Source organism: Roseateles oligotrophus (assembly GCF_025717515.1).
In the GTDB taxonomy this organism is placed as follows: Bacteria; Pseudomonadota; Gammaproteobacteria; order Burkholderiales; family Burkholderiaceae_C; genus Paucibacter_A; species Paucibacter_A oligotrophus.
On the sequence record NZ_JAJIRN010000008.1, the window covers coordinates 113,083 to 343,768 of the forward strand.

Consider the following 230,686-nt stretch of genomic DNA (forward strand, 5'->3'; position numbering starts at 1 on the left):
GGCCCAAATTGACTGCTGCTCGGCTGCTCTTGTGCAGCGCGGCCTGGGTGAGTTTCTCGGCGCATGGGCTGGAAGTGGGGGCCGTGCAAATGTTGTCGGGCCTGGGGCAGCCGCTCTCGCTGCACCTGCCGGTTCGCTGGGCCGCCGGCGAGGCACGCTCCGCCGACTGTTTGAAGGTGACCGTCGAAGCGGGTGAGCGGCATTTGAGTGCGGCCGAACTGCAGCAGAGCTTGTTGAAGGGGGCCGACGCGAATTCGGCCCTGATCTGGCTGCGCTCCAAGAGCGAGGTTGTAGAGCCGGTGCTGGTGCTGTCGATGGGATGCCCGGCGCAGCAATTGATGGCGCTGGTTGATCCGGTGCATTCGATGACGGCGCCCGCGGGTGGTTTCAAGACCATGGCGACCGAGGCGGTTCAGCTTGAGCCACTCGGCCCGACCAAAGAAACGGCGCGTCCGATTCGGGCACTCAAGGTCCGTGCGGAGCGGCCGACGCAAAGGAGTCAATTGCGCTTGTCGGGCGGGAGCTTGCCGCCCTTGTCGATGGCGGATTCCGAAACGCCGGGTTTGCGTTGGCGTTTTGACAGCGATCTCGAGGATCAGGCGGTCATGGAGTTGAGAAGTCGCCATGACAAGTTGAGCAAGGCGGTCAAGGATGGGCCGTTTTATGTGCGCCCCGGCGCGCCCGGTGCCAGCTTGTTGATGGCTATCGATGTGGGTCGGCCCGGCGGGCCGGCCGATTTGTTGATGGCCCAAGATGGCCTCGAGCGGCTGCAGCGCGCGCAGGCGCAGTTCACTTCCCTGCAGGCCGAACATCTTGCGCTCAAGGCCGAACTGGACAAGCTGCAGGCCGAGATGGCGGCCCGCGAGGCCTCCGCCGAGAGCAGGCAGCGCTGGATGATGGTCTTGTCGCTTGGGCTGGCCGGCTTGGTAGCGGGCGGCCTTTATCTGTTCAGGCGGCGGCGCGATATGCAGCCAATCGCCCCCAGACCCGCCAACATCAGCGCATAGCTCTGACCGGCCTGCGGACTTGGTTGGTGAACGCCTGGAAGGGCTCGTAGCCCAGCTCCAGCTTGGCGCTGTCTTAATTGTTCGCGTCCGGGGAGTCGGGGCGCAGCAAGTTGGCGATCAAGCTGCCTTCCAACTGGCCAAAGTCGCCGCGATGAGTTCCACTCGTCCCGCTGTGTCGTTCTCATATCAACCCCGATGCGGGGCAAAAGGCCGATGAATCCTGGCTTTATCGCTGCTAGGTGAGCGCCGCGAGGCGCCTACATTGATCCATTGATTTCCTTCAAGGAGTGGTGGCAATGAATTTGCAAGATTTCACCGTGCGGGCCCGTTTGTATGCATTGGCGCTATTCGCCATGCTGATGCTGGGCACGGTGGCCGGCGCCGGCCTCTACAGCCTGAATCAGGCGCGTGCTTCTTTTGTGCACTTTGCCGAAGATGACGCAGCCGCCCTCAACATCGTCTCGGGCGTGCGAGCCAGCGTCGGCAATCTGCGCCGCTTTGAGAAAGACATGGTGATCAATCTCGCGGATGAAAAAGCGATCGAGAAATACCGTGAGGATTGGGCCGGCGCCTACGCAGCGACCGTCAAGGGCCTGCACGACATGGCCAAGCTTGACCTGGAGCCCGAAACGCGCCGCCTCGATACCGACATCGACTCGCTGCTGGTTGTCTACAAGACCGAGATGGACGGTTTTATGAAACAACTCGGCGCCAAGGTCTTTGCCGACCAAGACGCGGCCAACAAGGCGCTGGACGCGGCTAAAAACGCGGTCCGCCCGATCGAACAGAAGATGAAGGAAATGGTCGAGTCGCTGGACAAAGCCGGCGTCAAGGCAGTGGCGTCGGCGCTCGATCATCAAGACAGCACACGCACGGTATTGATCATGGTCTCCTTGTTGGCGATGGTCTCGATTGCGACCTTCACCTTCTTCAATATCCGCTCAATTTTGATTCCGCTGCAGGAGGTGCAGCGGACCACCGAGCGCATCGCAACTCAGGACTTGAGTGAAAAAATCAATGCCAAGGGCCAAAGCGAAACCGGCGATCTGATGCGCGGGGTGCAGGCGATGCAAGAGTCCTTGCGTGATGTGGTGGGCAATGTGCGCAATGCCACCGACGGCATTGCCACCGCCTCGGCCGAGGTGGCAGCCGGCGGTCACGACCTCAGCCACCGCACCGAACAAGCGGCCTCCAATCTGGAGGAAACCGCCTCGGCGATGGAGGAGTTGACGGCCAGCGTCAAACACAACGCCGATTCCGCCCGTCAAGCTAATCAGTTAGCGGTGGACGCCGCCAAGGTGGCCGAGCGTGGCGGCACCGTGGTGGGCGAGGTGGTCGACACCATGAAGCGCATCAGCGCGGCCTCGCACAAGATCAGCGACATCATTTCGGTCATCGACGGCATCGCGTTTCAAACCAATATCCTGGCGCTGAACGCGGCGGTGGAAGCGGCCCGAGCCGGCGAGCAGGGTCGCGGCTTTGCGGTGGTGGCCAGCGAGGTGCGCAGCCTGGCGCAACGTTCTGCCGAAGCCGCCAAGGAGATCAAGGGCTTGATCACCGCCAGCGGCGAGGCGGTCGATAACGGCGCACTGCTGGTAGAGCGCGCGGGCCAGACCATGCAAGAGGTGATCGGCTCGATCGACCGCGTCAGCAGCATCGTCGCCGAGATCAGCAATGCCACGGCGGAACAAAGCACCGGTATCGGGCAGATCGGTCAGGCCATCACCCAACTCGACACGATGACACAGCAGAACGCCGCCTTGGTGGAGCAGTCGGCCGCTGCCGCGCAGAGCCTGCAGGTGCAGGCCGAGGACCTGGCCAAATCGGTGGCGGTGTTCAAGCTCTGAATTTGAGGCCGGGGTCAGATCTTGCCTTGAACAGCGCAGATGCCGAGTTAGCCGTGTAAACGGGGGGGTATTTTGCCCCCCCCCTTCCGTGCGGGCAGCGGATCAAATATATTGCCCCACTGGTGTTCCACAAGGAGTGGTTTTCATGAATCTGCAAGATTTCACCGTACGAGCCCGTTTGTATGCCTTGGCGGGTCTCTCGATGATGATCTTGCTGATCGTGGGACTCAGCGGCCTCTATAGTTTGAATCAAGCCAAGAGCGCCTTCGTTCACTTTGTCGACAATGACAACCAGTCTTTGAATTACGTCTCCAAGATCCGTGCCGAGGCCGGTAATTTGCGCCGTTACGAGAAAGACATGGCGCTCAATCTCGACGACGCCGCAGCAGTCGAGAAATATCGCGCCGACTGGCAAAAAGCCTATGACGCGCTGCTCAAGGCCGAGAACCAACTGGCCAAGCTAGATATTCCGCCCGAGGTGCAAAGTGCGCTCAAATCGATCGAGGAAGGGCTGAAGGCCTATAAGAGCGAAATGGACGGCTTCATGGCCAAGCTCGGCGAGAAGGCCTTTGCCGACCCAGCCACGGCCAACAAGGCCTTGGGTGCCGCCAAAAAAGCCATTCGACCGATGGAAGAGAAACTGGCCGAGTTGGTCGCCGCCATCGATAAGGATGCCGCTCGAGAGGTCGAGATCATCGCCACCAATGAGGTCAGCATCCGGCGCAGCTTGACCCTGACCTTGGTCGGTGGTGTGCTGGTGATTGGTGTTTATACCTTCTTCAATATCCGCTCCATTCTGGAACCCTTGAACGAGGTCAAGCTGTCGGCCGAGCGTATCGCCGAACAAGACTTGAGCGAGAACATCGTCGTGCATGGCAAATGCGAAACCGGCGAGTTGCTGCGCGGAGTGAAGGCGATGCAGACCTCGCTGCGCGATGTAGTGGGCAATGTGCGCAGTGCAACCGACGGCATCGCTACCGCCTCGGCGGAAGTGGCCTCCGGCGGCCATGACCTCAGCCACCGCACCGAGCAGGCGGCCTCCAATCTGGAAGAGACCGCCTCGGCGATGGAAGAGCTGACGGCCAGCGTCAGGCATAACGCCGATTCGGCGCGGCAGGCAAATCAGTTGGCGGTCGATGCTGCGGCGGTGGCCAAACGGGGCGGCACCGTGGTGGGCGAGGTGGTCGCGACCATGAGCCGCATCAGCACTTCGTCCAACAAGATCAGTGACATTATTTCGGTCATCGACGGCATCGCTTTTCAAACCAATATCCTCGCTCTGAATGCAGCGGTTGAAGCGGCGCGGGCCGGTGAACAGGGCCGCGGCTTTGCGGTGGTGGCGAGCGAGGTGCGCAGCTTGGCGCAGCGCTCGGCCGAAGCCGCCAAAGAGATCAAGGGCCTGATCACGGCCAGCGGGGAGAGCGTCGATGCCGGTGCGGTATTGGTCGGCCGGGCCGGCGAAACCATGCAGGAGGTGATTGACTCGATTGGCCGGGTGGGCGCCATCGTGGCCGAGATCAGCCATGCCACCGGTGAGCAAAGCAGCGGTATCTCGCAGATCGGCTTGGCCATCGCCCAACTCGACACCATGACACAGCAGAACGCCGCTTTGGTCGAGCAGTCCGCCGCTGCGGCGCAGAGCTTGCAAGTGCAGGCGGACGAGTTGGCTCGCTCGGTAGCGGTGTTCAAGCTCTGAAGGTCCGCGCCAGCCTGAGGCAACAGCAAACCAAAGCGTCAAACGAATCTTCCGCGGCCCGCTGCTGATTGCAGCGCGGGCATTGGCTTTGATTGTTGGTCTCGCAGTCTATGGAGGCAGCGCGCTGTGGCAGGCGCTGGAGCGTTTGCGCTTTGATGCCGTGCCGGAGCATGGCAGCGCCGGACTGGCTTATCAATAAGCGCGGGCGCGCATTGAAGTCGATGTTCTTCTTCTGCAGCGAGCCGATACCTTGGTGCGCCGCGCCGACCGGCCTTTGGTTGAGTCAATCAGGCGTGACCAGATCTACCTGCGCCAACGCCAATTGTCCCGCGCTATTGCGCTTGACCTTGTAGACAATGAAAGAGCCGGTGGTGATGTCTCCTCGTGCATCCCAGTCTGCCGCAGTTTTTGCGCCGTTGTAATCCCAATCCGCGCCTGGATTTTTCAGCGCAAGTGAAAATTGGCCCGGCATGATCTTCAAGGAATTGGCGCTGTCCGGTCGTGAAACCGGGCCCAGCCATTGGCCGATTGAAGCCTTGTCCGCGCTGCCCCCCGCCAGCATGGCCAATGCGTAAAGATAGACTGCGTCGTAACCAGAGGGGCTGATGCCTACTTCGGGTGCGACGCCGTAAGCCTTGGTGTAGATGTCCGCGAAGGCCAGGTATTCGGGCCGTTTGGGGTTGCTGTCGGCACCCATGATTGTCATGCCCTCAACCACCGAGGCTTCTGCCGTCGAAACGAACTGGGCTGTGCTCAATGAACTGGCCGCATAGATCGCCGGTCTTGGCAAAGAGATGCCCAGTGCCATGTCCTTGCTCAGGCCCACGGCCTCGGCCGACTGGCCGGCAATATAGATGGCGTCAGGCCGGCCGTTGGCCATGGCCTTGGCCACCACGGCGGCAAAGTCAGCGGTCTTGCCTGCCGGGTAGGCCGACGCCGCCAAGATGGTGCCGCCTCGTTTTACAAAAGCGTTGCTGAAAGACTCGCTGTTCGAGAGTCCAAAACTGTCGTCGGAATGAATCATGACCACGGTCTGTTTGCCGTCTCGCCGGGCTATCTGTGCGGCAACATTGCCGGAGAACGAGTCCGACGCGATCAAGCGGTAGAGCACATTGGGCGTCCCTCTGTCCATGGTGTCCAAGCGGGAGGTGCTGGGGCCTAGGGCAATCACGGGCAGGCCGGTCTTGATGATGGTGGGCGCCAGCAATAAGACTTCGGCACTGGTCAATGGCCCGATGATGCCGATGCAGCCCGCATGGATCAAATCATTCAATTCGCCAATCTGCGCATCGCTCCCCTCGGTCGTGCCGGCCTTGGTGTCGCGCACCATATAGCCCAGCGTTTTGCCGTTGACGCCGCCGGCAGCGTTGATCTCGTTGATGGCCAGTCTGATATAGCGCTCGCGCACATCGTAGTTGGCCGACGAGGTGCCGGTAAACGGCAAGAGCACGCCGATCATCAGATCGCCCTGAATGCCGGGGCGCATGCTGCCGGCCGCGCCCTCGATCTGGGCCGCGCTGCCCTCAACGCCACCGCCTCCTCCACAACTTGCCAGCAGGCCAGCTGCGCTCAGAATTGCCAGAGCGGCGACATGTTTGAGTCTGGAGTCGACTTTCATGACGTTCAGTTCCAACGGTAGCGGTAGCTCAGGAGTGCGCTGCGCCCCCTGCCTGGGAAATCAACGCTGCCATAGCCGGGCTCGGAATAATTGGCGTTGAGGGCATTGTCCAGACGCAGTTGGACTTCATGGCTGTTGTATAGGACCTGCGTCCAGACCAAATTCAGGCGTGTGCTCGGGGCCAGCGAATAGGGCGTCAGGAAATTGGCAAAAGCATTGCTGAAACTGGCATGGCGTTTGGAAGCGTAGAGCAACTCGGTCGCCCATTGGCCAAATTTACCCGAATGCCAGCGCCACTCGGCGCGTACCGAATGCTCGGGGAATCGCTCGGGCGGCCTGACCAAATCGCCGACCAGCGGAATCGGGTCACGTTCGGTCATGTTCAATCCCGTCCAGGAGATGCCAAAGCGATGCGCGCCGTCTTCATAACGGACATCCAGCTCGGCGCCTTGGCCGGCAAAGCGGCCGCGGTTGACGGGTTGGTAATTGAGCCCGGTCTGCTGCAATTCGATCTTGTTTTTGACCTCGAGTTGGTAGGCATTGGCACTGAGCTGCAAATTCGGACTGGGCAGCCAGTTGATTTGAAACTCGCTATTGCGCGCGGTCTCGGCATGGAGCTTCAGGTTGCCGATCGCGTCGCCGCTGTAGAGTGGCTGGGCCAAGAGGTCAAACACGCTGGGCGCTTTGTAAGAGGTGCTCCAGATCAGCTTGGTGTTGAACTCTCGGCTGTATTCATACACGGCGGCAGCCCGCCAATTGGTGTTGCCGCCAAAGGTCTTGTGATCGTCCCGCCGCCAGTTGGCGCTCAGGCCCAACTTGTCGCTCATCTGCCAAAGGTATTGGGCGAACACACCGGTGTTTGCCAAGCGCATGGCGGTGCTGGGTTTGCCACTCAGGCTGCTGCTGCCGTTGGGCGCCACCAGTAGCACTTGCATGCTGTCTTGATGGTCAACCGTGCGGTCGGCGCCAAAGCTCAGGCTGTGGTCTGCGTTCAGTGCTCCATTGAAATTGAGCCCCAGGTCATTGGCCAATGAGGACAACTCGCGCTTGGGGTAGCTGCTGGTGCTGGTCTCCAAGCGTTCTGTGGGCGAGATGCCGGAGCGGGCGACGTTCCAGCGGAACTTGGCCTGCCAACTCGGACTGATGTCCCAGTGGCTTTGCCAGCCGAATTGGGCGCGATATTGCGAGTAGCGATTCTTGTGGCTGAGTACGCCGAAGTCGAGGAACTCGGCCACGCTGTCCGTGCGCGAATAGTTCAACTCAAGCTGGTGTTTGACTTCTTCGGTGTCGAAACTCGCGCGACCCAGGACCGACACCGGCTGCTGGTGCGCGTCCTGCGAATCGGCCCCTCGCAAGGCCGGTTTCGCGCCCAGCAAGGGCGAGCTGGCTGGCAGTCGCAGTCCGTTCAATTCGTAGTGCTCGGCCTGCACGGCGAACAGCAAGCCCAGGCGACCGTTCCCGCCGGCAATGCTGGCGTCCACACCGTTGGCGCTGCCAGCATAGGTGCGCAGTTGCGCGCTGGCATCTGTGGCGCCGACATGGTGCTTGCGCGTGACCACGTTGACGGTGGCCAAAAAAGCGTCGGCGCCATAGAGCGCCGATGCAGGCCCGCGTACCACCTCGATGCGGTCGATGCTGTTCATAGGCATCAAGGAGGGGTTGAGAAAGTTGCTGGCATCGGGGCGAAAGGCTTGCGGCTGGCCGTCGATCAAGAGCTTGATCTGGCGGTTCCAGCTGCGCTGCCCGCCAAACAAACCGCGCACGCCGATGTCTTGAGAGCCTTGCGCATCGACGCGGTAGAGCCCAGGCACGCGAGCCAAGGCGTCGGCCACCGAGCGATCGCCCCAGGCCTCGATTTCCTCGCGCCCAATTACCGAGACGATCGCTGGTGCGCGTGCCAAGCTGGTGGCCACCAAGCTGGCCGACTCGACCCGGATGTCGGCCAACTGTTCCAAAGACATGCCAAACAAGCCCGGCACGATGGGCTCAACGGGGGGGCTTTGAGCGAGCAAGCCTGCAGGCAATAAAGCCAGCAGTCCTAAACACGGCTTTTCCATGGGGCGATGCCTTCGGCCGTAGCCGGCGTAAATGGGGGCAGTATTGACATATTGACACCCTGAGTCAAGTCGAGTCAGGTGTAAAGAACTGTTGCTTTTTTGGGGCCGTAAATTGAGCCTTCATTGGGTTTTGGCGTCAGCCTAACTTTGACCTAATATGGCATGCTTGTTGAGCTCAACGCGGGCTTGACGAAATTCATTGCTGGGAAGTGGATGAACCATGTCCGATGAAGACCAACTCTTCCTGACCGATTCACCTCCAGACGCCGAGCCGGCCGGGCAAGCGCCTTGGCGGGTTTTGGTGGTGGACGACGATGAAGAGGTGCACCGGGCCACCGACTATGCGTTTCGCCGCACACTCGTATTGGGCCGCCCGCTGATCATGCTGCACAGCTATTCGGGCACCGATGCGCGTGCCTTGCTGGCACAGGATCGTGACTTCGCGCTGGTGTTGCTGGATGTGGTGATGGAGGACGCGCAAGCCGGGTTGATGCTGGTGGAATACATCCGCCGCGACTGTCAAATGCAGACGACCCGCATCATTTTGCGCACCGGTCAACCTGGCTCGGCGCCCGAGTTGCCCATCATCGAAGCCTACGACATCAATGATTACCGTACCAAGAGCGAGTTGACACAAACCAGGCTGATCACGGCGGTGACGGCGGCGCTGCGCTCATATGATCAGATTCGCATGATTGCAGAGAGCCGGCGTGGGCTCGAGTTGATCGTGCGCTCCTCGGCCGATCTGATGGAGCGCCACGCGATGCTCAGCTTCGCCGAGGGCGTGTTGACCCAGTTGGCCGCGCTCTTGGGGCTGCCGCGTGATGGCCTGGTTTGTGTGCATCGGGGCGATGAAAAGCGCGGCGAACGCGCCGACACGTTTTACGTCATCAGCGCTGGCGGACAACTATCGGATTACCTCAGCTGCACATTGGACAAACTCACCGACACGGCAGTGCGCGAGGCGGTGAGCGATGCGCTGCGCCAGCGCCAGCATCAGTTCACTGTTTCCTCCACCGTCTTGTATCTATTTGCGGATGGTCACGAGGCTGCTGTCTATATGCGTTCGCATCAGCCATTGCTGCCCTTGGATCGGCAGTTGGTGGAGGTTTTTGCGACCAATCTGTCGGCCTATTTTGGCAATGTGCATTTGATCGGCGAGCTGAATCGCCTGGCCTTCTTGGATGGGCTGACCGGCTTGGCCAATCGGGTTCAGTTCATCAAGGATATTGAGACCCAACTAAGCGCTCAATTGGTCGGGAAAGAAGAACCGCAGGCCTTGCTGCTGCTCGACGTCAAGCGCTTTTCTGAGCTCAATAACGGTCTCGGCCATGAGGTCGGAAATGCCTATTTGAAGGCCATAGCCCAGGGCTTGCGGGCGGGCTTCTCGGCCCAAACCCGGGTGGCTAGGCTGGGCGGCGACGTATTCGGTCTGGTCGGGTCTGCGGCCGAGCTTGCGCCTGAGCGGGTGCGATCGTTGTTTGAGGGTGGTGTGCTGGCCGGGGAGCATCGCCTGGTGGTGGCCTTTGCGGCCGGCTATTGCGCACTGGAAGGCCATCGGGGTTCCGGGCTTGCCGCCTTGCGCCGCGCGAATATCGCTTTAGCAAGGGCCCGGCTTAGTGCTCAGGCGCAGCGGGTGAGTTTTGATCCGATCATGGAAGAGCAGACGGCTCAGCGCCTAGCACTGTTGCGGGCCTTGCGTCGTGACATTCAGGCGCAGCGACTGGAGCTTTGGTATCAGCCCCAGCTGGACCTGCAGAGCGGTCGCATGATTGGGCTGGAAGCCCTGATGCGCTGGCCGGACGGCACGGGCGGCATGGTGGCATCGCCGGCGGTATTTGTGCCGCTGGCCGAGCAGGCCGGTTTGATCGTTGAGATGGGTCTGTGGGCCTTGCACCGGGCGGCCGAAGATTGGGTGCATTTGCAGGGCGTTGCCGATGCGCCTCCACGCATCAGCGTCAACGTCAGCATGCCGCAGTTCCGCAGCGGTGAGCTGCAGGGGCAGGTGGCAGAGGTGCTGGCGCGCCACGCCTTGCCCGCCGGCACGCTGGAGCTGGAGATCACCGAGAGCATCGCCATGGATGACCCTTGCTTGGTGATTTCGACCTTGACTGCACTGCGTGAGCAAGGTGTGCGGGTGGCGATGGATGATTTCGGCACCGGCTATTCGTCCTTGTCGCAACTGCGTACCTTGCCCATCGATGTGCTGAAGATAGACCGGGCTTTTGTCAGCCAGATCGGTGAGCGACAGGGCGAGATGTTTGTAGAAACGGTGCTCGCCTTGGGTAAGCGTATCGTCGCGGAGACCGTCGCCGAGGGCGTCGAAACCCCTCTGCAGGCCGAATTTCTGCGCCAACATGGCTGCCACATCGCGCAAGGCTGGCTCTATGCCAAGGCAATGCCGCTGCAAGAATTGAAGGCTTGGATGGCGGCTCGAATCTGAGCTTGCCTAGAGCTGATTCAAGGGCGCCCGGCGCGGAAATCTCAGCTCGAACGTGGTGCCTTGGCCGACTTGGCTGCGCGCTTCGATGACGCCGCCCAAGGGGCGAATTGCCAAGCTATGCACGACATGCAGGCCCAGCCCAGAGCCACCCTGCCCAAGTCGGGTGGTGAAGAAGGGCTCGAAGATACGGTGCAGATGCTCTGGCGGGATGCCCGCGCCATGGTCGCTCACTTGCAGGGTCAGCCAGCTATTGCCTGCGTCCGATCCTTGCTCGTCGATGGACTCCCGCACCTGCACCTCGATTCGCCCGCCGCCAATCGGCTCCAGACCATGGCGCGCGGCGTTTTCGATCAGATTGCTGACGATCTGTGTCAGCGCACCGGGGTAGCTATTGCAGCGTATGCCTGGTGCGCAGTCCAGCGCGACCTCAATCGGCCGGTGCTTCATACCGGGTGCCAGCAGGGCCATGCAGTCATCCAATACATGGCGCAGATCAAAGTCCATGCGCGCCTCGCTGGTTTCATTCACCGCCACCGACTTGAAGCTTCGCACCAGCGCAGCTGCGCGCTCCAGCGACCGCGACACGATGCCCGAGCCCTCATCCACCGAAGCCATGAATTCCTCCAGCCCGCGCCGACTCAACGAGTTGCCGGTGATTTGATCGCGCATTTGCTGCGTACTCTTGTTCAGGCTGGTCGCCGCCAGCAAGGCGTTGCCGATCGGCGTATTCAGCTCATGCGCAACGCCGGCCACCACATTGCCCAGAGCGGCCAGTTTCTCGTTTTGCATCAGCAGCGTCATTGCCCGCTCCAACTCTTGACTGCGTTGCTGCACGCGCTGCTCCAGCAAATCATTGGCGGCCTGAAGCGCATGATCGCGTTCGCCAACGACCCCCAACATGCGGTTGAATTCATCCGTCAGTTGGCCGATTTCGTCGCCGCTGCTTTTCTGCACGCGCAGCGAGAAATTGCCGGTGCGGCCGACCTCGCTGGCCGCCGCGCTGAGGCGCTCCATCGGCTGACTGACCAGGCGACGCGCCGCCCACAGCAGCGCAGCGCCGAGCACCAACACGCCGAGGGCCAAGGCGCCGAACATGATGCCGTATTGCGGCAGGCGCTGTATCAGCGGTGGCATCTGCACGCGAATCCAGACCCGGCCAAGCTCGCGCCCGTCGCGCAACACCGGCAGGCTTCGGCTCGCTTTGTTGGCCTGGAACTGGCTGCCGCTGGGCGGCATAGTGGCCGGGTTGACTGGCTGGCCCTCAATGGGCCAAAAGGCAAAAACCGAACCGTCGCTGCGATAGAGCGCCCCGGCATCAACGCCTTCATACAGGCGCAGAAAGCCCAGGTTGTCTTGAGCTTGCTTGACATCATCAAAGTCCAAAGCGGCCTGATTGATGTCGGCCATCACCTTGGCGACTGACTCAAGTTGGCGTTCCAGTCTTGGCCGGAAAGTTGTGGTTTCGTAGCTGAGCACGGCCAAGCCGGCCAGCAGCAGTGCCAAGATCGTGCCCAACACCATTGCCAGCAGCAGCTTGCGCTGCAGGGGCAGGGATGTGTATCGCCAAGCCATCAGTGGCCCTCCTCATAGTTTCTGAGCGCAAGTTGCTGCAGCTTGGCCGAAACTTTCAGCCCCGAGCGTTCGGCCGCTTTGGTGTTCAGCTCGAAACGCAGCTGCTCATCGCGTAGCAGCAAGCCGATGATGCCGCCGCGATCGAGAAAACCTATGCCTGGGCCTATGGTCAGGATGGGCAGAGCCCCGAGTGGACGCAAGGGAGCGGTATTGCCCTCGGGCGTGTAGAGCAAGTGGACATGGGCGGCTTGCAAGATGTTGTCAATGCGCTTGACCTCCACCGGGCGGCCTTGCAGTCGCCCGGTCTTGAAGCCGCTTTCCAGCAAGCGCAACATCGGCTCGTCGTCCATCACGCCGATGACGAAGGGTGCGGTCGCGTCGGCAAATGCATTCGCCGGCCATTCGACATAACTGCCAAAGGCGGCGACATACTTGGCCCGCGCGGTCTCGGGAGTCATCCGTTGCTGAGTCGCCTGGGCATAGCTTGGAGCTGTCGTGAGCGCCAAGCACAACAGACACGAAAATCCAAGGAGAGCAATCGCGGTAAATTTCATGGAGCGTCTAAGCTGAAGCGATTATGCGGCTTCAGCTCAGAAATTTGAGCACAATGCGTGCGCCGGGCTGGGCCGACTCAATGCTCAGGCGGCCCTGCAATTGGCGCGCCAGCGAGGCCACCAACTGCATGCCCAAACCGGTTTGTTGGGCGAGCTCGAAGCCGGGCGCAAAGCCGATACCGACGTCTTCCACCGTGAGTTCCGCATCGCCATCGGAGCTCAGCCGAAGCTGGACCAAGATGCGACCCGCGGCCTGGGGCGCGAAACCGTGTTTGTAGGCATTGATCAAGAGCTCGTTGACCAAGAGGCCCAGCGGTACGGCCTTCTCGATACCCAGCTCCAAGGCGTCGATGGACAAATGGATGGGTACCAAGTCCGACGCGGGTTGGTAGGCCTGCATCAGGTGCTCGGTCAATTGAGCCAGGTAGCGCCGCAGGTCGATGCGCGCCAGATTGTCCGACTGGTAGAGCTGCTCATGCACCATGGCGATCGAGCGCACCCGGTCGCCGCTGCTTTGCAGCATGCTGCGGGCCAGCTCATCCGTGCAGCCATGGGCTTGCAGGCTCAGCAGACCGCTGACGGCTTGCAGGTTGTTCTTGACCCGGTGGTAGATCTCGCGCAGCAAGATTTCGCGTTCTTGCAGCGTTGTTTGCAGCCGCTCGGTGGTCAACTGCAATTGTTGCGTGCGCTGCTCAACCTCCTGCTGTAAATGCTCTTCCTGGCGCTCGATTTGGCGGCGCTGCCGATACAGCTCGACGAACACCCGCACCTTGCTGATCAAAATATTGGGATCAATCGGCTTGAGCAGCACATCCACCGCGCCGGCGTCATAACCTCTGAACTGGATGTGCTCGGTCTGGCCCGCAGCGGTCACAAAGATGATGGGCTGGCGGCGCGTCTTGGCCATCGAACGCAGCAGCTCGGCGGTCTCGAAGCCGTCCATCTCGGGCATCTGCACATCCATCAGAATCAGCGCAAAGTCCGTCCTCAAGGCCAGCCGCAAGGCCTCTTGGCCGGACAGCGCCGATTGCAATTGCAACTCGGGTGAATCCAGCAGACCCTGCAGCGAGCGCAGATTCTCCGGCCTGTCGTCGACCAAGAGCAGCGGAATCAATTCTTGCTCAAGCATGTTCAAGGCCCTGAAATTTGACCGCTTCCCCGACCTGCTCTTGTAGCAGTTGGGCGATTTGCTGCGGGTCGCTGGCGGCTTCCTCGCGGCGCTTTTGCCGCAGCGACTGGGTCATATTGGTGATCGCGCCCTCGAAGCTCAGTTGCCCCTGGCTGAGCGTGCGCACAATCGTCAGCAGTTGGCCGGTTTCATCGCGGCTGAGCGCGCTGGCATCGATCTCCAGCGCCGCGCTGCGGGTGACATCGCGGTCCAGGTCACCCTTGGAAATGGCGGTGGCGATTTGCGCTTTTTCATCCCAGCCGGCGACGAAGCCGTCCAGATTGTTGATGGCCACCTTCAGCGCCGCCGAAATTCCGCGGCTGATGCCCAGACCCAAGGTCAGGGCCAGGCTCAGCCCGACGCCGCCGGCCATCAGCAAATAGCTTTGCTGGGCGGTGTACAGCTCCTGAATTCGTTTGGCGGCCTCGGTGACTTAAGCGGCCTGGTAGTCCTCGAAGGTTTGCAGCGCCTGCACAAAGGCGTCATCGGCGGGGGTCAACTCGTTATTGATGTAGTCGCCCAGGCCTTGTTTGCCTCGCTCCAGCAGCTTGTAATAGCCGACGTATTTCTCGTCCAGGACGCCCTTGCGCTGCTTGACCAGCTCGATCATATTGCGCTCTTCGGCGTTCTTGTTATTGTTGTCGAAGCGGATCAGCAAGGCCTGCAACTCGCTGCGACTCTTGCGGATGAGGTTGAGGTCTTCGCGGTTCTCGGACTCGATATTGCTGAAGGCCACATCGCGCACGCTTTGCGAGGCGATCAGGGCCGCCTTGATCATGTCGTTCGATTGGTCGGCCTTGGGGTAACGATCAAGGCCCAGCTCGGTAGCGCCGAGGTTCATCTGCCGCAGCCCCGCATCGGCCACCCACCAAAGCGCAGCCAGGGCCAGGATGATGACGCCGAAACCCGCCAGCAACTTGCCGCGAATGCTCAGGTTGCGATACCAGTTTGAGTTCATGCCGTGCCCTCATGGTCAAGGGTCTGTTTTTACCCAAATGAGCGCCGCTTGACCAGCCTTGCTTTCCTTGCCCGCAAGGGGGCAGAAACAGGTAGCATTTGGCCGCAGCCATACTGGGAATTGAATGAAGCCAGCCCGCATTCTTTTGGTTGAAGACGAGGCCGTCATCGCGCTGGAATTGGCGATGCGTTTGAAAAGCTATGGCTATGTGATTGTCGACACCGTCGTCACCGGCGAGCAGGCGCTGCTGGCCGCGGCCGCGCTCGCGCCCGATCTGGTGCTGATGGACATCATGATCCAGGGTCCGATTGACGGCATCGAAACCGCCCGCCAGCTGCAGTTGATCCGGCGGATGCCGGTGCTGTTCTTGAGCGCCAATAGCGACACCGCGACGGTGGAGCGGGCGCGTGGCGTCGGGGGCTTCGGCTACTTGGTCAAGCCCTTCCGGGGCGAAGAGTTGCGCAGCTCGATCGAGATGGCGCTCGAGCGCGCCCAGATGCATGAGCGCCTGATTCAGAGCGAGCAATGGTTCGCCAAATCCCTGCAATGCATCGGCGACGCGGTGATTGCCACCGACGTGAATGCGCTGGTGCGCTTCATGAACCCGAGTGCGATGCGCATGACGGGCTGGAGCCTGGAGCAGGCGAGTGGGCATCCGGTCGATGAGGTGGTGACCACCGTCGATGCCAACAGCGGCTTGGCGCGCAGCAGCCCAGTGGCCAACGCCTTGACCGCCCAGCCCAATTTGCGGCTCAGCGCGACGGCGCGCCTGGTCAACCGCCACGGCCATCAGTTGCCGGTGGACGAAAGCTCGGCCGCCATACTGGGCGAAACCGAAGAGCTGTTGGGCGCTGTCTTGGTCTTCCGTGACGTCAGTGTGCGCCAGGCCTTGACCCGTGCATTAGGCGACAGCGAGGCGCGCTTTCGGGCCTTGTTCGAGCAAACGCCGATGGCGATGGCGCTGCTGGATTACAGCGCTCAGGTGCTGCTTGGCAATGCTGCGCTGAGTCGGCTCATGCAATGCCCGCCCGACGTTTGCTTGGGGCAAGTGCTTTGGCAGCAATGCGTGGCCACCGATCAGCCCTTGCTGAACAAGCATTGGACGGCTCTGCGCGAAGGCGCGGCCCAGCATGCATGCCTCGAGCTGCGCTGGCTGCAGAGCGGCGGGGCGCCGATCTGGCTGCAGCTTGATATTGCTGGCCTGGAATTGCCAAGCGGGGACTGCTGGATGGTCCATTTGCAAGATATTGATGCCCGCAAACAGGCCGAGCTTGCGCTGGTGCGGATGGCCCATTTCGATTCGCTGACCGGGCTGATCAATCGCGCCTGGCTGTTGGAGTTGGGCGCGCTGGCTTGCGCTGAAGCACAGCAAAAGTCGAGCGGTTTTGCGCTCATCTTGGTCAACCTCGACAGTTTCAAGACCGTCAATGACTCGCTCGGCCATGCGGTCGGTGATCAACTGCTTTGTACCGAAGCCGAGCGGCTCAAAGATCTTGTGGGAAGCAGGGGTTTGGTTTGCCGTTGGGGCGGTGATGAATACATGCTTCTCTTGCACGCCGACGCGGGCGTGGTCGAGCTCAGCCAGTTGGCCGAGCGCATCGTGTTGAGTCTGGGCGAGCCGCTGCTGGTCGGTATTGACGAGGCCCGCAGCAGTGCCAGCCTGGGTCTGGCCCGCTACCCGCTAGACGGCGCCAATATCGCTGAGCTGATCGTCAGCGCCGACAGCGCGATGCACCGGGCCAAGCAAGACGGCAAACGCCAATACCGCTTTGCACTAGGCCAAGACAGTGAGAGCGGGCTGCAGCAATTGCGTATCGAGGCGCAGCTTTGGCATGCGCTGGAGCGCCAGCAACTGCAGGTCTACTACCAACCCGTGTTACGCCACGGGCGCATCGAATCTCTGGAGGCTTTGCTGCGTTGGTTTCATCCAGAGCTGGGCTCGATTGGTCCCGATGTGTTCATTCCGATGGCCGAGCAGCAGGGGTTGATCCTGCCTATCGGCGATTGGGTTTTGCGCGAGGCTTGCCGGCAGCTCAAACAATGGCATTTGGGCGGGCGACCCGACCTCTGTGTGGCCGTCAATGTGTCGGTGCGGCAGTTGCGCGGCGGAGGCTTTGTGCAGACGGTGGCGGCGGCATTGGCCGAGTCGGGCCTGCCGCCGGCCAAGCTGGAGTTGGAGCTGACCGAGAGTTGGCTGATGGCCGACCCGGCCGGCTGCGCCGAGGTCATGCATGCGCTGCGTGCTTTGGGCGTTAGCATCAGTGTCGATGACTTCGGTACCGGCTACTCCAGTCTGGCCTACCTGAAGCGTCTGCCGGTGCAGCGGCTGAAAATAGACCACACCTTCATGCGCGATGTTCCCGCCGATCCGCAGACCACCTGCATCGTGCGGGCCATCATCTCCTTGGCCCGTGAGTTGCAGCTCGATGTTGTCTGCGAAGGCATCGAAACGCCCGAACAACAGAATTTTGTGTTGGGTTTAGGGGACTTGGCCTTGCAAGGTTTTGGCCTGCACCGGCCGGCGCCAGCGGCCGAGCTGTGGCCCTTGCTGATGGGGCAGGCGGCGTTCAGGACGGAGGATTGAATCTATGACCAGTGAGGCCGATGCGACAAATTCAAGCAGCGCGGCTGCGCCCGACATCATGCTGACAGATGCCGTCACCGAGCAGCAGCGGCAGCAGCAGGTGGGTTGGCGCATCTTGGTGGTGGACGACGACGACGAGGTGCACCGCGCTACCGACTTCGCCTTAAGAAAAATTGAGATTCTCGGCCGCAGCCTTGAGTTGATTCATACCTTTTCCGCCGCCGAAACGCGTGAGCTCTTGGCCAGGGACCGGGATTTTGCGGTGATCTTGCTCGACGTGGTGATGGAGCATGAGCATGCGGGCCTGGAGTTGGTGACCTTTATTCGCGAGACCTGTGGCATGGACGTGTGCCGCATCATTTTGCGCACCGGCCAGCCCGGCTATGCGCCCGAATTCGATGTCTTCAACGCCTACGACATCAATGACTACCGCACCAAGGCCGAATTCGGCCACGCCCGATTGATCACCAGCTTGTCGGTGGCGCTGCGTGCTTACGCGCAGATCAAGCGCTGCATGGAGGCCGAAGCACAAGCTCGCGAAAGCGAGTGGGCGCTTTTGCAACTGAACGCCGAATTGGAGGCGCGTGTCAGCCGGCGCACTGCCGAGTTGGCACAGGCGCGGGACGCCGCCCACAGCGCGACACAGGCAAAAAGCGAGTTTCTGGCCAATATGAGTCACGAAATTCGCACGCCGATGAATGCCATCGTCGGGATGACCGAGTTGACCCTGCGTAGCACCGAGCCCAGTGTCAAGCAGCAACGCTACCTCGGCAACGTCAAGCTCGCTGCCGACGCCTTGCTGAGCATCGTCAACGACATCCTTGACTTCTCCAAGATCGAAGCCGGTCAGATGCAGCTGGAACACACCGAATTTTCCCTGCAGCAGATGTTCGACCGGGTCGCCGCCGTGATTGGCCTGAAGGCGCAAGACAAGGGTTTGGAGCTCTTGTTCAACACCCATGTGACCGTGCCGAATCGCTTGCTCGGCGATCCGCTGCGCCTGTCCCAGGTCCTGATCAACCTTTGCGGCAATGCGGTCAAGTTCAGCGATAACGGCGAGATCGTGGTGCTGACGGTGTCGGCCGAGCAGCTGTCTGACCAGCAGGTGACCTTGCGTTTCGCCGTGCGTGACACCGGCATCGGCATGAGCGAGCAGCAGGTAGCGGGTCTGTTCAAGCCGTTTCAACAGGCCGACAGCTCGATAACGCGTAAATTCGGCGGTACCGGTTTGGGCCTGGCCATCAGCAAGCAATTGGTGGAGATGATGGGCGGCAGCATCGGTGTCAAGAGCCGCATCGGCAGTGGCAGCGAGTTCGCTTTCACGTTGCGCTTCGGTCTGGCTGAGAACCCCTTGCCGAAGCCGGGGCCCGATGCAATGCTGCTGAATTTGCGGATTCTGGTTGTTGACGACAGCGCCAATTCGCGCGAAATTTTGCAGGGTCTGTTGAACACCATGGGCTACCGGCCGACGCTGGCCAGCAGCGCTCTCGGCGGCATAGCCGCCTTGCAAAGCGCCGAAGCTGCGGGCGAGCCCTTTGATCTGGTTTTGTTGGACTGGCGCATGCCCGAGATGGATGGCCTGCAGGCCGCCGAGCGGATTCAGAAGCTTGGCCTTCGTAAGCCTCCAAAGATCATCTTGGTGACGGCTTATGACGCCAATGCCTTGATGCCGGCGGCGCAGGCGCTGAATTTGGCGGGCTGCTTGGCCAAGCCGGTGTTCGAGGCGAGCTTGGTCGCCGCGCTCGGCATTGCGTTTGGGTCTCCATTGAGTGTTCAAGACGAAGCCGAGACCCAGCGCCCCGGCGGGCTTGATCCGCTCAACGGCGCGGTGCTGGCGCGCATCAAGGGGCGGCGCGTCTTGCTGGTTGAAGACAATGACATGAATCAGGAGTTGGCTTGCACCTTGCTGCAAGACCTCGGCGGCATGCAAGTGCAAATTGCCAATAACGGCCAGGAGGCGCTGGAACTGCTGCGCGCACAGCGCTTTGACTTGGTCTTGATGGATGTGCAGATGCCCGTCTTGGACGGGCTGCAGGCGACGCGGGTGATACGTCAAGATCCGGCGCTGGCTGGCTTGCCCGTGATCGCCATGACGGCGCAGGCGATGAGCGATGACCGCGCGCGCTGCACGGCTGCTGGCATGGACGACTACATCAGCAAGCCGGTGGCTTCGCGTGAGCTGTTTGCGACCTTGGCAAAATGGTTGCCGGAGCCCGAGCCTGAAGCGGGCGCTGTCTCGGCAACGGCGCCCGGCTTGGCCCTGCTGGACCTGGACAAGGCCCTGCTCCATTGCCAAGGCCTTGGCGATTTGCGCGACAAATTTCTGCGCAAATTTCTGGCCACCCGACTGCACGATGGCATCGAGATGCGGGCTGCAATGGCCGCCGGCCAGCGCGGCACTGCCGCCCGGATCGCCCACACCGCCATCTCGACCGCCGCCATCATCGGCGCGGACGGCTTGTCTCAGGCGGCGCGTGAGCTGGAGGATAGCTTGCAGCAAGAGGACTCCAGCGACTGGCCGGCCTTGTTGCAAGCGTTCGAGCGGCAACTTGCGGCGCTTGAGCCTGCGCTGCGAGCGGCACTCGGCGAAGCCTGAGAGGGTGAGAACTTTTTACTGCGCGGCCGCCATGCGTCGTTGGCCGAATGCTCGTAATCCTCACGTACATGGAGTACGTTCCGGTTCCTGTGCGCCGTCCGCCTAGCCTGACTACCGCTCGCTACAAAAGTTCTCGCCCTCTGAGTTGAACTATGCGTTTAGGCAGGCCTGAGCTTCGCCAAGGCCTCGGCCAGCAGCCCCTGATCGACCGGCTTGGCCAGCAGCAGCAAATGCTCCGGCAGGCCACCCAGCCGGGCCAGGTTTTCGCGGGTCTGGCTTGACACCGCAATGATCAAGGGCGGGGTCGCCATCGCTTGCAGCTCCCGGACCATCTCGATTCCGTTCATATGCGGCATCACCATATCGGTGATCACCACATCGGGGGCGCTGCGCCCGACCGCCAACAAGGCCTGAAAACCGTTCTCCGCCAACAAGACATGGGCCTTGGGGCACAAGATGCGCACCTGCATCTCGAGCAATTCGCGGGCGATGTCGTCATCGTCCACCAGCAGCACGGTCAAGGTCTTTGCGGCGGGCGGGGGCGAGGTCTCAGGCTGTGGCCCGGGCTCCTTGTCCAGTGCCACCGCGCCCGGTCTGGATAGCAGCAGATCCACGCTGGTGGCGTCAATACGGCGGTGCCCCCCGAGGGTCTTCCAGCCCTTCAAATGGCCCGCATCGACCCAGCGCTGCACGCTGGCCGGCGAAATCCCCAGGCGCTTGGCGGCTGCAGCGGTGGTGTAAGAGGCCTTGCGCTCGCTCATTTCAAATCAATCAAAACAACCTAATTGAACGTTATGTTAGCTTGTTTTGAATAAATTGCATGATAGTCATAGGCTATTGATTTGAAATGAATGATGTGAATAAATTGGATGATTTGATTGATTTGACTTGAATGAGTGAATTGAATGATTTAATCTTGCTTCACCTGCTGCCCAGCGACAAAGCAAGCCAGCTCCGCAGCAGATTCAAACCTAGTCACAGCCCTCTCAAGCCGCTACGGCGGCGCCCACGGACCTTGGAGAACATCATGAACGCATTGAGCAATCTGAAGATCGGTACCCGTCTGACCCTGGGCTTCGGCCTGATGGGCGCCTTGATCGCGGCGGTGGCGACGGTCGGCATCATCGGCAACAACCGCAGCGAGGCCGCCATTCACGAAATCGTCAATGACAATATGCACGGCCTGGGCCTGGTCAATGAAATGTCGGAGTCGGTGCACATCGTCTCCCGCGTGACCCGTTCGCTGATTCTTTTGAGCGACAAGACCTTGCTCGAGGAAGAGGCCAAGAAGATTGACGCGGCCCGCACCAAGTACGCGCACGCCAGCGCCGAGATGGAGAAGATGGACGCCAGCGCCGAAGAGAAAGCCTTGCAGGCCAAGGTGCGCGAGGCCGCCGAGGTGGCCCGGCCCTTGAACAGTCAGGTGATGGCCTTGGCCCGCGCAGACCAGGATGAGCAGGCCCGCGAATTGCTGCTGGGCAAGGCCAGCCCGGCTACCAAGATATGGCAAGACCGCATGGACGACTTGCTGGCCTTCCAGGAGCATGAGACCGCCGGCGACGCGGCCGCCGCCTTTGCTCAAGCGGCCTTTGTAGCCCGTGTGATGCTGGGCGCGGTGGCTGCCGCCCTGTGCCTAGCCGGCCTGCTCGGTTGGTTGATCACCCGCAGCATCGTGCGCCCCATCATGCGCGCGGTGCAGGTGGCACAGACGGTGGCCGCCGGTGACCTGAGCAGCGTGATTGAAGTGACGGGCCGTGATGAAGTGGCCCAATTGCTGCAAGCCTTGGAGGACATGAATATCAGCTTGTTGAACGTGGTGTCCGAGGTGCGGGATGGTTCGGAATCGATCGCCACCGCCTCGGCACAAATCGCCAGCGGCAACCATGACCTCTCGCAGCGCACCGAAGAGCAGGCCGCCAACTTGGAAGAAACCGCCGCCTCGATGGAGCAACTGACCGCCACCGTGCGCAATAACGCCGACACCGCCGCTCAGGCCAACCGGGTTGCGATTGCGGCCACCACGGTGGCCCAGCAGGGCGGTCTGGTGATCGGTAATGTGGTGCGCACCATGGACGAGATCAACACCAGCTCCAAGAAGATTGTCGACATCATCGGTGTGATGGACACGATCTCCTTCCAGACCAATATCCTGGCGCTGAATGCCGCCGTCGAGGCTGCCCGGGCCGGTGAGCAGGGCCGGGGCTTTGCGGTGGTGGCCGCCGAGGTGCGCGCCCTGGCTCAGCGCTCGGCCGCATCGGCCAAGGAGATCAAGCAACTGATCGCGACCAGTGTCGAGAAGGTCGAGGCCGGCACCCAGTTGGTCGCCTCCGCCGGCAGCACCATGACCGAGATCGTCATGCAAGTGGGCCGCGTCAATGATTTGATCGCCGAGATCAGCGCCTCCACGGTGGAGCAAACCAGCGGCATCGGCCAGATCAATGAGGCGGTGGTTCAGCTCGACCAGGTGACGCAGCAGAATGCCGCGCTGGTGGAAGAGGCGGCCGCCGCAGCCCAGAGCATGAGCCAGCAAGCCGGCAATCTGGTCCAGACGGTCGGGGTCTTCAAGCTGCCCGCAGATGCCGCGAATGTGCGCTACATCCCCGAATTGCCGGCCAGCCGCCGGCCCGGTAGCCCGGCTCAACTGGCTCGCAAGACCTTGGTCAAGGCCGCGCAGAGTGCTGCCAAGCCAAGCCAGCCTGCTGCACGCAGCAAGGTGGTCGCTGGCGCAAGTGAGACTGCCGCCGAAGGCTGGTCGCAGTTTTGAGCGCTCCCCAATGCTTGGCTCAAATCACACCGGAGTCGATCATGAACACCCGCAACTTCAGCAACTTCAGCAGTTTGCAGACCCTGCATACAGCCATGGCTGATGAACAAAGCGCCGCCGAAGTTGCAGCTCAGGTTGGCGAGCCGGGGCTTGAGCCAGCAGCCGATGCCTATTGGAATATCCTGGCCCTGGAGCCTTGCGGTGCAGATCAACAGGCGCTGAGTCAGGCCTTGCAGGGCAGAAATTTGCTGGGGCGGCCCTTACGGCTGGTGCTGACCCAGTCCGCTCAGCAACTGATGGAGGCGCTGGAGCATGCGGGCGCTTTCCATCTCATCATGTTGCCCGCGCTGTTCGACGGCAGCCACACAGGTCCCGTTCTGGTCGAATATGTTCGCGAGATCTGCCAGCAGCGCGAAGTCCGCATTTTGTTGGGCGCGCCGCAGCCCTACGCCTCGGCTAAGTCCACGCCGGCCCCAGACTTTCTCAGCCGTTTCGATGTCAGCGGCCTGCGTTGCAGCAGCAGCTTGAGCCCCGGCCTGCTCTTGAGCGATATCGAGATCGCCCTGCAGGCCTATGAGCAACTGAGCACCATCAAGGAATGCCGGCGCGGGCTGAACCGGGTCGTCCACGCGATGGCAGATCTGATGGATAGGCGTGGCCTGAGCAACTTCTCAGCGGCACTGCTGACACAACTGGCCGCCTTGTTGCGCCTGCCCGCAGACGGCATCGTCTGCATCCAGGCCGGTGCAGCGCAGAGCGAGCTCGAAGCGACGCAGGACGTTCGCGTGATCGCTGCCGCCGGTCGCTTGGCCGAATGCATCGATCACCCTTTGAGTAATTTGCCCGACGTCCGTATCAAGGCCTTGATCGACCGGGCCTTGCGCGAGCAGCAGCACCTCTTTCTCGGTGAAGCCACCGTACTCTATCTGCGCAGCGACAAGCATGTCATCGCCGTCTACCTGCGCTCGGCGGCCTCGCTGCAAGACCTTGATCTGCAGTTGGTCGAGGTCTTTTGCGCCAATATTTCCTCCTGCTTCGACAATCTTGAGTTGATAGAGGAATTGAACTATTTGGCCTATCACGACCCGCTGACCCGCCTGGGCAATCGGGCGCAGTTGCTGCAGGCGATTGGCAAGGCGAGGCGCTCCGAGCAGGCGATGGGTTTGAGCTTGCTGGATGTGCGGCGTTTCGCCGACATCAACAACGCCTGGGGTCATGAAATCGGCAATGCCATCTTGGTCGCGATAGCCGAGCGGTTGCGCAGCAGCCTGTCGCTCACTTGCAGCCTGGCGCGGCTGAGCGGCGATGTATTCGGTATCGTCGGTCCCAGCGCCATGGTGCATCCAAGCAAGCTGCGAGTTTTGTTCGACGAAGTCCTCGATATCGAGCAGCATCCCCTCAGCGTCAGCTTCGCTTGCTCATACGACGAACTGAGTCGGGCCGGCAGCGAGGCCATCGATGCGACCGAAGTGCTCAGCCATGCCAATGTTGCGCTCGCGGCTGCCAAGGCGGCGACGCATCGAAGTTTCATCAGTTATTGCCCATCAATGGATATGGAGTCGCGCACTCGTTTGGAGTTGGCGCGGCGTCTGCGGGTCGACTTCAAGGCAGGCAAACTGGAGCTTTGGTATCAACCGCAAATCTGTCTGCGCAGCGGCAATGTGCAGGGCCTGGAGGCACTGCTGCGCTGGCCCGATGGCCAGGGGGGCATGGTCGCTACACCCGATGTATTCGTGCCCCTGGCCGAGCAGTCCGGCTTGATTGTCGAGATCGGCCAGTGGGTGTTGGAGCGCGCTTGTGCCGATTGGCGGGACCTGCAAGGTAGTTGCGCTCATCAGGCCGCACCCGCCCGCATCGGCGTCAACGTCAGTCTGGCGCAATTCCGCAATGCCGACCTGGTGGCGCAATTGAGTGCGGTCATTCAAGCGCAGAAGATGCCGGTTGGCGCGCTGGAATTGGAGATTACCGAGAGCTTGGCGATGGACGAGCCGCTGATGGTCAAGCGCACCCTGACTCAAGTGCGTGCGCTCGGTGTGCGGGTCGCCATCGATGACTTCGGCACCGGCTACAGCTCGCTTTCGCAGCTGAGCGACTTGCCGGTGGATTGCCTGAAGGTGGATCGTTGCTTTGTGGCCAGAATCGGGCAGGACAATGGCAATGTGTTTGCCGAGACCATCATCCATCTGGGCCGCCGACTCGGACTGGAATTGGTGGCCGAGGGGGTGGAGACCGAGACCCAATGCGAGGTGCTGCGCAGTCTGGGTTGCCACTACGCACAGGGTTGGCGTTATGCCAAGGCTCAGCCCCTGGCCGAGCTGCGCCGCTGGATCGCGAACCGCTGAATTTCGGTCTTGCTAGGATTGCTTCACAAAGGCTCGCAACTCCTGCGCCATCCGCGCTAGCGAAGGCTGGTGGATATACATCATGTGGCCGGCCTCGAAATAGCTGACCTGAACATTGCCTTGCAGCTTCTCGTGCAGGCCCAGATGGCTGAGCGTGTAGTCGCCGGCCGCATGCGGGGTGGCCAGGTCGTAGTAGCCGCTCGCCACATAGATGCGCATAGCGGGGTTGGCGTGCATCGCCCGGCGCAGGCTGTCGCCGACATTGACGTACTTGTTCTCGAAACCCTTCCAGCTCCAGCTGTTCCAGATCGGTGCCAGCACCAGATAAGGCGCATCGTCCTCGAACTTGAGCGTGTCGCGCAGCAAGCGGTTGATGCCCACCGCGTAGGCGCCAGCCAGATTGTTCATGCCGGCGTCTTCTTCCGGGTGCTCGCCGGCATCATCCCGGTCCAGGCCGAGGAAGCGGCTGTCCAGGCGGCCAACGGTCTGCCCGCGCTCACGCAGCAACTCCTTGAAGAAGCGGAACTCGGTCGGGCGCAGATCGCAGCGCAACAGGTATTGCACGCTCAGGCCGCTGAAGTGAGCGAGCTTTTCGGCCACTTTTTGGCGCTGCTCGGCGCTCAGGCGCGAGCCCTGCATCAGCGCCAGCCAATAGTCGCCATTGGCAAAAGCCTCCGCCTCGGCGACAACTTCTTTCAATGGCTTCTTCTGCATGGCCGGCTTCAAGGCCTTGTGATACCAGGCGGTGGCGGCATAGGTGGGCAGGTAGAGCGGGTAGGGCAGCTCGTTGCCATGGTCGAAGCTCAGGGTCTGGAAGTCCACCGCCATCGACACTAGCATCAGGCCGTTGAGATGGATGTTATGTTTTTCCTGCAGATGGCGTGACAGGCCGGCGGCGCGCGTGGTGCCGTAGCTTTCGCCGATCAGGTATTTGGGCGCTCCCCAGCGGCCGTTGCGGGTCAGGTAGAGGCGGATGAACTCACCGACTGCGTCGAGGTCGCGCTGGTACTCGTGGTATTCGGCCAGCTTCTCGCCCTCGGCCACGCGCGAATGGCCGGTGCCGACGGGGTCGATGAAGACCAGATCCGATTCGGTCAGCAGCGTGAATTCGTTGTCGCTCAGCGCATAGGGCGGCGCGCCGCATTGGCCCATCTCGTCGGTCGGCACGCGCTGCGGGCCCAGCAGGCCGAGATGCAGCCAGACGCTGGATGAGCCCGGCCCACCGTTGAAGCTGAAGGTAATGGGACGATCGGTGCCGGCCTTTTTCGAGGGCTTCAGCGTGTAGGCGATGAAGAAGACGCTGGCGCGGGTCTTCTTGCCCTTGTACTGGCCCTTGTGCTCGCCTTCGTTCTCGCTATGCACCTCTTGCAGCAGCAGGGTGCCGCAAGTGGCCGTGTACTCCAGGCTGCGCTTGCCGACCACCATTTTGTGTTCGGTGCTGACCAGATGCTCGATCGGTGGGAGCGCGGTTTTGCTGTTGTCGGACTCGGCGGTGGGCTTGTTGCTGGGCTCGGCTGCAGGCATGAGTCTTCCTTGGTTTGGGCTATGGTGTCGAGCATGCACTCTAGCTCGATAAATTCCAACACCCTCTTGATGGGGGTAGATTTCAGCAGCGCCCCGACATGCAGCAAGCCGATCACCGTCGCACAGGGGCGGCTGCAGGGTCAGGTCTTGCGGTTGGAAGCCATGCTGAGCTTCAACTGCTTGGCCGACTTTGGCGATTTTTTGGCTCAACCGGGTGAATGGCTGGGCGGCTTTGATTTCCCCTTTGGCCTGCCGCGCGAACTGGTGCAGACACTGGCTTGGCCGCAAAGTTGGCCGGCCTTGATCGCGCATTACACGGCCTTGAGCCGGGCCGAGATTCGCGAGCAATTTGCCGGATTTTGCGCGGCGCGGCCGGTCGGTGCCAAATTTGCCCACCGCGCTTGTGACGGCCCGGCCGGTTCCTCGCCGAGCATGAAGTGGGTCAATCCGCCGGTGGCCTTCATGCTGCATGCGGGTGTGCCCTTGTTGCTGCGGGCAGGTGTTGATCTGCCTGGCCTGCAAGCGGGTGACCCAAGCCGTGTGGCCTTGGAGGCCTATCCCGGCCTGTTGGCACGGGAAGTTCTTGGGCGGCGCAGTTACAAGAGTGACGCCAAGACCAAGCAGACTCCCGAGCGCTTGATTGCCCGCAAGGATTTGATCGAGGCGCTGGAGCAAGGCCGCACGCGCTTGGGCCTGCGCTTGAAACTCAGCCATGCCCAGCGCGACGGTCTGGTCGATGACGCCAGCGGTGACCGCTTGGATTCCGTCTTATGCCTGCTGCAAGCGGCCTGGGGGCAGGGGCGGCCGAGCTATGGTTTGCCGGCGCTGATCGATCCCCTGGAGGGCTGGATCGTCAGCGCTTGATTGAGAGCTTGCCGTGTGCCGCAGGCGGGGCATCTGATCGGTTGGGGACAGAGCTCGCTGAGTACAGCAAGGTCTGTCCCGCAAGTGCATAAGCTTCTCATCAACGTGCTCTTGCCATCTGCCGCAGGCAGGGCAAACTTACTTTCTCATCAAGGTTGATTTGCCGTCTGCCGCAGGCAGGGCAAACTTACTTTCTCATCAAGGTTGATTTGCCAAAAAGAGATTCCACCAAATCCACCGCCACCTTGGCCGTCTTGTTCTGAACATCCAGCGCCGGGTTCAGTTCGACCACGTCGAGCGAGGCCATGAAGCCGGTGTTGGCAATCATTTCCATGCACAGATGGGCTTCACGGTAGGTCGGCCCACCCGGCACCGTGGTGCCCACGCCGGGGGCGATGTCGGGGTCAAGAAAGTCAACGTCGAAACTGATATGCAAATGCGTGTTGGCATCCAGGGTCGCCAGTGCTAACTCCATGGTGTGACGCATGCCCATCTCGTCGATATAGCGCATATCGAAGACTTCGAGGTCTTGCTCGTGGACGAAGCGCTTTTCACCCGCATCAACGCTGCGGATGCCGATCTGCCGTACCCACTTCGGGCTGATGGCGGGCACTTGACCGCCGATCTCGATCAGCTCTTGAGGGCCAAAACCGCACAGGCAGGCGACCGGCATGCCGTGGATATTGCCGCTCGGCGTCAAGGTGCTGGTGTTGAAGTCGGCGTGCGCGTCCAGCCACAGAATACGCAGCTTCTTGCCCACCTCGCGGCAGTGCTTGGCCACGGCACTGATCGAGCCAATCCCCAGGCAGTGATCGCCGCCCAGCATGATGGGCATGCGGCCGGCCTTGAGCTCGGCATAAACAGCGTCGTGAGCGGACTGGTTCCAGGCGACCACTTCGTTCAGGTGACGATAGCCGTCGACCGGTGGCAACCAGGGATTGGGCGGGCCGCTCAAGTTGCCGCGGTCGACGACATCGACGCCGTGGCTGCGCAGGGCCGCAGCCAAATCGGCCACCCGCATCGCTTCAGGGCCCATGCTGGCGCCGCGCGCGCCTGCGCCAATGTCGGTGGGCACACCAATCAGGGATACGCATCGCAAGGTGGTCATATCGGTCTTCCTTTTCTTCTTTAGTCGGCGCTGCTTGCGCCGGGGTTCATGTCGTATTCGGATTCAAGCAAGGCCCAGGCTTCTTCGGCGCTTTCCACAAAATGGAACAGGCGCACGTCGGCGGGGCTGATCATGCCGGTTTCAACCAAGAGTTCAAAGTTGATCAGACGGGTCCAAAAATCGCGCCCGAACAGCAGGATGGGCCGGCGCCGGCATTTGCCGGTCTGGATCAAGGTCATGGTTTCGAACAATTCGTCGAGCGTGCCGAAGCCTCCCGGGAAGCACACCAGCGCCACCGAGCGCATCAGAAAGTGCATCTTTCGCAGCGCGAAATAGTGAAAGCGAAAGCACAGCTCGGGCGTGATGTAGCGGTTCGGATGCTGCTCGAAGGGCAGCACGATGTTCAGCCCCAAGCTTTTTCCGCCGGCTTCAAACGCACCGCGATTGCCGGCCTCCATGATGCCGGGGCCGCCGCCTGTGACGACGTAAATCGGGTTGTTACGCTCGCTTGAGACGCGTGTCACGAGGGCGGCAAAGCGCCTTGCTTCTTCGTAGTAATGGCTCATCGCCAATTGCATTTCGGCGCGTTTGAGCTGTTCGGCGTCGCCGCCCAGCCTTGCTTGATCCAGCTGCGCTTGGGCTTCGTCCTGTGCGGCAATGCGGGCGCTGCCGAACATCACGATGGTCGACTTGATGCCTTGCTCCTGCTGCATCAATTCCGGCTTCAAGAGCTCGAGCTGCATGCGTACCGGGCGTAGCTCATCGCGCAGCAAGAACTCGTTGTCGTCAAAGGCCAGTCGGTAGGCGCTGCCCGGATGGTCGTAATTGGGCTGCGGTACCAAGCCACGGGTTTCTTCCTTGGCGGTGGGGAAGTTGCGAGCGATCAGCTGTTTGCGCTTGTTCATGGGGTCGACCTATTTGGCTGCTTCTGGTGCCGGGACGCAGCTTACGGGAGGCTGCGAGGAATTGTCGTGCGTATTTCTGAGTGATATGGTTGTTTCATGCGTGCAAGCTATCTTTGAGGCGGCTACAGACGCTGCAAGCCGGGTCGGCCTGCACGAGTATTTCACTCCATTCCATCCTTCGCCCATCCAGCATCTGGAGGCGACCAGCCAAGCTGGCGGGCATGCCCAGCAGCAACTTCAGGGCCTCGGCGGCCTGCATGCTGCCAATCACACCGACCAAGGGTGCGAACACGCCCATGGTGGCGCAGCGGGCCTCCTCGAACTGGCTGTCCGGCGGGAAGACGCAGGCATAGCAAGGTGCGGCGGCCTGGCGACTGTCATAGACGCTGATCTGACCATCAAAGCCAATGGCTGCCCCGGCCACTAGCGGCTTGGCATGCTGCACGCAGGCGCGGTTGATGGCTTGGCGGGTGGCGAAGTTGTCGCTGCAGTCCAATACCACGCAGGCCGAGGCCACCAGTCGGCCGAGCAAAGCGGTATCTGCGCGCTGGCGCAAGGCGGTGACGCGAACCTCGGGGTTGATGGCGGCCAAGCCTTTTGCTGCCGACTCAACCTTGGGGGAACCCACGCGCTCCACCGTGTGAACGATCTGGCGCTGCAGATTGGTCAGGTCGACGTCGTCGTCATCAACCAGGGTGATGTGGCCTACCCCGGCACTGGCCAAGTAGAGGGCAGCGGGAGAACCCAAGCCTCCGGCGCCGATGATTACGGCGTGTGACGTCAGCAGTCTTTGCTGCCCTTCGATACCAATTTCGTCCAGAAAAATATGGCGCGAGTAGCGCAGTAATTGCTCGTCATTCATGGGCCCAAGCATAGCGCGGCCATCCGGCCCCTAAAGTAAAACAGCCCGCCAAAGTGACGGGCTGTTGCGGCCTGAGCGGCTAAGCTTCAGTCATCTAACTTGGCCTCGGCCTTGCGTTCGATGGCGGTCTTGGAAACCATCACCGGCAAACCCTTCAGATGATTCAAGGCCTGGTTCAATTGGAAGTCTTCGGCGCTGCCAAATTCGGGCAGTGGTTTGGGCGGCTCATTCTTTTTGGCGTATTCGGCCTCAAGCTTTTCGCGCGCTTCTTCTCGGGCCTTGTCGCGGGCTTCGTCCTTGACTTCTTCTTTGCCGTTGTTCAGATGCTTTTCCAGGTCGGCTTCACGGGTGCGCAAGGCGGCGAACACATTGCCTTCGGCGGTTTCGTCCAACAAGATGTCGGGCAGGATGCCGGTGGCCTGGATTGAGCGGCCGCTCGGTGTGTAGTAGCGCGCGGTAGTGATCTTCAGCGCTGTTTCCGGGCTGAGTTGGCGGACGGTTTGCACCGAGCCTTTGCCGAAGGTTTGCGCACCCATGATGGTGGCCCGTTTATGGTCTTGCAAGGCGCCGGCGACGATTTCGCTGGCCGAGGCCGAACCCTCGTTGACCAACACAATCATCGGAACTTTTTTCAAGGCGGCCGGCAAATTGCGCAGCGGATCGCTGCCGCCGCGGCGCAGGTAATAGTCGGGGCTGGCTTTGAAGCTGGCTTTTGAGTCGGCGATTTGGCCGTTGGTGCTGACGACCTCTACTTCCTTGGTCAGGAAAGCAGAAGAAATCGCCACCGAGGCTTCGAGCAGGCCGCCCGGATCATTGCGCAGATCCAGCACCAAGCCCTTCAGATTGGGCTCTTGCTTGTAAAGCTCTTCAAGCTTCTTGGCGAAATCGTCGACGGTGCTGTCCTGGAACTGACTGACCCGCAACCAAGCGTAGCCTGGTTCGATGATCTTGCCGCGGACGCTGCGGTTGTGAATTTCCTCGCGCACGATGGTGACGGGGAAACTGCGGTTTTCGCTCTTGCGGTAGATGGTCAGTTGCACCTTGGTGCCCAGCTCACCGCGCATACGCTTGACGGCTTGGTCGATACCGAGGCCGCGGACCAAGGAATCGTCGATCTTGCTGATCAAATCGCCGCTTTTGAGTCCGGCGCGAAAGGCCGGCGAGCCCTCGATCGGCGAGACAACCTTGACCAAGCCGTCTTCCATGCCGATCTCGATGCCGACGCCGACGAATTTGCCGGTGGTGCCTTCGCGGAATTCCTTGAAGTTCTTTTTATCGAAAAACTGCGAGTGCGGATCAAGACCGGCCACCATGCCGGCAATCGCATCGTTGATCAGTTTTTTTTCGTCGATCGGTTCCACATAATCGGACTTGATCATCGCGAACACGGCGGCGAGTTGCTGTAACTCTTCGAGCGGCAGGGGTGATAGGTTGCTGCGTGCGTTGGCCTGCAATTGCATGGTCGTGAGCGCGCCGGCCACAACACCCAAGGCCAGCCAGCCTGCAACTTTGAATTTGGCACTCATGATTTGAGTCCGTCCTATCCGTCTAGCGAAAATATCAAGAATCCTTGCGTATTTGTCCAGCCTTGAGTTGGCACAAATTTCGCTTTACAAGTATATGCGGCCACCGCTTGCAGCCACTTGGGATACACCCCCGATTGGTGGCGCAAATCAGGGCTTTCAAGTGAATAAAGAGACGGAATCCGCGTATTTGCCGAGGCATGCCAGAAAGGCTGGGGTGGCCCGGGGCGCGGGCAGGCCTAATCGGTGCTTGATGCCTGCTTGGCAAAGGTCACCACATGGTCAACGTCGGCGCGTATGCCAATCCATTCGCCGACATGATGGTCATGGTGTGAGGGTACATGGGCCATCAGGCGGTCGCCCGAACCCAGCCTCAGCGTGTAGAGAAAATCGGCGCCTCGAAACACCTTGCGTTCGATCTGTGCTTTAACCGGCGCCAAGTCGTCATGAATGATGTCATCGGCACGCAGCAGCACGTCGCACAGGCCGCCGGGGAAGGCGCTGGCCAGCGCGCAAGCCTCGGCATCCATCAGTGAGCCCACCGGCGTCAAGACCACCGGACCTTGCTCGCCCTGCACGATGCGGCCGGGCGTGAATACGCTGTGCCCGATGAAGTCCGCCACAAAGCGGGTCGCCGGGCGGTGGTAAACGGAATAGGGTGCGTCCCATTGTTCGAGGCTGCCGCGGTTCATCACGCCGACCACGTCGCCGATCGCAAAGGCCTCGGCCTGGTCATGGGTGACGAAGAGCGCGGTGGTGCCGCTGGCCTTCAAGATCGCCCGCAGTTCTTGCGATAAATGCTCGCGCAAATCGACGTCGAGGCTGGAGAACGGTTCATCCAGCAAAAGCAGTCGTGGCGCCGGCGCCAAGGCGCGAGCCAGGGCTACGCGCTGCTGCTGCCCGCCTGAGAGTTGGTGCGGCGCGCGCTTGGCGGCATGGGCCAAGCCGACCAGATCCAGCATTTCATTGATGCGCGCTGTGCGAGTCGGGCGGCTCAGATGGCGCAGGCCAAAGCCAATGTTGTCGGCCACGCTGAGATGGGGGAACAAGGCGTAGTCCTGGAACACCATGCCGATGCGACGCTCTTCCGGGTTCAGATGCAGGCCTTGGTTGGCGTCGGCCAAAAGCTCTCCGGCAATGCTGATGCGGCCACTGTGCAAGCGCTCCAGACCGGCAATGCAGCGCAGGACCGATGTCTTGCCGCAACCCGAGGGACCTATCAGCACACCGATTTGACCTTTGGCCAAATTCAGACTCAAGGCCTCAACCGCACCGCGTCTGGGGCCGGCGGCGGCGCTCGCATGGGGCTGCAGATGAGGCTGAGCTGCACCGGGGTAGCGCAGCCCGATCTGGTCGAGGGCTAGAAACATGGCCCGTATGATAGCGGGCCGCCGGTATTGGATAGAACGCGCCTCGTTCGCATTCGTCCTTGGCGCTGTTTCGTCCTTGTCGGCAAGCCTTCACTTCGTATCTCTCCTATTTTTCATGTTGCGTCTGATCACCATTGTTTGCCTCATGTTGGCTGTCCCGGTGCTGGGCATCCTGGGGTCTTGGTTCGGTTTGGACGAGCAGGCTTGGGGCGTGTTGAGGCACCAGTTCGCGACTGTTTTGCCGGAATATGCGGCCTCATCTTTGATCCTTTCCTTTAGCGTGGCGATTGGTGTGGCCTTGTTGGGCGGGGCCACGGCCGCCGCTATCAGTCTGTTTGATTTCCCTGGGCGGGGCTGGTTCGAGTGGGCCTTGTTGCTGCCGATGGCAATGCCCGCCTATGTGGCTGCTTACGCCTACACCGATGCCTTGCAATACAGCGGCGCGCTGCAGACCTGGCTGCGCGCCGTGACCGGCGCTCAGGGGGCGCTCTGGTCCGATGTGCGCAGCCTGCCGGGGGCGGTGCTTTTGTTTGTGCTCTGTCTCTACCCCTATGTCTATTTGCTGACCCGCACGGCCTTGCAGGAACGCGGTGTCACGCTGATGGAAACTGCTCGCATCTTGGGGGCAGGCACCTGGCGCAGGGTTCGTGAGGTGGCACTGCCGCTGGCGCGTCCGGCCTTGGCGGCTGGCGTGGCGCTGGCCTTGATGGAAACTCTGGCCGATTACGGTGTCGGCGCCTACTTTGGTCTGAACACCTTGACCACCGGCATCTACAAGGCCTGGTTGGTAATGAATGACCGCATGGCCGCCGCGCAGTTGGCCTCTTTTTTGTTGATTGCGGTGGCGGCCCTGCTATGGGTAGAGCGCCGCGCGCAAGCTAGGCTGCGTTTCGCCAGCAGCCGATCCGGTGCGCAACATGCAGCCGAAGCCAGGCCCTTGCGGCTGTATGGCTGGTCGGCAGCGGGGGCGGTCTTGCTGTGCGGTCTGCCGGTGCTGCTGGGCTTTGCGCTGCCGGTGCTCGCCTTGCTGAAGCTGATGTACTTGGAAGCAAACTATGGTGAGTTTGGTTTGCCCTTGGCGCGCTTTGTCCAATGGGCCTGGACCAGCCTTCAGTTGGCCGGAATCTCGGCGCTATTGGCGGTGGCACTGGCGCTGGTGCTGGCCTATGCGGCGCGGATTGCTGCCGGCGGACGCTTGCTGGGTGCCGCGACGCGCATTGTCTCGCTCGGTTACGCGGTGCCGGGCGCGGTCATCGCCGTGGGCATCTTGCTGCCCTTGGGTTGGTTGCAGGAGCATGCGCCGAATTTGGGCTTGACGGCGATTGTCACGGGCACCAGCACCGGCCTGATTTATGCCTATCTGGTGCGCTTCTCCGGTGTGGCGCTGCATTCGGTCGAGGCCGGCTATGCGCGGATCTCGCCGACGGTGGATGAAACCGCCCGGCTTCTTGGTGCATCCAGGCGCCGACTGTTCATGAGTTTGCATGCGCCCTTGTTGGCGCGCTCGGCCCTGGCCGCCGCCTTGCTGGTGTTTGTCGATGTGATGAAGGAGTTGCCTGCCACCTTGGTGTTGCGGCCCTTCAACAGTGACACCTTGGCGGTGGTTGCTTATCAGTTGGCGCGAGACGAGCGTTTGGGCGAAGCGGCGTTGCCGTCCTTGGCCATCGTGCTGGTGGGCTTGGTGCCGGTGTTGATGCTGTCGAGGGCGATGCGTCAGCGGTAAAAGTACTCGGTTTCGCCTTCGGACTCGGGCCGGTTCGCCCCATTGGGGGATGGTGCAAAAAGAGGCCAGCGTCGATGCTAGCGGCATATCACTGGAGACGGCAGGCAATGCATCAGCAACCGAGTGCCGTCACCGCAACGGAAAGCGCAATGGGGAACGTAAAAGCAAAAGCAATGGCAATAGCATCATCTGAGCCGAACGCGGCTCCAGGTCTTGCTGCGGCGGTTTGGGCCTTTCTAACCGCCAATCGTTCCGAACAAGTACAGGCCGCGTCGCTGGATGGATTGGAAGTGCAGGAGTCAACATGGGGAGAGTGGGAGGAGCTTTGCTCGACCTTTGCGGAGTCCGCTACCGAGCGGTGAACCAAAGCAATTGAGTAAGGGCGAAGGCGATGGCGAGTCGCTCGCCTAAGTAAGAATTGCCAGCCACAAAGCAAAAAGCCACCCTAGGGTGGCTTTTCTTCTAAGTGCTTGTCACACCTAGATAATTTTGGTGGCGCTTCAGGGACTAACCCCGAGCAAACCTATCCAGCACAAAAACTTGTTGGTAATCAATGACTTGGAGTCGCTGCCGGGAATTCAGCGACTCAGGGAAATGGACCCCGGGAGTGGACCCCCAAGACCCAAGCCAAGCTACATTCTAATCGAGCTGTCCTGGGTAAGCCTATCACCGTCATGCTGCGAGGTTCCGTTGAGTCTGGAAGCCGCGCTTGTCGTGGAGCAGGCATGGTCTTCGGATCCGTTTCGCCATCTCCTCCGTGTATCGTGCCTTCTGCGGCGCCCAGCCCGACCGGAACTCCCCGCCGACCCTTTTTAGATGCTCTGTCACGATCGAGCCGGCCTTCGCCAGGCGCGCGTAGTCAATAGGCGCCTTGATGCTGCGTTCCAGCGCGTCTTTGAGTTTCAGGATCGGATAGTCGACGCCCAGCCGTGCTAGGTCGGCATGCGTATACACGGAGAGGTGCACGCTGCGAGCTTGTTCCTTGGTGATCTGGTTTGTGCGGACGGCATGGTCCATGGCCTCATGACCCGCAATCTGCATCGCATGTGCCAAGGGCACGCCAGCGTCTTGCATCGCTGAGATGACCGTATGCCGGAACGAATGGAAGACCAGCATCGGATCGCTGAGGTCGATGCTGTCCATGTACTTGCCAAAATGGGCGGACTGATTCTTCGACGGCTTTGACTTTGCCGTGGCCGTGGACCAATCGCGATGAGGAAACAGATAGATCGCCCCCAACTTGCGGACGTGTTCGACATAGTCCAGAAAGCCGGCACGGATCAGCCCGTCGGTGATGGGAAGACGCCGCACTGAGTTGGCGTTCTTGGCATCTTCCGGCGTGACGTCGATGTACCAGACATCGATTTCCTTCAAGTGACCGATGTCGGCAACTTTGGTTCTTACGAAATCTCCGAGTCGTAGCCCCAGGTGGAGACCCAGAAGCGGAGCGAAGAAGTAGTCCGGGTCACGATTGAAACCGAGGAATGTCGTAGGGTCGAAGATCCGTTTGATATGAGAGGTGGTGAAGGGCTGGTAGTGCACGGCGGCCTCCGAGGCCTGCTGCTTCCAGGTCTCGGCCTCGTCGGCCAGATCGCCAGCGATGTCCTCCTTTGTGGCTTTGGCGATCGTCCGTTGGTAGGTGAAGAAGTGGCTCATGTCGCTGAGCTTCTTCAGCATGGTGGTCGGCGCGGCCTTGCTCTGCTCGCCATCATTCAGCACTCGTTTGCCAGGACGATCCGCCTGCTCTTCCAGAAAGGCGCTGACGTGGGAGCTGTCGATGGCATGAACCCATGGGTCTGGTCCCAACTCGGGGTAGTGGCGTTGAAGGAACTCTTCGAACTGATCGAGGATCCGATCCTTGTCGATCTGGGTTCGATCATTTTGCCTGTTCAACTTCTGGTAGCGAGCTATGTACTTGGCTCGAGCCGAGCTGAGCCGTGTGGGCTGCTTTGGCCAATCGAGGGGATCGCGGTGACCCCGGCGCTGCCTGTCGTCTTCGATTGCGCCCCGTGTTCCCTCCGTGGGTCGTGGGGACGGCAATGCGCTTGCCTGGGCTTGGGGCAGGGGTTCGACGGAGATCGCCGATTCATGCAGCGAGATCGCCGGCAAGATTGACTGATGTTGCGGCGCAGCTGGAGGGGTCGTCCACGGTGCGTTCGCGATGCGCTGCGCGAGCGCCTGTTCGATCAGCGGGTGTGCTTTCAGGAAGGCCGACAGCCGACGCTGGTCGTCCTCGCCGGAGGCCTGCACGCCGCCAGGCAAGGTCCAGGTATTGATTGCGTGAGGGAGGTATTGGTTCACGACAGCAGTTCTTTCATCGATCGAAACACGCTCCAACAGCGCGTTCATGTATGAAGAAATACTACGTGCGACGGTCACGCTTTTCGTGCCGAGGGACCGTCTTAACTCCTGTTTAGTTTGGCCTTTTTCAGATCGGGCCAACTTTGACGTGGCCAACAGGATGCGGATGAAGAAGACGCCAGAATTTTTCTGGTATAGACGTGCGGGTCGCCGGGTGCCCATGATGATGTGGACCTGCCATGTGGACCCCCGGAAACGGAAAACCCCTGGTAAATCATTGATCTACCAGGGGTCTTGGTATTGGTGGCGCTTCAGGGATTCGAACCCCGGACCTGCGGATTATGATTCCGCTTTTTAATGAATTCGTTTTTGCTGATTTGCGTTGATTTTATCTAGTAAAATCAACAACTTGAGGTGATTTGTGGTGAACTTCTTGTTGAGTGAAATTGATCCGAATGGATTGAATTTGCCTACAGATTGCCTACAGATTGCCTACAGGCAAAAGGAGCGGATATGGGCCAGGACAACAGCAGAGTTCGATTGACGGTGGGTAGAGTGGCGGCATTCGCGTGCCCAGAAGGCAAGTCCCAAGCGTTCCTTTGGGACACCGAGGCTCCATCGTTGATGCTTCGCGTTACCCCTACCGGCCGTAAAACCTATGCCTTCGAAGGCAGACTGAACGGCTCCACTTTGCGTGTCGGTATCGGAACGGCTACTGACTGGACTCTTGACGCCGCCCGCAAGCGAGCGGTTGAATTGAAGCAACTGGTCGACAACGGGCAGGACCCACGCGAGTTGGAGCGGCAGAAAGTAGCTGCTGCCGTGGCGAGGAAGGTTGAAGAGGCCGCGCAGGTCGAAGCAGATCGGTTGGCTGATGTGACCGTCGGCGCAGTGTGGGAGATTTACGTTGCCGAGCGCCGCGAGCATTGGGGCGAGCGCCATTACGCCGACCATCTGAAGATGGCTAAAGCCGGAGGGGAATTGGCGAAGCGCGGCGTAAAATTGCTCAAGTCGGGCGAGCGACCCAGAACGTTGGCCGGCCCGGTCTTTTCCTTGTTGGGAACGCCATTGCGGGAATTGACGTCGACCCGCATTGAGGCATGGGCTACCGAACAGGCAAAGACTCGGCCGACATACGCCCGCCTATGCTGGCGCTGCCTGAAGGTGTTTCTGAACTGGTGTGCCGAGCACGCCGAGTATTCTCAGTTGCTTTCGACGACCAACCCCGCTAAAACAAAAAAGGCCCGTGAAGCGTTGGGGAAGGCCGCTGTTAAAGATGATGCCTTGCAACGCGAGCAGTTGTCGGTTTGGTTTGCAGCAGTCTGCAACATTCAAAACCCGGTCATCGCAGCCTACCTGCAGACGCTGCTTTTGACCGGAGCCCGTCCTGGCGAAGTGCTGACGCTTCGCTGGGAAGATCTGAACACTCAGTGGAAGGGCATGACCATTCGAGACAAAGTGGAAGGCGAACGCGTGATTCCGCTGACACCCTATGTTGCTCATATTCTTGCCAAGCTACCACGGCGCAATGAGTGGGTTTTTTCCAGCACACGCGCTTTGAGCCTTGACCCTGCCAGCATAAAGCGCAGGCAGGCCAAGCATGTACGCAAGGGCTCCGTCGCCCCAACAGGTGTGCTTGTTCAGGCCAGTGTTTCAGGGCATCTGACCGATCCCAGCAGCGCTCATCGCTGCGTTTGTGCTGCTGTAGGTCTTGAAGGTTTAACGTTACATGGGTTGCGTCGCAGCTTCGCAAGCCTGACTGAGTGGCTGGAAATCCCATCGGGTGTGGTTGCGCAAATTCAGGGGCACAAGCCGAGTGCCACCGCCGAGAAGCACTACAAGCGGCGCCCACTCGATCTGCTGCGCGTCCATCATGAGCGCATTGAGGCGTGGGTTCTGGAACAAGCCGGTGTGAGCTTCAATGCATTGAAAACCGAGGGTGGAACGCCCAAGTTGGTCAAAGCTGTTTGAGGCGGCGACTATGCGCAAACTGGGCGTCGCGCATCGGACTGGGCTTTGACTGCAGTTCCAGTCAAATTGGCCACATAGTCCGATCCAAATCGGCCTAGCATTCCGATTCGTTTAGTCGGCCAAGTTCTCGGTCGTATAGATCTGTCGCACGGTTTTGGGTGACTGCAATGCCCGGAGCGGTTGTGTTGGCGACGGTACTGATGCCTGCATTGCGGCGATAGCTGTTTCTTTGCAGGAACTGGCATAAATTCGGCACCTTGCGCCCCCAATCCGTCTTGCGCATGCAGCGCGTGGCGAATCGGAAGATTCTGCGCTGGTCCTACGAAGCCTAGTAAACGGCAAAAATGAGGAGTTCGCTCAAGTCCGAAGCAGGAAGGGTTAGCGCTAGCTTGTGCGACGAACATAAGTCGGCGGTTTCGCTCGTGCCTTGGCTTCCTCACGATTTACAAAATAGTAAACCGTGAAGATTGCTAGCACGCCAATTGGAATAAGGGCAAAGATGCCCAGCCCCCATCCGGCGGCGACTTTCAAGCGTAGGTAGTTCAGGAAGAAGTCATGCACCCACGTGGGAAGCACAATCATCAGGATGGCGCCCACTAGGCCGCCACCCATAAGAGCTGCTTTCACTACATCGCTGCGCTGCTTCTGGGTCAACCCATAGACAATATCCGCATCGCATCCAAGACAGACCCTCGCGCCCGTAGGCGTTGGGGTCTGGCAAAACGGGCATTCCCAGCCTGACTGCGGCCGAGCAGGCTGTTCTTCCGGGCGAGGACGACCTAGTTGTTCAGTTGCCCAAGCTTCCCTTGCGGAACGCCAACGAAACAACAGCTCTGATCCATACGCATCCGGATTCACGTCTATCTCGCGTGCGTGGTTCTGACAGAGCCAGATTCCGTTTTCGATTGAGCGGCGCTGTTCAGGGGTCTGGTTCGGGTCGAACCGCGGACCGCCAGGCGACCTTGCCTTGATGTGCGACGCGACACCGATAGACGTAGATTTTTTTTGCTCTTCGTTCGGCCCAGTAGTCACGCAACAGCAGTCGGGCTTCGAACAGTGATTCCCCGCGCGTTTCTGGAGCTGCAAAATGGTGGCTTGGGTGAAGTCGTTTTCAGTGGTTGCAGACATAGTAGTGCTCAGGACTCGCCTTTCAATAGGCTAATGATGGTTGTGCTCGGGGAAAGGGTGGCGTCGTTGCTGTTCGCGGCCGAATTGCGGCTTTTAGTCGTTCATCGGCCAACGGTTCGCCGTGCCCAGGCACTCAGGACTGGCCGGCTAGGCCGTTATCCCTGTCAACTCCAAACGGCAACAAGCTCGGCAATCTTGGTTGCGACTACTGCCATCGAATCTTCTGACGTGTCAAGGCCGCTTCTCGAAGCAAGCATGGGGCTGACATCGCGGAGCGCTGTGTATGTCGTACCGTGAACGATGGGCACGAGCCGGTTGCCCTGCAGGAGTGTCGAAAGTTCTTTGTCTGCGACGCCCTCTTTCGGTAGGCGTGTAAGCAATGCAGGGGTCACCAAGACGAGCCCTATTTTCGAGGACGCTAAGCCCTTGTCGATGGCGCGCATCATCGGTACGCCAAGGCCAAGATCTTTTTCGCTGAACCAAACTTTGACACCAACTGCTTCTAACAAATCGTGCAGTTGTTTGGCTGATCCTTGCCGGTCGTCCCAAGCGTGGCAGAGGAAACAATCCCGAAGCTCTGGCCTCGCCGCCGCTTCCCTTTCAACGGCTTCGCGTACCGGCGTGAGGGTCGCCACTTGAGCGGGAGTGTACGAAACAGATGAACTGGCGCGCGACCAGCGCGGCCTTGAACTGCCGCCTCCGCTGGGTCTGCCTCCGCTGCTGTAGCTGTTGCTGCCGCTCGACGAGTAGGACGAACTGTAGCCGCTGCCATAACTGCTGTAACCACTGTATCTACGACCATAGCTGCCACGGCATGCAGGGCAGGCCGCTGCAGCGCTAGATGAGCGATGGCCTTCGACTGGAGCTGTACATCTTGCCATGCTTACCCCCTAGGCGGAAACGTGTCGCTGCCGTGACTGTCCTTGTATTGAATCTGGCCGTTCTGGCCATGGACTATCAATTCGGACTTCTGGTTCTGCGAGATCTCCCGCGCACGTTCCACCGCATCTTGCTTGCGGTCGAACACTTGGGTGTCACGTTGGGCTCCGGCGCCCCGGACGGCCCATCCGTCTTCGCGAGGGACAACATGCTGATTGCGTTTGCTCATATCGAGACTCCTTGTCGCAGCGTGATTGCTGCTACATAGGTGTGCGGTTGCCAAATCCGGCGCGGACAACTGCCAGATCGCTGTCCGCGTGGAAAATGGCAACCGCACACATAAAAGCCCAGGGAGGAGCCGTGCCAACAAAACCGTTTTCAGAACGCCATGCCAATATCGATGAGCTATCCAGTGCGCTGACGAGACTCACTACCGCTGAGCTGTTGCGATTGTTCGCAAGAGCCCGCCTGCTTGTCTGGGGTACCGAGTACGCGGACCCCAAAGAGTTGTTCAATGAGGCGGTCAAGCGCGCCCTCGTCGCTGCTAGCGGATCCAAGCAGGACGGTGAACGCGGCCGTCCATGGCCCATTGATCGGGTGCAGTTTCCGGCCTTTTTGTCTGGATGCATGGATAGCATTGCTGATTCATCCCGCGAGTCGGTTAGTCAAACCAAAACTGATCGATTGGAGGCTTTGGCGGGCGAGGCTGGGGACGTGGACACAGTGATTCACCGTGCTGGTCTCTGGACCACGGATTTCGTAGATCAGGCCATTGAGGCGGAGGAAACGAATGAAAGGCAGCAACGGGCTCAGGCCGACGCACACGTCATTGAGACTCATTTCAAGGACGACCAAGACGTACTCGCTGTCATTGAGGGGGAGAAGGCAGACATGCCGGTAGCAGAGGTACTTGCCTTGTTTGATCTCGATCAGAAGGCCTACGACTCCGCACGGCGCAGGCTTAGGAGGCAGGTGGACAAGCTAATGCCTGGAAGGAGACAGCGATGAGCAACGAAACACGAAAGACGCTCGATGCAATTCGAGCCCTTGCACTTAAAGACCTCGAAGCTGCGTCTGACGAAGATATTCGGGCCGAGTTCGCCGCTGACGGCATCGATCCCGATCAATTGGCGTGCAGCATTGCGGTGAGTCTCGATGAGGTTCTGGCAGCCAGCCTTCGTCAACAAGCTGTGGCTGCCAAGGTGGCTATGCAAGTCGGTGTGGGCCCCAAGAAGTCGATGCGGCCTACCCTGGATCGAATAAAGGAGCGCATTGCGCAAGCCTTTGCGGCAGAACCAAAGTTGGCTACTGCCTTCCGAGAAGGAAGCCGCCAAAGTGATGCCGACTTGGAAACGCTCTATGACGATCTTGTGCTGATGGGCAAGATCCCGGATACCGATGATGGTCGTTGATGTCGACGGGCTCAGCCGCCCGGAGCGCCTGCTTTGGGGACATGGAGTCAGGAAGCCCGAGCACATTGACTTGGAGGCCATTGCAGGTGCCAGGGGCGCCCACGTCGTCTACAGAAGGCTTGATGGATGCGCGGCACGCTTAGTGGCCGCCGGCGATCGTGCCGTCATTAGCGTCGCCGTAGACGATAGCCTCGGACGAAGGCGCTTCTCATTGGGACATGAGTTGGCCCACTGGATGCAGGACGCACAGCGTACGTCGTTCAAGTGCACCAGCACCGACATTGGGCCGCAGAACGCTGAAGCCAAGACCATTGAGGCAGACGCCAACAGCTTTGCCAGCCAATTGATTCTTCCTGACTACCTAGTTTGGCCTTGGGTCGCTGATCGCAGGCCGAGCCTTGATCTCGCGAATGCAATGGGCGGCGATTTTCATGCCAGTCTGACTGCATCCGCCTTGAAGTTGCTCCAACGTGCCAAGGTGCCGATCGCTATCACCTGCCACGATCAGCGTAGATTGAAGTGGTCCAGGCGTAGCCGAGACTTCTCAACTGATTTCTACATCCTCAACGAATTGCATCAAGACACAATCGCGTTCGAAATGGCTTTTGGGGTAGCCAAAGGGCTGAGCCGCCCGAAGCGAGAAAGTGCCTCGCGCTGGATCAGCGGCCCCGGCACTTATCGAATGGAGGTCTGGTCGCAGTCGATCAAGCTTCCCGAAGGTTCCGTGCTGAGTATGCTTTCGGTTGCGTAGCCAACTGATGGTTTCAAACGTGCGTACCAGTGCGGAGGTATCAAATCCAAATGGCAGGCTGGTTCGACTCGAATGAATGAATGAATGATTGGACTGGCTCGGATCAAGTGTCTGCTTGAGTCCGAATTAGGTACCTCGGACCGCGCAACTCTCCGACTCGATTGAAGCCATTTTCAGGCACATATCACTGACTTGGACGCGTACGGAACGCTTAGCCGTCGTGCAGCACACGATGCCGTGTTGCTTGCCTCCTTCTAACCCCTAAGCCCACAGGCCCGGCTGATCGCAAGATCAGACCGGGCCTTATGCCGTCAGCAATCAACACGCGCAGTGAACGAACTCACCTGCATCAAACCACGGAGGCTTCGCGATCCACTCAAACCTACGCCCGCGCACCCAACCCTTCAAAACCACCCTCGGAATAAAGCATGAAATTCAACGATTCCCCGCTGGATTACCTCGCAGCATTTGCCATCGCATTCGCGTCTGGCGCACTGTCTGCCGTTGGGATGTTCCAGTACATCACCTCCCTCAAATCGAAATGGCCGACGCATGACAAACGCATGCCCCCGCTGTAAATCGTCATCGTGCTGCCGGCGCGATCTCGGCAAGTGGGCTGCTGGTTCGCTGGGCGCTGTTGCGGGCGCGGCCCGTGGCGCTTCTCACGCCTGGAGCGGCGCCAAATTGGGCGCATCGCTGGGCATCAAAGCGTCGCCACAGGCCGCTGCCGTCGGCGCGATCTCTGGTGCGATTCTCGGCGGCCTGCTAGGCGGTGTCTCCGGTTGCTCCATCGGCCACGCCCTGGGCTCGGCGCTAGACGAGCATGTTTTCGATGCCTACCGCTGCCTTGACTGCGGATTCACATTCAACTTGGCACCACGCCCAGCACCATCAGCGTCAACTGACTGAAGTCGACCTTCCGGCGCTCTACGCACTGCATGCCGATCCCGGCTGCACTTTCCTTTCCCGTTCACCACCTATGACTGACCTATGCCTGTAGGCCCTGAGCCCGCAGGCCACCTTGGCACGTCTGAACTTATCCAACCTCACAAGGAAATTCAAATGGCACACCTTCTCGAATCCATGGCCTACGTCGGCGAAACACCGTGGCACGAACTCGGCAGCAAACTGCCGCCCAAGCAGCCAATCGAAGTCTGGGCCGACAAAGCCGGCATGAACTGGAACATCTGCTCGACGCCGGTCCGGTACATGACCGAGCAAGCCGGCACGCTGGGCGCCGTCATGTCATTCGCCGATCAGATGGTGCTCTACCGCAGCGATACCAAAGCGCCGCTGTCCGTCGTCAGTGACCGTTACCAGGTGGTGCAGCCGCGCGAGGTGCTGGAGTTCTACCGGGATCTGACGGAAGTCTCAGGCTTTGAGCTGGAGACGGCAGGCGTCCTCAAAGCGGGCAAGAAGTTTTGGGCACTGGCACGCACCGGCAAGGAATCAGTACTCAAGGGCAATGATGTCGTCAAAGGCTACTTGCTGCTGGCCACATCGTGCGACGGCACGCTGGCCACCACGGCAACGCCGACGACCGTTCGGGTGGTTTGCAACAACACCCTAACCATCGCGCTGAACGGCGCCAGCAGCGCCATCAAGGTTCCGCATCGCACCAGCTTTGATGCGCTCGCCGTCAAGAAGCAATTGGGCATCGCAGTGTCGCAGTGGGACAGCTTCATGTACCGCATGAAGACCCTGTCTGAGCGTCGGGTCAAGAGCCATGAAGCTATGAACTACTTCCTCAAGGTCATCTGCCAATCGGATTTCCAGGGCGACAGCTCGACAGGGTTGAACAACGAACGTGCCTTGAAAAAGGTACAGGCGCTGTTTGACGGCACGGGCCAGGGTGCGGAACTGGCCGCAGCCAAAGGCACCGCCTGGGGCTTGCTCAATGCCGTCACTGAGTTCGTTGACCACGAGCGCAAGGCCCGCAACCAAGAGTACAGACTTGACAGCGCTTGGTTCGGCCAAGGCGCCAACCTAAAGCAGCGCGCGCTGGATCAAGCCTTGCAGTTGATCTCTTGAGGCTACATCGAAAACTGCGTCTCACTCGCCAACCCCGACGGCATAAGCCCCGACCCACCTTGCGTGGGCCGGGGCTTTATTTCATCTGAGTCAAAACCATTCGCAATAAGGAGCTTTCATGGCACTCCCCCAATCATCCAATCCACCCACATCACGCAAGCCTGCATTGAGGCTCGTCAAAACCACAAACTTGGACCGCGACGAGTGGCTCGAAGTCCGCAAAGGCGGAATCGGCAGTTCGGATGCCGGCGCCGCTGTCGGCCTGAATCCATACAAATCTCAGTTGCAGCTTTGGATGGAGAAAACCGGGCGGGACGCCAACCTGCCCAAGACCGATCCCAATGACGAAACCAGCCCGATGTACTGGGGCACATTGTTGGAGCCCATCGTCGCCGCGCACTACACGCGCCGAACCAGCAACCGGGTGCGGCGCATCAACGCCGTGCTGCAGCATCCGGATGAGCCATGGATGCTGGCCAACATCGACCGGGAAGTCACTGGCGCTCCCGACGTTCAGATTCTTGAATGCAAAACGGCCGGCATCAACGGCGCCAGGCTGTGGAAAGACGGTGTTCCTGAGTACGTGCAGATTCAGGTCATGCATCAGTTGGCTGTGACCGGCAAGCAGGCCGCTGACGTCGCCGTGCTCTTGGGTGGGCAGGATTTGCAGGTCCACCGCATCGAGCGAGACGAAGCCCTGATCCAACGGCTTATCGAACTGGAAAGGAAGTTCTGGCGCTATGTCGTGGACGACGTGGCCCCACCCGCCGATGGCTCAGATTCCGCTGACACCGCCTTGCGGGCGCTCTATCCACAGGACTCAGGGCAAACGCTGGACCTGTCAGCAGACTTTGCAATGTCTGGCGTCTTTTCAGACTTGCTGGCCGTGCGGCAGGTGCTGGGCCAGCAAAACCAGCTCGAAGCGCAGCTCAAGCAGCGCATTCAGCAGCACATGGGCGACGCCACAAAGGCCCTCTTTGAAACTGGCGAAGTGACCTGGAAGCGAAGCAAGGACTCTCAAGTGCTGGATGCAGCCCGGCTTTGCAAGGACGAACCCGAACTGGCTCGCTGCTTCATGACTAACAGGCCTGGCTCACGCCGCTTTCTAGTGACCGGCTGAAACCATCAAACTCAACAAGGACGACATCATCATGCTCAAAGGACTGGCTCTAACGCCGCCCATCGTCGGGCGGATTTCCATCGGCAAGGTTGTCGAGAGAAACGGCAAACGACTACCCGAGAAGGACGACGAATTCACCCTCACCAGCCAGGTGCAAAACAAGGACGGCTGGGTGCCTCACCCACTGAACGAAACACTGCGCCAGGCCAACACGAAGCTGCGCCAGATCCCAGTGCGGCTGCTGTTCGACGATCCGGACCTGAACATGCGCGCCAGCTACAGCTTGTTTGACCGGCAGACCGGTCGGCCGCTGTGTGTAGGCAATGGCGAAACCTGTAGACGCTCAACCAACTCTGGCATCCAGTCCATGCCGTGCCCTACACCAGAGGGATGCGAACTGGCTCAGAAAGGCTGCAAGCCGTTTGGGCGGCTCAATGTGCGGATCGGCGATGACGACGAGCTGAGCACCTTTGTGTTTCGCACGACGGGGTTCAACAGCATCCGCACCTTGTCTACCCGGCTGCGCTACTTTCATGCCGTGTCCGGGGGGCTGCTGTCCACGCTGCCGCTGGAACTTCGCCTGCGCGGCAAGTCCACCACACAATCGCATCGGGCGCCAATCTACTACGTCGATTTGACGCTGCGTGGCGGCATGACTATGCAGGAGGGGATCGCCCAAGCACGAACCGATTGGGATGCGCGCAAAGCCAGCGGCTTCGATCAGATGGCGCTTGATGCAACTGCGAGGCAAAGTCTGGGGGACGGAATGTTCGAAGAGTCTGCTGAGGACAGTGTGGATATCGTCGAAGAGTTCTATCCGGATGCGGCTGACCAAGAAGTAACCAGAGAAGCCCTAAAAAGCGGAGTAAATCGCGTCGCTGGCAGGCAAGTTCAGCGAAGCACTTCGTCACTGGCCGACAAACTTACCGACAAGTTGCGAATAAACAGCGGCAGTGACAGCGGCCGTAACTGTGTGGACTGATTACTTGGCACAATGTTGGGACAGAAGCGCCACTTTTCGTCAAACAATATGTCAAACCCTGTCTCGGATGACCTCAAAGAGCGCGACCGGCTAAATACGTTGATCCTGCGCTTTTATGCGCTCGATTCGTGGACGCCGGCAATGGGTGCGATGCTCATGGCCGGCGTCATTCCAACTCCGGGCTGCACAGATATTCTGGCAGCCGCTTTTCAGATTGCGAATGAAGCTAGGCCTGCAACTTCATATCAGATGCGTCAGGCCCAGAAGGTCCTAGATCGCTGGGTTGAATATCACACTGACGAAGACACCGACGAGTTTGATGCGCCAACTGAAATGTCCCCTCTGGACTTTATGGTCTGGTGTGATGAGTCTTACGACAACTCTTCGGCGAGTTCTAAGCCCGACTGGCTGCCGTATTTTTACTCGTTCATCACGGACTCGACCAAGAGCCAAGCGCCAATACCAGCCCCTTTCGAATTGGTCGCGCGCGCACACAAGTTGGAAAACTGGGCCGCGATCAGTCAGGAGAAGAGTGCTTCTGTTGGCCCAGTTAACGCGCCCGTCCCCGAGGACATATACCTTCAAGCTGAAGCGCGAATTCGCGTTCGAAAAAACGTGATATCTCAGTCGGGGAAGCCCAACACGATCGAATATGAGTTGCGCGTTGCGCATGCTGCGTCGACCGACCCTACTGATTCGTTCGAAGTTTGGGGTCACTTGTGTGCCATGGCACGATGCGGTCGCTACGTAAAGCTTACACCTACCCCTGACGGCGGCGTCATGGTGGCTACAAGTGAGGGCCGCACACGCGCTTATTCGCAAAAATTGGTGAAGAGATTCATCGAAAAAGAACTTCAGGCTGAACGAGATAGGGAATCCTGAGCACTCGCGTGCATCTAGGTAGTGTCGTTTCAGTCACTCACTAAGGTTTCGGCCGAGTTTGAGGGAGGGGCTGCACCTTTTGCGGTCGATATCAGGCATGGCGGAAGTACCGCGTAGTATGAAGATGTTCGATCTAGATCCACACTGCGTAGCGTGTCGTCAAAAGTGTGTACCTCTTCAAGGCATTGCGGCGGGCGCATGCAAATATTGCTGTGGTGCCGTTGGTTGACGCCTTACCGACCAGGACACCAACCCAAGTCTCTTCTAAGGTCAGATCGGCCAGGCGTCCCGGTCTGTTTTGCTCTGCGAAACATCGGCTTGACGCAGGCGTTTTCGTCATTGCCGAGCGGCGACGAGTACATGAGTTCGTAGTCCAGCCAGGTGAGGACGTCTAGCATCACCGCGGTTTTAGCTGCGGAGGATCTGCAGCCATTTAGCACCAAGTTTGTGTCTCTTGTTGCACAGCCCTCTGCCTGGCAGGCTCGTCGCCCCAGATGCACAGCACGGCAGGTGTTGTCGCAGCCATGCCCTTCGTCTGCAAAGATGCTTCGGTTGTTCCGATACAGGATCAAGCGCCGGGGGATTTGCATGACGCCACCTTGGTCGCAAGTAGTTCCTCACATTGCCTAGTTCATGTGCAAGGTGGGTTTGTCGCCAACGTTCGGCGGGCTTCGTGGTGGCCTTGTCACGCATTGCTGGCCTGGCATTCTGATAGGTCGCACGCAACCTTTTGCAACCTTTCGCATCCTTTTGCGCCCCTCAATCTAGGTCATAAATGCACGCCCACATAACCTGCTTTTACGCGATCGGGGTGGTGCAGCGGTGATCTACGTTCATCGGCTTTGGCTCTAAGCCAAGGACTCCACCCGGCGCGAACAAAGTTTGTTCAACCTATTTGGAGCCACTATGGAAAAAGCCAACACATCGCCGGGCAGTGCGCCCGGCCGCTATGGACTCAGCACCGACGAATTTGCTGCGCAGCATCGCGTACTTGCCCAATCAATTAGAAAGCAGCTTTGGGCGAACGGTTCGTACTTCGGAATCGTCCCCTTGCGCTTACCAAATCGCAAGTTGCTCTGGCCGAAAGACTCTGTTGAAAAACTACTGGAAGCCCAGAACCTCTCGGAGGGCGTATGAACTACTTCAATCGCCCCTTCGTGCCTCACCAGCAACGCGACCCTTTGCGTGAACTGACGGGACTGCTCGGTAACCTCGCATACGACTTGGCCGTGAGCGGTGTTGATATCGCCATTGTGGTGTCGCAACTGATTGCTTTCATTTCAGTGCTAACTCAAGGCGTTGCCGATGTTCTTTGGCCGAATGGCCAACGCTTGCCCATCGGCGCCAATGTCTTACTTGTTGCACCTTCGGGTAGCGGTAAGTCGATGATCTTCAAACTGTTGATGGAGGCAATCACGCGCTTCTTGAATAGGGCAGATATCAATGCCGATTCGCTCAGCCGGCCAGCCTTTTTCCTTGAAGATGCCACTCGGGCTGCAGTCATTGAGCATCTGCGCGACTGGCCGGTTGCGGGACTTTTCTCTGACGAGGGGGGGCAGTTAAATCAGTTGTTACGCAGCGCTGCGCCGACGCTAGCGAAACTTCTCGACGGCTCGCCGCTTCGCCATGCGCGCGTCTCCACGGGGCGCATTGAACTGGTCAATTGTCGGCTGATGATGCTTCTCACAGAGCAACCGCATATTTTCGAGGCAAGCAAAGTGCTGCTCGGCGCCAGCACAGGTGGGGTGGGCCTGATCAATCGCTTTATCGTTGCCTCGGCCACTGCTATGCCAACCGGTTCGTCACTTCATCGCGTCGGCCTGTCTGAGCCTGTCCGCCGACGCTATGAACTAAGGATTGAAGATCTTCTTGCTCGCACGATTCAGCAAGTTAAATCCAAGGCGGAACGCCCTGCGCTGCAACTATCGCCTGAGACGCAGAACTTCTTTATTCCGCTGGCCGACGAGATTCGCCAAAAGCTGGGAACGCACGCTTCTTACAGGACGATCTCCGAATACGCCTCACGTCATTCTGAACGGGTGCTAAAGCTTGCCGGATCGATTCATGTCTTTGAACATGGTCCCGAGGGCGAGGTTGAACTCGCAACGGTCAAGACTGCGGATATGTTGGACCGTTGGAGCATGGACAATTTTCGGCGCATGACCTATCAGCCGCCCAAAGTGAGCCAGGCGGAACAAGACGCGCTGACCTTGGAGCAAGCCCTGGCTCAAGCGGTTCATTCGACAGGCCGAAACGCGTTCCCTCTGTCCCAGGTTCGGCGAAGCGCTCCAAACATGGGCTTCACTAGGGCGCGTTTGGATAGGGCAGTGCCGATCCTTGCGGGCCAAGGCAAGGTGACGGTCATGCTTGTTGGCTCTGTTGACTGGCTTCAATTCAATCGGCCCTCTGATCGCCTCTTTGGTTATTGAGCATCAGTGCCGAGTGCAGGTGCTGAAAAGCCAGTCGGGCTCAATGTTCTGTTCACCGCAAGGTGGCGAATATCGGATTAATTGAGCATGCCAGCTTTTGATTGGAAAAGGCGGCAAATCGCCGCCTTTTCCAGCAATTACCTTGGCTTTTGAGGTTCTTATCTCGTCAATTTATTTTGGTTAGTTAATAACATAGTTTATTAACTATTGAGTCTTGGTGTGGTGTTGACTATCAAATTATTTGGTGTAAACAAAATGATGCTACCTGAAAACACTTTTCTGCTTCAAGATGATTGTGGAAAGAAGTACATTTTAAGTACTGATCTAGAGTGCTTGAATTCCCTCATTATTTTCATGCGTGCAGTGGTATATGGAAAAGATACATATATCAAGACCGCTATGAAATCCAATGGCAAACATGCTGCGAAAGTATCAACTTTAGGGCATAACCTGAGTCGATTGGGTCAGTACGCTTCGATATTTACTCGTGACTATGTGTTCCATCCCATAGTGGCGTTCTTCTTTGCTGAATATCGAGCGCATGAAATACAGCGCTGTGTTGATTGCGGACCCAATAGTCATGCCGGTAACGGCAGAACGGTAACTGATGTTTTCGATGACTTTGTTACTGTCATGCGCAGTCACTCTTTTGAAACCGGTCTCAAGAAGAAAATCTCAGACTGGGAAAGCAAGGCCAAGAAGAATCTGAAGCGAGTTCACCAGTTTGAGAAGCAACTCTTTGCCCGTTATGCCAGATTGACTGTGATCCGTCTGGATCTTGAACATCTTGCAGCAACCTTCAGCACCAAGGAGATTGAGGCATTTCTTCAAGAAACATGCATGCAAAAGATGAACGACAAAGATTGGTACTGGGATGGTGGAGATCTTTCAACCCCTAAGAAGGCCGATGTTCGAGTCTCATTCGAAGAGGTTCAGCGCGACCGTGAGCGCCTGTTCGCAAACATGAAGGGCAAGCCCAGTCTCTTCAGACATCTGGTCGGCTACGTCTGGCGCATTGAATGCACCCCGAAGGCTGGCTATCACTTGCACTTGGCATTGTTCTTCAATGGCTCGCAAGTTGAAAAGCATGAGTGGCTAGCCCATCAGATCGGCGAATACTGGGCTCAAGAGATCACGCAGGGGCGAGGGCGCTTTCACAATTGCAATATGGCATGGGACAGTAGTTCTCCGCACTATGGCCTTGGAGAAGTCAACCATGACGACCATGCGAAGCGGGCGAATCTGCGCGAGCGAGTGCTGCCCTACTTGGCCAAAGCCAAGCAGGCTGTTCATGCGCTGCCCTACAAAGGTTGCAATCAGTTTGGGTGCGGCTTTGCTCATCGAGACCGCTCCAAGGGGCGCGGCCGTACGCGCACCAAGGACGTGCGAGTCCATGAAAAACCAAAGGGTGCCCGCGTTGTTGCGCGTATCCGAAATCGTCATTCATTAGGTGCGATAGGCACTTAGCCGCGACGCAGGTTACCTTGCGCGAGTGGTGGTCTGGCGGCCACCGTCAGCAAGGACCTCCGTTGCACAACAAAACTGAGGTGAATATGGGACTGAAAAATGACCCCTTGGTCTCGCCGGGCGCTGCCTTGGCGTTTACATGTCTCTCATTGGCACTGCTGGCTAGTTCGATCTCAGTGAGCATTGCTGCTGCGGCTGGATGGCAGCGAGGCGGAACCGATGAGCAGAAGATCCTTCTGGCCGGGGTAGGTGTCGTGGCTGTTTTGGGTGCGCATCTGCTTTTGGCGTTGTGCCGACAGGCTTCCGCTTTGGTTCGGGTTCTGGGCTTCGCGCTCTGGCTCATCTGCGGTGCCTTCGTAGCGTATGTGCATGCAGGCTATTTTTTGGGTGCACAAGACCAGGCTGGGGTGCGTCGCGCTGCAACCGTCGTGCCGCTTCAACAGGTGGCGTTGGTTGAGCCAAGGCGAGCTCTTTCAGCTGTACTGGAAGAGCTTGCGAAGGTAAAAGGCTTGCAGGCAGGCCTTGCGCGGAACTCCTGTCTGGAAGGATGTTCTGCCCACAAGGCCCGCGAGGTGTTTCTGATTGCTCGTGGCCAAGCACTCGAAGTCGAGGCTGAGGAAGTGCGGAGATGGCAAGATGCGAAGGTTCGCCTTGACCAGCGCAAGACTTTTTTGCTGGATGATCCAGTCACGAGCAGATTAGCTGCCGGACTGGGGATGGAAACTGGGGTGGTGAGCCTGGTCACGGGCATCCTGTTTTCCGTCATTTTGGAAGGCCTAGGCTGCCTGTGCTGGTACTTGGTGCTGTTGCGCCATGACTCGACGCTGACTGGTTCGGTCATGCCCGCAGGCAGTGACCCAATTGAAGTTGTTGGCGTACATGAAGCTTTGGCCGTCCAGCCGCGAGCCGAGCTCGATTTGTTGGCAGCGAAAGTTAAATCAGAAATTGAGGAAGGTCGGGTTCAATTAACCGTAAAGGGAATACGCGAGTATCTGGGCTGCGGCCAGGGCAAAGCTAGCGAAGTGAGGCGTATTCTCGGGCAGGACTCTTCTGTTTCAATATCCGCGCTGGACCCGGGTAGCTGAACGAAAAAATCACCGACACTAGCGGCATGAGTAGTTTGTTGAATTGAGAATTGAACTGATCTATGAGTAATAAAGAGTTGGCGACATGCGTTGACCTGTTTTGTGGGGTTGGCGGTCTGACGCACGGTTTCGTAATGGAAGGAATTTCGGTGGCGGCCGGGATCGACTTGGATCCCGCATGTCAGTATCCGTACCAAGCGAATAACTCGGCGAAGTTTGTGCAGGGTGATGTGAGCAAGCTTGATGGGACGGCACTGAAGGCCCTGTTCGAGGATGCCCCTTATAAAGTGCTGGCGGGGTGCGCACCATGTCAGCCTTTCTCGACTTACGCGCAGCGTTACGAGTCAGATGGAAAGGAAGGCAAGTGGGGCTTGCTGTACCACTTTGCCCGGCTCGCCGAGGAAGCTCAGCCGGACGTGATCACCATGGAAAACGTGCCCACGGTCGCAAAGCATGCCGTGTTCCAAGACTTCGTTGAAAGCTTGAAGTCCTTCGGCTATCACGTTTGGTTTGAAGTGGTGGACAGTTCCTTGTATGGCGTGCCACAGGCTAGGCGCCGCATGGTGCTTCTGGCTTCTAAACATGGTCCGATCAAACTGATTGATCCCTTGACGCCGACTCCTAGAACCGTCAAGCAAGCGATCGGCCACTTGCGGCCTATCGCTGCAGGTGAATCAGCTCCGCGAGACCGGCTGCATGCGTCCGCTTCACTGTCACCCCTGAATCTGCGCCGCATCAGGGTTTCCAAGCCTGGAGGAACTTGGCGCGATTGGCCAAAAGAGTTGGTCGCTGCCTGCCACCAGGCGGACACGGGGCGCACTTATCCCGGCGTCTATGGTCGGATGGAGTGGGATAAACCGGCGCCCACCATGACAACTCAATGCCATGGTTTCGGGAACGGCCGATTTGGGCATCCTGAGCAGGATCGCGCCATTTCGTTACGCGAGGCAGCCCTGATTCAGAGCTTTCCGCGCGACTATGACTTCGTCCCCAAAGGCGGCGAAATCAGCTTCACAGCCCTTGGCCGGTTGATTGGCAATGCGGTGCCGGTCGAGTTGGGCCGTGCAATTGCCCGAAGCATTCAATTGCATCTGGCAAGTCTTGCTAAGCACTGAAGCCACGGCGATTGCTGGCTCTGCCGTGCAAGAGTTAGAACAAGCGCAACAAGGTATCAATGGCTCACCCTGTGAGCCATTGATGATTTATCTTTGCCGAAACCTGTCGTTGGATTGAATGATGGCAAGATAGTCGTACAAATAAAAGGTTAGGGGAGGGAATCATGCAAGAGAAAGATATCTCGGCAGTTTCAAAATACCAGGCGCTTCCAGAGCCCGGGCAATTGGTTGAAGTCAGGCGTCGCCAGTGGGTTGTCGCCGAGGTGGCTTCGTCGTCATTGCCACAGGTGCGGGTCCGCCATACCTTGGTGTCGCTCTCATCCATTGATGAGGACGGGCTGGGCGAGGAGTTAGAGGTAGTTTGGGAACTTGAGCCCGGCGCGCAAGTGATCGAACGTGCTGGCCTGCCGGCCATTTCCGGGCAAGATGATGCTGCAACACTGGATGCGTTTTTGGACGCAGTCAGGTGGGGTGCCGCGACCAATGCCGATCGAGGCTTCTTGCAAGCCCCGTTCAGAAGCGGCGTCAGCATTGAAGACTTTCAACTCGACCCTTTGGTCCGCGCTATCGACATGGCGCGTGTCAATTTGCTGATTGCCGATGACGTGGGCTTGGGCAAGACGATCGAGGCGGGGCTGGTCATTCAGGAGATGCTGCTGCGTCACCGTGCACGCTCAATCATGATCGTTTGCCCGGCGTCGTTGCAAGAGAAGTGGCGTGTGGAGATGCTCGAAAAGTTCGGGCTTGAGTTCAAGATTGTTGACACGCAATATGTCAAGGATCTGCGGCGCGAGCGAGGCATCCACGCCAATCCTTGGGTCTCACATCCCCGTTTGATCACATCCATGGACTGGGCCAAAGGCGGCGAAGGTCTTCGGGCCATGCGTGATGCTTTGCCTGCCCATGCCGGTTACCCACGCAAGTTCGACCTCTTGGTCGTTGACGAGGCCCACAACGTTGCGCCGTCGCCCGGCGCCCACTATGCAATTGAGAGTCAGCGAACCCGACTCATCCGTTTGATCGGCCCACACTTTCAGCACCGCTTATTCCTGACCGCAACGCCCCACAACGGCTACACAGAGTCCTTCACGTCCCTGCTTGAACTTTTGGATGACCAGCGTTTTGCCAGGAACATTCTTCCTGACGACAAGCAGTTGAACCAGGTCATGATTCGTCGCCTGAAGAGCGACCTTGTTGACGCCGCCGGCAACCTGCTCTATCCCAGGCGAGTGTTGAATGCCCTGGAGGTTGCCTACACCGCCGCCGAGCGCAGTCTGCATCAAAAGCTCAACGAGTTCTGTGTAAGCCGCGAGGGTGGTTCTGGATCTGGCGGCGGGTCGATTGGAGTTTCGTTCATCAATCAGCTGCTCAAAAAGCGCCTGTTCTCGTCACCTGCGGCCTTTGCCTCTACGTTGGAGAAGCACGCCGCCACGCTGGCATCTGGCCCGCAGAAGAAAGAGAAGAGCGCCATGGGCGAGCGCATCCTGTTGAAGGCGATTCAGCGGGTTGAAGAAGACTATGCGAACGACCAAGACGCTGAGCAGGCGCAAACCGAGGCAGTAGAGGAGGCCACTCGGCATATCGATCCTTTGTCACCGCAACAAAAGCAGATGCTGGCCGAACTCCGTCAATTGGCGCAGCAATGCAAGTCGCAGGCCGACTCTAAGGCCATGGCCATCGTTGCCTGGCTCACGGCCAACCTGAAAACTGACGGTCAGTGGAATGGCCGGCGCGTGATTCTGTTCACCGAGTACCGCACCACCCACCAGTGGTTGCACGCAATTCTTGCCGCGCATGGCTTGGGCGGCGACCGCCTCAATATCCTGCACGGCGGGCTCGATAAAGATGAGCGTGAACAGGTCAAGGCCGCTTTTCAAACCGATCCCAAGGACGCCCCCGTCCGGATTTTGCTGGCCACCGATGCGGCGTCAGAAGGCATTGACTTGCAGAACTATTGCAATTGCTTGATCCACCTTGAGATCCCCTACAACCCCAATGTGATGGAGCAGCGTAACGGCCGAATTGACCGTCACGGGCAAAAACAAAAGGAAGTGCTGATTTGGCACCCCGTGGACGGAGCTAAGTCCGGCGAGGCGACCGTTGGCGGCCATGGCGATGACATCATCCGTTCGTTGCGCAAGCTCGACCTGATGCGGGCCGATATGGGCAGTGTCAATCCGGTCATTGCACCGCAGATGTCGGGGCTGATTGAAGGCGGCTTGAAAGAGTTGGACACCCGCCTCGCCGAGGCCAAGATTGCCAAGGCCAGGCGCTATGTGCAGGCTGACCGAGAGATCAAGGCCCGCGTCGCCAAGCTGCATGAACGCCTGCTCGCCACGAAACAAGACTTCCACCTCACTCCGGATCACATCTTGATGGCGGTGAAGACTGGCTTGGAACTCGCTGGGCGGCCTCCTCTTGTGCCGATCGTTTTCGACGGCGCACCTGCCGGTTCGGTGTTCCGCATGCCGGCACTGTCCGGCTCATGGGCTCGATGTGCGGAAGGGCTGAGCCACCCATATTCCAGGCAGGTTCGCCCGATTACTTTTGACCATGCCGTGGCCAAGGGGCGTGAAGACTTGGTGCTGGTTCACCTGAATCACCGATTGGTTCAGATGTGTCTCCGGCTGCTTCGGGCCCAGGTTTGGGCGGGTGATGATGTCAAGAAGTTGAACCGGGTCACGGTCAGAGTGGTGGCCGACGACTTGCTGGACGCTCCCGCGCTTGCCGTCGTATCTCGCCTGGTTGTCACCGGCGGCAAGCATCACCGCTTGCATGAGGAATTGACCGTCGCTGGCGGCCATTTGCGTGACCAAAACTTCAAGCGGGAAGATAGCGTCATGCGTGTGCAGCAGTGGATAGATAGCTCCAGCCCCATCAAAGCCGATGACGCCTTATTCGATGCGCTGCGATCACGGTTCGGCCGTGCCGAGGAGGCCGTCATGCAGACGGTGGACGCCCGCTCCAAAGATCGTTTGAAGTTCTTGGCCAACACGCTGCAAACCCGCAAACAGCAAGAGCTTGCCGATATTGACTCGGTGCTGAATGAACTGGAAAAGTCTATTCAAACCGAGCTGAAGAAGGACAGTGCGCCGGCGCAACTGAACTTGTTCAGCGAAGACGAGCGAACCCAACTCAAGCGGGATACGGTGGCGCTTGATGCCCGCCTTGCGCGCATCCCCGCCGAGCGGGCAGAAGAGGCCGCAGCCATCGAAACCCGCTATGGCAGCTTTGTCGACCGCACATTCCCGGTCGCCGTGGTGTTCTTAATTCCCCAATCTGTATTGCAAAGAGGTGTTGCATGAGTCGTTCGAACAGCGTGCACGACGACTGGCTGTCACTGATCGAAATCTCGGGGCCCTTTCTGGCGGTGCCCGTCCTCACCGAGGCGTTCTCCACCGGTTTAGAGGAACTTGACGGCGACAAACGCAGGCGATTGCGCCAAGCCTATGACGAGTGGCGAGACGCGCTTGAAAACGACGACCCATTGTTCCCGGAGCTTCACCAGGCCTGGCTGGATGAAGTCTTGTCGCGCGGCCTGGAACTGGACGAAGACGGCAAGGGTGACGTTCTCAAGCGGACCGACTGGTGTGCAGCTAACCTCAAGGCAGCCTTGCCAGAACATGGGGTGACGTTGACGCCCAATTTTGCGGTGATTGATGAGCAACGGGCCAACAAGCCCTTGCTGCTGATCCAGACCTATGCGCAAGACGCCGACCTCAGCTCAAGCTTTAAGCAAGACGGCTGGGCCGCCACACCCGCCGATCGTATGGTTCAGATGTGCCGCTCACTCGGTTGCCGACTCGGGCTAGTCACCAACGGCGAGCGCTGGATGCTGGTGGATGCCCCGGTTGGTGCCGTCACAACCTTTGCCAGTTGGTATGCCCGTATCTGGAGCCAAGAGCCCATCACTTTGCAGGCCTTCGTGCACCTGCTTGGCATTCGCCGATTCTTTGGCGAAGAAGCCAAGCAACTGCCTGCATTGTTCGATCGCTCACTGAAGTTTCAGGACGAAGTCACCGACGCCCTGGGAGAACAGGTGCGCCGCGCCGTCGAGGTATTGATTCAGGCGCTGGACAAAGCCGATCAGGACCGCAATCGCGAGCTCCTGCACGACGTCAAAGAAGCCGTGCTTTATGAGGCCGCGCTGACGGTGATGATGCGCTTGGTGTTCCTGCTGTCGGCCGAAGAGCGCGATCTGCTGCTTATGGGCGACGAGCGCTACGAAGCCAACTACGCGCTCTCCACCTTGCGCATGCAGTTGCGCAAGGAATCCGAGGAGATTCTGGAGCGCCGCTGGGATGCCTGGTCGCGCCTGCTGGCGATCTTCCGCGCCGTGTTTGGCGGCATTGAGCACGAAAACCTGCGTCTGCCTGCTTTGGGCGGTTCACTGTTCGATCCGGATCGCTTCCCCTTCCTCGAAGGTCGGGCCAAAGGCTCCCACTGGCGCAGCGATGCAGCCAAGCCACTGCCCATCGACAACCGCACTGTGTTGCTGCTGCTAGAAGCCATTCAGCAATTTCAGGGCCGCACGTTGTCTTACCGTGCGCTGGATGTCGAACAGATCGGCTACGTCTACGAGGGCCTACTTGAGCGCACCGTCAAACGTACCGATGAAGTCACACTAGAACTGGATGCCACCAAGAGCGCCAAGACCCCATGGGTCAAGCTGGCCGAGCTGGATTCGGCACGTTTGGACGGTGCAACGCGACTGGCTGAGTTGCTGCAAGACCGCTCCGGTAGTTCTGCCAGTCGAGTGCGCAATGATCTGGCTAAACCCGTCGATGACACCTTGGCCGATCTTCTATTGACTGCTTGCCAAGGCGACACCAAGCTTCGTGATCGGGTCAAACCCTATGCCAATCTGCTGCGCACTGACCCATGGGGATATCCGCTGGTATATCCCGTTGGAGCCTTTATCGTCACCACCGGCTCCGACCGGCGCGAAACCGGCACCCACTACACCCCGAAATCGCTGACTGAAGCGATCGTCGTCGAGACGCTAACGCCCGTGACTTATGTTGGTCCAGAAGCGGGTACGCCGCGCGACCAGTGGATATTGAAATCACCCTCTGAATTGCTGGACTTAAAGATTTGCGACCCGGCCATGGGCTCAGGCGCTTTTCTTGTGCAAGCCTGCCGCTGGCTGGCTGGTCGGTTGGCGGAGGCCTGGTTACAGGCTGAAGGCAGCGGAAAGATGATCAGCGTCGATGGCGAAGTGCTGGATGCACCGGCCAACAAGGAGCCACTGCCCCGCGACACCGAGACTCGCAATTTGATCGCCCGCCGCCTGATAGCTGAGCGCTGCCTGTATGGCGTCGACTTGAATCCGCTGGCAGTCGAGCTGGCCAAACTCTCGATTTGGCTGGTAACGATGGCCAAAGGCCGCCCCTTCGGCTTTCTTGACCACAACCTGCGCTGTGGCGACAGCTTGTTGGGCATTCACAGGCTGGATCAGCTCACTGAACTCTCAATGACACCCACCGGGAAAGGTCAGCAAAGCTTGTTCGGGCAGAACATCAAGCTGGCAGTTCACGAGGCGATTGAGTTGCGGCAACAGTTGCGTGCAATGCCAATACTCGACATTCACGATGTGGAGGCCATGGCGCAGCTGAATGCCGATGCCCGCAAGCGGCTCAATCTGCCCGAACTCATCGCCGATGCGTTCATCGGGGAAGTTTTCGCTACCTGTGGCACCGGTGCGACGCTTGGAAACGCGCTTGCCTCGCTCGCTATCCAAGCCGGGCAAGTTATTGACGGCGATCAAGATACTCCAGCAGCAATGCGCCGACGAGCCCGCGCAGCGCTTTCAATCGACCTGTCTGAGGAGAAGCCATCTCGCCGGCCATTTCATTGGCCGCTGGAGTTCCCGGAGGTATTCGTGCGCGAAGGCCAAGGTTTCGATGCCATCGTCGGTAATCCGCCGTTCAGTGGCGGACGATGGATCGGACGTCGTTTTGGTCTGACGTACCAAGAGTATTTGAAGCTGATCCGCAATGGCGTCGTGGGCTCCCCTGACCTTTGCGTATATTTCTATCTGCGAGCCTTCGTCTTGCTCGGATCGAATGGCTGCTTTGGTCTGTTAGCCACCAAGTCAATCACAGAGACAGGCTCCCGTGTCGTCTGCCTGGATCAAATCATCAGTAACAGTGGAGTTGTGTATCGTGGATACTCCCGGCTCCCTTGGCCTGGAAACGCAGCCGTATTCGTTTCAATCGCCTGGGTTGCACGTAGCCACTGGCACGGTGATCGCATCTTGGATGGTCGGGAAGTAGCAGCCATCAATGGCGCTTTAGAAGAGGATGTCCAGCTAAAGCGCCCAATGAAACTGAAGGCGCTCAAGGGACGATTCTCTCAAGGGCAGAATCTCCATGGCGTGGGATTCGAATTGACCGTCGACGAGCGGGCTCAAATGCTTTCTGTCGATCCAAGGTCGACCAATGTCATGCGCCCGCTATTTAATGGGCAAGACCTAAATAGTATGCCGAGATTGGAGCGCTATCGCTGGGCGCTGTACTTCCAAGATTGGTCAGAAGAACAGGCCCGCCAGTACCCTGCAGCGTTCGATCGCTTGGAGGAGATGGTCAAGCCAATGCGTGATGCTTTGACGGGACAAATACATCAGAAGTGCTTCTGGAAATTTTGGGATTTGCGTCCCGGGCTGATTCGAGAAGCGGGCGAGAACGAATTTTTTCTTGCTTCGGCGATGGTGACGAAATATGTGTGTTTTCGACGCGTGCCAACGAGCAATGTCTATAACCACAAAACAATTGTTTACTTCCTCTATGAGTGGCGCGATTTCGCGGTTTTGCAGTCCAGCCTCCACTTGGAATGGGCGTATTGGAATTGCGGAACGCTCGGCGGATCCACACTAAGCTACTCGACGTCAACTGCCTTAGAAACATGGCCCATGCCCGTGCGAAGCACTGAGGGTCTGACTGAGCTTGACTGTCTCGGGAAGCGCTATCACTCGGATCGTGAGGCACTGTTGGAAGGTCATTCGATCGGCCTTACACAGTTCTATAACCGTTTCCACGACAAGTCAGATGATGATTTTCAGATTGAGGCAATGCGCAGCCTGCATCGTGAGATAGACCAGGCGGTCGCTCGTTCGTATGGCTGGGATGATCTTGACCTAGATCATGGATTCCACGCAGTTCCGTACCTACCAGAGAGCGATCGCATTCGATTTACCATAAGTGATCGTGCGCGCCTTGATGTCTTGCGCCGTTTATCGGAGCTGAATCATCAACGTTATGAGGAAGAAGTGTCCCAAGGGCTGCATGGCAATAGAGAGGCGCGCACTCCCCGCCGCGCTCGCAGCACTGCGTTGGAGCAGCCTTCACTCGACTTCGAGCCAAGAGAAGTAGCCACCGCCACCGCCAATGGCTCGACGCCATCCTCGGCCATCCTTAGCTTCTTGGGCGCACACGATGGCTGGCACGCCAAGACCGACGTCGTCGCCGCCACAAGTATCACGGATGGCCAGTGGAACACCGGAATCGCCGACCTGATCGCAGGCGGCCGAGTCGAACGCCAAGGAGAAAAGCGTGGAGCACGCTATCGCCTTAGGCCCGGTGCCGGCCATAAGGTTGAGCATCACGGAGGGACGGCATGACTCGAACCCAGCCCTCCCGACGTTCGAGATGGCCAAAGCTTCCATGACATCACATTGCACACTGGAAAACTGTCCATGACAAAGCCAAGCGCTGATACTGCCCAAGCGAGCCCGACAAAGCAGTTTTTTGTCTCAATGCTCACACGCGACATTAAGCTTGAAGACGCAATCCTTGACCTGCTCGACAACTGCCTTGATGGCGCGATGCGCCTGGCAAAAGGCAATGCCGTCGATTACGCCAAGCATTTCGTGAGCATCGAAATCGCCGAAGACCACTTTTCCATCGCCGACAACTGCGGCGGCATCCCCCGCGAGGTTGCTAAGAATTACGCATTCAAGATGGGTCGCGAAAGCGACGATGGGCGTGATTCGGACACCGAGACCATCGGCATGTATGGCGTTGGCATGAAGCGCGCGATTTTTAAGATGGGAGAGAACGCGCTGGTGCGTACACGGCATGGCGACGACATGTTTGAAGTGCCGATAACGTCGCAATGGCTTAAAGCCCAGAACTGGGATCCGCTACCGATCAATGAGCCAACCGAAGTAGAGGAGCAGCTCGCCGAACCTGGCACCACGATTCTCGTCACCGATCTGTATGGAGGCGTTGCGCGGCATTTCGCCAATGTAGGATTTGAAAACGATGTGCGCACCGCGATCGCGGAGCACTTCACGATGTTCATTCAGTGGGGCTTGACGGTTGTACTCAACGGCAAGGCTGTAGAGGCTGTGCGTGTCGAGGTGCTCGTTTCTACAGACGAGAAGAGTCCAGCCCCATACATCTACCAAAACACAATTGACGGCGTATTGGTCTCGATTACCGTAGGTCTCAACACAGGAAAGAGCCTCGGCGACGATGATGACGACGATCCTGGCTTTGAGCGTGATCGCTCGTCTGCAACTGCAGGCTGGACAGTGCTGTGCAACGACCGTGCGGTCATTGTGGGAGATAAAGGGCGCCTAACAGGTTGGGGTGACGGTATCCCGCTCTATCACCCACAGTTCGCCATCATCACCGGCATTATCGAGTTCCGTTCAAAGCACGCCGACAAGCTACCGGTTACAACCACCAAGCGGGCGCTCGACACCTCTTCGAACGTCTGGCTTGAATCTCTTGTCAAGATGAAGGAGGGCATGCGCATCTGGATTTCGTATACCAACCAGTGGAAGAACCATCCGCGCGCCGATCAGACAAGTCATTGGGATTCAGCCAAGCCGATGCCACTGAGCCGGGCCATTGAGGTAGTTTCCAGTCGAAGTGCTACCAGAATGATCGCGGGCGCCATTGAGTTCAATCCTCTGAAGGCGAAGGTTTTGCCGGTGCCGGAGGATAAGAAGCCTTCGTCCAAGAAGGTTGTTTTTTCCCGCCCTGCCGAAGAGATACGACTTGTGTCGAAGATGCTTTTTGACGACCCGGGCGAAAAGGCGGGCATTGTTGGTGAAAAGTGTTTCGAGATGCAGCTCACCAAAGCTCAGTCGCTGAAGGATGAACAATGAGTGCGGGCTCATCTCTACCGTATCGGCTGAGGCCAAACAAGGCCGTGGATCGAGAGCTATTTCTGTCGCTCCTAATGCGACTGGCCTCGATGCTCTCGCTTGAAACTTACCATTACGTCGGACTCGGTGGTCCTTTCCTCGAAGACTTCAGACTGGTTCACGGCCGGCTTGGAATCGCCAAGATGACGTGCGTGGAAACTGAGGAGCAGGTGCACAAGCGACAGATCTTCAATCGCCCCCTGTCGTCAATTGAGTGCGTCCACCAGAGCCTCGAAGACTATCTGGACGAAACCGATTTCGACTGTCCCGTGATTGTTTGGTTCGACTTCACAGAGCCGAGAGCCATTACCTCGCAGATCGAACGGTTCGCCCGCACCATCGGAACTGTACAGATTGGCAGCATTCTGCGCATTACCCTCAATGCCAATCCCGAGTCATTGGGCAAACCCGATCACAAAGACATCTCGGTCGAGGCTGGAGGTGATGTCTCTGGGGACCGATCACACAAGCCGACGACGCAGGAATGGCGTCTCGCGCGCTTTAAGGAGAGGCTTGGTTCATTTTTTCCAAGCGGACTGACAGCAGCAGGAATGACGCAGAAGAACTATGGCGCGAGCCTTCTTCTTTCGCTCAAGTTGGCTGTAGAGAAGGAAGTTCTGAACTTTCAGGATCGACGCATTGTCTGGGCGCTCGCCACTCACTATGCCGATGGCCAAGCGATGGTTACTGCCTCACTCGTGGTTTGCGCCAACGACGACAAGACCATCGAAGCGCAAATTAAGGCTTGGGAATTCCATACAACTACAGACGCGCCGCATCGAGTCGATCTGCCTGCGCTCTCGACGCTTGAGCGGTTAACGATGGAGTCGAGCTGCAATGCTCAGGCCAAGATGGGCTTTGAGTTGCCGAAATCGAACATGGGTGAAAGCCCGTTCGACGTGTTTAAGAAGTTCTATCGCATCTACCCGCATTTCTCGCGTGTCGAACTTTAGGCCTTGATTTTGAGATCCAGAAAATGACCACAAACCCCAACGCTTGGGTCGCCATTGATCATGGCCTTGCTGGCGACCACGCGCTGGCACCCTACACATTGCGGCTGCAGGGCGACCGTTCGCTCTATCTAGCGATTGCCAACGACGATTGGGTCTTGGTCATAAGCCCCGGCGCTCAGATTACCCGCGTTGGCCGTGTGATCCGTATCCGTTCAGACCTCACGACGACGACCCTGTACTTTGACCGATTGCTGCAGTTGGCCGCACCGGTCTCTGCGGGCGTGACGTCATTGGTGCTCCCGCAGTCGGGTCCGGTGGGGCGCATCCAATGGAGCGATTTTCTGGAGACCTTGGATAGGCATCTGTTGACGCCGATTGGCCAAATCCCCTTGATAGGTTCAAAGTCAGATCAGCATGAACTGGCCTACATCCGCGAGTTGTTGCAACTGGCCGTAACGGACGACCTGCTCGGACCGGCGGGAGGCCCTCATGAGCGCATCGTCGACATGGGTGTGCGCGACCGCTACTTGGTGGGCAAGCTTGCACCGCGAGAGGTGGCTGAGCGCGGGCAGGAGTCTCCGGTGGACGCCGAGACCGCAGAGGATGAAGAAGCCGACTTGGTGGTCAAGGCCGCCGCTGGCACGATGGATTCGCCTTCAGTGAAAGCGAGGCCAGATAAAGAAGGCCCCGACGAAGTGGATGCCGCCAGCAACCAATCTTTGGTGCCCAGCAGTTTGGGCTTTACCTTCTGTGTTGCCGGCGATGTAGCCGAAATTGAGCTGGAAGCCCGATGGGGGCGCTATGAGCGCCGCGACGATCACGACTTCGTCAAGGTTCGCAAGAACAAGGACACCGGTGCCGAAGTTGAAGTCAAGGCCAAGGTTTGGCAGCGCGTACCTTGCGGCGGGAAGATCACACTGGACTTGCTGAGTGAGGGGCCGGTAGGTTTGGTGGCCCCGGATGTCGACAACCCCGAGGTCATGGTTCAAGGCTCAATCCGAGCCAAGAATTCAAATGGGGACCGACTCATCACCTTGTTCTTGGTGAACGCTCAAAGCGAGCCGGATTCAAATAGAGATTCGGCCTGGCTGTTTCAGCCGGAGCTGATCGTTCGCGCGCCAGCGGGTGCGGCCGACCCCGCTATTTTCCGCAGACGCCCCGTACAGGACGCCAATGCCTTTGACCCAGAGCGCGAAGCGCTTGAGATGATTTACCGCAACCGCGTTGAGTTCGCGGTCGGCCATGGCGTGGCAGTAGGGGCGACCGAGGCAGACGACATCATGCGGGCGACCGAGGTCCGCACGACGGTGATGCCTCAATACGAGGTACAGGTCACCGAAACGCCGGGGCTTGACCCGACCGACCGACCCGCAATGCGTGTGATGGTCGATAGCGGCTTGTTGGACATGGAACGGCTTGCAAAACTCGACGTGGCCGATTTGGTGCAGGCGCTGGGCATGCTGACCGATGACTATGCGGCTTGGATCGCGGAGCAGCGAGCTCGCGTCGGGGTTGAGGTGCTCGGCCACGATGCGCAAGCCAAGTTGGCGATGGAACGCTGCGACCAGATTCTCCTGCGCTTGCGCGAAGGCATTGCGACGTTGGGGACCGACCCTAAGGCCTTGGCCGCGTTCCGCTTCGCCAACCAAGCGATGGCGACGCAGCGGGTGCGCAGCCTTTATGCCTTGGCTGTCCGACGCAAAGAAGACGTGACGGTCGATCAGTTCAACCTGCTAAAGAATCGCAGCTGGCGACCATTCCAGCTTGCCTTTGTTTTGCTCTCGATCCCGGCTTTGGCCAACCCCATGCATGACGATCGGGTGCAAGCGATTGAGGCCTATGCGGACTTGCTTTGGTTCCCCACCGGCGGCGGCAAGACCGAGGCCTATTTGGGTGTGGCAGCTTTCACGATGGCGATCCGGCGATTGCAAGGCAACTTGGGCGGTTACGACAGTTCACGCGGCTTGTCGGTGATCATGCGTTACACCTTGCGGCTGCTCACTTTGCAGCAGTTTCAGCGCGCCACTGCATTGATCTGTGCGATGGAAGTGTTGCGTCGGGTGGCAATAGCCGCAGGTGACCAAAGCCTGGGTGCCGAGCCATTCACGATAGGACTGTGGGTCGGCAACAAGGTGACGCCAGGCACGACCGAAGAGAGTCATGAGGTCATTGAGAACATTCGTAACCCGGCGAAGTATCACGCCGGTGCTGCATCACCTGCCCAGCTGACGAGCTGCCCCTGGTGCGGCACCGAGATTGAGCCCGGCAAGGACGTCGAGGTGAGCAAGATTCACGGGCGAACCTTTCTGTATTGCGGCGACAAAAAAGGCCGCTGTGATTTTTCCAGAGGCAAGTCGAGCACCCAAGCGCACCCAGGGCTCCCGGTCTTGGTGGTTGACGAAGAAATCTATCACCGCCCTCCGACGATGATGATCGCGACGGTGGATAAGTTCGCGATGATGGCCTGGCGCGGGCAGGTTCGAACCTTGTTTGGCCGCGCGGGCCAAGAATGCGAGCGCCACGGTCTGCTGTGGAAGGGTTGCGGCTGCACCGGTAACCACCCCAAAGACAAGGTGGGGCCGGCGAGCAAGGTCAAGCCTATCGCCCACCAGATCCGTCCTCCGGACCTGATCATTCAGGACGAGTTCCATTTGATTAGCGGGCCCTTGGGCACGATGGTGGGCTTGTATGAAACCACGGTGGACAAGCTGTGCAGCTGGGACTTGAATGGCAAGACGGTCAAGCCGAAGATCATCGCTTCAACAGCGACGGTTCGTAAGGCGACCGAGCAAGTCAAGGGTGTATTCATGCGCCAGGTGTCGGTGTTCCCGCCGCATGGCCTAGATGTCGAAGACAACTACTTCTCGGTTCAACGCCCTATCAAGGCCAGGCCGGGTCGGCGCTACCTTGGCGTTTGTTCGCCCGGTAGCTCAAGGCCTGCGATGTTGATTCGGGTCTACACCGCGTTCTTGACCGCCGGCCAAGGCTTGTTTGATCGTTTCGGTGCTGCAGCCGACCCCTATATGACGATGGTTGGTTACTTCAACTCTCTGCGTGAGCTGGGCGGCATGAAGCGGCTGGCGGAGGATGATGTACAGACCCGTGCCTACCGCGTGAAGATGAGCATGGTGGAGCGCCCGGCACTGGCTCAGCGCAGTGTGAACAATATTCGGGAGCTCACTTCTCGCGTCTCAAGCCAAGACATTCCGAAGTACCTTGACCAGATGGAGGTCAAGTTCAAGGCCGAGTACGACTCGGCTTCAGAGAAGTATGTAACGCGCTGGAAGGATGGCGACACCCGCGCGATTGACGTGGTGCTGGCGACGAACATGTTGTCGGTCGGCGTTGACGTCAACCGCCTGGGCTTGATGGCGGTGAACGGGCAACCTAAAGGGACGGCCGAGTACATCCAGGCGACCAGCCGTGTTGGTCGAGCCTTCCCGGGCTTGGTTTGCACCGTGCTGACCTGGGCTAGGCCACGAGACCTATCGCACTACGAAACCTTTGAGCACTACCACGCCACTTTTTACAAACACGTTGAAGCACAGTCGGTAACGCCGTTTTCACCTCGGGCGATGGACCGTGGTTTGACAGGCGCGATGCTGAGCTTGATGCGCCTCGATAACGACGTGCTGAGCCCTAACGATGGGGCCGGGGAGCTCACGCAGCCAACTCAAAGCGAGATGACCGAGGCGACGAGTGTGTTGGTCAATCGGGCCTGGTCGGTTACCGACCTGCCGACCACGCAAGCGCTGGCGCAGCAGGAGTTGAAGGCGCGTGCCGATGAGTGGGCCAAAGAGGCGAATGTGGGAGGGCGAATCTTGGCTTATGAAAAGAAGGGGGCAGACAAGGACATGACGGCTGCGCTGATCAAGTCTCCCGGTATTCATGCTTGGGACCATTGGACCGTCCCGATGTCAATGCGCGAGGTGGAACCTGGGGTGCGCCTGATCATGAATACCAGCCGGCTTGACGATGACCAGGCTTGGGTCGCACAACAGATTTCAGAGGGAGATGACTGAATGATCGTCAACAATAACAAGACGCCGGTCGGTGAAGTTAGGCCGAGCCAGCTGCTTTGGACCTATGGCCCGGGTGCGTTGATTGACCTGCCTAATTTGTCCGTGGTGACACTCGGCATTGATCGCTGGGAGAAGGACCGCTGCCAGCCCATTCAAGAGGCTCGTTTGTTGGATGCAGTCAGAAAGGTGTTGGGCCCGCAGGTTGAAAACCTACGCATGCCACCCTTCAAGAAAGGGGAGCAACTGGATCCCTTTTCTGCCGAGGCCAATATTGGCGTCCCGGTGCGGCCTTTTCCTCGCTGGATGCGCTGTGTGAAATGCGGTTTGCTGTCGCCGTTTGACGCTCAGCTATTCGAAATCAAAGAGAACCAGTATCGACCGGAGCGAACGCGTTTCGTGCACAGAGGATGTACGGGCTCGAAAGGTACCGACAAGGCCAAAGATGCCGATGCCGTGCCGGCTCGTTTTCTGCTGGCCTGCCGTAATGGCCATCTGGACGATTTCCCCTGGCACTACTTTGTGCACGGCGGTGCAGGCACATGCAAAGGCACGCTGAGTTTTTACGAAAGCGGCGCTTCTTTGCAGACCGAGAACCTTTGGGTGAAGTGCTCGTGTGGAGCATCCCGCAGTTTGGCGCAGGCTTTCGGCAAGGCAGGCAAGGAAAACTTGCCCGCGTGCCGAGGCCGTCATCCGCATCTCGATCATTTTGATGTTGACTGCAAGGAGCCACCGAAAGCTGTGCTCTTGGGCGCGACGGATAGTTGGTTTCCGATCACCTTATCGGCCTTGGCCATTCCGCAGGCAAGTGATCCCTTGACTCAATTGGTGCTGGATGGATGGGATTTTTTTGAAGATGTGACCACCGAGACAGAAGTAGCTCCGATCGTGAAGACGCTCAAGAAGACGGGGTCGCTTCCTGGCATTGACAAGTTCACCCCTGCCGCCATTTGGGCGGCCATCGAATTGCATCGAAGCGGCGGCAAGGCCGAACAGGTGGGGGAGGCTGACATCAAGGGACCCGAATGGGCGGTGCTGACCGAGGCCAATCCGCCGACAGATTACCCACACTTCATGAGCAAGAAGGTCCCAAAACCGCAGGGTTTTGACAAGTACATCTCACGAGTTTTGTTGCTTGAACGACTTCGCGAAGTGAATGCTTTGTTGGGCTTCACCCGTGTTGAGGCGCCGGAATCAAGCGGCGACTCTAGCGACCGATCGCATATGGCCGCTCTGGCCATGGGCAAGCCGGAATGGGTCCCTGCCAATCAGGTCCATGGGGAGGGCATATTTATCCAGTTTGAGGAGCAAACCCTGGTCGATTGGGAGGCCTTGGCAGCGGTGAAGCAGTTGGATGTGCAGCTACGTGGCGGCCATCGAGGTTGGCGCAACTCGCGAAAGCTGGATCCCGTCGAAGGCTATCCAGGCATTCGTTACGCCATGCTTCACACCTTGTCGCATTTGCTGATCCGAGAACTGGCGTTGGAGTGCGGCTATAACGCGGCCAGCATCCGAGAGCGGATCTACGCCGACACATCAACGGATCAGCCTCAAGCGGGCATCTTGATTTACACGGCGGCGGCCGACTCAGATGGGACTCTGGGTGGCTTGGTGGACCTCGGTAAGCCGGAGAACCTGGGTCGCCTGTTGGAGCAAGCATTGAACCGTTCGAAGATTTGCTCTTCTGACCCACTGTGTTCCGAGCATGACCCCGAGAAGGACCGCTCCTTGCATGGCGCGGCTTGCCATGCCTGCAGCCTGGTTGCGGAGACCTCGTGCGAGCAAGGGAATCGCTATCTCGATCGTGCGCTTGTCGTGCCAACACTGGTCAATGCAGGCGCAGCGTTTTTCGTCGGCCCATGACTACGGCCGCATTGCTGGATGTAATCACCGCCGTAGTCGAGCAAGTTTCACCGGACAAGGCTGAAGCGCTGGCGCGCCGAATTGGCGTAGCGCCGTTGGGCAGTTCGGCCTTTGTCGATATGTTTGCCGCGCCCATGGCATCGGTCGTGCGTGAGCTTGCGAGCGCTTGGGCGAATTCAGGTTTGTCCGGCCAAGTGGTCAGCGCGATGATTCTGAGCGCAAGCCATGCGTTTAGGACCGCTCAGGCTCGGCAGTCTATAGAGCTTGTGTGGACGGGGCCCCAAACGCCTTGTGTTGCGCCGCGCCGCACCGAGCAAGCCTTGCTGCAGGTCATCACTGCCGCCGAGCACAAGCTTTTTGTGACCAGCTTCGTCGCCTATCTGATTCCGTCCATCGTTGATGCGCTCAATTCGGCAACGCAGCGAGGTGTGGCGGTCTCGGTGTTGCTTGAGTCGGCGCAGGGGCAGGGCGGTAGCCTAGACGTTGATTTCCTGAACCAAATGCGTGAGGTTGTTCCCGCTGCCCGTGTGCTCGCATGGACTCGTAAAACGGACGAGTTTTTGGGCGGCAAGGTCCATGCAAAGGTAGCGGTGGCAGATGGCCGGCTTTGTTTCGTCACCAGTGCAAATCTGACGGGATTTGCGCTGGAGCGAAACATGGAGGCCGGTGTGCTTGTCACGGGCGGGGATGTTCCTGCATTGCTGCAGGACCACTTGGAGGCGCTTGTCGCAATGGCGGTGGTGCAGAGCCCGGCACGCTAGTACGGTCAAACCTGATTCGAATCAGGAAGCCTATTTGGGTCGTAGCCAATGCTTCAGCCTCAGTACCCGGATTGAAGTTTGAATGCCAGGCCAGTTGCTGTGAGCATTCGCGCACCTCATCTTCCGTCGACTGCACTTGGCGTTGCATTGCGGAACAACGTTCCGTGAACGGGTTGTACCCCAAGAGATGCCCTCCGCTACTTGGGAAATGAACGAGCCGTCTTCGCGCGGCCAAATAGGATACTTCCAAACGCATACTGCATCATGTTCTTGCCAGCGCATGGATCGCCCGATGAATAGAGAAACGCGCCAAGCTGAGAGTAACGTGGAGGAGATGCTCGCCGTGGAACTGGCCGATCTGCAGGCCCGCGCGATGCAAGTTTGGGCGGGCCGTGAAGCCGAGGGGCTCATCGTCATAGTCCGCGCCCTGGATGCTGTAGCCCTCGCCAGCAAGTCTGACGTCGACGACGACAAGACCATCTCGATTGAGCGACTCAATGGTAGCCACTTCGTCCGCATTGGTGCTGCATCCGCTCTGAAACCCTTTCTTGCAGCCGTGAAGGGCAGGCAAGACGGCGTCCCCTGGCACCCCATCAATCCAGAAGTCATGGGCCAAGCCTTCCACTACTTGCGGGTCTGCGGGCAGATCACACACCTCATCAGGATGGCTCGCCTCGAGAACTATGGCATCGCCAAGACGACCGTGTCTGGCGGCGAAGCCGAGATAGAGGTGCCGCACAGCGTGTCGGAAATGGCCACGCAGTTCGCGATGGCTCATGTACGACTGCGCGCACGCGAAGAGACGAAACCGTTTGTTCCCAAAGGCGGGTGGTCACGCCTGCGCCATCGGATGCGGAAGTACGTCGACTCCGTCGATGGCTGGTTCATTCGCTACGACAACGATCGCGAAGTTGGTGCTGCGTTCCAAAGTGCAGCGATCAATTATGGCGCCGAGTTCTACGAGAGCGAGGCGCTGATGGACGATGCCCGGATCGGCGACCGGACCTTCGGTGAGTGGAAGCAGGCCGTCCATCAGGCGCTCGGCCGGATCCTCTGCCACATCGAGTTCTGCAAGCTTCTGCGGTTCAAGGCCCCCCACATCGGACTCGGGAACATCACGACGATCTTCGCGCGACGAGAAGACGTCGAGGGTGTCTGGGTACAGGCAGGACTTCCCCCTGAGCAAGTCGAGCCCACCATGAACGCGCTGACGCTCAGCATCGACAACATCGACGAATGGGAGCGATCCTTCGAGCTGCCTTGCCACTTCTACGTCGACTTCGGTCGATACTTTGTCCTGCTTCCTTCCTTCGGGGCGCTGGCGAACCCGTACGTCACGTTATTTAGGCACTTGCGGTCGGAGTATCGGCCGGACTGGGATCGCAGCGTCGACCAGCGGGAAGCTGCCTTCAGATCCGATCTGTCGACGGTCTTCAAGGCGCCGCGGTTCCACATTCCGTCCAATGGCTTCAAGCTGCGCCGCGACGACGGATCAGTGAGTACGGATCTGGACGCTGTTATCGTGGACATCAAGACAGGCTCGGTCGCTCTCGTACAGCTTAAATGGCACGACCTCTTTGGTCATTCACTGTCTGAACGGGAGAGCCGCAGGCGAAACCTGCTCCAGGCCAACCGATGGGTCGAGCGGGTTTCCGACTGGGTCGGCGCCAGATCGTGCAGCGACGTCGCGCGCCAGTTGGGCATGGCATGCCAGCCCTCCGATGCTCCGCCTATGATTTTCGTGATCACGCGATACGCGGCTCGATTCACCGGCGAGCTCGACCAGGACCAGCGCGCCACTTGGCTGAGCTGGTTCGAGATCGTCCACCTGTTCAGCTCCTGCAGCCCGGAGGATCCGATTCGTGACCTACCGGCTCAGGTGCGAAAGCATGAAGACTCTGCTCGCGCACATGATGGCTACTCGGCCAAGTTCCATTTCTCGTCGTTCGCAGTGACGCTCAACGTTCGACCATGATCGCGCAAGGCTGCGCTTCCCCTACACCGCGCACGCCTCCTTGCGAGATAGCCCCGCGGAAGGAATGAATCATGACCACCATCTACTTCTACGGTTTGCTCTGACATGAGGCCAGTACTGCCACGGTCTCATTCTCCCCGTGGCGATGTATGGATGCTCTCGGAGCAGGGCAGGGGTGCTGAGCCGATCAATGTCGACTCACCTATTGGCGGGTACTCAAGTTGCCTACAGATTGCCTACAAGTGACGGCAAGGCCATAAAGCAAAAAGCCACCGCTAGGGTGGCTTTTCTTCTAAGTGCTTGTCACACCTAGATAATTTTGGTGGCGCTTCAGGGATTCGAACCCCGGACCTGCGGATTATGATTCCGTCGCTCTAACCGGCTGAGCTAAAGCGCCTCAAGCCCTCTACTATAGCATCGAGTTTTGCTGGATTGCAAGCATTGGAGAAAAAAGTTTTCAATCGACTAAGGCGGTACGTACGGCTGCCAGGTCCCAGGCGGCATGGCCAACGGTCTTCAGCAGCATGGGCATGCGCGGCAGGACGTTGTTTGATAGAGCCTCGGCCAGGGTGTGGACGCGGCTCCAGTCGACGCCTGCCTGCAGCAGATCGCCGGCCTCGTGGCGAGCGCCCTCAAGGTCATCGACCCAAACTTGCCGTTGGCGTATCTGCTTCGCAGGCAACTCGGCCATTTGAGGTGTGAAACTGCCCAGGCCAACGATCAAGGTGTCGGGTGGAATCTCGTCCGGCAGCACCGAGGTCAGGGAGGTCGTGGCCGTCACTACAACCGCGGCGTCTTCCAAGGCCTGCTCGATAGCGAGCACTCGGGCGTTCAAGCCTTGCGCCGCCAGCGAGGCGGCGAAGGCCATGCTTTGAGCGCGTCCGCGGCCGACGCAGCGCAACTGCACACCGGGCCAACGCTCACCCATGGCCAAGGCATGGGTGAGTGCCTGTGCGCCGGTGCCGACCATCACGACCGATTCGGGCGCGCGGCCCAGCAATGTTTCTATGCCCAAGAGCGTGACGGCGGCGGTGCGTCGGGCTGTCACGACGATGCCGTCCAGAATGATCAGCGGCGTGCCGGTGCCGGCTTCGCTGACCACCACGCGGCCTTGAATGGTGGGTTGCCCGCGCTCGCGGTTGGCCGGCGTCACCGCCACCAATTTGGTGACGGCATAGCGCGCGTCGGTACAGGGCATCGCGAGGTAGGTTCCGCCCTCGGGCAGGGGCAAAACGGTGCGAGGGCTGGCGTGAATCAGACCGGCATGCAGATCGAGCATGGCTTGCCTGACGGCCGGAATCAGTCGCTCGTAGGGCAGCAGGTCGGCGGTGGCTTCGGCATTGAGAATTCGCATCGATGGATTCCTGGGGCAATGCAAAGGGCTGCCCGAGCCGGCCGATTATGATTCCGGCTTGATGATTTGCCGGCCGATGTGGCCGCAGTCACTGCGTCGACGGTGTTTTTTGTCGGGGCAGGCTTTTTACAAGGCAGTGAGCGACGGAATGGCTTCATTCTGGTTCGAGCGCTGCCGCTCCCAGGTTCCGCGATGTTCAGTTTCTTCAAGAAAAAGTTCTCTTCCACGCCGGCTGCGGCCCCTGCGCCTGTCGCTGCGCCTGAGCCAATGGCATTGCCCGAGCCGGTCGCCGCCCCGACCGCGCCGCCAATGCCTGAGCCGATTGCAGAAATGCTGGCGGGGCTGATCGTCGCCCCGGCGGCTTTGCCCGAGCAGGAAGAAATTGCCGCCGCGCCAGCAGTCGTGCCGAGTCCGCCGCCGATGGTGGCAGTGGCGCCTGTGGTGCCGGTCATCGAGCCGCGTCGCAGCTGGATCGACAAGCTGCGCCAGGGCTTGCGCAAGACCGGTTCCAGCATTGCGCAAGTCTTCACCGGCACGCAGATCGACGATGCCTTGTATGAGGAATTGGAAGCCGCGCTGCTGATGGCCGACACCGGCGTGAAGGCGACCGAGCATTTGCTGGCCGACCTCAAACGCCGCGTCAAGGACGCCAAGGCGACCGCGCCCTCGGCCGTGCGCGGACTGTTGATCGAGGCTTTGGCCGACTTGCTGCGTCCGCTGGAGAAATCACTGGCGGTCGGTCGGCACAGCCCGACGGTGATGATGGTGGTCGGCGTCAACGGGGCCGGCAAGACCACCAGCATCGGCAAGCTGACCCGCCATCTGGCCGAGGCCGATCAGAAGATTTTGCTGGCGGCGGCCGACACCTTCCGCGCCGCCGCGCGCGAGCAATTGGCGGTGTGGGCCGACCGCACGCAAGTCGAGATCGTCAGCCAGGAAGGCGGCGACCCCTCGGCCGTAACCTTCGACGCGGTGACGGCCGGCCGTGCGCGCGGCTGCGATGTGGTGATTGCCGACACGGCCGGCCGCCTGCCGACGCAGTTGCATCTGATGGAAGAGCTGAAGAAGATCAAGCGTGTGATCGGCAAGGCGCAGGACGGCGCGCCGCACGAGGTCTTGCTGGTGATTGACGGCAACACCGGCCAGAACGCGCTGGCGCAGGTCAAGACCTTTGATGATGCGATCGGCCTGACTGGCCTGATCGTGACCAAGCTGGACGGCACGGCCAAGGGCGGGGTGCTCGCGGCGATTGCGCGCGAGCGCGCGATCCCCGTTTACTTCATCGGCGTGGGCGAGAAGCTGGAAGATCTGCAGACCTTCAACGCCCGCGAGTTCGCGCAGGCCTTGCTCGAATAAGGTTTCTCGCCCGAGCGCCGGGCCGCCCCAAGCCGGGCGCCCAAAAAAAATGGCCGGTTCGATACCGGCCATTTTTATGTCCCCTCGGGGGACCGATCGCGTAACCGCGGGCGAGGGGTCTACTTCATGCCGGGCATGCCGCCCATGCCCTTCATGCCGCCGAGCTTCTTCATCATCTTCATCATCCCGCCGCCGCTCATCTTTTTCATCATGCCCTGCATCTGATCGAACTGGGTCAGCACGCGGTTGACTTCATGAATCTGCACGCCGGCACCGCTGGCGATGCGGCGTTTGCGACTGGCCTTGCTCTTGCCATCGAGTAAGAGGCTAGGCTGACGGCGTTCCTTGGCGGTCATCGCATTCATGATGCCTTCCATGCGGCGCATGTCTTTTTCGGCCCGGTCCATGTCGGCAGCACCGGTCTTGGCGGTCATCTGCGAGGGCAGCTTGTCCATCAGTCCGGCCAGGCCGCCCATCTTCTTCATTTGCGTGATCTGGGCCAGGAAGTCATTCAGATCAAAGCCGCTGCCGGTCTTGAGCTTGTCGGCGAGCTTTTGCGCCGCCGCGACGTCGATGCCCTTGGTGACTTCTTCGACGAGTGCGACGATGTCGCCCATGCCCAAGACGCGGCCGGCGTGACGCTCGGCGTCAAACACTTCCAGGCCGTCGATCTTCTCCGACGTACCGGCGAACTTGATCGGTGCGCCGGTGATCTGCCGCACCGACAGGGCCGCGCCGCCGCGCGAGTCGCCGTCCAGCTTGGTCAGCACGATACCGGTCAGCGGCAGCGCTTCCTTGAAGGCCTTGGCTGTGTTGATCGCGTCCTGACCCTGCATCGCGTCGACGACAAACAAGGTCTCGATCGGATTCAGCAAGGCATGCAGGTCGCGGATCTCGGCCATCAAGGCCTCATCGATGGCCAAACGGCCGGCGGTGTCAACCAGCAGCACGTCAAAGTAATGCTTCTTGGCGTAGTCGATCGCGGCCAAGGCGATGTCACGCGGCTTTTGGTCCGGCGTCGACGGGAACCATTCGGCGCCGGCCTGTTTAGTGACGGTCTTGAGCTGCTCGATCGCGGCCGGGCGGTAGACGTCGGCGGAGACCGTCAGCACCTTTTTCTTGCGCTTCTCGATCAGGTGCTTGGCCAGCTTGGCGGTGGTGGTCGTCTTGCCCGCGCCTTGCAGGCCGGCCATCAGGATGACGGCGGGCGGCTGGGCGGCCAGATTGAGGTCGGCGACCCCTTCGCCCATGGTGGCGGCGAGTTCCTTCTGCACAATCGACACCAGCACCTGGCCGGGGTTGAGCGAGCCGATCACCTCGGCGCCGAGTGCCTTGTCCTTGACGCGGGCAATGAAGTCGCGCACCACGGGCAGGGCCACGTCGGCCTCGAGCAGCGCCATGCGTACTTCGCGCAGCATCTCCTGGACGTTCGTTTCGGTGATGCGGGCCTGGCCGCGCATCGTTTTCACGAGGCGACTCAGGCGGTCGGTCAAATTGGAAGCCATCGGGATAGTCGTCGTCGGTTAAGCGAGCGGCGCGCAAAAAGTACACTGTGAAGATGATTTTATCGCCCGCTTCTCAAACCCTGGTCGGTGCCTTGTTGGGCGCGGCCAGTTTGCTGTCCGTTTTGTCCTATGGATGGGTCGCAGCCTCGACTCCAAAAGCGACCGGACAGCTTGACCCAGAGTCAAGCCAAAGGCCGGCGCGCCCGCATGGAGTGCTGATGCTGGCTTGGGCGGCACACTTGTTTGCCTTGGTACTGGATATTTCCGGCCTAGGCCAAACGGTAGCGGGCGCGCGTTTTGGTTTTGCGCCGGCCCTGTCGACGACGGTTTGGTTGGTCCTCGCCGTCTATATGCTGGAAAGCCGTTTCTTGCCTCTGGCCGGGGTGCGGCGGATTTTGGCCGTGATGGCGGCGCTGGTGGTGGTGCTGGCATTCTTGTTCCCTGGTGAAAGCCGCCCGCAGGCGGCCTCGCCTTGGGCGCCGATTCACTGGGTGCTGGGCTTGGCTTCCTATGGCTTGTTCGGGGTGGCGGTCTTGCATGCGGCCTTGTTGAGTCGTGCAGAGCGGCAAATGCGCCATGTAAAACAGGGGGCGGCGGCGGGGCAAGCATCGCGTATCGAACCCCTGATGCCGCTGTTGCGGCTGGAGCGGCTAACGTTCCAGTTTGTCGGTGCTGGGGTGGCGGTGTTGTCTCTGGCGGTGCTGCTGGGCTGGTGGTTCACGCCGCATTGGCACTGGGATCACAAGAATCTGTTTGCGGTGCTGGGTTGGCTGGTGTTGAGCGGCCTGCTGACTGGTCGGCGTGTGTTTGGTTGGCGAGGGCGGCGAGCAACGCGCTGGCTTTACTTCGGCGCGCTCTTGCTCTTGCTTTCTTATGCCGGCTCGCGCTTTGTGTTGGAAGTTGTGCTGCAGCGGCCGCTTTGATCAGCTGATGCCATTTCACGCAGGAGGAAATTGAATCCCGATGAAGTACCTTTTACTGATTGTTGTTTTGGCGCTGGTGTTCTCGATGTTGGCGCGCAAACGCGCCCGACCGCCGGAGGTCAAACCGGAGCCCAACGCGCGGTCCAAGCCGCCTGTCTTGAATATGGTGACTTGTGCGCAATGCGGGCTTCACCTCCCTTTGGACGAGGCGTTGCCAGGCCAGGGCGGGATGTTTTGCGGTGCCGCCCATCGGGCCAGTTATGAGTTGGAGCATGGCACTCGCTCATGAGTGAACCTCCTCAGTCATGGTTTGGCCCGGGCCTCGCCGCCGACGTGCCGGACCGGCTTGATCCGATCGACGGGCTGACCGAGTTGGATGCTCAGGTCGATGAGATCGATGAAGGCGCTGACGTCGACGCGGGCGGAGCGGCCTTGACGGGTGCCGAAGGTGGCGGCGACTCACAGTTTTTCTTTCAGCATGCCCGGCGTTTGGTGAACGCCGGCGGCAATACCTTTACCCGCCTGTACCGGGCGTTTCTGGCCGCCCGGGCGGCCTTGGGGCTGGCGCTGGTGGCCACCCAATTGATTGCCGGTCTGCTGGGCTCGGCCTTGCCGTTCTGGACCAATATTTTATCGCTGCTGTATGCCGCGCAGGCGCTCACGGTGTGGCTGTTGCCGCGCTTGCAAAGAGGGGCCTCGGCCAGGACTTTGGCGCGTGTGAGCAGCCCTCAGTGGTGGTCCAGCATAGGCCTGGACTTGGCACTGTTCGGCCTGCTGCATGCCTTGGACCGCAGCGGCGGGGTCAATTACGGCGCGCTGTTCGTGATGCCGGTTTTGATGGCCGGCGTGTTGACGCCGCGTTTGCTGGCGCTGGCCACGGCGGCCATCGCGGCCTTGGTGATGTTGGGGGTGGCCGGCTGGGCTGTGCTTGATGGGGCCGACGTCGCGCTGCGTTTGACGCAGGCGGGCTTGGTCGGCAGCGGCTTCTTTGTCGTCAGCTTGCTGGCCAGCGAGATGGCCAGCCGCTTGGCACGCGAGGAGCGCGCGGCGCGCGGCAGCATGGAGTTCGCTCGGCAGCAGGCGCAGCTCAACCGCCTTGTGATCGACGAGTTGCAAGAAGGCGTGTTGGTGGTGGATCGGCGCGGCCATGTGCGCGCCGCTAACCCGGCCGCGCGGGACTTGCTTGCCGATGGTCAAGCCCTGGTGCGTACCGCGCCATTTCAATTGCGTGGCGTGGCCGCTTGGCAGCCCTTGGTGGGTGCGGTTGAGCAGGCCTTTGCGTCTGCCGCCTGGCCCGAGGCGGGGCGCGATGTGGGTCTGGCCTTCGGCAGCGGCACCCTGCGCAGCCTGCGTTTGCGCATGCGCTTTACGCGTCGGCGAGAGTCGGAGGCGAGCGAGGATTTGTGCGTGCTCTTTATTGAAGACAACCGCAAGGTGCTGGCGCGCAGCCAGCAGGAAAAGCTGGCCGCGATGGGCCGTGTGTCGGCCGGCATTGCGCATGAAATCCGCAATCCGCTGGCCGCCATCGATCAGGCCAATGCCTTGCTGTCGGAAGATTTGGCCGAGCCCAGGGCGCAGCAGTTGACGCGCATGGTGGCGTCGAATGTGCAACGCTTAAAACGCATTGTTGATGATGTGCTGGAGGTGGCGCCCGGCGCGGTGTCGGCGCCGGTGCCTTTGGATGCCAGCTTGTTGGTCAGCGAGACCTGTCTGGAATGGGCGCGCACCAATCAACTCGCGCCCGGGCCCTTCGATCCGCTGAGTTGCGCCTTGCCCATGCATGCCTTGGTGGTCAGTTTTGATCCCGAGCACCTGCGCCGCGTATTGGTCAATTTGCTTGATAACGCGCTGCGGCATGCCGAGCCGGGGCCAGCCTCGGTACAAGTGGAACTGGCGCCGGAGCTGGCGGCCAATTTGCAGCCTTGGGCGCGGCTGACCGTGTTCAGTTCCGGGCCGGCGATTCCGTCCGAAGTGGAGCGCCATTTGTTCGAACCCTTCTTTTCGACCCGCAGCCGTGGCTCGGGTCTGGGTTTGTATATTTGCCGCGAATTGTGTGAGCGCTACGGCGCGCAGATCGACTATCGTCGCCGCCAGGACGCCAAAATGCCCGGCAATGAATTCAGCATCAGGCTGCGGCTGATTGAGTCCGCTGCGGCGCTGCCTTTGGCCAGCCCTTCTTTATTTTGAGAGCAATATGAGCAGTGCTTCCTCCCCAGGCTCGGCCTTCAGTTTGCTGGTTGTTGATGACGAACCCGATCTGCGTACGCTCTATGAGCTGACGCTGATGCGCGAGGGTTATGAGTTGGAGACGGCCGGTTCGGTTGCCGACGCCTTGGCTCGTTTGCAGCGCCGCCGCTACAGCGCCGTTATCACCGATATGCGTTTGCCCGACGGCAGCGGGCTTGACCTGTTGCATTGGCTGGACAGCCAAGGCCGCGAAGAGAAGACGCTGGTCATCACCGCCTATGGTTCGTCCGAAAATGCCGTCGAGGCGCTCAAGGCGGGTGCTTATGACTACCTGACCAAGCCGGTGGATCTGCGCCAGTTCAGGCAGGTGGTGGCCTCGGCTTTGGGGCGGCAGCCGCAGACGGTGCGGGCCGTGGTGCCGGCCAATTTGCCGCCCGCGCAACAGCCGCCTCAGACCTTCGCACAAGCAGCCAAGGAGCCTGACAAAGAGCGGCCAGCTCCGGCAACTGTTGCGAGGGTTCCGGCTATGCCGTCCATGTCGGCCTTGTCTCGCTTGGCCGGTAAGTCGGCCGCGATTCAGGAGTTGCGCTCGCTGATTGAAAAGGTCTCTCGCAGCATGGCCCCGGTGCTCTTGCAGGGCGAATCGGGTACCGGCAAGGAGTTGGTGGCGCGCGCCATTCACGACAGCGGCGTGCGGGCGCGCCAGCGCTTTGTGGCGGTCAATTGCGGCGCCATTCCCGAGCAATTGTTGGAGGCCGAGTTCTTTGGCTACCGCAAGGGCGCGTTCACCGGCGCCAATGAGGATCGTGAGGGTTTCTTCCAGGCGGCCGATGGCGGCACTCTGTTTCTGGATGAAATCGGCGATCTGCCGCTGGCGATGCAGAGCAAGCTGTTGCGCTCGATCCAGGAGCGTTCGGTGCGGCCGGTAGGGGCCGTGGTGGAGGCGGCTGTCAATGTGCGGATATTGAGTGCCACCCACAAGGACCTCGGTGCCGAGGTGGCGGCAGGGCGCTTCCGCCAAGATTTGTTTTACCGCCTGAATGTGATTCAACTGCGGGTGCCGCCGCTGCGCGAGCGCATCGAGGATGTGCCCTTGATTGCCGAGCGGGTGCTTGAGCGCATCGCGGGCGACGCCGGAGTCTCCCCGGTGCCGCGTCTGACGCCGACAGCGCTGGTGCAGCTGACGCGTTATGCCTTCCCCGGCAATGTTCGTGAGCTGGAGAATCTGCTCCACCGGGCGCTGGCGCTGTCCGGCGGCGAGTGGATCGATGCAGCAGACCTGGGTCTGCCGGAATCGCTGTTGGATGACTCGCTGCTGGGGGGCTTGGATTCATCCGGCGACCTCATGGTGGACGATGCCGGGCTTGCCCGCAACTTGGATTTGGCGAAGGCTTCGAATGGTTTGTCAAACCTTCCCCCGAGCGACTTGCCGACCGACTTGGCGCGGTTTTTGGATGATGTCGAGCGCGATATTTTGCTGCGCGCCTTGATGCAACATCGCTTCAATCGCACCGCGGCCGGCGCCAGCTTGGGTCTGTCGCTGCGCCAGATCCGCTACCGGATGGCGCGACTCGGTGTGACGGCGGACGAGGTCGGTGCCAGCGAAGAATAGCTCAGGCCCGCGAGTCGGAGGGTAGGTCGCGCCAGCATTGGCGCGCTTTAGCGAGCGTTTTCGGCCGCCAAGCAAGCATTGCTGCGGCTTCGGCGCCAACTGCTTCGATGGCATCAAGCAAAGCCGGCGATATAGGCCGCCAGAGAGGCATTGAATGAGGCGGCCTGCCGGCCTCGGCTAGCGGTATTCGAGCGCCTAGTCAATGGGATAGATACGCTATCTGTAGTGCTTGAATGCCTTGTTGACCACAGATATAGTGTGCGGCATGCTATCCTTCGGCCCTGTACTCAACGCTGACTTGACTTGTTTCCTTGCCGACTTGCAAGGACTGGGCAATGCCACATTCAAGCGCAAGCCGGTGCGCCGCCTCATGCTGCCGCCAAGTACAAATCGCGGTTCAGCTCGGTAGTTTTGACGCCGAACCAGATGCCGAATCCATCCATTTTTTATTGAAGCCGCGCTGCGCTTGATGCGCGCGCGAATACTTTTTCAAAAATTCAAACGAGACCTAAAAGGACGATCCATGCAGACTCAACTTGTCCACGCCGCACCAATGGGTGCCAGCCAGCTTTCGGCCAGTACCGAAGGCCAGGCCTTGCAATCGGCATTTCAGGCCTATCAGATCCTGCGCCGCAATGGGGCGGTGGTGTCGTTTGAGCCGAGCAAGATTGCCGTCGCCTTGATGAAGGCTTTCTTGGCCGTGCATGGCACCAGTGGTGCGGCCTCGGCCAGCGTGCGCGAGACGGTCGATGGCCTGACCGAGGCGGTGGTGCGTGCGCTGATGCGTTCGCGCCCAAGCGGCGGCACCTTCCATATCGAGGATGTGCAGGACCAGGTCGAGTTGGGTCTGATGCGTGGCGGCCATCACGAAGTAGCGCGTGCCTATGTGCTGTACCGCGAGCGCCGTCTGCAAGAGCGTCTGCGCCAGGGCAAGATCGATGCGCCTGTCGCCGAAGCTCAACTGACCGTGATCGACGGCGGCCAGCGCGTGCCTTTGGATTTTGCGCATCTGCAAAGCCTGATCGTCTCGGCCTGTGCCGGCTTGGGCGATGACGTCAAGCCGGACCCGGTTCTGGCCGAGACCAAGCGCAATCTGTATGACGGCGTGCCGATCGACGAGGTCTACAAGGCGGCGATTCTGGCCGCCCGTACCTTGATCGAAAAAGATCCCGGCTACAGCCAAGCCACCGCACGCTTGCTGCTGCACACGATCCGCCGCGAGGTGGTGGGCGGTGAAATCACCCAAGAGCAGATGCATCAGCGTTATGCCGAGTATTTCCCCGGCTATATCAAGAAGGCGGTCAAGGCGGAGTTGCTGGACGAACGCCTGGGTCAATACGACCTGGCCCGTTTGGGCGCGCACCTGAAGGCCGAGCGCGATTTGCAGTTCGACTACCTCGGCCTGCAGACGCTGTATGACCGCTACTTCCAGCACATCGATGACCAGCGCATCGAAATGCCGCAGGCTTTCTTCATGCGTGTGGCGATGGGCCTGGCGCTGAACGAGATCGACCGCGAAGCGCGTGCGATCGAGTTCTATGACGTGCTGTCCAGCTTTGACTTCATGAGCTCGACGCCGACGCTATTCAATTCCGGCACGCGTCGCTCGCAGTTGTCGAGCTGCTACCTGACGACCGTGGCCGACGATCTGGACGGCATCTACGAGGCGCTGAAAGAGAACGCGCTGCTGTCCAAGTTTGCCGGCGGTCTGGGCAATGACTGGACACCGGTGCGCGCGCTGGGCTCGCATATCAAGGGTACTAACGGCAAGAGCCAGGGTGTGGTGCCATTCCTGAAAGTGGTCAACGACACCGCGGTCGCGGTCAATCAGGGCGGCAAGCGCAAGGGCGCCGTCTGCGCCTATCTGGAGAGCTGGCACCTCGACATCGAGGAGTTCCTGGAGCTGCGCAAGAACACCGGTGATGACCGCCGCCGCACCCATGACATGAATACCGCCAACTGGATCCCCGACCTCTTCATGCGCCGCGTGATGGACGGTGGCCAGTGGACGCTGTTCAGCCCATCGAGCACGCCCGATCTGCACGACCTGTTCGGCATCGCCTTCGAGAAGGCTTATGTGGCCTACGAAGAAAAAGCCGACCGCGGCGAGATCAAGCTGTTCAAGCGCATTGAGGCCAAGGACCTGTGGCGCAAGATGCTGTCGATGCTGTTCGAAACCGGCCACCCTTGGATCACCTTCAAGGACGCCTGCAATGTGCGCTCACCCCAGCAACATGTCGGCGTTGTGCACTCGAGCAATCTTTGCACCGAGATCACGCTCAACACCAATGACAGCGAAATCGCCGTCTGCAATCTGGGTTCGGTCAATCTCTTGCAGCACTTGCAGCTGAGCGAAGACGGCAGCAAGGGCGTCGACCATGCCAAGCTGCAAAAGACGATTTCGACCGCCATGCGCATGCTCGACAACGTCATCGACATCAACTACTACGCGGTCAAGAAGGCGCGTGACTCGAATCTGCGCCACCGTCCGGTCGGCCTGGGTTTGATGGGCTTCCAGGACGCGCTGTATGCGCTGCGCCTGCCTTACGCATCGGACGCAGCGGTCGAGTTTGCCGACCGTTCGATGGAAGCGATCTGCTATTACGCCTACCAGGCCTCGACCGAGTTGGCGCAAGAGCGCGGCCGCTACTCGAGCTTCCATGGCTCGCTGTGGGATCGCGGCATCTTGCCGATCGACTCGATCGATTTGCTGGCCAAGGAACGCGGCGGTTATGTCGAGGTTGACCGCTCCATGACGATGGACTGGGATGCTTTGCGTGCGCGCATCAAACAGCACGGTATGCGCAATAGCAACTGCGTGGCGATCGCCCCGACGGCGACGATCTCCAACATCATCGGCGTGGACGCCTCGATCGAGCCTTGCTTCGGCAATCTGTCGGTCAAGTCAAACCTGTCGGGCGAGTTCACCATCATCAACGACGCCTTGGTGCGCGACCTCAAGCGTCTGGGTCTGTGGGATGACGTGATGGTGATGGACCTGAAGCATTTCGACGGCTCACTGCGCCGCATCGACCGCGTGCCGGAAGAGCTGAAGGCCTTGTACGCGACCGCCTTCGAGGTCGAGACGCAGTGGTTGGTGGAGGCCGCCGCACGCCGTCAGAAGTGGATCGACCAGGCCCAGTCCTTGAACATCTATATGGCCGGCGCCTCGGGCAAGAAGCTCGATGAAACCTACAAACTCGCGTGGTTGCGTGGTTTGAAGACGACCTACTATTTGCGCACGATGGGTGCGACGCATGCCGAGAAGAGCACCGTCAAGTCTTCGGGTCAGCTCAATGCGGTCTCGTCGGGTGCATCGGCAGGGTTGGCATCGGCCCCGGTTGCAAGCGCGCCGGTCGCAGCGGTCGAGCCTGAATTGCCCGCGACTGACATGAAGTTCTGCTCGATTGATAACCCTGATTGCGAGGCTTGTCAGTAATTCGTTGAAAAGATGAAGGGTCACTCGATTTGCGGTGGCCCTTTTTCACGTCGCCCGCGATACCAATGTTCATCGGTATCTGCTGATTTTTGTATGCACAAATTCAGAGTTATGTGATTTGCGGCCTAGCAACGCAAAAGGCGTCTTGATGTCAAGAAGTCCTTGGTGTTTGAACACAACACTCTGATAATTCGACTCGATAGGAATAGAGACCATGTTGGTTTGGGAAGAAGACCAGAAGCCTGCTGAAAAAGCAAACGCGAATGTCGCGAACACTGCGCCCAGCCTCGCTGCGACCGCAGGCTCGGCCGCCTTCGCTTCGGCGCCTGCGGCTGTGCTTGTGACTGGAGTCATAACGCCGACCGCCCCTGCAATGAGCCCTGCACTGTCGCACGCAAAGTCGGTGGCAAGTACGGCAGCCGCCACGCCCGCTCGCCGCGTCAATGCGGCCGACAAGCGCATCATCAACGGCCAGACCGACGTCAATCAGTTGGTGCCCTTCAAGTACAAATGGGCCTGGGAAAAATACCTCGCCACTTGCGCCAATCATTGGATGCCGCAAGAAGTGAATATGTCGCGCGACATCGCCTTGTGGAAAGACCCGAACGGGTTGACCGATGACGAGCGCCGCATCATCAAGCGCAATCTCGGCTTCTTCGTGACCGCCGATTCGCTCGCCGCCAACAACATCGTGCTGGGCACCTACCGCCACATCACCGCGCCCGAGTGCCGCCAGTTCTTGCTGCGGCAGGCTTTTGAGGAAGCGATCCACACCCACGCCTATCAGTACATCGTTGAGTCGCTGGGCCTGGATGAGGCCGAGATCTTCAATGCCTATAACGAGATCAAGTCGATCCGCGACAAAGACGAGTTCCTGATCCCCTTCATCGGCGCGATCATGGACCCGCACTTCAATACCGGCACGCCCGAGAACGATCAGATTCTGCTGAAGAGCTTGATCGTCTTTGCCTGCTTGATGGAAGGCCTGTTCTTCTACGTTGGCTTTACCCAGATTTTGGCGATGGGTAGGCAAAACAAGATGACCGGTGCGGCCGAGCAGTATCAGTACATCTTGCGCGACGAATCGATGCACTGCAATTTCGGCATTGACCTGATCAATCAGCTCAAGCTCGAGAACCCGCATCTGTGGACGCCTGAGTTCAAGGCCGAGATCAAGGCCTTGTTCATGAAGGCGGTTGATCTGGAATACGCGTATGCGGAAGACACCATGCCGCGTGGCGTGTTGGGCATGAACGCATCGATGTTCAAGGGCTATCTGCGCTATATCGCCAATCGGCGTGCGACGCAGATCGGCTTGGAAGAACTTTTTCCGGGTGAGGAAAATCCCTTTCCCTGGATGAGCGAAATGATTGATCTGAAGAAGGAACGCAATTTCTTCGAAACCCGCGTCATCGAATACCAATCTGGTGGCGCATTGTCCTGGGACTGAGAGGCTGAAAACTTTTTACTGCGCGACCGCCATGCGTCGTTGGCCGGGTGCTCGAAATCCTCACGTACAGGAAGTACGTTCCGGTTTCTGCGCTCCGCCCGCCTAGCCTGACGGCCGCTCGCTACAAAAGTTCACAGCCTCTGGTTGGGCTTTGGCTTGGAGCCTTTGCCTGCGCTGTTCCAGTTTGTTGTTGTATCAAGAAGATTCGTTGCTTGCACTCTTGGCCTTGGGTTGAGCGTGCAAGTAACAACCCAATTCACCGCACCGGGGCGCCAACCTTTAAGCGACATCTGGGTGGTGAATAACTGCGCTGCGGCGGCTAGTCCGTTACAGGCAGTGCTCTTTCCACTTGATCAAGGAGAACTGAAAAATGGCAACTGCAAAGAAGGCTCCGGCCAAAAAGGCCGCACCGGCAACTAAGGCGGCCGCTCCGGCCAAGAAGGTCGCTGCTCCCGTGAAGGCTGCTGCTCCTGCGAAGAAGGCTGCTGCTCCTGCGAAGAAGGCTGCTGCTCCTGCGAAGAAGGCCGCTGCTCCTGCTAAGAAGGCTGCTGCTCCTGCGAAGAAGGCTGCTGCTCCTGCGAAGAAGGCTGCTGCTCCTGCGAAGAAGGCCGCTGCTCCTGCGAAGAAGGCTGCTGCTCCTGCGAAGAAGGCTGCTGCTCCTGCGAAGAAGGCTGCTGCTCCTGCGAAGAAGGCCGCTGCTCCTGCGAAGAAGGCTGCTGCTCCTGCGAAGAAAGCCGCTGCTCCTGCGAAGAAGGCCGCCGCTCCTGCGAAGAAGGTCAGCACGCCAGCTAAGAAGGAAACTCCTCCTGCCAAGAAGGACACTCCTCCCGTCAAGGTGCCAGCGAAGAAGTCGGCCGCCAAGCCGGCAGCTAAACCGGCTGCCAAGCCAGCTGCTAAACCGGCTGCCAAGCCAGCCGCCAAGAAGTCGGCCGCCAAGCCAGCTGCAGCAGCACCTGCTGCAAAGACTGCACTGAGCCCGCAAGCCGCTTGGCCTTTCCCAACAGGCAACAAGCCCTGAGTTCGGATCGGCTTACAAGTTCAAACCCGGCCTCGGCCGGGTTTTTTGTTTGTTGCCGCTGAGGCGATCAAGTCAGCGACGCCGCCGGCCGCAATGCTCAGGGATAGAAGATTTCTACGCTATAGCCGCTGACGCGAGCGTCACCGGTCGACAGCATGGTTTGCAGAGCCAGCTCCGAGGCAGCCGGCAAGGCCAACTTGTCGGTCTTGAAGTCGGCCGGCCCCAACACACGCCTGGCCACCAAAGCTCCGGCCGAATCGGTCAGACTTAGGTCGATCCATGGTGTCGCCACCTCGGTGTTGGTCTTGTTGCGCAGCCCGATCACCAATTGATAGTGATTGCCCGAGCCCGCTTGATTGAGCGCGCTGCTTTCAACCCCGAGGCCTTCGATGTAGCGTCGGGGTTTGATCTCGCAGCCAGCGATTTTGCATACAGCTTGCAGAGTCGGACGCAAGTTCGGGCGCAAGGCGGCGAGCGTGTCTCTGAACTGAAGACCGGCTTGGAGCATCAGGGTGCTCAGCAGAAACAATGCCGACAAGCTCAGCGCAATGCGCGCTGCCGGCCGCTGCCACCTCGTCTTGGAAGGGTGAGTCCGCAGGAATTCAGGCAAAGCAGCGTCGCTCGTACCTGCGGATTGATGAAGCTCGGATTGTGCTTGGGCGCTGATCTTGGCAAGTCTCTCGTCCATCAGCACATCGGGGCGGCCGCTCATGTCCGGGCCAAAATCCTCGTCCGCAGCCGGCGGCTCGATGCTGTTGGTTGGCAATGCTGGCGCCTGCGTGGGCGTTGAGGTCTGCGAGGTGGCCGTGCCTTGTTCGTCTGACCAACGAGGTTCCAAACGGGAGTCGAAACGGGAATCTTGTACGGATGCCAGCTCTTGCTCCGCCTCTTCGTCGAGTGCGGGTTCTTTCGCACGGGCGGCTTGGCTGGCGCCAAATCGCGACGGCCGCGGCTCGCTAGGCGGTGGTTCCTGCGGCCAAGGTGGTGGCGAAGGCTCCGCCTCGTAGCCGGATTCGCTCGCGCTCGCGGCCTCATTCTCGCCAGCAAATGGCGCGCCAACCGGGCTGGCAGCTACGGCAGGCGTTGGTGCCCAGTTGTCTTCTGCGGGCTCATGCCCGCTTGGCGTAGCAGGCTCTCGGCTGTACGGCTCGACCTTGGCCGGCCATGGCGGGGGTGCTTCACGGTCGATGTCAAAGAGCTGCGCACGCGCATCAAAGACTTCGGCGCAACGGCCGCAGCGCACCCAGCCATCGGACACCCGCAATTGATCCTCAACCACCCTGAAGATGGTTCCGCAGGCGCTGCAACGGGTGGCAAGACTCATGGCGAGATCATGCCATGAGTCCGCTCGATTTCGGGCTTACGTGTCGTGTCAAGCTCGTTTGGCCGTCATCAAAATCCAACCCTCTTGGCTGTCGCTGACTTCCAACTTCACCCAAGGTGCATAGGCCTCCTTGAGTTCATCGGCTTGACGCTCAAGAATGCCGGCCAGTATCAGGTGAGCATCGGGTGCCATATGCGCACACAACAAGGGTGCCAACAGTCGCAGCGGCGTGGCCAGAATATTGGCCATCACCAGCGGGTACTCGCCTTGTGCCGCATCGGGCAAGGCCGCCGTCAGGGCGACCTTGTTCGCTTCGGCATTGGCCTTGCTGGCGATGATCGCAGCCGGGTCGATGTCGACCGCATCGATATTGCGGGCGCCATGCAGTGCCGCGCCAATCGCCAGAATGCCGGAGCCGCAGCCGTAGTCCAACACGCGGGTCCAGCTCGGGCTGAGCGCGGCATGCTGGGCAATCCAGCGCAAGCACATCCGGGTGGTCGGGTGGGTGCCGGTGCCGAATGCCAAGCCAGGGTCCAGGCTCATCACCTGCTTGGCCTGTGCCGGCGCTTGATGCCAAGACGGCACGATCCAGAACTCGGGCGTGATCTCGACCGGCGCAAATTGCGACTGCGTCAAGCGCACCCAGTCTTGCTCGGCAACGGCCTGAATTGCCTGCACATGCACGCCGCCGGCCCAGTCCTGGCTGAGGATCAAGGTAGCGCATTCGGTCGCCTCGGCCACGCTTGGGAACAGTGCTCGCACGACCGAGCGCTGCCAGCCGCCGCGCGGCGCCGGCATGCCGGGTTCACCAAACAGAGCCTGTTCGCTGGGCGAATCGGCGTCGGCATCCTCAACCGATACCGCCAGCGCATCCAACTCCATCAAGGCATCGCTGACCGTCTCTACATCGTCCTCGCCGCAGATCAGGAACAGCTCCTGCAAGGTTCCGCTCATCGCTTGTGCTCGCTCATCCAGCCTTCGAGGTAATGAATATTGGTGCCGCCTTCGACAAACTTGGCGTCCACCATCAACTCGCGGTGCAGAGGGATATTGGTCAGGATGCCCTCAACGACGGTCTCCGACAAAGCGATCCGCATGCGGGCCAAAGCCTGCTCGCGGGTGTCGCCATGCACAATGATCTTGCCAATCATCGAGTCGTAATGGGGCGGCACGACGTAGTTGCTGTAGACATGCGAATCGACCCGAACGCCCGGCCCGCCCGGCGCGTGCCACATCGTGATGCGGCCCGGTGAGGGCGTGAACTTGAATGGGTCTTCGGCATTGATACGGCACTCGATCGAGTGGCCGCGCATGACGATATTGCGCTGCGTGAAGGGCAGCTTCTCGCCCGCCGCCACCTTGATCTGCATCTGCACGATGTCGATGCCGGTGACCATTTCGGTGACCGGATGCTCGACCTGCACGCGCGTGTTCATTTCGATGAAATAGAACTCGCCGTTTTCATACAAGAACTCGAAGGTGCCCGCGCCGCGGTAGTTCATCTTGCGGCAGGCGGCCGCGCAGCGGTCACCGATCTTCTCGATCACGCGGCGCGGGATGCCCGGTGCCGGTGCTTCTTCGAGGATCTTCTGGTGGCGGCGCTGCATCGAGCAGTCGCGCTCGCCCAGCCAGACCGCGCTCTTGTGGGTGTCGGCCAGGATCTGGATCTCCACATGGCGTGGATTCTCCAGAAACTTCTCCATATAGACTTCGGGGTTGCCGAAGGCCGCGCCCGCTTCGGTGCGCGTCATCTGCACCGCATTGACGAGGGCCGCTTCGGTGTGCACGACACGCATGCCGCGCCCGCCGCCGCCGCCGGCCGCCTTGATGATCACAGGGTAGCCGACCGAGCGGGCGATCTTGATGATCTCTTTCGGATCCTCGGGCAAGGCGCCTTCGGAGCCGGGCACGCAGGGCACGCCGGCGCGAATCATCGCCTGCTTGGCCGAGACCTTGTCGCCCATCATGCGGATCGACTCGGGCGTTGGGCCAATGAAGGTGAAGCCGCTTTGTTCCACGCGCTCGGCAAAGTCGGCGTTTTCGCTCAGGAAGCCGTAGCCGGGGTGGATTGCTTCGGCGTCGGTAACTTCGGCCGTGGCGATGATGGCGGGCATGCTGAGATAACTCAGCGACGAAGCGGCGGGTCCGATGCAGACGGCCTCATCGGCCAGCTTGACGTATTTGGCATCCCGGTCGGCTTCGGAGTAGACGACCACCGATTTGACGCCCAGCTCGCGGCAGGCTCGCTGGATTCGCAAGGCGATTTCGCCTCGATTGGCAATGAGAATTTTTTTAAACATAGTGCCTCGGCTTAATCGCCTTGACGGGCTACGCCCGTAGTGCAATTTGGCTTCGCCGCAAGGCCTGGGGCCTTGTCGCCTCGATTCGCAATCAGGATTTTCTTGAACATTGCCGCGCCTTATTCGATCACGAACAAGGGCTGACCGAACTCGACCGGTTGACCGTTCTCGCACAGTACCTTGGTGACGGTGCCACCGATTTCCGTATCGATCTCGTTCATGATTTTCATTGCTTCGATGATGCAGATCGGCGCGCCTTCCTTGATCTGCTGGCCAACTTCAGCAAAAGGTTTGGCGTTCGGGCCAGCCGCGCGATAGAAGGTGCCAACCATCGGAGACTTCACGATGCGGCCGGTTTCTTCTGGTGCGGCAGCCGCCACGGGGGCTATGGCTGCTGGGGCAGGGGCAGGTGCCGCAGGTGCGGCGGCGACCGGCGCTGCCATCATCATGGGGACGGCGACGGCGCCATCGGACTTGACGATGCGCACCTTGCCATCGGCCTCGGTGATTTCAAGTTCGGAAATATTCGACTCGGAAACCAGGTCGATCAGGGTCTTGAGCTTGCGCAGATCCATATTTTTTCTCCAACGAGATTGATTATTGTGTGTTGATTAAAGGCATCGCCAAGTGCGACTCCGGCCGTTCAAGCCAGGCACTAAACCGGGCGCTTAAGCTTCTCAAGCGCGTAAGCCAAGGCCAGTTGATAGCCCTGGGCACCCAGTCCGCAAATGACGCCATCGGCGCGTGCGGAAAAAAAGCTGTGGTGCCGAAACGATTCGCGCTTGTGAATATTGGACAGATGAACTTCGACAAAAGGCAGGGCCACCGCCGCCAAGGCGTCAACCATGGCCACGCTGGTGTGGGTGTAGGCGGCCGGGTTGATGATGATGAACTGGCAGCCATCGCTGCCGGCCGCTTGAATGCGATCCACCAAAGCGCCTTCATGGTTGCTTTGGAAGGATTTTAGTTCAATCCCGGCAACGGCCGCCATCTCAGCCAAACCTGCATCGATTTGCGCCAAAGTCTGCGAGCCATAGACCCCAGGCTCGCGGGTGCCGAGCAGATTGAGGTTGGGACCATGAATAACAAGAATTTGCATCAGCGACGTTGGTGTGGCTCTTGTGCCGCCTATATTGGCAGCTTAGAGTGAGGACCCTAGAAGCGGAAAAGGCCGAACTTTACGCGTTTTAAGCCTAGTTCGTGACTTCTGGCTCTAAATAATTCGCTTGACCTCGATTTGCTTTTGCGCTTGCCTGCGGTGGCTTGGTGCCTCAACCCGCAACAAGTTTGCCGGTCATTTGACGCAATTCAGCCAGATTTGTGGCTCCCAATTTGCGCCAAATCAGCTCGCCGGAAACGTCGAATGCCACGCTGAAGGGCAAGCCGCCCTGTGTATTGCCCAGTGTCCGGGTCAATTCGGTGCCGGTCAATCCGGCCAAACCCAAAGGAAAGTCCAAAGGCAGCTTCTTGAGAAACTCGCGCACGGCGCTTGGGCTGTCGATGGCCAGCCCTAAAACCTGCCAGCCTTGACCCTTGAATTCGCGCTCGAACTGCGCCAGTTCGGGCAATTCCTTCACGCAGGGTGGGCACCAAGTCGCCCAAAAATTCAGCAATAGCGGCTTGCCCTTGAATGAGGCCGCCGGCAGTTCGCCCCCCTCGGGGCGGTCAAAACGAGCATTCCAAAAACTTGCCGCAGCGCTGGACAGGCTTGCCGGTCCTGCGGGACGCCGCCCAAGCGAGACACCGGCACCAATCACGGCGGCACCGATGCCGGCCGCTACAAATAATTTGCGGCGAAGGTTTGAAGTGCTTTCACTCATTTGAATTCTCTTCCATCAATTTGCGCAAAGCGGCCAAGTCGCCGCGCTCGCTGCGGCCGCGCGCGTCCACCTTGAGTGCACCGCGCAAATCGTCAAAGTCGAGGATGCTCAGATGCACGGTAATCAATTCGCCCAACTTGCGGCTGAAGACGGCCAAGGACAGCACATCGATCTCGCGTCCACGGGAGCCTTTGGGCCCGGTGATCGCGCCGACCTCATAGTCCAGCCCCAAATTGATCAGCGCAATCTCGGCGGACTTGCTGTCGTCGCAATAGAGCTGCAAATGAATATTGGAGAGCCGGGTAGCGGTGCCGCGCCAGACCGCGCCGCATAGATGCGGGCGAAACTCGGCCAAGCGGGCCATCCATTCGGCCGCCAACTCGCGCAGCGCGGCCAACTCGGCGGGTTGGGTGTCGGCGCAAAACAGGGCCAGATAGTCGCGCACCTCGTCTTCCAACTCGTCGTTGCTCGGCAAAGCGGCCCGGCTATTGCGGCTCAGGCCCAGAATCTTCAGAGCGCGCTGCTTGGCCGGCCCGTATTCCATGCCTTCTTCCACCACCAGGCGGGCGGCAGTGGCGGCGATTTCGATGCTGATGCTGTTTTCGGACGTCATGCTGGAGGCTAACACTAGGGCAATTCAACCGCGCCCATGCGCGCTTCTATGGTCGCGGCCCGGCTTAGGACATAGGGTGAGGCCGGATTCCTCTCAAAGCGCTTGGGTGCCGGCAACATCACCGCCAAGCGCGCCGCTTGACCCGCGCTGAGTTGCTTGGCATCGATATGAAAATAGTGGCGGGCGGCGGCCTGCGCGCCGAACACGCCTTCGCCCCATTCGACATTGTTCAAATAGATTTCCAGGATGCGTTGCTTGCTCAGCATCGCTTCCAGCAACAAGGTAATGACGAACTCCTGACCCTTGCGCACAAAATTGCGCTCGCCGCTCAGAAACAGATTCTTCGCCAACTGCTGGCTGATGGTGGAGCCGCCGATCACCTTGGGGGCGCGCTGCTTGCTTTTTGCGGTGGCGGCCGAGTTGGGCTTTGCGGTCTGCAACCGCTTTTCGGCCCGCAACTCCTCGCGCTGATTGCGCGCCCAGGCCTTCTCCAGCGCGTCCCATTCGACCCCACCATGCTCGACAAAGCCGGCGTCCTCACTGGCGATGACGGCGCGCTTCAGATTCTTGGACAGGTCCTTGTCGTCCACCCATTGCTGGGTCCACGCGATATGGCCGGTCTTGACGCCCAAGCGCCAAGCCTCGGAGCGTTGAAAACTGGTCGATTGCGCCGCAATCACCATCATCAGCGCGATGCGTGCGGCGAAGTAGAGTTGCAGCGCCAGCCCGCCCAGCAAGAGCAGGGCGCCCAAGCGCAACAAGCTCCGCCCGATCTGCCTCATGCTTGAGCTGCACTCAGTTTCACACGCATGGCGTTCAACACGGCCGCCGTGTCCGGCCGCACACCGCGCCAAAGCGCAAACGCTTCGCCGGCTTGTTCGACCAGCATGCCCAAGCCGTCGCGAGGCTCGGCGCCATGTTCGCGAGCCCAGTTCAAAAAAGGCGCTGCGGCCGGCCCATACATCATGTCCAGCGCCAAAGCGCCCGGCGCCAAGACGCTGGCCGCGACCGGCACGCCGGCGCCGCCTAAGCTGGCGCTGGTGGCATTGATCAGGAAGTCGTAGCCCTCGCCGCAATCGTCCAGCCGAGTGGCGCTCAGCGTGACGCCATGTTCCAGCGCATAGGCTTGATGGGTCGCGATCAAGGTTTCGGCCTTGTCCACGCTGCGGTTGGCGATGCAGATCGATGCCGGCCGTGCGGCAATCAAGCTGCCCAAGGCGCCAGCCGAGGCACCGCCGGCGCCCAAGAGCAGTACGCGCCTGCCTGCCAACGGGCGCTGAGCGTTGACTTCAATATCGCGCACCAAGCCCGCGCCGTCGGTGTTGTCGCCGAACCAGCCCTCACATGAAAGAGACGGGCCGCCCCGAGCTTTCTTGAGCTCCTCGGGGGGCGGGCGACGTATGTCGTCGACCTGGTGGCATACAGCATCAAAGCGCAAGGTGTTGACTGCGCCGGCCAGCTTGGCCCGTTCGCTCAAGCGCGTCGCCAAGGCATGCGCCTCGAACTTGAACGGCACGGTGACATTGCAGCCGCGGCCACCGCTCGCCGCGAAGGCGCGAATACTGTCCGCGAATCCGTCCAGCGGGCAGAGCAAGCGCTCGTAAGTCAAAACCTGCCCGGTCTGCGCTGCAAACTGGGCATGAATGGCGGGCGATTGGCTGTGCGCAACCGGGTTGCCGGCCACGGCATAACGATCAATATCGATGGGGGAAGTCATGGTGTTGGCGATGCGCTCAAGGTGGTTTCAAGGCCCTCATCCCGCGTGAAGCGAAAGCGCGAGGTGATCACCAGCACCTCGGCGCCCTTGCGCATCGCCGGGCTGAAGTTGCCGAAGGGCCCGGCCGCGCGCACGATGGCCTCGGCGCGGCGGTCCAGATTGGGGTCACCCGAGGAGGCCACGATATCGGTCTCGATCACGCGGCCGCGCTGGTTGACATGAATATTCATGGTCAGCTCGCCATACAGCTTGCGGCCCTTGTATTCGGGGAAGTCACGCGTGCCGCGGGCCTCGACGCGCCGGCGCAGACTGTCGTAATACTGCGCATAGACCACCTCGCGGGTGGCCGGGCTGACATAGCGTTTGCGCGGCCTCGCACTTTCCTCGTTGACCCGCATCTCGATCTCGGCCAGCAACTGCACCAGTTGGCGGCGCCGTTCGGTCTGCTCCTGCGCGGCAGTCGCACCCTTGTTCTGCTGCGGGTCGGGGGCCGGCATTTGCGCCAGTTCGCGCCGTACCAGGGCTAACAACTGCTGCTCTTGCTCGCGCAACTGGGCGATCTGGGCGCGCTGGGTTTCGCTGGCTTCGCCTACCTCCAAGACCTTGGACGGCGGCAGCGGCGAGGTCGAGCGCCCCGCCTCGGCCAGCCCGCCGCCGGCCAAACTGGCCTGCGCCAAGGCCAGCGCCTTGGCCGGATCTTCCTGGCTGCGGCTATTGACCAGCACCACTTCGAGAGGAGTGTCTTGAAACACCCGGTTGAAGCGCTCCGGGTCCACCAAACGCAGGGTCAGCAAGGCGCCGTGAAGGCCCAGCGAAACCAGCAGCGCGAAGTGGAGGGCGGAAAGCTTGACGGCCATCGTCAGGTCGGTGTCGCCTCGGCGCTTTCAGCGGCGGTGTCGGACGCGACATCGGGTGTGTCCATGTCCAGACTCAAGGTCAAAGGCCCGGCGCCTTCCTCCTCGTCCTCGGCCGATTCATCTTCGGTCGGCGGTTCCGCAGCCGCGTCCAGGCGCTCGATCAGCGTCGCATGCACATCCAGCGTCATCTCGTCGGTGCCGGTGATGCGCACACGCACATTGCAGCCGCGTGGCAGCGCGTCGCAACCGGCCGCCTTGAAGACCAGCGGCAAGTCGTCGGCGCGCACCAGTCCGTCTTTCATCACACTGGCCGTCAACTCGGTGATCTGGTTTTGCGCCAGATAACGCATGGTCCAGAAGCGCTCGATGCCGTTCTGGAAGCCGTTATAGGCGGCATAGGCGGCGTCGAAGCCGGAGATGATGGAGAACAGCGCCGCATCCTTGGGCTTGAACGGCGCGCCCAGTGCGGCGGTGCGGCCATTGCGCACGCAGGCGATGATTTGCCATTGATTGACCAGGTCCACATAACGGCGCAGCGGCGAGGTCGACCAGGTGTATTGCGGTACGCCCAGGCCCGCGTGCGGCTGGGCGCGCGTGCCCATGCGCACCTTGATGCCGGGCGCCATGCTGGCCTGGCTGCGGTAGATGCCGGGCAGGCCCAGATCATGGAGCCAGCCGCCCCAGGTCGAGTTGGCCAGAATCATCGCCTCGGCCACGATCAAGTCCAGCGGCGCCCCGCGCTGCCGCGTCGTGATGCTGACGATCTCGCTGCCTTTGGGTTCATGTTCGCCGTTCGAGTCGAGGCGGAAGTTGTAATCCGGCCGGTTGAAGTTCTCCGGCTTGCCGCGCACCACTTCGCGGCCCGCCTTCAAATGGCGGGCCAGGCGGAAGGCAAAGGCCAGCTCGTGCGCAAACGCGTAGTCGGCCGCAGCTTCGCCGGTCAGCGTCGCTTCGGTGATGACGGCGTCGAGTTTGTCGTGGCGCAAATTGGCGGTGATGGGCACCCGCTCCAGTTTGGTCTCGCTGCCGGTGATGGCCAGCGTCGCTTCGTCCATCGTCACATACAGCGACACGGCGGGGCAGGCGCGGCCCTCGATCAGCGTGTAGGCCTGCACCACATCGTCGGGCAGCATGGTCAGCTTCCAGCCCGGCATATAGACGGTCGACAAACGCTCGCGCGCGACCTTGTCGATGGCAGAGTCCGGCGCGAAGGCAAGGCCCGGTGCGGCGATGTGCACGCCAAAAATGACCGTGCCCGTGCCCAGGCCTTGCACCGACAGCGCATCGTCGATCTCGGTCGTGGCCGAATCGTCGATCGAGAAGGCGCTAACGGTCGACAGCGGCAAATCGTCCTTGATCTCGGGCGCGTTCAGCGCGGGGAAGCCATAGCCCTTGGGGAATTGGTCGAACAAGAAGCGTTTCCAGTGGAACTGGTAGGCGCTGCTGATCGCGCCGACGCTTTGCAGCAAGTCCAGCGGCGCCTTGTGCGCGCGTTGCGTGGCCAGGGCCACCGCCTTGTACTCGGGGCCGTTCTTGTCGGGCTTGAACAGAATCTTGTAAATCTGCTCTGCCACCGGCGCGGGGCAGCGCCCCGCCACCAACTCGGTCGCCCATTCTTCGATCTGCAGCGCCTGCAAGCGCTTGCGCTCCAGGCCCAAGAGGGCGGCCTTGACGATGTCTTCGGGCGCCTTTTTGAACAGCCCCTTGCCGGCGCGGCGGAAGTAATGCGGCGCCTCGAACAGGCAGAACAGCGCCGCCACCTGATGGGCGATGTTGGCCTTGGCGTCGAAATAGTCGCGCGCGAGGTCGGCAAAGCCGAACTCGCCTTCCGGCGCGAACTCCCAGGCGAGATTCAGGTCGATCTCTTTGGCCAGCACTTGAGCCGAAGCAAACAGCTCCGCCGGCGAGGGTTTATCGAATTTAAGCAGCACATTGGCGGCTTTTACTTTGACGCGCTTACCCGACTCCAACTCGATCTGCATCGAGCTATCGGCTTCAGACATCACGCGGCCGGCGAGGAATTTTCCGGCGTCATCGAACAGTGCAAACATATGGGCGGCATTGTCGCCGATAGTCGGGGGTGGGGCGGCGGGCGGGTCGGATGATGGACGAGGCGGCGAGTGATAGGCGAGACAAATTTGCCGCGGGGCTTGTTGTCGAACCGGACTGCTCGGTGCTGCCTCGGCCCCGGTGGGCGAGACCATTCTCCCGATGAGCCCCGCCAGCTTTCCTTGCGACACCGCTGGGCTGAGCCATTCGGACTTGCCGGCCTCGTTGACCCCGTCGATGGCAAACACGCGCTTGTCAGGATCAATGCCTACAGTCAAAATAACCAAGTAGTTACCTGTACTACTCTATTGATGTTGAGAGCTCGATCTTCCCATCTTGGCACTTTGCGGCAGGTTGCCGCAGCGCGGCTAGTTTGATTCTGGGAAGCCCGCTACTTTGGATAAAGCGCCCGCTATGCCCCTGCTTCGAAATTACCTCACTGCTGTGCTGGTTGGTGCCATGTTGGCTTGGCTGGTAGTCATGGCGATGGGAGTTCTTGCCGCCATTCCAATTTCGCCAGCATTCCTTGCCGCCCAAAGGAATTCGCCGGTGCTGGTGCATGTCCTCACCACAACACTTCTGGTGCAAGTCCCGGGGATTCTTTTGTCCAGTTTGGTCGGCTGGAGCTTCTTCCGTTTGACGCGCCGCGCAACTATTGGACTCGTCGCCGTTATCGCATTCCCTTGGATCGGCCTCGTGCTCTTATGGTCGTGGCCTTTAATCTCAAGCGCCGATCTGGCAGTGATCGAAAAACTTGGAAATCTACTTTCATGGCGGGCGGCACCCGGTACGCTTTCGATCCCTCTCGGCTTGGCTGCGGCCTATATGGCCGTCGGGTTCCGTTAAAAGAATGGCCACTAAGCATTTATTCGATCTGACTCACGCCGGCCGGCTAATTCAGGCCCATTCCATTCATGACCTTCCGTGCCTAGCCGTTTCTAATTGGCCAGTATCGGAACTTGGATAACTCACCATGCGCCACGCACTGCTTGTAATTTTGCTGTCTTTTGCCTCTGCAACATGCTTCGCCACAGCGCAGATACCGGATACGCTGCTCTTTCTTGGCGAGACCGCCCCCATCTATTCAGCGCCGCTTCTTCCTATTGCCAAAGATAAGCAGTACTACTCGAGGATTCGACCGTTTCTGGGTGAAGGGACCTGTAGCGCTTCTTGGCATGGCTTTCGTGCGAATTGGTCAATCGAGCGCGACCAATTGATCCTGTTGTCTATTCAGTCAGAGCCTTGCAGTGACAGCCCTAAGGCAATTCCTCTGGGAGCCATTTTTATCGGGCGTACCGCGCCCTTGATCGCCGATTGGTACACAGGGCGGGTCATCTTGCCGAGGGGGGAAATCCTGAAGCATGATCTGTTTTCAGGCCGGCATCTCTACGAGCGCTACCGCGTTTTTCAAATCGAGAGGGGATTGGTGGTGTCGAACGAAGAGCTTTCGCAGCTGCCTCCTTGAAACGATGCCCGACCGGGGTCTGAATCTAAATCCTAGGAAGTTGGCGTCGACGCCTCCGACCCAAAACACCCAAAAACGAGGAAAAGGCCGATAGCTCGATCTCAGCCGTCGGCCTTTCTGGGTAGTGCCTTGAACTTGTGCGACCTAAAACGCTCAGACCGCGCTGCGGCGACGGCGCACCACGGCGCCCATGGCCGCCAGACCCGCCAACATCAAGGCATAGGCCTGCGGCTCCGGCACGGGCTGGGCCGAGAAGTCGATGCGGTAGACATCGCTGCCGCCGCTCAACGCGCTGTTGAAGGTGTATCCGTAGGCGGTGCTCAGGCCGTTGTAGGCGGCGAACTCGCCGAAATTGCGTGCGACGACGGAATTTTGTGCGTCACGGGCAAGCGCGTTCGAGCCGACGATGAAGGCCGCGTTGGCCACATTGAACTCTTCGGAGCCGGCGTCCCAGATGTCACGGGCCTTCTGGCCAATGCTGCTGATCTGCAAATTGCCGGCGCCGTCGAAGAGTTTGAAGGCGGTGGCGGAATCGTTGCCGATGAAGAAGTCATTGCTCGGCACCACCATGGCCACAAAGCTGAAATAGCTGTTCAGCGAAGTGTCGATACGGAAGGTCTGGGTGGCCGACAGGCCCGCAGCGAGCGGCGCACCACCCACCACGCCGACCACGGCGCCCGCGTCCGTGCCGGAGAAGGCGTCACGCCAGAGATTGCCGTTGCCCAGTTCCGCCGCCTTGACAATGGAAGCATTGGCAGCGCCGCCAATGTCGAAGCCGTCAAACACGCCTTGGCCGAAGCCGACACTCAGCGGCGCCACCACCACGCTGTTCACCGGGGCGAGGTTGTGCACGGTCACCGTCAGATCAACGATGGCGGCCTGTGCGCCGGTTGCAGAAAAGATCGCTGCGCAAAGCAGGGTCTTGTTCAAAGAAGTTGGAAATTTCATGTGTAGCCTCGGAAGAGTCAAGTTGAAAATAGAAACGGGCCAAAGGTTCGCAAGTCCGCTTTAACAAACCCGCTGCCGAATGGTAGGAAGGGCAGGTCCCAATGTCCTCACCAAAGTCTCACGGGGCCGTGAAGATTGAAATTTCTATGGGAGCGGGGCAAGGCCATGCTTGAGCGGCATGTCGGTCATTTCAGCAAGGGCCTCCCAGCCTCCGTGGCGCAATTCCTGCTCGACCGTTTCGACTGCGTAAACTGCGCACTGCAAATTCGCCGCCACCGTGGCAACTCATAATCAATCAGGCAAACGATGAACCCATCCATCTTCAAGTCCGCCCTGGCAACTCTTTTGCTGGCGCCTTTGGCCATTCAAGCCCAAAGCTCTTCCTTGGCTTACCCGGCCACCCCGGCCAAGCCGGTCACCGACATCTATCACGGCACCTCGGTCGTTGACCCCTACCGCTGGATGGAGGACATGAAGTCGCCCGAGTTCCAGGCTTGGCTGAAGACGCAGGCGGCCTATGCCGACGGCGTGCTGGCCCAGATCCCCGGCCGCGCCGCCTTGCGCGAGCGCCTCGGTGTGTTGGCCGACGCGGGCGAAAGCACTGGCGGCTACGAGATGGTGGCCGGCAAACTGTTCTATTCGAAGCGCGCACCGGGGCAAAACCAGGCGCGGCTGTGGGTGCGTGATGGTTTAAGCGGCGCTGAGCGCGAGCTGCTCGACCCCAACAACCTGCCGGGCGAGCCGGGCAAGCATGCGGTCGATTGGTACAGCGTTTCGCCCGATGGCCGCTTGTTGGCGGTGGGCCTGTCCAAGGGCGGCAGCGAGAACAGCGTCTTGCGCTTGCTTGACGTTGCCACGGCCAAGCTCTTGCCCTTGTCGATTGACCGCACCGGCCTGAATGAGGGCGGCGTGGCCTGGTTGCCCGATGCCAGCGGTTTTCTGTACAACCGCCACCCGGCGGAGGAGCGCTACAACAAGAGCGCGGTTTTCCTGCACAAGCTGGGCCAGGATCCGGCCAAGGATGTGGCTCAGTTCGGTTGGCAGGTGAGCAAGAAAGAGAATTTCGAAATCGCCGATCTGCCCTATGTGCGCATTACCAAGGGTTCGCCCTGGGCGCTGGCCGAGGTCTTGCATGGCGACGCGGCCGAGCGCAGCTACTGGGTGGCGCGGGTCGACCAGCTCAAGGGCGCGGCCACACCTTGGCGGCGCGTCGTGCGGCCCGAGCACAAGGTGACACGGGCCGAAGTGGCCGGCGGTTCGCTGTTCGCCTTGAGCCAGAAAAAGGCTTCGCGCCGCGAACTCTTGAGCCTGGATTTGGGTGTGGGCAAAGCCGGCTTCAAGACCGCCTTGCCCGCAGGCGACAGCGTGCTGCAAACCATCGAGACCGGTGATGCCGCCGTCTATGTGAAGGCGCTGGACGCGGGCGTGAGCAAGTTGTGGCGCGTGGGCAAGAAAGACGGTCAGGTCTCGACCGTGGCGCTGCCGTTTGAGGGCACGCTGCGCAGTGTCACATCGCTGAAGGGTGACGAGTTGCTGGTCTTGCTGGAAGGCTGGACGCAGGCACCGCAGAGTTTGCTGCTGCAGGCCGGCGGTGAAGCGGGCGCCGCAGCGCAGCGACTGACGATTCAAAAAGCCGTCAGCGTGGATACCTCCGGCATTGAAGCGCGCCGCGTGATGGTCAAGAGCCATGATGGCGTGATGGTGCCGCTGTCCATCGTGGCGCCCAAAGCGGTCGTGTTGGACGGCCAGCGCCCGACGATCCTGAGCGCTTACGGCGCTTATGGCATCACGCAGGAACCGCGTTTCAGCGCGACCCGCCTGGCCTGGACCGAGCGCGGCGGCGTGCAGGCAATCTGCCATGTGCGCGGCGGCGGCGAGCTGGGGGACGACTGGCACCGTGGCGGCTATATCGCGACCAAGCAGAACACCGTGTCCGACTTTGTGGCCTGTGCCGAATGGCTGATTGCCAACAAGTACAGCTCACCGGCCAAGCTGGCCGGCACGGGGGGGAGCGCCGGCGGCATCACGATTGGCGGCGCCGTCACGCAGCGCGGCGAGCTGTTCGCGGCGGCGCAAAGCGCGGTCGGTCTGTCCGATATGTTGCGCATGGAGCTGACGCTGAACGGTGCGCCCAATATCGCCGAGTTCGGCACCGTGACCAACCCGGCGCATTTCAAGAGCATGTTCGCGCTGAGCCCCTACCATAACGTCAAGGAAGGGCGCAGCTACCCGGCCGTCATCGTCACCACCGGCGCCAATGATCCGCGTGTTGAGGCCTGGATCCCGTCCAAGCTGGCCGCGCGCATGCAAACCGCCAATCCAGACGCCGTCAAGACCCGCCCGGTGATCCTGCGGGTTGACTTCGACGGCGGCCATGGCATGGGCTCGGGCCTTGCGCAGCGGCTCGATGAGACCGCCGATGTGTGGAGCTTTTTCTTGTGGCAGATGGGCGACGCGGCCTTCCAGCCCAAGCGCTGAAGCAGACCATTAGGGCAAAACCCGAGCCGGGTCATCGTCAAGATGGCCCGGCTTTTTTTATCCCCTTTATCAAGGCGCAAATTCTTGCTCAGTGCCGCAGGCCAGCGGACCTCAACGTTGGCGCGGTGCTGCAGCCTGTACAAAGCATTGACAGTCCTGCGGCTAAACGAATCAGTCGGTGCATGACATTCCTTTGTGCGAAACCAATTAAAGCTTCAGTTCGTGTCGCGTCTGGTACCGTAATGTTTTTGCGTTATGCAGAATTTCTCCTTGTGCCGCTTGATTATTAAGCTAGCCTTTCCTGTCGCTCACCGCCAGCACCGCCAAGCCCATCGACCCCAGCCGCGTACGCACGCTGTCGCTGCGCCCGCTCATCGCTAAAGGCACGCGCGCACCCAGCACGACGCCGCAGCTGGCTGCACCCGCCATGTATTCGAGCAGCTTGGCCAGGAGGCTGCCCGATTCCAGGTCGGGGGCGAGCAAGATGTCGGCGTCGCCGGCCACCGGCGAGTTCAGGCCCTGCAGACTCGCGGCCTCCAGATTGACGGCGCTGTCAAAGGCCAGCGGCCCGTCCAGTACGGCACCCTCGATCTGGCCGCGTTGCGCCATCTTGCACAGCGCCGCTGCATCCAGTGTTGAGGTGATGCGCTCGGTGATGGTTTCCACCGCCGACAACAAGGCCACCTTGGGGCAGGCCACTCCCGTCGCTTGGGCCAGGCCTATGGCCAGACGCAGGATCTCGGCCTTGGCGTCCAGATCGGGGCGGATATTGATGCCCGCATCGCTGATGAACAGCGGCTTGGCATAGCTGGGGATGTCAAAGCGGTAGACATGCGCCAGCCGGCTGCCCTTGTCCAGTGCAGGCGTCGCCCGCACCGCCGCCAGCAGTTCCTCGCTGCTCAGGCTGCCTTGCGCCAGCAGGTCCAGCTGGCCTGCAGCCGCCATCTCGCAGGCCTGAAGGGCAGCGGCATGGCTGTGCGCCGTGGGCTGGAAATGGCAGCCATGCAGGTCTAGCCCCAGCTGCTCGGCCAGCGCCCGGATGCGCGCTTCCGGCCCGATCAGCCAGGGTGTAATCAGCCCGCGCGCGGCGCCCAGCAGCGCCGCGCGCAGCGCGTCTTCGCTGCAAGGCTGCACTACCGCGCAGCGCAGCGGCTTGTCGGGCTTGAGCTGATTCAGCCAAGCGTTCATGCGCGCCTCGGCGTCGAATGAAAAGAAATGCATTTCGGGCAGAGCAGGTCTTGGGCGCTCGATGCGCGTGCGCGGCGCCAGCACGGTGGCCAAGCCGCTGATGACGGCCTGGCCTTTTTGGTTATTGGCCTCGCAGCCGAGCTTGACGATGCCGCTGTCGTCGAACATCTCCAGCACCGTCAACACGATGGTCAAGGTGTCGCCCACGTGCACGGGGCGAGAGAAGCGTAGCGTCTGCTCCATATAGATGGTGCCGGGGCCGGGGAACTCATTGCCCAGCACCGACGAGATCAAGGCGCCGCCCCACATGCCATGCGCGATCACGCCGTGAAAGCGCGTGCCCTCGGCGTATTCGGCATCCAGGTGGGCGGGGTTCACGTCACCCGAAACGAGGGCAAAAGCCTGAATGTCGCTGTGTTTGAGCGTGCGCACCAGACGAGCGCTTTGGCCCAGGGTCAGCTCGTCGTAGGTGCGGTTGCGCAGCCAGTCGCTGCGCAAGAGGTCGGGTGCGTTCATCGCCGGTTTGCTCCAAAGAACATGACTCGATAGCTTGTGCCTGCTTCGTGTCAGGCGCGTGACGCCCAAGCGATGCTCCGAGGCCATGCGGTTTTGTTTGACGACAAACAAAGACCAAACCGTCATCGCCGGCTGTCGCAAAGGCTTGCTAGGATGGCGGCCGAGTTCGTCCTTCTGCCGCACCCGCTATCAAGCCACCTACTGGAGTCCCACCATGAAGCCATTCTTTTTCATCAAGCAGACTCTTGCTGCAGGCTTGCTCTTGAGCGCCGTCTTGCCGGTTTTTGCCGCTAGTTCGGCCGCGTCTTCGGCCTCGGAAGGCGCCAGCAGCGCCGCCAGCAGCGGCTCCAAGTCGCTGGAGGCGTCCAGCGGGTCATCGACCAAGGGCGAAAAGGTGGCGGCCGGCGACTACAAAATTCTCGATGTGGCGGCCGCTGCCGATCGGCCCGGCATGGTGCGCGTGCACTTGCAAGCTGCTGCCGATGATTTCTACCTCGTCCTGCCCGAGCAGGCGTTCGACAAGAGCCAACTCGCGGCAGGCCACATGGTGACGGCACGCCAACATGCGTACGGGCTTGAGTTTGCTAACCAGCAAACCCAGCAGGCCTTTTTCCTGGTGCTGAGTGACGAGTGGTATCGCGAGTTGGATAGCAAGGCCGTCGTGCTTTGATTCGAGTCTTTGGACCGCTGGCGCTGTGGCTGCTGGGCTGCGGCGCGGCGCAGGCCGGTGGCTTGCGATTTTGCGAGCAGCCACCGCGCTTAAGCGCAAGCCAGCAGGACAAGCAGCTGCGCTTCGTCGCCATCGTCAAGGACGAGTTGGAGCGCAGTGGGCAGGGCGTCGCGCTGGTGTCGCGCGCCGGCACCGACCTGAGTCGTTTCGAGATGCGCTACTCGCACGCCGGGCTGGCACTCAAGGCCAGCGACAACACGCCCTGGTCGGTGCGCCAGCTCTATTACGTTTGCGACGAAGCGGCCCCTAAGCTCTATGACCAGGGCCTGGCGGGGTTTTTGATCGGTGCCAACCAGGCCGACTTGGGCTTTTTGTCGGTGGTGCTGTTCCCGCCGGCTCAAGCCGCCGAACTGGAACGTGCTGCGCTCGACAAGCGCCGTGCATTGCAGTTCTTAGCACCCGACTACAGCGCCAATGCCTACCCCTTTAGCGCGCGCTACCAGAACTGCAATCAATGGGTGGCGGAGTTGTTGGCGGCCACGCTGGGCAATCTGGGGGAGGGCGCCGTTGAGGAGCTTCGCCCGCAGGCGCAAGCCTGGTTGAAGGCCCAAGGCTATAGGCCTGCCGCCTTCGAGATCGGCTTCAAACCGATGCTGTGGGGCGCCGCCGCCTTCATCCCTTGGGTGCACAACGACGACCATCCGGCCGAGGAGCTCGCGGCCGCCCGCTACCTCGTCAGCATGCCGGCTTCGATAGAAACCTTTGTGCAGCAAACGATGGCCGGTGCGCAGCGCATCGAGTTTTGCCATAACGGTCAGCATGTGCTGATTCGGCGCGGCTGGGGGCCAGGTCTTGCCGAGGGCTGTGTGGCCGAGCCGCAAGACAGCGTGATTAGGCTGAACTAGTCAAGACCCAAGAACTCACTCAACTCCGGCAGATAGTCATCAAAGTCCGACAGCCCATGGTCACTGCCTTCGAGCAGGCGGATCTGGCAGTCGGCATAGCGGGCCTGCATCTCGCGCCAGTCCAGCAACTCGTCGCCCTTGGCGATGACGGCCAGCAAGCGTTGCGGCGTGCTGGTGACCGGTGTGCTGAGCGCTTGCAGCTCGGCGATGAATTCGGCGCGGAAGAAGAAGCGCTCTTCCGGGTCCTGCCAACAAGTCTGCTCGCCGATGTATTTCGCCAGGTCACGCGCCGGGTCGACGGCCGGGTTCAAGAGCACAACGCGGCTGCTTTGAAAGCCCGGCCATTCGGCCAGCACGGTCGCGTAGAAGCCGCCGAGTGAACTGCCCATCAGCGCGCAGCCCTGGCTCGGCCAGTCGGCGGTCAAGGCCTGCAGCAAGGCGATCGCCTCGGCGGGCGAGGGCGGCAGCTGCGGGCAGGCGAACACCAGCTCGGGGTTTTGTGAGCGCACCCACTCGGCCATGCGAAGCGCTTTGGCCGAGCGCGGCGACGAGCGAAAGCCGTGCAGATAGAGCAGGTGGGTGGTTTTGTGATGTGCAGCCATGGCCGCAGTCTAAATGGCTGTTTGGGGCGCTGGTAAACCCTCATCTCGGTGACTAAATGCGACGAACGACCGATCGTCTTGTGCGAAGCACGCTCGGCCGCATTGACGCGGCGCCGCGGCTGGTTCACAGTGGCCGACTTTGTCGTGTCGGCCGCGTTGATCCGCGCCTGCGTCGGGTCTGTTTTGGGGCTCATGCCACCCAGGTGGGCCCTTTGTAATGTTCGAGGATGGTTTGAATGACTTCATATGAATCGCTGCGCGGCTCGCCCCGCCTGACCTTGTCTGCCGTGGCTGCGGCCGTTGTATTGCTGAGCGCCTGCGCCACTACGGCGCCGGATGCTGCGGCCCCGGTGGTCAAGGCGGCCTCCGCCGCTGCTCCCGCTTCTTCGGCTTCGGCCCCCAATGGCGCCGCCAAGCCGCCCGCCGACCCCACCGCACCCAAGCCTTTTGCCGAAGTCAGCAAGGACGCCAAGGTGCAAGCCGGCCTGTTCCCGATCTGGCGCAAGGACGAAAAAGTCTGGCTCGAAATCTCCAAGGACATGATCGGCAAGCCTTTCTTGTTCACCGTCAATATCGCCAACTCGATCGGCGAGCGCGGCCTTTATGCCAGTCAGATGGCGGCCGACCAGCTGGTCGAGTGGCGCCGTATCGGCAATCAGATCCAGTTGGTGGCGCTGAACACCGCCTTCCGCGGTGAAGGCGGCGGAAAACTGGCGGTTAGCCAGGCCTTTTCGCCCAGTTTGCTGGCGGCGGGCCCGGTCGGCAGCGCCGAGCATCCAGAGCGCAAGTCGGTGCTGGTCGATGCCGGCATGTTCCTGACCGACATTCCCGGCCTGTCCACCAGACTGGAGGCGGCCTACCGCCTGCCTTATGCGCCGGACCGCAGCAATTCTTCTTTCGAGGCGGCGCGTGCCGATGCCAAGCTGAGCACGCTGACCGCGCGCATGCACTTCTTCACGCCGCGCATCCCGGCGCCGCCGTTGGTCGCGCCGCCCGCACCGACGCCGACACCGCCGCAGTCCACGCCCGATCCGCGCAGCATGTTCTTCAGCTTCGTCTACAACTTCCAGGCCTTGCCCGACCTGCCGATGGCGGTGCGCAAGCTTGATCCGCGTCTGGGTCATTTCGGTGAGTCCTATTCCGACTTCGGCAGCGACAGCAAGGCGAATGTGCGCGTGCACATGGTCAAGCGCTGGCGGCTTGAGAAGCAGGACGCCAGCGCCGAGCTGAGCGAGCCGATCAAGCCGATCACCTACTGGTTGGACAAGAATATTCCGCCCCAGTACCGCGCCTCCGTCGAGGCCGGCATCCTGGAATGGAACAAGGCCTTCGAGAAGATCGGCTTCAAGAACGCTATTCACGCCAAGCAACAACCCGACGATGCCGATTGGGACAATATGGATTCGAGCCATGCCTCGATCCGCTGGTTCGTCGGCGCCGACGTCGGTTTCGCCATTGGCCCTAACCACGGTGATCCACGCACCGGTGAAATTCTGGATGCCGACATCGGCATGAGCGATGTGTTCGCCCGTGGCTCGCGCCGCTTTGTGACCGACGATCTTGGTAATTCCGCCGTTTCTGCATTGAGCACGTCCGGGCTGGCACTGGATCGACACAAGCATCGGCATGGCGCCGCCGACTATTGCAGTTACGCCAATGAGGCTTCCGCCGAGATGGGCTTTGCGCTCGATCTGCTTGAAGGGCGCGGCGACATCACTCCCGACAGCCCGGAGGCCGATGCCTTTGTGCAGGCCGTCATCAAGGATGTGATCACGCACGAGGTCGGCCACACGCTGGGCCTGAAGCACAACTTCAAGGCCTCCACCTCGGTCAGTCAGAAGCAGTTGCAGGACAAGGCCTATACCGAGAAGTTCGGCATCTCCAATTCGGTGATGGACTACAACGCCTACAACCTGTCTTTGAAGGGCGAGCCGCAGGGCAGTTACACCAACAACACGCTAGGCGCCTATGACTACTGGGCGATCGAATACGCCTACAAGCCCTTGGCCGCCGAGACCGAAGTGGCCGACCTGGCAAAAATCGCCGCCCGTAGCACCGAGCCACAACTGGCCTATGCCGATGACATCGACGCCGGCGTCGGTGGCCCTTATGACGGCTTCGACCCCGATGCCAACCGCTTCGATCTGGGCGACGATCCGCTGGCCTATTTCAAGCGCCGTCTGGCGCTGAGTCAGGAGCTGTGGGCGCGCGTGCAGGACCGCAAGCCGGTTGTCGGCGGTGACCCGCTGCGCGACCGCCGCTCTATCGTCGAGAGCTTCCGTCAACTGGCCCGTTCGGCCGAGTTGACCGGCAAATATGTTGGCGGCATGCATGCGCTGCGTGATCTGCCCGGCAGCACCGGCCGCCCGGCCTTCAGCGCCGTCGAACCTGCGCGTCAGCGTGAGGCCTTGAAGTTCATCTCGACGGGCTTGCTGTCGGCCAACTCCTTCCGCTTCCGCCCGGAGTTTCTGGCCTCGCAGACCTTGGACTACAACGAGTGGGAGCGTGTGCAGCTGTCGATCCCGGCCGCAGTCGGTGCCGTGCAGACCACCGTGCTGGACCGGCTGATGTCGGCCAATACCGCGCGCCGCCTGATCGATATGCCGGCCTTTGTGGCCGAGAAGGAGCGCAAGGGTCTGGTCTCGCTGTCCGAGGTCTACAGCACGCTCAATGCTGCCGTTTGGAGCGAGCTCAAGACCGGCGCCGAGATCGACGGCATGCGCCGCAATCTGCAGCGTGAGCACCTGAAGCGTCTGCAAGGCGTGCTGACGCGCGGCGGCGGCCCCGGCCTCTTGGCCGATGCTTACGCGATGGTGCGTTTCCATGCGGTGCAGCTGCAGTCGGATCTGCGTGCGGCGTCGGGCAAGGCCGGCCTGTCGATTGAAACGCGCGCCCATCTGGCCGAGAGCCTGGACACCTTGTCCAGCGTGTTGAAGGCCAATATGCAGCGCAGCTGATCCTTGGTCCAATGAGTTCAAGAGGGGCCGGCGCGGCTGCGTCGGCCCTTTTTTTATTGCACTGCACAAGCTGAACTTTTATTGACTGACAATCGGGCCCGCAATGGGCTGCGGCCGACTCTGGGGAAGGATGCAATGCAATGAGTTATGTGTTTGGCGCGGTCGACAACGCCCTGATCTGCGGCTTCGTGCTGGCCCCCGGTCGGGCCGGCCGTCCCATTGGTCTGGCCGAGGCCTTGAGTTGGTTGGCGCAGGGCACAGAGCAGACCGCCGAAGAATTCATCTGGCTGCATTTCAACCTCACCGACACCACGGCCGAAAAGTGGATGCTGGCCAATTTGAGCCTGCCGCCCGAGTTCTTCGAGGCCTTGCGCGAGGGCTCGCGCTCGACCCGCATTGAGGACGCCTCAGACAACCTGATCGCCGTCGTCAACGATGTGGCCTTCGAATTCTCCTTTGATCCATCCGAGATTGCCTCGCTCTGGGTCAGCGTCAGCGCAAGAGTCTTGGTCAGTGCGCGCGTGCATCCGCTGCGCTCGATCGACCGGCTGCGTCAGGCCGTCAAGGACGGCGCCTGCTTTGGCTCCAGTGTCGAGTTGCTGAATCATTTGATGAACGATCAGGGCGATGTGCTGGTGCGCATCGTGCGCGAGGCGACGCTGCAGGTCGACAACATCGAAGATGGTTTGCTGGTCGGGCGGCTGCAGCAAAAGCGCGGCGAGCTGGGCAAGTTGCGGCGCGTGCTGGTGCGCTTGCAGCGTCTGTTAGCACCTGAGCCGGGCGCGCTGTTTCGCTTGCTGCGGCAACCGCCACCTTGGGTGACCGCCCATGATCTGGATGAGTTGCGCCAGGCGACCGAAGAGTTCTCGCTGGTGATTCGCGATCTTTCGGCGCTGCAAGAGCGCATCAAGCTCTTGCAAGAAGAGATGGTCGCGCAGGTCGGTGAACAGACCAATCGCAGCGTTTTCACCTTGACGGTGGTGACGGTGCTGGCGCTGCCCATCAACATCATGGCCGGCATGTTCGGCATGAATGTGGGCGGCATCCCGCTGTCCGAGCATCCGCATGGTTTCAGCATTATTGCGGTGATCGTGCTGGGCTTTACGGCGGTGGCGGGGTGGTTGGCGTTCAGGAAGAAAGACTAGGCTCGTCTAGCTTGGCCGGAAAAATCTTGCTTGAGGTGTGTAGCAAATGACTCTCAATATCGATCAAGTCTCGCTGGAAAACCGCGTTGATGCGCTGTTCGCGGCTCAGCAGGGTCAAGCGGTGCCGGGCTATTCGGTCGGGGTGATGTTGAAGGGCCAGGTCTTGCTCAGCAAGGGCTACGGCATGGCCAGCCTGGAGCATGGCCGGCCGCTGAGCGGCAGTACGGTGTTCCGCATCGCCTCGGTGTCCAAGCAGTTCACCGTCAGCGCGGTGCTGATGCTGGCGGCGCAAGGCCGGCTTGGTTTGAACGACGACATCCGCCAGCACATCCCCGAATTGGCCGAGCTGCCTGAGCAGGTGTGTATCGAGCATCTGATGCGCAACACCAGTGGCTTGCCCGATTTCCTGGAGATGCTGCGCCTCGGCGGCGTCGGCCTGGACCTGAACTTCAGCCGCGCCCGCATGCTCGCGCTGATCGCGCAGAACCGCCATCTGAGCTTCAAGCCCGGCAGTCGCTTCCTCTATTGCAATACGAATTTTTTGCTGCTCGGCGTCTTGGTCGAACGACTGAGTGGCCAGACCTTGTCCAGCTATTTGAATGAACAAATCTTCAAGCCTTTGGGCATGCAGCAGACCCAGATGGCGCTGGCCACCGACGAAATCGTGCAGCGTTTGGCCACGCCCTACTTGCAGCAAGAAGGTGGCAGCTATCGGCGCGCCATGCATGGCTTCGAGCAAGGTGGTGAAGGCGGCATGACGTCCAGCGTCAATGACTTGTTGTTGTGGAGTCGGCAATTCGAGCAAGCGCGCCTGGCTCCGGCCGATCTAGCTGCCCAATTGGGCGCGGCGACCGAGTTGAGTGGCGGACACACCAGCGCCTACGCGCGCGGCATGGAGTGCGGCATGTTTGCGGGCCTGGCCACGCTCGGTCATGGCGGCCTGTGGCCCGGCTTCAAGACCGAGTTCTTGCGCATCGCCGAGCGCGAGTTGACCGTGGTGGTGATTGCCAACGGCGCCCATCTTGAGCCCTACCGGATGGCGCGTGAAGTGGCGGCTGAAGTGTTGGGCATCAGGCCCTATGGCGCCATGCCTGTTGCCGCCGAATCTGAGGGCTTGCAAGGCGAATGGTTCAGCCCCGCCACGGCGGATGAAGCCGAACCCGGTCTGCTACAACTGGCGTTTAAGAACGGCAAGCTGATGGCGACCCAGTGGGGTATGCCTTTTCAACTCGTGCCGACAGGCGATGGGCGCTGGTTGCCGCTGCGCGGTGCCTATGAGTTTGTCCTCAAGCAACTGGCGCCCGATCGCCTCGAGGTGGCGGTTGGCGCGGGCCGGGTGATGCGCTACGAGCGCTTGCTCAAGCGGCCGGAACTCGGCAGCGATCTGGACGGCAGCTATTTGTGCTCGGACGGCAGCACCCGGTGGACGATTGCCGGCCCGCAGGTGCGGCTCTCCGGTGCCGTGTTCACGGACGGTGGAAGTGGCTCGCTCCACGCATTGCCCGGCGACGTATTCGAGTTGCAAAGCGCCAGCTATGGCTTCAAAGCCAGTCAATTGTTGCGCCCGCAGCGCCAGGGTGGCGGTCAGGTCAGCCATTTTTTTCTGGATACTAGCCGGAACAAAAATCTACGGTTTGACCGCGTGTGAGCGCGTTCAGGTGACCCACTAGGGCCGCCTAACTTAGTACGAGTGCATGCGAAGCTTGCGTTATGCTGGCCACGCGCCACTCCGCGAAAGCCATTTTTTCGACGCAAATTGACTCGGCCTATTGGGCATTTACAGCCGCGAGAGTAGCTATGACATTTTCCGAGTCCATCCAGATTTGCTTCAAGAAGTACACCGATTTCAAAGGGCGGGCTTCCAAATCTGAGTACTGGTGGTGGGTGCTTTTCGTTTTCATGATCAGTGTCGTCGGGCAGATGATTGGCGACCTCGCAGGTGTTTTGGTGACGATTCCCACCTTGCTGCCTTGCTTGGCAGTCACCGCGAGGAGGCTTCATGACACCGACCGAAGTGGATGGTGGCAGTTGATTGCCTTGATACCCTTGATCGGTTGGGCAGTGATGATTTACTTGTGCGTCCAGCCCTCCACAAGTGAGCATCGATTGGGCTAGAAAAGACGGGCTCTCGCCCTGGGCTAAACGGAGTTTCAGATTGTGCGAATCATTTTGTCTTTGTGGGTGAGTTGCCTTTTTTGCTTGCCGGCTTCAGTGATGGCCGAATCAGCTTCGTTGGTCATTTGTATCGAGCTGACCGTGCCTGGCATCACGGCCGAAGGCGTTGAGCGAGAGGTCACGATGCCTATTGAGCGGCAGTTGTCTGGTGTCGCGGGTGTGAGGCGCATCACTTCGAGTTCCGGTGAAGGTCTAAGCACTGTGGAGATCAGTTTCGAAACCACGCCTGGCCCGCAAGATAAGTCTGCCGTTACCCAGGCTGTTGAGAAAGCTCGGGCTCAGATGGCTGTGGCAACGGAGCTTCGTCGCATTGCAATCCAAGCTTGTGTACTGCAGTTGCCGTGATGGCGGTTTTGTGCCCGAACGGGCAAACCGCTCGGGGAGGGGCGCTGGCGCGAAGCGACAGGTCAGGGGGCGCTCAGAAGTAACTCTTCATCCCCATGCCCATCGCACACCCCGCTGGGCCGCCAGCCTTGGGCGCGGTAAAAACCATGCGAGCGCAGGCCAGCATCGGCGCCGGCCATCAGCCAAATGCGCGAGCAGCCGGCAACTTCGCGTAGATGGCGAACGGCTGTGGCTAGCAAGGCGCGGCCCAAACCGCGACCCTCAAAGCCGGCTTGCACGGCCAAGACCAAGACCTCGCCGCTTTGGTCGTGCACATTGCAAAAGGCGACGACTTGCTCCTCGTGCAGGCCGACCCAGCTGTGCATCTCGCCCGCCTGCAGCGCCTGGCGCAGCGTCTCGGGCGTGATGCCCAGTTCGGCCAAGCGGGCGCTGGAAATAGCGTTGTCGCGAGTGGTGGCACGGACCTCGAACAGGCGCTCGATCTCGGCGTCCCGGGTCGGCCGAATCAGCGGCTTCACTTGGCCGCCAAGGCCGCCAGCAGTTTTTCGTGAATGCCGCCAAAGCCGCCATTGCTCATGCACAACAGATGGTCGCCGGGCTTGGCCTGCTTGACCACGGCGGCGACCAGCGCCGCCACATCGGCGCCGACAATCGCCTGGCTGCCAAGTGGCGCCAGCGCGTCTTTGGCGTCCCAGTCCAGCCCTTGCTGATTGCAAAAACTCAGATCGGCTTCTTCGAGCGCCCAAGGCAGCTGTGCCTTCATGGCGCCCAACTTCATGGTGTTGGAACGCGGCTCGAAGATGGCCAGGATGCGCTCAACTGGCGCAATACGTCGGCGCAGACCGTTGACGGTGGTGCGAATTGCCGTGGGGTGGTGGGCGAAGTCGTCATAAACCTTGATGCCGTTCACCTCACCGCGCAATTCCATGCGGCGGCGCACGTTCTTGAATTCGGCCAGCGCGGCCGCGCTTTGCTCCGGCGTCACGCCGACATGCTCGGCGGCGGCGATCGCGGCCAAGGCATTCAACTGGTTGTGCTCGCCATACAAGGCCCACTCGACCCGGGTTACCTTCAAGCTGCCGCGCAACACGTCAAAAGCCTGCGGCTCGCCGCGCGCGCGCAGCGCGCCGGGTTCTTCCTTGCGCGTGCCGAAGCGCTGCAAATCGCTCCAGCAACCCCGGCTCAAGACCCGCTGCAGCGCTTCTTCGCGCGCATTGACCACGATGCGTCCGTTGGCCGGCACGGTGCGCACCAGGTGATGGAACTGCGTCTCGATGGCGGCCAGGTCGGCAAAGATGTCAGCATGATCGAACTCGAGGTTATTCAACACCGCCGTGCGCGGGCGGTAGTGGACGAACTTGCTGCGCTTGTCGAAAAAAGCGGTGTCGTATTCATCCGCTTCAATGACAAAAGTAGAACCCGTTCCAAGCCTTGCCGAAACGCCGAAATTCTGCGGTACGCCGCCGACCAGAAAACCCGGCTTCAAACCTGCGTGCTCAAGAATCCAGGCCAGCATCGAGGTCGTCGAGGTTTTGCCATGGGTGCCGGCCACGGCCAGCACATGGCGGGCTTGCAGTACATGCTCCGAGAGCCATTGCGGGCCGCTGGTGTAGGGCAGGCCGGCATCCAGAATTGCCTCCATCAGCGGGAACTTCTCACCGCGTGTGACCACATTGCCGATCACGAACAGGTCGGGCTTCAGTGCGAGTTGGTCGGCGCCGAAGCCTTCTGTCAGCTCAATGCCCAGCGCTTCGAGCTGATCGCTCATCGGCGGGTAGACATTGGCGTCGCAGCCAGTGACCTTGTGGCCGGCCTCGCGGGCCAAGGCGGCCAGGCCGCCCATGAAAGTGCCGCAAATGCCGAGGATGTGAATATGCATCTTGAACAGAGAGAAGGACTAGGGGCGAATCAACGCGGATCAATCAACGCAGGGCGTGCTTGGCTGCGGCCAGCGTGGCCGCGATGTCGGCATCGCTGTGGGCGGCCGACACAAAGCCGGCTTCGTACAAGGCCGGTGCCAAGTAGACGCCGGCATCCAGCATGGCGTGGAAGAAATGGTTGAAGCGCTCTTTGTCGGTCGTCATTACCGTCTGGTATTCCTGCGGCAACTTGTCCATCAGGAAGAAGCCGAACATGCCGCCTTCGCAGTCAACACTGAAGGGCACGCCGTTTTCTTTGGCAACCGCCGCCAGGCCGTCGACCAGGCTGCGGGTTTTGGCTGTTAGCGCTTCAAAGAAACCGGGTTTTTGAATCTCGCGCAGCGTCGCCAGCCCGCAGGCGGTGGCGACCGGGTTGCCGCTCAAGGTGCCGGCTTGATAAACGCCGCCCAGCGGCGCCAGGTGTTTCATGATCTCGCGACTGGCACCAAAGGCCGCCAGCGGCATGCCGCCGCCGATGACCTTGCCGAACACGCTGATGTCGGGCTTGAAGCCGGGGATCAGTTGGGCGTAATGGCCTTGGGCGCTGTGCAGTCCGACGCGGAAGCCCGTCATCACCTCGTCCAGCACCAAGAGCGCGCCATATTCGGTGCAGAGCTCGCGCAGCCGCTTCATGTAGGCGACCTGGGTACGCACGAAGTTCATATTGCCGGCAATCGGCTCGATGATCACGCAGGCCAGCGACTTGCCGTGCAGCAGGAATGCCTCTTCCAGTTGCGCCAGATGGTTGAACTCCAGCACCAAGGTGTGCTGCGCGACTTCTTCGGGCACGCCAGCGCTGGTCGGGTGGCCAAAGGTGGCAAGACCCGACCCCGCCTTGACCAGCAAGGCATCGGTATGGCCGTGATAGCAGCCTTCGAACTTGATGAATTTGCTGCGACCGGTGGCGCCGCGCGCCAAGCGGATGGCGCTCATCGTCGCCTCGGTGCCCGATGAGACCAGGCGCACCTGCTCCATGCTGGGCACCAGTTTGAGAATCTCTTCGGCCAGCTCGATCTCGCGCTCGGTCGGTGCGCCGTAGGAGAAGCCCTCGCGGGCGGCACTGATCACCGCTTCCAACACGGCGGGGTGGCCATGGCCCAGGATCATCGGCCCCCAGGAACCGATGTAGTCGATATAACGCTGACCATCGGCGTCATGGATATAGGCGCCGTCGCCACGGGTGATGAAGCGCGGGGTGCCGCCGACGGCGCGAAACGCACGCACGGGGGAATTGACGCCGCCAGGGATCACGCGCTGCGCGCGTTCGAACAGGGTTTGATTTTGGGACATGAGCAGACCGGGCAAAACGATGGAATCAAGCTAACAAACTATTTGATCAGTGCATGCGGCGCGAGGGGCGCGCCGGCGGGCTGTCTTCGGGCTCTGGCGCGAGCGGCTCTTCGCCCAAGGCACCGGCCTCCAAAGCGGCGGCCGCAGCGGCTTCCTCTTCTTCGCTGGGTGGCAAGGCCCAGAAGAAGCGGTCTGGGATCGCATTGCCCATGCCGGGCCTGAAGCCGGCGTCCAGCGCCTGATCCAAAAAGGACAAGGCTTCGCCGACGGCCGAATGAATCTCCGCACCGACCGAGAGCAAGGCGGCCAACGAGGCCGACAGCGTGTCGCCGGCGCCGATGAAGCTGGCGTCCAGGCGCTCAAACTTCTCGCCGGTGATGGGGCCGAGCGGATTGGCCAGCACGTTGTCAATGAACTGGTTGGCCATGCTGATGCCGGTGACCAAGACATGGGCGGTGCCATGCTGGCCGGCAGCAACCGCCAATTCGCGCGGCGAGGCCGGGCGGTCGGCGTCCCAGTCGGGCAGCAAAAAGTCGGTCAGCGTTTTGTGGTTGCCGACCAACACATGGGTTTGCGGCAACACCAGTTCGCGGAAAGCGTCCAGATAGCTTTGCTGCTGCTCCTCATCCAGCCACGACACATTGGGCAGATAGGCAACCAGCGGCACATCGGGGTAGTCGCTCAAGACCTCGGCCACCGCGCTGATGCCTTCAGGGCTGCCGAGGAAGCCGACCTTCCAGGCCGAGATCGGCACATCTTCCAAGATCATGCGGGCTTGCTCGGCGATGGTTTCCGAGTCCAGCGTGTGGTGCTCGAAGGTCTCGGCGGTGTCCTTCAGAATGATGGATGTCACCACTGGCAGGCAGTGAGCACCCATCGCCGCAATGGTGGCGATGTCACATCCGAGGCCACCGGCGCCGCTGGCTTCGCTGGCGTTAAAGCTCATGACGCAAGCAGGGGCCTGAGCTTCTTCTTGATCTTCAAGGCTCATCGCAGGGTCGACGACGGCCGCTGAGGTGGCTGGTATAGCGGTTTTGTTCATGACTTTGCGGCGCGATCGGACTGGTTCTGCAACGCTTTGGTAAATGCTGCAATAGGCTGGCCGCAGGCGGCAATGGACCAGGCCGGATCCTTGTCGCGGGTGAAATGTGCAATATGCACTAAGACCGGATCAGCTATTGCATCCTTGACGGTTCACCAGCAACGGCGGACTTGTCCGGCGTGGCTACAATCTTTGCATTGTAGTGAGCAAAAAAGATACCTATCGTGACCGAAGCTAGTGCTAGTACTTGGATGTGCCTGATCTGTGGCTGGATTTACGACGAGGCAACAGGTGACCCCGAACATGGCATCGCGCCCGGTACCTTGTGGGCCGACGTCGATATGAATTGGACCTGCCCCGAATGCGGGGCGCGCAAAGATGACTTTGAAATGGTCCGCATTTAATCTTCAGCCGGTTGGCGTAACAATGCGTGACGGCCAGCCCGGCATGTAACACTGCGCTTGTTTGCGGCGCTAGGGCAGGCCACTCGTTTGTTGGCAAGGGGAGAATAGCTTGGACGTACAAGTTCCTGAAGGCAACGCTACTGGCAGTGCAATTGGCAACGAGGCTGCGGCCAAGGTGTTGGTCATTGATGACAGCAACACCATTCGGCGCAGCGCTGAAATCTTCCTCAAACAAGGCGGGCATGAAGTGGTGCTGGCCGAAGACGGCTTCGATGCCCTCGCCAAGCTGAGTGACTACAAGCCGGATCTGGTGTTCTGTGACATCTTGATGCCGCGTCTGGATGGCTATCAAACCTGCGCCATCATCAAGCGCAATCCGGTCTTCGCTGGCGTGCCGGTGATCATGCTGTCCAGCAAGGATGGCCTGTTCGACAAGGCCCGTGGCCGCATGGTTGGCTCGCAGGACTATCTGACCAAACCCTTCACCAAAGATCAACTGCTGAAAGCGGTGCTCGCGCATCGGCGTGGTGTTTGATGCGCACTCATTCGCAGCCAGACTTGATGGCCGCCGTCGCCGCCCAGGCTTGAGGAAAACCTATGCCTATTCAAAAAATCTTGCTGGTCGATGATTCAAAGACCGAATTGCACGTCCTGAGCGACATGCTGATCAAACGCGGCTTTTCGGTGCGCACGGCTGAAAATGGCGAGGAGGCCATGAAGCGCTTGGCCGAAGAGACGCCCGATCTGATCTTGATGGATGTGGTGATGCCGGGGCAAAACGGCTTTCAACTGACTCGCACCATTACACGTGACGATCGGTTTGCCGGTGTGCCCGTCATCATGTGCACCAGCAAGGGACAGGAGACCGACAAGGTCTGGGGTATGCGCCAGGGCGCGCGCGACTATGTCGTCAAGCCGGTCAAGGCCGAGGAATTGCTGGCCAAGATCAAGGCTTTGGGCTAAAGCTCCCTTCAAGCGATGAGTAATAAGCAAGCTCTGCGGGAACTTCAGCATCGTTTGGCGCAGCGCATGCAAGATGCGCGCGAACAAAAAACCGAGGTCGCCAGTTGGCTGGCCGTTGAATGTGCCGGTTATGGTCTGCTCTTGTCCTTGAAGCAGGCCGCCGAAATATTCACGCCGGTCACCATCAAGCCCGTGCCTTACGCTCAGCCTTGGTTGGTGGGGGTCGCGAATTTGCGCGGAGGCCTGTTCACGGTGATTGATTTGGCGGTGTTTCTGGGCCTGCGCGAGGGCGGCGGCACGCGTTCGGATATGCGGGCCGATACAGCGCAAACGCGCTTGGTGTCCTTGAGCCCCGAGTTGAATATCAATTGCGCCTTGTTGGTTGACCGGCTTGTCGGTCTGCGCGGGGATGAGCAATTGACGCTGGAGCCGGTGCTGACGAACCCCCTCGACGGGGCCGTGCGACCCCGATTTGCCGGCCCGCATATGCGTGATGCAGAGGGTCGATCCTGGCAACAACTGCATTTGGATGCCCTTTCTAAGCATGAACAGTTCTTGCGAGTTGTGGTTTGATTCGGAGTTAGCAAGTACAAGCTAGGGCTATGCCCGCTAAACAAACGAAAAACGAGGGTGAGATGAGCTTCCTGGACAAGATCAAGAACCTGGGCAAGACCGAGGCCGAGCTGGCAAGCGAGGCGCATGCCGCTTCCATCCAGTCAGGCGCTGCCTTGCCAACATCCTCGCTTGGCCTAGATACAGCGGGCAGGCCGTCTGGCGCCTCTTCGTCGATCATCGCCGAGGCCTTGCCGACAGAAGTCGCCAGCACCGAGTTTGGCGAGACCACCGCCACTTTTGCGTCCACGGTGTCGGCAACCGATACCAGTGTTCACAAGACCGTCGCAGCCAAACCCCGCAGTGGGCGCCACCAAGCGGTGCTGACGGCGCTGGTGGCTTTGGGTTTGTTGGGCACTGCCGCCACGGTCAGCTTGAGTTTGCTGGGCGCCTCGCGCAGTGCCGCACAAGTGCGGGCAACGGGTCAGGCCTTGATGCACTCGCAGCGCATGGCCAAGTCCGTTTCGGCGGCTTTGATCGGCAATCCGACTGCATTTTCTGAACTGAAAGAAAGTACCGGCATCCTGAGTTCGGTGGTGGCCAATTTGCGTAGCGGCGAAGGGCCGCTGGCCGCCGCGCCGGCCGCAGTGCAAGCGAGTTTGGATACGGTGATGCCGCTGGTCGAGCGGGCGGCAAAAAGTGGTCAATTGGTGCAGTCGCAAGAAAAAGTCTTGACCGACGTGGCGGTGGCCTTGCGGGCGATCAATCGCCAGTCGGCTGATCTGCTCGAAAGCGCCGAGGCCGTCTCGGCCGAATCTTTGCAGCAGGGCGGATCGGCAGGCGAAATCGCGGCCGCCGGTCAATTGGTGATGCTGACCCAACGGATTGGCAAGAGTGCCAATGAATTCCTGACCCAGGAGGGCGTCAGCCCCGAGGCGGTGTTCTTGTTGGGCAAGGATTTGAATTCTTTCAAGTTGATCACGGACGCGATGATCAATGGCAGCGTTGAGTTGCATTTGGCCGCGGCCAAGGATGGCCAACTACGAGCGCGTCTGCAGACCCTGATCAAACAGTATGAGCAGACGCGTACCCAAGCGACGGCAATTTTGGGTAATTTGCAGGGCTTGGTGTCGGCACGCGAGGCGCAGAGCAGCATTCTTGGCGATAGCGAAGGCTTGCGCAAAGGCCTTGAGCAAGTCGCTTTGGAGCTCGAGTCGGCGGGGGGCGTCAACATCGCTTTGCTGGGATTGATGCTGGCCTCGTTGACGGCGCTGGTGATCGGAGCTTTTGGTTTCTTGCGCCTTTATGTGAACGATCAAGGCCAGCGTGCGCTGATGGCGGAAGCGCAAAAGGCCGAGGCCGAGGCACAGGAACAAGAAGCCAAACGCGTCAATGATGCCAATCAGGGCGCCATCTTGCGTCTGATGAACGAGTTGCAGGCGGTTGCCGAGGGTGACCTGACCCAACAAGCCACCGTTACCGAAGACATCACCGGCGCGATCGCAGACTCGGTCAACTACACCGTCGAAGAGTTGCGTAACTTGGTCAGCCAGGTGCAGATCACGGCCGCACGTGTGACCGACACAACGGGCCAAGTCGACCAGACTTCGACCGACCTGCTCGCGGCATCGAAAGAGCAATTGCACGAAATTCGCTCCACCGGCGAAGCGGTTCTGCAGATGGCGGGCCGTTTCAACGAGGTGTCGAATCAAGCCCAGGCCACCGCCACCGTCGCGCGCCAATCGCGTGAGGCGGCCGAGTCCGGTCTGCAGGCGATGCAGAACAATATCAGCGGCATGAACTCGATCCGCGAGCATATCCAGGAGACCTCCAAGCGCATCAAGCGCCTGGGCGAGTCATCGCAGGAAATTGGCGAAATTACCGAGCTGATTTCCGACATTACCGAACAAACCAACGTGCTGGCGCTGAATGCGGCGATCCAGGCGGCGTCTGCCGGTGAAGCCGGGCGCGGCTTCTCGGTGGTGGCCGAGGAAGTGCAGCGTCTGGCCGAGCGTTCGGGCGACGCGACACGGCAGATTGCGGCGCTGGTCAAGACGATTCAAACCGACACCCATGACGCGGTGGCCGCGATGGAACGCTCGACGCTGGGTGTGGTGCAAGGCACGCGCTTGTCCGACGCGGCCGGCCGCGCCTTGGAGGAGATTGACTCGGTGTCTCGGCGCCTGGACGAATTGATCGCACAGATTTCCGCTCAGGCGCTCAGCGAGGCCCATTCGGCCAACGAGGTGGCCGCCAATATTCAGCATATTTTTGCGGTGACCGAGCAAACCAGTGAGGGCACGCGTTCGACCGCCCAGATGGTGCATGAATTGTCCCGTTCGGCAGACGCGCTGAAGCAGTCGGTGGCTCGCTTCAAAGTCGCCTGAGGGCAGGGATCAAGCATGGATATTGCACGCGACTCGGAGTTGCCAGCGGATCTCAGCCCTCTTGCTTGGGTGCAAGAGGAACTGCGACGCTCGCTTGAGGCGGTTCATAAAGCCTTGCGCCGCTTGCTGCGCGATGGCGAAAGTCGTTCGACGATGGCCGCCGGCTTCGTCGCCGATGGCTTGTCCGGCCTGCCGGTCAACGCCAGCCTGCAGGCCGCAGTGCAGGCCGCCGCCGCACAGTTGCACCAAGTGGCCGGGGTGCTGGCCTTGGTGGGCTTGCCGGCCGGCTCCTTGGTCTTGCGTGCCGCCGAACAAGCGGTCGCCGACTTGGCCGAACATCCGAACAGTATCGACTTGATCCGCGTTGAGACCATTGAGCGTGCCAACTTCGCCTTGCTGTCGCTGATCGCTCGGATGTTGGCCGCTGGTTCGTCATCGGGCCAAAGCTCCAGCCAAGTCTCCACCTTGAGTCTGTTCCCGGCCTATCGGGAATTGCAGACGATGAACGGCGCCGAGCGTATTCATCCGGCCGATCTGTGGCAATTTGAGTGGAGCTGGCACAGCTTGCCGGACGACCCACGCGCGCACGCATTGCCGGCGACGTCGGTTCGCCCCGCTTTCGAGGCCGCCTTGCTCAAACATATGCGGGCGCCCAGCCCCGAACATGCGCGGATATTGAGTGAGCTCAGCGCAGGCCTGGCTGCAGGCTTGCAACAGCCTCACTCCAAAACGCTCTGGCAGTTGGCCGCCGCGGTGTTCGAGGCGCAAGCCTTGGGCTTGCTGGAGGTTGACGCCTTCGTCAAGCGCCTGGGTTCGCGTTTGTTGTCGCAGATGCGTGCGGTGGCGCAGGGCGATGCGGGGGTAAACGAGCGACTGGCGAAAGACTTGCTGTTCTTTTGCGCGCAGAGCCGTGTCACAGCAGCTGCTCAACCGGCGCTGCGCCTGCACGCTGCTTTGGCAAGTTATGGGCTTTTGGAGTCGGTTCCGGGCGACTACGAAGACGAGACCTTGGGTCGTATTGACCCCGCCTGGGTGACGCAGGCAAGGCGCCGAGTGGTGTCGGCCAAGGATTCCTGGGGCAGTGCGGCCGAAGGCGACAGCCATCGCGCCACCGCTCTGAACGAGCAATTCGTGGCCTTGGCGGAATCCTTGCAAAAGCTGTTCCCGAGTGGCGAGGTTTTGGCCGAGTCCTTGCAGCGTGCCGTTGTGGCGACATTGCGTTCGGCCGAGCCGCCGCCGCCCGCGTTGGCCATGGAAGTGGCAACCAGCCTGCTTTATGTTGAGGCGGCGCTGGATGATGCGGCCTTTGATCAGCCCGAACAAGCCGAGCGCGTGCGCCGCTTGGCGGGCCGGGTCGAAGCGGTCGCCCGTGGCGGCGAGCCCGAGCCCTTGGAAGCTTGGATGGAGGATCTGTACCGGCGGGTTTCCGATCACCAGACGCTCGGCAGTGTGGTGCAGGAACTGCGAGTCAGCTTGTCTGAGATCGAGCGCCAGGCGGACGAGTATTTCCGTGACCCGAGCCAGCGCGAGCGCTTGATACCGGTGCCGGGTCAATTGCAGGCGATGCGCGGCGTGCTGACGGTGCTGGGCCTGGACCAGGCCTCGCACGCCTGTTTGCGCATGCGCGATGAGGTTGATGAGTTGACCAATACCGAGGTCGATGTCGAACGCGGCGGGCCGCGAGAGTTGTTTGACCGTTTGGCCAATAACCTGGGCGCCTTGGGTTTCCTGATTGATATGTTGAGCGTGCAGCCGCAACTGGCCAAGCGCATGTTCGTCTTTGATGAGGCCAGCGGCCGCCTCAATCCGGTGATGGGCCGGCGCAGCGACGCCGCGCAACGCCGACCGATGAATCCGCCGGTGCTGCGCACGCAAGACATGGTCGAGCCCTTGGCCGTGACCTCGCTGCCGGAGTTGGTCGATCAAGTCGAACTGCCGGTGCTGAGCTTGCCGCTTGAATTGGCGGTAAGCAGTCGGCCGGTCGAAGCGGGACCGACATTGAGTCTGGCGCCGCAGGAGGAAGCTCCGAGCTTGCCAGGGGCACCGGCTCTTGCGCCCGTACCTGCACCTTCGCCTTCGCCAGCCCCCGCCCCGTTGCCAGCGCCCGTGCCGGTGATGGCCAGCGCGCATGACCCGGAGATGCAGGAAATCTTCCTTGAGGAGGCCGGCGAGGTTTTGGCCAATGTTCGGCAAGCGCTGACCGCCTTGCAGCAAAATCCGCAAGAGCGCGAGGCGATGACGGTGTTGCGTCGCGCCTTCCACACGCTCAAGGGCAGTGCCCGCATGGTCGGGCTTGATTCCTTTGGCGAAGGCGCCTGGGCCTGCGAACAGTTGTACAACGCCCGCCTGGGCGAGGCTGCCCCACATGGTGATGCCGGCTTGCTGGGCTTTACCGGCGAGGCTCTTGACTACCTCGGCGACTGGTGTGAGCAGATCGCCAGCAATCAAGTTGTTTCCCATGTAGCGGAGCCCTTGCGGCGCGGAGCCGATGCCTTGCGTTTGGGGCAGGAGCCGGTGCCGGTGGAATGGCCGCTCACGTCGATTGAGGCGCCCTCGGCCGATTTCTTGGAGCAGGGTGGCGGAGCCGCTAAAGAGCAGCCTGTTGAGGCCGGTCTTGAGCCCTTCGAGTTGCTCGATCTGCGTGAATTGGCGGAGCCGAGCGAGGCGCTGGAACAGGCCGAGCCGCTTGATTTGCCCCCCTTGTCCGCGCACGAACTCTTGCCTTCACCGCTGCCAGCGGCCGAGCCGGCCGAAGAGCCAGAAGAGCTAGAAGAGGCCGGCGCAGACCTTGCCGAAGTCTTGCCCTTCGAGCTCGATCTTCCCATGGAGCCGGCCGAGGCCCTTGGGGCTGCATTTGAGTTGCCCGATTTTGAACTCAGATTGGATCTTGGCGAAGAGGTTCCAGAGAGCTTCGTGAGCAGCTCAAGCGTGATATTGGATGAGCCAACCCTGGAGCTTGAGCCTGAAATTGAGCTTGCGCCAGGCAATATGGTCGAGCCCATCATCGCGCGCACGCCGCCGCGTGGCTTCGAGCCCGTCTTGGTCATTGGCGGGCGCCAGGCTTTTGAGGCCGAAGCAGCGGGCGAACCGGACCAACTGCTCCGGCCCGAGTTGCTGGATGAGTCGCTAGACGAACAATTCAAGATGATCGGGAATCTGCCCGTCAAGCTTGAGTTGTTCAATATTTTTCTCAATGAGGCCGATGAGCTGTCGCGCCGTTTGGCCACCAGCCTGGCCGAGTGGGCACTCGAATTGAATCGGCCGGTGCCGGCCAATTGCGAGGCCTTGGCCCATGCCCTTTCGGGCAGCGCTGCAGCGGTCAAGTTCGATGATTTGGCGCTCTTGACCCGGGCAATGGAGCATGCCTTGGGTCGGGCAGCGCGCGCCAGTCGCTACAGCGAGGCCGAGGCGCAAATGTTTGTCGGAGCGGCCGAGCAGGTGCGCCATCTGCTGCATCAATTCGCGGCCGGTTTCCTGAAGTCTTTTGATCCCGTCACGCTCGAGCAACTGCGTGCGTACGAGCCCAATCTCGAACCGAATAGCCGCTTTGGCGAGCTGACCGATCTTGAGGATAACGGCTTGCACTGGCGCGATTCGAGGCCGGGCGAGGCGCAAGCGGAGCCAGAAGAGATCGAGGCGCTGGAGCCGATTGCGCCGCTTGAGTTTGGCACCGCGCTGACACCTTCGGCCGATGCCGATGAAGTCGAACCGGGTCTGCCCGACGAGATCGACCCGGTCTTGCTGCCGATTTTCGAAGAAGAGGCTCGCGACCTGCTGCACGATCTGCATGGCGCGCTGCGCGAATGGGTCGCCAAGCCCAGCGATTTGCGTTGTGCCTCTGCGTGCATGCGGGCGCTTCACACTCTCAAGGGCGGGGCGCGACTGACCGGCGCGATGCGTTTGGGTGAGCAAGCGCATGCTTTGGAGTCGGCGCTTGAACGGGCCGTCGCCAATGGCTTGCCTTTACCGGCCGATCTGCTCGGGCTGCAGGCTGCCGCCGATGCACTTGAGGCCAGCTTCGAGCAATTGGGCGTGCCACAGCCTACGCTCCCGGTTGCTGCGCCCGCAACGGAAATGTTTGCCGAGGCGGAGCCGGAGTTGGCCCCCGCATTGGCCGAAGCCGCGCCGAGCGAAACGATTGAAGCCCTTGAGCCCGCCTTGCCGGTGCCGGAGTTGGTGCCGGATCTGGTCGAAGCGCCGGCAGCAAGCGAAGTTGCGGAGCTTGCCGAAGCCACCGAAGCGCTAGAGGTCGTCGAGCCGGCATTGCCCGAGCCGCTCAAGCAAGCTGCAGCCGGGCCGCAAATCGACTGGTCGCGCTTCGCTGAGCCGCCACTGGATGAGAATGCCGCCGAGGCTTCGGCGACCGGTCTGCAAGCGATGGTGCGGGTGCGTGGCAGCATGCTGGAGCGCATGGCCGCACAGGCCGGCGAGGTCAGCATTCGGCGCGCGCGGCTGGAGTCCGAGTTGGCGCAGATGAAGAGCAGCCTGCTTGATCTGGATGACAACTTGGGTCGTCTGCGGGCGCAGCTTCGTGAACTGGAGTTGCAGGCCGAGTCGCAAATGGGTGGCCAGCAAGAGCTGCAGCAAGCCAAGGCCAAGGTCGGTGGGGCCGACTTTGATCCGCTGGAGTTTGATCGCTACACGCGCTTCCAAGAATTGACCCGCATGATGGCCGAGTCGGTTGGCGACGTGGCCACGGTGCAGCGCGCCTTGCAGCGCAATGTGCAGTTAGGTGAAGATGAGTTGGCCGCGCAGTCGCGATTGACACGCGAGTTGCAAGACGATCTGCTGCGCACGCGCATGGTCGAGTTTGAAAGCTTGGCCGAGCGTCTGCATCGGGTGGTGCGCCAGGCGGCGCGCGACGCCGGGCGGCAAGCGCGGCTGGAGATTGTTGGCGCGCAGACCGAGCTGGACCGCAGCGTTCTCGAGCGCATGGCGGGCGCATTCGAGCATCTGCTGCGCAATAGCGTCAGCCACGGCATCGAGCCGGCCGAGACCCGCGTGGCCGCCGGCAAGGATCCCGTCGGCACCTTGCGTTTGGCGGTGCGCCAAGAAGGCAATGAGGTCTTGCTGACCTTCAGCGATGACGGGGGCGGCTTGGATCTGCAGCGCATCCGTGCGCGTGGGCTCCATCTGGGCTTGATCAAGGCTGACGCCGATGCCAGTGAAGAGGCCGCGCTGATGCAGCTGATCTTCACGCCCGGTTTTTCGACCGCGGCTCAGGTGACCGAGTTGTCCGGGCGCGGTGTCGGCATGGACGTGGTCCGAGCCGAAGTCAGCACTCTTGGGGGCTCGATCGAGACCAGCTCGGTGCCCGGTCAGGGCACCAGTTTCACGCTGCGCCTGCCGCTGACCACGGCCCTGACCCAGGTGGTGCTGCTGCGTTGTGGCGAGCAGACGGTGGCCGTGCCGGCGGGTTTGATGGATTCTTTGCAGCGCGTGCCGACCGATCAAGTCGAGGCCGCCTATGCCAGCGGGCATTTGCAGTTTGGCGGCGAGACCTTGCCTTTTTATTGGCTGGGCGGCCTGCTGGGCTTGGCCGGTCGTGGCCTTGGTCATGGCAAGCATATGTCGGTGGTGCTGGTGCGCAGCGCTCAACAGCGCATCGCCTTGCATGTCGACGAGGTCTTGGGTAACCAGGAAGTCGTGGTCAAGAATCTGGGTCCGCAATTGAGTCGGGTGCCGGGTCTTGCCGGCATCAGCTTGCTGGCCTCGGGCGAGGTTGCCTTGATCTACAACCCGGTCGCCTTGGCCACTTGGTATGGCTTGGCCGCGCAGCAGCGTTTGGAGCAGATTCGCCAGGCCGCTAAGCAAGACGGCCCGGTTCTTCCGATCGAGGCGGAGCAGGCTTTGGCGCCGCTGGTGTTGGTGGTCGATGATTCTTTGACGGTACGCCGTGTCACCCAACGCTTGTTGGAGCGCGAGGGCTACCGGGTGCAGTTGGCCAAGGATGGTTTGGATGCAATGGAGTGCCTGGCCGCCGACGAATTGCCGGCGATGGTCTTGTCCGACATCGAGATGCCGCGCATGGACGGCTTCGATCTGGTGCGCAATATGCGTGCGGATCCGCGACTGGCCGGCCTGCCGGTGGTGATGATCACGTCCAGAATCGCGCAAAAACATCGAGACTATGCCGAACAGCTAGGGGTCAACCATTACTTGGGCAAGCCCTATGACGAAGAGCTACTTTTGTCATTGATTGCTGGATACACTTCGACACAAATTGCGGGCGCCACATTGCCGCAGCAATAGTAAGCGGTGAAGGGGCTTTGGGCCGCTATCACTATCAGAGGCCCAAGAAGAACACAAGAATCAGCTCGAACCCCTTCGCTGGGGTGAGTCAAAGCAATGTCCGAAGTCGTTGATCATCTGGCCGAAATGACCGGCTTCCGGGACCGGGACGTCATGGACGTGACGCTGGTGTCGGCCCTGCGTGATTTGTTGGAACCCCTGTCGGTGGCGATCTTTCGCTGCGTTGGCGAAGCTGGCGAACAGCGCTGGTTGACGCGCGCGCATCTGAGCGCCGATGACGCGGTGGCCACCGCCGACCCGCTTTGGTCCGATCCCGAATTGCTGCCTTTGGTGCAGGACTACCCGCAACGCCTGGACTGCATGCACAGCCGCGCGGTGGTGCAGGGCGACATCGGCGAGCATTGCCTCAGCCTGTTTCCGATCGCCACCGACCGGGATGTTGTCGGCGTGTTGGAGGTGATTTCCACCGAGCGAATGACGTCCAAGGCGCAGCGCCTGGTCAGCAGTGTGCTGCGGATTTATCACAACTTTCAAGGCCTGCTCGACTACAGCGAGCGCGACACCTTGACCGGCCTTCTCAACCGCAAGACCTTTGAGGACAGCTTTCTGAAGGCGGTCAGCGAGCTGCCGGCGCGCGCCGTTATGGCCGACACCGATGATGGTCGGCGTCACGAAGGCCGCAGCCCGCGCTACTTTCTGGGTGTCATCGATATCGACCATTTCAAGCTCGTCAATGACCGCTTCGGTCATCTGATCGGCGACGAAGTGCTGCTGCTGCTGTCACGCCTGATGCGCAGCAGTTTTCGCTTTCACGACCTGCTTTATCGCTTTGGGGGTGAGGAGTTCGTGGTCTTGATGCGCTGTGAAGATGAGGCCGACGCGGCCTTGGCTTTTGAGCGCTTGCGCCTGAATACCGAGCATTACGCCTTCCCGCAAATCGGCCGCATCACCGTCAGCATCGGCTTTACGCAAGTGCGCATCGAGGATTCGCCGGCCTCCGCTTTCGAGCGAGCCGACAAGGCGGTCTATCACGCCAAGGATTCCGGTCGCAATCAGGTGCACAGCCATGCCGAGTTGGTCTCGGCCGGCAAGATGAGCGAGCAGGCGCAGCTCAGCGCGATGGAACTGTTCTAAGGACCGAGCGCCGCCGAGTTCAACTCGGCGCGGGTTCTGGGCGCGGGGCGGCCGAAAAGTCAATATGACGGCCGGCCATCTGTTGCAATGAGAAGCGGGCCCGCAGGCCCGCTTGAACTTACCAGATGCGAATACGCTCTTCGCTGGCCTTGAACATCTGATCACCCGGCTTGGTGCCAAAGGCTTCGTGGAAGCCGTCATGGTTGACGGCGGCCCCGTTGGCGCGGAATTTGGCCGGTGAATGCGGATCCACGGTCAGGTTCTGCATCGTGCGTTCATCCCGCGCCTTGGCCCGCCAGGCTTGCGACCAGCCCATGAAGAAGCGCTGTTCGCCGGTGTAGCCGCCAATCACAGCCGCCGGTTTACCGCCGAGTGAACGCTGATAGGCTTTGTAGGCAATCTGCAGGCCCGAAAGATCGGCAATGTTCTCGCCCAAGGTCAGCTTGCCATTGAGCGTCTTGCCGGGCAACGGTTCGTATTTTTCGTATTGCGCCACCAGTTGCGCACCAATCGCTTCAAAGGCCTTGCGGTCGGCGTCGGTCCACCAATTGCGCAAGGCGCCTTCGCCATCGAACTGGCTGCCCTGGTCATCAAAGCCATGGCTGATTTCATGCCCGATGACGGCACCGATGGCGCCGTAATTGACCGCGTCATCGGCCGCCATATCGAAGAAGGGCGGCTGCAAAATCGCCGCCGGGAAGACGATCTCGTTCATCGAGGGGTTGTAGTAAGCGTTGACGGCCTGCGGCGTCATGCCCCATTCGGCGCGGTCCACGGGCTTGCCGACACGGGTGGCGATGCGCTCCCACTCGAAACGGCCCGAGCGAGCCTTGTTGCCAAAGGCGTCGCCCTGGCGCACTTCCAGCGCACTGTAATCACGCCAGCTATCGGGGTAGCCGATCTTGACCATGTACTTGGACAACTTGTCCTTGGCCGCGGCCTTGGTGGTGGGCGTCATCCAGCTCAAGCCGTCGATGGAGTCACCGTAAGCGCTCATCAGGTTGCCGACCAACTCGACCATGCGGGTCTTGTAGACCGGCGGGAAATGCTGCGCCACATAGACCTGCCCGATCGCTTCACCCAGCGCGCCGTTGACCTCGGCAATGCCTTTTTGCCAGCGCGGCCTTTCTTCCTTGGCGCCCGTCAGCGTATTGCCATGGAAGGCAAAGCGCGCCTCGCGGTAGGCCTTGGGCAGCAGTTCGGCGTTCTCATCCAGTACCCGCAGCTTCAGATAGGCCTGCCAGTCGGCCAGAGGCACTTCACCCGCCATTTTGGCCAGTGCCGTCATGGTGCTGGGCTGCGAGACCGTGATCCGGTCAACGCCTTGCAGTTGAGCGGCTGCCATGAAACCGGCCCAGTCAAAACCGGGGGCGGCCTTGGCCAACTCGGCCGGCGTCATCGGGTTATAGGTCTTGACCGGGTTGCGGTTGTCGACCTTGTCCCAATGCGCCTCGGCAATGCGCTTCTCCAGCGCCATCACGCGTTCCGCCATGGCCGCCGGCGCCTTCTCACCCGAGAGCTTGGCCAAGGTCGTCAGATAGCCCAGGTAGGCCTTGCGTGCTTGGCTGAGTTTGTCGTCATCCTTGAGGTAATAGTCCCGGTCCGGCATGCCGATGCCGCCCTGCCAAGTCAGCGCGCGGTTGATACCGGGCTGCTTGAAGTCGGGCATCACCCACAGCACCATGGGTGTGTTGACGGCGCCCTGCGCATTGCCCAGCCAGCGTGCCAAATCGGTTGGTGACTTGATCGCGGCGATGCTGGCCAGCATCGCTTTGGCCGGTGTCAGGCCGGCCTTATCAATCGCGGCCAGATTGCTGTAGGAGCCATAGAAATCGGCGATTTTCTGTTCGACGCTGCCCTTGGCTTGCGGCTTGGCGGCCAAGCTCTCAACGATCATGCGTACGCGCTGGTCGGAGAGGTCCCGCAACTGATAGAAGCTGCCGTACTCGGCCTTGTCGGCCGGGATCTCGGTCTTGCTGACCCAGCTGCCATTGGCGGCCAAGAATAGATCATCCTGGGCGCGAACTTGCTTGTCAAAACCTGCCAGGTCAAGGCCAGAAGTAGGAGCGGCAGCGTGAGCCAAACCGGCGGCCAGCAGCGCCGCCAAGGGCAAAAGACGAAAGAGTTTCATGCGGGTACAGCCTGAATATGGGGAGCGGGGAGGGTAATGGACGGGCCGGCAATTGGCAAGATGACTTTGGGCACAGAGGGATCACCCTTGTTCGGCCTTGCTTAGCCTGTGATCGGCATTGCGGCAAGCCCCGCAAATGAAGGCCTGGGAAATCCCTTGCCAAGGTTCAAGAACTGCCCGCTCAAGGACTATGCTCGACATCCCCCCTAGGCCCAAATTGAAAGCGCAAGCGATGAACATCTATAAATCCCCCCGTGCCTTGCTGGGCCTAAGTCGTGGTCTGCTGACCCTGTGCTTCGCCTTCGGTGCATTGTTGAGCGCGCCCGCCTATGCCGGTGGGGGCGCCGGCAAGGGTGGCGCCGCGCCGACCATCGCTTCGAAGAGCTATGACCTGTACCGCACCGGCAGCGCCGAAGACGCATTGCCGGCCGCACCGGCCGCATCGATGCTGGTCTTGATGGGCGGCGGCACCGATGTCGATGATGCCTTCCGGGCGATGATTGCCAAGGCCAGAGGCAATGGCAGCGCCAAGGTCGACGTGGTGATCATTCGCGTCTCCGGCGCCGATGGTTATAACGAATCGCTCTACGCGATGGACGGTGTTGATTCGGTCGAGTCGCTGGTGATCAAAACCCGCGAAGGCGCCAATGACCCCGCCGTCAACAAAATCGTCGCGGCGGCCGATGTGCTTTTCATCGCCGGAGGCGACCAGTGGGACTACATCAATCTCTGGAAGGGCAGCCAGCTCGACACCACCTTGCGTGGCTTGGCGGCCAAGCGAGTGCCCATCGGCGGCACCAGCGCCGGCCTGGCGGTGTTGGGCCAGTTTGACTATTCGGCCCAGAACGGCACGGTGACCTCGACCGAGGCGATGGCCAACCCCTACGACCGCAAGCTGACCCTGGACGGGGGCTTTTTGAACGCGCTGCCCTATATGGCCGGCGTGATCACCGATTCTCACCTCGTCAGCCGCGACCGCATGGGTCGTCTGGTGAGTTTTCTGGCCCGCTTGATCAAGGACGGTTCGGTCGGCTTCGAGCAGGCCCGCGGCATTGGCGTCGATGAACAGACCGCCGTGGTGGTCGACGGCGGCATCGCGACCGTGATGGGCAATGATGACGGCGCCGGTGGCCGCACCGGGCGGGCCTATTTCCTGAAGCCGACGATTGCACCTTTGATCGTCAAGGCCAAGACGGCCTTGACCTTCCGCAGCGTTGGTGTGGAAAAACGTGTCGTTGGCGGTGTCTATGACCTGCGCACGTGGCCGGTCGTCAGCCCGAGCTATCTGTCGGTTGAAGCCGGGCAACTGGCTCCGTCACCTTATTGAGCGCCAGTCAGACCGGCGAGAACCTGTCCACCGCGTCGGTGATGATGCCGTCCACGCCGTCGCCGATCAAGGTCTGTGCCGTCGCCGCGTCATTGACGGTGTAGACCAGCGCCTGCATGCCGGCGGCGTGAATCTTGGCGATGGTGGCGGCGTCCATCAGGCGGTAGTTCGTGATGACGGCCCGGCAAGCCAGCGCCTGCGCTTCTGCCAGCCAGCCCTCACGCAAGCTGTCGAGCAAGAGGCCGCGCGGGATGGCCGGCGCGCTCTCCAGCGCCCCTTGCAAAGCGAGCGGATCGAAGGAGCTGAACAGCGGCGCAAGACCTGACCCTTGCCAGAGCCGCAAGACCTCGCGCCCGACGACCTGCCCGGTCAGCAACTCCTGGCCCGGCGTCGGCTTGATTTCGATATTCAACGCATAACGGTTGCCGATGACGAAGCGGGCCACAGCAATCAGGCTGGGCAGCGGCTCGCCGGCAAAGCTGCGGCTGTGCCAGCCGCCGGCGTCCAGGCGCGATAACTCGCTCCAACTCAAGGCGCCCGCCACGCCCTGGCCATTGCTGGTGCGCTCCAGTGTGGCGTCATGCAGCAAGAAGGGCAGGCCGTCGCTGGACAGCTTCACATCGCATTCAAAGGCCCGGTAGCCATATTGAGCGCCCAAGCGAAAGGCGGCCAGCGTGTTCTCTGGCGCGAGCTTGCCGGCGCCGCGGTGGGCAATCCAGAAGGGCAGCGGCCAGGCCTTGCTGTTCATATCAAGCCCGCTCCACGCGCTGGGTGGTTTTCGGATCAAACCAATGCAGATGCTTGGCGCTGAGCTCCAGCATCAGCACGCTGCCGATGACCGGTGGGCTCAAGGTGGCGTCGATGCGCAGCGTGAACATCTCGCTTCCGAGGCGGCCGTAGACCAGCCGTTCGGCGCCCAGCATCTCGATCATTTCGACCGTAAAGGGCCAGCCCGCGCCGCCTGCGGATTGCGGGTGCCAGTGATCCAGATGCTCGGGCCTCAGACCCAGAATCAGCTCGCCATCGCGCGGCGCCGCTTCGGGCAGTTCGACGCTGATGCCGCCGATGCTGAAAGCTAGCCCCCGCGCCTGGCCCGTGAGCAGATTCATTGGCGGCGAGCCGATGAAGCCTGCCACAAAGGTGGAGGCGGGGCGGGCATAGACTTCTTCGGGCGTGCCGATCTGCTCCATATGGCCGCCGTTCATCACGATCATGCGCTGGGCCAGCGTCATCGCCTCGACCTGGTCATGGGTGACGAACAAGGAAGTCACGCCGAGTTCACGGTGCAGTTTTTGTATCTCCAGCCTTGTGTGCGCGCGCAGCTTGGCGTCGAGATTGGAGAGTGGCTCGTCGAATAGAAAGACCTGCGGCTTGCGCACGATGGCGCGGCCCATTGCGACGCGCTGGCGCTGGCCGCCGGAGAGTTGGCGCGGCGTGCGCTCGAGCAGCGCGCCCAGCTCGAGGATCTTGGCCGCCTTGTCGACGCGGGCCTTGATCTCGGCCTCGGGCACTTTTTTGATCTTCAGGCCATAAGCCATGTTCTCGAACACCGTCATATGCGGGTAAAGCGCATAGTTCTGGAACACCATCGCGATGTCGCGTTCGGCTGGCTCGATGTCGTTGACGACCCGCGCGCCAATCGCGATCTCGCCGCCGGAGATTTCCTCCAGGCCGGCGACCATGCGCAGCAAGGTCGATTTGCCGCAGCCGGAAGGGCCGACGATGACGACGAACTCGCCGTCGCGGATTTCGGCGTTGACGCCGTGGATCACCGCATTGGCCTTGGGGCCGTGGCCGTAGCGTTTGATGACGTTTCTGAGGGAGATGGAAGCCATGTGTGTCTCTTCTTATTTTTCGGTATCGACCAAGCCTTTGACGAACCACTTCTGCATCAGCATCACGACCAGCGCGGGCGGGATCATCGCCAGCATCGCCGTCGCCATGATGATGTTCCAGTCGTTGGCCGCGTCGCCGCCGCTGATCATGCGCTTGATGCCGATGACGACCGGGTACATATGCTCGTCGGTGGTGACCAAGAGTGGCCACAGGTATTGGTTCCAGCCGTAAATGAACTGAATCACGAACAACGCAGCGATGCTGGTCGTCGACAGCGGCAGCAAGATGTCCTTGAAGAAGCGCAGCGGCCCGGCGCCGTCCATGCGGGCGGCCTCCAGCAACTCATCCGGCACCGTCATGAAAAACTGCCGGAACAAAAAGGTCGCGGTGGCCGAGGCGATCAGTGGCACGGTCAGGCCGGCGTAGCTGTTGAGCAGACCCAGGTCGGCCACCACCTGGTAGGTCGGGCCGATGCGTACCTCCACTGGCAGCATCAGCGTGACGAAGATGGCCCAGAAGAAGAAGGACTTGAAGGGGATGCGGAAGAACACGATCGCAAAGGCCGACAGCAGCGAGATCGAAATTTTGGCGATCGCAATCGTCAGCGCACTGACCAGGCTGACCCACATCATGCGGCCAACCGGTGCCGAAGAGCCCGAGCCCGAACCCTCGGCGTTGCCGAACAGCGCGGTCTTGTAGTTCTCGATCAGATGGCTGCCCGGCAGCATCGGCATCGGCGCTTGCACGATCGCGTCGGCCGTCTGCGTCGAGGCGACAAAGGTGATGTAGACCGGGAAGGCGACGATCAGCACCCCCAGGATCAAGATGACGTGGGAGACAAAGGTGAGGATGGGGCGGCGTTCAATCATGGCTCTGCTTCCTGCGCTCAGTATTGAACTTTTTTCTCGACATAACGGAACTGCACCACGGTCAGCGTGACCACGATGAACATCAGCACCACCGACTGCGCGGCCGAACCGCCCAGGTCCATCGCCTTGAAGCCGTCGTAATAGACCTTGTAGACCAAAATCGAGGTGTCTTTGCCCGGCCCGCCGTGGGTGGCCGCATCAATGATGCCGAAGGTGTCGAAGAAGGCGTAGACGATGTTGATCACCAGCAAGAAGAAGGTGGTCGGCGAGAGCAGCGGGAAGATGATGGTCCAAAAGCGCCGCCAAGGCCCGGCGCCGTCGATCGCCGCGGCTTCGATCAAGGACTTGGGGATGGCCTGCAGGCCGGCCATGAAGAACAAGAAGTTGTAGGAGATCTGCTTCCACACCGCCGCCATCACGACCAGCGTCATCGCATGGTCGGAATTGAGCAGATGGTTCCAGGGGATGCCCATTGCCGTCAGCCAATAGGACACCACGCCGATCGAGGGCGCGAACATGAACAACCACAGCACGCCGGCAATCGCCGGCGCCACCGCATAGGGCCAGATCAGGAGCGTGCGATAGACGCCGGCCCGCTTGACCACGCGGTCGGCCATCACCGCCAGCAGCAAAGACAGCACCAGGCCATTGCCGGCCACCAGCAGCGAAAAAATCGCCGTGGTCTTGAACGATGCCAGATAGCCGGGGTCGGCAAAGAGCTGCTGGAAGTTCTCCAGCCCGACCCATTCGGTCGACAGACCGAAGGCATCCTGGCGTTGCAGCGACTGCAAAAGGGCTTGCGCCGCCGGCCAGAAGAAGAACACCGAGATGACCAGCAACTGCGGCGTCAGCAGCAGCCAGGGCAGCCAGGAGGCCTTGAATTGAACGCGTTTTTCAACTGACATGGCTGCTGAGCTGTGAGCTTACTTGGCCGCGCCGGCGTTCGCTTTCTGGAAGCGCTCCAACTGCTCATTGCCGCGCTGCACCGCCGCGTCAAGCCCTTCCTTGGCGCTCTTCTTGCCGCCCCAGACCTGTTCCATTTCCTCGTCGATGATGGTGCGCACCTGCACGAAGTTGCCCAGGCGGATGCCGCGCGATTTGTCGGTGGTCTTGCGGATCATCTGCGTCACGGCGACATCGGTGCCGGGGTTCTCTTTGTAGAAACCGCTCTTCTCGGTCAGCTCGAAGGCCGCCTTGGTGACCGGCAAATAGCCGGTGCGCTTGTGGCTGGCGGCCGCCACTTCGGGCTGGGCCAGATAGCTGAAGAAGGCCGCCACGCCCTTGTATTCGGGCGCCTTCTTGCCGGCCATCACCCACAGGCTGGCGCCGCCGATGACGGTGTTCTGCGGCGCGCCGGGCACATCCGGGTAGTAGGGCAGCGGCGCGATGCCGGACGCGAACTTGGCATTTTTCTTGATATTGGCGTACATGCCGGAGCTGCCGGTCATCATCGCGCATTCACCCGAGACAAAGGTCGCATCCGCCGCATTGCCGCGGCCCTTGTAAACCAGCAGGCCTTGCTTGCTCATATTCGCCAGGTTCTCGATATGGCGCACATGCAGCGGCGTGTTGAAGGCCAGTCGCGTGTCCAGGCCGCCGAAGCCATTGTTCTTGCTCGCGTACTCGACGTTGTGCCAGGCCGAGAAGCTTTCCAGCTGCGTCCAGCTGACCCAGCTGGTGGTGAATGGGCATTTGTGGCCGCTGGCCTTGAGCTTGGCGGCGGCCAGCGCCACCTCGGGCCAGGTGGCCGGTGGAGTCGTGACACCGGCGGCTTTCAGCGCGTCCTTGTTGAAGTGGAATACCGTCGTCGAGCTGTTGAAGGGCATGCTCAACATCTGGCCATTGGGTGCCGTGTAATAGCCGGCCACCGCCGGTACATAGGCGCTTGCGTCAAACTTGGCTCCGCCCATTTTCATCACCTCGCCGACCGGCATGATCGCACCCTTGCTGGCCATCATGGTGGCGGTGCCGACCTCGAAGACCTGCAGGATATGCGGCGCATTGCCGGCCCGGAAGGCGGCGATCGCGGCCGTCATCGACTCGTCGTAACTGCCCTTGTAGCTGGGCATGATCTTGTAATCCTTCTGGCTGGCGTTGAATTCCTTGGCCAGATCGTTGACCCAGTCGCCCAGGCCGCCGCCCATCGAATGCCACCATTGGATTTCGGTCTGCGCCTGCGCTTGGGGAGACAAAGCTGCGAGCAGCAGGCTTAGGGCGGCAAGGTGTTTGGATGTCATGGGGGCAGGCACTCCGTATGAGGTCGGTTGAAACTAGAGGAAGGCGGCAAGCTTAGGCGGCGATTGTGACAGCGAGAACTGTTGTAAAAATACAGTCTTGACGGATTCGGCGCAAGGGCGGGTTTCCCCAAAATTGGGCAAGGTCTTCGTCGAGGCCGCCTTGGCATATTGCTGCGCTGCGGTAGGATCGGCGCCCAGGCTGCAGGGGTATTCCCTCGAGTCTGGACCAAATTGATGTTTTCAAGCGACTCAGCAAGGCAGGGCCACACCCGGCCGGCTTGTTCGGATCGCCCCAGCAAGCGCGGAGCCACAAGCTCAGCCGCGCAATTGCAAAATTCTCAGCCTTGTTGACCGGGTTCTTTGAATGAAGACTGGGTCAGCAGCCAACCATGGGCGCCCCAACGCGTCCGGCCGCCATGAATGCTCCGCTCCCGCTGATGTCTCTTTCTTCCGCCATCGCTCAAGACCTGACCCTCGCTAAAAATGGAGGAGATGCCGCCCCCCGCCTGCGCGAGATTCCCTATAACTACACGTCTTTTTCCGACCGCGAGATCGTCATCCGCTTGCTCGGCGCTCCGGCCTGGGAACTGCTGAATCAGCTGCGCCAGGAGCGCCGCACCGGCCGCTCGGCGCGCATGTTGTACGAGGTGCTGGGTGATATCTGGGTGGTACAGCGCAACCCCTATTTGCAAGACGATTTGCTGGACAACCCCAAGCGCCGCCGCCTGCTGATCGAAGCGCTGGAGCATCGCCTGCATGAGGTGGAGTTGCGGCGCGACCCGAGCACCGATGTGCTGCGTGATCAATCGGTCGGCGAGTTGCTGATCGCCGCGCGTGCCGCGATTACCCAGTTCGCCGCCCAGTTCGACGCGGTGGCCGAGCTGCGCCGGCGCACGACCCGCCTGCTGGGCAAGACCACGGCCAAGGACAACATCAAGTTCGACGGCCTCTCGCGCGTGTCCCACGTGACCGACGCGACCGACTGGCGGGTCGAGTACCCGTTTGTCGTGCTGACCCCGGACACCGAGGTCGAAATGGCCAGCCTGGTCAAGGGCTGCATCGAGTTAGGCCTGACCATCATCCCGCGTGGCGGCGGCACCGGCTACACCGGCGGCGCCGTGCCGCTGGTCTGGAACAGCGCCGTCATCAACACCGAGAAGCTCGAAGCGCTGCGCGGCGTCGAGATGCTGACCCTGCCCGGCATGGACCGGGAGGTGGCGACGATCTGGAGCGAAGCCGGCGTGGTCACCCAGCGCGTCGCCGATCTGGCCGAGGCGCATGGCTTTGTGTTCGCCGTCGACCCGACCTCGGCCGAGGCGTCCTGCGTCGGTGGCAATGTGGCGATGAATGCCGGCGGCAAGAAGGCGGTGCTCTGGGGCACGGCGCTGGATAACCTCGCATCCTGGCGCATGGTGACGCCCGACGCCAAATGGTTGGAGGTCACGCGGCTGAACCACAATATGGGCAAGATCCATGATGTGGAGACGGCCAGCTTCGAGCTGCGCTACTTCGATGCCTCGGGCGCCAAGCTCGAGCGCACCGAGCGCCTCGACATCCCCGGCAGCACCTTCCGCAAAGAGGGCCTGGGCAAGGATGTCACCGACAAGTTCCTCGCCGGCCTGCCCGGCATCCAGAAAGAGGGCTGCGACGGCCTGATCACCAGCGCGCGCTGGGTCGTGCACAAGATGCCGGCACATGTGCGCACGGTCTGCCTGGAGTTCTTCGGCAACCCCAAGGACTGCGTGCCGGCGATTGTCGACATCAAGGACTTCATGTTCGCCGAAGCCAAGCGCCCCGGCGGCGCGGTGCTCGCGGGCCTCGAACACCTGGATGACCGCTACCTGAAGGCGGTGGGTTACAGCACCAAGAGCAAGCGCGCCAATCTGGCCGGCGCGTCCTCCGGTGGTCTGCCCAAGATGGTCTTGGTCGGCGACATCGTCGGCGAGGATGCCGACGCGGTGGCGCGTGCGACCTCCGAAGTTGTACGGTTAGCGAATGGTCGCAACGGCGAAGGCTTTGTCGCCATCAGTGCCGATGCGCGCAAGAAATTCTGGCTCGACCGCAAGCGCACGGCGGCGATCTCCAAGCACACCAATGCCTTCAAGGTGAACGAGGATGTGGTGATCCCGCTGCCGCGCATGGGCGAGTACACGCTGGGCATCGAGCGCATCAATATCGAGCTGAGCCTGCGCAACAAGCTCGCCTTTGTGGCCGGCCTGAAGCAGCTGTTCACGCAGAGCAGCCTGCCGCTGGGCCGCAGCGATGATGCCGGTGATATCCCGAGCGCCGAGTTGCTGGGTGATCGGGTTCAGCAGGCGCTGGCGCTGCTGGACGAGGTCGGCGGGCAATGGCAGCTGTGGATGGATCAGCTCGACGCGGCCCAGCCCGAGGGCCCGAGCTTTTTCGATCAATTGCAAGACCATTCCCTGCGCGCGTCCTGGAAGACGCAGCTCCTCAAGCCGCTGCAGATCATCTTCAACGGTGGCGCCTTTGCGCCGATCCTGGATGAGTGCAAGCGCATCCACAAGGAGGTCTTGCGCGGCCGCGTCTGGGTGGCGCTGCATATGCATGCCGGCGACGGCAATGTGCACACCAACATCCCCGTCAACTCGGATAACTACGAGATGCTGCAGACGGCGCATGAGGCGGTCGGCCGCATCATGGTGCTGGCGCGCAGCCTCGACGGCGTGATCTCGGGCGAGCATGGCATCGGCATCACCAAGCTCGAGTTCATGCTGGACTCGGAGTTAGCGGGCTTCGCTGGCTACAAGGCCAAGGTCGACCCCGAGGGCAGGTTCAACAAGGGCAAGCTTTTGCGCGGCGGTGCCAGCCCTGCCGATCTGACCAATGCCTACACGCCGAGCTTCGGCCTGATGGGCCATGAGTCGCTGATCATGCAGCAGAGTGATATCGGCGCGATCAGCGAGTCGATCAAGGATTGCCTGCGCTGCGGCAAGTGCAAACCGGTCTGCGCCACCCATGTGCCGCGTGCCAATCTGCTCTATTCGCCGCGCAACAAGATCCTCGCCACCTCGCTCTTGGTCGAGGCGTTCCTGTATGAAGAGCAAACCCGGCGCGGCATCTCGATCAAGCATTGGCAGGAGTTCGAGGATGTGGCCGACCATTGCACGGTCTGCCACAAATGCCTGAACCCTTGCCCGGTCAAGATCGACTTCGGCGAAGTGACGATGAATATGCGCAACCTCTTGCGCAAGATGGGGCAAAAGACCTGGCGGCCCGGCAACGCGGCGGCGATGTTCATGCTCAATGCCAGCAACCCGGAGACCATCAAGCTCGCCCGCGCCGCGATGGTCGGCGTCGGCTTCAAGGCGCAGCGTCTGGCGCACGATGTGTTGAAACGCTTTGCCAAGAAGCAGACGGCAGCACCCCGCGCCACGGTCGGCGCAGCACCCATCAAGGAGCAGGTGATTCACTTCATCAACAAAAAGCTGCCCGGTGGCCTGCCCAAGAAGACCGCCCGTGCGCTCTTGGACATCGAGGACAAGGACTACGTGCCCATCATCCGCAACCCGGCCGCGACGAATTCCGAGACCGAGGCGGTGTTCTATTTCCCCGGCTGCGGCTCGGAGAAGTTGTTCAGCCAGGTGGGCTTGGCGACGCAGGCGATGCTCTGGCATGCCGGCGTGCAGACCGTCTTGCCGCCGGGTTATCTGTGCTGCGGCTATCCGCAGCGTGGCTCGGGCCAGTTCGACAAGGCCGAAAAGATGATCACCGACAACCGGGTGCTCTTCCACCGTGTCGCCAACACGCTGAACTACCTGGATATCAAGACGGTGGTGGTCAGTTGCGGCACCTGCTACGACCAGTTGCAAGGCTATAAGTTCGAGGACATCTTCCCCGGCTGCCGCATCATCGACATCCATGAATACCTGCTCGAAAAAGGCATCACGCTGGGCAGTGACAAGAGCTATCTCTATCACGACCCCTGCCACACGCCGATGAAGCTGCAGGCGCCGATGTTGACCGTCAATGCGCTGGTCGGGCCGAATGTGGTCGAGAGCAAACGTTGCTGCGGCGAGAGCGGCACGCTGGGCGTGACAAGGCCGGACATCTCGACGCAGATCCGCTTCCGCAAGGAAGAAGAGCTGCTCAAGATGGAGGCCGAGTTGCGCGGCAGCGGCAAGGTCGCCGCGGCCGAAAACCTCAAAATCCTGACCAGCTGCCCGAGCTGTTTGCAAGGCCTGAGCCGTTACGGCAATGACCTCAACAACGGTCTGCTGGAGGCCGACTACATCGTCATCGAGATGGCCCGCCAAATCCTTGGTGAGAATTGGATGCCCGAGTACGTGGCCAAGGCCAATAGCGGCGGGATCGAACGGGTGCTGGTGTAAAGAGCCTGTAAAGCGGTCAGTTCTCACGCGGCCAGGCGGCGGCCTGTGGTCGAATGGATGCTATTCCTAGAGTTTTGGGATCTGCGTTCGCGTGAAGAAATTCAACCCTCCGCTTGAACTGTTTGAAGGCAAGGACGTGGTGGCGGCCTTGCTGCAGGCCCTGCCGAGTCTGGCCGGCGACGCTAGGTTGGCCGCCCTATTGCAAATAGCCTGGTATCAGCGCCAATGCGACAGCGAGCGTGCGCTGGCTTGCGCGGCCGAGGCCGAGCTGCTGTTGGAGCAGGTCGAACTGGAGCTGATAGATCACCAACGCCTGCAGGCCCGCCTGACCTTGACGAGGGCGGAGATCGATTCACTGCGCGGCAAATCGGCCGCGGTCGAGCCCAAGGTGCTGGCCGTGCTGGCCGTGTTTGACAGCTGCGGCGATGCCATTGGCAGTGGCGATGCCAAGAGCCTGCTCGTTCTAATCTGCAGCGATGCAGGTGATTCGGCTCGGCGCGATGCCTGTTTGTCGCAATGCCTGGCAGACTACCGCCGCAGCGGAGATTCGGTCCGCATCAACTTTGCGCTTGCCCGGGGGTTGTTGTTTCAAGCCTTTCGCGATGCCAAGGCGACCCGGCTCAGCCTGGCGCAACAATTCGATCTGGAGTCGGACCAAGGCCCGGTGGTGACGGCCGTCCTGGCCAGTGTGCGGGCGGTGGTGACCGGCTACACCGGTGAGCTGGGCGCCTCAATCAGTCATTTTTTGCAGGCCTTCAACGCGGCCGAAGAGACCGGTCAACTGCGGCTGGCCATTCTGTCGGCCAGCAATGGTGCCGACTCCTTCGCTGGCCTGGGCGATCTCGACGCGGCGCTTGAATGGGACGAGCGCGCGTTGGTGCTGGCCCGTGGCTGCGGCTGGCCGGCGATGCTGGCAATGGCCCTGACCCAGACCGGCAACGTCTTGCGCCTGCTGGGCCGGCTGGAGGACGCCAAGCAGCATCAACTTGAAGCGCTGGAGGCGTTCGGCGGCTTGGGGGCCTCGAATACCTATGTGATGATTCTGCAGGGTCTGAGTGAGACTTTGCTGGACTTGAATCGGCCGGATGAGGCCCTGTTGCGCTTTACCGAGGCCGAGCAGGCGGCCAGCAAGCTGGCTGAGCCCATCGCCATATTGCGCAGTTGGCGCGGTCAGGCGAGCGCCTTGGCCAAGCTGGGGCGACCCTTGGAGGCCTTGCCAAAGATCGAGGCCGCCCTGCAGCAGGTAGAGGCGCAAGGCAATGTCGAGGAGCAGATCAAGATATTGCGGGTCTTGGCTCAGCTGCATTGTCAGCACCGCCTGCCGGCACCGGCCGGGATGCAGGCCGCGAGTGCGACCCTGCACTACTTGACTCTGGCGCAGCAGGCTGCGGCCAGCATCAGCGGCTTCTTGCCGCCGAGCGAATTGTTTGATGAGTTGGCGCAGGCCTATGCCTATGCTGGCGACTATCCGCAGGCTTATGAAAACGCCCGCGCGGCGGCAACGGCCCGCGACAGCGCTCGCAGCAAGGATGGCAGCAATCGTGCCATCGCCATGCAGGTGCGTCAGGACACCGCGCGCGCCTATGCTGCGGCCGAGCATCACCGGCTTCTCGCTCAAACCGAGGCCAGGCGAGCCGAGATGCTGCAAGCGACCAGCAACACGCTGGAGACGCTGGGCCAGGTTGGCCGCGAGATTACGGCGAGCTTGAATGCACAGGCCGTGTTCGCGTCCCTGCATCGCCATGTAGTCAGCATGATGGATGCAACGTTTTTCGGTGTCTGCCTGTTTGACCCGGAGGCCGCAGTCCTCAAAATGGTCTTCGCGATGGAGGGTGAGCGGATCGTGCCCGGCGCGACCCTGGCGCTGGACGATGCCAACTCGTCCTTCGCGCTCTGTGCCCGCGAACGGCGCGAGTTGCTGATCAATTTGGCGGAGCCTGAACGCGGTTTCCCGGCGATTCCCGGGACCATGGAAAGCAACAGCCTTATGTACTACCCGCTGATGATTGGCGAGCGGCTTTTGGGGGTGATGTCGGTGCAATCGCCACGCCCATTCGCGTATGGCGAGCGTGAAATTTTCATCATGCGGGCGCTCTGCGGTTACGGCGCCATTGCGCTGGATAACGCCCATGCTTACAGCCAGGTCGAAGCCGCGACGGCCGCCAAGGGGCAGTTCCTGGCCAATATGAGTCACGAGATCCGCACGCCCATGAATGCGGTCCTGGGCATGCTCAAGCTGCTGCAGGGCACCGATCTGAATCAGCGTCAGCTCGACTTCACGCAGAAGGCCTCCGGTGCGGCCAAATCGCTGCTGGGCCTGATCAATGACATCCTGGATTTCTCCAAGATGGACGCCGGCAAGATGACGCTGGACCCACAACCCTTTGCGCTCGATCAGCTGATGCGTGATCTGTCGACGATCGTGTCCACCAACGTCGGCAAGAAGCCGGTCGAGGTGATGTTCGATATCGATCCCCGAGTGCCGCCTATCTTGATCGGCGACGCCTTGCGGCTGCAGCAGGTGCTGATCAATTTGAGCGGCAATGCAATCAAGTTCACCGCGCAGGGTGAGGTGGTGGTGCGTATCGAGTTGGTGAGCCAAAGCGGTGCCGGTGTTCAGTTGCGCTTCGCCGTACGCGACAGCGGCATTGGCATTGCGCCGGAGAATCAAAAGAAGATTTTTGAAGGCTTCTCGCAGGCCGAGGTGTCAACCACCAGGCGCTTCGGTGGCACCGGACTGGGGCTGAATATTTCGCAGCGTCTGGTGGCGCTGATGGGTGGTGAGCTGGCGCTGGACAGCGTGCTCGGCAAGGGCAGCACCTTTCACTTCGCTCTGACCCTGCCGGTCGGCGAGGCAGGCGCCGCAAAGACCGGCGAGATGGGTGAGTTGTTGGGCGAAAGTCTGGACGAACAACTGACGGAACATTTGAGCGTGTTGGTGGTGGATGACAACGCCATCGCGCGCGAGTTGGTCCAGCATATGGCGCAGTCACTTGGCTGGAGCGCCGAGGCCGCCGCCGATGGGGCCGAGGCCTTGCAACTGATGCTGGCCCGCCAAGCGGCCGAGCGGCCGCCCTTCGACGCCGTCTTCATGGACTGGGAAATGCCCGGCATGGACGGTTGGGAGGCGATCGCCCGCATGCGCGCGTCGATGGGTGTGAATGCGCCGGTCACGGTGATGGTGACCGCCCATGGCCGCGAGCGCCTGGCCGAGCGCAGCGACGATGAGCAAGCCAGCCTGAATGGCATCCTGGTCAAACCGATCACGGCGGCGATGCTGCAGGAGATGCTCAAGCGCGCCCGCGCCGGTCAGTCGAATGTGCGCCGTACGGTCCGCACGGGCGCGGCTAAGCGGCTCGTCTTGGAAGGCATGCGCCTGCTCTTGGTCGAGGACAACGAGTTGAATCAAGAGGTCGCACAGACCTTGCTGGAGCAGGCGGGCGCCCTCGTGCGCGTTGCCGCTGATGGCCAGTTGGCGTTGGACATCCTGCGTGTCGATGCAAAGGCCTTCGACGTGGTGCTGATGGATGTGCAGATGCCGGTGATGGACGGTTTCACCGCCACAAGGATGATCCGGGCGGCGAGCGGCGAGGGCCTGAACTTGCAGGAGCTGCCGGTGGTGGCGATGACGGCCAATGCAATGGCCTCGGACCGAGAGGAATGCTTGGCCGCAGGCATGACAGACTTTGTCAGCAAGCCCTTCGAGTTGTCGAATCTGGTGCAGGTGTTGCTGCGAGTCAGCGGGCGCGCGGCGGCGGCAGCAGCAGCGGCCCAAGCCAGCGCGGAACGAAAATTCACGACGCTGGCGCTGCCGGCCGATCTGCAGGCCAGGGCTTTGGGGCAGGGCATCGATGCGCAAAAGACCATCGATAGATTTATGGGCAAGAGCGCGCTCTATCAGCGCATGGTCAACAGCTTTTGCGTGTCGGCGCTGGCCTTGCCGGCTCAGTTGGAGGGCTTGCTGGCCGAATCGAAACATGCCGATGCGGAGCGTGCCCTGCACAGCTTCAAGGGCTTGGCCGCCACACTCGGCGCCGAGGCGATGGCCAAGCTGGGGAGCGATGGCGAGGCGATGTTCAAACGAGGTGATTTGCCAAGCCCGGAGTGGCTGGCTGAATTGCTACGTTTGATTCAAAGCGGCACGCAAGACCTGACCCTGCTCGCGCAGGCCATCAGCGATCTGGGCCCGATGCCTCTGGCTACTCCGTCGACAAATGTCTTTCCTTGATCAAGGCGTGCCAGCTCTGGGTTTCTTGCTGGATGAAGCGCCCCAGCGCCGGCCCATCGCCGGGCGTGATCTGCAGGCCGAAGTCTTCCAGTCGAGCTTTCACTTCCGGGGTGTTGATGGATTTTTGCATTTCGGCATTGAGGCGCGCGACGATGCTTTCAGGTACACCCTTGGGTACAAACAAGCCCTGCCAGGCAGATACATCGACGCCGCTCAGCCCCAACTCCTCGAAGCTTGGGACATCGGGCAACTGCGCAATCCGCTTGCTGCTGAGTACCGCCAGCGGGCGCAGTTTGCCGGTGCGGATTTGCGGCAGTGCGGTGGCACTGTCAAGAATGGCCATCGGCACCACGCCGCCCATCAAATCTTGAACCGCAAACGCGGTGCCGCGGTAAGGCACATGGACGATAAAGCTTTGCGTGCGCTGCTTGATCAACTCCATCGCCAGATGATGTGGGCTACCGATACCGGGCGACGCATAGCTGAACTTGCCGGGATTGGCCTTGACCTCGGCCAGCCATTGCTTGGCGCTGTTGAAGCCGGAGTTCGGGTTAACGGTCAAAATGAGCGGAAAACGAGCCATCAGGCCGACCGGCGTGAAGTCGCTGACGGCATAGGGCAAGCGTTTGTACATCGCGCTGTTGAATACCATGGCGCCGTTGTCGCCGCTCAGGATGGTGTAGCCATCGGCGGGCGACTTGGCGGCGACGTCGGTGCCAATGATGGCTGCCGCACCGGGCCGGTTGTCGATGACCAGGGGCTGGCCGAGTTGTTTGCCCAAGGCGGGCGCCAGTTGGCGGGCCAGAAAGTCCGAACCGCCGCCGGCCGGATAGGCCACCACCCATTTGATCGGCTTGGTCGGCCAATTGCCGGTGTTGCTGCCTTGGGCCAGCGCCTGGCCTATCAGGCTCATGCCGACGATGCTGAGCAAGCACAGGCGGCGACTGGTTTGCTTGAGGGGGCTGCGCGACATCGGCTGTGTCCTTGTGCGGATTGCTAAAGTGCACCCATCTTAGTCATCACTGTTTCCCCCACTTCATGACGAACATCTCTATCGCTGTCTCAACCGCTGCTTGCCCGCTATGCATGGAGCCGGGCGGGCTCGTGATTGACCAAACGTCGCTGTGGCGCGTCGTGCGGGTGGAGGATGCCAACTTCCCGGCTTTTTATCGTTTGATCTGGCAAAGCCATGTGGCCGAGTTCAGCGACTTGAGCGAGGCCGAGGCCTTGGCCTGCATGAGGGCGGTGACCGCGATCGAAAAAGTGTTGCTGAGTGCTTTGCGCCCGACCAAGATCAATCTGGCCACGCTCGGCAATGTGGTGCCACATCTGCATTGGCATGTGATCGCGCGTTTCGACTGGGACAGCCATTTCCCAAACCCGGTCTGGGGCGCGGCCCTGCGCGAGTTGGCGCAGCCGGCCCAAGCGCGACTGGCGCTGAGCCTTCAAGAGCTCGATGCGCGGGTCGCGGCCGCGCTACAAAAGCTCGGCGCCGGGCTAAACTGAGCAAAGGGTAGAGAAGGTAAACGGCCAAGAGCTAGGAGCCAGGAACAGGCATGAAGCGACGCGAGTTGATGAGCGTGGCAATGGCAATGGCATTGGCATTGGCATTGGCATTGATGGTGTCGGCGTCGCAGCTCGCCCGAGCTCAAACCTCGACGCCCGATCTGCAGGGTTTCACCGAGAATCTGCCGCCCTTGAATTTCACTGCAACGGGGAGCTCCGGTGAGGCGGCCGGTTTCGGTGTCGAGTTGCTGCGTTTGATGGCGAGAGAGGCGGGGCTCAGTCTGGACATCCAGGTGCAGCCCTGGATACGGGCGATGCGTTCGGCCGGCGAGGCCAATAACACGGTGCTGTTTTCGCTTGCACGCCTGCCCGAGCGTGAGCCGCAGTTTCAATGGGTGGGTCCGATCAGCGAGCGGCGCATCGTGATTTACAGGCTCAGCAAACGCAGCGATATCCGCTTCACCGGCCTGGAGCAACTGCAAGGCCTTCGCCTGGGTGTGGTGCGCGAATCGGCCTCGGCCAAGCATCTGCTGGCCTTGGGGCTGAAGCCCGAGGTCGATCTTGAATGGGGGAGCGATGACGCCAGCAATTTGCGCAAGCTGTTGGCAGGGCGAATGGATTTGTTGGTGATGCTGGACTGGGCGGCCGCCTGGCATTTGCGTCAGCACAAATTGCCCTTTTCCAGCCTGACCGAGGTGGCCGTACTGGACGCCAGCCTCTCCTATTGGTACGGGCTGCACCTTCAGATCGAGCCCTCGGTCAAGCGGCGCCTGCAGACGGCGCTTGACCATATCAAGCGCGATGGCCGTTACGCAGCATTGCGCTTGCGTTATTTCGATTGACCTGTATTCAGAGGCACATCATGACTGCTGAATCAACTTCCTATGGCGCATTGGAAGATGCGCTTCGAGACGCGCAAGCATTGCTGGAAACGGAACAGTTTGGGCCCGGTCTGGCGGCCATACAGCGCTTGCTGGATGGCCTGCCGGATCACGAGGAGGCCAGCCGAGACCTGCAGTACCGGTTGCTAATTTCGCGTGGGACCGCGCTGACCAAGCTCGACTGTTTCGATCAGGTCTTGGACGATTGTGCCCGCATGCTTGATCTGGTTTCGCTTGACCAGCCATCTGCGCGGCGAGCCAGCGTGATGATTCAAATGTCGTTTGCACAGGCCAATCTGCTGATGCCCGAGCAAGCCCTCCGAGCCGCCCATATTGCGCTGCAGGACGGCTTGCAGTTGCAGGACGGTTTGCTCACCGCCCAAGCCTTGGAGCGGCTGGCGATGGCTTATCTGTCGATGGGCGACGGCGAGACTGCCACGACCCTGATGTTCGAGGCGCTGGGGCAGATGAATCAGCACAGCTCTGACTACGAGCGAATTCGACGTTATTCCAATGCGATGCATTTGATCTGCAGCTTGTTTGATGCCTATGTCGAAGCCGAAAAGTACGTCGAGGCCAGCGCCATACTTGATCGTGCGGTCGGCTTCAACGATCAAGCGAGCGAGTTGGCGCCGCAAGTGGCCAGCCAATACATTGGCTGCATGTGGCGGGCCAATCAGGCGCGTTGGCACCGCCGCTGCGGGCGGCATCAGATGGCGCGCGGGGCTTTTCTTGACTTGGCGCAGCGGGCTGCAGTCGCCGGTTGGCATGCGGTTCGCCGTCCGGTGTTGCTGGAGCTGGCCTTGATGGAGGAGGGCCAATGTCGGCCTTACGAGGCCACCGCCTTGTTGCGGGCGGTGTTCGAACCGGCCGGTCTGCGCGTGCGAGATTTGGTGGCGCTGCCGGCCTTGCGGGCGCTTGAGCGTCTTTATGGCGAAACGGGGCAGATGGAGCAGGCGACGGCCGCCCGGCAAGAGTTGGATAAGCGCCAAGGCCGGCGTCAACAAGCCGCGCAGCGGGCGCAAACCCAAATGGCCGGTTTGAGCGAGCGCATTGTTGCGGCGCTGGCCGAGGCCGATCGCAAGCGCCTGGATGACGTCATACGACAGCTGCGAGATCAACGCAAACCAGCGAACGACGTGCGTCTGCGGGATCAAGACTGGCAGGAATGAGGTTTGCTCAAGCCTTGTCGGCCTGTTCGATAAAGACCCGCATCATTGCCGCCTGCGCCAAGATGCGGCGCTCCAGTGGCTGTTGACCTGGCGTCTCCACGCAGGCCGCACGGGCCGCGCCCTGTTCCATCATCCAGGCCTCAAAAGATGCGTCGTAATGGTTGAAGACAATGCCGCCGCGGATCGGGCAATCATCGACCAAGCCGTCCGGGTGCATGGCGAAATGCGCCAGGTTGGCCGCCAACAAGCGTTGGCTGAAGGCCCCGGCTTGCTCGCTGCGCTCAAAGCTGTAGAGGTAGGCCTCGCTCAGACCGACATCTTCGTGGCAGCACAAGACGCCGTCGGCGCCCGCTGGTACCAACAATGCGGCATGGGCGATCAGTAGCCGCGCCTCGCGTGACGGCGTGCCATCCAGGCACCTGCTACTCGGGTAGCCTCGATTGGGGTTTTCGCCCCAATCGTTGAAGCGCCGCCCGACCCTAAAGCCGCTCGGGTTGACCAGCGGCAGCAAGCTCAGGTGCACCTGCTCAAGTGCCTGAGGATCCAGTTGCTGCAGCAAACGCAGCAAGCCCCAGGGGCCGGCGGATTCTTCACCGTGAAAACCGGTGGCCAAAAGCAGGCGTGGGGCATCGGGGCGAGCGGCCGGGCGAGTCAGGAAATCGATGCTCATTTCGGCATCCGGGCAGACCACGCGCCCGAGTTCCTGCCGGCTAAAGCCGAGCGCTCGGCTGGCGTCGGCCAGTGCGGTTTGCAGGGCAGTCAGGTCGGTGCTCAGCCCGCCCTCGGCGCGCGGCCAAACCCACAAGGTATTGGTATCGATCATGGCGAACATTTTGACCGCAGACGTCCAGCGTCGATGTCTTGGCGCAGGCGCAAGGCAGGGTGAGCGGCGCTGCCGCTCACGGCAACTTCAGGCTGCACGCAGCTGCGGCTTGCTGCTGGCGCCCAGGCCCAATTGACCGAACAGGTTCTTCGGGTCGACCATGGTCGGGATCAGGCTGACGTCTTGACCCAGGCCCAATTCACGCGCGCAGTCGCGCAGCAGGCGCAGCGCCGAGAAATCCTCCAAGGCGAAACCAACCGAATCAAAGAAAGTGATCTGCTCGGCGCTGTCGCGGCCGCTGGCTTGGCCTTCCAGCACACGCCAGAACTCGGTCACCTCGAACTCCGCCGGCATCTGCTGCAGGTCGCCTTCGATGCGCGACTGAGGCTCGAACTCGACGAACACCTTGGCGGCCTCCAGCACTCCGCGGTGCATCTCGGTCTTGCCGGGACAGTCGCCGCCGACGCCGTTGATGTGCATGCCGGGCTCAATCATGTCGGGCGTGATGATGGTGGCGTTGGTCTTGTCGGCGGTCACGGTCGTGATGATGTCGGCGCCGCGTACGGCTTCGGCGGTGCTGGCGCAGACCTTCAGTGTCAAACCCGGCAGGCCTTGCAGGTGGCGCAGCAGCTTGGCGGTGGCGGCCGGGTCGATGTCGAACAGGCGAATCTCGCTGATGCCCAGCAGATAGTGGAAGGCCAGCGCCTGGAACTCGCTCTGCGCGCCATTGCCGATCAAGGCCATGGACTTGGCATCTCTGCGGGCCAGCTTGCGGGCCACCATCGCAGAGGTGGCCGCGGTGCGGATCGCGGTCGTCAGCGTCAATTCGCTGACCAGTTCGGGCCGCCCGGTGGCGACCTCGGCCAAGAGGCCCACGGCCATCACCGTCGGCAGACCCAGGCGGGTGTTCTTGGGGTGGCCGTTGACGTATTTGAAGCTGTACAGGCTGCCGTCCGCAATCGGCATCAGCTCGATCACGCCGTCTTCGGTGTGGCTGGCCACGCGGGCGCTTTTGTCAAACTCGTTCCAGCGCAAATAGTCGGCTTCGATATAGCCCACCATGCGCTTGAATACCTCGGGCAGTCCCAGGGTCTGGGTGATGAGGGCTACGTCTTGGGTGGTCAGCAGGGTGGTCATGAAAGTCTCCGTATTTCTAATGCCTTGATTTTGGCCAAGCCTGCTGCTAGCGAGAAGAGCAAGAAAAGATCAAAAAGTCAGAGGAAACTGTCATTTAGTCAGTGTCAATTGACGAAATGGCAGAATGAGCTGCATCGGCAGCAGAAATAAATGAGGCAGACATGGATACCTTGGATCAGCAATTGATCGCACTTTTGCGCTTGGATGCCCGCGCCAGCGTGGCCACCCTGGCCCTCAAGCTGAAGGTTTCGCGCGGGACGGTCAGCAACCGCATTACCAAGTTGGAGGACACCGGCATCATCAATGGCTACACCGTCAAGCTGCGTCCCGATGCGACGCCAAACCAGATCACGGCCTGGATGAGCATCGCGGTGGAGGGCAACAAGACCCGTGAAGTCATCAGCATCTTGCTGGGTGAACCGGGTGTGTCGGGCCTGTTTGATACCAATGGCCGCTGGGACTTGCTGGCCGAACTGCGAGCGCCCAGCCTGGGCGAGTTGGCCAATGTGCTGGAGCGGGTGCGCTTGATCAAGGGCATCGAGACGACCGAAACCAGCATCCATCTGCAGAGTTACAAAGTGTCTTGAGTTTCAGTTGAGGGCCTTGTCCGTCACTGAGCGGCCAGCCGGTCTTTGCCGCGCTGACGCAGGCGGTCAATGTCAGCGCTAAGCAATGCCACCAGGATGGGTTTGTGGACATCATGGAGCGGACCGAGGGGGTGCTGGTCTCCAATGCCGAGGCGGTAGCGGCCAAGATGCACGCATTGAAAGCGGCCGGCGTGGGCTTCTCGCTCGATGAATTCGGCGCCGGCTACCCATCACTGGCCTACCTCAAACGCTTGCCGCTGGAGGCCTTCGAGGGATTATTTTCGGGCAAGCGCTTGTAGCTGATGTGTGGTCGGGCCGGCCAGCAGGGGTGCGGGTCTGGCCGCCGACCAATCGGCATGGCCGGCGCCATAGAACGGCGACAGCGGATGGCCGCTCTGGCCGCCCGGCATGCTCAAGCTTGCCTCGTCCTCATGACCGGGTGAGACGACCAGCCGCTGTGATTGGCCGAAGGCCGGATGCGCGACGCGGGGGAGGTGAGAGTCGCCGCTTTGCGGGCTTGAGGGCATGTCCAGCAAAATCGACAGGGCCGGGATGGCCTTTGACATCACATGCTGAATGCGGCTGGCATTGTGCTCACCCCATGTGGCTTGGGCAAGCGGACGTTTTCCGTCCGAGGTCAGCTCCTTCAGCGCTGCATCGACCTGTGCCAACAGCATCGCATCCCAACTGGCAAAACCCGGCGGAAGCAAGTGGGCGGGGTGTTCATTCAATGCTTGCACGGCGCTGTATTCGAACTGCGCGCCTGCTTTGAAGCTGCGCTTGTTGTCGGCCTGCATGGTGCCCAGAAAAGGGGTTGTCCAGGCGGTCCAGAGTGTGTCCAGTGTGCGCAGACGCACCGTGCGAATCAGGCGGTAGCCGACCTGATCGGCATCCGCGCGGCCGTTCCATTGCGCCAGCTGGGCGGCGGCTTGCGCATGGGCCGGGCTGCTTGCCAGCAAGGGGCGCAGGCGAGTCGCCCAGGTCTTGATCAAACGGGCCTCGGCATCGAAATGAATCGCCCCCAGGCTGCTTTGGTCGTGGCTGGCACGCTCACTCAGGCGGTCGCGAATCTGCTGCGCTCGAGCACCCAGGGCAAAACCGCCGTCACCGATGGCCTGGCCACCGGCCCCTGCAAGTTGCCGGTTATTGGCGGTCCAGAGTTGGCCATTGGCTGGGTTGAGAATCTTCGGGTAGTCGGGCAAGCTCAGCCATCGGTGAGTGGCCGGTGTGGGGGGTTGAAAGCGCGCGTAGCCCGCATCCATATTTGCTTGCTCCCACAAGCGGCCGGCCAGGGTCCAGCCGATCTGCCCCTTGGCATCGGCGACCAGGATGTTCTGGTGCGGGATGCCGGACTGCTGCGCGACCTGCAAGGCGCTCGGGGCGTCGCTTGCCCGCAGCATATCGTCCAAACGCAGGTTGTAGGCATCGCCCCGATGGGCAATCCAGCGCAGCGCATAGCGTTGCCCGTCCCGTTCGCGCACGATTGGCGCGCCGTCGAATTCCTGCACCTCCAGCGTCTGCGCCGCAGCCCCTTTGACCGCAATCGTCTCGGCAAAGCCCCGCAGCCTTGCCGCCGGCAATTCGGCCGGCATCTTGATCCAGTCAAACCATTGCCCATAGGCATTGGTGAAACCCCAGGCCACGTGGCCATTGGATCCGACTACCAGGCTGGGCATGCCGGGCAGGCTCAGGCCCGCAGCGCGCAAGACCTGACCCTCCTGGCCCTTGATCTCGAATTGGGTGCGATACCAGATGCTGGGCACGCCCAGATCGAGATGCATATCGTCTGCCAGGATGGCGCGGCCATTGCTACTGCGGCTGCCCGCGACGGCCCAGTTATTGCTGCCAATCATGCGGTCTTCGTCACGCGCCATCGCCGGCGGTGCAGGCCAGTGACTTGCCTGCGTCTTGCGCAAATCCAGTTGTGCCGGGGTCGGCAGGGCGGGCAGGGGCAGCTCGCTGCCGTCCAGCGCCGCATCCCAGGGTCCGCCGCGCGGGTTCAGCCAGTCGAACATGGCGTCGCCGGCCCGTTCACGCAAGGCGGCACGCTCGAAGCCGGCGTCAATGCTGGCGCCTTGCAGCATCCAAAACATCTCGCTGACGACCAGCATCGAATCGACGGCGCGCCAAGCCTCGGGCTGGGCCTGCAGCAGCAGGTATTGCCAGGGCCGCAGGCTCAAGGCCGCCAGGCCCGCGTTGACACCGTCCGTATAGGCTTGGAGCAAAGCCTGGTCGGCGGCCGGCAGCTGCGCGAAGCGCTCGCTCAGGCGGGCTCGCATGCGGTGGCTTCGGCGCTCTTTGTCGCGCGGCAAGGCTTTGCTGCCAAACAGCGCCGACAACTCGCCGGCCGCCGAACGCCGGGTCAGGTCCATCTCGAAAAACCGTTCCTGTGCGTGCAAGAAGCCCAGGCCGCGGGCCAGGTCGGGCCGGTTCTCGCCGCGCAACACGGCGGTGCCCAAGGCGTCGCGTTCCAGGCTCAGCGGCGCGTTCAGTCCGGGCAATGTGATGCTGCCGTCCAACTGCGGCAGGCTGGCGCGCAGGGCAAGCCAAGCACTCAAGCCAGTCAAAACGATCACGGCAGCGGCGCCGACAAGCAATCGGGGCGCCCAGCGGCGCGGTCTGTTAGGGCTAGTCATGGCGACCATTGTGGCCGCGTGGGCTGCTGCGTTCGGCCGGGGTTTCCCTGCCCCGGCGGGCGATCAAATCTTGTGAACCAGGGTCAGCAAGAGGCTGCTGTCCAATTCCGCAACGACCGCGTGGGCCTCGCTGGCCCGCAGCATGGTCAACTGCCCCGCACTGAGCGGCAGATGGGTGCCATGCATATCTAGGCGAACTCGCCCGGCCAGGCATTGAATGCACAACTCGCCGGCCAATTTGTGCTCGCTCAAACGCTGGCCGGCAGGCAGCAAGAGGTGCAGCAACTGCAGTTGATCGGCCTTGATCAGACTGGTGCTTTGGGCCTCGGCGTTGTATTCGGTCAATGCCTTCAGGTCGATCAATTGTCCGAGGCTTGCGTGTTGAATCGCCATGCTGGTCTCCTCATACGGGCTGTTGACGCCCGAAGCTCGATTGTGTTGCAGGTGTCTAGAATCGGCCATGCCCATTTCAATTTCCTTCGCCACGGCGCTGCCTCGCTGCCGCCGCTGGTTGACGCTCTTTCTGCTGAGTTCACTGCTCGCTGCTTGTTCACATGCACCCTTGGTGCCGAGCGTGCCGGTGCCGGTTATTGCGGAACCCTCGCCGGCGCGAACCGCCCCGGTTCAGCCCATCCCTCCCCGCATCGGCCTGGCATTGGGCGGTGGCGCCGCGCGCGGCTTTGCGCATATCGGCGTGATCCAGGTCTTGGAAGAGCAGGGCATCAAGGTCGATCTGGTTGCCGGCACCTCCGCGGGCAGCTTGGTGGCTGCGCTCTATGCCTCCGGTTTGACCGGCCGCGAGATGGCCACCTTGGCCGAAAGCATGGATGAGGGCGCCATCACCGACTGGGCTTTCCCGACCCGCGGTCTGATCCGTGGTGAGGCTCTGGCGCGTTATGTGCGTGAGAAAACCGGCGGCAAACAGATCGAGCAAATGAAGCTGCCATTGGGCATCGTGGCGACCGATTTGTCGGACGGCTCGGGCATCTTGTTCCGGCGCGGCGATACCGGCTCGGCGGTGCGAGCATCGAGCTCGGTGCCGGCCGTTTTTCAGCCGGTCAAGATCGGCAGCCGCGAGTATGTGGACGGCGGATTGGTGGCGCCGGTGCCGGTGCGTTATGCCCGCCAAATGGGGGCCGAGTTGGTGATCGCGGTGGACATCACGTCGCCGCCCGAGGAAAAACCCGGTGCCGACGCGATCCGCATGCTGCTGCAGACCTTCTCCATCATGGGCCGCAGCATCAATAACTTTGAGTTGGGTGACGCCGATATCGTGCTGCGACCCAAGCTTGATGGTGTCGGCAGCGCGGACTTCTCCGCCCGCAAGCGCTCGGTGCAGGCGGGGCGCGAGATTGCCCTGGCGATGCTGGCGCAGATACGCTCCAAGATCTTCATCAAGACTCATTGACACTGTTTCAAGCTTGAACCTGGCCTGCGTTTATGAACCCCAACTCGATCCCGCTGTTCCCGCTCCAATCGGTGCTGTTTCCGGGGGGCTATTTGCAGCTGCAGGTGTTCGAGACGCGCTATCTGGACATGGTGGAGCGCTGCCATAAGGCCGGGCAAGCATTCGGCGTGGTGAGTTTGTTGGAGGGCGGCGAGGTGCGCCGTCGGCAGCCCGGTCAGGACGGCTTTGCGCGCGAGCGCTTTAACCTTCTGGGCACACTCGCGCATATTTCTGCTTTAGAAAAACCGCAGGCCGGCCTGTACAAGCTGCGCTGTGTGGGGGGGCAAAGGTTCAGGCTGTTGAGCACCGAGCAGGCTTCACATGGTCTGTGGTCGGGCGAGGCCGAGTTGCTGGCTGACGATGCCGAGGTTGCGGTGCCGGTCGACTTGTTGCCTGCGGCCGAGCTGTTGCAAACCCTGTTGCACAAATTGGAACAGGGCGCGGCGGCGCTGGATCTGCCCTTGCAGCCGCCCTATCGGTGGAGTGACTGTGGCTGGTTGGCCAACCGTTGGTGCGAGTTGCTGCCCTTGCCGCCGGACGAGCGTCAGCGCTTGATGCAACTGGATAACCCTTTGTTGCGGCTGGAATTGGTTGCCGATCAGTTGGACCGTTTGCAAATGCGGCCCTGAAATGGAAAAGGCCCGGTGCAAGCACCGGGCCTTTCTTTGAGCTTTGAATAATGTTGAGGTCAGACCAAGCCGACCTCCCTCATTAATTAGGCAGCGCGCTTGGCGGCGCGGGCGCCGGTTTGCGATGCCTTGACAGCCGAGTTGGTCGCGGCTTGGAAGTTGGCGGCAGCCACGTCAGCGGCTTGCTTGCCGGCCTTCTGGACCGACTCAAGTGCGTTGTTGGCGGTGGTGATGGCGTTCTTCACCAGGGCCACCACGTTCTCGGAACCGGCCGGTGCGTTCTTGGCAGCGGTCTCAACCAGTGCGGCGAACTTGGCTTGAGCGTCGGCCACTTGAGCTTCGGCAGCCTTGGCAACTTCGGCGCTGGTGCTGCTGGTGATTTCTTGCACGTGGCGGCTGTACGAAGCGGCCTTTTCGGCGCTTGGCTGCAGCAGGGTAGCTTGCAACGCCAGCAACTCTTGAGCGTCCTTGACCGACAACACGGCTTGGGTGGACTCAACGGCTTCGGCCAGGGCGGTCTTGGCGACTTGCATGTTCAGCTCAACCAACTTCTCAACACCTTGGAAGGCGGTTGTGGTCAGGCCGAAAAGAGTCTCGACATTGGCTTTGTGGGCGGCGAAGAATTGTTCAGCTGTCAGCATGGTGTGCTCCTGTGTGGGGGGCGACCCCCGGTTGATTTCAAATGAAATTCGTCTTGCGGATATTCGCAAGCTGCTGCACAGTTAAATGCTGCGCTGCAACAAAATGAATTGTAGGGACTTCAAAATGATTTGCAAGCATTATTTGTTGCGGCGCAGCAAATAACTTTGAAATTCATCGTCCGCCGGGCTGGATTGGCAGCGAGCAAGGGCGCTGCGGACGTAAAAAAGCCCGGCGATCGGGCCGGGCTTTGTTGCAATACCCATGGGCCGTGGCCCATGGTCTTGGCTTGGACCTTCTAGTTAGGCAGTTGCGCGCTTGCCGTTGCGGGCGGCGGTCTGCGAAGCCTTGACGGCGGTGTCGGCGGCGGCTTCGAAGTTGGCTTCGGCCACTTCGCTGGCTTGGCGGGCTGCTTGTTGGATCGACTCAAGCGCGCTGTTGGCGGCTGCCACGGCGGTCTTGACCATGGCGACGGCGTTTTCGCTGCCGGCCGGTGCGTTCTTGGCGGCGCTGTCGATCACGGCGGCAAACTTCGACTGTGCATCGGCGATTTGGGCTTCGGCGACCTTGCCAATGGCGGCGTTGGTGCTGTTGGCGATGTCATACAGATGACGGCTGTAAGAAGCGGCCTTCTCGGCGCTCGGCTGCAAGAGGGTAGATTGCAGGGCCAGCAGTTCTTGAGCATCCTTCACGGACATCAGGCTTTGAGCGGACTCGACGGCTTCGGCCAATGCCGTCTTGGCGACCTGCATATTCAGCTCGACGAGCTTTTCAATGCCTTCGAAAGCCTTGCTTGTCAGACCGAACAGCGTTTCGACATTGGCTTTTTGAGCGGCGATGATTTGTTCTGTGGTCAGCATGTAGCACTCCTTGATCGGGGTCTACCCCGAGATGGTTGTCTGTAGAATTTCTTCGACAGCGGGAATTGTTGCGCTGCAACAAAGCAAAGTATATGAAGCTCCGGTAACTTTGCAAGGTCTTTTTGCTGCATTGCAACAAGTTAGGGGGAGGGCATAGAAAGACTGGTTTCCTCCGCGACCTTGCTTGCTTGTCGGCCATGACACCTGCATGACAGGGCGAGCCCGCCGATGCGGTTATGGTGGGCAGCGTTGGGCTGCATGAGCAGCCCCGAATCCGCCCGCAATGCAAGAATGGGCAAGCCATTTGCCAACGCCACATCAAAAGGATTGCCCCAGTGAATTTGTTTGATACCCCGAGCCCGCAAGACCAAGCCGCCGTGATGGCAGCGATTGAAACTCGCCGCTCTATGCGCGCCTTTTTACCCACGCCGGTGCCGCGCAGCTTGATCGAAGAAATCCTGCGCGTCGCCGCTCGCGCGCCCTCCGGTACCAATACTCAGCCCTGGCAGGTCCATGTGCTGAGCGGTGCCGCCAAGGAGCGCTTGAGTGCGCGCATTCTGGCTGCCCATAACGACCCGGCCGAGCTGAGCAAGCACCGCGAGGAATATGCCTACTACCCGGTTGAATGGGCATCGCCTTATATCGACCGGCGCCGCAAGGTCGGCTGGGACTTGTACGGTCTCTTGGGTCTGGCCAAGACCGACCGCGCCGGCATGCACGCTCAACATGGGCGTAACTACCGCTTCTTCGACGCGCCGGTCGGCCTGATGTTCACCATCGACCGGGTGATGCAGCAAGGCAGCTGGCTGGACTACGGCATGTTTTTGCAGAACATCATGATCGCGGCGCGCGGCCATGGCCTGCACACCTGCCCGCAGGCCGCCTTCACGCAGTTCCACCGACTGATTGCCGAGGAGTTGAGCCTGCCCCCGACGCAGATGCTGGTGTGCGGCATGGCGCTGGGCTATGCCGATCCGAACGCGATCGAGAACACGCTGCAAACCGAGCGCGCGGCGGTGGCCGAGTTCACCCGCTTCTTGGAGGACTGAGGCTTGGCTGCGCGACAAAAAGTGCTGGTGGCCCGGCGCATCTTTCCCGACATTGTGGCCAGGCTGAGCGAACAATTCGAGGTCGAGGAACCGCTCGACGACACGCCCTTGCCGCAGCCAGAGTTGATCCGCCGCCTAGCCGGCAAGGCCGGCTTGTTTGCCACCGGCACCGAGCTGATCGATGCAACGCTGTTGGCGGCCTGCCCGGATCTGCGCGCGGTCTGCCTGATGACGGTCGGCCACAACAATGTCGATCTGGCGGCCTGCAGCGCGCATGGTGTGAGGGTCACTAACGCGCCGGATGTGCTGACCGAGACCACCGCCGACTTCGGCTTCGGCTTGATGCTGGCGGCGGCGCGGCGCATCACCGAGGCCGAGCATTACCTGCGTGCCGGCCGCTGGGGCCAATGGTCGATCGACCTCTTGGCCGGCGCCGATGTGCATGGTTCGACGCTGGGCATTCTGGGCATGGGGCGCATCGGCCAGGCGATCGCCCGGCGCGGCGCGTTTGGTTTTGGCATGCAGGTGATCTATCACAATCGCAGCCGCTTGGCCCCCGAGTTGGAGGCCCCGTTGGGCGCGCAGTGGGTAGCGAAAGACGAGTTGCTGCGGCGCGCTGATCACCTGATCTTGGTCGTCCCCTATTCACCGCAGGCCCACCATCTGATTGGCGCCGAGGAGCTGGCGCTGATGAAGCCGAGCGCCACCTTGACCAATATTGCCCGTGGTGGCGTGGTTGACGACGCGGCGCTGGCCGAAGCCTTGGCCGCAGGGCGTTTGGCCGCTGCCGGCCTGGACGTGTTTGAAGGCGAGCCGGCCCTGAACCCGGCCCTGCTGGCCTTGAGCAATGTGGTGCTGACGCCGCATATCGCCAGTGCTTCGCTGCCGACGCGGCGGGCGATGTGCAATCTGGCGGTCGACAACCTGATCGCCTTGCTGAGCGGCGCGGAGCCGCTGACCCCGCTTAACTTGAAGGATTGAACCCATGACTGACCGCTTGAATGCCTATGCGCCGCCCAAGGTCTGGACCTGGAATAAAGACAACGGCGGCCAGTTCGCCAGCATCAACCGGCCCATTGCCGGCGCCACGCATGAAAAAGAGCTGCCGGTCGGCCGCCACCCGCTGCAGCTTTATTCACTCGCCACGCCCAATGGCGTCAAGGTCACGGTGATGCTGGAGGAGTTGCTGGCCTTGGGCCACAGCGGCGCCGAGTACGACGCCTGGCTGATTCGCATCAACGACGGGGATCAGTTCGGCAGCGGCTTTGTCGAAGTCAACCCTAACTCCAAGATACCAGCGCTGCTGGACCGCAGCGGGACGCAGCCCATGCGTGTTTTTGAGTCCGGCGCGATCTTGCTGCATCTGGCCGAAAAGTTCGGCGCCTTCTTGCCCGAGGACGCTGCCGGCCGCGCCGAATGCCTGTCCTGGCTGTTCTGGCAGATGGGCAGCGCGCCCTACCTCGGCGGCGGCTTTGGGCATTTCTATGCCTATGCGCCGAGCAAGATGGAATACCCGATCGACCGTTTTGCGATGGAGGTCAAACGTCAGCTCGACGTGCTGGACCGCCGGCTCGGCCTCAGTCCCTATCTGGCCGGTGATCAGTACAGCATTGCGGACATCGCGGTCTGGCCCTGGTATGGCGCGCTGGCCGAAGGGTTGCTTTACAACGCTGGCGAGTTTTTGCAGGTCGACAGCTATGCGAACGTGCAGCGCTGGGCCAAGCAAATCGCCGCTCGCCCGGCGGTCCAGCGCGGCCGCATGGTCAACCGCACCTGGGGCGAGCCGGCCAGCCAGCTGTGGGAGCGGCATGAGGCGGCAGATTTCGACAGCAAGACGCAGGACAAAATTGTCGCCGCGCCTTGAGGTCTCAAGGGCGCTTGGTTTCGACCAGCAACTGCACCGCTAAAGGCAGCGCCTGCTCGTACTGCTGATCGAGTGCGATGGGCGGTCCCTGCTGCTGGACAGTGACGGCGTCGAACCAGGGCCCCAGTGCCGCTTGCAAGGCGCTCAGTGGCGCCAGCTTGGGTTCGCCCTGAGGGTCGGCCAAGGTGATGCCTATCCATCGTCCCGCCTGGTCAAACACCGGCCCGCCACCCGGCGCGACCGGCACGCCTAGCCCCAAGCCTTGTTGATGGCTGGCGGCGCTGAGGCGGCCCAAGAAGCCTCGGTGCATGGCCGGCCACGCCGCTTGCGGCGAGGGCGCGGCCAAATAGGCGATGCTGATGGCCGGGCTGCCGGCAAAGGCATCGCGGGGTGCACGTGTCAAGCGCGATTGAGCGCTGGGCAGCGGTGTATCCAGGCTCAGCAGGGCCAGGCCCAGGCTGTCGAAACGTTGCATCACGCTGGCAGCGCTGGTGTGCCCCAAACCGCTGCGGACCCAGAGTTGGGTCGGCGCTTGGCCGGGCAGCAGTGGCACCAAGGCGAGCCGACCGGCGTCAAGCAAAAGCCCGCTGCCCTGCGCCTGTGCATGGGCGGGAACCGGCGCACCGATCGCCAGCGGTCCGGGGCGAACAAGGGCGGCCACCGGGTCTGATTCGGCCGCTGCCTGCGGCTCCGCAGCCGGCAAAGCCAGCTGCATCGCCCTTAGCGTCGGCTCGTTCGGCAGGCGCTTCAGGCCGGCCTCCAGCATGCGCTTGGCCTCGGCCCGCTGCTCGCCCAGGGCCAGCATCCAGGCATAGAGCGCCAAGGCCTCGGGCTCATGGATATGCGCGCCGGCGGTGTGCGAGGCGAACATCAGCGCCGAGCGGTAGTCGCCGGCCTGCATCTGCGCCTGCAAGAGCAGCAGCTCGGTGTCGGCCGAATGGCTGATCATGGCGGCCGCGTCGAGTTGCCGCAGCGCGCTGTCACTGTCGCCGGCGGCCAGGGCCTTGCGGGCGACCTGCAGAAGCGCTAACCGTTCGGGCTCACTCTGCTGCGAGGCTTGTTGGTCATGGGCATGCGGATGCTGATGGGCTTGGGTGCCGCCGCAAACGAAGATGGCCAGGCTAAAAATCAGCCTGGCCACGCTTGGTTTCCATGTCGACACCACCCGCTTGCCATCAAGCTGTGGGCGGCAATTTTTCATCTCATCAAGGCGCCTGTGTGATGCGGGGCTTGTTCAGCACCGCGCTGCCTGGGTTGTAGGCGTTCGCGGCGCTCTTGTAGCCGGCCAGATAAGCGATCAAGGCATCGATGTCTTGCGCGCCGCCCTGAACATTGCTGCCGCCCAGCAGGACCGTGAAGCCGTCGCCGCCGGTGGCGGTGAAGTTGTTGACCGTCACCCGGTAGGTCTTGGCCGGGTTCTGCACCACGCCGTTGATGACGATGTTGTCGGCAGCACCCGTCACGACCGGCGGGTAGACGGTCACATCGGTTGGCGTCAGCGTCACGTTCTGGATCTTGGCGCAAGCCGGTGCTGCGGCGCTCCAGCTGTACTTCAGGCCATTGCTGGACTGCATCACGCGGTTGGCGGTCTGGCCCTTGCAGCCGGCGAATTGCTGCTCCAGCACATCCTTGAGCTGCTGCGCCGTCAGTGTCATCGTCACCAGGGTATTGCCGAAAGGCTGGACCGTGAACGCGTCGGCGTAGGTCAGCGCATAGGGGTAGCTGGCAGCGGCGGGCTTGACGAAGCCGGGGCTGCGCACGCCGCCGGCATTCATGAAGGCCATCACGGCGCCGCCCAATGCAGCCGGCTGGGTCGCTTGCAACTGCGCGTCGGCGATCAGATCACCGGCTTCCATTTCGCCGGCGTTGTTGGCCGCATTGCTCATGCCTGCGGTGATGGTGCCCACCACTTGACCGGCGATCGGCGCGACCGCGCCCTTGTAGGCCAGCACCACGTTCTTGACTTCCGGGTTGTTGGCGATGGCGCTGTTGATCGCGGCGTCGCTGCGGTCCACCAAGCGGTTGTTGGCGCTGACGGTCGTGACGTCTCGGCTGATCGGGTCGATCGTCAGATCAACTTCGGTCATGGCGCGACCGAAGGCGCTCGAGCTGGTGACCGGGATCAGTCGGCCGGTCTTGTTAGGCAGACCGGTGGCGCGCGGCGTGCTGACCGTGTTGGCGGCGTTGCTGCCGGTCACGTCGATGGTGTTCTTCGAGCAGTTGTAGGCGGCGTGGGTGTGGCCGCTGATGACCAGATCGACCGCGTTGTCAAAGCGTGCGACGACCTTGGCAATCTCGCTGGCGCTGCCGTCCGGGTTCTTGAGGTCATTCAAGCAGCCATTGATGTCGCTGGCGTTGCTCAAGCCGCTGCCGGCCGCCGCGTTCTGGAAGCCACCTTGGTGAATCAGCACGACGATGGATTCGATGCCTTGGGCGCGTAGCTTCGGGATCAAGGCATTGACCGAGTCGGCTTCGTCATTGAAGGCCAGGCCGGCCACGCCGGTGGGGGTGACGATGCCCGGCGTGCCTTTGAGCGTCATGCCGATGAAGGCGATCTTGACGCCGCCAAAGCTCTTGACGCCATAGGCCGGCAGCAGCGTGCGGCCGGTGGCGGTTTCGATCACATTGGCCGACAGCCATTTGAACTTGGCGCCGTCAAAGGTGCCGGGCGCCGAGGAGCCGAAGCCCTTGCAGCTATTGGCTTCCGGGATGCCATTGGCACCCAGCTTGCAGCCGCCGTTTTGCAAGCGACGCAACTCGTCCTTGCCCTTGTCGAACTCATGGTTGCCGACCGAAGAGAAATCAACGCCGATCTTGTTCAGCGTTTCAACGGCGGGCTCATCAAAGAACAGCGCCGAGATCAGCGGCGAGGCGCCGATGAAGTCGCCCGCACCGACGACCACGGTGTTGGGGTTGGTGGCCTTCATTTGAGCCACATAAGCGGCCATGTATTCGGCACCGCCGACGGCCGGGCGTTGGGCGCTAGGCACGGCGGTGTTTTTGCCAAAGCTGCCGGGTGTTTCCAGCGTGCCGTGGTAGTCATTGAAGCCGATGATCTTGACCTTGATCGGGGCGGGCTGCACGGCGCTGACGGCATGTGCGGCGTTCAGGCCAAAAGCGGCCATCAAGGCCAGCAGCAGGGGAGTTGTTTTCAACATGATGAGGGATTCCGAATGCAGGGCGGGTTTACTTAGCGCTCTTGCGGCGCAGCGCCAGCGACAACAGCGAGAGGCCGGCCAGCAGGCTGGCCAGCGTGCTTGACTCGGGCACGGCCGAAACCGCGGCCACGGTCAGTTGCAGGCCGCCGGTGCTCACATTCATTGGGCTGCCGTCCAGCTTGACCGAATAGGACAAGCCGCCGCTGATGTCATAACTACCGGCTTCCAGGGTGTAGACAGCGCGGCTGAAGTCGGGGTTGGCCAGGGCGGTGTTGAAGTCAGCGATGGAGCTGCCTTCCAGCAATGGATCGCCGTCAACGCCGACGCTGGTTTCCCCGATTGCGGCGCCCATGTTCTTGACGATGAAGCGGTCGCCCGAGATGCCGGTGTCCAGCACGGTCAAGCTGCCGACAAAGCCGGCATCGATCGTGAAGGTGAAGTGAGCCGGGCTGGGATCGTCAAAGCCGACCAGCCAGTCGAGGCTGTTCGGGCTGTTGACCGGAGTCAGCTCGGCGTTGACCAGGAATTCGTACCAGCTGCCATCGGCGGCGAGTGTGGCGGCCTGGGCGGAGCTCAAGCCGACAGCCAGCGTGAATGCGCTGAAAGCGCCGACCGCAATGGCGCGGGAAATGAAGTTGCTTGTCATGATCGAGTCCAGGTTGGAGGAGCCACCGCCAAAAAACGGTATGGCGCGATCCTGCCTGGGCGCGGTGACCTGGGCGTGAATGCTGCTGTGTCAAATCGGGACAAACGGATCATGGGCGAGGAGGGCCCATGGTGTCAGTTTGAAACAGCCGCAGACAAGACGGGTCCGATCCGGCGCGGGCATAAAAAACCGACCCTCGGGTCGGTTTTGTCAAAGCAGCGGTTTGTTCGGCGGCCAGTGGCTGGCTTTTGAGGTTCAATCAAACGCCTTGGCGCCTCTTGGTGGCGAAACCCAGCAGGCCCAGGCCGGCCAACAGCATGGCGTAACTGGCGGGTTCAGGTACGGCGTTGACCGAGGCTTGAATCACGAACAGATGATCGTCATCGGCCCCAATTTGGGTGCTGAAGCTAAAGGCGACGCTCTTGGTGATGCCGTTGATGGTGATGTTTTGGTCGACCACAAAGGCAATGGTTTGATCCGGAATTACCGAGCCGGCGACGAAGAAATTGCCATTCTGGAAATCAATCAAGCTTGGGGCTCCCCCGATGACGACATCCAGGTTGACGGCCTCCAGCGTCAATATGTCCGAGGACGGGAGGACATCGATTGCGCGCGTTGATTTACGGTGGGCGCGAGCGGGCGTGAGGCGTAGGGGAGCTGAGGGTCAGGCCTTGCCTTTTGCCTGCCAAGGGCGAATTTTTTGTTGCGGCCCTGGGCAATTTGCCGCCGGTCGCCAAGGTCAGGAACCCGCCAGGAGCGGAGGTTTGTCTGGCCATGGGTAGGCCAGTTTGCGTGGCCGACGGGGGAGGGCGCGGCGCCGGCCGCCCCTTCAGTTGACGGCCTGAACCCCGCTGTTGCGGACTGACCTGCCCGCTGCGCTCAGCGCCCTGCTTTTCGGATTTCGGCGCTTGGCAGATCGTTTTGCGTGACGATCAACTGCTCAAACGCACCTGCCGCGTCGGCCACGAAGCGAAGATGCACACGGCTCGGGCTGTCCTTGATGAAGAACTCCGCCGGGCCACAGGGCAAGACTTCAAACTTGCCGCGCCCACTGCGCTGCATGAAGAGACGATTGCCTTCGCGGCTGATCGCGCGATCATCCTTGTCATTGATCTTGTAAACCCCGACAAACTTCTCCAAGCTGTCCGCGTCCAACTGAATAGCCTTGTACTCGGGATAGGGGTTGCCCATGGCGATGGCCGCAATCTTCTCCACCAGGTAAGCGGAGTTCGGCGCCGCAAAACCGTTGTTGCCGAGCACAGCCACGTACAACTGATGCTCAGGAATCCTCACGGCAAAGGCATTGAAGCCGGGGATGATGCCGTCGTGCCCAATCGCTCGAGCGCCACGAATCTGATAGTTGTTCCAGCCGTAGCCATAACCTGCATTTTGAGTGCCATGAATCTTGTGAGGCTGCATTGCCAGCTCCCAGGAACTTGGCTTCAATAACTTGCCTTCAACAATGGCCCGGTCCCAGGTGGCCAAATCATCCACCGTGGATACCAGTCCGCCTGCGGCATAGACGATGTCGATGTTGATGGGGTCAGCCTTCTGAACCTTCTCACCTTGGCCCATATAGCCTTCAACCCGACGCTGAGCGTCACGCTCCCGCCCTTCGTAGGCCGTTTGACTCATCTTCAAGGGCTCAAAGATGTGCTTGGCGAGGTAGTCCTCGTAGCTCATTCCGGAGACCTTTTCGATGACCATTCCCAACAGGAAATATCCAGTGTTGCTGTAAGCGAAGCCCTGCCCCGGCGGGAATGCCAAGCCATCATCTTTGAAGAGCTCGAATATCTGTTGCCGCGTGATCGGCTTGCCGGCAGTCTCGGCAAATTTGGGTGAGCGGACATAGTCCTTCAGCCCCGAGGTGTGGCTGAGCACTTGTTCAAGCGTGATCTTCGCGCCCTGGTTTGGCAGTTCGGGAAGCAAGGCATTGATATCGTCATCGAGCTTCAACTTGCCCGCTTCGATCAATTGAAAGATCGCCGCCGAAGTGAATTGCTTGGAGACCGACCCCACCCGAAACATCATGTCAGGGCGCAAGGCGGACTTGGCTTCGAGATCAGCCAGACCATAGGACTTGCGAAAGATGGTCTTGCCGGCGCGCGTCATGATCACCGAGACGCCTGGAAGATTTGTTTTGAAATATGGCGCGAGCGCCGCATCGAAACTGTCCTCAGCGACGGCGCTTGCTGCCGTCGCTTGAGCGGCCTCGGCGGAACCTGCGGCAAAACCGCCCAGCAGGGACAAGGCCAGGATGGCCGATGGCAAGCGAGAGAGAGAGGGTTTGGAGAAGCTTTTCATTGGGAGTTTTCAGCTGTTTTTGCGCCGCGGACCGAAGCCACGAGCTGCGCCAAGAAGACTGTCTGGCAACGACGAACAATACGCGCCGCCCGACATGAAGCTTCATTCTTCCGGCCAAGCTGCCTGCATTGAAGCGCAATCCGACCGGGTGCATGAATCGTGGGGCAGTCGGTCTATTCCTGAGGCGGGGCCGCAGAGATCCAGCACATCGCCCCGCACAGTGGCAAAGCTTTAGGCGGCTGCGCTGCCCTACTGAATGAACTGCCGCGGGCCGCTGATTCGAGCCATGGGGCAGTGCATATTGGAATTGGGAAGCCAGCCCTTTGATTCGGTCAAATTGGTGCCCTCTTGCTGTTGGTGCCTCAAATTCCGTCGTTCGCAAGCCGCCGTTGACCAAAACGGCCGGCGTACCGAACGTCAGCCATGCGGCGCTTGTTCGAACGGTTGGCCTTGCGCAGGACGGGACGTTTCGAGGGCACAGACTGCATGGCAACTCTGTGCCCTGAGCCGGTTTTCTTTCTTTCCTCCGTGCTCGCGGGAGTCACCTGAAATGGCTCTGGCAACGCGAAGATTAGCGTGCGGCGAATGTGGGAACTTTTGGCCAGGATGGAGGGGATGAAAGGGATAAAGAAAAGCAAAACAGGCGCGGGGGTCAGGCCTTGCCTTTTTCCAGCCAAGGGCAAATTTCTTTTTGCAGCCCTGGGTATTTTGCCGCCGGTCGCCAAAGTCAGGAGGGTGCCCGGAGCAGCTATACGGATTTTGCTCTTGGAGTCAATAACTTGGCATTCATGCCAGATATGCGCTACCCGCCCGATGCCGGGGCGAACTCCCGGCATGGCGGGAGGCGAACGGTTGCGCCGAGGCTCCGCAGATTTTGAACAAGATTGAAGCCAGGGTGTCCGGCCGATTCGATTAGCCGCTCAATTTTGAAGTCAGCTCGGTGCCCGGAGCTGGCGTTTGTCTGTCACAAACTAAGGAGCGACCCGCGAGAATCAGTACAAAGTATGCGTTAGCATCCGGCCAGCGGCGCTTGAGTACGACGGCAGCTAGTACCAATCGCTGACCAAGAAAAACAGGAGAGGGCTTTCATGTTCAGAAAACAAGTCAATCGGCTGCAAATACTCGCGCTGGGCTTCCTTTTGTCCGCCTGTGGTGGTGGAGGCGGGGGAGCGAGCGGCGATGTGAACTCGAATGAGATTGTTGCCCCGCCGCCGCCGCCGCCCAGCAGCAGTCAATCATTGATTCCTCAAGCGCCTCCGCTTGGCGAGGTGTTGTATGCCGACGCCACTCTGTTGCGTCCTATGCGCAGCGGCTCGCAGTGGACCTATCGAGGTACAGACCTTTCCGCCAATCGGACCGGTCCTCAGTTCTACCGAAGTACGGTCAGTCAAACGCTTGCGGCCGAAGGGCTTGTCGAAAGCGAAATTAATGGGGCTGATAACGACGTCTCGACGACCAAACTCGAAGTCAAAGATGGCTTGATTATTGCCAGCGGTCCCACGGGACTTCCTGGTACCAGCGATACTGATGCCTTGGCATCGACCGAGCTTAGATCCCCCGTGCGTCAAGGGGATCAGTACATACTGCTTGAGCGTGACTATGCAAACTCCGGCCTCGATGCTGACCAAGACAAGAAAGAAGATGTACTGACCATCGCCGCCTACCGCCGGGTGATGGGCAATGAGTCCGTAACCCTGACGGACGACAGCACCCTTACTACAGTTCGTGTCGACACCATCGCCTTGATGCGGTTTAAGCGTTCAAGTGACGGTGTTCTTACACCCGTCATGAAGCTGACCGAGTCCGTCTGGTACGCGCCGAGGATTGGCATTGTTCAGAAGAAGATCGTGATGGCGGATTCAATTTCGAAAATCGCTGGAGCTTCGGGCCTTCGAAAGATCTTGGCCGCAGCACCGGGCACGAACGCGGGGCTGATTGACCGCCTTGAAGTGCTGGAGTCTTGGGACGGCGTTGATGCAGGACACGGGTTTACAAAACCCCAGGCGGTTCTTCGCCCGAATACAAGCTCTGGCGGCGCAGCGTATTTTGGTGAGGCGATTGGTGCCAAGGCCTTCGGCGAGCGCGTCATGGTGGTCATCGCCAACGGCGACAGCGATCGAGTTGGTTTGTCCATCGCTATTTTGGATAAGAGAGGCCAACTCAACAGCGTGCGGGAGTACCCCGGCTTGATGAAAAACTCCTACCTGTCGGACATGAAGTACAACGCCTCCGGTGTGGTGTGGTTGAGTTCGGGGGTGGCGATTTTTGCGCCCGTTGAGGGCAATCGAATGCGCATGTTTCATTTCGATCAAACCGGCCAACTGACCAATGGCGAAACCGGGACGCTGTTTCCTTTCGATTCCATTGAGGCGCTTGCCGGAGATGGTGATCGAATCTGGGCAGCACACACCAAAGACAGTGAAATTTACCCGGGGGTTGATCTTGTCCTGCAAAGTTTTGATGTTCTGGCGCGGCCCCAAACGGCGGAGATGGTGCTGGAGGCAAAGACCGCAAGGGGTATTGGAGGTATCAAGCTTTCTGCCGCAAATGGGCGGGTTACGGCCACTTGGCAGACCGAAAGTACCGCCCGATATGCAGTCTGGACAGCCTCGCAGGGCGCACCCATAGCCAAGTCCCTGAAGTCTATTTCGCAAAGCACAACGGGGACCTACAACTCACCTTTGAGGCCCGTCACAAGCGCGACAAAGAGTCACATCATTTGGGCTGGTCCGGCCTTAGTTGAATACGACTCAAATGGACCCGGTCAAGATCCGGGGCTGCGCGGACTCATGCTGGATCTGGTTTCAGCTGAGCCCGTACGATCAAGCAATGGCGATGTGGATGCCGAAAAGTTGCACGTTTCAAGGGAGCTTGGCGCGGAGAATTATTTGGTGGCTGCGGCGGGTGATGGCTTGGTGTTTGCCAATGTGGTTAAGACTCAAAAACTGTTCCCCGAAGCTAAAGATCCGCAGGCTTTCGTCGAATTCAGTATCTTCTCCGACTCAGATCTCCCCTTGGCCGCAGTCAAGCCAACTATCGTGCGGGTACATGGTGTCGACTTGATGGGCTTTGAAATTTCCCCCTTTGCTGTCCGCCACCTTGTGTATCTGCAGGACCGAATCATGGTGATCAAGGGTGACAACAGTTTGGCCACTTACCTGGTTTGGTTGAGGAAGTAGCCGAGTTCAGAATTCTCGCGTGGGTTGGCGGCAAGGTGAGACCTCTGCGTTTGTCTACCAAGTGACAAGCTCATTTCACTGTTCACTGTTCCGGCCTTTCCAAAATCCACGCCATCAAGGGCCTGCTAAGTCGAGAGTCGCGCAATCAGGGCCGGCGGCACAAACGGGCTCGGCCGTTCGGCATTGACCAAGAGCGTCAGCCGGCTGCGGGCCCGCGTCGCGGCGACGTAAAAAAGATTCTTCTCGCCGGCCGCTTCGGCCTCGACGTCCGGGAACACGCCTTGCGCGAGATAGGGCAAGAGCACATGCTCGAACTCCAGGCCCTTGACATGGGCGGCGCTGGCCAAGGTGATGGTCGGGCGGCTCTTGTTTGATCTGACCTTGCCTTCGGCGCGGCCGGCCACACGCTGCGCCTGCGCCTCGTCCTGCGCCTGCAGCGATTTGAAAAAGTCGAGCACACCGGCGTAGTCGAGCGAGGCCGCCAGCAAACCTTGCATATGGCGGCGCAGTTCATCGCGGCGCTCTTTTTCAACGAACACATCACGGCCAAAGCGCGCCATGTCCAGCGCCGCGAGAAAGGCCGCGAAATCACCCCCGGCTTGCACCGTTTGCAGCGCGTTTTGAAGCCGCTGCCTGACCTGTGCGGGCGCCCAGTCGAGGATGTGCTGATTGAAGATCTTGGCGACCACCTGCTCGCTGTCGGCTGCCGCGGCTCTGGCTTCGCGCAGAAAGGCCTCGGCCGATTGATAGTCGGGGTCGTCGGCCTTGAGTACCGGGGTCTGCGTCATCTCGAACAGCGCATCGGGGATCAGCCGGCGCGTGTCGGCTCCGCCCAGCGTATCCAGCCGGCCGCTGGCGATGGCATAGACGGTGCGCACAAACAGCACCTCGGGCCGGCGCAGATAACTGCCAAAACCCATGCATTGATAGGCGATGCCCTGCGCGTGCAGCGCGTTCTCCAGCAGCACCGATTGCGATTCGCGCCGCAGCAGCACCGCGCAGTCGCTGTAGACATCGTCCTTGCGCTGCTCGCCGCGCCAGCGCTGCAAGGCGCCGACAACGGCCGCTGCCGTCTTGGGCTGGCCTGCGCCTTCGCAAGCGATGGCAAGCAACTCGGTCTGACGCAGCTTTTGCGCCGCAATCGGCTTGCCCGCCAGCTTGGCCATCCAGCCGGCCAGCGCCGGGCCATAGCGAAAGCTCAAGGACAGCGGCAGGCGTTGCAGCTTGCGGCCCAATTCGGCGTCAAGCGCGCGGCTCATGAAGCGGGCATCGGCTCCGAAATGCTGGTGGATGACCTGATCACGGTCACCCACGGCGCAAAAATACACCTTGGGTTGAATCAACAAGGCCTTCAGCAGCGTGAACATCGCCTCGTTGCAGTCATGCATTTCGTCGACAAAGATGCCGTCGAATTGGCCCAGCGGCAACTCCTCCGGCCCGCCGATGCTGTCCGAGCGCAGCAGTCGGGCGAGGTCGTAGGTGGCGTCCAGCGGCATGCGAAAGTTCGGCTGCTCATAACCCGACTCTAGGCGCAGATGTTCATAGGCGCGCAGCACCCGCAGCAAACTGTAGTCGAGGCCCAATTCGTCGTTGGCGTAGTCGGGGCTGTCGCTGCCCTGCTCGGGCGGGTTCAGCTCCAGCAACAAGCGACCCTTGATGCTTTGCGTGCGGCGCAAGAACTCGCCCACATAAGACTCCGCGCCATGCGAGGGGAGGCTGAGGTCTTCGGCATGGCGTTCTTGCGGGTTGTCGGCCACCGCATCAACGGCAGCCCATACATAAGGCCTGGCTTGCTCGGCACTGTGCAGCAGGCGCGCCGGGGTGAATGAGTCATCGCCGTCGGCCGGTGCTTCCATTTGCCTGAGCACGCTGGCGGCATAGCTGTCAAAGGTTTCGACGCGCACCTGCTTGTGCGGCAGGCTGTCGCCGGCCACCAGTTGCAGCGCCCGGCGCAGCGCCAGGCAGGCGGTGGGCGTGAAGGTCAGCGCCAGCATGCGGCGCGGCGTGGCGCCACGGGCCAGCACCTCGCAGATGCGCAGCGCCAGCGAGGTGGTCTTGGCGGTGCCGGCCGCCGCCTCGATCAGGATGGCGCGTTCGCCCGAGGCCTGAATGTCTTCTTGCTCGGCGGTGATGGCAATGGCTTGGGTGCTGAAACGCAGTGAGCCGGGAGCGGACATGAGAGAAGCCTAGTCAGGAGCAAGCAGAACCGGGCATTTTGCTCCATTCACGAAGCCGGGCTAAGCTGCGCTGATACCTTGCGCCGGTTTGAACAGGCCGGTCGGATCGAACTTCGCCTTGATCTGTTTGAGCCTTGCCAGATTGCTGCCGTAGTAGGCCTGCTCGGGATTGGTGATCAAGGCATCGAGGTAGTTTTGATAGGCGCGGCCGCTGCTCCAGGGGCGCAGGCTATCACGCATGCCATGCGCCCATTGCTCGCCTTCGCTGACTTGAGCGCTGGATGCTGTGGGGCTGTACTCGGCGCCGTATTGGGCGCTGAACAGCGCCGGGCGGTGCACAAAAGCGCTCGCGTCCGCGGCGATACGGCCAATTGCGCCGCCCATCAGATTCAGAATCACGCCACCGGGGCTGGCGCGCCCCAACAAGGCGGAGCTGATTGCGGCCGCCATGCCTTGCGGATCGGCCAGGCTGTCGAAAAAGTCCGAGCTGGCAGCCATCGCCACGCGCCGCAGCACTCCGGCGGGGTTCTGAGCGGGTAGGTGACATTGCGCGTTGTTCAAGCCAGCGCAAGCGCCCAACATCAGCTCGCGATAACTGCGCGCCTGAACGGTGGGGTTCAAGGCAGTGCGGCCGATATGGCCCAACAAGCGCTGCCAATGCGGCAGCAGGGCCGCCTCGTCGCCGATGCTGACGCCCCATAGATAACAGCCGCTGCTCGACACGACCAGTTGCGACCAAATTTGATCCGGCATGGTCTTGGGCCATTGGCTCCAGGCCGCCAGCAGCGCCGGCAAGTCGGCCAAGGCGAAGTTGGCCGAAAACTGCTGCAAGGGCGTCACTGCATGGGTCTGAAAAGTGAACTCGCTGACGATGCCGAAGTTGCCGCCACCGCCGCCTCGCAGCGCCCAGAACAGGTCGGCGTTGTGCGCCTCGTCGCAGAGCAGCTCGGTGCCGTCGGCGCTGATCACGCGGGCGCTGCGCAGCACGTCACAAGTCAGACCGTAGGCGCGGTCGATCACGCCGAAACCGCCGCCCTGGGTGATGCCGGCGATACCGACCGTGACACAGCTGCCGGATGGGATGCAGCGGCCTTGCGAAATCAGCGTCTCGTAGACATCGGCCAGCTTGGCGCCGGCGCCGACAACGGCTAACTCACCTTCCAGACGCACCCCGTCCATCCCGCCGACGTCAATGACAAGGCCGCTGCCGGTCGAGTTGCCGATATAGCTATGGCCGCCGCCGCGTGGCACGACGGCCAGTTGCAAGCGGCGCGCAAAGGCCAAGCCGGCCTGGATGTCGGCCGTGCCGGCGCAGCGGATCAGCGCTTGCGGCAGGACGGCGTCGTAGCGGGCATTGGCGGGGCGCCGCAGTCGTTCATAGTCGGCGTGACCGGGGCGGATCAACTGCCCCCTGAGCTGTGCGCTGAGGGCATCCCACTCGCTGGCTGCCGGGCCGCTGCTGGGAGGAAGGGGCGTCGGCGTGGGTGTAGGTTCGGGCGTAGCTTCCCCTCCCGAGCCGCCGCAGGCGGCCAGGGCTGCGGCCAAGGGAACACCCGAGCCGCACTGCAGAAATCGTCTTCGGTCCATTGCGCTTCTGGCACTTCGAGCTAATTCGGCTTGATCAGCTCGAGCACCGTTTGGCCCACCTCCCGCTCGATCATGCGCTCCAATGTGCTGACTTTTTCCTCCGGGCTCAATGCCTTCCAGGGGTCGAAACCATCTTCGCTGCGCGGCGAACCTATGGTTTGAGAGCTGCTGATCGATTGCTGCTGCAGGACTTGGGCGTTCGACAAGTCAACCAAGGACAGCTGCAAATAGGTGTAGGGCGCCAAAAAGCCAATGCCGCTCTCCTGCGTGGCGCTGTTGTTCATGCGCTTTTGCCGGTCGACGTAAAAACCAATGCCCTCCAAGCGGCCGCTGCCCACGCTGCCCTGCGTTGTGGCAAGCTTTGCGTCCTGGCGGTTGCGTGTCAGCAGCAAAAGATGGCTGGCACCGTCTTTCTTCATCGCCGCGACCAAGTCAGGGGGCAGAACCAGTTTGCTGCCGTCAAACAAGGCCCATGGGTCGCCAAACAGTTCAATCGATGGCGATCGGTAGAGCAAGACCTCAGCCGCGCCCATGGCTTGCTTGACGCTGGCTTGAATTGCGCGCAGCGCGGTGACATCAAACGGTGCATTCGTGATGGCAGCAGACTGCTTGATATTGCGGTCCATCTTGCTGCCCAGCGTGGGCTGAAAGGTCACGACGTTGATGCTGTCGCCGATCAGCGAGAGCGCCGCAAACTTGGCGTCGGCGCCGACCGACAAAGCCGCCGCCGCGTGGCCGCTCAAGCCTGCTGCCCCGAGCAAGGCAGCGGCGCTGATAAGCATCAGTCTTCTGTTCATCTCATCTCCCTGGCGTAATTTTTTGATCTTTGAACGTCTTGAATCAACGTTAGGTCGGATTGTTTCTCAAGAGTCTGGCCGCTGTGGGCAGGGAATGCCCTCGGTGTCGGCCTTGGGCTCGGGCCCTTGCTGGTCGCTCCACTGCACGCACGCTTGAACTTCGGCGGACCTGAGCTGCTGACACAATGCCAGCATGACTGTTTTCGAAGCGATGCTGCTGGCGGCCATCGGCCTGCTGAGTTTGGGGATCTTGTTGCTCTGGCTGCAACTGCGCCGGGGCGCAGCGGCCGAGCAAGGCCAAGCGAATTTGCTGCCGACGCTGCAGCAAGCCAACGAACGGCTGGAGCGCGAGTTGCGCGACGAGTTGACCCGCAGCGCCGGGGCCACTCGCCAAGAGTTGCAACAAAGCCTGGCGCGCTTTCAACAAGCGCTGAGCAGTGGGCTGGCCGGCAGCGCGCAGGCGCAGACCGCTCAAGCGCTGGCCGCCCGCGAGGCGCAGGACCTGGCCGCACAGCGCCAGACGCAAGCCCTCGCCGAAAGTCTGCGGGCACTCGCTCAGACGGTCGAGCAGCGGCTGAGCCTGATCCAGCAGGACAACGAAAAGAAGCTCGAACAGATGCGCGCCACCGTCGACGAAAAGTTGCACGCGACACTGGAGCAGCGCCTGGGCGAGAGCTTCAAGCAGGTGGCCGAACGGCTGGAACAGGTGCACAAAGGCCTGGGCGAGATGCAGGGCCTGGCCCGCGATGTGGGCAGCCTGAGCCGGGTGCTGAGCAACGTCAAAACGCGCGGCATCTTCGGTGAGGTGCAGCTGCTGGGCCTGCTCGAGCAGGTCTTCACGGCCGAGCAATACGCAAGCAATGTGGCGACGATTCCGGGCAGCAGCGAGCGGGTCGAGTTCGCTGTTCGGTTGCCGGGCCAGCGTGCCGATGGCGCACCGCTGTGGCTGCCGATCGACGCCAAGTTCCCGCGTGAAGACTACGAGCGCTTACTGGATGCGCAGGAGCGCGCCGACGCGGCCGGCGTTGAGCTGTCTAGCAAAGCGATCGAAACGCGGCTGCGCGCCGAGGCCAAAACCATCCGTGACAAATACATCGCGCCGCCCCATACGACCGATTTCGGCATGCTGTTTGTGCCAACCGAAGGCCTCTATGCCGAGGCGCTGCGCCGGCCGGGCTTGCTGGAGTCTTTGCAGCGTGAGTTCAAGGTGATGCTGGTCGGCCCGACCACCTTGTTGGCGACGCTGACCAGCTTGCAAATGGGTTTTCGTACCCTGGCACTTGAGCAGCGCTCGGCCGAGGTCTGGGAGGTGCTGGGCGCGGTCAAGACCGAGTTCGGCAAGTTCGGCGAGGTCTTGGCCAAGACCAAGAAAAAGCTCGACGAGGCCAGCAACAGCATCGATCTGGCCGAGACCCGCACGCGGGTGATGACGAAGAGGCTCAAGGATGTGGAAGCACTGCCGGATGAGGCGGCGCAGGCCTTGTTGAAGCTTGCCTCGGCAGATGGCGGTGAAGATATCGACGAGGTCAGACTTTGAATCAGCCCAGCCCAGCCGCCGATTTGCGCCGCGCCTTCCCCTGGCTGATCGGCGGTTTGATTGCCATTCACGCCTGCATGTCGGTGACCCGTGTCGCCGCCAGCTTGTGGGTCTTGCACCAAGGCCATGGTGAGTGGGCGGTCGGCGTTTTGTTGAGCCTGTTTGCGGTGGCGCCGATGGTCTTGGCGATGTGGGCGGGCCGGCAGGCCGATCGTTACGGCTTGCACCGGCCGGTCGGCATCGCGGTGCTGATGGGGCTCGTCGGGGCGCTGGTGGCGCTGCTCGGCCAGGGCCTGTGGACGATAGGCTTCAGCTGCTTGCTCAGCGGCGGCGCGCTCAGCGTGGCGGCGGTGGCGATGCAGCGCGAGGGCGGGCAGATGGCCGACGAGCCGTCCGAGCTCAAGCGCGTGTTCGGCTGGATGGCGCTGGGGCCGGCGCTGTCGAATGCCTTGTCGCCGGTGGCGGCCGGCGTCTTGATCGACTATGTCAGCTTCCGCGCCGCCTTCGGCTTGGCCGTGGTGCTGCCGATCCTCGCCTGGGTGATGATCGTCAAGGTGCCACGCCATACACCCAAGCCTCATAGCGCGGCCAGCCGTGCCAAGCCCGCCTGGGATCTGCTGCGTCAACCGGCGCTGCGCTATTTGCTGCTCTTGAATGTGGTGCTCGCCTCGGCCTGGGACGCGCACAGCTTTGTGGTGCCGGTGATTGGCCATGCCAAGGGGCTGAGTGCCTCCAGCATCGGTTTGGTGCTGGCGTCTTTTTCGGTCGCCGCCATGTTGGTGCGGCTGGCCATCATCCGTTGGTCAAAGCAGTTAGACGAGGTCACCGCTTTGCGGGTGGCGATGCTGATGGCTACGGCCACCTTGGCCGTCTATGCCTGGCTGCCGGGCACGGCCGGCCTGATGTTGGGGTCGGCCTTGCTGGGGCTGGCGCTGGGCTCGGTGCAGCCGATGGTGATGGCGATGTTGCACCAGGTCACGCCGGCCGACCGCCATGGCCAAGCCTTGGGCCTGCGCATGGTGGCGACCAATGGCGCGACGGTGGCGATGCCTATCGGCTTTGGCTTGCTTGCCGCGGCCAGCGTCAGCGCGGCGCCCTTGTGGTTGATGGCGGGGATCTTGTTGCTGGCGCAATGGCCGGCCCGCATGCTCAGGAGCGAGCATGCGCTGTTGAATGAGCGGGCGGCCGAAACCAAGTCTGATTAGCGGCGGGAAGGGCGCAAGAACCGGGTCGCAGGGCGGCGTTCGAATCTTGATACTGCGTTCGTGCTGGTGCTCATCCTGGCCCAGCCGTTCAGCTACTTATCCGAGATTCTCTTCATGTCTGTATTGCTCAACAAGGTCGCCATCATCACCGGCGCCAGCTCCGGGATTGGCCATGCCAGCGCCCAATTGTTCGCCGCCCAAGGCGCCCGCTTGGTCGTCGGCGCGCGCCGCCAAGCCGAGCTTGATCGGCTGGTGGCGCAGATCGGCCAAGCCGGCGGCGAGGCGGTGGCGCTGGCCGGCGATGTGCAAGACGAGGCTTATGCACAGGCCTTGGTCGAGTTGGCCACCGAGCGCTTCGGCGGGCTCGATGTGGCCTTCAACAATGCCGGCAGCTTGGGCCCGATGGGGCCCACGCCGGAGGTCGCGCTGGCGGCCTGGAATGAGGCCCTAAGCACCAATTTGAGCAGCGCTTTTCTGGGTGCCAAGTATCAAATTCCGGCGATGCTCAAGCGCGGCGGCGGTTCGCTGATTTTTACCTCGTCCTTTGTCGGCTATAGCGTCGGCTTCCCCGGTTTGGCCGCCTACGCGGCGAGCAAGGCGGGCTTGATCGGCCTGACTCAGGCGCTGGCGGCCGAGTTGGGACCCAAGGGCATTCGCGTCAATGCCTTGCTGCCCGGCGGCACCGATACGCCGATGGGCCGCGCCTTCGCCAACACGCCGGAGTCGCTGGCCTATATTCAGAACTTGTACGCGCTCAAGCGCCTGGCCAGAGCCGAGGAGATCGCTCAATCGGCCCTCTACCTGGCCGGCGCCGCCTCCAGTTTCACCACCGGTTCGGCACTTTTTGTGGACGGCGGGGTCTCCATAAACCGCAGCTGACTGTGGCGAGCAAGGTTTGACCCTGTGGGCTCCCACTGCGTATAAGATTTGCCGCTCTTGAATAGCGAGCGGGCGTCCAAAAAACGCTGTCCAACCAGTATGTTGAATGTTCGCAGTCTGCGTTTAAAGACGCTGGGAATTCTGGTCTTGCTGCTCTGCCTGGTAGGCACGGCAAGCTTCGGCACCAGTGCATGGCTGCTGGTCGCTAGTTTGAGCGAGTTTGAGCAAACAGTTGCCACCGAACGCCTGGCCCGCGTCGAGTCGGCGCTCTACCAAGATGCAGAGGCGCGGGTGCGCCTCACCGTGGACTACGCGGTCTGGGACGATGCGGCGAGGCATCTGTTTCAGTACGACGAGCAATTCCTGCGCTCGAACTTTACTTTCCAGTCGATGGGCAATGCGCAGACCTCATCGGCGGTCTTTCTGACCACCGCAGGCAAGCTGCATTCGAGTGTCGGATTTCGGGCCGGTCAACGCATCAGTCTGGCCGAGAGCAGCGGCCTGATCGAGAGCATGCGGGCCCTTGTTCTGAACCCTGTCTTGGTGCAAAAAGCTGTCGCGGGCAATGCTATGCGTTGGATCGATGGCCGGCCGTTCTTGCTGGTGTTCAGCCCGGTTCGGGGCGCGGAAGATGGCTCGCCCCAGGTCGGATGGTTGGTCATGGCCCATGCCTTCGACTTGGACAATCTGCGTGAATTGGTGCAGACCACCGGTGCCAGCTTTGAAATTTTGCAGGCCAGGGCCGAGGCCTCGAAGGGCGCAGATCTGGCGCTGCAGGCGAACCTGAACAAGCGCCTGAGCGATACATTCGGCCCTAGCGATTTGGTCTTGCGGATTGACCCGCCGCCGCCACTGGACTCCCAGCGCCGAACCGGCCTGCTGCTGCTCTTGAGTAACACCCTGTTGCTGGTGCTATTGGCGGCGGGAGCCGCTGTCTTCTTGCTGGATCGCCTGATCCTGAAGCGTTTGGCTTTGTTTGCCAGCATGGCACTCCGGCAGCGCCGCGGTGAATCGAATGCCACTCCGCAGGCCTGGCCGGTGCAGGGGCGCGACGAGTTGGATCAATTGGCGCTGGCGCTCAACGGCATGATGGACAACCTGGGTGCGGCGCGTGCCGACCTGGAGCGTGATGTGCGCACCGACGCGCTGACCGGCCTGGGCAACCGCCGTCTCCTGTATGAGCAGCTTGACCATCTGATGGGGCAACAAGGGCGGCACAGCGAGTTGACGGTGGCGGTGTTGTTGGTCGACCTGGACGACTTCAAACTGATCAATGACTCGCTCGGCCATGAGGCCGGCAACTACCTGTTGCAGCAGATCGCCCGCACGCTGGAGCAACTGGTGCGGGCCTCCGATGTCGTGACGCGCTTGGGTGGGGATGAATTCGCGCTGATCTATGTGGCCGAGAACGGCGAATTGGGCGTGCAGCAATTTGTGCGCCGCGTGCAGCAGGCGATTGCGCTGCCCTTGGACTACCAAGGCTCGGTGCTGACCGTCACGGGCTCGGTTGGTATCGCGTTTGCCAACTTGGATCCAGGCAAGGAGAAGGGTGCGGGTGCCACGCTCGACAAAGACAATCTGCTGCGCAATGCCGACCTCGCCATGTATGCCGCCAAGAAGGCCGGCAAGGGCCGCTACAGCTTTTTTGCCGACGCCATGTTGGGCGATGTTCAGCAGCGCATGCAACTCGAGCAGCGCCTGCGCGAATGCCTGCGGCTGGACCAGTTGGAGGTGTGGTTCCAGCCCATCATCGACGTGCGCAGCGGCGAGGTGGCGATGTTCGAGGCGCTGGCGCGCTGGCCCTTGGACGGCGGCTATTGCTCGCCCGAACGCTTCATTCCGGTGGCCGAGGAGACCGGCATGATCACCGAGCTGGGCGCGGCGGTGGCGCGCAAGGTCATCGAGGCCTTGCCGTCGCTATTGGCCGTTAGCCAGGCCCATGTGGTCAACGTCAATCTCTCGCCCAAGCAGTTGATGAACAAGCAATTGGTGGCGCAGATGTGCGACTTGATCGATGCCGCCGGCCTCTTGCGCAGCAGCATTCATTTCGAATTGACCGAGTCGGCGCTGGCCCATAACGCCGATTTCGCCAAGCAGCAATTGGATGCGCTGGCCGAGGCCGGCTTCCATCTGCATCTGGATGACTTCGGCACCGGCTATTCGTCGCTGCACCGCTTGCAAAGCCTGCCGTTTTCTACCCTCAAACTCGACCGCTCCTTTGTGCTGATGCTGGGTGAGGGCGACGAGCGCATCTCCAAGGCCATCATTTTGCTGGCCGAGCAACTCGGCATGAGCGTGATCGCCGAGGGCATAGAAACGGCCGAGCAGCAAGCGCGTCTGCAGGCCCTGGGCTGCCACCTGATTCAGGGCTATCTGAACGCCCGGCCGATGCCGCTGGCGCAACTGCTGTTGTGGCTTGAACAACGCTGAGCCAAGCCGAAGCCCCTCAGAGGGTGAGAAATTTTGTAGCGAGCGGCTGTCAGACTAGGCGGACGAAGCGCAGGAACCGGAACGTACTCCATGTACGTGAGGATTCCGAGCATTCGGCCAACGACGTATGGCGGCCGCGCAGTAAAAAGTTCTCACCCTCTCAATGCGACATCAGCACCGGCACCGTCATCGAATGCAGCATTGAGCGCGTCACGCCGCCCAGGACCAGCTCCCAGAGCCGGGTCTGGCCATAGCCACCCATCACGATCAGGTCGCTGTCGCTGTCGGCGGCATGCGACAGCAAGGCCTCGGCGACCGAGGCATCGGGCATAAAGGATGACATCAGGCGCTCGCCCAGCGAGGGCTCGCGCTGATGCAAGACCTTCAGCGTGCACTCGATGCCATGCTGGCGCAGATAGGCTTGCGGGCGCAAGAGTGGCTCGGGGCCGAGTTCGGCCGTTTCGGCAAAGCGCACCAACTCGATATGCTTGGCGCGCTGCAAAAATGGCAGCGCGTCGCGCAAGGCGCGCGCACTCTCGCGCTTGTCGCACCAGGCCACCAGCACCCGCTCGCCGCAGCGTTCCAGCGGCGTATCGTTGACATAAGGAACGAACAAGATCGGGCAGCCGCCCGACACCAGCAAGCGGCCGATCAGCCCATCGGCCGAGCCGTCCGGCACTTGCGGGTCTTGCTGGCCCATCACCAACAGATCGCAGTTGCGGGCGATCTGCACCATCGCCTCGGCGGAGTCGCCCATCTCGCTGCTGAAGCTGATGTCGGGACCCGCTGCTTTGACCAACTCGCTTGCACGCTGCACGCGGCGCTGGTCTTCGCCTTCGTGCAGATCCAGCGCCAGGCTGGCGGCCTCGGGGGACAAATAGGCCCCGGTATTGCTGGGCGCCACCGCATGCACGGCCGCCAAATGGGCGCCCATGGCCTCGGCAAATCGGCGCGCCAGCGCGACCACCTGGGCCGAGCGGGGGTTGTCAGATACATGCACCACTATGGATTTGATCTTGCTGCTCGCTGCCATCTCATCCTCCGAACATTCAACTGGGGAGGTGCTCATGCTAACGCGAGCCGACACCGGCGGGCCGAGCTATTTTGCAACTGCGGCCAAGGCCTCGCCCAATTCGTTCTCGTCGAAAGGTTTGGATAAATAGCCGGCCGGCGTGGCGAGTTGGGCGCGGGCGAGGCTATCGGCGCCGCTGAAGGCGCTCAAAAACAAGCAAGGAATGTCGAAGCGATCTCGAATGACCTGGGCGGCGCTAATGCCGTCCATGCTGCTGGCCAGGTGGACGTCCATCATGACCAGATCGGGGCGCAATTGCCCGGTCAGTTCGATCGCTTGCTCGCCGGATTTGGCATGGCCCACCGGCTCGGCCCCCAACTCGCGCAGTTGTTCGGCGATGTCCATGGCGACGATCAACTCATCTTCCACCACCAGAACCTTGAGTTTGCTCACAAACTGCTCCTGGCCAGATTGATCTCAATTGCGGCCGGCCTCTCTGGTTCGAAATCTACCGTGAATTCTGCCGTGGGCCCAGCCCCAATCTGCAATATGCCGCCCATTTGTGTTGCCAAGCTGCCCACCAACTGCAGGCCCAAGGACTTGCCTTTACGTGCCTCAAAGTCGCTCGGCAAGCCCGCCCCGTTGTCGCTGACATGCAGGCTCCACAGCGTGCTGTCGGGCTTGGGTGCGAGTCCAATGCGGATTTCACCGGCGCGGCCATCGGCAAAACCATGTTTGAGGCAATTCGAGACCAACTCGGTAACGAGCAAACCGCAGGCCGTGGCCTGGTCAAGCCCGACTTGCAGGTTTTGGGCCTGCACATGCAGTTGCAGCAAGCCGTCTTCGACTTGCATATTCTTCAAACTCTGGCTGGCGACCTGGCGGATATGGGCGCCCAGATCGATGGCGGCGAAAGTACCGCTGCGATAAATGGTTTCGTGCAACAAAGACATCGAGCGTATGCGCGCCTGCATGCCCTTGAGCGCGGCTTTGGTGGCCGCATTCTCACTGCGACCGGCCTCCAGCCGCAAAAGGCTGGTGATCACTTGCAAATTGTTTTTGACGCGGTGGTGAACTTCCAGCAGCAGCGCCGTTTTGTCTTGCAACGATCGCTGCAATTGCGCCTCAATCAATTTGAGCTGGGTAATTGAGCTGTGTGAGATCACCGCGCCGCCCTCATCCCGACTCAGCGGCGTGACGTTCATGGCGAACCAGCGTTGTTCGGTGGGTGAGTCGCAGGGGTACTCGAGGTTGAAGCTGCGCTTGCTGCCGCTCAGCACGGCTGCGATGCCGGCATGAGCCTCCAAAGGGCTGCTATCCGTGGCTTGCGCCGGATCACCGCTGCTGCGGCAATTGTCCAGGTAGCTGTGCCCGACGCTGCCATTCTTGGGGCCGCCATTCGCTTCGGCGAACTGCCGCCAAGGCTGATTGACCGCAATGATGATGCCCTTGCGATCCAGCACCGCAATCTCTGCGGCCACAGAATTCAACACGGCGAGATTGAATGCTTCGCTTTCTCTCAGCGCCTTTTCGGCCTTCTTCAGCTCAGAGATGTCCAGCACCAGGGCGACAAAACCGCGCACTTCGCCGTTGACCTTGTGCGCAATGTATTGCGCCCAGGTATGGCCAATCTCTCCATTGGCGCGGATCAGTTGGCGTTCGAACTGTTGGTCTTTGCCCGCCAGCACGCCTCGTATATAGGGCTCGTTCATGCTGAACAGCCGCTCTCCCAAGAGCTCCTGCATGCTGATGCCCAGCATTTGCTGCTGGCTGCGCTTGAACCAGGTCAGGTATTCCTTGTTGGCGAAGCTGCAGCGCAGGTCGTGGGTCCAATAGCCCAACATGCCCGGCACATGGTCGGACAGCGCTTGGGCAATCTGCCGCGCTTCTTGCAGCGCCAGCACGGCCCGCTGCTGGGCAGCGACTTGCCGGCGCAGGCGAAAAATCCATAGCCCGGCGGCAATCAGAACAAGCGTCAGGGCAGGCAGCGCCCAAACCGGCGCGACGATGTTGGTGGGCAGATCAAGACTCACTCCACCTCCGCTGCCCGACGACCGGGCCTTGATGAGTTGCTTGGCATGTGCAGCTCACTCTAGCAGCTCTGCTGCGAGCCGTCACCTTGAGTACGTCGTTACTGCTACTGCTGCTGCATGCGCAGGCGCCGCGCCGAATCTTCATCGCGGGCATCGTCGATTTCACGCATCACGCCGCGCAGATCGACCGGCCGGTTCTGGTGCACGAAGCGGCCGGTCAACCTGGCGTCAGGCGTCAGCGTACCGCGCTCGAACAGCGCCCAGATCTCATGGCCGAAATCGCTGCGCAGCAAATCGGGTGCGAACTGACCGAAGAAGTTACGCAGATTCTCGACGTCACGCAAGAGCATGCGCTTGGCGTGGTTGTTGCCGGCTGCGTCAACGGCTTGCGGCAGATCGATGATGACCGGGCCATCCGCCGCCAGCAAGATATTGAACTCCGACAGGTCGCCGTGCACGATGCCGGCGCAGAGCATGCGCACCACCTCTTGCACCAAGGTGGCGTGATGGGCCCAGGCCTGCTGCGGCGTGAACTGCACGTCGTTGAGGCGTGGCGCTGCCGAGCCGTCGGCGTCCATCACCAATTCCATCAAGAGCACGCCCTCGAAGAAATTGAAGGGCTTGGGCACCCGCACGCCGGCGCCGGCCAGCCGGTACAGCGCATCGACCTCGGCGCTTTGCCAGGCTTCTTCCTGCTTCTCGCGGCCGAACTTGCTGCCCTTGGCCATCGCGCGGGCCTCGCGGCTGTTCTTGACCTTGCGGTTCTCGGTGTAGTCCACCGCCTGGCGAAAGCTGCGCTGGGTGGCTTCCTTGTAGACCTTGGCGCAGCGGGTCTCGCCGCCGCACTGGACCACAAACACTTGCGCCTCTTTGCCGCTCATCAGCTGGCGCGATACGCCGTCGATCAGGCCTTCGTCAAGCAGGGACTGCAATCTTTTCGGTGTCTTCATAAGTTCGCTATTGTCGGGGCTGGCTACCTATGCAAAAAAGCCAGTCGATATTCTTGCCTCAGAATGCCGGACATTGATGAATTCTCATTGCAGACTTGAGCGCTCTATGTTGCATATTCCGTTTCGATTGTCGGGTGTTTTGTTGGCGCTGGTCTTGGCTCAGGTGCTTGCGCCAACGCAAGTTGAGGCCAAGGCCTCACCGGCTGCTGCGGCGCAGGCTCAGCAGCCGGTGTTTGTGCGAGAGCTCGGCGGTATTGCCGAGTACCGTTTGCCCAATGGCTTGCAAATCCTGCTCTTCCCCGATGAAGCGCAGAGCACCACCACCGTCAACATCACCTACCGCGTGGGCAGCCGCCATGAGTCGCAGGGCGAGTACGGCATGGCGCATTTGCTCGAGCACCTGGTCTTCAAGGGCACGCCGAAAAACCGCGACATCCCGGGCGCTTTTGCGGCCAAGGGCATTCGCTTCAATGGCACGACGACCAATGACCGCACCAATTACTTCGCCAGCTTCAACGCCAACGCTGACACCTTGAACTTCGCGTTAGCTCTTGAAGCCGACCGCATGGTCAACAGCTTTATCGCGCGCGCCGATCTGGACAAGGAAATGAGCGTCGTTCGCAATGAGTTCGAGCGCGGCGAGAACGAGCCTATGCAGGTGCTGTTCCAGCGCGTGCAGGCGGTCGCCTACGACTGGCACCCTTATGGCAACTCCACGATAGGCGCGCGCAGCGATATCGAAAACGTGCCGATCGAGCGGCTGCAGGCGTTTTACAAACGTCACTATCGGCCCGATAACGCGACAATTCTTGTGGCCGGGCGCTTCGACAAGACCGCCACGCTGGCCAAGATCGCCGAGCATTTCGGGCCGCTGAAGAAGCCGGGCGAGCCCTTGCCACAAACCTATACGCAAGAGCCGGCGCAAGACGGCGAGCGCACGGTGGTGGTGCGGCGTATCGGCGGCCAGCCCGCGCTCTTGGCCTACTACCATGTGCCGGCGATCGCGCACGCCGATTCGGCGCCCTTGCTGGTGCTGAGCCTGTTGATGTCGATGCCGCCAAGTGGGCAGCTCTACAAGGAGCTGGTCGAAAGCAAGCTGGCGCTGCACGCCGGTCTGGGAGGCCTGGGCGGTCAGGCGCCGGGCGGCATCACCGCGCTGGCGATTCCGCCCACGCAGGCAGAGGCCGACAAGGTCGAGAAGCTCTTGCTCGATCTGGTCGAAGGCCGCGCCGGCAAGCCCTTCACCGAGGACGAATTGCAGCGAGTGCGTGATGTCGCCTTGAACTCTTATCGCGAGCAGATGAAGAACCCGGAGGCCTTGATCCAGCAGATATCCGGCCTGCTGGGTGCCGGTGACTGGCGCCTGCTGTTTCAGCTGATGGAGGACCTGCCGCGCGTCACGCTGGCCGATGTGGAACGGGTGAGGCGGGCCTATCTGCAGCCGGCCAATCGCACGCTCGGCCGCTATGTGCCGGCCGAGGCGGTCACCAAGGTGGAAATTCCGGCGGCGCCGCCGCTCGACCAGCGCTTGGCCGGCTTGAAAGGCCCGCCCAAGGTGGAGGAGGGCGAGCGCTTTGATCCGACGCCGCAGCATCTGCAGCAACGCACCGTTAGCAAGCTGCTGCCCAGCGGGATTGCGCTGCAGACCTTGAGCAAGCAGACGCGCGGCAACACGGTGCAGCTGCAGATGCAGCTGCGCTGGGGCGAGCGCGACGCGACCTTTGCTCGGCGTGGCACCGGCTGGGTGGGTGAGTTGATGATGGAAGGCAGCGCCGGTTTGAGCAAGCAGGCCTTACAAGATGCCTTGATTCGACTCAAGGCAGACCTGAGCATTCATGGCGGCGATCAAGGTGCGACCTTGAGCATCACGGCCGAGCAGGGCAGCTTGATCGAGGTCTTGAAGCTGGCCGCCACCGTGATGCAAAACCCGACGTTGCCCGCCGAGGCCTTTGACCGCATCAAGCAAGCCAGTCAGGCGAGCATGCAGTCCTCTCGCCAGGAGTTGGAGGTCTTGCGGCGTGAGGCGGTGCGCGGGCATTACAACCGCAACTTGGGCGTGCAACTTGGGCACGCCGATTACCAGATGAGTCTGGATGAACAAATCGCCCAGTTGCAGGCGACTCGGATTGCCGATGTGAGCGGCTTTCATGCCGACTATTGGTCGGCCAATGAGGCGCGGGTCGCCGTGGTGGGGGCACTGCCGGCCGGTTTGGATGAGGCCATCGAGCAACTCTTTGGTGGCTGGAAGAAGCCCGCCGCGACGCGCTTTGTTCGGCACAGTCCGAGCCATGTGCTCATCCCGGCCGCGCGCTTTGATGTGGCGGCGCGTGACAAGGCGAATGCTGCCTTGCGCATGCGAGTCGACTTCAAGCTCAGCGAAGCGGATGCCGATTTCGTGCCCTTGACCTTGGCCACGCAGGTCTTTGGTGCTGGCGGCATGGAGAGCCGTTTGTCGAACCGGGTGCGGCAGCAAGAAGGCCTCAGCTACGGCATTGGTGCGGGCTTGAATGCGCCGTTCTGGGGCAACGATGCAAGTCTGTCCATAGGCGGCAGCTTTGCGCCACAAAACCGTGATGCGGTGATTGCCCTGGTGCAGGACGAGTTGCGCCGGATGAATGAGGCCGGCATCAGCGAGGCGGAGTTGGTGCGCGCCAAGAAGGACCTCGCCGAAGCCAGGCTGCAGTCGCGCGCCAGCGAAGCGCAGTTGGCCGGCACCTTGAATCTGCTCGCAGACCGCAGCCGCAGCTGGGCCTATGTCGCGGCCCGCGATGCGGCCATTCAGGCGGCCACGCTGGAGCAGGTCAACGCCGCGTGGCGGCGTCACATCAAGGTCAGCGAGTTTGTGATCTCGACGGTGGGGGATTTCAAAGATAGGCCTTGATCAGGCTATGAGTCCGCGCAGCAGAAGTATGAGTCAGTAAAAGGGCATCGCCGGATGAACGACTGTGGGGTGGACGGTAGATTGGCGGCATGCCGACCAGCTACCTGCCCTACGCACCCGACCAGCAATTGCTGCTACCGCACTCGCTGCAAGAGTGGCTGCCGCTAGGCCACTTGGCGCATTACATCAATGACACCGTTGATTCGCTGGGCCTGCGAGCGTTCTTCAATCGCTACCAAGGTGGTCTCTATCCGAGCCTCCCGGCGCCTGGATGGGGGTGATCATGAGCACCTGTGCGTGGGCAAGCTGGTCTCGTTCTGGCCTAAGGTGAGGGGTAGTCGCTTTCCAAGCCCCAGTGCAATTCACACCAGGGCTTCCCAAATTGACCCATTGATCTGGACTCAAATCGTTGCCAGTCCTGGCCTCGATTCAAGCCGCAAAGCGCGCGCGCAGATAGCCAATGATCGCGCCGGATTCGCTCAGCCATTGCACCTGCCCGTTGGCGTCGGTGATCCTCAGGCAGGGTACCTTGGTCGCTCCCGAACCTTGCAGCAAAGCGTTGCGGTTTTGGCCATCACCTTGGGCATCTTGCAGCGTAATCGGCAGCGCCAAGGCGTGAATCTCTTGTCTGACCTTGATGCAGAACGGGCAGGTCTTGAATTGATAGAGCGCCAGACCGGCGGCCTCGCGATCAACTTGGGCTTGTTGTTCGGCAGCGCGCTGGATTGGGGCAGGACGCGCCAAGCGCTCTTTCAACAGCATCACGGGGCCAAGCAAGATGCGCAGGGTTCTGAAGAAGAGGCGAATGAGTGGTTTCATGGAAGCGTGAACAGAAAAGCGAGCGACTATGAAAAAACCCCCAACACCTTTGAAGATGCAGGGGGTTTAGTTTGGCTCCTCGACCTGGGCTCGAACCAGGGACCTACGGATTAACAGTCCGGCGCTCTACCGACTGAGCTATCGAGGAATTATTCGGTGTCAGCAGGCTTGACTCAAAAGAGTAGGCCTACATAAATGGGAAAAGCCGCTTGGCATTGCTACCAAGCGGCTTTCGCATTTTCTGTGGCTCCTCGACCTGGGCTCGAACCAGGGACCTACGGATTAACAGTCCGGCGCTCTACCGACTGAGCTATCGAGGAACAGAGCCTCAGATTATAGACCAGTTTTCGATGGTTTTACAAGTGGTATTCCAAACTTGCTCGGAAAGTTCTTGGTGCCAAGGGGTAGAGGTAGACATGGCCGAACTGGAAGGGTGATTCTTTCCAGGCTCGTTTGTTGGCCAAGTTGTCAACGCCGACACGCCACACCAGCATTTGGCGGCCGAAAGCCTGCTCGAGGCGGGCGCCAGCGTCCAAGCGGGTCCATCCTGGGATGAAGACGCTGTTGTCCGCCAGCACCGCACGCGGGCCTTCATAGGCCAGCCCGGCTTGCAACTGCAGGCCGCTCAAGGCCGCAATATCGTGGCGCGCTTGCAGGCGCAGGCTGCGCTCGGCCACGTTTTCCGGCCGCAGGCCGTTGTTTGCCGCGTCGGCGCTGCCTTCTCGGCGCGCTTTGAGCTGCATGGCGCTGGCCAGCAGGCCACCACCGGCCCATTTCAGGTCGGCTTGTGCTTCCAGGCCTTGGTGGCTTGCGCTGCCGTCGGCCCGGCGCACGCAGCTGCCCGGTTTGCTGTCCGAGCATTCGCCCAGGTCGGCCCATTTGGGGCGGCTGATGTCGAACCAGTTGAGCGACCAATCGACCAGCTTGCTGCCGGACTTCAGCCCGGCTTCGATCTGGCGGCTGGTCAGCGCAGGCAGGGCGCGGCCGGCCGCATCCCCATAGCGCTTGCGGTTTGGTGTGACTTCGCTCTCGACCCCTTCGCCCCAACTGGCGTAGGCCGTCAATTGGCTGTTGATGGCATAGCTCAGGCCCAGCCAGGGTGTGGTGACGCTCTGCGCGTAGCTGGTGGCGCGCGAGCCATTGGTGCGCACGCTGTCACGCTCCAGGCGCGTGTGGCGCAGGCCGGCCCAGGCTTGCCAAGAGGCGCCGAGCTGCATTGCGTCGCGCAGATAGAACTCGTTGCTGCGTTCGTCGCGGTTGGTGTTTTCGTCGGTCAGGCTGGGGTCGGCTATGGTGATGGCCTTGCCGTCTATCGTGCCGGTGCCGGCCCAGTTATAGGCTTGCTTTTGAAAGCGGCTGTTGAAGCGGCTGAGCAAGACGCCGGTGTTGATGTGATGCGTGATACCGCCCGTCATCAGCTTGCCGGCCAAGGACAGATCCAGCGCTTCGCTATTGCGGCGCTCGTTCTCGCTGCGGTAGTCATACATGTCGAAGCTGCCGTCGGGGCAGTAACGGTCGGCGTAGTAGTTGCCGTCGGCTGCCGTGCAACCATAGGCATAGGCCAGCCTGTCATCTGCCTTCAATCGCTGCACACCCAGGTGTGCCTGCGCGCGCCAGTCGGCACCCAGTTTTTGCGTCACGCGCAGCGAGGCATGGCTGTTGTCGAACACCACCGGCTGCGACCAGCTTTGATTGTTCAGATTGATGTGCGGATCGAAGTCTTTGGCGTCGGGCAGCTTGTCGCCCAGCATGCTCATGCCGGGCTGGCTGGGTTGACTTTGCTTGTTCAGCTCGAACTCGGCCTCGACCAAGGTGTCCGGGCTGAGTCGCCAGTCAGCGGCCATGGCGAGCAGATGGCTGCGGCCCTCGGCATCGCGCAACTGGGGCTTGAGCTCAGCGGCCGCTGCGTTGATGCGCAGTCCGAAGGCTTGGGCCTCGCCGAAGCGCTGGCTCCAGTCCAGCGCGGCCTCGGCTGTGCCGCGCTCGCTAAGCGCGAAGCACAGCACCGTCATGGGCTGAGCTGTCGGCCGTTTGACGATCATATTGACCAGGCCACCGGGCGAGCTGGTGCCGGCCTGGATGCCGCTGCTACCCTTGAGGATCTCGACGCTGGCCTTGTTGCCCAGCGCCAAGGCGGTTTCCGCATTGATGGGCAGGCCGTCACGGCGGTAGTTGAAACGGTTGTCGAGGTCGAAGCCTCGAATTTTCAAATACGACACATAGCCGGTCGAGTTATAGGCGTCGCCGACGCTGGCATCCAGCGCGGTCAGTCCGGACAAGGCGTTAATGCCGGCGTCCAGCAGGCGCTCGCTGCTGATCAGGCTGAGTTGCATGGGCAGCTTGGCGACAGGAACTTCGCCGAAGCCACCGACCTGCGCGGGCATGTCCGCCGAGCGGCCGCTGACCGACACGGTCGGCAAAGGGCTTTGTGCCCATGCGGACGCGCCGCAGATGAAGCCGGCCGCAGCGGCCAGCAAGGATTTTTTGGAAATGGTTGTTGTCATCGAAACAGCAGGCGATGACAGGGCGGCAAACGACGGCGCTCTCACGTCATGAGAAATCGGTAAAGCGACGTGGGCCGTGATGCTTGCTTCCCTGCGCGAGGATTACCTCAATCAGGTTCAAAGGGTTATCTCAGCCGACCCAAAACTAAATGAATCAGCACCCCTAGCGAAGGCAGCGACCTAAATCGCTGCTTGGGGCCGATTGTATCGGCCCATGAAAAAGGCCCGCATGATGCGGGCCTTTGATCGGCAAATGCGAACTTAATCGAAGACAGGCGACTCCACGCCCAACACCTTGTGCAGCTTGGGGCTGGTGGTGGTGTACTGCAGGTGAATCCGCTTCTCGGGGAAGATGTAAGGCGCGGCACCAAAAGCGGCCAAAGCACATTCGTGGAAGCCCGACAAAATCAGCTTCTTCTTGCCCGGATAGGTGTTCACATCACCGACCGCGAAGATGCCCGGCACATTGGTCTGGAACTTTTCGGTGTCGACCAGAATCTGCTTGCGCTCCAGCGCCAGACCCCATTCGGCGATCGGGCCCAGCTTAGGGCTCAGGCCGAAGAACACCAGTACCTGATCGCAAGGCATCACGCGCGTGACGCCGTCGCCGCCGGTGACCTTGATGTCGGTGAGAACGCCGTCAGCCTCGACGATGTCCGTCACCTGGCCGACCACGAATTGCATCTCGTAGGCGTCGCAGAGTTCGCGCATCTTGGCCACCGAGGCGGGCGCGGCTTTGAAGCCGTCGCGGCGGTGCAAGAGGATCACGCTCTCGGCCTTGTTGGCGCTGCCGTCGGCATTGCCGGCGCAGAAGTTCAAGGCCCAGTCGAGTGCGGAATCGCCGCCGCCGACGATCACCAGGTTCTTGCCCGCGAACTGCGACGGGTTGCGAACGCGGTAATGCAACTGACTGCCCTCGTACTTCTCGATGCCGTCGACCTTCAGCGTTCGGGGCTGGAAACTGCCCACGCCGCCGGCGATGAAGATGGTTTTGGTCAGGAACTGCGTGCCCTTGGAGGTCTCGACGAAGAAGCGGCCGTCCTCTTGCTTCAAGACGGTGGTGACTTCCTGGCCCAAGTGAAAGGTCGCGCCAAACGGATCAATCTGCTTGAGCAGGTTGTCGGTCAGCTCCTTGCCGGTGCAAATCGGCACGGCCGGGATGTCATAGATCGGCTTGTCCGGGTACAGCTCGATGCACTGGCCGCCGGGGTAGGCGAGCGAGTCAATGATGTGGGCTTTGATCTCGAGCAAACCGAGCTCGAAGACCTGGAACAGTCCGACCGGACCGGCGCCGACGATGACGGCATCGGTCTGAATCGCGTCGGGTCCGGGGACTGGGTGAGTACCGGCCGTCGTGGCAATCTCTGCGTTCAATTGAGCATCCATTTTCTTTTGAGCCTGACCCTGAAGCCAAGCGGCACTTTACAAATTTATCGAATCAATTCGGGCAGCTTGCCCGTGCGGTCCTTCCAGTCATCGGCGTCAGGCAGCGGGGCGTGGCGCTTGGTGATGCTGGGCCATTTCTTGGCCAGATCGGCATTCAGCTTGATCATGTGCTGCATATTGCCCGGCACATCTTCCTCCGGCACGATCGCATTGACCGGGCACTCGGGGATGCAGACGGCGCAATCGATGCACTCATCGGGATCGATGGTCAGAAAGTTCTGGCCTTCGCGGAAGCAGTCGACTGGGCAGACATCGACACAGTCGGTGTACTTGCAGCGGATGCATGATTCGAGGACGACGTGGGTCATGGTGCAGCTCGTGTTGTTGTTGGGGCCTAAATTGCCGCGCTTGGCAAAACTTGCCTATTCGCCCTGGGGTGAAATTGGCGGCAAAACGCGGATTTTAATCGTTTGGGGTATCCACTCGGTCTTGATGCGTCGCAAGACCCGGTGTGATGCTGGAAATTGTTGGCTTGGCGTCGCTTTGCGGCAGCATTGATCGCATTGAGCGCAGCGCATTTGCGCCTGCGCCCACGATCACCACGGTGGGGCGCTCCTGATGCGCAAGTGCCGCCTCGGCCAGCTTGTCGACCCGGTGATCGCTGTTCAAGGCGTCGACGCAGCCGGCCTTGGACACCACGTTGACGGGCGTGTCGGCCGGCCAGCCGGCGGCGATAAGCTGGGTGCCCAAGCGGCTGAGTTGGCGGCCGGCCATATAGAAAATCTCGGTATCGGCCGAGCGGCTGGCCTGCAAATCGCCGCTTTGCGTCATCGCGGTGGTCAGGCAGACGCTGCGCCCGCTGCCGCGCCTCGTCAGCGGGCGTTGCGTTTGCGCGGCGGCGGCGCTGGCCGCCGTCACTCCGGGCACCACTTCGCTTTCGATGCCGGCCTCGGCCAAGGCCAGCAATTCTTCTTCCAGGCGGCCAAAGACGCTGGCGTCGCCGCCCTTCAGTCGCACCACCAGGCCGTGGCTTGATGCCTGTTCGACCAGGGCGGCGTTGATGGCGGTCTGCTTGGTTGAATGGCAAAAGCCGCGCTTGCCAACGTCGATCCAGACGGCGTTCGGCGCCAGATCGCGCAGCGCCGGGTCGGTCAGGGCGTCGAACAAGACGACCTCGGCCAAACCCAGCGCATGGGCGCCGCGCAGGGTGATCAGATCGGCCGCGCCGGGGCCGGCACTGACGAAGATGACTCGGCCCATGTTCGCCGCCATGTTCAGCTCGCGGCGCGCACCAGCAATGCGCCGCTGGTGCGGTTGCTGGTCGGGTCAACTACGATCAAGGCGCCGCCGATGCGGTTGCTCGCATAGGGTTCAACCGGCAGCGCGCTTTGCGTCTCGATACGCACATGGCCGATTTCGTTGACCTTGATGTCCTCGGCGTCCTGCTCGGCCAGCGTGTGGATGTCCAGTCGGTGCTCGATCGCGCTGATGCGCGCCTGCACCCAGCGGTTGCCATGGCGCAGCCAATATTTGCGCCCGGCCACGGCCGGTTCGTTGTCCAGCCAGGCGAGAGTCGCCTCGAAGCTCTGCGTCGGCGTGGCCGAGCCGGGCGTGATGATCCAGTCGCCACGCGAGACATCGAGTTGGCGGTCCAGCACCACGCCGGCCGACTCACCGGCCACGCAATGCGCGACCGTCTCGCCGGCACGCCGCACCTCGGCGACGATGGCCGTCTGGCCGCTCGGCAGAATCTGGATCTGGTCGCCGGCCTTGACCTGGCCGTGCGCAATACGGCCCCACAGCGTGCGTGGCTGGTGGCCCACGCCATCTCCTGTTTCACCCGATTCACGCGCCACATATTGCACCGGGATCGAGAGCCGGCCTTCGACCTTTTCCTGCACGCCGGGCAGGCTCTCCAGCACTTGCAAGAGCGAGGGTCCTTGGTACCAGGTCGCCCATTCGCCGTCCAGCGGCTGGGTTACGTTGTCACCCCGCAGCGCCGACACCGGCACGATGGCGGTCACCTCGATGCCCGCCTGTTCGGCAAAGGCGCGCAAGGCTTTGCTGACCGCCGCGAAGGCCGGGCCGGGCTGGGCCAGCGCGTCGAGCTTGTTGACGGCGAAGACGATGCTGGGCACCCGCAGCAGATGGGCTAACAAGCTATGCCGACGGGTTTGCGGCAGCAGCGTGACGGCGCCCACGCTGGTGTCCAGCTTGGTGATGTCGACCAGCACCACGGCCGCGTCCGAGCCGGCGGCGGCCGTCACCATATTGCGGGTGTACTGCTCATGGCCGGGCGCGTCGGCAATGATGAATTTGCGCGACTTGGTGGCGAAGTAGCGATAGGCCACGTCGATGGTGATGCCTTGCTCGCGCTCGGCCTCCAGGCCGTCGGTCAGCAGGCTCAGATCGAGCGGTTGACCTGCGGCGCGCTTTTCCAGCATATCGAGCTGGTCGGCCAGGATCGCCTGGCCGTCAAACAGCAGGCGGCCGATCAGCGTGCTCTTGCCATCGTCCACACTGCCGGCGGTCAGGAAGCGCAGCGCGCGGTGGTGGGTGTCCACCTCGTTGTCGTGGACGAGATTTGTCAAAGGTAATGCGGTCATGTGGCCTCCTGCCGGGCCGCCCCAAGGGAGGCCAGCGCCCCCTCGGGGGGCAGTGAACGAAGTGAGCGTGGGGGTTGCGTCATTTCAGAAGTAGCCCTCTTTCTTGCGGCGCTCCATTGAGGCCTCCGAAGTTCTGTCGTCCATGCGGGTGGCGCCGCGCTCGCTGACGGTCACGGTCAGCGTCTCGGCGACGATGTCGGTCGCGTTGGCGGCGCTGCTTTCAACCGGGCAGGTGCAGGTCATGTCGCCGACGGTGCGAAAGCGCACGGTGGCCGTCTCGACCGTTTCACCGGCCTCGGCAGGCGTCACCTCGGTCAGCGGCACCAAGAGGCCCTTGCGGCGAATCACCTGGCGCTCATGCTTGTAGTAAAGGCTGGGCAGCGGGATGTTCTCGCGCGCCAGATAGAGCCAGACATCCAGCTCGGTCCAGTTGCTGATCGGGAAGGCGCGGAAATGCTCGCCCGGCCGGATGCGGGTGTTGAACAAGCTCCACAACTCGGGCCGCTGCTCCTTGGGCTGCCATTGGCCGAAGCTGTCGCGGTGGCTGAAGATGCGCTCCTTGGCGCGCGCCTTTTCTTCGTCGCGGCGGGCGCCGCCGATCAGCACATCGAAGCGGTTTTCCTCGATCGCTTCCAGCAGCGTGACGGTCTGGTGGCCGTTGCGTGACTCGAGCGGATAGGCCAGGCGCACCGTGCCTTTTTTGATCGACTCGTCCATGTGGGCGACGATCAGGCGGTCACCCGATTCGGCCACCAATTGGTCGCGGAATTCAATCACCTCGGGGAAGTTGTGACCGGTGTCCACATGCACCAGCGGGAAGGGCAGCTTGCCCTTGTAGCTGCCGTCGGGCTGGCGGGTCTTGAAGGCCTTTTCGGCCAGGCGCAAGACCACGCAGGAATCCTTGCCGCTGGAGAACAGCAGGCCAGGGCGCTCGAAGCCGGCGGCCACTTCACGCAGGATGAAGATCGCTTCTTCTTCCAGATGGTCGAGATGGCGGTGGTCGATATTCGGCAGCAATTGGTTCAGGTTCACGGGGGCGTTCATGCCGAGGCTCCAGTTTTCAGTTCTTCGTTGGAATGCGATTTATGCAAGCCGCATTCCTTCGCATCTTCACTCTCCCACCACCAACGCCCCGAGCGGAAATCTTCTCCGACCGAGATCGCCCGCGTGCAGGGCGCGCAGCCGATGCTGGGCATGAATTGGTCATGCAAGGCGTTGAAGGGCAGGTCATAAGTGGCAATGTAATGCCAGACATCGGCCCAGCTCCAATCGGCCAGCACATTGAGCTTGGTCCGGCCCTGATGGTCCGGCTCACTGAAGGGCACCACCGCGCGGTTGCTCGACTGTTCGCGGCGCAGGCCGGTGATCCAGGCGGTGCGGCCGTCCAGCATGCGCGAGAGCGGCTCCAGCTTGCGGATCGCACAGCATTCCTTGCGCAGCGCAAGGCTCTCATACATGGCATCAGCGCCGCGCACGCGCACAAAGGTCACGACGGCGTCATTGACCGGGCTATAGACCGCCACCTTGAGGCCATAGCGCGCTTCGATCTGCGGCAGCAGCGCCAAGGTCTCGGCATGCAGGCGACCGGTGTCCAGCGTTGCGATGGCGATCGGCAGCTTGTGGCGGGCGATCAGGTCGGTGATGACCATGTCCTCTGCGCCCAGGCTGCTCGATTGCAGCAAACCATCGCCATGGTCGAGCACCGCCTCCTGCAGCAGCTCTACCGTCTTGGCCAGGCGCTCGGCAAAGCCGGCGGTCTCGCGGGCGTAAAGCTTGATGGCCGAGGCGCTCGGCGCAGCGCCGGGCAAGGCAAAGACCTCGCCGCTCATGCTGCAGCTCGCGCAAACAAAGGTTGAGTAGCAGCCACATCACCCTGGTAATGCCCGGCAAAGAAGCCCAAGGCGCGCTCGGCGGCGGCCTTCGACTGGTCGGCGCGCATATGCACCGCGTCAAAGCCGGTGCGGGCCAGCAGCGGCAGCATGTCGACCAAGACCTCGCCGGTGGCGCGGATTTCGCCGGCAAAGCGGTAACGCGAACGCAAGAGCTTGGCCTGGCTGTAGGCGCGGCCGTCCACCCATTTCGGGAAGCGCAGCGCAATCATCGTCAGCCGCGGCAGATCGGCCACCAGGCCTTCGATGTCAAAGTCGTTGTTCAGCTCCACGGCGGTCACCAGACCGGCCGGCCAATGGTCGCGCACCGCATGCCATTGCTCCAGGCTCAAGAGGATGTTGGGCGCCGGATCGGGATGCGGCATTGGGCCGTCTTCGCCGACCACGTGGTGCCATTGCTGATTGTGGTTATCAATGAACTTCATGAGGATCTGGTCTTTCAGTGAGCTGCGCCGGTCATGCCAGTCAGGGTGCGTACGGCGTTAGCGGGCGCCTTGAAGGGCTCCAGCCCGATGCGGCGCACGGTGTCGATGAAGCGCTCGGCGCCGCTGCTGCGCTGGGCGCGGTAGGTGTCGATGACGGACTCGATCACATCGGCCACCTCATCGGCGGCAAAGGAAGGGCCGATCACGCGGCCGGCCACCGAGTTGCCGGAAATGGTCGAGCCGTCCGAGCCGCCGAGCGAGATCTGGTACCACTCCTTGCCGTCCTTGTCGACGCCGAGCACGCCGATATGGCCGCTGTGGTGGTGGCCGCAGCTGTTGATGCAGCCGCTGATGTGCAGGTCGATGTCGCCGATGTCGTACTGCTCGTCGAGGTCTTCAAAGCGCTCGGTGATGGCCGCCGCGACGGGGATGGAGCGGGCATTCGCCAGCGCGCAGAAGTCGCCGCCGGGGCAGGCGATCATGTCGGTCAGCAGGCCGATATTCGGTGTTGCCAGGCCCAGCGCGCGGGCGGCTTCAAAGACCGCCGGCAGGTCGGCCTCGCGCACCCAGGGCAGCACCAGATTCTGGTCATGGCTGACGCGCAACTCGGCCGCGCTGTAGCGATCGGCCAAGTCTGCAGCAGCTTCCATTTGCGCGTCGGTCGCGTCGCCGGGCGCGATGCCGGCCCGCTTCAGCGACAGCGTCACCGCGCGGTAGCCGCTCAAGCGGTGGCGGGCCACATTGCGCTCGAGCCAGCGCTTGTAAGCCCCAGCCTCCACGCCGGCAAAGATGTCCGTCGTGGCGCTTGCCTGCACGCCGGCCGGCGTGACGAAGCAGGCCGCCACGCGGTCCAGCTCGGCTTGTGGAATCAGGTGCTCTTGGCCCCCGGCATCCAGCTCCAGAATCTGCTTGAACTCGGCGTTAACGTCGTCGAAGAAGGCCTGGCCTTCGGCCTTGACCAGGATCTTGATGCGGGCCTTGTAGGCGTTGTCGCGGCGGCCATAGCGGTTGTACACGCGCACGATGGCCTCGATATAGACGAGGATCTGCTGCCAAGGCAGGAACTCATTGATGACCTGGCCGACGATGGGCGTGCGGCCCATGCCGCCGCCAACCAGAACCTTGAAGCCGACCTCGCCGGTTTCGTTCTTCAGCAATTGCAGGCCGATGTCATGCCAGGCAATCGCGGCGCGGTCTTCCGTCGTGCCCGAGATCGCGATCTTGAACTTGCGCGGCAAAAACGCGAACTCCGGGTGCAGCGTGCTCCATTGGCGGATCACCTCGGCATAAGGGCGCGGGTCGACCAGCTCGTCATGTGCGACGCCGGCAAAGCAGTCGCTGGTGATGTTGCGGATGCAATTGCCGCTGGTCTGGATGCCGTGCATGTCAACGGCGGCGAGGCGGTCCATCACATCGGCCGATTTGTCCAGTGGGATCCAGTTGTATTGCAGGTTCTGGCGCGTCGTGAAGTGGCCATAGCCGCGGTCGAACTCACGCGCAATGCCGGCCAACTGGCGCAGCTGCGCGCTGCTCAGCGCGCCGTAAGGCACGGCCACGCGCAGCATCGGCGCGTGGCGTTGCACATACCAGCCGTTTTGCAGGCGCAGCGGGCGGAAGTCTTCGTCCGGCAGGTTGCCGGCCAAGTGGCGCTCCAATTGGTCACGGAACTGCGCCGCGCGGGCGTGGACGAATTGGCGGTCAAAGTCGGTGTAGGCGTACATAGTTCTTCGAGGAGGAATTCAGTGGATAACTTTCCAGCCGGCCAAGACCAGCGAGCCGCAGAGCAGGCCGCGAATCACGCCGTCGGGCAGACGGCGCGTCAGCTGCGCGCCCAGCCAAATGCCGGGCATCGAGCCCATCAGCAGCGGCAGCAACAAGCCCCAATTTACATTGCCCAGCGTCGCATGGCCAATGCCCGCGACGAGCGTCAGGGGAACGGCGTGCGCAATATCACTGCCGACGATGTAGCGGGCTTCCAGGCGCGGGTAGAGCAAGAGAATCAGCGTCGCGCCAATCGCGCCGGCGCCGATCGAAGACAGCGACACCAACACGCCCAGAATCACGCCGCAGATGACCGTCAAGGCCGGCTTGCGCGACTCCGGGATGTAACGCTCCAGGCGCAGGCCCACCGCTTGCCAGGACTTCTTGAAGGCCACTACCACGGCGGTCAGCAGCAGCGCGATGCCGAGCGAAAAGGTCAGCGTGCTGGCCCAGCCCTTGGTGATCTCGGTCATGTGCATCACGGCGACGGTGCCGATCGAGGCCGGGATGCTGCCGAGCAGCAAGAGGCCGGTCAGGCCCCATTTCACATGGCCGTGGCGAGCGTGGGCCACCGAGCCGGAAATCTTGGTCAGCGCCGCGAACCAGAGATCGGTGCCGATGGCGACCGCCGGGCTCAGCTTGAAGACCGACAGCAGCAGCGGCGTCATCAAGGAGCCGCCGCCCACGCCGGTGATCCCGACGATGATGCCGACACCCAAGCCGCTCAATACTGCAATCCAGTCCATGAAACTCCTTGTTGGGCGGCCAGGTGGGCAACCCTAGGGGGCGGACTTTAAAGTTACTCCATAGATATGCAAACCATTTGTTTGTAAGTTGCTTATTCGATAATTGATATATAGCGTGTATCCGGTCACTTGAAGCGACCGGCTCGCGGTAAGCTCGGCGTCCTCGCCCTTTTCCTGAACACCATCGTCCACATGCCTCAGTTCCCCAGCTCCCGCGCCGAAGCCACCAAGGTGGCGATTTACTGGGATTTTGAAAATCTCCATGCCGTTCTGGCCAATGCCGCCCATGGCGACGGCGCCTACCGGGATAACCGGCTGAAGCTGCAGCCGGTGTTTGTCGACCTCAAGCCCATCCTGGAATATGCGGCGTCCTTGGGCGACATCATCATCAACCGCGCCTATGGCAATTGGCAGTTCTTCGCCAATTACCGCCATGCTCTGAACGAGGCCGGCGTCGATTTGATCCAGATGTTCCCGCGTGGCTCGAACATGAAGAACAGCGCCGACATCCGCATGGCGCTGGACGCGCTCAGCGATGTGCACAACCACCCGCACCTGACCCATGTGGTGGTGATCTCTTCCGACAGCGACTTCATCAGCCTGGCGCAAAAGGTCAAGCAGGCGGGCCGCTTCATCGCTGGTGTCGGTGTGGCCGGCTACAGCAACCGTTTCTGGACGGTCAGCTGCAACGAGTTCAAGTTCTATCAAAACCTGCTGGCGGCGTCGGTACCCACCGCTGGCGAGGTCGCAGCGCTTGAGATCGAGGCGGGTGGCCAGGTGACAGCGCCGGTGGCCGACGAGATCGAGGCGGTGGGGTCACCGTCCTTGCTCGACGCCAAGCAAGCGCTGCAACGTGCGCTCAAGCAATTGGTCGACCGCAACGGCGAGAACTATGTGTCGCGCAGCGCCTTGAAGGTTTTCATCAAGCGCCTGCTGCCTTCGTTTGACGAGCAGGCGCTCGGTTGCAGCAACTTCTCGGAGTTTTTGCACCGCTTCCCCGAGTTGGTGGTCGAGGTGGACGCAATCAGCGGCGGCCATGTCGCCTTCACCAACCAACCGGTCGGGCAAGCCGAAGCCTTGCCCGAAGACTCAAGCTCGCCTGACGCTTAGGTCCTGGCCAGCTGCAGCAGCGCCTGCACCTGCTCGCTGATGCGCGGCGGCACCGGCTCGCTACCGTCCAGCATCGCGCGAATCAGCGCCGCATTCGCCTTCGCTTCGCAGGCATCCGAGAGCGGCCAATCGATGTCTTCGGTGTCGGCCGGATGCAGATCGCTGCGCTGGCCGTCGGCATAAGCATAAAGCTGGGCCTTGCGGCGCAGATGTGCATAGGCTTCACCCTCGCTGGCGCGCATCAAGAGCGCGCGCCCGCCGCCTGCGGTCAGGCCGGCAAGCGCTTCGCCCATGCTGAGCAGGTATTCCGGGTGCGTGACGGCCACCACCCGCACGCTGCGCCCCGGCGCCGCGTCGAGCAGCTTGGCGACGCTGTGTCCGCTATTGCGCACACCCAGCCGGGGCCGCAAGGCCATCAAGGCATCCAGGCCCGGGTTCAATTTCGCCAGCGGCAGGCAAGCCAAGCGGCTGTCCCGCAACTGCTGCGACGCTTGCTGCACCGAATCGGCCAGCGGCAAATCCAGCGCGGCCAATAGCTCAAACGGGCTCTCGCGGCTGTCGAAATCATGGCGGCCGTGGATCAACACCGGAACGCCCTCACGGGCCAGCAGCAGCGCCACCAGCGGCAGCAGATTGGCCTGCTTGCGGGCGCCGTTGAAGGTCGGCAGCAGCACGCAGCGCGGGCCGTCGGGCACGTCGAGGTGCGCGGTGCGCGCCTGCATGGCGCGCTCGAAGCCGGCCAACTCCGCCTCGCACTCGCCCTTGATGCGCAGCGAGATCAGAATGGCGCCCAGCTCCATATCCGGCACGGTGCCGTCCAGGATGGCGCCAAACAGCGCCTCGGCCGTGGCCGTGTCCATATCCCGCGCGCCCTTGCTGCCGCGGCCGATTTCTTTGATGAGGGGAGCGAATTGCATGGACGCAGTTTAGATGCCGGTAGAACTCAAGCGCTTCATAACGCAACAGGGCCCGACCCCAGAAGAGTCAGGCCCTGCCTCTAGAACAATTGAATTTGCGTTTAATTCTTCGGCGCGCTGGCGCCTTGCACGCTCTTCAAACCCTGCTCCATCTTGGTCGTGGCGGCTGCTTGTGCGGGGGCCGCGCCGGCTTTGGCTGCCGCTTCTGCGGCGCTGCGGGCTTCCTTGGCGGCCTTGATCTTGGCCTTGTAGCTCAGGTTGGAGGCGTGATCCAGATGGCGCTTCAGGATCAAACCGTCCTTGCCGGCTGCGGTTTCGGCCTTGGCGCGGGCGGTGTTGCTGGCTTTTTCCTCCGCCAGCTCGGCCTTGGCTTTGGCCTTGGCCGCGTCGTATTCCTTGCCGGCAGCGGTGGTCGCGGCCTTCTTGCCATGTTTGGCCTGCGCCATTTCGGAGCGACCTTCAGCCACCGGGTCGGCAGCCATTGACAGCAAAGGTGCAGCGGCCAAGCTCAAGGCGGCCAAGATCTGTACAAACTTGCTCATTAGGGTTCCTCTTTCCAATGGTTGACGTCGACGCATCGAGTCTAATGCTTGATTCAAGCAGGGCGAAACGGGGTTCATCCCTAGCTTGTTCGGCGGCCATGATGCCGGCCTGCCAGAATGGCGCTTTTTCGAACCTCAAACAGCGGGATATTCCATGAGCAACCTGATTTTTCAAGGCTCCGTGCCTGTTTTCAAGCAGATGTTGGGCGGCTTGTCTGACGTGCTCGCCAAGGCCGAGGCCCATGCCGGCGCGCGCAATATCGAGGCCAGCGCCTTGCTGCAAGCGCGTTTGTTCCCCGATATGTTTGCGCTGACCAAGCAGGTGCAAGTAGCCTGTGACTTCGCCAAGGGCGTGTGCGCCCGCTTGGCCGGTGTCGAAGTGCCTTCTGCCGAAGACACCGAGCAGAGCTTTGCTGATTTGCAGGCGCGCATCCAAAAAACGCTGGCCTTTATCGAGGGGCTGGATCCGGCCAAGTTCGAGGCCGCAGGCGCACGCGACATCGTCACGCGCCCCGGTACGCCCAAAGAGCGCCACTTCACCGGCCAGGACTATCTGTTGCATTACGGCCTGCCGCAGTTCTTCTTCCATGTCACGACCGCCTACGCCTTGCTGCGTCATAACGGCGTGGAAGTGGGTAAGAAGGACTATATGGGCGCCTACTGATGAAGGCCCCCCCCCGCGTTCGTGGCAAACTCGGGGCAGCAGTAGCGTTAGTTCCAGCAATATCGGCGTTATGTGCGCCAGAACAGGAGATCACCATGGCCAAAGGACAGCAAAAAACCAATAAGGAAGCAAAGAAGCCGAAGAAGGACACCTCGCCTCCAAAGCCGATTTCTCCCGATGCCGTGATGCCCACACGCGTGACCGTGGTGGCCGATCGCAGCAAGAAGACGAAGTGATTCAGGGGCGCCAGTTGGCCGGCTAGACGGTCATGGCGTCGCCAATAAAAAATGGGCCCAGTGGGCCCATTTTTTCTTTCAAGCGCCGTAGCGTTTAGCTTTTGATAGCGCTTGACCGGCGGCGGGATACAAAGCCGATCACGCCAAGGCCGGCCATCAGCAGCGCATAGCTGCTGGGTTCCGGCACCGCTGTCACGACCGCGTTGAAGCGCAGCAAGTCTTGTTGCTCAGGGTTGCTGAGCTTTTCGATTTGATACAGATTCGCGCCCTTGTAGGCTGCGCCGGCGTCCAGATAGCTATTGGCCTGGCTCATCAGCGAGCTGTAATTTTTGCTGCTGTTGTTCAGGTTGAAGCCCTGGCCGTCGGAGTCATTGGCCCCTTCGGTGACGCTGAATTTTCCGGCCTTGCTCTCATGCGTCAGCTCCCAAACGGCCAGCTGAAAAGCGGCGCGCTCGGCGTTGGTGTCGACCGTGGCATAGCTGGCGGAAAGCAGGTTCTGCAAATTTGTGCCCTGCGTGGTGCTGAAGCTGCCGACTGTGTAAGTCTTCAAGGATTCGATCGTGTATTGACCCAGCTCGACGCAATAGGCCGAGAAACTCTTGTTGTCGCTGGTCTCGAAATTCAGCAAACCGGCCGTCACGTGGTCATTGTTTTTACCAAACTGTTCGATTTTGACGGCCTCGCCACCATCCGCAATGCCGGTGTACTTGAGGCTGAGAGTGGTGGCAGACGCGGCAGAAGAAGCTGCCACGAGGCAGGCCAAGATTGAAGCGGAGACAAAAGCAGAGTTGATTTTTTTCATGTGTCTTGTAGCAGGGCTGTTGCCCCCGTCCCGTTGATCAAGTGATTGAAGACTTGCACTTTAGGGACTCAGGCAGGCAGGCAACAGCCCTTGCGGCGATGACAAAAGCCACCCGCGTGAAGGAACACACGGCGGCCGCGCTCAAGTTCTCGAGCGGGCCGCAGACTCAAGCAGCAAGGCGCCTCCCGGCGCCCGACGCAAGCAGAAATCAGGCGCGCAACTTGAAGGCCGCCACCGAGTCCACCAATTGCGAGGCCTGATCGCGCAGACTTTGTGCCGCTGCCGCGGACTCCTCCACCAAGGCGGCATTTTGCTGGGTCATCTTGTCCAGCGCGCCGACCGCCTGGCCGATCTCGCCCAGGGTCAAAGCCTGTGCCGAGGTCGAGCCTGAAATCTCCGCCACGATTTGCGTCACACGCTGCACGCTCTGCACCACTTCGCCGATGGTGTCGCCGGTGTCCTGCACCAGTTTGGCTCCGCTCTCGACCTTCTCCACCGAGGTGGAGATCAAGGCCTTGATTTCGCGCGCGGCCTGTGCGCTGCGCTGCGCCAGCAAACGCACCTCGCTGGCCACCACCGCGAAGCCGCGTCCTTGTTCGCCGGCCCGGGCCGCTTCCACGGCCGCGTTCAGCGCCAGGATATTGGTCTGGAAGGCGATGCTGTCGATCACGCCGATGATGTCGGAGATCTTGTTGGACGACTGCTGAATTTCCTGCATGGTTGCCACCACGCGGCTGACCATGGCGCCGCCTCGGTCGGCCACCGCCGAGGCCGATTGCGCCAAGCCGTCCGCCTGGCGCGCGGCATCCGCATTGCTGCGCACACCTTCGCCAAGTTGTTGCATCGCCGCGCCGGTTTGTTCCAGGCTGCTGGCGGCCTGCTCGGTGCGGTTGGACAGATCCATATTGCCGGTGGCAATCTCGGCCGAGGCAATGCGCACCTGTTCGGCCGCGCTTCGCACGCCTGAAATCGTGTTCGACAGTTGCTGCTGCATCTGTTGCAGTGACTGCGTCAGGTCGGCGAGTTCATCGCTGCCTTGTGACTGCACATTCATCGTCAAGTCGCCATCGGCGATGCTGTGCGACAGCGCCTGCGCCTGCTCGATCGGCTTGATCACCGAGCGCGTGATGGCCAGCGCGATCACCACGCCCAGGCCGATCGCCAGCACCAGCAGCAGCAAGACCAGATTGCTGGCCGACTCGGCCTGCGCCTCGGCATCGTTTTTGGCCTCGTTCAAGCGTTCGCGGGTATGGTCGGCATAGGCATTGATGGCATCAAGATAAGACTCCATCGCGGGAATCAACTCTGCGATGACGCGCGAGCGGATGTCCTGGCCATCCTTTTTGAGCTTGCTCAGCTCGTCCCGTATGGTTTGGTACTGCTTGCGGGTGCCGCCAATCTTGTCACTCAAACGCTCGGAGGCAGGCGTCTTGCTGAGCTTGTCTAACTCGGTCTGAATCTTGTCCACTCGGGCCGAGGTTTCCTTGGCCTTGCTGGTAAAGGCTTTGACGAACTCGGCGTCGTCGATGGCCAGGGTGACGATGCGCCGCTGTATGTTCGACTCCGTCAGCCCCGCCCATTGCCGAGCCAATTCCAGCGTGTGCATATCGGTCTCGACCAATTGCTCGATGCGGGCATTCAGTTGATTGACCCGCATCACCCCCACCACCGAGGCCACCAACATCAAGCTCATCACCAGAGCGAAGCCGGCCAGCACACGCGCGCGCAAGCGCCAGGAAAGCATTGTTGTACCCATTGATTCGCCCCGATTCCAGTTTCAATAAAACGAATCAGTATCTGCGCAGGGCGAAGCCTTGAAAGCTTGAATAGAAGGGTAAGCCCGGATGGGGCCGCTAAACTCCCGCTCTTGCGCAGCAGTACTCCATTCAGCGAGATTCGTATCCATGGCCGGCCTCAACCCCACCACCCCCACGCCCACCGAAATCACCGTGCACCAGGCCTCCAAGGTGCTGGAGGTGGCGTTTTCGGATGGCGCGCGCTTTCGGATCCCGTTCGAACTGATGCGCGTCTACAGCCCCTCGGCCGAGGTCAAAGGCCACGGCCCCGGCCAAGAAACGCTGCAAACCGGCAAACGCGAGGTTCTGATCACCGCACTCGCCCCGGTCGGCCACTACGCCGTGCAGCCGCAGTTTTCCGACGGTCACGACAGCGGCCTGTTCTCCTGGGACTATCTGTATGAGCTGGGCGCCAACGAGGCGCGGCTGTGGCAAGACTATGAGGTCCGCTTGGCAGCGGCCGGCGCCAACCGGGATCAGCCGATGGCAGTAGCAGCCCCTGCCGCGTCGAGCGGCTGCCATTAGCGTGTTGTGGATGGTTAGCGAATTTGCTAACATCCGGGCCAGCAGCTATGAGCTTCCAAATTGAGTATTTTCACGAACGAATCCTCGCGGAAATCGAATCTTGGCCGGTTGATGTGCTGGCTGACTACGCCCGCTTGCTGGAATTGCTGGCCGAGCATGGCCCCAGTCTTCGCCTGCCGCACTCGCGAGCATTCGGAGGCGGGCTGTTCGAATTGCGCCCGCGTGGACGATCCGGCATAGGCCGCGCCTTTTATTGTTTTTTGGTGGGCAAGCGAGTGGTGATCTTGCATGCCTTCATCAAGAAAACACAGCAAACGCCTGACGGTGAATTGAAAACCGCGCGCAAGCGCCTGAAGGAGGTCCAAGATGGCTGATCTGAATTACAAGCCCGTGCGCCACGATCACGCGGCCTTCATCGCAAAAGCAAAGCAAAGAGCGGGTTTCACCGACGCGTACGACGAACTCGAACTCGAATATGCGTTGGCCAGTCAAATGCTGACGGCGCGCTCCAAAGCCGGGCTGACCCAAGATGCCGTGGCCGAGCGCATGGGCACCACCAAAAGCGCGATTTCCCGGCTTGAGTCGGCCGGCCGACATGCGCCCTCACTCGCGACGCTGAAAAAATATGCATCGGCTGTGGGCTGTGATCTGCAGGTCAAGCTGGTGCCGCACAAGTCGAGCTGATGGCCTTTATCGCCCACTGGGCGCCGTCAATTTCCAATCAAATCCTGACCCCGAGACATCCCCATGACCAGCACCCATTTCGGCTACAAAACCGTTGACGAACGCGAGAAGGCCAGCCGCGTGCGCGGTGTGTTCGATTCGGTCGCCTCGCGCTACGACGTGATGAACGACCTGATGTCCATGGGCATGCACCGTGCCTGGAAGGCCTACACCGTGGCGGTGGCCAACCTCAAGGCCGGCGAACGAGTGCTCGACATCGCCGGCGGCACCGGCGATTTGTCGCGTGCTTTTGCCCGCAAGGTCGGCGACAGCGGCATGGTCGTGCACACCGACATCAACGAGGCGATGCTGCGCCAGGGCCGCAACCGCCTGCTCGACGAAGGCCTGATCTTGCCCACCGGCCTGTGCGATGCCGAAAAGCTGCCCTTCAAATCTGGCAGTTTCGATTTGGTCAGCGTCGCCTTCGGTCTGCGCAATATGACCCACAAGGATCAAGCACTGGCCGAGATGTGCCGGGTGCTCAAGCCGGGCGGGCGCTTGCTGGTGCTGGAGTTCTCCAAGGTCGCCGCGCCGCTGCAAAAGCCCTATGACTGGTACTCGTTCAAGATCCTGCCGCGCCTGGGTCAAATGATTGCCGGCGACGCCGACAGCTACCGCTACCTAGCCGAATCCATCCGCATGCATCCGGGCCAGCAAGAACTCAAAGCGATGATGAAAACCGCCGGCTTCGGCCATGTCGATGTGCACAACCTCAGCGCCGGGGTGGTGGCGCTGCATGCCGGGATCAAGTGCTGAACGTGCCGATAGAGTTGGCGGCCGCTTCTTCCTGGCCGCTCGGCACTTGCAGCGAGGCCAAGGCAACCACAGCGCGCGGTTGATGCAGCCCTCCGGGAATTTGGCGGGAGTCGGCTGAGCCGGTTCGCCCCCCCCTGAACCAATGCCCCCAACCCCGGCCTGCATCAGAACAAGTCATTTGAAGCTTGTTCATCCGGGTAAACCGTAGGCAATCCGACCGGGATTTGCCTTGGTGGCGGGATGAATTGTCATTTTCCAAAGTTACACTCGCACGTCCCAAAAGGGCAGAACGGCGTGCTGCATTGCAGCAACACAAGAATTCAGAGATGCCGGGGCCGGCACCTCGAGTGGATTAGATCAAGGGTAGACAAGTCATGAAGCTGAAGACGACTCAACAACAAGAATTCCTGGCCGCACGCAAGACCTTGCACACCGCGCCGCGCCTGTCGGCTCTGGTTGCCGCCGTCGCGGTGACCGTGCTGCTGGCCGCTTGCGGTGGTGGTGGCAAGTCCGACAAGGCCTCGCAGACTGCGGCCAAGGTCAATAAAGAAGAGATCACCGTTCATCAGATCAACTTTGTGCTGCAGCGCCAACAAGGCCTCAAGCCCGAGCAGGCCGAAGCCGCCTCCAAGCAAGTGCTGGAGCGTCTGATCGAGCAAGAACTCGCCGTGCAAAAAGGCCAAGAGCTGAAGATTGACCGCGACCCCAAGGTGGTCCAGCAGATCGAAGCCGCCAAGCGCGAAATCATCGCCCGCGCCTATGTCGAGCGCATCGGTGAGTCCATCGCTAAGCCGACGGCCGAAGAAGTCAGCAAGTACTACAACGAGAAGCCGGCGCTGTTCAAAGACCGCCGCATCTTCAGTCTGCAAGAGCTGGCCATTGAAGCCACGCCCGAGCAGTTCCCAGTCATCCGCGAAAAGCTGCAATCCTCCAAGAGCATGGCCGAATTCGCCGAGTTCTTGAAGGCGAGCAATATCCGCTTCAACGGCAACCAGGCCGTGCGTGCCGCCGAGCAGCTGCCGCTGGCCGGCCTCGACGCCATCTCGCGCATGAAGGACGGCGACTCCGCCGTCACGCAAACCCCCACCGGCATGACCGTCTTGTTCCTGGTCGGCTCGCGCAGCCAGCCGGTTGACGAAGCCCGCGCCAAGCCTGCGATCGAAGCCTTCCTGGGCAACCAGCGCAAGTCCGAGCAAGTGCAAAAAGACATCAAGGCGCTGCGTGAAGCCGCCAAGATCGAATACATCGGCAAGTTTGCCGAAGGCGCACCGGGCAAGGCCGGCGCGGCACCTGCTTCGGCACCTGTTGCAGCCGCCACCGGCGACGCTCCGGCTGCAGCTGCACCCGTGGCTCCGGCCGCCAGCGGCCTCGACGCCAACGCCATCTCCAAGGGCATGGGCCTGAAGTGAAAGCCATGAAGAAGATGAGCGAGCAGAAAACCATGATGAAGATGAAGCCCATGAGCATGAACAAGGCCTTGTTGGCTTGTGCATTGATGGCAACCCAGGCAACGCTGCTGGCCCCGGCCTTCGCGCAAACTACCGCCGCCGCTGCTCCCGTCGCCTCCGCTTCAGCCGAATACCGACTCGGCGCCGGTGACGTGATGCGCATCTCGGTCTATCAAAACCCCGACCTGACGCTGGAGACACGCGTCTCCGAGAACAACGTCATCTCCTTCCCCTTGCTGGGCAGCATTCGCGTCGGTGGCCTCAGCGTCACGCAGGCCGAGCAGCTGATCAGCGACGGGCTCAAGAAGGGCAACTTCGTCAAGAACCCGCAAGTCACCATCGTGGTCTTGCAGGTCAAGGGCAACCAAGCCAGCGTCTTGGGCCAAGTCAACCGCCCGGGCCGTTACCCGATTGAAACAGCCGATATGCGCCTGACCGATCTGATCGCCAACGCCGGCGGTGTGGTCACCGGTGTGGGCTCCGAAACGCTGATCCTGTCGGGCAAGCGCGAAGGCAAGCCTTACCGTTTGGAAATCGACTTGCCTGGCATCTTTGCGGTCGGTGGTGGTGCGCAAGACGTCTTCATCCAGAACGGCGACGTGGTCTGGGTGGACCGTGCGCCAATGGTCTACATCTACGGTGAAGTGCAGCGCCCCGGCCCGATGCGCCTGGAGCGCGGCATGACGCTGATGCAGAGTTTGGCCACGGGTGGCGGCATCACGCAGCGCGGTACCGAAAAGGGCATCCGCGTGCACCGCAAGAACGCCGACGGCAAGGTCGAAATCATTCAACTCCCGATGGACGAGAGTTTGAAAGATGGCGACGTTGTTTATGTCAAAGAGAGTTTGTTCTAAGGATCGCCGACCATGAGTTTCGGACAATTTATCGCCATATTGCGCGCCCGGTGGGTTCTCTCGGCAGCACTATTTGCCCTGACGGTTTTGACAACGGTTGTCGTCAGTCTTTTGCTGCCAAAGCAGTACTCAGCTGTTGCGTCGGTCGTTATTGACCCCAAACCAGATCCGTTGTCTTCGGTTTTGTATGGTGGCGGCGCAAACCCTGCTTTCATGGCCACTCAGGTCGATGTCATCCAGAGTGATCGGGTCGCGCTGCGCGTTGTTCGTAACTTGAAGCTTGGTGAAAATCCGCAAGTGCGGGCTCAATGGCTGGAAGAAACAAAAGGCATCGGCAGTGTGGAGAGTTGGCTGGCTGAGTCTTTTCAGAAGAACTTGGACGTCAAGCCCTCCCGAGAGTCGAACGTCATTTCGGTTGGTTATCGGGGCACAGACCCTCGATTTGCTGCGGCCCTTGCCAATGCATTCGTTCAGTCTTTTGCGGAAGTCACGCTGGAGCTGAAGGTTGATCCAGCCAAACAGTACGGAGCATTTTTCGACGTCCGTGCAAAAGAAGCGCGTGATTCGCTAGAAAAAGTTCAATCAAAGCTGAGTGATTTCCAAAAGGAAAGCGGTATTACTGCGGCCGATGAGCGTTTGGATATTGAAAACGCTAGGCTGAATGAGCTTTCCACTCAGTTGGTCGGATTGCAAGCGTTGGCCAGTGATTCGGGCAGTCGGCAATCTATTTCAAAGGGCGCCGGTGGCGACCGTATGCAAGAAGTTTTGGGTAACCCGCTGATTTCCAGTCTCAAGGCCGACCAGACGAGATTGGAAGCTCGGCTGGAAGAATTGAATTCCAAGCTCGGTACCAGTCATCCTCAAGTTATCGAAGCCAAGGCCAATTTGACCGAGTTGAACAAGCGCGTCGTCGAAGAGACGGCCAAGGTCAGCAGCAGTCTCGGGCTTGCCAACTCGATCAACAACCAACGCCTGGGCGAGCTGCGTACATCCCTGGAAGCGCAGCGTGCCAAGGTGTTGCAGATGAAGGCCGTGCGAGATCAGGCTGCCGTTTTGGCCAGGGATGTCGAGAGCGCGCAGCGTGCCTATGACATGGTTCTGGCGCGCTTGAATCAGACCAATCTTGAAAGTCAGACGACACAGAGCTATGTCAGCGTGCTGACGCAGGCAGAGCCACCGCTGAAACCATCTTCGCCGCGCATTTTCCTGAATACGGCGTTGTCGGTTTTCGTAGGTACTCTGTTGGCATTGGGTGCAGCTTTCCTGCTTGAAATGCTTGACCGCCGTGTGCGCAGTGTCGATGACATTGCCACTGCCATCGGCCTGCCCGTCATTGGCACTCTTCCTAAGCCAGGCACTTCAATTGCTGCGCAGCGAGGCTTGGGCAGCTTGATGCAGCAGCGCATTCTTGGCCAATTGGCTGCGCCTTCCAAGGGGGCGTAAATGTCACACCAATCAGAATCGACCATGACAGACCGAGCTTCTTCCGCAGTAAGCGGTGCCAACTCCAAGCCCGATGTCCGGGATCGCTCCATTGGCGACATCATTGCCGACACCCGCAATCTGAGTGTCGAGCAGGTTGAGAAGATTGTTGCTCATCAAAAGCAGACCGGCGCTCGCTTTGGTGAGGCCGCAATTGCCTTGGGCTTTGCCAGTTCAGATGATGTGTTGTTCGCACTGGCACAGCAATATCACTACCCTCTGGCAGCCGAAGACCAGCGCAAGCTCAGTCCGGAACTGGTGACTTTGAACCAGCCGTTTTCGGCACAGTCCGAGGCCTTCCGGGCTCTGCGTAGCCAGATCATCATGCGGGTGTTGGGCGACGAGGGTTCCGAGCGTCATTCCTTGGCCGTGGTCAGTCCGGACAATGGTGACGGCAAGACGTTTTTTGCCGCAAATTTGGCCGTCACCCTGGCGCAATTGGGTGGCCGTACCTTGCTGGTGGACGCGGATATGCGCTCGCCCAGGTTGCATGAGGTCTTCGGCTTGACAAATGCGACCGGTTTGTCCGGCATCTTGTCGGGTCGATCCGAGAACCAAGTCGTGCAGCAAGTGCCAAGCGTGCCCAATCTATTCTTGTTGCCGGTTGGCGCCACGCCACCGAATCCGGTGGAGCTGGTGGAGCGGCCTGCTTTTGGGTTGCTGGTTCGCGAGTTGGCGGGCAAGTTCGACCATGTGGTGGTCGACACCCCGGCCGGATCACTCGGCTCGGACGCTGCAGTGATCGCCTCCAAATGCGGCGCTGCGGTCATCATCGCTCGCAAGAATTCCTCGCGGGTTGAGGCGCTTCAACAATTGGTCTCCTTGTTGAGTGATGGTCGTACCAAGCTCGCCGGGGTGGTGATCAACGAGTTCTGAGTAGACGATGATGAGCGACTCAAAGCCGCAGCCTGCGACTGGCGGTCGGGAATGGTGGGCGGATATTTTGCCCAAGGGCGCCGATTTGATCGGTTTGCTGATTCTCCTGACCGGTTTGGCCGTCATGTTTGGCCCGACGGGGGCACATTTGGCCGGCACGGTCTGGGTCAAAGATGAGCAGGGCCACGGCCCCATCATCTTTGCCGTGGTGTTGTGGCTGCTCTATGGCAAACGGCATGCGTTCGCCGAACTGGTGGCCAAGCCAAAACCCATCGCCGGCAGTCTGTTGCTGGCGCTGGGCCTGATGCTCTATGTGCTGGGGCGCTCGCAAGCCGTATTGATGTTTGAAGTCGGCGCCTTGATCCCGATCTCCATCGGCTTGATTTTGCTGTTCAAAGGCGTTGAAGCCTTGCGCCTGGTCTGGTTTCCAATTTTTTTCTTGATTTTCATGGTGCCTTTGCCAGCCACCTTGGTGATCGCCATCACCACACCGTTGAAGACCGCTGTTTCGGCGGTGGCCAGCAGCCTGCTTTACAACATCGGTTATCCCGTCGGGCGCAGCGGCGTGATCTTGACGGTCGGCCCTTATCAGCTTCTGGTGGCTGATGCCTGCGCCGGTTTGAACTCGATGTTCACGCTGGAGGCGCTGGGCCTGCTCTACATGAATTTGATGAACTACAAGTCGGCGGCCAGAAATGTGGCCTTGGCCGTGTTGATCATCCCGATCTCCTTTGTGGCCAACATCATCCGGGTGATGATTTTGGTCTTGGTTACGTACCACTTTGGTGACGAAGCCGGCCAAGGTTTCGTGCATGGTTTTGCGGGCATGGTGCTCTTCATCGTGGCGCTGTCTTTGATATTGTTTGTGGATCACGGTATGAATGCGGCAGCCAAATATGCAAAGGCGGTGTTCAAGTGAACTCGCGCCGCACCGCTCTGGTCGTGATGGCCGCCATGTTGGGTTCGGCCGCCTTGGCGGATTGGGCTCGGCCCACCATCAAGGTGTCCGACTCCTTCAAGAATTTCAAACTCGATGCCGTATTCCCCAAGTCCTTCGGGGATTGGCGTGTCGATGAAAACCTGCCCGTGATCGTGCCTCCGCCCGATCAACAAGCCCAGTTGGACAAAATATATAACCAGACGCTGGCTCGCACCTATGTCAACCGTGAGGGGGCTCGCGTGATGTTGTCGGTCGCTTATGGCGGCGACCAATCCGACGGTTTGACCGTCCATGTGCCCGATGTTTGCTATGTCTCCCAGGGCTTTCGCATGGGTGAAACGCGCGATGCAACTTTGCAGGTGTCCGGGGATATTGTCATACCCGTGCGACATTTGATGATGACAATGGGGCCGCGCTTGGAGGTCGTCACTTATTGGGTACTGATGGGTGACGAGGCGACCACCTCTAACACCCAACGCAAGTGGGTATCCATTCGTTATGGGCTCAAGCGGCAAATTCCTGAAGGCATGTTGATTCGCGTCTCGTCCATCAATCCGGAGATGGATAAAGCGATACCGCTGCACAAAGATTTTATTAATCAATTGATGCTGGCCATGCCTGAAAACCAACGTGACCGGGTGATTGGTCGGGTGTCTGTCAAAAAAGATGATTCGAGAAGTTGAAATGACACAGAACAAAAAAGTAGCTTTGATTACTGGCGTGACTGGCCAAGACGGCGCTTACCTGGCGGAGTTGCTGCTCTCCAAGGGTTACGACGTGCACGGCATCAAGCGCCGTTCGTCCTCGTTCAACACCGACCGCATCGACCATCTGTACCAAGATCCGCATGTCGACAAGAAGAACTTCACCCTGCATTACGGTGACCTGACCGACAGCAGCAACCTGATCCGCATCATCCAGCAAGTGCAGCCGGACGAGATCTACAACCTTGGTGCGATGAGCCATGTGGCCGTCAGCTTCGAGAGCCCCGAGTACACGGCAGATGCCGACGGCATGGGTACGCTGCGTATCCTGGAGGCCATCCGGATCCTGGGCCTGGAGAAGAAGACCCGCTTTTACCAAGCCTCGACCTCCGAGCTTTACGGTCTGGTGCAAGAGATTCCCCAAAAGGAAACCACGCCCTTCTACCCACGCAGCCCTTACGCCGTGGCCAAGATGTACGCCTACTGGATCACGGTCAACTACCGCGAGGCCTACGGCATCTACGCCTGCAACGGCATTCTGTTCAACCACGAGAGCCCGCTGCGCGGCGAAACCTTCGTTACCCGCAAGATCACCCGCGCCATTTCGCGTATCGCGCTGGGCCTGCAAGACTGCCTGTACCTGGGCAATATGAGCGCGCTGCGTGACTGGGGCCATGCCCGCGACTACGTGCTGATGCAATGGATGATGCTGCAGCAAGAAGTGGCCGAAGACTTCGTCATCGCCACCGGCGTGCAGTACAGCGTGCGCCAGTTCGTTGAGTTCGCCGCTCTTGAGTTGGGCATCACCATCGCCTTCACGGGCGAAGGCGCGGATGAGATCGGCACCGTGTCCGCCGTCACCGGCGACAAGGCCAAGTGCAAGGTCGGTGATGTGATCGTCAAGGTCGATCCGCGTTATTACCGCCCGACCGAAGTTGAAACCCTCTTGGGCGACCCGACCAAGGCCAAAGAGAAACTCGGCTGGGTGCCCACCACCACCTTGCGTGAATTGGTGGCCGAAATGGTCGAGGCCGATTACACATCGGCGCGCCGCGACAGCCTGGTGAAGATGGCCGGATTCAAGGCTTACGACTACAACGAGTAATTTCGATATACGTGCTTAGCCGCCGAATCATCCGAGTAGACGCGGACTAGTCTGGAATATTTTTGAATATTTCGGCTTTAGGTTAGCCGGGTGAGTTTGATCGTCGGGGAGGAATACCTATATGCTGCTCAAAAGGCTGAAACATCCGATCGAGCGAGCCATAGATCGTTGCTTGCCCTTGCGAGAGTTTGAACGACTTCAATGGCAGGGCCCAGCGGCCGTCAGCTTTGTGTTCGATGACGGATTTGCCGAGGATTTCGAATACGGTGTCAAGGTATTGGATGAGTTTGGAGTCAAAGGTGTATTCGCGCCCAGCTCCGATCTGGTCGGCAGCAAGGGTTATTTATCTGCCTCGGCGTTGCGCGAGATGGCGCTTGGCGGGCACGAGATTGCAAGCCATATGGACAGCCACACGGCGCTGTGGAATCGGCCGGCCGAGCAACTACCACAAGCATTGATCCGTTCTCGCGACGAATTGAGTCTGATGGTGGGCAAACAGGTAGATTGTTTGGTCTATCCCTATGGCGCGAATACGCGCCGTATCAGGGCCGAGGCGACCCAGGTCTATGGCTCGGCTTTCACAACCTGGACGGGTTTGAATGCGGGGGTATTCAATCGTTATGCGATTCGACGCTTTGCATTTGGCTCGCATACCAAGCCCGGTGAAGACCGGCTTGAGCATTACTTAACCCTGCTGCAATCGGCGCGACAGGCAAATGCCTGGTTGGTCTTTATGCTGCATACCCATGCGCCCGCACATGATGCTTATCAAAGCGATTGCCTCAGGCGTGTCATTGCTCAGGCTTTAGAGAGCGGGGTAGCTGTGATGACGGCTCGGGATGCATTGCAAAGAAGTAGTATCAATATAGAAATGGTGCCGGCTAAATAGTCCGACGCAGCTAAAAGCAGCAGAGGGGAATTGAAAAATGGATAAGAAAAGCAAAATATTCGTCTCCGGCCATCGCGGCATGGTGGGTTCGGCCTTGGTGCGGCGTCTGCAAAAAGCCGGCTACAGCAATATCATCACGCGCGGTCGTACCGAGCTGGATCTGATGAACCAGCAAGCGGTGCACAATTTCCTGGCCGAAGAAAAACCGGACTACATCTATATTGCAGCCGCCAAGGTCGGCGGCATCAATGCCAACAATACCTACCGGGCCGACTTCCTTTATCAAAATCTGCTGATAGAAGCGAACCTGATCCACGGAGCCCATATGGCCGGCGTGCAGCGGCTGATGTTCCTGGGCTCCAGCTGCATTTACCCGCGTGATTGCCCGCAGCCGATCAAAGAAGAATATTTGCTGACCGGCCCCTTGGAGCAAACCAATGAGCCCTATGCAATTGCAAAAATCGCCGGCATCAAACTGGCGGAAAGTTATGGTAAACAATATGGCCGCCAATACATCAGCGCCATGCCCACCAATCTCTATGGGCCCAACGACAACTACGACCTTAGCAACAGCCATGTGCTGCCCGCGCTGATCCGCAAGGCACACGAAGCTAAGCTGCGCGGCGACGCCGAGTATGTGGTCTGGGGCACGGGCACGCCGATGCGCGAATTCCTCTATGTCGATGACCTGGCCGATGCCTGCGTCTACCTGATGGAATCCGGTTATGACGGCCCCTTGGTCAATGTCGGCACCGGCACCGATGTGACCATCCGCGAATTGGCCGAGACGGTCATGAAAGTGGTGGGCTTTGAGGGCCGCATTGTGTTTGATGCGAGCAAGCCGGACGGTACGCCGCGCAAGTTGATGGATGTGGGCCGCCTTGCTGGCTTGGGTTGGCGCGCCTCCACCGGCCTGAGTGCCGGTGTCTCCTTGGCTTATCAGGACTTTCTGAGCAAGCAAAGCCAAACGGCTTGAACAACAAGCACCACTTCCGAGAAGCCACCCCCAAATGCCCGCTGTGCGCGCCGACAATTCCAGCCTGACCAAGCGCGCGATGCGAGCGGTCGCCTGGGGCTATGGAGGCACTTTCGTTCGCATGGCCATGCAGCTAGGCGCACAGGCGGTGCTGGCTCGGCTCTTGGGCCCTGCCGAATTCGGGGTTTTTGCTGCTTTGATGCTCTTGGCTGCTGTGGCCGTATTGGCGGCCGACTTGGTCAGCGCGCCCATTATTCAGTCGGCGGACTTGACCGCGGAGCAGCTGGCCTTTGCCTGTGCTTGCCAATTGTTTGGTTCGCTGCTGGTGGCGATATTGGTCATGGCCTGCTTGCCCTTCTACCGGGCCATGTTTCCGCTGTTGGATGATATTGGCCTCGGCCTGGCCTTTATGGCCGCTGGCACGCTGGTCACGGGGCTGAGTGGTGTATCCCTGTCCTTGTTGAGGCGCCATTTGCGCTATCGCGAGATTCAAACGGCTCAAGTGGCGGGATATTTTGCCGGCTATATCTTGCTGGCGATTCCGCTGGCCTTGGCGGGATTCAAAACCTATCAGGTGCTGGTGTTGGCCTGGCTGGGGCAGGCGGTAGTCAGTTCTGCTTTGCTGTATGCCGCCGAACGGCATGCATGGACCTTGTCTTTCTCGGTTCGGGCCAACGCCAAGTTCCTGACCTTCGGGGCTCAAATCTCGCTGGGCAATATCGGCAATTGGTTGGCCAGCAGTGGGGACAGAGTCTTGGTCACCAAATTCGCCGGGCCCGTCGAAATCGGCTACTACAACACCATGCTGAATTTGTTGATGACGCCGGTGGTGCAGTTGGCTGCCTCGCTCAATACCGTGGCGTTTTCGGTTGCGGCCCAGTCCAGCCAGGAGACCCGAAGGCGCGGCGCCTTGGCCTATCTCAATTTAACCGCCATGGTCGCCTGCCTTTTGTATGGCGTGTTTTTTGCGTTTCCGGAGAGCTTTGTCGCCCTGATCTACGGGCCACGCTGGTTGGGCGGTGCGGCCTTTGTTCAGCCTTTTTGCTTGGCGGCGGTGGGTTTTGCGATCGGTGCGGCCGCCAATGCCGTGTTGACGTCTACTGGCAAAGGATCGGCGGTGGCCATGGTGCAGGCAGCCACCGCCTGCCTGCTGCTGATCGCCGTGTTTGTCGCGTTGCGCAGCTCGGTGCTCTTGGCCGCGCAGTGGATGGCCGGCGTCTACCTTTTGCGGGCCATCGCCTTGACTCTGCTCAGCCTGCGGCATGTCGGCGCCGGCTTGGCGGGCGGCTTGACCATTATTGCGCTGCCACTGTTCTGGCTTTGCGTTCAGGTGCTCTTGGCAAGACAAGTCGCCGATGTTCTTGCTTTGCAACAGGCTCTTGTGCGAATGCTCCTATCGCTTGGCGCGGGGTGTTTGATGCTTGGTTTGGCGCTGGCTCTGCGGCGGCAAGTATTCCTACACGATGCACAACTGCTGTTGACCCGATTGCTCGCGCGGTTGTTCCCTAATTTTTCTTTTGGTCAAAAGGCCTGAAATGAAATTCAAGCTTGGCTTTGCTCGCCCCGTTGTACTGGGCCCAAATTTCAACCAGGGTCGGAAGGTGAGAAAACCGGTATCCCGGTTTGTGATACCCGCTTTGGGCATTCTTCTCGCATTGTTTTTTGGACTGGCTGCAGCGGTTCTGCCTTGGCAGTTCTTGGTGGGCATTGCGGGTCTGCCTTTGTTGCTTTTGATCGGGTTGGCATTCCCGCTGCCAATTTTTGCAATATCACTGTTGTTGATGTTTGGGCTTGTGCCTGAGTTCATCATGGCCGCATTGCCTCTTGGTGGTGCCGCCTTAAGGCCCCCCGAATTGATGCTGATCTTCTTGTTTGTGGTTGTCGGCTTCAAATCACTTGTCCAGGGAGTTTCCTTGGTCGCGCCGCTGAAGCAGATAAAGGTTCTTCTGTTTGTGCTGGCCTTGGGCCTGTTCCTGGGTGTATTGAAGGGTAAATTTGTTTCACATAATGTGCTGGCCATGGCAGATGCAAGGCAATTTGTGGGATGGCTGGCTTTGCCGATATCGATATGGTTTTTGAGTACCAAGCCGGAGGTTTTGCATAAGCTCGTCATCGGTATTGCCATTCTTTCCGCGGTATTAATGTTGGCCCAATTGGCCCTGGGTGTTCAGTTGATTTTTGGGTTCCGAGGTGCCGAAACACTCGGTACGGAATTCAGAGACGTTACTCGCAGCGCCATTGGTGGCGGTTTATTCTTTTTGGCGTACGCTGCCTATAGTTTGTTCCTGAGTGCCTGCCATAGCGAGAAAAATAGATTGATATATTTGGTTGGCTGTATTCTTGCGATTGGGGGCGTGGTCGCCAGTTTTAATAGAGGGGTCTGGGCTGGTTTTGTACTTTGCGCCTTATTGCTGTTGGTCTTTAAGCCAAAAACACGGCATGGCTTTTTGATGCCGCTCGTGGCTCTATTGCTGATGGTGTCGATCGGGCTTGCCGGGCTGTTCGTCGCTAAGCCACGCGTTGCGGATGCGATGCTCAGTCGAGTGCTAAGTTTGCAGGAGGAAGGCAAACGAGGCTCTTCCTTAGGGTTCCGTTTCGAGGAGAACTCACAAGCTGTCGAGGCAATCCGAAAGAATCCCTTGCTTGGGGTAGGCATGGGGGGCGAGTATAAACATGCGTATAGGCAGCTAGGCGTTGGCGGTGGGTTTGATACCGAGAATTCATACATTCACAATGGTTACTTGTCCTTGTGGCTGAAGTTGGGCCTGATGGGGGCGATAATTCCTGTGGCCTTGCTGTATTTTGTGGGGAAAGGCTTTGCCAATGTGGCGAAAAATCGGTCGACAGAAGTCCCTGTTGAGCACAAGCTCAAATGTTTAAGTGCAGTAGCTGCAATAGCCTTGTCTTTTGTTAGCGCTTTGACGAGTCCTGACTGGTCAACGATGGGCCAGTTGGCAGCTTTTTCAATATTCATAGCTATTTTGATAGTGCCCGTGAAAGCGGGTGCAGATGTTCGTGCTTGAACGAATGTTTTCTTATTCGCTTATGTGCTCAAAGGTTTTTGAATAATGTTTGTTTCAATAGTGACCTGCACTTGGAATAGCATGGCGACCATAGTACAAACTATTGCGTCGGTTGATCAGCAAATTGGCGCTGACTATGAGCAAATTTTTGTCGATGGAGGGTCTACCGATGGCACGCTTGAATATTTGGAAAGCTTGCCGGGTCGTAGGCGGATACTTCGAAACGTGTCGGGCGGGATTGCTCGGGCCATGAATGCCGGCGCCTTGGAGGCCAAGGGTGAATACCTGTGCCACCTTCATTCCGATGACTATTTTCTGCACTCTCATGTATTGAGTCGTGTGGCCCAGCACTTTGAGCGGTCCAAGGCAGATTGGTTGTTTGGCCGCATTTTGAGCGACGTGGACGGCGCCTTGATTCCCGAACAGTACCGTGTGCCCGAATACAGTTTCAAACGACTGGTGCAGGGCAATTTTGTACCGCATCCTGCAACCTTTATTCGAACCCGCGTTTTCAATGAGATCGGTGGCTTTCGCGAAGACTTGCGTTTGGCCATGGACTATGAGTTTTTTCTCCGTCTCGCCAGCAAGTACGAACCGCTGGCTTTGAAGGAGGCGTTGGCGGTGTTCCGCCGCCATGAGGGTAGCGCCACGCAAAAGAATCGATTGGCCTCCTTTGAGGAGGATCACCGGGTTCGCATGCAATATGCCGGTGAGTCTCTGAGCGAACGTTTGATGCACGCTGCCCGGTATCAGGTGCGCAAACGGCGCTTATTGGCCCAGTTGGCTCAGTTGGCACAAGAGACTTGAGGCTGCCGGTGACGCCCGACTCGACGACGCTTGGTATTTCAATTTGTATTTGCACCTACCGGCGCAAGGACGGATTGGCCCGGGCCTTGGAGAGCCTGCGTGGCTTGCGCATGCCTGCCAACACGGCTGTTGAGGTGGTGGTGGTGGATAACGACGCCGAGGCCAGCGCCCAGGCTTTGGTATTGGCGCTGCGGGCCGAGTTCCCTTTGCCGCTGAACTACTTCTGTGAACCACGCAGCGGTGTCAGCCATGCCCGCAATCGTTGCGTCGTCGAAGCCAAAGGAGATTGGATCGCCTTCATCGATGACGATGAATACGCCGAGCCAGGCTGGTTGTGTGAGCTTTGCACGTTGGCCATGCCGGATTCCAATCCGGGCGCATCACCGTCAGCAATAGCTACCCCAATTGATGGCGTGTTTGGGCCGGTCTTGGCAGACTTCGAGGCAACACCGCCCGCTTGGCTACTGGCGAGTGGCGCACACCAAAGGCCAAGATATCCGACCGGAGCTGTGATGTCTTGGGGCGACTGCCGCAGCGGCAACGTTATATTTCGACGCCGCTTGTTTATCGCCCAGCACGGTTTTGATGCCCGCTTTGCGGCCACCGGGGGCGAGGATGTTGATTTTTTTTGGCGCTGCAGAAAGGCCGGCGCCAATTTGATTTGGTGTGACAGCGCCATTGTTCACGAGTCTGTGCCCGCGCAAAGGCTGACGCGAGCTTGGTTGCTGCGGCGTGCTTTTGCGGGCGGCCGCACCTTTGCGCGCTTGCGCGGCTTGCATCGAGGCGCGTGGAGCTATGCGCCCGATGCCGCCTGGGGCCTGGCCAATGTACTCGTCTACACGCCTCTGGCCTTGTGGGGGCGCTTGGTCGGCTTACCTCGGCGCTTCGCTTACGAGCGCAAGGTGGCCGGCGGCTTGGGGATGTTGTTGGCACTCGGCTTGCTGCGGACAGGAGGCGAATATGGCACGGTGGGCAAATGAAGAGTTGGCATGCGGTGCCGATGCCTTTATTGGCTAGGCTCGGTGGAATTATTCGATGACTGGGGTGGTATGAGGATTTTGCTTTCAGCGTTTGCGTTTTCGCCGGGTCTTGGCAGTGAAGCCGGTGGCGCTTGGCGTTGGGCGCTCGAGTTGTCCAAAACCCATGATGTGGTGGTGGTCACCGATGTGTCGCGGCGGGCTCGGGTCGAACCGGCCTTGGCCGAGTTGAATAACCCGAGGCTCAAGGTCTATTACTACCGACCGAGTTGGGTGAGTCGCGTGCCGCTCAATAGCAAGACGGCGCAATTGCTGTTCGGCCAATGGCAATTCGGCTTGCTGGGTTTTGTCCGCAAGCTGCACCGGCGCCAACCTTTTGACCTGCTCCATCACCTGTCTTACGGCGTATTCAGGCAAGCCTCCTGGTTGGGCTTTATCGAGGGGCCAAAATTTGTTTTTGGGCCGGTAGGTGGTGGTGAGGATGCGCCGTGGCGCTTGAAAAAGTCATTTCCTTGGGGTGAAAAGGTGCGCGAGGCCGCACGAGCCACGGTCAATTGGCTGGCGGTGCGTAATCCGCTTTGGCATTGGGCTATATCAAAGGCTGATTTGGTCATTGCCCGTACGCCCGAGACCAAGGCCCGCTTGCCCGTGGCCGTGCAGCAGCGAACTTTTATCGCGCAAGAGACCGGTGCACCGCATCTGGCGATTCAACGTGCCGCGCCCTGGGAACATGGGCAGCCGCTTGAGTTGCTGTTCGCTGGGCGCTTGCTTGGCTTGAAGGGTGTGCATTTTGCGGTGCGGGCGGTGGCGCTGCTGAGGCGCAAGGGCTTGGCGGCTCGCCTGACCGTGATCGGCAGTGGGCCGATGTTGCCCCATTTGCAGGCCTTGGCGCTGGACTTGGATGTGAGTGATCAGATCTGTTTTGTGTCTCACTTGCCGCAGAGTGAGTTGTTCGATCGCTATGCCAAGGCGCATATCTTTGTCTTCCCCAGCTTGCGAGATGCCGGGGGCAATGTAGTGCAAGAGGCGTTGGCGGCCGGGCTGCCGGTGGTTTGCTTGAATATGGGCGGGCCGCCGAGCTTTGTGAACGCCTCATGCGGCGTGCTGGTCGAGGCCAGGGCAGGCAACGAAGATCAGTTGGTTGAGAACTTCGCCAAAGGTATCGAGAGTGTGGCGAGTTCCAATGAGCATTGGCAAATGCTGCATCAGGGCGCTTTGGCGCGTGCCGCCGAGTTGACCTGGGAGTTGCAAATTGGGCGCATTCAGGCGCGCATTAAGGAACTCTTCAATGAGTGATGACCTTGAGCTTGCATTTGGCGGCATGGCAGCGGTTTGCCAACAGACGAATTGTGATCCCGGTCAATTCGATGGGGTTGTATTCCAATGAAGAACCGCCTGCTTGCTCTGTTTAGAAATCTGGCGACACTGTATCGAGTCAAGAGCAATTCAAGTATCAAGTTTTGTGGTGCGCAAGTACATATTGGAACGGGGTGCAGATTCTGGGCTCGGAATGGAATTTCTATAGGCGAGAAAAGTTATATCGGCAAAGAGGTTTCAATAGAAACGAATGCCGAGATCGGGCGCTACGCCCTGATTGCCAATCGCGTTGCATTTGTTGGCCGCAATGATCATGAGTTTTCCCGACTCGGTGTGCCTACGCGCTTCGGGCGCTGGGTTGGCGCAGCGGATGCCGACCCCGCCATCGCGCAGAGCGGTGTCGTGTTGGAAGACGATGTGTGGATAGGTTTTGCGGCCATCGTTTTGTCCGGCGTTCGAATTGGCCGTGGCTCGGTTGTGGCTGCCGGTTCTTTGGTCACGGCAGATGTTCCCGCCTACAGCATCGTCGGCGGAGTTCCTGCCAAGGTTATCGGGGCACGCTTTGCCGACCCCATGCAGATAGCGGCCCATGAGCGCGCCCTCGCGACGGGCGAATTTGAATTCTCTGAGCGAGGCTACGCGTTCTGGACCGTGAAGCCTGGAAACCCTTATCCATGAAACAAATGACCAAGGTCTGCATTGTTCAGCACCGCCTCTTGCATTACCGCACCGAGCTGTTTGGGCGTTTACGGGCGGCATGCGCCGAGGTCGATGTGGAATTAATGCTGGTGCATGGGCAGGCCACTCCGACCGAGGCCAGCCGCAAGGACACCGGAAGATTGCCCTGGGCCATCGAGGTCAAGAACCGCATTTGGCGCGTCGGCGGGCGCGACATTCTTTGGCAGCCGCTGCCCAAGGCGGCGGCTGATTGCGAATTGATCGTACTCATGCAGGAGAGTCGGCTGCTTTCCAACTACCCTTGGTTATTTGGCCTCGGGCCCAAGAAAACCCGCGTGGCCTTTTGGGGTCATGGCCGAAATTTCCAAAGCGATGCGCCCGAGGGCTGGCGCGAGCGCTGGAAGCGCCGCAATCTGACTGCCGTCGATTGGTGGTTTGCCTACACGCAGATGTCCGGCGATATCGTGGCCGAGGTGGGCTACCCGCCCGAGCGCATCACGGTGCTGAATAACGCAATCGATAACAGCCTGTTTTCGGCCGACTTGGCTTCGGTCGGCGAGGCCGAAGCGGCGGCCTTGCGCGCGTCGATCGGCGCCGAGGCTGGGGCGCCGGTCGGCTTGTATTGCGGCTCTTTGTATCCGGACAAACGCTTGGAGCTGTTGCTTGAGGCCTGCGACAAGATCGTCGCGCTCCTGCCGGCGTTCAAGCTGGTGGTGGTTGGTGATGGGCCAAGCCGGACGGTGCTGGAGGCTTCGGCGGGTAACCGGCCTTGGCTCCATTGGGTCGGTGTCAAGCGCGGGCACGACAAGGCGGCCTGGTTTCGGGCCGCCCAGCTCTACCTGAGCCCCGGCGCGGTGGGCCTGCATGTGCTGGACAGCTTTGTGGCCGGCACGCCCATGGTCACGACGGTTGACGCCTTGCATGGGCCGGAGATCGCCTATTTGCAGGACGGCATCAATGGGCTTGTCACGCCCGGTGATGCCGACTGCTACGCGCAGGCCGTGCTGGCGCTGCTGCAAGACCCGGCACGCTTTGCCGAGATCCAGCGAAATGCGGCGGCGAGCGCAGAGCAGTACACGCTGGATCAAATGGTGCGGCGCTTCCTGGACGGGATTCTGGCTTGTCTCAAGTCACCGCGACTCTAAATTGATAGCGGCCCCGATTGGGGCCGCCGTTCTAAACGTTCGGATAAACGTCAAGGCATCGCTTTGATGCTGGTGGTGAAGCTGGCATCCACGCCCGAGGTCTCCACATAAAGCGCCGTGCGCGTCGCCGGCAGCGGTGTGTTTGGTGCGGTGGCCCGGTAGACGGTGTGCGGGCCGGGGCCGGCAATCGTCATTTCGTAGTTTTTGCCGCTGGCGCAGGCCAACTTGGCTGTCCAAGTGGCTTGCGCCTGATGCTTGAGCACCCCCGTCCAATGCTTGAAACCGGGGCTGCCCAAGGGTGCGGCACTCGCGCTGGCAACACCGGCACGCGGATCGCTGACCTGCACGGCACAGCCGGTGTTGAACATCACGCCGAGACGGCGCACCGTGGCATTGGCGGCGGTGACGGTGATGCGGCTGGTTTCGCTGAAGCCGTTGGCGTCGAGTTTGTAGCTGCGGCGTGCGCTGGCGTCCTTGCGGTAGCTCGGGTGCAGCACTTCCAGCGTGCCGGCGACCGGATTGAACCCCTTGACCTCGCCCAGCGCCCATTGCTCCTGGCCAAGTCCGTCGATCAAGGGCACGTTGTTGCCAACGCCTTTGATGAAGTATTCATTTTGCTTGGCAGACGAATAGGAGGTGTCTGCACCGGCATCGCGTGATATCGACGTTTTGCCATGGACAAGCTCATAGGTCAGCGCTTCTTCTTGGGCGTGGTTGATGGTCTTTTGCCCAAAATGCACGAAGACTTGCCAATCCCCACCGCGCAGTGAGGCCATGCGGATGTCGGGCGAGAAATTGCTTTGCGGCGCAGGCAAAGTTGGTGCCACGCCGGTCTTGGCGGGCGGGTCCATCAAGGTATCCCAGGTCCTGACCCCGGCCGCATATTGGAGGCCATAGGTGGTCGGCACATGCCGATACATGGCGCCATGCGTGGGTAGGTCGATGGGCGGCACGGCCCCACGTGTGTCAGATGGGCTGGGCAATGTGCCATCGTCAAAGCGGTAGACGGCGGGAGCCATCAGCATTTTTTGCACATCGGCCGAGTAGAGGTTGACGAGGTCGCTGCGACCCAAGCTGGCGGCGGCATCGAAAAACCATGCCAGCCCTAGCACCACATAGTTGTTGTACGCGAAGGAGCCTTCGGCCCAGATGCCGTCGGTGGTGACGCCTTGCTTCATGACGGCCGAGATGCCGCGCGGGCCGGTGGTGCCGGCGTCTATCCAGGTTTGGTTGTTGTGCCCAAGGCCGATGGCGGCGGTGCCGGCGGCGCACCAGAGATTGATGTTGTTGAGCGGGCCGTAGGAGTAGGTCTGCAAATTGCTGGCGATGGGGTAAAACAAGCCGTCACGCCATTTGGCTTTCTGGGCCGCGCTTGCGTAGCCTTGCAATGCATGCGATGTCTGCAGCAAGGTCAGTACGGTGGTGGCTTCGTCCAGGCTTTGGCCCATCATGCGGGCATTGCCTATGCGCGTGGCCAGAGGCCATTTCATGTAGTTGCTGGCGTAAAAGTCGAGTTGGGCGGCGGCAAGTTCGGCGTACTTGCTCTCCCCTGTGAGCTGATAGAGCCGGGCGGCGTCGAGCGCAAAGGAGATATTGTTTTGCCGGTTGATCGCCGACCAGGCATTTTTGTAAGAAATTTCAGCAGGTGTGCTGCCTGTTGGCGGCTCTGCCAGGTCCATGGTCCACTTCACGGCCGCGCCGGTTGTTGGGCTGACAAAGTCGTTAGGAAAACCGGCGATCAAGTCCGCGCGATCCCGCGTTTTAGCAAACCATTTTGCCGATAAGGCCTTCTTGGCATTGACCCAGTCCGCCCAATTGGGGTCGGACTTGACCAAGGCTTTGGCCGCAGCCCAGTTCTCGGGCGCCGCACGCACGGGCAGCATCATGCTGGTCGAGCGGCTGGCAAATCCGGTCTGGCTGGGCGGGTAGGCTAGCGGCTCGGCTGTTTTGGCCGCGCTCAGCGTGCTGCTAGCCGGAGCCGCAACCGGAGCCGCAACCGGCGCCGGGGCTGCAATGGGTGCGGGCAGGATCAAGGGAGGCAAAGTCAACACCGGCGCCGGCGCCGGCGACGGCGACGGCGACGGCGACGTCGCGATCTTGGAAGCTGTTGTGACAGCGGGTTTGACCGCCACAGTGCTGGGCGCAGGCGTTGCGCTCGGCGCCGGGAGCGCTATTGGTTTGATGACGGGGGTGTTCAAGGCGAGTGCAACTGCTGCAGGTGCCGGCGCCTGCGCTGCGGGCTTTGGAGCCGCCGGCGGAGCGACGGGCTTAGCCGCTACCGCACTCGTTACCAGCGCGACGGTGTCGGTCTTTTTGTTTGTTGCCAGTGCAATTTTGCTGGTCGGCCCGGCTGCGTCGCTGGCGGCCGTGGCAATTGCTGGCGCTGGATCGTTTGCCATCTGAGCCGTGGCGCTAGGGGCGGCGTTTGCATTGGCCTCGGCTGCAGACGCTGCGGCCGAGGCTGCTTCACTGCCAGCATCCGCGCCTGCGCCCGAGGCCGCCGTGGCCGCTGCCATATTGGTCATGCTGGGCAGCTCGGCCGACAGCGGCTTTTCGGGCTCACTGCTGGCACCGCCGCCTCCGCCGCAGGCACTCAGCACCCCGCAGCATGCCGCTGCGATCAAACAGCTGGAGAGAACCGTCAAACGAGGTTGGTGGGCTTGGCTGGCGGATTGGTGGCAGGTGGTGGCGGAGTACTGCATATGGGGCTGACCTACTGCGGTTATGAGAAAAACAACGAAAAACAGAGGCGCCAGCAAAGTGTTGGCGGTGTCTCGGCATTTTCGGCCGTTCGGCCCCGCAGTTGAGAGCCCATTTGTTACATGTCAGATCGATTGGTAACAGCCAGCAAGGTCTGTGCACAAAGTCGCTGTTTTTGGGTGGGCGTCAGCGGCTGAGTAATTGCCTTGCCGCACCGGCAATAAATGCGGTGTTGGTGATGAGGTAGCGGCGCCACAGCCGGCGCGGCTCGGTCACCAGGCGGTAGAACCATTCGAGCCCGCGCTTTTGCATCCAAAGCGGCGCGCGGCGCAGGGTGCCGGCGTGATAGTCAAACGCGGCGCCAACGCCAATCATTACGGCGTTGATATGGCCGCGCTGTTTGGCCATCCAGAGTTCTTGTTTGGGGCAACCCAGGCTGACCCAGACGGTGCCGGCACCGGAGTCATTGATGAGTTTGACGATGGCCGCGTCTTCTTCGGCGCTCAAAGGCCGGAAGGGCGGAGAGTAGGCGCCGGCGATCTTCAGCGTGGGCCAGTCTTGGGCCAGGCGCTGTTGCAAGAGGTTCAAGGTGTCGCTGCTGGCGCCATACAGAAAGATCGATTCGTCGCGTTGGCTGGCCAATGCGCAGTAGCGCAGCATCAGGTCGGGGCCGTTGATGCGTTGCTGAGTCGGGTGGCCGAGCTTGCGCAGCATCCAGGCGACCGGTGCACCGTCGGGGGTGTTCATATTGGAGCCTGCCAAGGCCGCAGCAAAAGCCGGGTCTTGCGCGGCGGTGACGACGGAATGGGCGTTGCAGATGCCGACATAGCTGCTTTGGCGGCGGCGGGCGAGTTGCCCGATGCGCTCCAAGGCTTCGTCCCAGCTGACTGGGTCGATGAGTGCGCCGAGCACGCGAACTTGAGATTTTTTCTGGTCTTGGGTCACGGGCGAATTGAGGCGAAGGCAGCTTTGAGTCAGCGCGCGATTCTAGGGTGTGAATGTGTCGGTTCCAGATCAAGTCCGGCAAGCCTCAGCGGCATATGCGACAGCTATCCCTTTTGACTCCTCTATCCGGGCTCAATTCTCTTTTGGCCTGGATGGAGGGGGTGCAATGGATGAAGACTGACTCGACGAGTGTGATAGACAAAGCATTACCGGGTTTGTACAATAAAACGTACAATTAAGGAGTTCCGAAATGGATGCCATCACCTACTCGACGGCACGCGCCAACTTGGCCAGCACCATGGACCGGGTTTGCAATGATCACGAAGCGCTCATCATCACGAGGAACGGCGACCAGTCTGTGGTGATGCTTTCATTGGAGGACTATCAAGCCATGGAAGAGACTG

186 protein-coding genes, 3 tRNA genes, 1 pseudogene and 1 riboswitch (2 of these 191 running past the window's edge) are annotated in these 230,686 nt (G+C 60.9%); of the genes and pseudogenes, 104 read left to right on the top strand and 86 right to left on the bottom strand.

Annotated features, from left to right (window positions below):
* The 3 genes from LNV07_RS18040 to LNV07_RS25470 all read left to right on the top strand — a co-directional run.
* Positions 1–1,007 carry the 3' portion of a hypothetical protein gene (locus LNV07_RS18040; RefSeq protein WP_263572568.1) on the top strand. The gene continues 82 nt to the left of window position 1, outside the view, so only the last 1,007 of its 1,089 coding nucleotides appear in the window; its start codon lies beyond the left edge, outside the window; it ends in the stop codon at positions 1,005–1,007.
* 296 nt (positions 1,008–1,303) lie between these two features.
* The gene (locus LNV07_RS18045; RefSeq protein ID WP_263572569.1) at positions 1,304–2,854 is read left to right on the top strand and encodes a methyl-accepting chemotaxis protein; all 1,551 of its coding nucleotides are present in this window, start codon (positions 1,304–1,306) and stop codon (positions 2,852–2,854) included.
* 145 nt (positions 2,855–2,999) lie between these two features.
* On the top strand, positions 3,000–4,550 hold the full coding sequence (locus LNV07_RS25470; protein WP_318013750.1) for a methyl-accepting chemotaxis protein: 1,551 nt from the start codon (positions 3,000–3,002) through the stop codon (positions 4,548–4,550).
* 283 nt (positions 4,551–4,833) lie between these two features.
* Here the strand turns inward: LNV07_RS25470 and LNV07_RS18060 are convergent, their stop codons facing one another.
* Both LNV07_RS18060 and LNV07_RS18065 read right to left on the bottom strand, forming a co-directional pair.
* The gene (locus tag LNV07_RS18060) at positions 4,834–6,168 is read right to left on the bottom strand and encodes an ABC transporter substrate-binding protein (protein ID WP_263572570.1); all 1,335 of its coding nucleotides are present in this window, start codon (positions 6,166–6,168) and stop codon (positions 4,834–4,836) included.
* A gap of 5 nt (positions 6,169–6,173) precedes the next feature.
* On the bottom strand, positions 6,174–8,147 hold the full coding sequence (locus LNV07_RS18065) for a TonB-dependent receptor plug domain-containing protein (protein ID WP_263572571.1): 1,974 nt from the start codon (positions 8,145–8,147) through the stop codon (positions 6,174–6,176).
* Between the two features lie 298 nt (positions 8,148–8,445).
* Here LNV07_RS18065 and LNV07_RS18070 point away from each other — a divergent pair, with 298 nt between their 5' ends.
* Positions 8,446–10,668, top strand: a complete 2,223-nt coding sequence (locus tag LNV07_RS18070; protein ID WP_263572572.1) for a GGDEF/EAL domain-containing response regulator — start codon at positions 8,446–8,448, stop codon at positions 10,666–10,668.
* A gap of 6 nt (positions 10,669–10,674) precedes the next feature.
* Here the strand turns inward: LNV07_RS18070 and LNV07_RS18075 are convergent, their stop codons facing one another.
* From LNV07_RS18075 to LNV07_RS18095, 5 genes are all read right to left on the bottom strand, one after another.
* Positions 10,675–12,240 (bottom strand): ATP-binding protein, encoded by a 1,566-nt coding sequence (locus LNV07_RS18075; protein ID WP_263572573.1) that lies wholly within the window; start codon positions 12,238–12,240, stop codon positions 10,675–10,677.
* The gene (locus tag LNV07_RS18080) at positions 12,240–12,698 is read right to left on the bottom strand and encodes a YfiR family protein (RefSeq protein ID WP_263572574.1); all 459 of its coding nucleotides are present in this window, start codon (positions 12,696–12,698) and stop codon (positions 12,240–12,242) included. The genes LNV07_RS18075 and LNV07_RS18080 overlap by 1 nt, the downstream gene beginning before the upstream one ends.
* Positions 12,699–12,825: 127 nt before the next feature.
* Positions 12,826–13,923: a sensor histidine kinase gene (locus tag LNV07_RS18085; RefSeq protein ID WP_263572575.1), complete on the bottom strand. Its 1,098-nt coding sequence runs from the start codon at positions 13,921–13,923 to the stop codon at positions 12,826–12,828.
* Positions 13,916–14,335 (bottom strand): hypothetical protein, encoded by a 420-nt coding sequence (locus tag LNV07_RS18090; protein WP_263572576.1) that lies wholly within the window; start codon positions 14,333–14,335, stop codon positions 13,916–13,918. The genes LNV07_RS18085 and LNV07_RS18090 overlap by 8 nt, the downstream gene beginning before the upstream one ends.
* Positions 14,336–14,395: 60 nt before the next feature.
* Entirely contained in the window at positions 14,396–14,920 is a 525-nt protein-coding gene (locus tag LNV07_RS18095; protein WP_263572577.1) for an MCP four helix bundle domain-containing protein, read from the bottom strand.
* A gap of 124 nt (positions 14,921–15,044) precedes the next feature.
* Here LNV07_RS18095 and LNV07_RS18100 point away from each other — a divergent pair, with 124 nt between their 5' ends.
* The gene (locus LNV07_RS18100; RefSeq protein WP_263572578.1) at positions 15,045–17,504 is read left to right on the top strand and encodes a two-component system response regulator; all 2,460 of its coding nucleotides are present in this window, start codon (positions 15,045–15,047) and stop codon (positions 17,502–17,504) included.
* Between the two features lie 4 nt (positions 17,505–17,508).
* Positions 17,509–20,100: a response regulator gene (locus LNV07_RS18105; RefSeq protein WP_263572579.1), complete on the top strand. Its 2,592-nt coding sequence runs from the start codon at positions 17,509–17,511 to the stop codon at positions 20,098–20,100.
* Positions 20,101–20,258: 158 nt separating this feature from the next.
* Here LNV07_RS18105 and LNV07_RS18110 read toward each other — a convergent pair whose 3' ends face one another.
* Positions 20,259–20,861: a response regulator gene (locus LNV07_RS18110; protein ID WP_263572580.1), complete on the bottom strand. Its 603-nt coding sequence runs from the start codon at positions 20,859–20,861 to the stop codon at positions 20,259–20,261.
* 266 nt (positions 20,862–21,127) lie between these two features.
* Here LNV07_RS18110 and LNV07_RS18115 point away from each other — a divergent pair, with 266 nt between their 5' ends.
* Together LNV07_RS18115 and LNV07_RS18120 are read left to right on the top strand one after the other, a co-directional pair.
* Positions 21,128–22,864, top strand: a complete 1,737-nt coding sequence (locus LNV07_RS18115; protein ID WP_263572581.1) for a methyl-accepting chemotaxis protein — start codon at positions 21,128–21,130, stop codon at positions 22,862–22,864.
* 41 nt (positions 22,865–22,905) lie between these two features.
* Positions 22,906–25,206 (top strand): putative bifunctional diguanylate cyclase/phosphodiesterase, encoded by a 2,301-nt coding sequence (locus tag LNV07_RS18120; protein ID WP_263572582.1) that lies wholly within the window; start codon positions 22,906–22,908, stop codon positions 25,204–25,206.
* 12 nt (positions 25,207–25,218) lie between these two features.
* On the opposite strand, the gene LNV07_RS18125 is transcribed toward LNV07_RS18120, so the two are convergent.
* Positions 25,219–26,730 (bottom strand): S10 family peptidase, encoded by a 1,512-nt coding sequence (locus LNV07_RS18125; RefSeq protein WP_263572583.1) that lies wholly within the window; start codon positions 26,728–26,730, stop codon positions 25,219–25,221.
* Positions 26,731–26,799: 69 nt separating this feature from the next.
* Between LNV07_RS18125 and LNV07_RS18130 the strand changes: the two genes are divergently transcribed.
* The gene (locus LNV07_RS18130) at positions 26,800–27,594 is read left to right on the top strand and encodes a DUF429 domain-containing protein (protein WP_263572584.1); all 795 of its coding nucleotides are present in this window, start codon (positions 26,800–26,802) and stop codon (positions 27,592–27,594) included.
* A gap of 187 nt (positions 27,595–27,781) precedes the next feature.
* Here the strand turns inward: LNV07_RS18130 and rocF are convergent, their stop codons facing one another.
* The 5 genes from rocF to LNV07_RS18155 form a co-directional block, all read right to left on the bottom strand.
* Complete coding sequence (rocF, locus tag LNV07_RS18135; protein ID WP_263572585.1) at positions 27,782–28,702, bottom strand: arginase; 921 nt, start codon at positions 28,700–28,702, stop codon at positions 27,782–27,784.
* 20 nt (positions 28,703–28,722) lie between these two features.
* Positions 28,723–29,607 carry an LOG family protein gene (locus LNV07_RS18140; RefSeq protein ID WP_263572586.1) on the bottom strand — a complete coding sequence of 295 codons (885 nt, stop codon included), beginning with the start codon at positions 29,605–29,607 and terminating at the stop codon, positions 28,723–28,725.
* A gap of 94 nt (positions 29,608–29,701) precedes the next feature.
* Complete coding sequence (locus tag LNV07_RS18145; RefSeq protein ID WP_263572587.1) at positions 29,702–30,469, bottom strand: HesA/MoeB/ThiF family protein; 768 nt, start codon at positions 30,467–30,469, stop codon at positions 29,702–29,704.
* Between the two features lie 86 nt (positions 30,470–30,555).
* Positions 30,556–31,995 carry a S41 family peptidase gene (locus tag LNV07_RS18150; protein ID WP_263572588.1) on the bottom strand — a complete coding sequence of 480 codons (1,440 nt, stop codon included), beginning with the start codon at positions 31,993–31,995 and terminating at the stop codon, positions 30,556–30,558.
* A 236-nt stretch (positions 31,996–32,231) separates the two neighbouring features.
* A complete protein-coding gene (locus LNV07_RS18155; RefSeq protein ID WP_263572589.1) occupies positions 32,232–33,362 on the bottom strand; it encodes an ABC transporter ATP-binding protein in 1,131 nt (376 codons plus the stop codon).
* A 115-nt stretch (positions 33,363–33,477) separates the two neighbouring features.
* Here LNV07_RS18155 and LNV07_RS18160 point away from each other — a divergent pair, with 115 nt between their 5' ends.
* Both LNV07_RS18160 and LNV07_RS18165 read left to right on the top strand, forming a co-directional pair.
* A complete protein-coding gene (locus LNV07_RS18160) occupies positions 33,478–35,085 on the top strand; it encodes an ABC transporter permease (RefSeq protein WP_397545579.1) in 1,608 nt (535 codons plus the stop codon).
* A gap of 107 nt (positions 35,086–35,192) precedes the next feature.
* The gene (locus LNV07_RS18165; protein ID WP_263572591.1) at positions 35,193–35,447 is read left to right on the top strand and encodes a hypothetical protein; all 255 of its coding nucleotides are present in this window, start codon (positions 35,193–35,195) and stop codon (positions 35,445–35,447) included.
* A 310-nt stretch (positions 35,448–35,757) separates the two neighbouring features.
* On the opposite strand, the gene LNV07_RS18170 is transcribed toward LNV07_RS18165, so the two are convergent.
* Positions 35,758–37,386: a tyrosine-type recombinase/integrase gene (locus tag LNV07_RS18170; RefSeq protein WP_263572592.1), complete on the bottom strand. Its 1,629-nt coding sequence runs from the start codon at positions 37,384–37,386 to the stop codon at positions 35,758–35,760.
* A gap of 513 nt (positions 37,387–37,899) precedes the next feature.
* Between LNV07_RS18170 and LNV07_RS18175 the strand changes: the two genes are divergently transcribed.
* On the top strand, positions 37,900–39,357 hold the full coding sequence (locus LNV07_RS18175) for a tyrosine-type recombinase/integrase (protein WP_263572593.1): 1,458 nt from the start codon (positions 37,900–37,902) through the stop codon (positions 39,355–39,357).
* Between the two features lie 384 nt (positions 39,358–39,741).
* Here LNV07_RS18175 and LNV07_RS18180 read toward each other — a convergent pair whose 3' ends face one another.
* The 3 genes from LNV07_RS18180 to LNV07_RS18190 all read right to left on the bottom strand — a co-directional run bounded on the left by LNV07_RS18180 (position 39,742) and on the right by LNV07_RS18190 (position 41,593).
* Positions 39,742–40,485 (bottom strand): hypothetical protein, encoded by a 744-nt coding sequence (locus LNV07_RS18180; protein WP_263572594.1) that lies wholly within the window; start codon positions 40,483–40,485, stop codon positions 39,742–39,744.
* Between the two features lie 164 nt (positions 40,486–40,649).
* Positions 40,650–41,120 carry a toll/interleukin-1 receptor domain-containing protein gene (locus tag LNV07_RS18185; protein WP_263572595.1) on the bottom strand — a complete coding sequence of 157 codons (471 nt, stop codon included), beginning with the start codon at positions 41,118–41,120 and terminating at the stop codon, positions 40,650–40,652.
* A 248-nt stretch (positions 41,121–41,368) separates the two neighbouring features.
* Positions 41,369–41,593, bottom strand: a complete 225-nt coding sequence (locus LNV07_RS18190) for a DUF2188 domain-containing protein (RefSeq protein WP_263572596.1) — start codon at positions 41,591–41,593, stop codon at positions 41,369–41,371.
* Between the two features lie 131 nt (positions 41,594–41,724).
* On the opposite strand from LNV07_RS18190, the gene LNV07_RS18195 reads away from it, so the two are divergent.
* The 21 genes from LNV07_RS18195 to LNV07_RS18295 all read left to right on the top strand — a co-directional run bounded on the left by LNV07_RS18195 (position 41,725) and on the right by LNV07_RS18295 (position 73,363).
* Positions 41,725–42,372 carry a hypothetical protein gene (locus tag LNV07_RS18195; protein WP_263572597.1) on the top strand — a complete coding sequence of 216 codons (648 nt, stop codon included), beginning with the start codon at positions 41,725–41,727 and terminating at the stop codon, positions 42,370–42,372.
* Positions 42,369–42,776 carry a hypothetical protein gene (locus LNV07_RS18200; protein ID WP_263572598.1) on the top strand — a complete coding sequence of 136 codons (408 nt, stop codon included), beginning with the start codon at positions 42,369–42,371 and terminating at the stop codon, positions 42,774–42,776. Before LNV07_RS18195 ends, LNV07_RS18200 begins: the two co-directional genes overlap by 4 nt.
* Positions 42,763–43,527 carry an ImmA/IrrE family metallo-endopeptidase gene (locus LNV07_RS18205; RefSeq protein WP_263572599.1) on the top strand — a complete coding sequence of 255 codons (765 nt, stop codon included), beginning with the start codon at positions 42,763–42,765 and terminating at the stop codon, positions 43,525–43,527. The genes LNV07_RS18200 and LNV07_RS18205 overlap by 14 nt, the downstream gene beginning before the upstream one ends.
* Before the next feature lie 428 nt (positions 43,528–43,955).
* Positions 43,956–44,105: a hypothetical protein gene (locus LNV07_RS18210; RefSeq protein ID WP_263572600.1), complete on the top strand. Its 150-nt coding sequence runs from the start codon at positions 43,956–43,958 to the stop codon at positions 44,103–44,105.
* A gap of 484 nt (positions 44,106–44,589) precedes the next feature.
* A complete protein-coding gene (locus LNV07_RS18215) occupies positions 44,590–45,558 on the top strand; it encodes a DUF932 domain-containing protein (protein WP_263572813.1) in 969 nt (322 codons plus the stop codon).
* Between the two features lie 118 nt (positions 45,559–45,676).
* Entirely contained in the window at positions 45,677–46,678 is a 1,002-nt protein-coding gene (locus tag LNV07_RS18220; RefSeq protein ID WP_263572601.1) for a YqaJ viral recombinase family nuclease, read from the top strand.
* A 31-nt stretch (positions 46,679–46,709) separates the two neighbouring features.
* Positions 46,710–47,660 (top strand): recombination directionality factor, encoded by a 951-nt coding sequence (locus tag LNV07_RS18225; RefSeq protein ID WP_263572602.1) that lies wholly within the window; start codon positions 46,710–46,712, stop codon positions 47,658–47,660.
* A gap of 12 nt (positions 47,661–47,672) precedes the next feature.
* On the top strand, positions 47,673–48,542 hold the full coding sequence (locus tag LNV07_RS18230) for a hypothetical protein (RefSeq protein ID WP_263572603.1): 870 nt from the start codon (positions 47,673–47,675) through the stop codon (positions 48,540–48,542).
* A gap of 906 nt (positions 48,543–49,448) precedes the next feature.
* Entirely contained in the window at positions 49,449–49,679 is a 231-nt protein-coding gene (locus LNV07_RS18235) for a DNA-binding protein (RefSeq protein WP_263572604.1), read from the top strand.
* Positions 49,676–50,971 carry a YfjI family protein gene (locus LNV07_RS18240; RefSeq protein WP_263572605.1) on the top strand — a complete coding sequence of 432 codons (1,296 nt, stop codon included), beginning with the start codon at positions 49,676–49,678 and terminating at the stop codon, positions 50,969–50,971. Before LNV07_RS18235 ends, LNV07_RS18240 begins: the two co-directional genes overlap by 4 nt.
* Before the next feature lie 222 nt (positions 50,972–51,193).
* A complete protein-coding gene (locus LNV07_RS18245; protein WP_263572606.1) occupies positions 51,194–52,438 on the top strand; it encodes an inovirus Gp2 family protein in 1,245 nt (414 codons plus the stop codon).
* 86 nt (positions 52,439–52,524) lie between these two features.
* Entirely contained in the window at positions 52,525–53,523 is a 999-nt protein-coding gene (locus LNV07_RS18250) for a hypothetical protein (protein ID WP_263572607.1), read from the top strand.
* A gap of 62 nt (positions 53,524–53,585) precedes the next feature.
* Positions 53,586–54,638: a DNA cytosine methyltransferase gene (locus LNV07_RS18255; RefSeq protein WP_263572608.1), complete on the top strand. Its 1,053-nt coding sequence runs from the start codon at positions 53,586–53,588 to the stop codon at positions 54,636–54,638.
* Between the two features lie 164 nt (positions 54,639–54,802).
* Positions 54,803–57,943, top strand: a complete 3,141-nt coding sequence (gene drmD, locus LNV07_RS18260) for a DISARM system SNF2-like helicase DrmD (RefSeq protein ID WP_263572609.1) — start codon at positions 54,803–54,805, stop codon at positions 57,941–57,943.
* Positions 57,940–62,256: an Eco57I restriction-modification methylase domain-containing protein gene (locus LNV07_RS18265; RefSeq protein ID WP_263572610.1), complete on the top strand. Its 4,317-nt coding sequence runs from the start codon at positions 57,940–57,942 to the stop codon at positions 62,254–62,256. Before drmD ends, LNV07_RS18265 begins: the two co-directional genes overlap by 4 nt.
* Positions 62,257–62,331: 75 nt before the next feature.
* The gene (locus tag LNV07_RS18270; RefSeq protein WP_263572611.1) at positions 62,332–63,753 is read left to right on the top strand and encodes an ATP-binding protein; all 1,422 of its coding nucleotides are present in this window, start codon (positions 62,332–62,334) and stop codon (positions 63,751–63,753) included.
* A complete protein-coding gene (locus LNV07_RS18275; protein ID WP_263572612.1) occupies positions 63,750–64,745 on the top strand; it encodes an O-methyltransferase in 996 nt (331 codons plus the stop codon). The genes LNV07_RS18270 and LNV07_RS18275 overlap by 4 nt, the downstream gene beginning before the upstream one ends.
* Before the next feature lie 23 nt (positions 64,746–64,768).
* On the top strand, positions 64,769–68,767 hold the full coding sequence (gene drmA, locus LNV07_RS18280) for a DISARM system helicase DrmA (protein WP_263572613.1): 3,999 nt from the start codon (positions 64,769–64,771) through the stop codon (positions 68,765–68,767).
* On the top strand, positions 68,768–70,627 hold the full coding sequence (gene drmB / locus LNV07_RS18285; RefSeq protein ID WP_263572614.1) for a DUF1998 domain-containing protein: 1,860 nt from the start codon (positions 68,768–68,770) through the stop codon (positions 70,625–70,627).
* Positions 70,624–71,388, top strand: coding sequence for a DISARM system phospholipase D-like protein DrmC (drmC, locus tag LNV07_RS18290; protein WP_263572615.1), 765 nt, complete (start codon positions 70,624–70,626; stop codon positions 71,386–71,388). The genes drmB and drmC overlap by 4 nt, the downstream gene beginning before the upstream one ends.
* 292 nt (positions 71,389–71,680) lie before the next feature.
* Positions 71,681–73,363: a hypothetical protein gene (locus LNV07_RS18295; RefSeq protein WP_263572616.1), complete on the top strand. Its 1,683-nt coding sequence runs from the start codon at positions 71,681–71,683 to the stop codon at positions 73,361–73,363.
* Positions 73,364–73,683: 320 nt separating this feature from the next.
* Here LNV07_RS18295 and LNV07_RS18300 read toward each other — a convergent pair.
* Positions 73,684–73,760: transfer RNA gene (locus LNV07_RS18300), tRNA-Met, on the bottom strand.
* A gap of 60 nt (positions 73,761–73,820) precedes the next feature.
* Positions 73,821–74,717: a delta(1)-pyrroline-2-carboxylate reductase family protein gene (locus LNV07_RS18305; protein WP_263572617.1), complete on the bottom strand. Its 897-nt coding sequence runs from the start codon at positions 74,715–74,717 to the stop codon at positions 73,821–73,823.
* A 192-nt stretch (positions 74,718–74,909) separates the two neighbouring features.
* Here LNV07_RS18305 and ftsY point away from each other — a divergent pair, with 192 nt between their 5' ends.
* Positions 74,910–76,073, top strand: coding sequence for a signal recognition particle-docking protein FtsY (gene ftsY, locus LNV07_RS18310; RefSeq protein ID WP_263572618.1), 1,164 nt, complete (start codon positions 74,910–74,912; stop codon positions 76,071–76,073).
* 119 nt (positions 76,074–76,192) lie between these two features.
* Here ftsY and ffh read toward each other — a convergent pair whose 3' ends face one another.
* Positions 76,193–77,578 (bottom strand): signal recognition particle protein, encoded by a 1,386-nt coding sequence (gene ffh, locus LNV07_RS18315; protein ID WP_263535652.1) that lies wholly within the window; start codon positions 77,576–77,578, stop codon positions 76,193–76,195.
* 53 nt (positions 77,579–77,631) lie between these two features.
* Here ffh and LNV07_RS18320 point away from each other — a divergent pair, with 53 nt between their 5' ends.
* The 5 genes from LNV07_RS18320 to LNV07_RS18340 all read left to right on the top strand — a co-directional run bounded on the left by LNV07_RS18320 (position 77,632) and on the right by LNV07_RS18340 (position 85,739).
* Positions 77,632–78,501 carry a cytochrome C assembly family protein gene (locus tag LNV07_RS18320; protein ID WP_263572619.1) on the top strand — a complete coding sequence of 290 codons (870 nt, stop codon included), beginning with the start codon at positions 77,632–77,634 and terminating at the stop codon, positions 78,499–78,501.
* Positions 78,502–78,541: 40 nt separating this feature from the next.
* Positions 78,542–78,790 carry a PP0621 family protein gene (locus tag LNV07_RS18325; RefSeq protein ID WP_263572620.1) on the top strand — a complete coding sequence of 83 codons (249 nt, stop codon included), beginning with the start codon at positions 78,542–78,544 and terminating at the stop codon, positions 78,788–78,790.
* The gene (locus tag LNV07_RS18330) at positions 78,787–80,688 is read left to right on the top strand and encodes a sensor histidine kinase (RefSeq protein ID WP_263572621.1); all 1,902 of its coding nucleotides are present in this window, start codon (positions 78,787–78,789) and stop codon (positions 80,686–80,688) included. Before LNV07_RS18325 ends, LNV07_RS18330 begins: the two co-directional genes overlap by 4 nt.
* Positions 80,689–80,695: 7 nt before the next feature.
* A complete protein-coding gene (locus tag LNV07_RS18335; RefSeq protein ID WP_263572622.1) occupies positions 80,696–82,300 on the top strand; it encodes a sigma-54-dependent transcriptional regulator in 1,605 nt (534 codons plus the stop codon).
* Between the two features lie 523 nt (positions 82,301–82,823).
* The gene (locus tag LNV07_RS18340) at positions 82,824–85,739 is read left to right on the top strand and encodes a ribonucleoside-diphosphate reductase subunit alpha (protein ID WP_263572623.1); all 2,916 of its coding nucleotides are present in this window, start codon (positions 82,824–82,826) and stop codon (positions 85,737–85,739) included.
* Between the two features lie 69 nt (positions 85,740–85,808).
* Here LNV07_RS18340 and LNV07_RS18345 read toward each other — a convergent pair whose 3' ends face one another.
* Positions 85,809–86,093 carry a hypothetical protein gene (locus tag LNV07_RS18345; RefSeq protein WP_263572624.1) on the bottom strand — a complete coding sequence of 95 codons (285 nt, stop codon included), beginning with the start codon at positions 86,091–86,093 and terminating at the stop codon, positions 85,809–85,811.
* Between LNV07_RS18345 and LNV07_RS18350 the strand changes: the two genes are divergently transcribed.
* A complete protein-coding gene (locus LNV07_RS18350) occupies positions 86,080–87,189 on the top strand; it encodes a ribonucleotide-diphosphate reductase subunit beta (protein ID WP_397545580.1) in 1,110 nt (369 codons plus the stop codon). The genes LNV07_RS18345 and LNV07_RS18350 overlap by 14 nt on opposite strands.
* Before the next feature lie 370 nt (positions 87,190–87,559).
* Complete coding sequence (locus LNV07_RS18355) at positions 87,560–88,207, top strand: histone (RefSeq protein ID WP_263572626.1); 648 nt, start codon at positions 87,560–87,562, stop codon at positions 88,205–88,207.
* Positions 88,208–88,304: 97 nt separating this feature from the next.
* Here the strand turns inward: LNV07_RS18355 and LNV07_RS18360 are convergent, their stop codons facing one another.
* The 12 genes and pseudogenes from LNV07_RS18360 to LNV07_RS18415 all read right to left on the bottom strand — a co-directional run.
* The gene (locus tag LNV07_RS18360; protein WP_263572627.1) at positions 88,305–89,531 is read right to left on the bottom strand and encodes a zinc-ribbon and DUF3426 domain-containing protein; all 1,227 of its coding nucleotides are present in this window, start codon (positions 89,529–89,531) and stop codon (positions 88,305–88,307) included.
* Positions 89,532–89,579: 48 nt separating this feature from the next.
* Positions 89,580–90,473, bottom strand: a complete 894-nt coding sequence (gene prmA / locus LNV07_RS18365) for a 50S ribosomal protein L11 methyltransferase (protein WP_263572814.1) — start codon at positions 90,471–90,473, stop codon at positions 89,580–89,582.
* Positions 90,474–90,481: 8 nt separating this feature from the next.
* Positions 90,482–91,831 (bottom strand): acetyl-CoA carboxylase biotin carboxylase subunit, encoded by a 1,350-nt coding sequence (accC, locus tag LNV07_RS18370; RefSeq protein ID WP_263572628.1) that lies wholly within the window; start codon positions 91,829–91,831, stop codon positions 90,482–90,484.
* A gap of 119 nt (positions 91,832–91,950) precedes the next feature.
* Complete coding sequence (gene accB, locus LNV07_RS18375) at positions 91,951–92,406, bottom strand: acetyl-CoA carboxylase biotin carboxyl carrier protein (protein ID WP_263572629.1); 456 nt, start codon at positions 92,404–92,406, stop codon at positions 91,951–91,953.
* Between the two features lie 80 nt (positions 92,407–92,486).
* On the bottom strand, positions 92,487–92,930 hold the full coding sequence (gene aroQ, locus LNV07_RS18380) for a type II 3-dehydroquinate dehydratase (protein ID WP_397545581.1): 444 nt from the start codon (positions 92,928–92,930) through the stop codon (positions 92,487–92,489).
* Positions 92,931–93,102: 172 nt separating this feature from the next.
* Complete coding sequence (locus tag LNV07_RS18385; protein WP_263572630.1) at positions 93,103–93,651, bottom strand: TlpA family protein disulfide reductase; 549 nt, start codon at positions 93,649–93,651, stop codon at positions 93,103–93,105.
* Positions 93,644–94,264 carry a hypothetical protein gene (locus LNV07_RS18390; protein ID WP_263572631.1) on the bottom strand — a complete coding sequence of 207 codons (621 nt, stop codon included), beginning with the start codon at positions 94,262–94,264 and terminating at the stop codon, positions 93,644–93,646. Before LNV07_RS18390 ends, LNV07_RS18385 begins: the two co-directional genes overlap by 8 nt.
* 14 nt (positions 94,265–94,278) lie before the next feature.
* Positions 94,279–95,046, bottom strand: coding sequence for a monofunctional biosynthetic peptidoglycan transglycosylase (gene mtgA / locus LNV07_RS18395; RefSeq protein ID WP_263572632.1), 768 nt, complete (start codon positions 95,044–95,046; stop codon positions 94,279–94,281).
* Positions 95,043–95,981, bottom strand: a complete 939-nt coding sequence (locus tag LNV07_RS18400) for a shikimate dehydrogenase (RefSeq protein ID WP_263572633.1) — start codon at positions 95,979–95,981, stop codon at positions 95,043–95,045. Before LNV07_RS18400 ends, mtgA begins: the two co-directional genes overlap by 4 nt.
* Positions 95,978–96,838 carry an energy transducer TonB gene (locus LNV07_RS18405; RefSeq protein WP_263572634.1) on the bottom strand — a complete coding sequence of 287 codons (861 nt, stop codon included), beginning with the start codon at positions 96,836–96,838 and terminating at the stop codon, positions 95,978–95,980. The genes LNV07_RS18400 and LNV07_RS18405 overlap by 4 nt, the downstream gene beginning before the upstream one ends.
* Before the next feature lie 2 nt (positions 96,839–96,840).
* Positions 96,841–98,889: a ribonuclease catalytic domain-containing protein gene (locus LNV07_RS18410; protein WP_263572816.1), complete on the bottom strand. Its 2,049-nt coding sequence runs from the start codon at positions 98,887–98,889 to the stop codon at positions 96,841–96,843.
* 150 nt (positions 98,890–99,039) lie between these two features.
* A pseudogene (locus tag LNV07_RS18415) lies at positions 99,040–99,174 on the bottom strand (IS110 family transposase); the annotation flags it as partial.
* 127 nt (positions 99,175–99,301) lie between these two features.
* Between LNV07_RS18415 and LNV07_RS18420 the strand changes: the two are divergent.
* Positions 99,302–99,733, top strand: a complete 432-nt coding sequence (locus LNV07_RS18420; protein ID WP_263572635.1) for a hypothetical protein — start codon at positions 99,302–99,304, stop codon at positions 99,731–99,733.
* Positions 99,734–99,860: 127 nt separating this feature from the next.
* Positions 99,861–100,352 (top strand): hypothetical protein, encoded by a 492-nt coding sequence (locus tag LNV07_RS18425; RefSeq protein ID WP_263572636.1) that lies wholly within the window; start codon positions 99,861–99,863, stop codon positions 100,350–100,352.
* Between the two features lie 153 nt (positions 100,353–100,505).
* Here LNV07_RS18425 and LNV07_RS18430 read toward each other — a convergent pair whose 3' ends face one another.
* Positions 100,506–101,300 (bottom strand): spondin domain-containing protein, encoded by a 795-nt coding sequence (locus LNV07_RS18430; RefSeq protein WP_263572637.1) that lies wholly within the window; start codon positions 101,298–101,300, stop codon positions 100,506–100,508.
* 306 nt (positions 101,301–101,606) lie between these two features.
* On the opposite strand from LNV07_RS18430, the gene LNV07_RS18435 reads away from it, so the two are divergent.
* Positions 101,607–103,778, top strand: a complete 2,172-nt coding sequence (locus LNV07_RS18435; protein WP_263572638.1) for a prolyl oligopeptidase family serine peptidase — start codon at positions 101,607–101,609, stop codon at positions 103,776–103,778.
* A gap of 291 nt (positions 103,779–104,069) precedes the next feature.
* On the opposite strand, the gene LNV07_RS18440 is transcribed toward LNV07_RS18435, so the two are convergent.
* Positions 104,070–105,482: a bifunctional enoyl-CoA hydratase/phosphate acetyltransferase gene (locus LNV07_RS18440; RefSeq protein WP_263572639.1), complete on the bottom strand. Its 1,413-nt coding sequence runs from the start codon at positions 105,480–105,482 to the stop codon at positions 104,070–104,072.
* 214 nt (positions 105,483–105,696) lie between these two features.
* Here LNV07_RS18440 and LNV07_RS18445 point away from each other — a divergent pair, with 214 nt between their 5' ends.
* Positions 105,697–106,152: a hypothetical protein gene (locus LNV07_RS18445; protein ID WP_263572640.1), complete on the top strand. Its 456-nt coding sequence runs from the start codon at positions 105,697–105,699 to the stop codon at positions 106,150–106,152.
* On the top strand, positions 106,149–107,057 hold the full coding sequence (locus LNV07_RS18450) for a DUF2145 domain-containing protein (RefSeq protein WP_263572641.1): 909 nt from the start codon (positions 106,149–106,151) through the stop codon (positions 107,055–107,057). Before LNV07_RS18445 ends, LNV07_RS18450 begins: the two co-directional genes overlap by 4 nt.
* Here the strand turns inward: LNV07_RS18450 and LNV07_RS18455 are convergent.
* Positions 107,054–107,659 (bottom strand): YqiA/YcfP family alpha/beta fold hydrolase, encoded by a 606-nt coding sequence (locus LNV07_RS18455; RefSeq protein WP_263572642.1) that lies wholly within the window; start codon positions 107,657–107,659, stop codon positions 107,054–107,056. The two genes, LNV07_RS18450 and LNV07_RS18455, sit on opposite strands and share 4 nt — an antisense overlap.
* A gap of 236 nt (positions 107,660–107,895) precedes the next feature.
* Between LNV07_RS18455 and LNV07_RS18460 the strand changes: the two genes are divergently transcribed.
* From LNV07_RS18460 to LNV07_RS25580, 5 genes are all read left to right on the top strand, one after another.
* Positions 107,896–110,616 carry a zinc-dependent metalloprotease gene (locus LNV07_RS18460; protein WP_263572643.1) on the top strand — a complete coding sequence of 907 codons (2,721 nt, stop codon included), beginning with the start codon at positions 107,896–107,898 and terminating at the stop codon, positions 110,614–110,616.
* Positions 110,617–110,756: 140 nt separating this feature from the next.
* Entirely contained in the window at positions 110,757–111,761 is a 1,005-nt protein-coding gene (locus LNV07_RS18465) for a transporter (RefSeq protein WP_263572644.1), read from the top strand.
* Between the two features lie 46 nt (positions 111,762–111,807).
* On the top strand, positions 111,808–113,409 hold the full coding sequence (locus LNV07_RS18470) for a serine hydrolase domain-containing protein (RefSeq protein WP_263572645.1): 1,602 nt from the start codon (positions 111,808–111,810) through the stop codon (positions 113,407–113,409).
* A gap of 149 nt (positions 113,410–113,558) precedes the next feature.
* A complete protein-coding gene (locus LNV07_RS18475) occupies positions 113,559–113,876 on the top strand; it encodes a DUF805 domain-containing protein (protein WP_263572646.1) in 318 nt (105 codons plus the stop codon).
* Between the two features lie 99 nt (positions 113,877–113,975).
* Entirely contained in the window at positions 113,976–114,281 is a 306-nt protein-coding gene (locus LNV07_RS25580; RefSeq protein WP_397545585.1) for an efflux RND transporter permease subunit, read from the top strand.
* A 62-nt stretch (positions 114,282–114,343) separates the two neighbouring features.
* Here LNV07_RS25580 and LNV07_RS18485 read toward each other — a convergent pair whose 3' ends face one another.
* From LNV07_RS18485 to thiD, 4 genes are read right to left on the bottom strand one after another with little or no spacing between them, the layout of a single operon-like run.
* Entirely contained in the window at positions 114,344–114,799 is a 456-nt protein-coding gene (locus LNV07_RS18485) for a GNAT family N-acetyltransferase (protein WP_263572648.1), read from the bottom strand.
* The gene (mpl, locus tag LNV07_RS18490) at positions 114,796–116,160 is read right to left on the bottom strand and encodes a UDP-N-acetylmuramate:L-alanyl-gamma-D-glutamyl-meso-diaminopimelate ligase (protein ID WP_263572649.1); all 1,365 of its coding nucleotides are present in this window, start codon (positions 116,158–116,160) and stop codon (positions 114,796–114,798) included. Before mpl ends, LNV07_RS18485 begins: the two co-directional genes overlap by 4 nt.
* A gap of 43 nt (positions 116,161–116,203) precedes the next feature.
* Entirely contained in the window at positions 116,204–117,490 is a 1,287-nt protein-coding gene (gene hemL / locus LNV07_RS18495; protein ID WP_263572650.1) for a glutamate-1-semialdehyde 2,1-aminomutase, read from the bottom strand.
* A 46-nt stretch (positions 117,491–117,536) separates the two neighbouring features.
* Positions 117,537–118,532 carry a bifunctional hydroxymethylpyrimidine kinase/phosphomethylpyrimidine kinase gene (thiD, locus tag LNV07_RS18500; RefSeq protein ID WP_318013756.1) on the bottom strand — a complete coding sequence of 332 codons (996 nt, stop codon included), beginning with the start codon at positions 118,530–118,532 and terminating at the stop codon, positions 117,537–117,539.
* A 251-nt stretch (positions 118,533–118,783) separates the two neighbouring features.
* On the opposite strand from thiD, the gene LNV07_RS18505 reads away from it, so the two are divergent.
* From LNV07_RS18505 to LNV07_RS18535, 7 genes are all read left to right on the top strand, one after another.
* The gene (locus tag LNV07_RS18505; protein ID WP_263572818.1) at positions 118,784–118,936 is read left to right on the top strand and encodes a rubredoxin; all 153 of its coding nucleotides are present in this window, start codon (positions 118,784–118,786) and stop codon (positions 118,934–118,936) included.
* 151 nt (positions 118,937–119,087) lie between these two features.
* Positions 119,088–119,471 (top strand): response regulator, encoded by a 384-nt coding sequence (locus tag LNV07_RS18510; RefSeq protein ID WP_263572819.1) that lies wholly within the window; start codon positions 119,088–119,090, stop codon positions 119,469–119,471.
* A gap of 62 nt (positions 119,472–119,533) precedes the next feature.
* Positions 119,534–119,899 carry a response regulator transcription factor gene (locus LNV07_RS18515; protein ID WP_263572651.1) on the top strand — a complete coding sequence of 122 codons (366 nt, stop codon included), beginning with the start codon at positions 119,534–119,536 and terminating at the stop codon, positions 119,897–119,899.
* A 15-nt stretch (positions 119,900–119,914) separates the two neighbouring features.
* Positions 119,915–120,472: a chemotaxis protein CheW gene (locus LNV07_RS18520; protein ID WP_263572652.1), complete on the top strand. Its 558-nt coding sequence runs from the start codon at positions 119,915–119,917 to the stop codon at positions 120,470–120,472.
* Between the two features lie 62 nt (positions 120,473–120,534).
* Complete coding sequence (locus tag LNV07_RS18525) at positions 120,535–122,838, top strand: methyl-accepting chemotaxis protein (protein WP_397545586.1); 2,304 nt, start codon at positions 120,535–120,537, stop codon at positions 122,836–122,838.
* Positions 122,839–122,853: 15 nt separating this feature from the next.
* On the top strand, positions 122,854–129,090 hold the full coding sequence (locus tag LNV07_RS18530) for a hybrid sensor histidine kinase/response regulator (RefSeq protein WP_263572654.1): 6,237 nt from the start codon (positions 122,854–122,856) through the stop codon (positions 129,088–129,090).
* Positions 129,091–129,186: 96 nt separating this feature from the next.
* The gene (locus LNV07_RS18535) at positions 129,187–130,224 is read left to right on the top strand and encodes a GGDEF domain-containing protein (protein ID WP_263572655.1); all 1,038 of its coding nucleotides are present in this window, start codon (positions 129,187–129,189) and stop codon (positions 130,222–130,224) included.
* 118 nt (positions 130,225–130,342) lie between these two features.
* Here the strand turns inward: LNV07_RS18535 and LNV07_RS18540 are convergent, their stop codons facing one another.
* Positions 130,343–132,355 carry a M13 family metallopeptidase gene (locus tag LNV07_RS18540; protein WP_263572656.1) on the bottom strand — a complete coding sequence of 671 codons (2,013 nt, stop codon included), beginning with the start codon at positions 132,353–132,355 and terminating at the stop codon, positions 130,343–130,345.
* A gap of 232 nt (positions 132,356–132,587) precedes the next feature.
* Between LNV07_RS18540 and LNV07_RS18545 the strand changes: the two genes are divergently transcribed.
* Complete coding sequence (locus LNV07_RS18545) at positions 132,588–133,682, top strand: cyanophycinase (RefSeq protein ID WP_263572657.1); 1,095 nt, start codon at positions 132,588–132,590, stop codon at positions 133,680–133,682.
* Between the two features lie 7 nt (positions 133,683–133,689).
* On the opposite strand, the gene ugpQ is transcribed toward LNV07_RS18545, so the two are convergent.
* The 5 genes from ugpQ to ugpB are packed head-to-tail and all read right to left on the bottom strand — an operon-like array spanning position 133,690 to position 138,624.
* On the bottom strand, positions 133,690–134,430 hold the full coding sequence (gene ugpQ / locus LNV07_RS18550) for a glycerophosphodiester phosphodiesterase (RefSeq protein ID WP_263572658.1): 741 nt from the start codon (positions 134,428–134,430) through the stop codon (positions 133,690–133,692).
* Between the two features lies 1 nt (position 134,431).
* Positions 134,432–135,517 (bottom strand): sn-glycerol-3-phosphate import ATP-binding protein UgpC, encoded by a 1,086-nt coding sequence (locus LNV07_RS18555; RefSeq protein WP_263572659.1) that lies wholly within the window; start codon positions 135,515–135,517, stop codon positions 134,432–134,434.
* A gap of 12 nt (positions 135,518–135,529) precedes the next feature.
* The gene (gene ugpE, locus LNV07_RS18560; RefSeq protein WP_263572660.1) at positions 135,530–136,387 is read right to left on the bottom strand and encodes a sn-glycerol-3-phosphate ABC transporter permease UgpE; all 858 of its coding nucleotides are present in this window, start codon (positions 136,385–136,387) and stop codon (positions 135,530–135,532) included.
* A 17-nt stretch (positions 136,388–136,404) separates the two neighbouring features.
* On the bottom strand, positions 136,405–137,292 hold the full coding sequence (gene ugpA, locus LNV07_RS18565; RefSeq protein WP_263572661.1) for a sn-glycerol-3-phosphate ABC transporter permease UgpA: 888 nt from the start codon (positions 137,290–137,292) through the stop codon (positions 136,405–136,407).
* A gap of 18 nt (positions 137,293–137,310) precedes the next feature.
* Complete coding sequence (gene ugpB / locus LNV07_RS18570) at positions 137,311–138,624, bottom strand: sn-glycerol-3-phosphate ABC transporter substrate-binding protein UgpB (RefSeq protein WP_263572662.1); 1,314 nt, start codon at positions 138,622–138,624, stop codon at positions 137,311–137,313.
* A gap of 416 nt (positions 138,625–139,040) precedes the next feature.
* On the opposite strand from ugpB, the gene LNV07_RS18575 reads away from it, so the two are divergent.
* Together LNV07_RS18575 and LNV07_RS18580 are read left to right on the top strand one after the other, a co-directional pair.
* Positions 139,041–142,976 (top strand): FAD/FMN-binding oxidoreductase, encoded by a 3,936-nt coding sequence (locus LNV07_RS18575; protein ID WP_263572663.1) that lies wholly within the window; start codon positions 139,041–139,043, stop codon positions 142,974–142,976.
* A 91-nt stretch (positions 142,977–143,067) separates the two neighbouring features.
* The gene (locus tag LNV07_RS18580; protein WP_263572664.1) at positions 143,068–147,204 is read left to right on the top strand and encodes a response regulator; all 4,137 of its coding nucleotides are present in this window, start codon (positions 143,068–143,070) and stop codon (positions 147,202–147,204) included.
* Here the strand turns inward: LNV07_RS18580 and LNV07_RS18585 are convergent.
* Positions 147,176–148,177 (bottom strand): Bug family tripartite tricarboxylate transporter substrate binding protein, encoded by a 1,002-nt coding sequence (locus LNV07_RS18585; RefSeq protein ID WP_263572665.1) that lies wholly within the window; start codon positions 148,175–148,177, stop codon positions 147,176–147,178. The two genes, LNV07_RS18580 and LNV07_RS18585, sit on opposite strands and share 29 nt — an antisense overlap.
* Before the next feature lie 131 nt (positions 148,178–148,308).
* Here LNV07_RS18585 and LNV07_RS18590 point away from each other — a divergent pair, with 131 nt between their 5' ends.
* From LNV07_RS18590 to LNV07_RS18600, 3 genes are read left to right on the top strand one after another with little or no spacing between them, the layout of a single operon-like run.
* The gene (locus LNV07_RS18590) at positions 148,309–148,710 is read left to right on the top strand and encodes an HIT family protein (RefSeq protein ID WP_397545582.1); all 402 of its coding nucleotides are present in this window, start codon (positions 148,309–148,311) and stop codon (positions 148,708–148,710) included.
* Positions 148,711–148,760: 50 nt separating this feature from the next.
* Positions 148,761–149,552, top strand: coding sequence for a substrate-binding periplasmic protein (locus tag LNV07_RS18595; protein ID WP_263572667.1), 792 nt, complete (start codon positions 148,761–148,763; stop codon positions 149,550–149,552).
* A 20-nt stretch (positions 149,553–149,572) separates the two neighbouring features.
* Positions 149,573–150,763 (top strand): hypothetical protein, encoded by a 1,191-nt coding sequence (locus LNV07_RS18600; RefSeq protein WP_263572668.1) that lies wholly within the window; start codon positions 149,573–149,575, stop codon positions 150,761–150,763.
* 7 nt (positions 150,764–150,770) lie between these two features.
* Here LNV07_RS18600 and LNV07_RS18605 read toward each other — a convergent pair whose 3' ends face one another.
* Complete coding sequence (locus LNV07_RS18605) at positions 150,771–151,586, bottom strand: M14 family metallopeptidase (protein WP_263572669.1); 816 nt, start codon at positions 151,584–151,586, stop codon at positions 150,771–150,773.
* An 87-nt stretch (positions 151,587–151,673) separates the two neighbouring features.
* On the bottom strand, positions 151,674–152,723 hold the full coding sequence (locus LNV07_RS18610) for an ornithine cyclodeaminase (RefSeq protein ID WP_263572670.1): 1,050 nt from the start codon (positions 152,721–152,723) through the stop codon (positions 151,674–151,676).
* 161 nt (positions 152,724–152,884) lie between these two features.
* Between LNV07_RS18610 and LNV07_RS18615 the strand changes: the two genes are divergently transcribed.
* Together LNV07_RS18615 and LNV07_RS18620 are read left to right on the top strand one after the other, a co-directional pair.
* The gene (locus tag LNV07_RS18615) at positions 152,885–153,310 is read left to right on the top strand and encodes an Lrp/AsnC family transcriptional regulator (protein WP_263572671.1); all 426 of its coding nucleotides are present in this window, start codon (positions 152,885–152,887) and stop codon (positions 153,308–153,310) included.
* A gap of 113 nt (positions 153,311–153,423) precedes the next feature.
* Entirely contained in the window at positions 153,424–153,609 is a 186-nt protein-coding gene (locus tag LNV07_RS18620; protein WP_263572820.1) for an EAL domain-containing protein, read from the top strand.
* Here the strand turns inward: LNV07_RS18620 and LNV07_RS18625 are convergent.
* Positions 153,586–155,868, bottom strand: a complete 2,283-nt coding sequence (locus LNV07_RS18625) for a penicillin acylase family protein (RefSeq protein ID WP_263572672.1) — start codon at positions 155,866–155,868, stop codon at positions 153,586–153,588. The genes LNV07_RS18620 and LNV07_RS18625 overlap by 24 nt on opposite strands.
* Positions 155,869–156,009: 141 nt before the next feature.
* A complete protein-coding gene (locus LNV07_RS18630; protein ID WP_263572673.1) occupies positions 156,010–156,339 on the bottom strand; it encodes a cupin domain-containing protein in 330 nt (109 codons plus the stop codon).
* Positions 156,340–156,406: 67 nt separating this feature from the next.
* Between LNV07_RS18630 and LNV07_RS18635 the strand changes: the two genes are divergently transcribed.
* Positions 156,407–157,354 (top strand): patatin-like phospholipase family protein, encoded by a 948-nt coding sequence (locus tag LNV07_RS18635; protein WP_263572674.1) that lies wholly within the window; start codon positions 156,407–156,409, stop codon positions 157,352–157,354.
* A 32-nt stretch (positions 157,355–157,386) separates the two neighbouring features.
* On the top strand, positions 157,387–158,022 hold the full coding sequence (locus tag LNV07_RS18640; protein WP_263572675.1) for an LON peptidase substrate-binding domain-containing protein: 636 nt from the start codon (positions 157,387–157,389) through the stop codon (positions 158,020–158,022).
* 86 nt (positions 158,023–158,108) lie between these two features.
* On the opposite strand, the gene LNV07_RS18645 is transcribed toward LNV07_RS18640, so the two are convergent.
* Complete coding sequence (locus tag LNV07_RS18645) at positions 158,109–158,663, bottom strand: phasin family protein (RefSeq protein ID WP_263572676.1); 555 nt, start codon at positions 158,661–158,663, stop codon at positions 158,109–158,111.
* A gap of 300 nt (positions 158,664–158,963) precedes the next feature.
* Positions 158,964–159,521, bottom strand: coding sequence for a phasin family protein (gene phaP / locus LNV07_RS18650; RefSeq protein ID WP_263572677.1), 558 nt, complete (start codon positions 159,519–159,521; stop codon positions 158,964–158,966).
* Between the two features lie 380 nt (positions 159,522–159,901).
* Here phaP and LNV07_RS18655 point away from each other — a divergent pair, with 380 nt between their 5' ends.
* From LNV07_RS18655 to yghU, 3 genes are read left to right on the top strand one after another with little or no spacing between them, the layout of a single operon-like run.
* Complete coding sequence (locus LNV07_RS18655) at positions 159,902–160,570, top strand: nitroreductase (RefSeq protein WP_263572821.1); 669 nt, start codon at positions 159,902–159,904, stop codon at positions 160,568–160,570.
* 3 nt (positions 160,571–160,573) lie between these two features.
* Positions 160,574–161,551, top strand: a complete 978-nt coding sequence (locus LNV07_RS18660; RefSeq protein ID WP_263572678.1) for a 2-hydroxyacid dehydrogenase — start codon at positions 160,574–160,576, stop codon at positions 161,549–161,551.
* Between the two features lie 4 nt (positions 161,552–161,555).
* Complete coding sequence (gene yghU / locus LNV07_RS18665) at positions 161,556–162,434, top strand: glutathione-dependent disulfide-bond oxidoreductase (RefSeq protein WP_263572679.1); 879 nt, start codon at positions 161,556–161,558, stop codon at positions 162,432–162,434.
* A 4-nt stretch (positions 162,435–162,438) separates the two neighbouring features.
* On the opposite strand, the gene LNV07_RS18670 is transcribed toward yghU, so the two are convergent.
* The 6 genes from LNV07_RS18670 to LNV07_RS18695 form a co-directional block, all read right to left on the bottom strand.
* On the bottom strand, positions 162,439–163,575 hold the full coding sequence (locus tag LNV07_RS18670) for a serine protease (RefSeq protein WP_263572680.1): 1,137 nt from the start codon (positions 163,573–163,575) through the stop codon (positions 162,439–162,441).
* Between the two features lie 64 nt (positions 163,576–163,639).
* Positions 163,640–165,592 carry a bifunctional metallophosphatase/5'-nucleotidase gene (locus LNV07_RS18675; RefSeq protein ID WP_263572681.1) on the bottom strand — a complete coding sequence of 651 codons (1,953 nt, stop codon included), beginning with the start codon at positions 165,590–165,592 and terminating at the stop codon, positions 163,640–163,642.
* 28 nt (positions 165,593–165,620) lie between these two features.
* Positions 165,621–166,238 (bottom strand): PEP-CTERM sorting domain-containing protein, encoded by a 618-nt coding sequence (locus LNV07_RS18680; protein WP_263572682.1) that lies wholly within the window; start codon positions 166,236–166,238, stop codon positions 165,621–165,623.
* A 259-nt stretch (positions 166,239–166,497) separates the two neighbouring features.
* Positions 166,498–166,767 carry a PEP-CTERM sorting domain-containing protein gene (locus LNV07_RS18685; RefSeq protein ID WP_263572683.1) on the bottom strand — a complete coding sequence of 90 codons (270 nt, stop codon included), beginning with the start codon at positions 166,765–166,767 and terminating at the stop codon, positions 166,498–166,500.
* Between the two features lie 350 nt (positions 166,768–167,117).
* Positions 167,118–168,542, bottom strand: coding sequence for a serine hydrolase (locus LNV07_RS18690; RefSeq protein ID WP_263572684.1), 1,425 nt, complete (start codon positions 168,540–168,542; stop codon positions 167,118–167,120).
* Positions 168,543–168,904: 362 nt separating this feature from the next.
* Positions 168,905–169,378: a hypothetical protein gene (locus LNV07_RS18695; RefSeq protein ID WP_263572685.1), complete on the bottom strand. Its 474-nt coding sequence runs from the start codon at positions 169,376–169,378 to the stop codon at positions 168,905–168,907.
* Between the two features lie 252 nt (positions 169,379–169,630).
* On the opposite strand from LNV07_RS18695, the gene LNV07_RS18700 reads away from it, so the two are divergent.
* Positions 169,631–171,721: a hypothetical protein gene (locus LNV07_RS18700; protein WP_263572686.1), complete on the top strand. Its 2,091-nt coding sequence runs from the start codon at positions 169,631–169,633 to the stop codon at positions 171,719–171,721.
* Between the two features lie 125 nt (positions 171,722–171,846).
* Here LNV07_RS18700 and LNV07_RS18705 read toward each other — a convergent pair whose 3' ends face one another.
* The 3 genes from LNV07_RS18705 to LNV07_RS18715 are packed head-to-tail and all read right to left on the bottom strand — an operon-like array spanning position 171,847 to position 176,282.
* Complete coding sequence (locus tag LNV07_RS18705) at positions 171,847–173,898, bottom strand: UvrD-helicase domain-containing protein (protein ID WP_263572687.1); 2,052 nt, start codon at positions 173,896–173,898, stop codon at positions 171,847–171,849.
* A 60-nt stretch (positions 173,899–173,958) separates the two neighbouring features.
* A complete protein-coding gene (locus LNV07_RS18710) occupies positions 173,959–175,485 on the bottom strand; it encodes an FAD-binding oxidoreductase (protein WP_263572688.1) in 1,527 nt (508 codons plus the stop codon).
* Between the two features lie 20 nt (positions 175,486–175,505).
* On the bottom strand, positions 175,506–176,282 hold the full coding sequence (locus LNV07_RS18715) for a hypothetical protein (RefSeq protein WP_263572689.1): 777 nt from the start codon (positions 176,280–176,282) through the stop codon (positions 175,506–175,508).
* Positions 176,283–176,475: 193 nt separating this feature from the next.
* Here LNV07_RS18715 and rmuC point away from each other — a divergent pair, with 193 nt between their 5' ends.
* From rmuC to LNV07_RS18735, 4 genes are all read left to right on the top strand, one after another.
* Positions 176,476–177,819, top strand: coding sequence for a DNA recombination protein RmuC (gene rmuC, locus LNV07_RS18720; protein WP_263572690.1), 1,344 nt, complete (start codon positions 176,476–176,478; stop codon positions 177,817–177,819).
* Positions 177,816–179,024, top strand: coding sequence for an MFS transporter (locus LNV07_RS18725; protein WP_263572691.1), 1,209 nt, complete (start codon positions 177,816–177,818; stop codon positions 179,022–179,024). The genes rmuC and LNV07_RS18725 overlap by 4 nt, the downstream gene beginning before the upstream one ends.
* Before the next feature lie 114 nt (positions 179,025–179,138).
* Positions 179,139–179,903, top strand: coding sequence for an SDR family oxidoreductase (locus tag LNV07_RS18730; protein WP_263572692.1), 765 nt, complete (start codon positions 179,139–179,141; stop codon positions 179,901–179,903).
* Between the two features lie 99 nt (positions 179,904–180,002).
* Entirely contained in the window at positions 180,003–182,333 is a 2,331-nt protein-coding gene (locus LNV07_RS18735) for a bifunctional diguanylate cyclase/phosphodiesterase (protein ID WP_263572693.1), read from the top strand.
* Between the two features lie 160 nt (positions 182,334–182,493).
* Here LNV07_RS18735 and LNV07_RS18740 read toward each other — a convergent pair whose 3' ends face one another.
* From LNV07_RS18740 to LNV07_RS18755, 4 genes are all read right to left on the bottom strand, one after another.
* Positions 182,494–183,402 carry a universal stress protein gene (locus LNV07_RS18740; RefSeq protein ID WP_263572694.1) on the bottom strand — a complete coding sequence of 303 codons (909 nt, stop codon included), beginning with the start codon at positions 183,400–183,402 and terminating at the stop codon, positions 182,494–182,496.
* Positions 183,403–183,432: 30 nt separating this feature from the next.
* Positions 183,433–183,798 (bottom strand): response regulator, encoded by a 366-nt coding sequence (locus tag LNV07_RS18745; RefSeq protein WP_263572695.1) that lies wholly within the window; start codon positions 183,796–183,798, stop codon positions 183,433–183,435.
* Positions 183,795–185,378 carry a sensor histidine kinase gene (locus LNV07_RS18750; RefSeq protein ID WP_263572696.1) on the bottom strand — a complete coding sequence of 528 codons (1,584 nt, stop codon included), beginning with the start codon at positions 185,376–185,378 and terminating at the stop codon, positions 183,795–183,797. Before LNV07_RS18750 ends, LNV07_RS18745 begins: the two co-directional genes overlap by 4 nt.
* A 104-nt stretch (positions 185,379–185,482) precedes the next feature.
* Complete coding sequence (locus tag LNV07_RS18755) at positions 185,483–186,328, bottom strand: PA4780 family RIO1-like protein kinase (protein ID WP_263572697.1); 846 nt, start codon at positions 186,326–186,328, stop codon at positions 185,483–185,485.
* 106 nt (positions 186,329–186,434) lie between these two features.
* Here LNV07_RS18755 and LNV07_RS18760 point away from each other — a divergent pair, with 106 nt between their 5' ends.
* Positions 186,435–189,209, top strand: coding sequence for a M16 family metallopeptidase (locus LNV07_RS18760; RefSeq protein ID WP_263572698.1), 2,775 nt, complete (start codon positions 186,435–186,437; stop codon positions 189,207–189,209).
* An 89-nt stretch (positions 189,210–189,298) separates the two neighbouring features.
* A complete protein-coding gene (locus LNV07_RS18765; protein ID WP_397545583.1) occupies positions 189,299–189,490 on the top strand; it encodes a hypothetical protein in 192 nt (63 codons plus the stop codon).
* 148 nt (positions 189,491–189,638) lie between these two features.
* On the opposite strand, the gene LNV07_RS18770 is transcribed toward LNV07_RS18765, so the two are convergent.
* The 13 genes from LNV07_RS18770 to LNV07_RS18830 form a co-directional block, all read right to left on the bottom strand.
* Positions 189,639–190,028, bottom strand: coding sequence for a glutathione S-transferase N-terminal domain-containing protein (locus LNV07_RS18770; RefSeq protein ID WP_263572699.1), 390 nt, complete (start codon positions 190,026–190,028; stop codon positions 189,639–189,641).
* 72 nt (positions 190,029–190,100) lie between these two features.
* Positions 190,101–190,176 (bottom strand) — tRNA-Asn (locus LNV07_RS18775).
* 96 nt (positions 190,177–190,272) lie between these two features.
* Positions 190,273–190,348 (bottom strand) — tRNA-Asn (locus LNV07_RS18780).
* Positions 190,349–190,384: 36 nt separating this feature from the next.
* Positions 190,385–192,532 carry a TonB-dependent siderophore receptor gene (locus LNV07_RS18785; protein WP_263572700.1) on the bottom strand — a complete coding sequence of 716 codons (2,148 nt, stop codon included), beginning with the start codon at positions 192,530–192,532 and terminating at the stop codon, positions 190,385–190,387.
* Positions 192,533–192,603: 71 nt separating this feature from the next.
* Positions 192,604–192,707: riboswitch (TPP riboswitch) on the bottom strand.
* Between the two features lie 86 nt (positions 192,708–192,793).
* The gene (locus LNV07_RS18790) at positions 192,794–193,918 is read right to left on the bottom strand and encodes an NAD(P)/FAD-dependent oxidoreductase (protein ID WP_263572701.1); all 1,125 of its coding nucleotides are present in this window, start codon (positions 193,916–193,918) and stop codon (positions 192,794–192,796) included.
* A gap of 44 nt (positions 193,919–193,962) precedes the next feature.
* Complete coding sequence (gene fdxA / locus LNV07_RS18795) at positions 193,963–194,286, bottom strand: ferredoxin FdxA (protein WP_263572702.1); 324 nt, start codon at positions 194,284–194,286, stop codon at positions 193,963–193,965.
* Between the two features lie 94 nt (positions 194,287–194,380).
* On the bottom strand, positions 194,381–195,178 hold the full coding sequence (cobA, locus tag LNV07_RS18800) for a uroporphyrinogen-III C-methyltransferase (protein WP_263572703.1): 798 nt from the start codon (positions 195,176–195,178) through the stop codon (positions 194,381–194,383).
* Between the two features lie 14 nt (positions 195,179–195,192).
* Complete coding sequence (locus LNV07_RS18805; RefSeq protein ID WP_263572704.1) at positions 195,193–196,524, bottom strand: sulfate adenylyltransferase subunit 1; 1,332 nt, start codon at positions 196,522–196,524, stop codon at positions 195,193–195,195.
* A gap of 84 nt (positions 196,525–196,608) precedes the next feature.
* The gene (gene cysD / locus LNV07_RS18810) at positions 196,609–197,568 is read right to left on the bottom strand and encodes a sulfate adenylyltransferase subunit CysD (protein ID WP_263572705.1); all 960 of its coding nucleotides are present in this window, start codon (positions 197,566–197,568) and stop codon (positions 196,609–196,611) included.
* Positions 197,565–198,353 carry a phosphoadenylyl-sulfate reductase gene (locus LNV07_RS18815; protein WP_263572706.1) on the bottom strand — a complete coding sequence of 263 codons (789 nt, stop codon included), beginning with the start codon at positions 198,351–198,353 and terminating at the stop codon, positions 197,565–197,567. The genes cysD and LNV07_RS18815 overlap by 4 nt, the downstream gene beginning before the upstream one ends.
* Positions 198,350–198,838 (bottom strand): DUF934 domain-containing protein, encoded by a 489-nt coding sequence (locus tag LNV07_RS18820; protein ID WP_263572707.1) that lies wholly within the window; start codon positions 198,836–198,838, stop codon positions 198,350–198,352. Before LNV07_RS18820 ends, LNV07_RS18815 begins: the two co-directional genes overlap by 4 nt.
* A gap of 14 nt (positions 198,839–198,852) precedes the next feature.
* Positions 198,853–200,559: a nitrite/sulfite reductase gene (locus LNV07_RS18825; protein ID WP_263572708.1), complete on the bottom strand. Its 1,707-nt coding sequence runs from the start codon at positions 200,557–200,559 to the stop codon at positions 198,853–198,855.
* A gap of 18 nt (positions 200,560–200,577) precedes the next feature.
* Entirely contained in the window at positions 200,578–201,345 is a 768-nt protein-coding gene (locus LNV07_RS18830) for a sulfite exporter TauE/SafE family protein (protein ID WP_263572709.1), read from the bottom strand.
* A 192-nt stretch (positions 201,346–201,537) separates the two neighbouring features.
* Here LNV07_RS18830 and LNV07_RS18835 point away from each other — a divergent pair, with 192 nt between their 5' ends.
* The gene (locus LNV07_RS18835) at positions 201,538–202,455 is read left to right on the top strand and encodes an NYN domain-containing protein (RefSeq protein ID WP_263572710.1); all 918 of its coding nucleotides are present in this window, start codon (positions 201,538–201,540) and stop codon (positions 202,453–202,455) included.
* Here LNV07_RS18835 and ybiB read toward each other — a convergent pair.
* Positions 202,452–203,372: a DNA-binding protein YbiB gene (ybiB, locus tag LNV07_RS18840; RefSeq protein ID WP_263572711.1), complete on the bottom strand. Its 921-nt coding sequence runs from the start codon at positions 203,370–203,372 to the stop codon at positions 202,452–202,454. The genes LNV07_RS18835 and ybiB overlap by 4 nt on opposite strands.
* Before the next feature lie 101 nt (positions 203,373–203,473).
* Positions 203,474–203,914, bottom strand: coding sequence for a hypothetical protein (locus LNV07_RS18845; protein ID WP_263572712.1), 441 nt, complete (start codon positions 203,912–203,914; stop codon positions 203,474–203,476).
* A gap of 154 nt (positions 203,915–204,068) precedes the next feature.
* Here LNV07_RS18845 and LNV07_RS18850 point away from each other — a divergent pair, with 154 nt between their 5' ends.
* Positions 204,069–204,578 carry a DUF1993 domain-containing protein gene (locus tag LNV07_RS18850; protein WP_263572713.1) on the top strand — a complete coding sequence of 170 codons (510 nt, stop codon included), beginning with the start codon at positions 204,069–204,071 and terminating at the stop codon, positions 204,576–204,578.
* 95 nt (positions 204,579–204,673) lie between these two features.
* Positions 204,674–204,814, top strand: coding sequence for a hypothetical protein (locus LNV07_RS18855; protein WP_263572714.1), 141 nt, complete (start codon positions 204,674–204,676; stop codon positions 204,812–204,814).
* Between the two features lie 94 nt (positions 204,815–204,908).
* Here LNV07_RS18855 and LNV07_RS18860 read toward each other — a convergent pair whose 3' ends face one another.
* Together LNV07_RS18860 and LNV07_RS18865 are read right to left on the bottom strand one after the other, a co-directional pair.
* Positions 204,909–205,565: a PEP-CTERM sorting domain-containing protein gene (locus LNV07_RS18860; RefSeq protein ID WP_263572715.1), complete on the bottom strand. Its 657-nt coding sequence runs from the start codon at positions 205,563–205,565 to the stop codon at positions 204,909–204,911.
* Between the two features lie 259 nt (positions 205,566–205,824).
* Entirely contained in the window at positions 205,825–207,360 is a 1,536-nt protein-coding gene (locus tag LNV07_RS18865) for a methyl-accepting chemotaxis protein (RefSeq protein ID WP_263572716.1), read from the bottom strand.
* A 160-nt stretch (positions 207,361–207,520) separates the two neighbouring features.
* Between LNV07_RS18865 and LNV07_RS18870 the strand changes: the two genes are divergently transcribed.
* The 20 genes from LNV07_RS18870 (at position 207,521) to LNV07_RS18965 (ending at position 226,637) form a co-directional block, all read left to right on the top strand.
* Complete coding sequence (locus tag LNV07_RS18870) at positions 207,521–207,937, top strand: gamma-butyrobetaine hydroxylase family protein (protein WP_263572717.1); 417 nt, start codon at positions 207,521–207,523, stop codon at positions 207,935–207,937.
* Positions 207,938–207,984: 47 nt separating this feature from the next.
* Positions 207,985–208,311, top strand: coding sequence for a type II toxin-antitoxin system RelE/ParE family toxin (locus tag LNV07_RS18875; protein ID WP_263572718.1), 327 nt, complete (start codon positions 207,985–207,987; stop codon positions 208,309–208,311).
* Positions 208,304–208,621 (top strand): helix-turn-helix domain-containing protein, encoded by a 318-nt coding sequence (locus LNV07_RS18880; RefSeq protein ID WP_263572719.1) that lies wholly within the window; start codon positions 208,304–208,306, stop codon positions 208,619–208,621. Before LNV07_RS18875 ends, LNV07_RS18880 begins: the two co-directional genes overlap by 8 nt.
* Positions 208,622–208,684: 63 nt before the next feature.
* Positions 208,685–209,416, top strand: a complete 732-nt coding sequence (gene ubiE, locus LNV07_RS18885; protein WP_263572720.1) for a bifunctional demethylmenaquinone methyltransferase/2-methoxy-6-polyprenyl-1,4-benzoquinol methylase UbiE — start codon at positions 208,685–208,687, stop codon at positions 209,414–209,416.
* A 374-nt stretch (positions 209,417–209,790) separates the two neighbouring features.
* Positions 209,791–210,825, top strand: coding sequence for an EpsD family peptidyl-prolyl cis-trans isomerase (locus LNV07_RS18890; RefSeq protein WP_263572721.1), 1,035 nt, complete (start codon positions 209,791–209,793; stop codon positions 210,823–210,825).
* A gap of 5 nt (positions 210,826–210,830) precedes the next feature.
* Positions 210,831–211,718, top strand: a complete 888-nt coding sequence (gene epsE, locus LNV07_RS18895; protein ID WP_263572722.1) for a polysaccharide export protein EpsE — start codon at positions 210,831–210,833, stop codon at positions 211,716–211,718.
* Positions 211,719–211,730: 12 nt separating this feature from the next.
* On the top strand, positions 211,731–213,161 hold the full coding sequence (gene epsF, locus LNV07_RS18900) for a chain length determinant protein EpsF (RefSeq protein WP_263572723.1): 1,431 nt from the start codon (positions 211,731–211,733) through the stop codon (positions 213,159–213,161).
* A gap of 24 nt (positions 213,162–213,185) precedes the next feature.
* Positions 213,186–214,076 (top strand): polysaccharide biosynthesis tyrosine autokinase, encoded by an 891-nt coding sequence (locus LNV07_RS18905; protein WP_263572724.1) that lies wholly within the window; start codon positions 213,186–213,188, stop codon positions 214,074–214,076.
* Positions 214,077–214,083: 7 nt separating this feature from the next.
* A complete protein-coding gene (xrtB, locus tag LNV07_RS18910) occupies positions 214,084–214,995 on the top strand; it encodes an exosortase B (protein ID WP_263572725.1) in 912 nt (303 codons plus the stop codon).
* Positions 214,992–215,699 (top strand): exosortase-associated protein EpsI, B-type, encoded by a 708-nt coding sequence (gene epsI, locus LNV07_RS18915; RefSeq protein WP_263572726.1) that lies wholly within the window; start codon positions 214,992–214,994, stop codon positions 215,697–215,699. The genes xrtB and epsI overlap by 4 nt, the downstream gene beginning before the upstream one ends.
* A 1-nt stretch (position 215,700) precedes the next feature.
* On the top strand, positions 215,701–216,825 hold the full coding sequence (gmd, locus tag LNV07_RS18920; protein WP_263572727.1) for a GDP-mannose 4,6-dehydratase: 1,125 nt from the start codon (positions 215,701–215,703) through the stop codon (positions 216,823–216,825).
* Positions 216,826–216,946: 121 nt separating this feature from the next.
* Positions 216,947–217,714: a polysaccharide deacetylase family protein gene (locus tag LNV07_RS18925; protein ID WP_263572728.1), complete on the top strand. Its 768-nt coding sequence runs from the start codon at positions 216,947–216,949 to the stop codon at positions 217,712–217,714.
* 37 nt (positions 217,715–217,751) lie between these two features.
* A complete protein-coding gene (gene fcl / locus LNV07_RS18930) occupies positions 217,752–218,690 on the top strand; it encodes a GDP-L-fucose synthase (protein ID WP_263572729.1) in 939 nt (312 codons plus the stop codon).
* A gap of 34 nt (positions 218,691–218,724) precedes the next feature.
* A complete protein-coding gene (locus LNV07_RS18935) occupies positions 218,725–220,224 on the top strand; it encodes an oligosaccharide flippase family protein (RefSeq protein WP_263572730.1) in 1,500 nt (499 codons plus the stop codon).
* A gap of 1 nt (position 220,225) precedes the next feature.
* The gene (locus LNV07_RS18940; RefSeq protein ID WP_263572731.1) at positions 220,226–221,713 is read left to right on the top strand and encodes an O-antigen ligase family protein; all 1,488 of its coding nucleotides are present in this window, start codon (positions 220,226–220,228) and stop codon (positions 221,711–221,713) included.
* Between the two features lie 45 nt (positions 221,714–221,758).
* Positions 221,759–222,520, top strand: coding sequence for a glycosyltransferase family 2 protein (locus tag LNV07_RS18945; protein ID WP_263572732.1), 762 nt, complete (start codon positions 221,759–221,761; stop codon positions 222,518–222,520).
* A gap of 8 nt (positions 222,521–222,528) precedes the next feature.
* A complete protein-coding gene (locus LNV07_RS18950; RefSeq protein ID WP_263572733.1) occupies positions 222,529–223,500 on the top strand; it encodes a glycosyltransferase family 2 protein in 972 nt (323 codons plus the stop codon).
* A gap of 69 nt (positions 223,501–223,569) precedes the next feature.
* Positions 223,570–224,793: a glycosyltransferase gene (locus LNV07_RS18955; protein WP_263572734.1), complete on the top strand. Its 1,224-nt coding sequence runs from the start codon at positions 223,570–223,572 to the stop codon at positions 224,791–224,793.
* 87 nt (positions 224,794–224,880) lie between these two features.
* The gene (locus LNV07_RS18960; protein ID WP_263572735.1) at positions 224,881–225,492 is read left to right on the top strand and encodes a CatB-related O-acetyltransferase; all 612 of its coding nucleotides are present in this window, start codon (positions 224,881–224,883) and stop codon (positions 225,490–225,492) included.
* Entirely contained in the window at positions 225,489–226,637 is a 1,149-nt protein-coding gene (locus LNV07_RS18965) for a glycosyltransferase family 4 protein (protein WP_263572736.1), read from the top strand. Before LNV07_RS18960 ends, LNV07_RS18965 begins: the two co-directional genes overlap by 4 nt.
* A 50-nt stretch (positions 226,638–226,687) precedes the next feature.
* On the opposite strand, the gene LNV07_RS18970 is transcribed toward LNV07_RS18965, so the two are convergent.
* The gene (locus LNV07_RS18970) at positions 226,688–228,685 is read right to left on the bottom strand and encodes a heparinase II/III-family protein (protein ID WP_263572737.1); all 1,998 of its coding nucleotides are present in this window, start codon (positions 228,683–228,685) and stop codon (positions 226,688–226,690) included.
* On the opposite strand from LNV07_RS18970, the gene LNV07_RS18975 reads away from it, so the two are divergent.
* Positions 228,651–229,040: a hypothetical protein gene (locus LNV07_RS18975; RefSeq protein WP_263572738.1), complete on the top strand. Its 390-nt coding sequence runs from the start codon at positions 228,651–228,653 to the stop codon at positions 229,038–229,040. The genes LNV07_RS18970 and LNV07_RS18975 overlap by 35 nt on opposite strands.
* Positions 229,041–229,139: 99 nt before the next feature.
* The gene (locus LNV07_RS18980; RefSeq protein ID WP_263572739.1) at positions 229,140–229,349 is read left to right on the top strand and encodes a hypothetical protein; all 210 of its coding nucleotides are present in this window, start codon (positions 229,140–229,142) and stop codon (positions 229,347–229,349) included.
* Between the two features lie 174 nt (positions 229,350–229,523).
* Here the strand turns inward: LNV07_RS18980 and LNV07_RS18985 are convergent, their stop codons facing one another.
* Complete coding sequence (locus tag LNV07_RS18985) at positions 229,524–230,282, bottom strand: WecB/TagA/CpsF family glycosyltransferase (protein ID WP_263572740.1); 759 nt, start codon at positions 230,280–230,282, stop codon at positions 229,524–229,526.
* 250 nt (positions 230,283–230,532) lie between these two features.
* Here LNV07_RS18985 and LNV07_RS18990 point away from each other — a divergent pair, with 250 nt between their 5' ends.
* A protein-coding gene (locus tag LNV07_RS18990; protein ID WP_263572741.1) for a type II toxin-antitoxin system Phd/YefM family antitoxin crosses the window boundary here: on the top strand, positions 230,533–230,686 show its 5' portion. It continues 98 nt past the right edge of the window; only the first 154 of its 252 coding nucleotides appear in the window; it begins with the start codon at positions 230,533–230,535; the stop codon falls past the right edge of the window.

Coding starts and splice junctions, on each gene's coding strand:
- LNV07_RS18045 (WP_263572569.1), top strand. CDS start 1,304: ATGAATTTGCAAGATTTCACCGTGCGGGCCCGTTTGTATGCATTGGCG.
- LNV07_RS25470 (WP_318013750.1), top strand. CDS start 3,000: ATGAATCTGCAAGATTTCACCGTACGAGCCCGTTTGTATGCCTTGGCG.
- LNV07_RS18060 (WP_263572570.1), bottom strand. CDS start 6,168: ATGAAAGTCGACTCCAGACTCAAACATGTCGCCGCTCTGGCAATTCTG.
- LNV07_RS18070 (WP_263572572.1), top strand. CDS start 8,446: ATGTCCGATGAAGACCAACTCTTCCTGACCGATTCACCTCCAGACGCC.
- LNV07_RS18075 (WP_263572573.1), bottom strand. CDS start 12,240: ATGGCTTGGCGATACACATCCCTGCCCCTGCAGCGCAAGCTGCTGCTG.
- LNV07_RS18080 (WP_263572574.1), bottom strand. CDS start 12,698: ATGACTCCCGAGACCGCGCGGGCCAAGTATGTCGCCGCCTTTGGCAGT.
- LNV07_RS18085 (WP_263572575.1), bottom strand. CDS start 13,923: ATGCTTGAGCAAGAATTGATTCCGCTGCTCTTGGTCGACGACAGGCCG.
- LNV07_RS18090 (WP_263572576.1), bottom strand. CDS start 14,335: ATGGCCGGCGGCGTCGGGCTGAGCCTGGCCCTGACCTTGGGTCTGGGC.
- LNV07_RS18095 (WP_263572577.1), bottom strand. CDS start 14,920: ATGAACTCAAACTGGTATCGCAACCTGAGCATTCGCGGCAAGTTGCTG.
- LNV07_RS18100 (WP_263572578.1), top strand. CDS start 15,045: ATGAAGCCAGCCCGCATTCTTTTGGTTGAAGACGAGGCCGTCATCGCG.
- LNV07_RS18105 (WP_263572579.1), top strand. CDS start 17,509: ATGACCAGTGAGGCCGATGCGACAAATTCAAGCAGCGCGGCTGCGCCC.
- LNV07_RS18110 (WP_263572580.1), bottom strand. CDS start 20,861: ATGAGCGAGCGCAAGGCCTCTTACACCACCGCTGCAGCCGCCAAGCGC.
- LNV07_RS18115 (WP_263572581.1), top strand. CDS start 21,128: ATGAACGCATTGAGCAATCTGAAGATCGGTACCCGTCTGACCCTGGGC.
- LNV07_RS18120 (WP_263572582.1), top strand. CDS start 22,906: ATGAACACCCGCAACTTCAGCAACTTCAGCAGTTTGCAGACCCTGCAT.
- LNV07_RS18125 (WP_263572583.1), bottom strand. CDS start 26,730: ATGCCTGCAGCCGAGCCCAGCAACAAGCCCACCGCCGAGTCCGACAAC.
- LNV07_RS18130 (WP_263572584.1), top strand. CDS start 26,800: ATGGGGGTAGATTTCAGCAGCGCCCCGACATGCAGCAAGCCGATCACC.
- rocF (WP_263572585.1), bottom strand. CDS start 28,702: ATGACCACCTTGCGATGCGTATCCCTGATTGGTGTGCCCACCGACATT.
- LNV07_RS18140 (WP_263572586.1), bottom strand. CDS start 29,607: ATGAACAAGCGCAAACAGCTGATCGCTCGCAACTTCCCCACCGCCAAG.
- LNV07_RS18145 (WP_263572587.1), bottom strand. CDS start 30,469: ATGAATGACGAGCAATTACTGCGCTACTCGCGCCATATTTTTCTGGAC.
- LNV07_RS18150 (WP_263572588.1), bottom strand. CDS start 31,995: ATGAGTGCCAAATTCAAAGTTGCAGGCTGGCTGGCCTTGGGTGTTGTG.
- LNV07_RS18155 (WP_263572589.1), bottom strand. CDS start 33,362: ATGTTTCTAGCCCTCGACCAGATCGGGCTGCGCTACCCCGGTGCAGCT.
- LNV07_RS18160 (WP_397545579.1), top strand. CDS start 33,478: ATGTTGCGTCTGATCACCATTGTTTGCCTCATGTTGGCTGTCCCGGTG.
- LNV07_RS18165 (WP_263572591.1), top strand. CDS start 35,193: ATGCATCAGCAACCGAGTGCCGTCACCGCAACGGAAAGCGCAATGGGG.
- LNV07_RS18175 (WP_263572593.1), top strand. CDS start 37,900: ATGGGCCAGGACAACAGCAGAGTTCGATTGACGGTGGGTAGAGTGGCG.
- LNV07_RS18180 (WP_263572594.1), bottom strand. CDS start 40,485: ATGTCTGCAACCACTGAAAACGACTTCACCCAAGCCACCATTTTGCAG.
- LNV07_RS18190 (WP_263572596.1), bottom strand. CDS start 41,593: ATGAGCAAACGCAATCAGCATGTTGTCCCTCGCGAAGACGGATGGGCC.
- LNV07_RS18200 (WP_263572598.1), top strand. CDS start 42,369: ATGAGCAACGAAACACGAAAGACGCTCGATGCAATTCGAGCCCTTGCA.
- LNV07_RS18205 (WP_263572599.1), top strand. CDS start 42,763: ATGATGGTCGTTGATGTCGACGGGCTCAGCCGCCCGGAGCGCCTGCTT.
- LNV07_RS18210 (WP_263572600.1), top strand. CDS start 43,956: ATGAAATTCAACGATTCCCCGCTGGATTACCTCGCAGCATTTGCCATC.
- LNV07_RS18215 (WP_263572813.1), top strand. CDS start 44,590: ATGGCACACCTTCTCGAATCCATGGCCTACGTCGGCGAAACACCGTGG.
- LNV07_RS18220 (WP_263572601.1), top strand. CDS start 45,677: ATGGCACTCCCCCAATCATCCAATCCACCCACATCACGCAAGCCTGCA.
- LNV07_RS18225 (WP_263572602.1), top strand. CDS start 46,710: ATGCTCAAAGGACTGGCTCTAACGCCGCCCATCGTCGGGCGGATTTCC.
- LNV07_RS18230 (WP_263572603.1), top strand. CDS start 47,673: ATGTTGGGACAGAAGCGCCACTTTTCGTCAAACAATATGTCAAACCCT.
- LNV07_RS18235 (WP_263572604.1), top strand. CDS start 49,449: ATGGAAAAAGCCAACACATCGCCGGGCAGTGCGCCCGGCCGCTATGGA.
- LNV07_RS18240 (WP_263572605.1), top strand. CDS start 49,676: ATGAACTACTTCAATCGCCCCTTCGTGCCTCACCAGCAACGCGACCCT.
- LNV07_RS18250 (WP_263572607.1), top strand. CDS start 52,525: ATGGGACTGAAAAATGACCCCTTGGTCTCGCCGGGCGCTGCCTTGGCG.
- LNV07_RS18255 (WP_263572608.1), top strand. CDS start 53,586: ATGAGTAATAAAGAGTTGGCGACATGCGTTGACCTGTTTTGTGGGGTT.
- drmD (WP_263572609.1), top strand. CDS start 54,803: ATGCAAGAGAAAGATATCTCGGCAGTTTCAAAATACCAGGCGCTTCCA.
- LNV07_RS18265 (WP_263572610.1), top strand. CDS start 57,940: ATGAGTCGTTCGAACAGCGTGCACGACGACTGGCTGTCACTGATCGAA.
- LNV07_RS18270 (WP_263572611.1), top strand. CDS start 62,332: ATGACAAAGCCAAGCGCTGATACTGCCCAAGCGAGCCCGACAAAGCAG.
- LNV07_RS18275 (WP_263572612.1), top strand. CDS start 63,750: ATGAGTGCGGGCTCATCTCTACCGTATCGGCTGAGGCCAAACAAGGCC.
- drmA (WP_263572613.1), top strand. CDS start 64,769: ATGACCACAAACCCCAACGCTTGGGTCGCCATTGATCATGGCCTTGCT.
- drmB (WP_263572614.1), top strand. CDS start 68,768: ATGATCGTCAACAATAACAAGACGCCGGTCGGTGAAGTTAGGCCGAGC.
- drmC (WP_263572615.1), top strand. CDS start 70,624: ATGACTACGGCCGCATTGCTGGATGTAATCACCGCCGTAGTCGAGCAA.
- LNV07_RS18295 (WP_263572616.1), top strand. CDS start 71,681: ATGAATAGAGAAACGCGCCAAGCTGAGAGTAACGTGGAGGAGATGCTC.
- LNV07_RS18305 (WP_263572617.1), bottom strand. CDS start 74,717: ATGCGAATTCTCAATGCCGAAGCCACCGCCGACCTGCTGCCCTACGAG.
- ftsY (WP_263572618.1), top strand. CDS start 74,910: ATGTTCAGTTTCTTCAAGAAAAAGTTCTCTTCCACGCCGGCTGCGGCC.
- ffh (WP_263535652.1), bottom strand. CDS start 77,578: ATGGCTTCCAATTTGACCGACCGCCTGAGTCGCCTCGTGAAAACGATG.
- LNV07_RS18320 (WP_263572619.1), top strand. CDS start 77,632: ATGATTTTATCGCCCGCTTCTCAAACCCTGGTCGGTGCCTTGTTGGGC.
- LNV07_RS18325 (WP_263572620.1), top strand. CDS start 78,542: ATGAAGTACCTTTTACTGATTGTTGTTTTGGCGCTGGTGTTCTCGATG.
- LNV07_RS18330 (WP_263572621.1), top strand. CDS start 78,787: ATGAGTGAACCTCCTCAGTCATGGTTTGGCCCGGGCCTCGCCGCCGAC.
- LNV07_RS18335 (WP_263572622.1), top strand. CDS start 80,696: ATGAGCAGTGCTTCCTCCCCAGGCTCGGCCTTCAGTTTGCTGGTTGTT.
- LNV07_RS18340 (WP_263572623.1), top strand. CDS start 82,824: ATGCAGACTCAACTTGTCCACGCCGCACCAATGGGTGCCAGCCAGCTT.
- LNV07_RS18345 (WP_263572624.1), bottom strand. CDS start 86,093: ATGACTCCAGTCACAAGCACAGCCGCAGGCGCCGAAGCGAAGGCGGCC.
- LNV07_RS18355 (WP_263572626.1), top strand. CDS start 87,560: ATGGCAACTGCAAAGAAGGCTCCGGCCAAAAAGGCCGCACCGGCAACT.
- LNV07_RS18360 (WP_263572627.1), bottom strand. CDS start 89,531: ATGAGTCTTGCCACCCGTTGCAGCGCCTGCGGAACCATCTTCAGGGTG.
- accC (WP_263572628.1), bottom strand. CDS start 91,831: ATGTTTAAAAAAATTCTCATTGCCAATCGAGGCGAAATCGCCTTGCGA.
- accB (WP_263572629.1), bottom strand. CDS start 92,406: ATGGATCTGCGCAAGCTCAAGACCCTGATCGACCTGGTTTCCGAGTCG.
- aroQ (WP_397545581.1), bottom strand. CDS start 92,930: ATGCAAATTCTTGTTATTCATGGTCCCAACCTCAATCTGCTCGGCACC.
- LNV07_RS18385 (WP_263572630.1), bottom strand. CDS start 93,651: ATGAGTGAAAGCACTTCAAACCTTCGCCGCAAATTATTTGTAGCGGCC.
- LNV07_RS18390 (WP_263572631.1), bottom strand. CDS start 94,264: ATGACGTCCGAAAACAGCATCAGCATCGAAATCGCCGCCACTGCCGCC.
- mtgA (WP_263572632.1), bottom strand. CDS start 95,046: ATGAGGCAGATCGGGCGGAGCTTGTTGCGCTTGGGCGCCCTGCTCTTG.
- LNV07_RS18400 (WP_263572633.1), bottom strand. CDS start 95,981: ATGACTTCCCCCATCGATATTGATCGTTATGCCGTGGCCGGCAACCCG.
- LNV07_RS18405 (WP_263572634.1), bottom strand. CDS start 96,838: ATGGCCGTCAAGCTTTCCGCCCTCCACTTCGCGCTGCTGGTTTCGCTG.
- LNV07_RS18410 (WP_263572816.1), bottom strand. CDS start 98,889: ATGTTTGCACTGTTCGATGACGCCGGAAAATTCCTCGCCGGCCGCGTG.
- LNV07_RS18420 (WP_263572635.1), top strand. CDS start 99,302: ATGCCCCTGCTTCGAAATTACCTCACTGCTGTGCTGGTTGGTGCCATG.
- LNV07_RS18425 (WP_263572636.1), top strand. CDS start 99,861: ATGCGCCACGCACTGCTTGTAATTTTGCTGTCTTTTGCCTCTGCAACA.
- LNV07_RS18430 (WP_263572637.1), bottom strand. CDS start 101,300: ATGAAATTTCCAACTTCTTTGAACAAGACCCTGCTTTGCGCAGCGATC.
- LNV07_RS18435 (WP_263572638.1), top strand. CDS start 101,607: ATGAACCCATCCATCTTCAAGTCCGCCCTGGCAACTCTTTTGCTGGCG.
- LNV07_RS18440 (WP_263572639.1), bottom strand. CDS start 105,482: ATGAACGCACCCGACCTCTTGCGCAGCGACTGGCTGCGCAACCGCACC.
- LNV07_RS18445 (WP_263572640.1), top strand. CDS start 105,697: ATGAAGCCATTCTTTTTCATCAAGCAGACTCTTGCTGCAGGCTTGCTC.
- LNV07_RS18455 (WP_263572642.1), bottom strand. CDS start 107,659: ATGGCTGCACATCACAAAACCACCCACCTGCTCTATCTGCACGGCTTT.
- LNV07_RS18460 (WP_263572643.1), top strand. CDS start 107,896: ATGACTTCATATGAATCGCTGCGCGGCTCGCCCCGCCTGACCTTGTCT.
- LNV07_RS18465 (WP_263572644.1), top strand. CDS start 110,757: ATGAGTTATGTGTTTGGCGCGGTCGACAACGCCCTGATCTGCGGCTTC.
- LNV07_RS18470 (WP_263572645.1), top strand. CDS start 111,808: ATGACTCTCAATATCGATCAAGTCTCGCTGGAAAACCGCGTTGATGCG.
- LNV07_RS18475 (WP_263572646.1), top strand. CDS start 113,559: ATGACATTTTCCGAGTCCATCCAGATTTGCTTCAAGAAGTACACCGAT.
- LNV07_RS25580 (WP_397545585.1), top strand. CDS start 113,976: ATGGCCGAATCAGCTTCGTTGGTCATTTGTATCGAGCTGACCGTGCCT.
- mpl (WP_263572649.1), bottom strand. CDS start 116,160: ATGCATATTCACATCCTCGGCATTTGCGGCACTTTCATGGGCGGCCTG.
- hemL (WP_263572650.1), bottom strand. CDS start 117,490: ATGTCCCAAAATCAAACCCTGTTCGAACGCGCGCAGCGCGTGATCCCT.
- thiD (WP_318013756.1), bottom strand. CDS start 118,532: ATGAACAAAACCGCTATACCAGCCACCTCAGCGGCCGTCGTCGACCCT.
- LNV07_RS18505 (WP_263572818.1), top strand. CDS start 118,784: ATGTGCCTGATCTGTGGCTGGATTTACGACGAGGCAACAGGTGACCCC.
- LNV07_RS18515 (WP_263572651.1), top strand. CDS start 119,534: ATGCCTATTCAAAAAATCTTGCTGGTCGATGATTCAAAGACCGAATTG.
- LNV07_RS18520 (WP_263572652.1), top strand. CDS start 119,915: ATGAGTAATAAGCAAGCTCTGCGGGAACTTCAGCATCGTTTGGCGCAG.
- LNV07_RS18525 (WP_397545586.1), top strand. CDS start 120,535: ATGAGCTTCCTGGACAAGATCAAGAACCTGGGCAAGACCGAGGCCGAG.
- LNV07_RS18530 (WP_263572654.1), top strand. CDS start 122,854: ATGGATATTGCACGCGACTCGGAGTTGCCAGCGGATCTCAGCCCTCTT.
- LNV07_RS18535 (WP_263572655.1), top strand. CDS start 129,187: ATGTCCGAAGTCGTTGATCATCTGGCCGAAATGACCGGCTTCCGGGAC.
- LNV07_RS18540 (WP_263572656.1), bottom strand. CDS start 132,355: ATGAAACTCTTTCGTCTTTTGCCCTTGGCGGCGCTGCTGGCCGCCGGT.
- LNV07_RS18545 (WP_263572657.1), top strand. CDS start 132,588: ATGAACATCTATAAATCCCCCCGTGCCTTGCTGGGCCTAAGTCGTGGT.
- ugpQ (WP_263572658.1), bottom strand. CDS start 134,430: ATGAACAGCAAGGCCTGGCCGCTGCCCTTCTGGATTGCCCACCGCGGC.
- LNV07_RS18555 (WP_263572659.1), bottom strand. CDS start 135,517: ATGGCTTCCATCTCCCTCAGAAACGTCATCAAACGCTACGGCCACGGC.
- ugpE (WP_263572660.1), bottom strand. CDS start 136,387: ATGATTGAACGCCGCCCCATCCTCACCTTTGTCTCCCACGTCATCTTG.
- ugpA (WP_263572661.1), bottom strand. CDS start 137,292: ATGTCAGTTGAAAAACGCGTTCAATTCAAGGCCTCCTGGCTGCCCTGG.
- ugpB (WP_263572662.1), bottom strand. CDS start 138,624: ATGACATCCAAACACCTTGCCGCCCTAAGCCTGCTGCTCGCAGCTTTG.
- LNV07_RS18575 (WP_263572663.1), top strand. CDS start 139,041: ATGAATGCTCCGCTCCCGCTGATGTCTCTTTCTTCCGCCATCGCTCAA.
- LNV07_RS18585 (WP_263572665.1), bottom strand. CDS start 148,177: ATGTCGCGCAGCCCCCTCAAGCAAACCAGTCGCCGCCTGTGCTTGCTC.
- LNV07_RS18595 (WP_263572667.1), top strand. CDS start 148,761: ATGAAGCGACGCGAGTTGATGAGCGTGGCAATGGCAATGGCATTGGCA.
- LNV07_RS18600 (WP_263572668.1), top strand. CDS start 149,573: ATGACTGCTGAATCAACTTCCTATGGCGCATTGGAAGATGCGCTTCGA.
- LNV07_RS18605 (WP_263572669.1), bottom strand. CDS start 151,586: ATGATCGATACCAATACCTTGTGGGTTTGGCCGCGCGCCGAGGGCGGG.
- LNV07_RS18610 (WP_263572670.1), bottom strand. CDS start 152,723: ATGACCACCCTGCTGACCACCCAAGACGTAGCCCTCATCACCCAGACC.
- LNV07_RS18615 (WP_263572671.1), top strand. CDS start 152,885: ATGGATACCTTGGATCAGCAATTGATCGCACTTTTGCGCTTGGATGCC.
- LNV07_RS18620 (WP_263572820.1), top strand. CDS start 153,424: ATGGAGCGGACCGAGGGGGTGCTGGTCTCCAATGCCGAGGCGGTAGCG.
- LNV07_RS18630 (WP_263572673.1), bottom strand. CDS start 156,339: ATGGCGATTCAACACGCAAGCCTCGGACAATTGATCGACCTGAAGGCA.
- LNV07_RS18635 (WP_263572674.1), top strand. CDS start 156,407: ATGCCCATTTCAATTTCCTTCGCCACGGCGCTGCCTCGCTGCCGCCGC.
- LNV07_RS18640 (WP_263572675.1), top strand. CDS start 157,387: ATGAACCCCAACTCGATCCCGCTGTTCCCGCTCCAATCGGTGCTGTTT.
- LNV07_RS18645 (WP_263572676.1), bottom strand. CDS start 158,663: ATGCTGACAGCTGAACAATTCTTCGCCGCCCACAAAGCCAATGTCGAG.
- phaP (WP_263572677.1), bottom strand. CDS start 159,521: ATGCTGACCACAGAACAAATCATCGCCGCTCAAAAAGCCAATGTCGAA.
- LNV07_RS18655 (WP_263572821.1), top strand. CDS start 159,902: ATGGCAGCGATTGAAACTCGCCGCTCTATGCGCGCCTTTTTACCCACG.
- yghU (WP_263572679.1), top strand. CDS start 161,556: ATGACTGACCGCTTGAATGCCTATGCGCCGCCCAAGGTCTGGACCTGG.
- LNV07_RS18675 (WP_263572681.1), bottom strand. CDS start 165,592: ATGTTGAAAACAACTCCCCTGCTGCTGGCCTTGATGGCCGCTTTTGGC.
- LNV07_RS18680 (WP_263572682.1), bottom strand. CDS start 166,238: ATGACAAGCAACTTCATTTCCCGCGCCATTGCGGTCGGCGCTTTCAGC.
- LNV07_RS18690 (WP_263572684.1), bottom strand. CDS start 168,542: ATGAAAAGCTTCTCCAAACCCTCTCTCTCTCGCTTGCCATCGGCCATC.
- LNV07_RS18695 (WP_263572685.1), bottom strand. CDS start 169,378: ATGCCGGGAGTTCGCCCCGGCATCGGGCGGGTAGCGCATATCTGGCAT.
- LNV07_RS18700 (WP_263572686.1), top strand. CDS start 169,631: ATGTTCAGAAAACAAGTCAATCGGCTGCAAATACTCGCGCTGGGCTTC.
- LNV07_RS18705 (WP_263572687.1), bottom strand. CDS start 173,898: ATGTCCGCTCCCGGCTCACTGCGTTTCAGCACCCAAGCCATTGCCATC.
- LNV07_RS18710 (WP_263572688.1), bottom strand. CDS start 175,485: ATGGACCGAAGACGATTTCTGCAGTGCGGCTCGGGTGTTCCCTTGGCC.
- LNV07_RS18715 (WP_263572689.1), bottom strand. CDS start 176,282: ATGAACAGAAGACTGATGCTTATCAGCGCCGCTGCCTTGCTCGGGGCA.
- rmuC (WP_263572690.1), top strand. CDS start 176,476: ATGACTGTTTTCGAAGCGATGCTGCTGGCGGCCATCGGCCTGCTGAGT.
- LNV07_RS18730 (WP_263572692.1), top strand. CDS start 179,139: ATGTCTGTATTGCTCAACAAGGTCGCCATCATCACCGGCGCCAGCTCC.
- LNV07_RS18735 (WP_263572693.1), top strand. CDS start 180,003: ATGTTGAATGTTCGCAGTCTGCGTTTAAAGACGCTGGGAATTCTGGTC.
- LNV07_RS18740 (WP_263572694.1), bottom strand. CDS start 183,402: ATGAGCACCTCCCCAGTTGAATGTTCGGAGGATGAGATGGCAGCGAGC.
- LNV07_RS18755 (WP_263572697.1), bottom strand. CDS start 186,328: ATGAAGACACCGAAAAGATTGCAGTCCCTGCTTGACGAAGGCCTGATC.
- LNV07_RS18760 (WP_263572698.1), top strand. CDS start 186,435: ATGTTGCATATTCCGTTTCGATTGTCGGGTGTTTTGTTGGCGCTGGTC.
- LNV07_RS18765 (WP_397545583.1), top strand. CDS start 189,299: ATGCCGACCAGCTACCTGCCCTACGCACCCGACCAGCAATTGCTGCTA.
- LNV07_RS18770 (WP_263572699.1), bottom strand. CDS start 190,028: ATGAAACCACTCATTCGCCTCTTCTTCAGAACCCTGCGCATCTTGCTT.
- LNV07_RS18785 (WP_263572700.1), bottom strand. CDS start 192,532: ATGACAACAACCATTTCCAAAAAATCCTTGCTGGCCGCTGCGGCCGGC.
- LNV07_RS18790 (WP_263572701.1), bottom strand. CDS start 193,918: ATGGATGCTCAATTGAACGCAGAGATTGCCACGACGGCCGGTACTCAC.
- fdxA (WP_263572702.1), bottom strand. CDS start 194,286: ATGACCCACGTCGTCCTCGAATCATGCATCCGCTGCAAGTACACCGAC.
- cobA (WP_263572703.1), bottom strand. CDS start 195,178: ATGGGCCGAGTCATCTTCGTCAGTGCCGGCCCCGGCGCGGCCGATCTG.
- LNV07_RS18805 (WP_263572704.1), bottom strand. CDS start 196,524: ATGACCGCATTACCTTTGACAAATCTCGTCCACGACAACGAGGTGGAC.
- cysD (WP_263572705.1), bottom strand. CDS start 197,568: ATGAACGCCCCCGTGAACCTGAACCAATTGCTGCCGAATATCGACCAC.
- LNV07_RS18815 (WP_263572706.1), bottom strand. CDS start 198,353: ATGAGCGGCGAGGTCTTTGCCTTGCCCGGCGCTGCGCCGAGCGCCTCG.
- LNV07_RS18820 (WP_263572707.1), bottom strand. CDS start 198,838: ATGAAGTTCATTGATAACCACAATCAGCAATGGCACCACGTGGTCGGC.
- LNV07_RS18825 (WP_263572708.1), bottom strand. CDS start 200,559: ATGTACGCCTACACCGACTTTGACCGCCAATTCGTCCACGCCCGCGCG.
- LNV07_RS18830 (WP_263572709.1), bottom strand. CDS start 201,345: ATGGACTGGATTGCAGTATTGAGCGGCTTGGGTGTCGGCATCATCGTC.
- LNV07_RS18835 (WP_263572710.1), top strand. CDS start 201,538: ATGCCTCAGTTCCCCAGCTCCCGCGCCGAAGCCACCAAGGTGGCGATT.
- ybiB (WP_263572711.1), bottom strand. CDS start 203,372: ATGCAATTCGCTCCCCTCATCAAAGAAATCGGCCGCGGCAGCAAGGGC.
- LNV07_RS18845 (WP_263572712.1), bottom strand. CDS start 203,914: ATGAGCAAGTTTGTACAGATCTTGGCCGCCTTGAGCTTGGCCGCTGCA.
- LNV07_RS18850 (WP_263572713.1), top strand. CDS start 204,069: ATGAGCAACCTGATTTTTCAAGGCTCCGTGCCTGTTTTCAAGCAGATG.
- LNV07_RS18855 (WP_263572714.1), top strand. CDS start 204,674: ATGGCCAAAGGACAGCAAAAAACCAATAAGGAAGCAAAGAAGCCGAAG.
- LNV07_RS18865 (WP_263572716.1), bottom strand. CDS start 207,360: ATGCTTTCCTGGCGCTTGCGCGCGCGTGTGCTGGCCGGCTTCGCTCTG.
- LNV07_RS18870 (WP_263572717.1), top strand. CDS start 207,521: ATGGCCGGCCTCAACCCCACCACCCCCACGCCCACCGAAATCACCGTG.
- LNV07_RS18875 (WP_263572718.1), top strand. CDS start 207,985: ATGAGCTTCCAAATTGAGTATTTTCACGAACGAATCCTCGCGGAAATC.
- LNV07_RS18880 (WP_263572719.1), top strand. CDS start 208,304: ATGGCTGATCTGAATTACAAGCCCGTGCGCCACGATCACGCGGCCTTC.
- ubiE (WP_263572720.1), top strand. CDS start 208,685: ATGACCAGCACCCATTTCGGCTACAAAACCGTTGACGAACGCGAGAAG.
- LNV07_RS18890 (WP_263572721.1), top strand. CDS start 209,791: ATGAAGCTGAAGACGACTCAACAACAAGAATTCCTGGCCGCACGCAAG.
- epsE (WP_263572722.1), top strand. CDS start 210,831: ATGAAGAAGATGAGCGAGCAGAAAACCATGATGAAGATGAAGCCCATG.
- epsF (WP_263572723.1), top strand. CDS start 211,731: ATGAGTTTCGGACAATTTATCGCCATATTGCGCGCCCGGTGGGTTCTC.
- LNV07_RS18905 (WP_263572724.1), top strand. CDS start 213,186: ATGACAGACCGAGCTTCTTCCGCAGTAAGCGGTGCCAACTCCAAGCCC.
- xrtB (WP_263572725.1), top strand. CDS start 214,084: ATGATGAGCGACTCAAAGCCGCAGCCTGCGACTGGCGGTCGGGAATGG.
- gmd (WP_263572727.1), top strand. CDS start 215,701: ATGACACAGAACAAAAAAGTAGCTTTGATTACTGGCGTGACTGGCCAA.
- LNV07_RS18925 (WP_263572728.1), top strand. CDS start 216,947: ATGCTGCTCAAAAGGCTGAAACATCCGATCGAGCGAGCCATAGATCGT.
- fcl (WP_263572729.1), top strand. CDS start 217,752: ATGGATAAGAAAAGCAAAATATTCGTCTCCGGCCATCGCGGCATGGTG.
- LNV07_RS18935 (WP_263572730.1), top strand. CDS start 218,725: ATGCCCGCTGTGCGCGCCGACAATTCCAGCCTGACCAAGCGCGCGATG.
- LNV07_RS18940 (WP_263572731.1), top strand. CDS start 220,226: ATGAAATTCAAGCTTGGCTTTGCTCGCCCCGTTGTACTGGGCCCAAAT.
- LNV07_RS18945 (WP_263572732.1), top strand. CDS start 221,759: ATGTTTGTTTCAATAGTGACCTGCACTTGGAATAGCATGGCGACCATA.
- LNV07_RS18955 (WP_263572734.1), top strand. CDS start 223,570: ATGAGGATTTTGCTTTCAGCGTTTGCGTTTTCGCCGGGTCTTGGCAGT.
- LNV07_RS18960 (WP_263572735.1), top strand. CDS start 224,881: ATGAAGAACCGCCTGCTTGCTCTGTTTAGAAATCTGGCGACACTGTAT.
- LNV07_RS18965 (WP_263572736.1), top strand. CDS start 225,489: ATGAAACAAATGACCAAGGTCTGCATTGTTCAGCACCGCCTCTTGCAT.
- LNV07_RS18975 (WP_263572738.1), top strand. CDS start 228,651: ATGGGTGCGGGCAGGATCAAGGGAGGCAAAGTCAACACCGGCGCCGGC.